This is a genomic window from Paenibacillus nasutitermitis (assembly GCF_014641075.1).
GTDB classification, from domain to species: domain Bacteria; phylum Bacillota; class Bacilli; order Paenibacillales; family Paenibacillaceae; genus Paenibacillus_Z; species Paenibacillus_Z nasutitermitis.
Genome location: NZ_BMHP01000004.1, coordinates 461,372 through 683,857, shown reverse-complemented (window position 1 = coordinate 683,857; position 222,486 = coordinate 461,372). Strand labels below are relative to the sequence as shown.

The 222,486-nt window shown below is 50.0% G+C and carries 163 protein-coding genes, 3 tRNA genes and 4 pseudogenes (1 of these 170 running past the window's edge); 33 read left to right on the top strand and 137 right to left on the bottom strand.

The genetic code is table 11. The annotated features are described in order from the left end of the window. Positions 1 to 169: 169 nt before the first annotated feature. The 6 genes and pseudogenes from IEY46_RS27520 to IEY46_RS27500 all read right to left on the bottom strand — a co-directional run bounded on the left by IEY46_RS27520 (position 170) and on the right by IEY46_RS27500 (position 5,981). Positions 170 to 940: a hypothetical protein gene (locus IEY46_RS27520; RefSeq protein ID WP_188997182.1), complete on the bottom strand. Its 771-nt coding sequence runs from the start codon at positions 938 to 940 to the stop codon at positions 170 to 172. A 363-nt stretch (positions 941 to 1,303) separates the two neighbouring features. Continuing rightward, positions 1,304 to 1,532: pseudogene (locus IEY46_RS37145) on the bottom strand (IS3 family transposase); the annotation flags it as partial. A gap of 61 nt (positions 1,533 to 1,593) precedes the next feature. Further along, positions 1,594 to 1,710: pseudogene (locus tag IEY46_RS37245) on the bottom strand (IS3 family transposase); the annotation flags it as partial. A gap of 1,406 nt (positions 1,711 to 3,116) precedes the next feature. Continuing rightward, positions 3,117 to 3,929, bottom strand: coding sequence for a DUF2971 domain-containing protein (locus IEY46_RS27510; RefSeq protein ID WP_188997179.1), 813 nt, complete (start codon positions 3,927 to 3,929; stop codon positions 3,117 to 3,119). A 773-nt stretch (positions 3,930 to 4,702) separates the two neighbouring features. Beyond that, entirely contained in the window at positions 4,703 to 4,981 is a 279-nt protein-coding gene (locus IEY46_RS27505) for a hypothetical protein (protein ID WP_188997177.1), read from the bottom strand. A 181-nt stretch (positions 4,982 to 5,162) separates the two neighbouring features. Continuing rightward, entirely contained in the window at positions 5,163 to 5,981 is an 819-nt protein-coding gene (locus IEY46_RS27500) for an AraC family transcriptional regulator (RefSeq protein WP_188997176.1), read from the bottom strand. 121 nt (positions 5,982 to 6,102) lie between these two features. Here IEY46_RS27500 and IEY46_RS27495 point away from each other — a divergent pair, with 121 nt between their 5' ends. After that, the gene (locus tag IEY46_RS27495; protein WP_188997174.1) at positions 6,103 to 7,233 is read left to right on the top strand and encodes a Gfo/Idh/MocA family protein; all 1,131 of its coding nucleotides are present in this window, start codon (positions 6,103 to 6,105) and stop codon (positions 7,231 to 7,233) included. 533 nt (positions 7,234 to 7,766) lie between these two features. Here IEY46_RS27495 and IEY46_RS27490 read toward each other — a convergent pair. The 3 genes from IEY46_RS27490 to IEY46_RS27480 form a co-directional block, all read right to left on the bottom strand. Next, positions 7,767 to 8,993: an RtcB family protein gene (locus tag IEY46_RS27490; protein ID WP_188997172.1), complete on the bottom strand. Its 1,227-nt coding sequence runs from the start codon at positions 8,991 to 8,993 to the stop codon at positions 7,767 to 7,769. A gap of 15 nt (positions 8,994 to 9,008) precedes the next feature. Next, on the bottom strand, positions 9,009 to 9,833 hold the full coding sequence (locus tag IEY46_RS27485; RefSeq protein ID WP_188997171.1) for a nucleotidyltransferase domain-containing protein: 825 nt from the start codon (positions 9,831 to 9,833) through the stop codon (positions 9,009 to 9,011). A 75-nt stretch (positions 9,834 to 9,908) separates the two neighbouring features. Further along, entirely contained in the window at positions 9,909 to 11,024 is a 1,116-nt protein-coding gene (locus IEY46_RS27480; protein WP_188997170.1) for a slipin family protein, read from the bottom strand. A gap of 633 nt (positions 11,025 to 11,657) precedes the next feature. On the opposite strand from IEY46_RS27480, the gene IEY46_RS27475 reads away from it, so the two are divergent. The 7 genes from IEY46_RS27475 to IEY46_RS27445 all read left to right on the top strand — a co-directional run bounded on the left by IEY46_RS27475 (position 11,658) and on the right by IEY46_RS27445 (position 17,181). After that, the gene (locus IEY46_RS27475; protein WP_188997168.1) at positions 11,658 to 12,968 is read left to right on the top strand and encodes a helix-turn-helix transcriptional regulator; all 1,311 of its coding nucleotides are present in this window, start codon (positions 11,658 to 11,660) and stop codon (positions 12,966 to 12,968) included. Beyond that, on the top strand, positions 12,955 to 13,779 hold the full coding sequence (locus IEY46_RS27470) for a WYL domain-containing protein (RefSeq protein WP_188997166.1): 825 nt from the start codon (positions 12,955 to 12,957) through the stop codon (positions 13,777 to 13,779). Before IEY46_RS27475 ends, IEY46_RS27470 begins: the two co-directional genes overlap by 14 nt. A 78-nt stretch (positions 13,780 to 13,857) precedes the next feature. After that, positions 13,858 to 14,322: a CDI toxin immunity protein gene (locus IEY46_RS27465; protein ID WP_188997164.1), complete on the top strand. Its 465-nt coding sequence runs from the start codon at positions 13,858 to 13,860 to the stop codon at positions 14,320 to 14,322. Between the two features lie 356 nt (positions 14,323 to 14,678). Then, positions 14,679 to 14,921, top strand: a complete 243-nt coding sequence (locus IEY46_RS27460) for a hypothetical protein (RefSeq protein WP_188997162.1) — start codon at positions 14,679 to 14,681, stop codon at positions 14,919 to 14,921. A 1-nt stretch (position 14,922) separates the two neighbouring features. After that, positions 14,923 to 15,321, top strand: a complete 399-nt coding sequence (locus tag IEY46_RS27455) for a retropepsin-like aspartic protease (protein ID WP_188997160.1) — start codon at positions 14,923 to 14,925, stop codon at positions 15,319 to 15,321. Positions 15,322 to 15,332: 11 nt separating this feature from the next. After that, positions 15,333 to 15,800: an aminoglycoside phosphotransferase family protein gene (locus tag IEY46_RS27450; RefSeq protein WP_188997158.1), complete on the top strand. Its 468-nt coding sequence runs from the start codon at positions 15,333 to 15,335 to the stop codon at positions 15,798 to 15,800. A gap of 817 nt (positions 15,801 to 16,617) precedes the next feature. After that, on the top strand, positions 16,618 to 17,181 hold the full coding sequence (locus IEY46_RS27445; protein WP_188997156.1) for a sugar O-acetyltransferase: 564 nt from the start codon (positions 16,618 to 16,620) through the stop codon (positions 17,179 to 17,181). A 485-nt stretch (positions 17,182 to 17,666) separates the two neighbouring features. Here the strand turns inward: IEY46_RS27445 and IEY46_RS27440 are convergent, their stop codons facing one another. The 13 genes from IEY46_RS27440 to IEY46_RS27380 all read right to left on the bottom strand — a co-directional run bounded on the left by IEY46_RS27440 (position 17,667) and on the right by IEY46_RS27380 (position 36,755). After that, positions 17,667 to 18,845, bottom strand: coding sequence for a hypothetical protein (locus IEY46_RS27440; protein WP_188997154.1), 1,179 nt, complete (start codon positions 18,843 to 18,845; stop codon positions 17,667 to 17,669). 5 nt (positions 18,846 to 18,850) lie between these two features. After that, positions 18,851 to 19,834 (bottom strand): Gfo/Idh/MocA family protein, encoded by a 984-nt coding sequence (locus IEY46_RS27435; protein ID WP_188997152.1) that lies wholly within the window; start codon positions 19,832 to 19,834, stop codon positions 18,851 to 18,853. Positions 19,835 to 19,865: 31 nt separating this feature from the next. Then, positions 19,866 to 21,068, bottom strand: a complete 1,203-nt coding sequence (locus IEY46_RS27430; protein ID WP_188997150.1) for a PLP-dependent transferase — start codon at positions 21,066 to 21,068, stop codon at positions 19,866 to 19,868. 12 nt (positions 21,069 to 21,080) lie between these two features. After that, entirely contained in the window at positions 21,081 to 22,673 is a 1,593-nt protein-coding gene (locus IEY46_RS27425) for an N-acyl-D-amino-acid deacylase family protein (protein WP_188997148.1), read from the bottom strand. Continuing rightward, positions 22,670 to 23,158 (bottom strand): RidA family protein, encoded by a 489-nt coding sequence (locus IEY46_RS27420; RefSeq protein WP_188997146.1) that lies wholly within the window; start codon positions 23,156 to 23,158, stop codon positions 22,670 to 22,672. The genes IEY46_RS27425 and IEY46_RS27420 overlap by 4 nt, the downstream gene beginning before the upstream one ends. A gap of 21 nt (positions 23,159 to 23,179) precedes the next feature. Further along, a complete protein-coding gene (locus tag IEY46_RS27415) occupies positions 23,180 to 25,081 on the bottom strand; it encodes a DUF4838 domain-containing protein (RefSeq protein WP_188997144.1) in 1,902 nt (633 codons plus the stop codon). A gap of 261 nt (positions 25,082 to 25,342) precedes the next feature. Then, the gene (locus tag IEY46_RS27410) at positions 25,343 to 25,705 is read right to left on the bottom strand and encodes a phytanoyl-CoA dioxygenase family protein (protein ID WP_188997250.1); all 363 of its coding nucleotides are present in this window, start codon (positions 25,703 to 25,705) and stop codon (positions 25,343 to 25,345) included. 52 nt (positions 25,706 to 25,757) lie between these two features. After that, a complete protein-coding gene (locus IEY46_RS27405; protein WP_229750580.1) occupies positions 25,758 to 26,018 on the bottom strand; it encodes a phytanoyl-CoA dioxygenase family protein in 261 nt (86 codons plus the stop codon). 168 nt (positions 26,019 to 26,186) lie between these two features. Beyond that, on the bottom strand, positions 26,187 to 31,229 hold the full coding sequence (locus IEY46_RS27400; RefSeq protein ID WP_188997140.1) for a galactose-binding domain-containing protein: 5,043 nt from the start codon (positions 31,227 to 31,229) through the stop codon (positions 26,187 to 26,189). A 465-nt stretch (positions 31,230 to 31,694) separates the two neighbouring features. Beyond that, on the bottom strand, positions 31,695 to 33,374 hold the full coding sequence (locus tag IEY46_RS27395; RefSeq protein ID WP_188997138.1) for a type 2 periplasmic-binding domain-containing protein: 1,680 nt from the start codon (positions 33,372 to 33,374) through the stop codon (positions 31,695 to 31,697). Positions 33,375 to 33,482: 108 nt separating this feature from the next. Continuing rightward, positions 33,483 to 34,388 (bottom strand): carbohydrate ABC transporter permease, encoded by a 906-nt coding sequence (locus tag IEY46_RS27390; RefSeq protein WP_229750579.1) that lies wholly within the window; start codon positions 34,386 to 34,388, stop codon positions 33,483 to 33,485. 36 nt (positions 34,389 to 34,424) lie between these two features. After that, the gene (locus IEY46_RS27385; RefSeq protein ID WP_188997136.1) at positions 34,425 to 35,405 is read right to left on the bottom strand and encodes an ABC transporter permease; all 981 of its coding nucleotides are present in this window, start codon (positions 35,403 to 35,405) and stop codon (positions 34,425 to 34,427) included. Between the two features lie 210 nt (positions 35,406 to 35,615). Further along, a complete protein-coding gene (locus IEY46_RS27380) occupies positions 35,616 to 36,755 on the bottom strand; it encodes an ROK family transcriptional regulator (protein WP_229750578.1) in 1,140 nt (379 codons plus the stop codon). An 864-nt stretch (positions 36,756 to 37,619) separates the two neighbouring features. Here IEY46_RS27380 and IEY46_RS27375 point away from each other — a divergent pair. Then, a complete protein-coding gene (locus IEY46_RS27375; protein WP_229750577.1) occupies positions 37,620 to 38,006 on the top strand; it encodes a helix-turn-helix domain-containing protein in 387 nt (128 codons plus the stop codon). Positions 38,007 to 38,038: 32 nt separating this feature from the next. Here the strand turns inward: IEY46_RS27375 and IEY46_RS36570 are convergent, their stop codons facing one another. The 3 genes and pseudogenes from IEY46_RS36570 to IEY46_RS27365 all read right to left on the bottom strand — a co-directional run bounded on the left by IEY46_RS36570 (position 38,039) and on the right by IEY46_RS27365 (position 40,729). Beyond that, positions 38,039 to 38,209 (bottom strand): YdeI/OmpD-associated family protein, encoded by a 171-nt coding sequence (locus IEY46_RS36570; protein WP_229750588.1) that lies wholly within the window; start codon positions 38,207 to 38,209, stop codon positions 38,039 to 38,041. A gap of 70 nt (positions 38,210 to 38,279) precedes the next feature. Then, a pseudogene (locus IEY46_RS36565) lies at positions 38,280 to 38,629 on the bottom strand (YdeI/OmpD-associated family protein). A 1,158-nt stretch (positions 38,630 to 39,787) separates the two neighbouring features. Then, the gene (locus IEY46_RS27365) at positions 39,788 to 40,729 is read right to left on the bottom strand and encodes an AraC family transcriptional regulator (RefSeq protein ID WP_188997132.1); all 942 of its coding nucleotides are present in this window, start codon (positions 40,727 to 40,729) and stop codon (positions 39,788 to 39,790) included. A gap of 178 nt (positions 40,730 to 40,907) precedes the next feature. Between IEY46_RS27365 and IEY46_RS27360 the strand changes: the two genes are divergently transcribed. Further along, on the top strand, positions 40,908 to 41,699 hold the full coding sequence (locus tag IEY46_RS27360) for a phytanoyl-CoA dioxygenase family protein (protein WP_188997130.1): 792 nt from the start codon (positions 40,908 to 40,910) through the stop codon (positions 41,697 to 41,699). A 357-nt stretch (positions 41,700 to 42,056) separates the two neighbouring features. On the opposite strand, the gene IEY46_RS27355 is transcribed toward IEY46_RS27360, so the two are convergent. The 7 genes from IEY46_RS27355 to IEY46_RS27325 all read right to left on the bottom strand — a co-directional run bounded on the left by IEY46_RS27355 (position 42,057) and on the right by IEY46_RS27325 (position 49,019). After that, a complete protein-coding gene (locus IEY46_RS27355; RefSeq protein WP_188997128.1) occupies positions 42,057 to 42,911 on the bottom strand; it encodes a glycerophosphodiester phosphodiesterase in 855 nt (284 codons plus the stop codon). A gap of 147 nt (positions 42,912 to 43,058) precedes the next feature. After that, positions 43,059 to 43,799, bottom strand: coding sequence for a glycerophosphodiester phosphodiesterase (locus IEY46_RS27350; RefSeq protein WP_188997126.1), 741 nt, complete (start codon positions 43,797 to 43,799; stop codon positions 43,059 to 43,061). A gap of 23 nt (positions 43,800 to 43,822) precedes the next feature. After that, positions 43,823 to 44,656: a carbohydrate ABC transporter permease gene (locus IEY46_RS27345; RefSeq protein ID WP_444544058.1), complete on the bottom strand. Its 834-nt coding sequence runs from the start codon at positions 44,654 to 44,656 to the stop codon at positions 43,823 to 43,825. Positions 44,657 to 44,763: 107 nt separating this feature from the next. Continuing rightward, positions 44,764 to 45,636: a carbohydrate ABC transporter permease gene (locus tag IEY46_RS27340; protein ID WP_188997124.1), complete on the bottom strand. Its 873-nt coding sequence runs from the start codon at positions 45,634 to 45,636 to the stop codon at positions 44,764 to 44,766. Between the two features lies 1 nt (position 45,637). Further along, positions 45,638 to 46,708 carry an ABC transporter ATP-binding protein gene (locus IEY46_RS27335; RefSeq protein WP_188997122.1) on the bottom strand — a complete coding sequence of 357 codons (1,071 nt, stop codon included), beginning with the start codon at positions 46,706 to 46,708 and terminating at the stop codon, positions 45,638 to 45,640. Then, positions 46,662 to 47,576 (bottom strand): HAD family hydrolase, encoded by a 915-nt coding sequence (locus IEY46_RS27330; RefSeq protein ID WP_229750575.1) that lies wholly within the window; start codon positions 47,574 to 47,576, stop codon positions 46,662 to 46,664. The genes IEY46_RS27335 and IEY46_RS27330 overlap by 47 nt, the downstream gene beginning before the upstream one ends. A gap of 105 nt (positions 47,577 to 47,681) precedes the next feature. Then, a complete protein-coding gene (locus IEY46_RS27325; RefSeq protein WP_188997245.1) occupies positions 47,682 to 49,019 on the bottom strand; it encodes an ABC transporter substrate-binding protein in 1,338 nt (445 codons plus the stop codon). A 300-nt stretch (positions 49,020 to 49,319) separates the two neighbouring features. Between IEY46_RS27325 and IEY46_RS27320 the strand changes: the two genes are divergently transcribed. Further along, positions 49,320 to 50,144 carry a helix-turn-helix domain-containing protein gene (locus tag IEY46_RS27320; RefSeq protein WP_229750574.1) on the top strand — a complete coding sequence of 275 codons (825 nt, stop codon included), beginning with the start codon at positions 49,320 to 49,322 and terminating at the stop codon, positions 50,142 to 50,144. Here the strand turns inward: IEY46_RS27320 and IEY46_RS27315 are convergent. The 3 genes from IEY46_RS27315 to IEY46_RS27305 all read right to left on the bottom strand — a co-directional run bounded on the left by IEY46_RS27315 (position 50,141) and on the right by IEY46_RS27305 (position 55,401). Further along, the gene (locus IEY46_RS27315; protein ID WP_188997118.1) at positions 50,141 to 50,530 is read right to left on the bottom strand and encodes a VOC family protein; all 390 of its coding nucleotides are present in this window, start codon (positions 50,528 to 50,530) and stop codon (positions 50,141 to 50,143) included. The genes IEY46_RS27320 and IEY46_RS27315 overlap by 4 nt on opposite strands. A gap of 201 nt (positions 50,531 to 50,731) precedes the next feature. Then, complete coding sequence (locus IEY46_RS27310; RefSeq protein WP_188997116.1) at positions 50,732 to 53,299, bottom strand: glycoside hydrolase family 2 protein; 2,568 nt, start codon at positions 53,297 to 53,299, stop codon at positions 50,732 to 50,734. A gap of 116 nt (positions 53,300 to 53,415) precedes the next feature. Further along, on the bottom strand, positions 53,416 to 55,401 hold the full coding sequence (locus tag IEY46_RS27305) for a DUF6259 domain-containing protein (RefSeq protein WP_188997114.1): 1,986 nt from the start codon (positions 55,399 to 55,401) through the stop codon (positions 53,416 to 53,418). A 498-nt stretch (positions 55,402 to 55,899) separates the two neighbouring features. On the opposite strand from IEY46_RS27305, the gene IEY46_RS27300 reads away from it, so the two are divergent. Continuing rightward, on the top strand, positions 55,900 to 56,988 hold the full coding sequence (locus IEY46_RS27300) for a GntR family transcriptional regulator (RefSeq protein ID WP_188997112.1): 1,089 nt from the start codon (positions 55,900 to 55,902) through the stop codon (positions 56,986 to 56,988). Between the two features lie 228 nt (positions 56,989 to 57,216). Here the strand turns inward: IEY46_RS27300 and IEY46_RS27295 are convergent, their stop codons facing one another. The 8 genes from IEY46_RS27295 to IEY46_RS27260 form a co-directional block, all read right to left on the bottom strand. Further along, positions 57,217 to 57,945, bottom strand: a complete 729-nt coding sequence (locus IEY46_RS27295) for an SDR family NAD(P)-dependent oxidoreductase (protein ID WP_188997110.1) — start codon at positions 57,943 to 57,945, stop codon at positions 57,217 to 57,219. Beyond that, complete coding sequence (locus IEY46_RS27290) at positions 57,933 to 58,370, bottom strand: MerR family transcriptional regulator (protein ID WP_188997109.1); 438 nt, start codon at positions 58,368 to 58,370, stop codon at positions 57,933 to 57,935. The genes IEY46_RS27295 and IEY46_RS27290 overlap by 13 nt, the downstream gene beginning before the upstream one ends. A gap of 151 nt (positions 58,371 to 58,521) precedes the next feature. Continuing rightward, positions 58,522 to 60,477 (bottom strand): elongation factor G, encoded by a 1,956-nt coding sequence (locus IEY46_RS27285; protein ID WP_188997106.1) that lies wholly within the window; start codon positions 60,475 to 60,477, stop codon positions 58,522 to 58,524. 21 nt (positions 60,478 to 60,498) lie between these two features. Continuing rightward, positions 60,499 to 61,155, bottom strand: a complete 657-nt coding sequence (locus tag IEY46_RS27280) for a hypothetical protein (protein WP_188997104.1) — start codon at positions 61,153 to 61,155, stop codon at positions 60,499 to 60,501. 150 nt (positions 61,156 to 61,305) lie between these two features. Beyond that, the gene (locus IEY46_RS36560; protein ID WP_229750573.1) at positions 61,306 to 65,268 is read right to left on the bottom strand and encodes an S-layer homology domain-containing protein; all 3,963 of its coding nucleotides are present in this window, start codon (positions 65,266 to 65,268) and stop codon (positions 61,306 to 61,308) included. A 378-nt stretch (positions 65,269 to 65,646) separates the two neighbouring features. After that, a complete protein-coding gene (locus tag IEY46_RS27270; protein ID WP_188997102.1) occupies positions 65,647 to 66,537 on the bottom strand; it encodes a hypothetical protein in 891 nt (296 codons plus the stop codon). 111 nt (positions 66,538 to 66,648) lie between these two features. Continuing rightward, entirely contained in the window at positions 66,649 to 66,897 is a 249-nt protein-coding gene (locus IEY46_RS27265; RefSeq protein WP_188997100.1) for a hypothetical protein, read from the bottom strand. Positions 66,898 to 66,974: 77 nt separating this feature from the next. Beyond that, on the bottom strand, positions 66,975 to 67,739 hold the full coding sequence (locus IEY46_RS27260) for a YhfM domain-containing protein (protein ID WP_188997098.1): 765 nt from the start codon (positions 67,737 to 67,739) through the stop codon (positions 66,975 to 66,977). Between the two features lie 167 nt (positions 67,740 to 67,906). On the opposite strand from IEY46_RS27260, the gene IEY46_RS27255 reads away from it, so the two are divergent. After that, positions 67,907 to 68,881, top strand: a complete 975-nt coding sequence (locus IEY46_RS27255) for a formylglycine-generating enzyme family protein (protein WP_188997096.1) — start codon at positions 67,907 to 67,909, stop codon at positions 68,879 to 68,881. Positions 68,882 to 68,987: 106 nt separating this feature from the next. Here IEY46_RS27255 and IEY46_RS27250 read toward each other — a convergent pair whose 3' ends face one another. From IEY46_RS27250 to IEY46_RS27240, 3 genes are all read right to left on the bottom strand, one after another. Further along, positions 68,988 to 69,635, bottom strand: a complete 648-nt coding sequence (locus IEY46_RS27250; protein WP_229750572.1) for a glycerol-3-phosphate responsive antiterminator — start codon at positions 69,633 to 69,635, stop codon at positions 68,988 to 68,990. A gap of 24 nt (positions 69,636 to 69,659) precedes the next feature. Beyond that, on the bottom strand, positions 69,660 to 70,505 hold the full coding sequence (locus tag IEY46_RS27245; protein ID WP_229750571.1) for a metallophosphoesterase family protein: 846 nt from the start codon (positions 70,503 to 70,505) through the stop codon (positions 69,660 to 69,662). Positions 70,506 to 70,622: 117 nt separating this feature from the next. After that, positions 70,623 to 71,591 (bottom strand): bile acid:sodium symporter family protein, encoded by a 969-nt coding sequence (locus IEY46_RS27240; RefSeq protein WP_188997092.1) that lies wholly within the window; start codon positions 71,589 to 71,591, stop codon positions 70,623 to 70,625. A gap of 213 nt (positions 71,592 to 71,804) precedes the next feature. Here IEY46_RS27240 and IEY46_RS27235 point away from each other — a divergent pair, with 213 nt between their 5' ends. Next, on the top strand, positions 71,805 to 72,284 hold the full coding sequence (locus tag IEY46_RS27235) for a GyrI-like domain-containing protein (protein ID WP_188997091.1): 480 nt from the start codon (positions 71,805 to 71,807) through the stop codon (positions 72,282 to 72,284). A 126-nt stretch (positions 72,285 to 72,410) separates the two neighbouring features. Here IEY46_RS27235 and IEY46_RS36955 read toward each other — a convergent pair whose 3' ends face one another. The 7 genes from IEY46_RS36955 to IEY46_RS27200 all read right to left on the bottom strand — a co-directional run bounded on the left by IEY46_RS36955 (position 72,411) and on the right by IEY46_RS27200 (position 80,625). Next, complete coding sequence (locus IEY46_RS36955; RefSeq protein ID WP_188997089.1) at positions 72,411 to 74,399, bottom strand: exosporium glycoprotein BclB-related protein; 1,989 nt, start codon at positions 74,397 to 74,399, stop codon at positions 72,411 to 72,413. 92 nt (positions 74,400 to 74,491) lie between these two features. Then, positions 74,492 to 76,330 (bottom strand): glycosyltransferase, encoded by a 1,839-nt coding sequence (locus IEY46_RS27225; protein WP_188997087.1) that lies wholly within the window; start codon positions 76,328 to 76,330, stop codon positions 74,492 to 74,494. A 564-nt stretch (positions 76,331 to 76,894) separates the two neighbouring features. Beyond that, entirely contained in the window at positions 76,895 to 77,785 is an 891-nt protein-coding gene (gene htpX, locus IEY46_RS27220) for a zinc metalloprotease HtpX (RefSeq protein ID WP_188997085.1), read from the bottom strand. A 42-nt stretch (positions 77,786 to 77,827) separates the two neighbouring features. Beyond that, a complete protein-coding gene (locus tag IEY46_RS27215; RefSeq protein ID WP_188997084.1) occupies positions 77,828 to 78,373 on the bottom strand; it encodes a LemA family protein in 546 nt (181 codons plus the stop codon). A gap of 64 nt (positions 78,374 to 78,437) precedes the next feature. Next, entirely contained in the window at positions 78,438 to 78,689 is a 252-nt protein-coding gene (locus IEY46_RS27210; RefSeq protein WP_188997082.1) for a hypothetical protein, read from the bottom strand. Next, a complete protein-coding gene (gene speD / locus IEY46_RS27205; RefSeq protein WP_188997081.1) occupies positions 78,679 to 79,539 on the bottom strand; it encodes an adenosylmethionine decarboxylase in 861 nt (286 codons plus the stop codon). The genes IEY46_RS27210 and speD overlap by 11 nt, the downstream gene beginning before the upstream one ends. 204 nt (positions 79,540 to 79,743) lie before the next feature. Beyond that, a complete protein-coding gene (locus IEY46_RS27200; RefSeq protein WP_188997079.1) occupies positions 79,744 to 80,625 on the bottom strand; it encodes a LysR family transcriptional regulator in 882 nt (293 codons plus the stop codon). A gap of 115 nt (positions 80,626 to 80,740) precedes the next feature. Between IEY46_RS27200 and IEY46_RS27195 the strand changes: the two genes are divergently transcribed. Together IEY46_RS27195 and IEY46_RS27190 are read left to right on the top strand one after the other, a co-directional pair. Then, entirely contained in the window at positions 80,741 to 81,112 is a 372-nt protein-coding gene (locus tag IEY46_RS27195; protein WP_188997077.1) for a CidA/LrgA family protein, read from the top strand. Continuing rightward, positions 81,112 to 81,789, top strand: a complete 678-nt coding sequence (locus tag IEY46_RS27190) for an LrgB family protein (protein WP_188997076.1) — start codon at positions 81,112 to 81,114, stop codon at positions 81,787 to 81,789. Before IEY46_RS27195 ends, IEY46_RS27190 begins: the two co-directional genes overlap by 1 nt. Before the next feature lie 19 nt (positions 81,790 to 81,808). Here IEY46_RS27190 and IEY46_RS27185 read toward each other — a convergent pair whose 3' ends face one another. Then, positions 81,809 to 82,402: a P-loop nucleotide/nucleoside kinase family protein gene (locus tag IEY46_RS27185; RefSeq protein WP_188997237.1), complete on the bottom strand. Its 594-nt coding sequence runs from the start codon at positions 82,400 to 82,402 to the stop codon at positions 81,809 to 81,811. A 285-nt stretch (positions 82,403 to 82,687) separates the two neighbouring features. On the opposite strand from IEY46_RS27185, the gene IEY46_RS27180 reads away from it, so the two are divergent. From IEY46_RS27180 to katA, 4 genes are all read left to right on the top strand, one after another. After that, positions 82,688 to 83,944 carry an MFS transporter gene (locus IEY46_RS27180; RefSeq protein WP_188997074.1) on the top strand — a complete coding sequence of 419 codons (1,257 nt, stop codon included), beginning with the start codon at positions 82,688 to 82,690 and terminating at the stop codon, positions 83,942 to 83,944. 326 nt (positions 83,945 to 84,270) lie between these two features. Further along, positions 84,271 to 85,410 carry a YhgE/Pip domain-containing protein gene (locus tag IEY46_RS27175; protein WP_188997072.1) on the top strand — a complete coding sequence of 380 codons (1,140 nt, stop codon included), beginning with the start codon at positions 84,271 to 84,273 and terminating at the stop codon, positions 85,408 to 85,410. A 72-nt stretch (positions 85,411 to 85,482) separates the two neighbouring features. Beyond that, positions 85,483 to 86,010, top strand: coding sequence for a PadR family transcriptional regulator (locus tag IEY46_RS27170; protein WP_188997070.1), 528 nt, complete (start codon positions 85,483 to 85,485; stop codon positions 86,008 to 86,010). A gap of 186 nt (positions 86,011 to 86,196) precedes the next feature. Continuing rightward, positions 86,197 to 87,654 (top strand): catalase KatA, encoded by a 1,458-nt coding sequence (katA, locus tag IEY46_RS27165; protein WP_188997068.1) that lies wholly within the window; start codon positions 86,197 to 86,199, stop codon positions 87,652 to 87,654. Between the two features lie 276 nt (positions 87,655 to 87,930). On the opposite strand, the gene IEY46_RS27155 is transcribed toward katA, so the two are convergent. The 8 genes and pseudogenes from IEY46_RS27155 to IEY46_RS36540 all read right to left on the bottom strand — a co-directional run. Beyond that, positions 87,931 to 89,421: a sulfatase family protein gene (locus tag IEY46_RS27155; protein WP_229750570.1), complete on the bottom strand. Its 1,491-nt coding sequence runs from the start codon at positions 89,419 to 89,421 to the stop codon at positions 87,931 to 87,933. 210 nt (positions 89,422 to 89,631) lie between these two features. Further along, on the bottom strand, positions 89,632 to 90,669 hold the full coding sequence (locus IEY46_RS27150) for an ABC transporter substrate-binding protein (RefSeq protein ID WP_229750569.1): 1,038 nt from the start codon (positions 90,667 to 90,669) through the stop codon (positions 89,632 to 89,634). Positions 90,670 to 91,077: 408 nt separating this feature from the next. After that, complete coding sequence (locus tag IEY46_RS27145; protein WP_188997062.1) at positions 91,078 to 91,584, bottom strand: CYTH domain-containing protein; 507 nt, start codon at positions 91,582 to 91,584, stop codon at positions 91,078 to 91,080. A gap of 267 nt (positions 91,585 to 91,851) precedes the next feature. Then, positions 91,852 to 91,928, bottom strand: a tRNA-Pro gene (locus tag IEY46_RS27140). Positions 91,929 to 91,934: 6 nt separating this feature from the next. Continuing rightward, positions 91,935 to 92,011, bottom strand: a tRNA-Arg gene (locus IEY46_RS27135). A 75-nt stretch (positions 92,012 to 92,086) separates the two neighbouring features. Beyond that, positions 92,087 to 92,162, bottom strand: a tRNA-Thr gene (locus tag IEY46_RS27130). Positions 92,163 to 92,646: 484 nt separating this feature from the next. Beyond that, positions 92,647 to 92,838: a YiaA/YiaB family inner membrane protein gene (locus IEY46_RS36545; protein ID WP_229750587.1), complete on the bottom strand. Its 192-nt coding sequence runs from the start codon at positions 92,836 to 92,838 to the stop codon at positions 92,647 to 92,649. An 84-nt stretch (positions 92,839 to 92,922) separates the two neighbouring features. Beyond that, positions 92,923 to 93,060: pseudogene (locus IEY46_RS36540) on the bottom strand (YiaA/YiaB family inner membrane protein); the annotation flags it as partial. 561 nt (positions 93,061 to 93,621) lie between these two features. Here IEY46_RS36540 and IEY46_RS27120 point away from each other — a divergent pair. Beyond that, positions 93,622 to 94,533 (top strand): L-lactate dehydrogenase, encoded by a 912-nt coding sequence (locus IEY46_RS27120; protein WP_188997060.1) that lies wholly within the window; start codon positions 93,622 to 93,624, stop codon positions 94,531 to 94,533. Between the two features lie 422 nt (positions 94,534 to 94,955). Here IEY46_RS27120 and IEY46_RS27115 read toward each other — a convergent pair whose 3' ends face one another. Next, a complete protein-coding gene (locus IEY46_RS27115; RefSeq protein WP_188997233.1) occupies positions 94,956 to 96,134 on the bottom strand; it encodes a DUF4272 domain-containing protein in 1,179 nt (392 codons plus the stop codon). 274 nt (positions 96,135 to 96,408) lie between these two features. Between IEY46_RS27115 and IEY46_RS27110 the strand changes: the two genes are divergently transcribed. Continuing rightward, positions 96,409 to 96,669, top strand: coding sequence for a YqkE family protein (locus IEY46_RS27110; RefSeq protein ID WP_188997058.1), 261 nt, complete (start codon positions 96,409 to 96,411; stop codon positions 96,667 to 96,669). A gap of 165 nt (positions 96,670 to 96,834) precedes the next feature. Here the strand turns inward: IEY46_RS27110 and tatA are convergent, their stop codons facing one another. The 10 genes from tatA to IEY46_RS27060 all read right to left on the bottom strand — a co-directional run bounded on the left by tatA (position 96,835) and on the right by IEY46_RS27060 (position 106,519). Beyond that, positions 96,835 to 97,014 carry a twin-arginine translocase TatA/TatE family subunit gene (tatA, locus tag IEY46_RS27105; RefSeq protein WP_188997056.1) on the bottom strand — a complete coding sequence of 60 codons (180 nt, stop codon included), beginning with the start codon at positions 97,012 to 97,014 and terminating at the stop codon, positions 96,835 to 96,837. Positions 97,015 to 97,106: 92 nt separating this feature from the next. After that, positions 97,107 to 98,186: a hypothetical protein gene (locus IEY46_RS27100; protein ID WP_229750568.1), complete on the bottom strand. Its 1,080-nt coding sequence runs from the start codon at positions 98,184 to 98,186 to the stop codon at positions 97,107 to 97,109. A gap of 29 nt (positions 98,187 to 98,215) precedes the next feature. Then, positions 98,216 to 98,365 carry a hypothetical protein gene (locus IEY46_RS27095; protein WP_188997052.1) on the bottom strand — a complete coding sequence of 50 codons (150 nt, stop codon included), beginning with the start codon at positions 98,363 to 98,365 and terminating at the stop codon, positions 98,216 to 98,218. Continuing rightward, positions 98,362 to 99,111: an SDR family NAD(P)-dependent oxidoreductase gene (locus IEY46_RS27090; RefSeq protein WP_188997051.1), complete on the bottom strand. Its 750-nt coding sequence runs from the start codon at positions 99,109 to 99,111 to the stop codon at positions 98,362 to 98,364. The genes IEY46_RS27095 and IEY46_RS27090 overlap by 4 nt, the downstream gene beginning before the upstream one ends. A 23-nt stretch (positions 99,112 to 99,134) precedes the next feature. Further along, the gene (locus IEY46_RS27085; RefSeq protein ID WP_188997049.1) at positions 99,135 to 99,968 is read right to left on the bottom strand and encodes a carbohydrate ABC transporter permease; all 834 of its coding nucleotides are present in this window, start codon (positions 99,966 to 99,968) and stop codon (positions 99,135 to 99,137) included. After that, complete coding sequence (locus IEY46_RS27080; protein WP_188997048.1) at positions 99,961 to 100,839, bottom strand: carbohydrate ABC transporter permease; 879 nt, start codon at positions 100,837 to 100,839, stop codon at positions 99,961 to 99,963. Before IEY46_RS27080 ends, IEY46_RS27085 begins: the two co-directional genes overlap by 8 nt. Positions 100,840 to 100,872: 33 nt before the next feature. Then, positions 100,873 to 102,228, bottom strand: coding sequence for an ABC transporter substrate-binding protein (locus IEY46_RS27075; protein WP_188997047.1), 1,356 nt, complete (start codon positions 102,226 to 102,228; stop codon positions 100,873 to 100,875). A 2-nt stretch (positions 102,229 to 102,230) separates the two neighbouring features. Further along, a complete protein-coding gene (locus IEY46_RS27070) occupies positions 102,231 to 103,010 on the bottom strand; it encodes an IclR family transcriptional regulator (RefSeq protein WP_229750567.1) in 780 nt (259 codons plus the stop codon). Between the two features lie 20 nt (positions 103,011 to 103,030). Next, a complete protein-coding gene (locus IEY46_RS27065; RefSeq protein ID WP_188997045.1) occupies positions 103,031 to 104,578 on the bottom strand; it encodes an FAD-dependent oxidoreductase in 1,548 nt (515 codons plus the stop codon). Positions 104,579 to 104,617: 39 nt separating this feature from the next. Continuing rightward, entirely contained in the window at positions 104,618 to 106,519 is a 1,902-nt protein-coding gene (locus IEY46_RS27060; protein WP_188997044.1) for a putative phage tail protein, read from the bottom strand. A 211-nt stretch (positions 106,520 to 106,730) separates the two neighbouring features. On the opposite strand from IEY46_RS27060, the gene IEY46_RS27055 reads away from it, so the two are divergent. Both IEY46_RS27055 and IEY46_RS27050 read left to right on the top strand, forming a co-directional pair. Next, positions 106,731 to 107,627, top strand: coding sequence for an AraC family transcriptional regulator (locus tag IEY46_RS27055; RefSeq protein ID WP_188997043.1), 897 nt, complete (start codon positions 106,731 to 106,733; stop codon positions 107,625 to 107,627). A gap of 144 nt (positions 107,628 to 107,771) precedes the next feature. Beyond that, the gene (locus IEY46_RS27050; RefSeq protein WP_188997041.1) at positions 107,772 to 108,344 is read left to right on the top strand and encodes an SLOG family protein; all 573 of its coding nucleotides are present in this window, start codon (positions 107,772 to 107,774) and stop codon (positions 108,342 to 108,344) included. Positions 108,345 to 108,427: 83 nt separating this feature from the next. Here the strand turns inward: IEY46_RS27050 and IEY46_RS27045 are convergent, their stop codons facing one another. From IEY46_RS27045 to IEY46_RS27015, 7 genes are all read right to left on the bottom strand, one after another. Next, entirely contained in the window at positions 108,428 to 109,261 is an 834-nt protein-coding gene (locus tag IEY46_RS27045) for a phytanoyl-CoA dioxygenase family protein (RefSeq protein WP_188997039.1), read from the bottom strand. After that, positions 109,258 to 109,545: a hypothetical protein gene (locus IEY46_RS27040; RefSeq protein WP_188997037.1), complete on the bottom strand. Its 288-nt coding sequence runs from the start codon at positions 109,543 to 109,545 to the stop codon at positions 109,258 to 109,260. Before IEY46_RS27040 ends, IEY46_RS27045 begins: the two co-directional genes overlap by 4 nt. 197 nt (positions 109,546 to 109,742) lie before the next feature. After that, positions 109,743 to 111,431 carry a type 2 periplasmic-binding domain-containing protein gene (locus IEY46_RS27035; protein ID WP_188997035.1) on the bottom strand — a complete coding sequence of 563 codons (1,689 nt, stop codon included), beginning with the start codon at positions 111,429 to 111,431 and terminating at the stop codon, positions 109,743 to 109,745. Positions 111,432 to 111,536: 105 nt separating this feature from the next. Beyond that, positions 111,537 to 112,433 carry a carbohydrate ABC transporter permease gene (locus IEY46_RS27030; protein WP_188997033.1) on the bottom strand — a complete coding sequence of 299 codons (897 nt, stop codon included), beginning with the start codon at positions 112,431 to 112,433 and terminating at the stop codon, positions 111,537 to 111,539. 26 nt (positions 112,434 to 112,459) lie between these two features. Next, the gene (locus IEY46_RS27025; protein ID WP_373288903.1) at positions 112,460 to 113,314 is read right to left on the bottom strand and encodes an ABC transporter permease; all 855 of its coding nucleotides are present in this window, start codon (positions 113,312 to 113,314) and stop codon (positions 112,460 to 112,462) included. A gap of 319 nt (positions 113,315 to 113,633) precedes the next feature. Beyond that, the gene (locus IEY46_RS27020) at positions 113,634 to 115,931 is read right to left on the bottom strand and encodes a helix-turn-helix domain-containing protein (protein ID WP_188997030.1); all 2,298 of its coding nucleotides are present in this window, start codon (positions 115,929 to 115,931) and stop codon (positions 113,634 to 113,636) included. Positions 115,932 to 116,026: 95 nt separating this feature from the next. Continuing rightward, entirely contained in the window at positions 116,027 to 116,641 is a 615-nt protein-coding gene (locus tag IEY46_RS27015; RefSeq protein WP_308422846.1) for a zinc-binding dehydrogenase, read from the bottom strand. Between the two features lie 271 nt (positions 116,642 to 116,912). Here IEY46_RS27015 and IEY46_RS27010 point away from each other — a divergent pair, with 271 nt between their 5' ends. Next, positions 116,913 to 117,086: a P-loop NTPase family protein gene (locus IEY46_RS27010; protein ID WP_188997028.1), complete on the top strand. Its 174-nt coding sequence runs from the start codon at positions 116,913 to 116,915 to the stop codon at positions 117,084 to 117,086. Positions 117,087 to 117,311: 225 nt separating this feature from the next. Here the strand turns inward: IEY46_RS27010 and IEY46_RS27005 are convergent, their stop codons facing one another. The 27 genes from IEY46_RS27005 to IEY46_RS26875 all read right to left on the bottom strand — a co-directional run bounded on the left by IEY46_RS27005 (position 117,312) and on the right by IEY46_RS26875 (position 156,803). Beyond that, the gene (locus IEY46_RS27005) at positions 117,312 to 118,679 is read right to left on the bottom strand and encodes a serine hydrolase domain-containing protein (RefSeq protein ID WP_188997026.1); all 1,368 of its coding nucleotides are present in this window, start codon (positions 118,677 to 118,679) and stop codon (positions 117,312 to 117,314) included. A 229-nt stretch (positions 118,680 to 118,908) separates the two neighbouring features. Next, the gene (locus IEY46_RS27000; protein ID WP_229750566.1) at positions 118,909 to 119,547 is read right to left on the bottom strand and encodes a TetR/AcrR family transcriptional regulator; all 639 of its coding nucleotides are present in this window, start codon (positions 119,545 to 119,547) and stop codon (positions 118,909 to 118,911) included. A gap of 114 nt (positions 119,548 to 119,661) precedes the next feature. Then, positions 119,662 to 120,591, bottom strand: a complete 930-nt coding sequence (locus IEY46_RS26995; RefSeq protein ID WP_188997024.1) for an AraC family transcriptional regulator — start codon at positions 120,589 to 120,591, stop codon at positions 119,662 to 119,664. A 64-nt stretch (positions 120,592 to 120,655) separates the two neighbouring features. After that, a complete protein-coding gene (locus tag IEY46_RS26990; RefSeq protein WP_188997022.1) occupies positions 120,656 to 121,420 on the bottom strand; it encodes a DeoR/GlpR family DNA-binding transcription regulator in 765 nt (254 codons plus the stop codon). A gap of 7 nt (positions 121,421 to 121,427) precedes the next feature. Further along, positions 121,428 to 121,895 carry a hypothetical protein gene (locus IEY46_RS26985; protein WP_188997020.1) on the bottom strand — a complete coding sequence of 156 codons (468 nt, stop codon included), beginning with the start codon at positions 121,893 to 121,895 and terminating at the stop codon, positions 121,428 to 121,430. Continuing rightward, positions 121,888 to 122,277, bottom strand: coding sequence for a hypothetical protein (locus tag IEY46_RS26980; RefSeq protein WP_188997018.1), 390 nt, complete (start codon positions 122,275 to 122,277; stop codon positions 121,888 to 121,890). Before IEY46_RS26980 ends, IEY46_RS26985 begins: the two co-directional genes overlap by 8 nt. After that, entirely contained in the window at positions 122,274 to 123,293 is a 1,020-nt protein-coding gene (locus IEY46_RS26975) for an ABC transporter ATP-binding protein (RefSeq protein ID WP_188997016.1), read from the bottom strand. Before IEY46_RS26975 ends, IEY46_RS26980 begins: the two co-directional genes overlap by 4 nt. A gap of 16 nt (positions 123,294 to 123,309) precedes the next feature. Continuing rightward, complete coding sequence (locus IEY46_RS26970; RefSeq protein ID WP_188997014.1) at positions 123,310 to 124,329, bottom strand: ABC transporter ATP-binding protein; 1,020 nt, start codon at positions 124,327 to 124,329, stop codon at positions 123,310 to 123,312. A gap of 14 nt (positions 124,330 to 124,343) precedes the next feature. Continuing rightward, positions 124,344 to 125,510 (bottom strand): ABC transporter permease, encoded by a 1,167-nt coding sequence (locus IEY46_RS26965; protein WP_229750565.1) that lies wholly within the window; start codon positions 125,508 to 125,510, stop codon positions 124,344 to 124,346. Beyond that, on the bottom strand, positions 125,507 to 126,505 hold the full coding sequence (locus IEY46_RS26960; protein ID WP_188997012.1) for an ABC transporter permease: 999 nt from the start codon (positions 126,503 to 126,505) through the stop codon (positions 125,507 to 125,509). The genes IEY46_RS26965 and IEY46_RS26960 overlap by 4 nt, the downstream gene beginning before the upstream one ends. 113 nt (positions 126,506 to 126,618) lie before the next feature. Further along, positions 126,619 to 128,601 carry an ABC transporter substrate-binding protein gene (locus tag IEY46_RS26955; protein WP_188997010.1) on the bottom strand — a complete coding sequence of 661 codons (1,983 nt, stop codon included), beginning with the start codon at positions 128,599 to 128,601 and terminating at the stop codon, positions 126,619 to 126,621. 1,348 nt (positions 128,602 to 129,949) lie between these two features. Next, positions 129,950 to 131,152 carry an aminotransferase class I/II-fold pyridoxal phosphate-dependent enzyme gene (locus tag IEY46_RS26950; RefSeq protein ID WP_188997008.1) on the bottom strand — a complete coding sequence of 401 codons (1,203 nt, stop codon included), beginning with the start codon at positions 131,150 to 131,152 and terminating at the stop codon, positions 129,950 to 129,952. Further along, positions 131,124 to 132,614 carry an aminotransferase-like domain-containing protein gene (locus IEY46_RS26945; protein WP_188997006.1) on the bottom strand — a complete coding sequence of 497 codons (1,491 nt, stop codon included), beginning with the start codon at positions 132,612 to 132,614 and terminating at the stop codon, positions 131,124 to 131,126. The genes IEY46_RS26950 and IEY46_RS26945 overlap by 29 nt, the downstream gene beginning before the upstream one ends. A gap of 147 nt (positions 132,615 to 132,761) precedes the next feature. Further along, the gene (locus IEY46_RS26940) at positions 132,762 to 133,646 is read right to left on the bottom strand and encodes an NAD(P)-dependent oxidoreductase (protein ID WP_188997005.1); all 885 of its coding nucleotides are present in this window, start codon (positions 133,644 to 133,646) and stop codon (positions 132,762 to 132,764) included. A gap of 78 nt (positions 133,647 to 133,724) precedes the next feature. Then, positions 133,725 to 133,895, bottom strand: a complete 171-nt coding sequence (locus tag IEY46_RS26935) for a DUF3934 family protein (RefSeq protein WP_188997003.1) — start codon at positions 133,893 to 133,895, stop codon at positions 133,725 to 133,727. Positions 133,896 to 133,962: 67 nt separating this feature from the next. Then, the gene (locus tag IEY46_RS26930) at positions 133,963 to 134,616 is read right to left on the bottom strand and encodes a response regulator transcription factor (protein ID WP_188997002.1); all 654 of its coding nucleotides are present in this window, start codon (positions 134,614 to 134,616) and stop codon (positions 133,963 to 133,965) included. Beyond that, the gene (locus IEY46_RS26925; protein ID WP_188997000.1) at positions 134,613 to 139,694 is read right to left on the bottom strand and encodes an AAA family ATPase; all 5,082 of its coding nucleotides are present in this window, start codon (positions 139,692 to 139,694) and stop codon (positions 134,613 to 134,615) included. Before IEY46_RS26925 ends, IEY46_RS26930 begins: the two co-directional genes overlap by 4 nt. A 249-nt stretch (positions 139,695 to 139,943) precedes the next feature. Beyond that, positions 139,944 to 144,245, bottom strand: a complete 4,302-nt coding sequence (locus tag IEY46_RS26920) for an S-layer homology domain-containing protein (RefSeq protein ID WP_188996999.1) — start codon at positions 144,243 to 144,245, stop codon at positions 139,944 to 139,946. Between the two features lie 107 nt (positions 144,246 to 144,352). Further along, positions 144,353 to 145,450 (bottom strand): response regulator, encoded by a 1,098-nt coding sequence (locus tag IEY46_RS26915; RefSeq protein WP_188996997.1) that lies wholly within the window; start codon positions 145,448 to 145,450, stop codon positions 144,353 to 144,355. Continuing rightward, complete coding sequence (locus tag IEY46_RS26910; protein ID WP_229750564.1) at positions 145,443 to 148,475, bottom strand: hybrid sensor histidine kinase/response regulator; 3,033 nt, start codon at positions 148,473 to 148,475, stop codon at positions 145,443 to 145,445. The genes IEY46_RS26915 and IEY46_RS26910 overlap by 8 nt, the downstream gene beginning before the upstream one ends. Before the next feature lie 337 nt (positions 148,476 to 148,812). Beyond that, positions 148,813 to 149,580 carry a hydroxypyruvate isomerase family protein gene (locus tag IEY46_RS26905; protein ID WP_188996994.1) on the bottom strand — a complete coding sequence of 256 codons (768 nt, stop codon included), beginning with the start codon at positions 149,578 to 149,580 and terminating at the stop codon, positions 148,813 to 148,815. A gap of 268 nt (positions 149,581 to 149,848) precedes the next feature. Then, entirely contained in the window at positions 149,849 to 151,789 is a 1,941-nt protein-coding gene (gene abc-f, locus IEY46_RS26900) for a ribosomal protection-like ABC-F family protein (protein ID WP_188996992.1), read from the bottom strand. 101 nt (positions 151,790 to 151,890) lie between these two features. Then, on the bottom strand, positions 151,891 to 152,034 hold the full coding sequence (locus tag IEY46_RS26895; protein ID WP_188996991.1) for a hypothetical protein: 144 nt from the start codon (positions 152,032 to 152,034) through the stop codon (positions 151,891 to 151,893). Positions 152,035 to 152,210: 176 nt separating this feature from the next. Further along, entirely contained in the window at positions 152,211 to 153,368 is a 1,158-nt protein-coding gene (locus tag IEY46_RS26890; RefSeq protein WP_188996989.1) for a response regulator, read from the bottom strand. Continuing rightward, positions 153,365 to 155,173: a sensor histidine kinase gene (locus IEY46_RS26885; RefSeq protein ID WP_229750563.1), complete on the bottom strand. Its 1,809-nt coding sequence runs from the start codon at positions 155,171 to 155,173 to the stop codon at positions 153,365 to 153,367. Before IEY46_RS26885 ends, IEY46_RS26890 begins: the two co-directional genes overlap by 4 nt. A 249-nt stretch (positions 155,174 to 155,422) precedes the next feature. After that, entirely contained in the window at positions 155,423 to 155,854 is a 432-nt protein-coding gene (locus IEY46_RS26880; protein WP_188996985.1) for a PH domain-containing protein, read from the bottom strand. Positions 155,855 to 155,873: 19 nt separating this feature from the next. Beyond that, positions 155,874 to 156,803, bottom strand: coding sequence for a helix-turn-helix transcriptional regulator (locus IEY46_RS26875; protein WP_188997227.1), 930 nt, complete (start codon positions 156,801 to 156,803; stop codon positions 155,874 to 155,876). A 94-nt stretch (positions 156,804 to 156,897) separates the two neighbouring features. Between IEY46_RS26875 and IEY46_RS26870 the strand changes: the two genes are divergently transcribed. Then, on the top strand, positions 156,898 to 157,380 hold the full coding sequence (locus tag IEY46_RS26870) for a GyrI-like domain-containing protein (protein ID WP_188996983.1): 483 nt from the start codon (positions 156,898 to 156,900) through the stop codon (positions 157,378 to 157,380). Between the two features lie 272 nt (positions 157,381 to 157,652). Here the strand turns inward: IEY46_RS26870 and IEY46_RS26865 are convergent, their stop codons facing one another. The 7 genes from IEY46_RS26865 to IEY46_RS26835 are packed head-to-tail and all read right to left on the bottom strand — an operon-like array spanning position 157,653 to position 166,974. After that, the gene (locus IEY46_RS26865) at positions 157,653 to 160,247 is read right to left on the bottom strand and encodes a beta-mannosidase (RefSeq protein ID WP_188996981.1); all 2,595 of its coding nucleotides are present in this window, start codon (positions 160,245 to 160,247) and stop codon (positions 157,653 to 157,655) included. Positions 160,248 to 160,295: 48 nt separating this feature from the next. Further along, a complete protein-coding gene (locus IEY46_RS26860; protein ID WP_188996980.1) occupies positions 160,296 to 161,474 on the bottom strand; it encodes a cellulase family glycosylhydrolase in 1,179 nt (392 codons plus the stop codon). A 28-nt stretch (positions 161,475 to 161,502) separates the two neighbouring features. Then, positions 161,503 to 162,345, bottom strand: coding sequence for a carbohydrate ABC transporter permease (locus IEY46_RS26855; protein ID WP_188996978.1), 843 nt, complete (start codon positions 162,343 to 162,345; stop codon positions 161,503 to 161,505). 4 nt (positions 162,346 to 162,349) lie between these two features. Continuing rightward, positions 162,350 to 163,237, bottom strand: a complete 888-nt coding sequence (locus IEY46_RS26850) for a carbohydrate ABC transporter permease (RefSeq protein ID WP_188996976.1) — start codon at positions 163,235 to 163,237, stop codon at positions 162,350 to 162,352. 15 nt (positions 163,238 to 163,252) lie between these two features. Beyond that, positions 163,253 to 163,762 carry an Ig-like domain-containing protein gene (locus tag IEY46_RS26845; RefSeq protein ID WP_188996974.1) on the bottom strand — a complete coding sequence of 170 codons (510 nt, stop codon included), beginning with the start codon at positions 163,760 to 163,762 and terminating at the stop codon, positions 163,253 to 163,255. A 59-nt stretch (positions 163,763 to 163,821) separates the two neighbouring features. After that, positions 163,822 to 165,456 carry an ABC transporter substrate-binding protein gene (locus IEY46_RS26840; RefSeq protein WP_188996973.1) on the bottom strand — a complete coding sequence of 545 codons (1,635 nt, stop codon included), beginning with the start codon at positions 165,454 to 165,456 and terminating at the stop codon, positions 163,822 to 163,824. A gap of 60 nt (positions 165,457 to 165,516) precedes the next feature. Next, positions 165,517 to 166,974: an FIMAH domain-containing protein gene (locus tag IEY46_RS26835; protein ID WP_188996971.1), complete on the bottom strand. Its 1,458-nt coding sequence runs from the start codon at positions 166,972 to 166,974 to the stop codon at positions 165,517 to 165,519. 255 nt (positions 166,975 to 167,229) lie between these two features. Between IEY46_RS26835 and IEY46_RS26830 the strand changes: the two genes are divergently transcribed. Continuing rightward, positions 167,230 to 168,252: a LacI family DNA-binding transcriptional regulator gene (locus IEY46_RS26830; RefSeq protein ID WP_188996969.1), complete on the top strand. Its 1,023-nt coding sequence runs from the start codon at positions 167,230 to 167,232 to the stop codon at positions 168,250 to 168,252. Positions 168,253 to 168,402: 150 nt separating this feature from the next. Here IEY46_RS26830 and IEY46_RS26825 read toward each other — a convergent pair whose 3' ends face one another. The 5 genes from IEY46_RS26825 to IEY46_RS26805 form a co-directional block, all read right to left on the bottom strand. Next, positions 168,403 to 172,578: a discoidin domain-containing protein gene (locus IEY46_RS26825; RefSeq protein ID WP_188996967.1), complete on the bottom strand. Its 4,176-nt coding sequence runs from the start codon at positions 172,576 to 172,578 to the stop codon at positions 168,403 to 168,405. Between the two features lie 115 nt (positions 172,579 to 172,693). Further along, positions 172,694 to 174,256: an ABC transporter substrate-binding protein gene (locus tag IEY46_RS26820; protein ID WP_188996965.1), complete on the bottom strand. Its 1,563-nt coding sequence runs from the start codon at positions 174,254 to 174,256 to the stop codon at positions 172,694 to 172,696. A gap of 54 nt (positions 174,257 to 174,310) precedes the next feature. After that, entirely contained in the window at positions 174,311 to 175,195 is an 885-nt protein-coding gene (locus IEY46_RS26815; RefSeq protein ID WP_188996963.1) for a carbohydrate ABC transporter permease, read from the bottom strand. Positions 175,196 to 175,207: 12 nt separating this feature from the next. Beyond that, entirely contained in the window at positions 175,208 to 176,128 is a 921-nt protein-coding gene (locus IEY46_RS26810) for an ABC transporter permease (RefSeq protein WP_188996961.1), read from the bottom strand. Positions 176,129 to 176,339: 211 nt separating this feature from the next. Further along, complete coding sequence (locus IEY46_RS26805) at positions 176,340 to 178,262, bottom strand: ADP-ribosylglycohydrolase family protein (RefSeq protein WP_188996959.1); 1,923 nt, start codon at positions 178,260 to 178,262, stop codon at positions 176,340 to 176,342. A 182-nt stretch (positions 178,263 to 178,444) separates the two neighbouring features. Here IEY46_RS26805 and IEY46_RS26800 point away from each other — a divergent pair, with 182 nt between their 5' ends. Then, entirely contained in the window at positions 178,445 to 180,010 is a 1,566-nt protein-coding gene (locus IEY46_RS26800; protein WP_188996957.1) for a response regulator, read from the top strand. Further along, entirely contained in the window at positions 180,010 to 181,803 is a 1,794-nt protein-coding gene (locus tag IEY46_RS26795; RefSeq protein WP_188996955.1) for a cache domain-containing sensor histidine kinase, read from the top strand. The genes IEY46_RS26800 and IEY46_RS26795 overlap by 1 nt, the downstream gene beginning before the upstream one ends. A 77-nt stretch (positions 181,804 to 181,880) precedes the next feature. Here the strand turns inward: IEY46_RS26795 and IEY46_RS26790 are convergent, their stop codons facing one another. The 7 genes from IEY46_RS26790 to IEY46_RS26760 form a co-directional block, all read right to left on the bottom strand. Further along, entirely contained in the window at positions 181,881 to 183,212 is a 1,332-nt protein-coding gene (locus IEY46_RS26790) for a glycosyl hydrolase family 28-related protein (protein ID WP_188996953.1), read from the bottom strand. 150 nt (positions 183,213 to 183,362) lie between these two features. Beyond that, on the bottom strand, positions 183,363 to 185,468 hold the full coding sequence (locus tag IEY46_RS26785; RefSeq protein ID WP_188996951.1) for a glycoside hydrolase family 36 protein: 2,106 nt from the start codon (positions 185,466 to 185,468) through the stop codon (positions 183,363 to 183,365). Between the two features lie 59 nt (positions 185,469 to 185,527). Beyond that, positions 185,528 to 188,311, bottom strand: coding sequence for an alpha-mannosidase (locus IEY46_RS26780; protein ID WP_188996950.1), 2,784 nt, complete (start codon positions 188,309 to 188,311; stop codon positions 185,528 to 185,530). A gap of 6 nt (positions 188,312 to 188,317) precedes the next feature. Further along, entirely contained in the window at positions 188,318 to 189,145 is an 828-nt protein-coding gene (locus IEY46_RS26775) for a carbohydrate ABC transporter permease (RefSeq protein WP_188996948.1), read from the bottom strand. Then, a complete protein-coding gene (locus tag IEY46_RS26770; RefSeq protein ID WP_188996946.1) occupies positions 189,142 to 190,041 on the bottom strand; it encodes a carbohydrate ABC transporter permease in 900 nt (299 codons plus the stop codon). The genes IEY46_RS26775 and IEY46_RS26770 overlap by 4 nt, the downstream gene beginning before the upstream one ends. A gap of 58 nt (positions 190,042 to 190,099) precedes the next feature. Continuing rightward, positions 190,100 to 191,698: an ABC transporter substrate-binding protein gene (locus IEY46_RS26765; protein WP_188996945.1), complete on the bottom strand. Its 1,599-nt coding sequence runs from the start codon at positions 191,696 to 191,698 to the stop codon at positions 190,100 to 190,102. Positions 191,699 to 191,863: 165 nt separating this feature from the next. Further along, entirely contained in the window at positions 191,864 to 193,036 is a 1,173-nt protein-coding gene (locus IEY46_RS26760) for a GntR family transcriptional regulator (RefSeq protein WP_188996943.1), read from the bottom strand. Between the two features lie 512 nt (positions 193,037 to 193,548). Here IEY46_RS26760 and IEY46_RS26755 point away from each other — a divergent pair. Genes IEY46_RS26755 through IEY46_RS26745 form a run of 3 tightly spaced genes read left to right on the top strand, consistent with a single transcriptional unit; the run spans position 193,549 to position 196,045 of the window. Next, a complete protein-coding gene (locus IEY46_RS26755; RefSeq protein ID WP_188996941.1) occupies positions 193,549 to 194,190 on the top strand; it encodes a TetR/AcrR family transcriptional regulator in 642 nt (213 codons plus the stop codon). Next, positions 194,187 to 194,975, top strand: a complete 789-nt coding sequence (locus IEY46_RS26750) for a DUF4097 family beta strand repeat-containing protein (protein WP_188996939.1) — start codon at positions 194,187 to 194,189, stop codon at positions 194,973 to 194,975. Before IEY46_RS26755 ends, IEY46_RS26750 begins: the two co-directional genes overlap by 4 nt. Positions 194,976 to 194,989: 14 nt before the next feature. After that, a complete protein-coding gene (locus IEY46_RS26745; protein ID WP_188996937.1) occupies positions 194,990 to 196,045 on the top strand; it encodes an acyltransferase family protein in 1,056 nt (351 codons plus the stop codon). Between the two features lie 509 nt (positions 196,046 to 196,554). On the opposite strand, the gene IEY46_RS26740 is transcribed toward IEY46_RS26745, so the two are convergent. Beyond that, positions 196,555 to 197,667 carry a glycosyltransferase WbsX family protein gene (locus IEY46_RS26740; RefSeq protein WP_188996935.1) on the bottom strand — a complete coding sequence of 371 codons (1,113 nt, stop codon included), beginning with the start codon at positions 197,665 to 197,667 and terminating at the stop codon, positions 196,555 to 196,557. A gap of 145 nt (positions 197,668 to 197,812) precedes the next feature. On the opposite strand from IEY46_RS26740, the gene IEY46_RS26735 reads away from it, so the two are divergent. Further along, on the top strand, positions 197,813 to 198,745 hold the full coding sequence (locus IEY46_RS26735; protein ID WP_188996933.1) for an AraC family transcriptional regulator: 933 nt from the start codon (positions 197,813 to 197,815) through the stop codon (positions 198,743 to 198,745). A 27-nt stretch (positions 198,746 to 198,772) separates the two neighbouring features. Here the strand turns inward: IEY46_RS26735 and IEY46_RS26730 are convergent, their stop codons facing one another. The 10 genes from IEY46_RS26730 to IEY46_RS26685 form a co-directional block, all read right to left on the bottom strand. Continuing rightward, positions 198,773 to 200,335, bottom strand: coding sequence for a carboxylesterase/lipase family protein (locus IEY46_RS26730; RefSeq protein WP_188996931.1), 1,563 nt, complete (start codon positions 200,333 to 200,335; stop codon positions 198,773 to 198,775). A gap of 366 nt (positions 200,336 to 200,701) precedes the next feature. Next, positions 200,702 to 207,448 carry an SGBP N-terminal domain-containing protein gene (locus tag IEY46_RS26725; protein ID WP_188996929.1) on the bottom strand — a complete coding sequence of 2,249 codons (6,747 nt, stop codon included), beginning with the start codon at positions 207,446 to 207,448 and terminating at the stop codon, positions 200,702 to 200,704. Between the two features lie 336 nt (positions 207,449 to 207,784). Then, positions 207,785 to 209,071: a leucine-rich repeat domain-containing protein gene (locus IEY46_RS26720; RefSeq protein WP_188996927.1), complete on the bottom strand. Its 1,287-nt coding sequence runs from the start codon at positions 209,069 to 209,071 to the stop codon at positions 207,785 to 207,787. Between the two features lie 336 nt (positions 209,072 to 209,407). Next, positions 209,408 to 215,902: a DUF6528 family protein gene (locus IEY46_RS26715; protein ID WP_188996925.1), complete on the bottom strand. Its 6,495-nt coding sequence runs from the start codon at positions 215,900 to 215,902 to the stop codon at positions 209,408 to 209,410. A 217-nt stretch (positions 215,903 to 216,119) separates the two neighbouring features. Beyond that, positions 216,120 to 217,091, bottom strand: coding sequence for a sugar phosphate isomerase/epimerase family protein (locus IEY46_RS26710; protein WP_188996923.1), 972 nt, complete (start codon positions 217,089 to 217,091; stop codon positions 216,120 to 216,122). A gap of 100 nt (positions 217,092 to 217,191) precedes the next feature. Next, positions 217,192 to 218,979, bottom strand: a complete 1,788-nt coding sequence (locus IEY46_RS26705) for a type 2 periplasmic-binding domain-containing protein (RefSeq protein ID WP_188996921.1) — start codon at positions 218,977 to 218,979, stop codon at positions 217,192 to 217,194. Between the two features lie 41 nt (positions 218,980 to 219,020). Further along, the gene (locus IEY46_RS26700; RefSeq protein ID WP_229750562.1) at positions 219,021 to 219,788 is read right to left on the bottom strand and encodes a carbohydrate ABC transporter permease; all 768 of its coding nucleotides are present in this window, start codon (positions 219,786 to 219,788) and stop codon (positions 219,021 to 219,023) included. Positions 219,789 to 219,965: 177 nt separating this feature from the next. After that, positions 219,966 to 220,928 (bottom strand): ABC transporter permease, encoded by a 963-nt coding sequence (locus IEY46_RS26695; RefSeq protein WP_188996917.1) that lies wholly within the window; start codon positions 220,926 to 220,928, stop codon positions 219,966 to 219,968. A 40-nt stretch (positions 220,929 to 220,968) separates the two neighbouring features. Next, on the bottom strand, positions 220,969 to 222,039 hold the full coding sequence (locus IEY46_RS26690; RefSeq protein ID WP_188996916.1) for a Gfo/Idh/MocA family protein: 1,071 nt from the start codon (positions 222,037 to 222,039) through the stop codon (positions 220,969 to 220,971). A 36-nt stretch (positions 222,040 to 222,075) separates the two neighbouring features. Beyond that, positions 222,076 to 222,486, bottom strand: partial view of a LacI family DNA-binding transcriptional regulator gene (locus IEY46_RS26685; protein WP_188996914.1) — the 3' portion only. The gene runs 651 nt beyond the window's last position; 411 of the gene's 1,062 nt are visible here — the last part of the coding sequence; its start codon lies beyond the right edge, outside the window — the gene reads right to left on this strand; the stop codon is at positions 222,076 to 222,078.

Genomic DNA, 222,486 nt, shown 5'->3' with positions numbered 1-222,486 from the left:
GATGATAGGTTTATTCTACAAGCCCTTATTTTTTCTGTCCAACTAAGTGTAGACGATCCACACTCAGACACTGGAATATGTCTTAACCGATCAAGTTATTGACTCTTATCAGACATCAACCCTCTACCTTTTAGAGATGGTTGCTTTACTGTTTCTAGTGGCTGTTTAGTCAGTTTAAGGGGGAACGCAAAAATAGAATAAGCTTTTCAAAACTACCGCTAATAAAAATACTAATAACCAGTACAAAAACGATATCTTCGGTAATGATGGCTTTAATAGCTCGTTGAGGCTTGTTTCTAATGAGTTTGTACATTTTTACAAAGTAATCAAACAAAAAGAAAATAAACATTGCAAGCCCCCCGATCTGGAAGATTAAGAAGTACGCTTCGGGTTTAAATCCATTATTGAATAAGTTGAATAGTGTCTTAGGAGCTTCCAGAACATCAATATTAGTAAATTTACTCGTAGCAGCTTCTAAGTTTTCAGGCGGATATAAGGGGTTGTTAAACAGTATAATAAGTCCAAACACCAGTATCCAATGTATGAAAAAGTAGTATCTATTAAATGTTGAAATTGAATTTTTAAAGAATACGACGGAAGCGGCAGTGAATAGTCCAATAGCCATCACACCAACTATGGAGAGTAACACTAATTCCTTGTATTGAACAAAGAAAAATATTAAAAAACCGAAAAAAGCCAGTGCGAAAAATCCTTGAATGATAGCTAACCCAAAATCATCTGAACCTCCAGTAGCTGCTGTTCGAGCAGGTGGAGGGTTATTTACGTTTGATTGATGATGATGATCGTGATGTTCGTTGTAAGTGTATACTGTTTTGTTCTTATTAGTCGTATTGGTACTGTTAAAACTGTTATTAACATTACGATTGTGACTATTAGTGTGAGTAGTTTTTGTTTTATTTACAGTAACAAATAAACCCACACACGCAAGAATAATGCTGATAATACTGAGCCACGTACTTAAGTCCAGATGAATACCCCCTAGTGATTTGTCGAATTATACATCAAATTGTAAATGTTGGTCGCTGGAAACACAATATAAAATTGTTATTGGTGCAAATATATTTATTAATAAAATAAATTGCTTAATCCTCATATTCTGTATCCAATTCTTCGTATTTGATATTATGTTGAACTTCAACAAATGACTTACATATTTTACCAACCAGTAATGACATTACTTTTGCAATAGAGTAGACACAAAGAATCGAGAAAATCATGCAGCCAATCGGTACATGCGTTCGTATTCATGAGGCGTAGAGTACGCAATTGCAGAATGGATTCATTTTCCATTGTAAAAACAGGTAATATATTCAAAAATGCATTTCTTGGCTTCCTTACGCGTTTTGAATTTTTCCAAGTAGACGAGATCTTTCTTAAGCACACTGTGGAACGATTCAATGCATGCATTATCGTAATAGTTCCCTTTACGGCTAACACTGCCTTTCATCTTATAGGTGCGCAGTCGCACCTGGTAGCCATGAGAGGCATGCTGACTGCCACGATTCCGAAAGATGTAGCACCTCTCCGAGCGGTCGCTGCTGGCTTGTAGGCGCGATCTGGCGCGAATGGTTTAAATTGACGGTTCAACACGTTCACATGGACAGGCAGGTTGTGCTTCGAGTTCGTCGTCGCCTTGTATTTCTTCACGGTTCGTGATCGTAAACCCAGATCCTTCATGATACGAGCGACCTTTTGAATCGGACTTCCGCTTGAACCGGCAGAAAATCGCAGCTTGTGATGTAGGAAAAACAACCGGTACTCATTCGTTAAAGGCATACCGCTTTTAGGATGATTGGCGAGCTGAGTTGAATAAACTCACGAATCACTATACCGCCATTAAGCTCCGAGCCTTGGCGATCAATGAAGTTTCGAAGAACCGTTTGGGCTCTTTACTGGTCGGAAGCATCGGGAATATTGTAAGCTTCTTCCCATCCATGCTTTCTAGACTTTACGTAATTTTTAAACATAACCGGTTTGTTTTTGAAAATGCGCATCTTCTCAAACAGAACGTCGTAACCATTTGAAAGCTCTTCAATTCCGAGCCAAATACTCTGTGGGGTTGCTTTTTTAATGGGTCATAAGAATAAAAAATAGTGGCCATTTCTATATTCCGTAGGAGAATTGATCAGGACGGCATTTTTCTGCTGCAGTGCGTAATATAACTTTTCGTAATCATTCGGCTTTAGCATCCACCCCCTATAGATGAACCTCTCCGGGGTTTCAAATGTTGGAATCCGCTTAACTGCCTTGGATCCATCCAAAACGGACTCCAGTGAAATCATATGGACATCCATCCCTAGATTTCGGGCACAATTTGTATTCCTGTTCATATTCTTGATCAATAATCTTGCTATCCAAGGGGTCAGAACAAAATAGGATCTTCATACGATGTCCTCCATACAAATTTAAGGCTAACCAAATCGTACCATATCTTGGTGGCTGCTTGGTGGGGGAAAATAATTATGCAAGCACAATTGCCTCTTTAATTTTAAACCACTAAGAAACATAATTTTATCGACAGCGTTTGTATATACAGAAACTAACAAATTTAAATGAGGTGAAATATGAAGAAATTAGACGGCCTCTAGCTTCCCACAAGGAGGGCTTAGAGAGCCAAATGAGTAATAGTGTGAAAAAATCACCCGTATGGACAGACCACCGTACACCCGGTACCCGCTGGAGCAAACGGCAGGCAAGCAAGGCCGTTCGCCGCTTCACGGGTGACGTTCAAAACGGCAAGTGGTACCGAAAGTTGTTCTGTTCCTCGAATATTTGCGACTACCGCTTTTATAAAACAAAGCAACAAGCGATACAAGAATGGGAAACATCCCGATGTCTAAGGGACCAATTATTGACTCGGGCAGAAGTTATTAACGATTGGGAAAAGTTCTATAGAAGAAAATAAGCTCAAGCGCCGGTCAGGGAAGCCCGGCACTTGAGCTTTTATATGGGAGTATAGTTACCAACCGTCACTAAGACAACATCGACATTGTCAAATACGGAAAAACACCGCGGCTTTTCGTCTCAATCATTAGCGGGTCCAGCGGACTAGGTCCTTCAAATATTTATTATTCAATGATGTTAATATTTATCTATTACACGTAAGAACAAGCTGAGGTATGTATTTTAACATTCTTTGAATCATATCCTTCTGAATATAAAAACAATCGTATATCATCCGGTTTTATTAAGGATTTGGGACCAATTATAATACTTTTAATAAGATCTTTTTTTATCTTTGAGAAGTCAAGTTCCATGAATGGAATTAAACGTCTACCATCACTCCGTATTTTTATTTTTGAGAAATTCGCTTTTATTCTTGGCTCACCAATAGTATTGTAATTTAGAAATCCATTAGGTGACTGGCAATATACTAGTCGCCATTCTTTTTCTTCCCTAAATGCTGGATTCTTATAAAATGGGATATTGAATCTCTCATTTTGATAAAGATTAGAAATACCATAAAACATAGGGGTATTATCAAGGTTGGATACGATTGGTTTTATGTATGTACTTTGTTCTAACTTTCCATAAGCAACTTTTTTAAAAGCTGTGAAATGCTCAACTTCTAATGTACTAAGCACTTTTTTTGAATACCCAATAGATAGACCAGTACCATCTTGAGCATATCCTCTCCATTGACTTAACAAATCTGCTTCCTCAGAAAAACATGCAATAAATGTATCGGATTCATAAGATACTAAAGCGTCCCATAACTTTTCAAAAAAGATGTTTGAATTTTCATTTTGTACAGATGTCTTTTTTAATTCCGTAAAAATCTTTTCTAGAATCCACTTTCTTTCACTGTAATCATTAACCTTATTTATATCAGACAATCTTAATGTTGAATTATGTATTATGCTAAAAAAAGTGTCTACACTGCAGTAATGATACACTATATCTCTCATCACGATCACATCTTTCATGTTAATTGTGTTATAGGTAAATTCTAAAAAATAGAGAGAACGAGCTTATATTGTTTTCTATCTCCTCGCATCCATCCATTCCAGGTAATTTTATCCGCTTTCATAGAGTTTAGACTTAATATTAATATCTTATAGGTGCCCACCTGTATCTTGAAGCATTTTTAATGTGAAGTTAACTAATCCCAAATTTGCAATCTCATACACACCAATCAAATCGTCGTTATACATTTTACGTTCTCCTCACAGAGCACTCGAATGATTGTTAATTAAATTCACACCTTTAATTTTCGTTAACTCTGTTAACACACAAGATAAACGTAGTTAACGATTACGTCAAGAATTATTTTCCAATAGAAGAACCCAAGAGGTCTTCCCTTTCATTTAAAAATGCTTAAAATTCTGTTTTGTGAATACCTAGAAGCATTTGATAATACACATTCCGCCTTTAAATTCCAGTATGGAGAAGAGGGGCGTCAACCCCCTATCCCAAAAAATTGAAGACGCCCGATTCTAGAATCAGGCGCCCCCTTAACTAATCTATCTTTTTCGTCAACAATCAGTCAACTCTATTATTTCCAAGCATCTGTTTCATAATTCCATCTCAACTGTACTACTCCACAAACCCGCTCCACTACTGCATTTTCAACTCTCTGTACCATTCCTCACCTGCAAAGCCACCGATTCTACGTGAACCGTATGCGGGAACAAGAGGATTACAAATTAATATTTCTTGTCTATACCCTGGATACCTAAAATCACGTTGCAGAATCCAAACTTTCAATCCCTACCCAACCCCACATAATCCCCAACACCCCATCCACCCCAAGCCTCTTCATCCTCTTCATATACCTCCCCTTCTTGATCGCCCAGGCCATGCGCGGCAGCAGATCATGTATGCGCCGCATGGACTCAAAGTCGAAGGACTGCACCATAATCCCTTCATTCGCCTTCAGTCCTCTGCCGTTCGCCATGACTTCATTCCGCCGCAGCTTATTCTCAATCCCCCGGATACAGCTCCTGATTCTTGATCTCAATCAATAGTCTGATCCTGCCTGCAAAACGGTTCATCACTTCATTGAACGAAAGAATCGTTTCCCCCGCATAATCCTTGTGTTAGCAAGTATAGAAATTCCGATTAATTCCCCACTTATCAGGCCCCTCCCGATCATGGCTTCAAAGAAACCTATGTTATATCAACAGCCGATTCCTGTTGTCTTACTTTTTATTATTTATCACTTGTAATCTGTATTGATTTGGAGAAATATTAAATATCTTTTTAAATGTCTTACTTAAATGAAACTCGTCATAAAATCCAAAATTTAACGCGACTTCATGCAGCTTGACATTGGGATGATTCAAGATAAAAATGCGGACAGCTTCCATTTTCATATCAAGCTGATAATGATAGATACTTTTTCCGTATTGATTTTTGAACTGTTTCATTAAGGTACGTTCATTCATATAAAATTCTTCGGATAACTCTTTCGTTTTAAAAAAACGATGAGGGTTTTGCTGAACGAACTGAACGATTTGTTCTGCAATATTTGGTTTATCTTTTGTGAAAGCAGGATGTTCATACAATTCCAACAGCAATAAGTTAAATAAGGTGGACAATTTTACATCCTTATAGGTAGAGATTGATAATTGCGTATAAATAATTTGCTGGAAAATTTCTTTTATTTTTGAGCTATCCTGACTGTGTATTACCGTATCCAATGCGACATGCCTGTTTGATTCTTCACCATCTCCAGTATGATCGTGATCATCACAATTTACATGCACATACATGGTCTTCGTATTTGGGCTGCAAGGCGTTAATCCATAATGATGCTCTCCTGCATGAAGTAAGATGATGTCGTTCGGATATAGTTTATAACATTCTCCATTTTGATAAATCTCCCAATATCCCTCTTCAATATATACAAAATCATGTTCCTTCATAATTCGATTCGGATGTAAGGTTTCATTAATATAAACATTGTGATTGGAGCTGCTAATCATTCTGTCCGCATCGATGCGATAGATTTGTTTCAATCGTGACCACCGCCCAAGATTCTAGTATACGTACATTTTATACATGCTCCATACCTGTTTATCAATGGGCTTTGTGTAATAAAATGCTACAATTTATATAAATCGTACGGGAGGTAATAAAATGAAAAAAATAAATATTGTATTGGTGGGTCTGGGCTTTGGCGGTGCTTTCGCTGAGATATATAAAGACCATCCCAACATTGGAACGATCGGGATCTATGATACAAACAAAGAGATGTTGCGGAATGCTGCAAACCATTATGGAATCGATAAAATTTATGATCGTTTTGATGAAATCCTCTATGACGATTCGGTAGATGCCGTTCACCTCGTAACACCGATTCCTCTGCATGAAGAACAAACCGTTCAGGTATTGGAAAGCGGTAAGCATTGCGCTTGTACCGTACCGATGGCTATTTCTCTTGATGGAATTCGTCGTATAACAGAAGCAAAACGCAGGTCGAGCAAGAATTACATGATGATGGAAACTACTCTCTATACCTATCAATTCTTCTATGTTAAACAAATGATTGCAAGCGGTAAGCTTGGCAGAATTCAGTTCCTGCGCGGTTCCCATTATCAGGATATGGCGAACTGGCCTGATTATTGGATGGGTCTTCCCCCCATGTATTACGGTACTCACGCAATAGGACCCATGGTAGCACTCTCCGGTTCAAGAATTAATAGAGTTAGCTGTCTGGGCGCCGGAACGATGGAAGAATGGTTAACGAAGCAGTACGGCAACCCCTTTTCGATGGAAAGCGCGCATTTTGAATTTGAAAACGGTTTGAAAGGAGAAGCAACCCGTTCGCTTTTTGAAACCGCACGGGAATATCAAGAAGGCATGTTTGTTTACGGAAGCGACAAGAGTTTTGAATGGGGGTTTGCGGATAGCGACAATCCCTATATTACAACGGCAATTCCCGCAGTTGACGGCAGACGCGGACGAAGCATGAAAGTCGAAATCGTAGAAATGCCTAACTATCATCAGCTGCTTCCTAAAGAAATTCAACGCTTTACTGTTGGCGGCAATTATGACCCGACTAATCCGCAGGAATCTCTTAAAAAGGGGGCGCGTGCAGGCCATCACGGCTCGCATCCTCATCTGGTGCACGAATTTATTTCAAGTATCCTTGAAAACCGTAAACCATGGATAGATGAGGTGCTTGGAGGTAACATTACTGCAGCCGGTATCTGTGCGCATGAATCCGCTATGAATAACGGAGCGCCGGTAACCGTTCCTTTATTTTGATTGAGCAGAAGGGTACATGTTAATTTTTTCCCGATAGGGTTAGAAGGACTACGCAAGTTGTAGTCCTTCAGCTTATTATAATCTTCACTCTATTCCTGGACCTTCTGTCGGAAAACTTACCGGGTACTGTAGTTGAGCATCTTACAACAATCATCAAAGTCACCAGCACGATCTAGCTTAACGAGGTCAGACTTAGGCAATCCCATTTCCCACGTCTTTTTCCTGCAATAGAAACAAGAACAATGGATCTTACCCTTAGCAAACCTCCCAGCAAACTTCACATGCCATCCGAACTCCTTGGCAAGCTTGCTTTTACGCTGGATCACCCTTCTTCGATGATGCCGATAATACGCACGTGTCCGATTTCTAGATTTGTTTTTCATTCCATCACACCCCTTGGGAAAAGGCCCAGCCTGCAAAGGAGCCAAGGGAATTTACATCATCCCTTACAGGCCGGGCGTGATGAAACTACTAACTTGAACAAACACCATATATATCACCTCAACTCAACTTGAAAATCTGTTTGAAATCCATCAATCCTTGTAAGGATCAAACTCATCCGCACCAGCCATGCAGACACCAATTGGTTTCAACACATGCATAACCTCAATCGTTTCTGCATGTGCATCTAGCACTTCTTGAAGCTTCCGGTAAGCAAAAGGACTCTCGTCCGTGCCTGCGCCGCGCAGTTCCACACCAAAATCCCGAACAGCCTCCATCATTTGTTCTGTGCTGATCTGACCGCCGCTCCGGGTGCGGGTTTTCCAATTCATTTTCCCCGCCGCTTGAGTCCGGCTCATGATTCGTCCCGCTCCATGAACGGTGCTGTAGTAAGCATCACGGTTCTCTATGCTGTCCTTCCCTTTTACGATAACGGATATATCCCCCATGCTACCGCCGATAAAACCAACCTGACCGGGTGCGGACGGGGTCGCCCCTTTACGGACAACAACGACTTCTTTTCCGTTGTGCGTCTCCTTCCAAGCATAGTTATGGTGGTTATGCACTTCAAGGTCCGCTTCCGCTCCCAGAATGGCTAACACTTGCCGGATCACATAATCCCTTCCGGCATAGGCATAACGTCCGGCCAGCTTCATTGCTCTGTAGTACATATCGCCAAGCTCACTGCTCAGATCAAGCAGTACAGGTGGCTGATCCATCTTCTCTCCGGGGGCGTTCGCGAGAAACTCTCTGCCCGCAGCTAGGTTGATAAAGCCGCTTGCCGTTTTATGCCCGAAACCTCGGCTCCCAAAATGATTCGCGATCCACAAACGGCCGGTTCCCGCTTCTTCAAATAAGTCTACGAAGTGGTTGCCGCTGCCGACTGTACCGAGCTGACTCTGCGCCAATGACTTCAGCTTGTCGTGCTCCTGCGTACCTACCGCCCTGTAAACGGCCCAATCCGGATCATTGAAAAGGTCATGATCGACCTTTTCTTTATTGACACGACCTACTCCGAAGGAGATTCTGCGGGCAATCTCATCCATTATATTCGCCAATCCGGGCTTTATATCCTTAGCAAACAAGCTGGTTCTCACTGCTTTATTTCCGCATGCAATGTCATAGCCAACGCCGGAAGGGGAGATTTGCCCGTCATAGATTACAACCCCGCCAATCGGCTGACTGTACCCTTTATGATGATCCGCCATGAGCAGGGTTTGAATCACATTGCCGGTTTCTGCGCACGTCTTCGCTTGAGCAAGCGCCCCATTGTCGGGATTGCCCCAGACACGCACGCCGTCTATATTTTGATAAGCCATAAGACTATTCCACTCCTACATAATTGAATGCATTTCAGATTCGTTTTCATCACCTTTTTCCCAAACTTCCTTCAGCACGGATCGGAACAAATCATCAAGCCTCTGATCCTGATCCCCACCGGACGATTGCATACCCGATGCTTTCTGTTCGTAATACTCGATCCTTTGCTCCAAAAACTCGTTGATCGAATTGATCCTCGGTTCGTAATCCATTTCATCGCCTGCTCTTTTACGGACAAGCAAACCGTCAATAACCACCTTGAGCTCGCTTCCCCTCGGCAGAGCGGCATCGACCAGCCGATCAAATTCTATAGGTGGCATCGTATTGTGCTTCTCGATCCACTCACATGCCAAAATCGGACGGAGAACATAGAAGTATTTTTTGATTTTCACCAGCTCACCATGCAGATAATCCCGGTAGTTCCCCTTTGCCATGTGCAAATAGTGATACATACATGACTTTGGCGAAAACGTGAGTGGAGAAATACGGCGAATTTGCTCTGCTATCGCATGGTTCTCCCTATATACAATAGGGGACTGAAGCCACTCGAGCAATGGTGGATTCGATTTACGGAACAAGTTCAAGGCTTTTCGCAGATCCCAGCCATTGATGTCCAGCATGTCGTTGATCGGACGCTCGATCACATCCCGCTTCTCAAAGATCGATAAATACCAATCTTCCGGCCTGACATAGAGAAATCTGACATCGTAGTCGCTATCCTTAGACGGGAAACCCCATGCACGGCTGCCCGATTCGCAAGCGTACAAGATCCGAACGTTTTCTTCGTGCTCGATGCGCTCAAGATCAGTCAAAATCTGTTTATGGTAACTGCCGCTCATATGAATCCCTCCTTGGGGGCGAATATTTGGGTCTTGGTCGTCGTTTTGGTTAATGAAAAGCAAATTTGGTGTTTGTTATTTGCTTTCTGCTTTTCTTTCGCCAAGCAAAGAGTTCAACCGCTCCAACAGATCCCCGCCGCCCGTTAGAGAGATGGAGCCGATTTTCTCGCATATTTTCTCGAGGAATTCCAGCTCTTTCAGACGGAACAACGTCTGATTCTCGTCCATCAGCTTTGCGGTATTAAGCAGACTTCGGGTCGAGGCCGTTTCTTCACGACGAGTGATTAGATTCGCCTGTGCTCTCTTCTCCGCAAGCAGAACGGTGTTCAAGATATCTCTCATTTCCCCCGGCAAAACGACATCCTTTACCCCCGCACTCAGGAAATGCACGCCGAACTCTTCCCCCTTCTCACGCAAACGGGAGAGTACGAACGTCGCCACGTCCTCTTTTCGTTTCAATAGATCGTCCAATTTAAGAGCTCCAACATATTCTCGAAGCGTAAGCTGGAGCTGGATATGAATTTGCTCGTCAAACGATTTCATTTCCAAAGCACGTAATGGCTTTACGATCTTGTATTGACAAACAAAGTTCAAGCGCAGCGTAACTTTGTCTTCTGTCATCATTTCTTGGCCGATGAGATCCATTTGTTGTTGTCTTAAATCAATCGTCTTTACCGTAGTCGAGACTGGACCTTTCCAGAAGTAGTACTTGCCAGGAGAAAGCTCTCGTTGTAAAACGTGATCATAAAACAAGAATCCGGATTCGTAACTCGCGATTTCGTAGGACAGCACATTGGCTGTAAGCTTTGGTATGATTGAACGGTTTACCTCGACAGGCAATTCAGGTTGTCTGATATCTGTATGCATGAAGGTATGTTTTTTAAGTATGTTCCAAAAGGCGTAGACACCAGGCTTAAGTAATTGGACAAATTGTCCGTCCTCGTCGTGCAGAACGTACTCGTGATCTTGCACTCGTACGATATCGAGCTCACTCACGAGATCTTCATTATGAAGGAACAACTTTAAATCTTTTCCATCCACATTAAACGGTTTAGCGATATTCAACACCACAACGGTGGTTTTTGACCACAATAAAAAGTGATAGGTCCCAGGCATCAGCTTTTTCACATAACTTCCTTTATGAAATAGCAAACCACGCTCGTCAGCTTGAATCGTTACTTTTTTAAACATAGTAGTTAACCCCCCTAATAGTTCGACCAATGGACTTAGAATCCCACTGCGGTGCCGGCGGAATCTCGTTTTAGCTAAGCGGTCTATCCGTAGTTTTCAAGGATATTTGAATAAGAGGATGACCCTGCTTCAGCCGCTCTTCTTTGTCTTCAATCCAAGAGAACTTCCTGGAATTTCGCTCAATCGGTATCCACGGATTGCAAAGCCTTACTGCAGTGCGCTAATACTAGCCGCCAGGGATTCTAGCCTTTGGTCTTTTGTTCAAATTTTCGCTCGATTGAAAGTCGAATATTCTACCAGAATCGCTCCCTAGGCGATTGGGGAATTGAACCCCAAATAGTGGATTCTTACCGATCCGATCGTACAGGATACCGGAACATACCATGCACGGCACTGCGGGATAAATCGATATCCCCGCCTCGTTACGACCGTCCGAACAAGAACCAATGTATGATGAAACGCCATTTGGCGTTTATCACCTTGCTAAATGCATCTTACAGGTTCTATAATCGCTTATTTCAACCTGAACGAACATGGCAAAAGTATTACGACTGGGCATAAGGTTTTCCATTTCATCCAATTCCCTCCCCTGTTACAATGGAAGAAGATGTTTCATTTGAACGGGGGATACCTTTGGCTAAGGAAAGCTTTGATAAAGAAATTCAATTCCTGCGTATGCTGGTGCTGACAAGCGGGGCGTTCAGCAGACAACAGTTTGCTGAGAGATTGGGTATTTCCGTCCACACCTTCGATAAAACGATTAGACGGCTCAAAGAAGTCGTAAGCTCCTTGCACCAGCATTTGCCGCAGGAACAGAGCAGGGAATTTTCCGAGACCATTCGGTTCAGCTATTATGACTCGACCGATCCACTGCTCTTGTTTTTATTTCGCGCCAAATCCGTAAAGGAATCTGAACGTCAAAGAATCTCGCTGCTTTTGGCTGCGATGAATGAACGGGCTTTGACTGCGATGGAAATCTTGGATATTTGCTGCAGCAGTCTGCCTTCCGATCTTCCTATGCCTGATGAGAAGACCATTCGGTCGGACCTCAAATACCTAGAAGAGGTCGGAGTGATCAGGAGGGAGCCCGGACCTCGCCCCTACCGGTATCACATCCAAGACGACTTGGTCCGGAGCTTATCGGATGAAGAGCTTATCGATTTGTATGATTTTGTGGATGTGATGGCGAACACGCAGGTCCCTTCCGTACACGGCTATCTGCTGCGTGATGGATTGAAAAAACATCTTCTGCGCAATCAAGTCGAGCAGCATGCCGTAGAACCATTTTTATATAAGTATCACTATTACTCGAGGATTTTGGATGAGGCGCATCTGTTTACACTTCTTAATGCCATCCGTCACCGCCGTAAAGTCCGTTTTCTGTACTTCTCACCGAAGTCTGAAAAAAGCTACGCCTCCAAAAACACCAATCCCCTGTTTGAACGGGATACGGAAGGCAAAGCCGAAAAGACACTACCGCTTAAGATCGTCTACGATCATCAATATGGAAGATGGTATTTGCTTTCCCACGGCCGAGAAGGGGTTCGGAAATACCGCATGGAAGGTATCACGCAAATTGAAGAGGAAGAATCCGTTGACGAGGTTTGGTATGAGGAAAAGAAAAACGAGCTTGCCGAAAAAATACGGTACAGTTGGCTGATTGATACTGGTCGGCCATTGACTGTGCGTGCCCGATTTTATAATCCGGAAGGTTCTGAACCGAATTTCGTCAAAGAACGCGTACTGTTGCAGGGGCAGTGGGGACAAATTGTATTCGAAGATGAAGATTCTTTTATTTACGAAATCACAGTAAACGGGATCACCGAAATCAAGCCGTGGCTGCGTAGTTTCGGTTCCAGCTGCGAGGTTCTGGAGCCCGCTTCGTTTCGCCGGGAATTAATTGCCGAATGGAAGGAGATTCAGTCTTACTATGAATCTGTTTGAGAAAATATTTAATCACCAGATCATCTCCCGGTTGGAGGATTCCGGTACTTTTATGGTCACCTCACACGAACGGGCATGGCTGAAGACGTTGCTCGAACTTCCCGCTGCGGCCGATGCTTTCACTGCGGTTACTTTGGACAAGCTGCGTGCAGCCCTCGAGCCGGAGCAGGTTATGGATATTTCCCTCCACTTGATTGAAAAAGCCCGTACGATGGAAAAGCAGGTCTACCACCCGCTCCTGCGATCTTTGCGCCGGCACATGATGAATAAGACGGGCATCCGTATAACCTACGAGATTAAGGGTGGGCGTGTTAACAAGGACCATTCGGGCTTTCCATATAAACTGGAATACTCCTTGGTCAAAAGAGAATGGTATTTGCTCTGGTATCACACCAGGCAACACGCCTTCATGAGCACTAGGCTGAAGAAGATCCATTCCGTCTCAGTAGAATCTATCGAGCCGTCAGCAGCGGAAAGCATTCTAAAGAAGATCGGAAAGATTCTTGAATCCCGTAAATGTGAAGTGGTCATTGAAATTGTCCGTGTGTATAACGCTGAGTTGTCCCGCATCCTTTATGCCTTCTCCAGCTTCGAAAAAAATGTGGAGTACGATACGGAGAACGATACCTATCGAGTCAGGGTTACTCTGCTTGGGGATGAAATGGAGTATTTACTTTCCAAGATTCGTTTTCTGGGGAAGCGGGTTCGAGTGGTCGAGGGCGATTATTTAAAAAAGCGGATGCTCGAATCATCGACGAAGGCTTTGGAGCGCTACGGGGTTATCCCAGCTGATGAAGAATTATCTTCGTAATTCGTTAGAAGAGCAGTATGGAGAACTCCATAAGGGCCAATCAAACAGAACACTAAGATTATTAAGGATGATGATTATATGAAAGACAGGAACGCTCGTAGGTTTAGAATTGAACAGCTTAAGAAGAACATAAAAAGAATTACATCGTATGGAGAATTATTCAACGAATGTATCGCAGTTCTAGATATAAACTCACGCGTTTATAGTCTTGAAAAATCACAAGAATTTGCAGAAAAGATGGTTAACGAATTTAGATTCACTAAATGGGGCCGAGTTGATTGGAACTCTATTTCCCATAAATTATTTATAAAAAATGCTTTGGAGTTAAACATGTATAACCTTGATTTAAACCAAAATTACTTTATTATCTGGAATGAATATAACCTGCCGGTTATAGAAACGACAATTGGAGATGTAATTAAGAATTTTGAAGACATTGTTGCTGTTGGGTTTGACACGTGGGTTATTAATTTTGATGAAGGTATAATTATTGAGAATTATCACGAGGGAGAATTAACAATTGGTAAGAAGGCAAATGAGTAAGCTCAATCAATGAAATGCACCATCACAATCACAATATTAGCCGCCGTTAAATTTCCGGCGACTGGCTATTGGACCTTGTTTTAAGCGGGGCTCAATCCCGCAATAACACTTCTGCGCGGTTTAATGTTTGTTTCGTTCACTCCCTACCCCAACCCCACATAATTCCCAATCATCCAGGCCATCACCTTCATGTTCCTCCCGTGGATACTCCACACTTCGATCCGCTGATAAGTCGCCGCTGCTGACACATCCTGATAAATAAACAAATGACGTGAATAACTCACGCTCACTCAACTTTTCACTCGAAAAATTATGATATAATTAAATATCAAATACCCATTAGCGAGGTGTTTATCATGCAATGGCAAGAAGTTCGGAGCATTTACCCTGATCAATATGTCCTGCTCGAAATTTTGGACTCTCATACAGAAGACAGTGTGCAATATGTTGACGAAGTTGCCCTAATCAAAGCAATCCAAGATCCTGACGAAGCAACCAAGGAACTATTTAAGTGCAGAAACAACAATATCGTCTATCATACAGGTCAGGAAAAAATAGCAATTGAACTTAGAAAAAATCCTTTCTACAGGAGCCGGTAGAATGCAGATTCAATTCATCGATGGTTTGCTGCAAGCTTCCATGACAATCTGCTATAAAGGACAATCATTAACAATTGACAAGCTCATTATTGATACCGGCGCCGCGCATTCCCTTCTATCCTCCGATACCGTCTCAGAGATCGGCATTAAATTCGAAAACGGAGATAAGCTCGTAAGAAGCTTCGGGATCGGCGGAGATGAGTATTCTTTCCGAAAACAGGTAGATCAAATCCAATTAGGCGATTTGGTTATGACGGACATCCCTATTGATTTCGGTATCTTCCATGACGATATTAATTACATTAATGGCCTAATAGGTCTAGATATTTTAAAAAACGGCAACATGATTGTTGACCTGTATCGAATGGAAATTTATCCGGCTCACCTTAATAACGATTAAAATGGGGACGGTTGTTAGCACAGCGTGATTCTTGGCGTGAGTTTAATGAGCGAAGTGTGGAAGGTGCTCGAAATAATTTGGGAAATCTGCTGCCAATTGAGGATTATAATAAAGTAAAATCTCTAATAGAGAGCACTTCAAAGGTTAATAAGAAATACTTATTACATGGTGATACTGGTGTCCATAATTTCGTATTTCATGAATCTACCCTAGCCGGTGTTATCGACCCATCGCCAATGGTTGGACCTGTTATTTATGATTTTACTTATGCATTTTGTTCCTCCCCTGATGACCTGAACCTAGAAACATTATTTGCTACATTCGAATTACTCAATCATGAGCCAATGGAAAAATCAAGGCTTATTGAGGAAGTTATTCTTCAACTTTATTGCAGAATTGGAATCTGCGTTAAAGTCCATCCACATGATTTGAAGGATTACTTAAAGGCATGGGATTATTGGAAAGCTCTCATCCCTTAATTACAAGCAATGGAAAAGTTGCCATGCAAAGAGGTCTATTCTTAACGAAGTTGAACCTCTTTATTGTTTGAGATTCTAGTAACAACAAATTATTCCAGTCACGATAACTGCAAACGTTATTGTAATAATCACGTGATCGCCTAAATCCTAAATGGCGGTCATTTTTTGTTCAAAATCATAATACGATAACAAACCCAATAAAAAAATCGCCTATGATAAGGCGATTTTTTCAACATGTCGTATCCGATAGTTGAACGGAATAGTCGAAAACACATCAATTATGTACGTATCTCTAGGAGGGCAAGTTGTTAGATGAATGTTTTACCTCCAGATTAAAGAATGATTCATGATATACTTGTTGGTAAAAATGTAAAAATTTTATTGGAGGGATCAATCTGAAGCCGTCGGCTAAATACATCACCTTCAGGAGGGGGAACCGGAACGATATCGATTGATTTAGTTTCTGATCGAAAAGCAATTTTACCATCGGAAATCTTCAACATTATGGTTACCATAGGTTCCGATACGCAAAAGGGCGTGAGGTCAATAGGAGTAGATTGGGTCAAAATTCCCATCTCTGTGAACGCTGAGAGTTAGGGTTGAAGCTAGTCTGCCCCGTAAGCTTAAAGCCTGAACTGGTTGTTCCCCCAGGTCGTTACTCATAATATCTCCTGAAATAAAAAGGATTTGTCCGTATCCCTCAGGCCATCACTGTCTCACGATCCCGATAATGCCAATGGCGCAATTTTATAGTTGAATCTTATCATCCCTTATATTAAAATACCTTCGCTGATATGAATACGAGGAGTTGATTGTTATGAACGAAAAAGAAAAATCACATGCTGGTCTGTTATACCAACCTGGCGATCCTGAGCTTGTCGCAGACCGTGCTGATACCGTGAAAAAGCTATACGAATATAACAATATACACCCGCTGGACCGCGAAGCACGACTGGTCGCCATTCGTGGGCTGCTGGGAAAGACCGGAGATAATTGCGTTGTAGAGCAGCCGCTTTTTTGCACTTATGGGTACAATACCACGGTAGGAGACAATTTTTTTCTCAATGTTAACTGCAAGCTCATGGACAGCGGGAAAATTTCAATTGGTAACAACGTATTTATTGCGCCCAACGTCTGCCTTATAACGGAAGAACATGCTATGGATGTAGAGCAACGGTTAGCGGGATTGGAATACACACATCCAGTCCATATTGGTGATAATGTATGGATCTGTGCAGGCGCTATCGTCCTGCCAGGCGTGACAATCGGAGCGAACAGCGTAATTGGGGCCGGCAGTGTCGTTACGAAGGACATTCCTCCAGATAGTTTGGCTGTCGGCAATCCGTGCAAGGTCATCCGCTCTTTGAAAAAAGCCCTTTAGTCAGGCGCCAATCGATGATTCTATCGTTGCCAGAAATATAACATAAACCTTCATGCGGTCTCATCCCGCTCCCTAGCGATATCCGATGGCCAGAATGGCCTCCTCGGATAGTTCCGCCTTGATGATGTCCGCAGAGGTTCGGCTCCTCGTCAAAGTTACTTCCCCTCCCTGCCGCTGCCGCTGCCGCTACAGATGGATGTGTGTGGTAGGACCATGAAGGAAGACGCCCTGGAGAAGACACTGTTAAAGCAGAAGCTCCTCCGCAAAGGACGTCTTTTCATTTTCTCCGTTTTGTTCCCCACTGGTTCCTCAGGAATCCCAGCAAAATTTCGCCCTACTTGTGATAAGGTTCAGCACGGTGTCTGTAATGGCAAGCTTTAGGGCCAATACAGGCTACAAACCTCAGCCCGTTTGCCGTATATCTATATTCTGAATATGTTGAACCATTAAAACAATTCACAAACATAAAATAAACCAGATTTAATTTACATTTCACCATTAAATTGTTTAATCTTCTCTAATGAAGACTTCGACATAAGGCCGTAATTATATAAATGAACATGCTCTATGCCGATTTCATGATATGCTTGCAGATATAAGGGAACTTGTCGGCTGTTAATGGTTTGCGGCGCCAACATCCTTAATCCCGCATGCAGCTTTTCTTCGGAAACAAGCGACTTTACATGCTTGATGAATGCTCTGATTTCATCGACAGTGGCCGGGTAACAAGCAATCCAGCCATCAATGGACAGTTTCAGATCTCCAGGAACCGTCCCGTAATAAGCGGGATTGGCTCCATCCGTTAACCAAAGAATACTATATAATCGCATGGCATTATTTTTTCGCTTAATAATCTGTCCGATTTTTTGCACGATATCATTAACAACGCCGGCCCTCATCTTAAGGTAGCCGTCCAGCTCGTCAGGCGGCCAACAATTACCGGCCGACTCTTGATTCAGAATGCGATCCACACCGATCTTTATCTGATGCTTGAGTTCTGGGACATCCACGCCCTGCCTTGCGGCCAATTCTTCACAGACAGGACAAAAACAAAGACCTAGCATCTGTTCCAGGCTCTGGCGATCATATGTTCCAATGATCTCGTGATGATCGCCGTGCAGACAGCCCATATAGTCAAACGATTCGAGAATGATTCCATTTAGATCGTATTGATCAGCTAGATCGCTGATCATTTGCAGCACATATTGCTGGTTTGCTTCATGTGCCGGACATAGTCCGTGAGAATAATTTTCGTTAAATGCATTTCGTATCGTGTATTCCGGATGAAGTTTTCCCAATCGCGTATTGTGAAATCCGACCACCCAAGCGTTAATGCCGATTCCCAATCTCCTACCATCCCGAATGATACCCGATAGCATATCCTCCCGCTCTATGAAACCATTACTGTTTTGAAACGCCAAATATGCCTCACCAGCAACGGGCCTCAAAATCGGGTATTTTTCCATCCTGGCTCGAAAATATACACTGCCGCCTTCATGATAATAGATTTTTTTCTTCGGATTATGCGGGAGCAGGAATTTGCCGCTGTGATACGCAACGGCAAGGTTTATTTCATCGATGCCCATCGACTTTATATTTTCCAGTGTGCTTCCGATACCTTCATCTAAAATGTCCCAAGGATACATAAACATAGATTTCTTCATCGGAATTACATCCTTTCGAACCGCAATCCTCTGATTTGACGCTCGCACTGCTCGACAATTTCAGCAGCCTTTACGCCTTGATGAACATCCGGAATCTCCTCTTGACTTCCGTTTACATATCTCAGGAATGCATTATTAATTTCTTGATATCCCCAGGAATCAAGCTTGTCGGTTGGATATTCGTGAGTTTCAATATAATCCGATCCATATATATTGATTTTTGATGTTTGAGCCGTTACCATGAGATCATCGATGGCCACATGGATCGTGTTCAGATTATGACCCGGGGTGTCTGCGAAACTGCTGGTTGCGAGATCATGACTACTGATTGTAATCAATTGATTGTGTTTTGTCTTAAAAATGGCTCCGAATGTATCCTCAAGCAAGCTTTCATTCGCTCTATTCCGCAAAGCCGTCACTTTGATATCCACGATCTCTTCTCCGCAAAGGTAATTAACGAGATCAAATACATGGCTTCCCAGACAGACGATAACACCGCCCCCTTCATCCGCGGTACCCGGCCATCCCTCTAGAAAAGGCTCGGAGACGAAAATAATGTTCATCACATTAAACTTCTTGGTTTGTTTCTTCAAAAACCCCTTTAATGCCATCACGCCCGATGAATATCGATGGTTGAATCCTATCATCAATTTCGTATTCCGCTGATCTACCAATTCTGCGGCCCTGCGAGCCTCAACCGCGTTAAGCCCGAGCGGTTTCTCGCAATAAATAGGCTTGTTATGCAAGGATGCCAAGTCGATATATTGAACATGCGAATCATGTCTGGTGCATATATAAACTGCTTGAATATCCGGATCGGCGCACAAGTCCGCCGCAGTAGCATAAACGCGACCTCCGTAAGCCTCGACGAATCGTAACGCCGAAGTCGACACGATATCGAAAGCGCCCCTGATAATCGATCCGGAATTTAGCAAGCATTGCGCATGTATTCTGGCAATGTCCCCGCATCCGATAAATCCGATTTGCATCTATTTCGTCTCCAGTCCCCTAATCGGTTAATTAATTCATCCACTTTTTGTACGTATCATACATAGCGTCCAGTCGTGTTTGCGCCTTGGAGTAGCTTTTACCGCCTTCGGACTGCCCTAGCTGTTTAATGAAATAGCGAATGCGCTGAACGATGAGCTCTTCGTCTCCTTCATCGAGAAAAGAAAAGTCGAACATCAGTACCCCGAGTTGAACAAAATAATCATTTACCTTGATAACCGGGTTGCCGGCAGCAAGTCCTTGATTAAGTGCCCATGCTGTTGGAAGGTTATCGTCCGCTGCGACTCTCAACTCCACTTGAATGGAAGGAGAATGGGGCTTCCTTCCTATTTGAGCGCTTAGCCCGTCGATTGCTTGAATCCGTTCAACAAATTTGGTCGCTTGCTTCAGTTGGACTTGCAGCGCATGATCCGGATTTGCGGACAGATGATATTCGATGGCGGAAATAACACCTGCAATCCCTTCTTTTCCTACCTTCATCGGTCTTCCTATGCCATTTTCCTGCAAGTAGCATGCATACACCAGATCTTTACTCCCGCAGATCAGCCCGGCGGTTGCGCCGCCAAGCCATTTTTGCCCGCTGTATATGACAATGTCCGCCCCCTGGCTAATCAGAGACTTATAGTCGGTACCGTAGGCGGCATCTACAATAACGGGAATGCGCTTCTTTTTGCATATTTCAATGAAGCTCTCCAGGGACAATAAGTTCGGCGGAAACGAGTCTCCGAACAGATAGGTAACGTACACTGCGGCGGCTACCTCGTCGGTAAGACTCGCTTCGAGATGATAGGTCGCGCAATCTATCGATTCCCCGATCTCGACGACCTCTGCGCCGGTCATCCGGATAACTTGATGGATCGGCGCGTCTCCCACTCCGATGATATGGCCCTTCTGAATCACGATTTTATTCTTTCCGCCTCGTACCGTTGGAAGCTCTTTTATGTGCGCCATATCGTCCCCGGTCATCGACGCTGCTACCGCAATGGCAATTCCCGCCGCTGAACAGCCAACGACACAGCCGGCTTCAGCTCCGGTTAAACGAGAAATGGCTTCGCTTGCTTTTTTTTGCAGCTCCCACATCTCCACGGATAGACCGAGCATTTCTTCAATATCCGTTCTTACTCGTTCATGCACTCTGGAGGAACCTAGTGTGGTAGCCGGCCCCCGGGCGTTAATGACTTTGGTGATGCCCATACGGTCATACAAGGTACTCATGTCGTTCACTCCCTATTTCCTGATGGCCGGAACGGCTCTTCCGGCAAAGAGACCCGTCGGCTTTTCTTCCCTTACCGCCGTCACGCCGTTGACGAAAACATAAGAAATGCCCTTGGGAGCAGATCTCGCGCATGAAATCGTCGCCGTATCGGTAACGGTCCGAGGATTAAATATGACAATGTCGGCTGCCTTTCCCGGTGCGAGTACGCCGCGATCCGGCAGTCCGAAGCGGTCGGCCGGCACTTTGGTCATGCGATTAATCATTGTTTCCAATGAAAACCCCTTTTCCCGGGACAACCGCAACAGCTTGGGGAAGGTTCCGTATGCACGCGGATGCGGTGTCTCTCCCAAGTAAATCGCATCGCTTCCCACCATATAGTACGGTCGTGACAGAAGCTCCAAATAATCCGCTTCTAGCCTTTCGACAACACGGGGCTCCGAAGGGGCCTGCCCGCATATCCCCACGGCCAACTTCTCTTCCAGTAGAAGTTCGCACAGCAGACGGGAAGGTTTAATCCCTCTAATGCGTGCGCCTTCTCCAAATGTTTTCCCCAGTAGATCGTCGTTTTTCCCTGAGGGAAGATACGAGAATGTTCCACCTAGCAAGAAATGTTGTTCATGCTCAATCGCTGAAGATAACGCTTCTAGTAGTTCGGGCGTCGCCAACCGCTCAAGTACGCGATCGTACCCTCCCTCGACCGCCCAAGGGGGCAAGTAAATAACTCCTGTGCTGCTGAAGAACGGATAAGGGTACAATTCCAGAGACAGATCGAGCCCGTTGCGATAAGCTTCATCGATTGGCGCCAGCAGTTCGTCCGCACGACCGGCGTTTCGAGCATTAGTGCGAAAATGCGAGAAATGAACTTTGCATTCCGCCCTTCTTCCGATTTCCAGCGCCTCCTGAACCGGATCAAACCGTTCGCCTTGAAAAACCGTCCTTAAGTGAGTAACATAAACTTTATTCTTCTCGGCAACAACTTTCGACAGCTCCACGAGTTCTGTCGTGTCCGAGTAAGAACCGGGATAATAACTCAGTCCGGTTGAAAGGGCTACCGCGCCTTCATCAAGCGAGATGGCCAGTATTTCCTTAGCTTTGTCGAGCATTGCATCGGACAGGGGAACGTTCTGAAAGCCGACCGTTTCCAAGCGAAGTGCTCCATGAGGGACTTGATACACCGTGTTTACGGATACCTTCCCATCGAATTTACTGCGGTACTCTTTCACACTGGACCAATCTAACGGAATTGGGGGAGCTCCATTTAACCCTGCCAAATAGAGATGATACATTCGCAGATTATCCGCGGAAAGCGGAGCGTAGGACAATCCGTCCTGTCCGAGAATTTCCGTTGTCACTCCCTGAAGCAATCCGGCCGCGTGCTGGCGATCCCAAAGCAAATCAAGATCGGAATGTACATGTGTATCGATGAAACCCGGACAAACGATATGTCCGGTCGCATCGATACATTCCTTAGCGCTGTCCTCATCGAATTTTCCGATTCCGGAAATGATACCATCCTTTATCGCAAGATCCGCGACATACGCCATGTTTCCAGTGCCGTCCATAATAGTGCCGTTTCTGATGACAATATCGTACATGAGATTCATTCCTCTTCCTGCTTCAGGCTAAAGATCGCTTCGATCTCTACCGGAATATTATTGGGAAGAACAAAGGTGCCCATCGCGGATCTTGTATGCTTCCCATGCTCTCCGAACAAATCTATCATCAAATCCGAGAATCCATGCATGACCTGGGGTTGTTGGTAAAAATCCGGCGCACTCGATACTAGCCCCAATACTTTAACGATACCATCGATTCTGTCCAAGCTCCCGAGAAACGCCTGTAACTGACCCAAGATTACAATTCCGCATACTCTGGCTGCCTGATATCCTTCTTCGAGCGTCAAATCGCTTCCGACCCTCCCGGTCCACAACGGTACTCCCTTTTCGTCTGTTGGACCGAATCCGGAAGTATAGATCAATCTACCATGTTGTTGTATGGGAATCAGGGCTCTGCCCTGCAATCCGTTCTTGTGGGAGAGCTTAATTCCTAATTGCTCAAGTCTCTGATCAATCAAATTCGGTTTCGACATTTCCCCCTAGCTCCCCTATCCCTAAGCATTCGTAATCTTCTTCAAATCGTTTATAAAATGAATTTGATCGTCGCACAAATGGGAGAGAAAGATGTCGTCTTCGCTTGTGCCGCCGATCCCGGCAGACAGGCTTCGAAGCAACGGTTTCTGTTCCTGCTTTCGCGCAATCGCCCTATTCATGTAATTTTCGTACAATGCCGGGTCCTTGTTCTCCTCGAGAACATAAGCATACCTGCCAAGCATTTGGTAATAGATAGATTCAGCTTCGAATTGCGATATGCGCAACAGCAAAATTTCATCCGCGAGCCATTGCTTTTCCCTCTCGGAAGCTATCCCGACTGCCTCTTCCAGAATCGCCAGACAAGACGCATAAATGTCCACGCTTTCTTCGATTTGCCTAATATGCTTTAATTGGAAGGACTGCCACTGGGGTGGAATATTCCTTAGCCCGTCTTCTAACCCGGTGTAGCCGCAGAAGGTTAGCATGCCATAAGAAGCCTGTTTGATTCGCGCGTGGTAATCGGGCATGAGGGCATGAAGCCCAAGGTAACAATGCTCATAAAACGCGGTCAAACTATCCTCGACCTCATACGCAGTGTTCCACGCGGCTTTAGCATACACATACAAATTCGTTGAATATGCCCACCAACTGTACTGGCCGAACATTAGAGCTGCGGATTTGGTAATCCCCATCGATTTATAATGCCGCAAGTCTTCGACGATCACCTTTGGGATACTGAATTTCATTTTGTTAAACAAAATCATGTCCGCATAATAATCAAATACATAAGTGTTCTCTCCGAATTTCCGCTTTGTTTCCCGAAGCATCCGATTATAATGTCTGTTCAATTCACAGCTTTCATCGCTGAGACTGTGGGCATAGCATCTTTCCCGAGGTGCAAAAAAGCCGCAAACATTGATGCCAGGTTCAACGGCAATGTTGTTAACATCCATGGTATCGTGATACAACAGCATATCGATGCTCATGCTGGGCTTCCACTCCCGCACACCTGCGGCAATGCGGTTGATGACGCTTAATTGTTGGGTGGACGGATGAATATCCTTGCACTGCGGACAGTCGCACCAACTTCCGCCGTTCACATCCGCAAACCAAAGATGGTACAAATCCACCTGGGGATTGTTCGCGATAAGCTCCTGAACGCCGCTGGTCAACATGGCGACGGCCTCATCGCTGGCGCCGCACACATTCCCCGTCGGCAAGCGCTGACCGCCACTCTCTCTGAACAAATGAGGCTTTTGATCGAACAATCCGCGATCCACAAAGTGCTCTACGCCGTGACCGCCGAATTCGTACCGCATCCCCCGCCTTTTTAATTCTTCAATAACGTAGACTTCTTCATCCAACACAGTAGCAGGAGCCTCATGAACATGTAATGAATTTATGCGATTCTTGCCGCACCATTCAATCGTCTCAATCATTTCATTCTTCCAGAGCACAGCTGGTTTTTTGCGCGTATCTTCCGTAAAGGTCCGGAATTCAAAATCAGGATTCTCGATAATGTCTCTTGTTTCCATGACAATATGTTGGACGGACGGAATGTTTTCCCCCGCCTCCCCCGCACAAAACCATCTGCAGCCGAACTGCTCCAGCAAGGCATACACCGCGTATAACACGCCTCTTGGAAGATTGCCAGTCAGGACAAGATCGCGACCAAGGAAACGATGGGCAAAACCATCATAGCGGAGTTGATCGCCATGCAAATCAACAGCGTTTTTTTCCTCGCACCAAGGTACGCATCCGATCCATATGGTCGGCTCTTCGCCGCGTTCGGCTTTAATCGGGAGCTTGCTGCCCGTCATTTTGAATATATACTTCTGCAGTTCAGCTGCGGCGAACAGGGCTGTTTCCTCCTGCTCGACAACAAGCGAAACCGCCGCGTTTCCATTACTGACAATATCCATTTGTATTCCAGCCTCCGTCCATAGTCGTGTTTCCGTCTCTTTGTTTATATTATTTATTTATGATTAATAACTATTAGGAGTGTATAATGAGCCGTTGGGTATGTCAATACATCGGAGTTGCCTATGTCGTTGTTCTGTGATAATTTCCTTATAGAATCCACAGACCTCAAAGGTCCAAGCCGCCTGACAGTGGATTGGACTATCACTAAATCGACATTTTCTCAGCATATTGACATACATGGATTCGTATGCTTCCACCAGTCATATCCAATTCCCTTTTCCATTGAAAAACATATGATCAACTTCCACGTAATGGTTGATCCCCGGAACGGCATCGCCTCTTAACAGGAAAGTGCAAGGCCAGTTCGGCGCTTTAATGCGGGTGCTGATCGGAATATATCGAATCGTCAACCCGCATCGGCGCAGCGGAGAATGGTTCGCTTTGGATCCATGAATGACATTCCGATGGTGCACCGAGACATCGCCGGACTTTAAAATCAAATCCACCGCTTTCGACTCATCGACCAATGCCGGATCCACTTCCGACACGAGTACGTTTTGGACTTGTGTATTGGCCTTCATCTCCTGCTGCTCCCACGTGTGCGTACCCGGGATGACGCGCAGGCATCCATTCTTGGAAAGCTATTCGTCCACCGATAGCCAAGCATGACGACGTTCATTGGTTTCCAGCGGCCGAACTTCCGTCCTGATGCCAGAGTACGGGCTGTCCGTTGTAAGGCGACTTGCTGATGTAATGTGAAGCAAAAAGCAAAGTGTTCGGTCCGATGAACTGTTTGACAATATCGAGCAGCCGGTCATCGCTGATGAAACGAACCCAGAACGGGTCGATCGCAACAAGGTCGTGGGGCATTTGTTTCGGACGTTTGTTCGGGTATTTCTTCATCATCCATTTGATATGTTCTTTGGCTTCCCTCATCAAGTCCGTGTCCAAACATTCCGGAAGGTGGCATATCCGTCTCTGTCGAACTTTTGCCTATGCTCCTCCAACGGCTTGATTCCTCATGTTATTCTCGCCCGCTCCCTTTACAATCGCCGTTCAGCCTCCGTTGACGGAAGTGAACGGCGACAGTCCCTATGTGACCGTTCAATAGTTGATATTGTTGCTAAGAACAGCCCCGGCTCCTGCGTTATTGACAATATTCACGGAACCGTTCCCCATGCTGCCCGTTATGCTTGATCCTGTTACCCCCGACGAAATTGTCAATTGCGGACCAGAACCTCCAGGGTAAGACATATATACACCGTTCCAAGCTGTCGTACCGCCGGTCACTTCACTCGGTGCGTTTTTTATTTTAACTCCCCTTAATACGGAGTGCCCGCCTGTAATTTTAACTCCTTTAAGGGATGAAAAACCCGCAGCAACATTAAATAATTTAACGGTGCCGCTATTAATCTCAATATCTGGTTGTGCATTATCCGGCCATCCGTTAGCCGTAACAGCATTAATTACCTTTACACCATTCGTTCCCGTTGCCGCAAATTTGAAACCAGCGGTTCCGTTGTCGGATGTACTATTAATAAGCACGGCATTAGCCCCATCACCATTCTGGGACGCAAAATAAAAACCGTATCTTCCGGAATAGGCGAATGCGCCCAATATATGCTCATTGCCTACATCGCCAATCCAGTATTGCGTTGTATTATTTTGCATGTAAGTGTAGAGGAGATACCAACATTCGTTGAACCAGGCTGCAACACCGGGCAATGTCGTCCTGAGCCATGCGGTTCCGTTAAATAGCGTGTCCTCTATCCATCCTTCGGTGCTGTTTCCTACAGCGATTGCATTTTCTAGAACAGTACCGTAGACGTTCCCGATATAATGATTATTGGTCCGATTGGTTCCATAACCGAAATCGATTCCCTTATAAGCATTGACGAAAGATGTATTCATGACATAAACGCCGGAGGAATTTCCCCTTATCGTCCATGGGTATGGAATATACGGCGTTATAATGTGTGATGGTTGATTGGGATAATAAAAGGTAACCCCATTTATGCCTGAGTTGGCTCCATTTAATGTAACAAATGCGGTATCCATATCGGGTGTGGAAGTGTTATGTCCTTCGTACGCATAAAGTACGGTCCCCATTGCTTCTACCATATGTGAAAATTGATCGCTGCCTCTCAATTCCACATTAGCAGGAACCGTCAAATGCGTAGCCACCTTGTATTTGCCCCCGGGAAGATATACCGTACCTCCTCCTGCGGATCCGGCTGCATTCAATGCATTTTGAATAGCAGCGGTATCATCTGTCACGCCATCCGCTTTAGCTCCGTAAGATGCCTTCACATTATAAAAGTTATTGTTTGGAGGTTTCGGCATGGCGCTTTTAAACGTATGACCTGTTACGCCATGGTTCTCAAAGCTATAGCCGGTATCCTGCCTTTTGACATCGCCGCTGCTTGTATTCGTAAGGAAAAAGCTTGAACTGCCGTTGATCGTATTGCCTAACAATGCCGCGCTCTTTACCGATCCCGTCAAGTTTATGCCTTTCTTGGTGGATGTCAGCACTGGACTGAAGGTAGAACCTTCAACGATCAACGATCCATTGTTGGCCGTGACGGCATACGTGCCGCTCCAGTCATCGAACGTACAGTTCTGAAAATTAGCCTGAGCATTGTTCGGCATATCTACAGCTTTGCTTGCTCCTCCGCCAATAATGCTGTCCATGAAGTAAACCGGCTCCGAGTTATTAGTGTTAATTTGTATGGCAATCGGGTTTTTTCCTTGATTCGCTTTAAATGTACTATTAGAAAAATGAGCACCATTTTCTGCTTGAACTGAATCTACTTTTAATGCGATGTTGCTATTTTGAATATCAATCCCAAAAAGTGACCCTCCGAACGTCCCACGGACTCCACTCGTTAAAATCATGCCCACGTTATAATCATAGAAAGTCATATTATAAAAGGTTGCCAGGTCGGTGTCGCCAATTTCAACCCCTGTCCCATTGGCTCTAGTATATGTATCCAGTGTGCTTCTGCTTGGCGGATTAAAGCCTGCTGGCGCTCCGGACCAATAAGAATTTATAAACTTCACATCCGTTACTCTTCCGACATCGGCAGAATTATAAATACGCATGGCCGTATGAAGCGCTGTGCCTTTTACATTTCGAATATAGTAGCTTTCCCCGATCGAGGTTCGGGGATCGGTTGAACGGAAAATGCTGATGCCTTTGTACGAATTTAATAAGGTTACGTTCATAATATTCGGATGAGAGAAGCCTTCGGAATAAGGAGCTCCACTGTAATTGGCGCCTGGAGCCTCAATCGTGTAAGGATACGGCACCGGGCTTGAAGCCGATTGGCTGGGATAATAAACGGTGACCCCCATCAATCCGGAATTGCTGTTCAATCGGATTAACCCGGGTACGTCCTGTGCATTGCTTTCCACATAAGCTTTCAATACTGTCCCATAGTTCGTCCCTGTGTCGGGATCTTGCCAATCGCCTCTCAAGGTAACGTGATTGGGTATCGTGATCGTGTCCGATATGCGATAAGTTCCGCTTGGAAGCCATACCACCCCGCCTCCGAAGGCATAGCAATCATCCAGCGCCTTTTGAATCGCGTAAGTGGCATCGTTCGTACCCGTATTATCGGCACTGTAGGGAGATTCAGTCACATCGTATGAAGCGATTACAACATCACTCGTCGAATAAACGGGACTGATCACTCTTGGATTAGGCGCTTTGTTGAAAGGCCTGCCATACACTTTCAGTTCGTTTATTCTTGCCTCATTGTCTCCGCCGCTTTGGGTCCCTGCAGTTACGTTTACCTTGACATACCTCGCAGTAGGATAGGTTGCATAGCTGAGATCAGTAGCTGGATCGGTATTGCCCGTTATTGTACTGAGATCCGTATAAGTCGAATCATCATCGCTGATTTGAATTTTAAAGTCCTTTGTATTGTTTACGCTTGATTCCCAATTGGTACCGGCATGCTGAACAACTATGCGATTGATGACATGCTTTGACCCTAAATCGACCTTCATCCACTGTGTTCCCGTCCCCAAAGAACGCCATTGGGAACCGATATTATTATCCGCCGCTTTGCTTGCGTCTCTTCCGGTATCATTGGAACTGGAGGAAGTCGTTTTACTGAGGGATATCGGCACTTGCGTTTCGCTCAAGTCACCGTACAACTGGATTTCCCGTATTCTTACGTCGCCGTCGCCCCCCGGCTGACCGGCGTTTGTAATATAGAGTCTGAAATACCTGCCTTTAGCGCTTATATTCCGATCCGTCGACCCAACTGTATTTCCGGTTACGTTGTCAACATCTGTAAAGTTTGTCCCGTCATTACTCACCTGCAGCTTGAAATCCCGGGTATTATAAACTGCGGAATCTCCGTCTGATGAAGCATGCTTGACCACCCATCTGTTTACTTGATAGGTATCTCCAAGATCGATTCGCAACCAATTCGGAGATGACGCTGTCGTATACCAATATTCATTTGTCAGACCATTAACCGCTTTATCCGGTCCGGATGACAAATTATCGTAAGAATCGGCGGTGGCAGGCTTGTATAAGGATATAGGGTTGTCTTGCACACTATTGTTCTGAGTACCGTATATTTCAAATTCCTTTATTCTCGCCGCATCCCCGAAGCCGGTTTGAGTTCCATGCGTAATATGAATTCTCGCATATTTGGCTTGCACATTAACAGTTCTATCTGTTATACCCGCAGTATTTTCCGTGACTGAATCCACATCAGTATAATTCACTCCATCACTGCTAACCTGTAACGTAAAATCTTTTGTATTATAGTTCGCCGAGAGTCCTCCTGATGACGAAGCATGATATACAACCCATCTCTTGATGGTCATGGAACCACGCAGCGGTCCTCCCGCGGTTAAATCCCCAGAATCCTGATACCAACTGTCAGAAATATCTCCGTCCGAAATATAGTTCGGATTCGAACCTCCTGCATACCATACTGAGTTACTCAAATAATAGTTTTGCGTATCCACGGACGACATATTTTGATACGACACCATACTGCTTCCGTCATTCACGTTTTGATTGACATCCGATGACGTCTTGTAGATCGTCTTTCTCACATTTCCGCTGCCATCCGTAACGACAACATTCGAAATCCATACAATATAAGACTCGTTCGGTACATCGCTCTCACCAAATATATAGGAACGCGAAAGACTCTTTCCCACCCAACCGGACGGGACTGCAATTTTTCGATGATACCAGTTCTTGTATGCATAAGCTACAACATCCGCGGCTGGATGGATAGAAACCCCGTTTTGATCCACTGCTGCGGTATCTTTGAACCAAGAACCGTCGCTTGCATACAAATCAAGCCCCCCGCTGGAAGTGGCAAATGTATCCTGTTTAATGTCGAACTCAATATAATCGCCGGATTGAAAGGTGTAAGCCGTATTTGAAAAACGCATCGCCACGAGGTGGTTGCCAGAACTACCGTCATTGGTGGCCATTAATCGGATGCCTTCTTTGTTGTCACTGATCTCGTTATTTATGGGCAAGGTTACCATTTTGTAATACGATGTCAGCGCATTGAACGCATTGGTATTCAAGAGCATGTCCGAGCTGTTTTTAAATACGACCTTTCTCGTCGTTCCGTTTCCATCTGTAATCAGGATATTGTCGTAAGAAGCGACAGTTGTTGTAAGAGCATTATCGTTCTCGCTCGCAATCAGCCATTGCGAAGCGACTTTCCCGACCCTTGAAGACGGAACGGGTATCTTCCGATGGTACCAGTTTTGATAAGCTATCGGCGATAGATTGGAGCCAGGGTGCATCGAGATCCCATTCTGATCCGGCGATTGAGTGTCCCGAAAATTCAATCCATCACTCGTTATAATATCAATTCCGCCAATGCCGAAAAGCCGCTGATCGATCTTCACATCGTACTCGATAAAGTCACCGGCCTGAAAAGTATAGGAAGCATTCGAAAATTGCTGGTATGAATAGTGATTCCCTGCATTCCCGTCATTCTGTACGACAAACTTCAATACTTCTCCCTTCTGTCCATCGTTATTGACCACGGCTCCGAAATCGGCATGAGCCACCGGCAACGTGCCGTACATCGGCGGAAAAAACATGAGAAGCGCAGTACACACACAAATAATTAACTGCCATTTTCTTTTCAACATGTTTTCATTTCCCCTTTGGGTTAATTTGGGAGATTCGGATAATCGCTAACCATTCACACCATCTGTCAGCGCCTCGACAAAATATTTCTGAAATCGTAGGTAAAGTAAAACGAGCGGAATGGAAATGATCAAGATAGCGGCAAACATATAGTTTTAAACCACGATGTAAGTCCACTTAAACTCCAGCAACCCCAGGGGAATCTTAAAAAGATCTTTATCTTTGAGCAGAATCAACGGTCCCAACAGACCGTTCTAATTGCTCATGAAAGCGAAAATGCCTAAAGTTGTGGGAAGCGTCCTCAAAAAACCTAGTCCATAGTCTGGTATTCGACTTACTTGTTTCCTTCTACTTCTTTCTTAGGACGATCCAGGCATTTCAACATGGAGAAATGCCCGGCAACGGTACGTTATGAAGATTCAATATTCGCGGTTGCCGGGCTTTCAAAAACCTTTAGGGCTTACATCTTATGAATTTGTGGTCTTTTGGACAAATTCGCTGTATTTTTGTTTGGCTTTGTTGTACTCTGCGGTCATATATTCCTCTAACTTGGGTAGTCCCGTTTTTTTCATGTCTTCCAGCATTTCGTTATACACTTCATCCACTTGCTCTTTTGTTTTGGCTGTAATCATTTTGGGCTCGTACCGCAATATGATTTGATTTATCTTTGTTTGGATAACCCCCTCATCCGATCCGCTCTTTGGATTGGTGAAGTTGATAAACATGTCCTGCGAAATGTAAGGTTTCATCGCTTTAAGAAAGGTGACAGATGTGGCGTATTTCGGATCGGAGTTCGCTATGGATGCATTCACAATCCCCTCTCTATATCCTGATGCTCCAAAATTCCACAATCCGTAGTTAGGCCCTACGCCTGCCTGTTGAATGGTTTTTTGCTGGAAAGATTCAGGGCGTTTGAGAAGGCCATCCTCGGTCAGTGTGTAATGGACACCTTCAATTCCCCATTGTGCCAAAGAGTCGCCTTCGGGACTTTTCAGAAATTCAAAATATTTGATTGCTCTTGCAGGATCGGGGCAACTTTTGGTGATATACAGATTAGACCATCCACCAGAGGGAACGATCCGCTTCATCTTCATCTCGCCGTTAACCGTCGGAGGGGTGTTCAATGGAGTCCATTTCCCTTTGATATTATTCGTATCGAAAAATTTATTCTGCTCGTCGGAGAATGAGGCGTTGTATGATGCCGCAAATACTTTCCCGCTTCTGACTACTTCCAAAAATTGTTCGTACTTATAGGACATATATTCTTTAGGAATTAAACCGTTTCTGTACAACTCATTCATATATTCGTAGTACGCCACTGCCCCCGGCTCAGCAAGACCTATCGTGACTTTATCCCCAATCGATTTGGGCGTAGATTGGAATCCCATGTACTCCATAAAAGGTATCCAATTGGGAAGGTAAGGAATCATGTCCGGATATTTTTCTTTCACCATCTTGAATACGTTAATAATATCGTCCAATGTTTTCATCGGTGGATTTCCCAATTCATTATAGATGTCCTGTCTGAAATGAAGCGTCGCCATTCCAGGCCCCGGGACATTTTTAGGATCGTTAAATTCCGCTTCACTGGTGTAATGCGATCTTATCCGATAAAAATGTCCATCCTCGGACGTATTGAGAAATACCTGTTCCGGGTCTAGCAGTTGCATGAATTCAGGCGCATATTTTTCGATCAGTTCATCGTAAGCAAACGAAACTTTAGGATCTTCAAAATACTTTTCGAAAGCCGGATTTGCGGTATATACCAAACATGGCAGTTCATTCGAAGCGATCATAACTTGCAATTGATTTTCGTCCGAGGCTTTCGTGATATCGAGAGTCATGCCTGTCCGTTTCGTGATCTCCTGGGACACCTCATCATTTCCCCAACTGTCCATAGGCCACCAAGTGTAATCCATATATGCGGTCATGGAAGTTGGTGTCGTATCTTTTTTCCACGACAGGTTCGGAGAGTCCCACGTGACATTTTCGTCAATGGGCTGCGAGCTAGAACCGACAGTTTCGGAAGTTCCGCTCGCTTCACCACTGCCGGAAGCTTCCGTATTGTTGTTCGATTGAGTGCAGGCTGCAAGCATTAAGGACACGATCAAAAACATTGCCAGTACCAATGTCTTTTTTTGTCTCATATAAATCCTCCCTTTTAATGATTGATTATGGTTGCGATTACATAAATGATGACGCGATTAAAGGCAACTTCCTTCTCTATAGACTCCCCTCCTTCCATAATTGGAGATTCATTCTTTTACGGAACCAAGCATGATCCCTTTCACGAAATATTTTTGCAAGAAAGGGTATACACAAACAATCGGTACAATTACGATCACCATCGCAGCCATCCGGATCGTTTGGGCCGTATAAGAATAAGTTGCATAGGTGGCGGATCTTCCACCGTCCATTTGGCCGGAACCACCGCCCGAAGTGAAATTCACCTTGTTGTTCAGATCCATCAACCAGAAGGAGATGGTTTTTAGACTCTTATCCGAAGTATAGTAAGCAGCGTCAAACCAAGAATTCCAATGTCCCACAGCAGTAAATAATGCTATCGTTGCAAATATCGGCGCAGATAAGGGGAGCACCAGCTTGTAAAAGATCCTCAAGTGCGCGGCTCCGTCAATGCGCGCAGATTCGATCAATGATTCCGGGATCTCGCGGAAAAATGACATCATTAGAAGTACATTAAAGGAACCGATCAACCCTGGAATGATGTACACCCAAAAGGTATTGATGAGGTACAAGCTTTTCAATAAAAAGAAGAATGGGATAAGTCCTCCCGAAAAATACATCGATACGATAATGACGGCCATATAAAACTTCTTGAAGTATAAATTTTTATAGGTCAGACTGTACGCAAACAAACCTGTGCAAAAAACGGAGACGATCGTGCCTATAATCGTTCTCGCGATCGTAACGATAAATCCCCTCATCAATTGATCGTTCGCGAATACAACTTCGTAGTTTTCCAAAGAGAATTTGCGCGGCGCCAAATAGATCGCGCCTTTGGTTGCATCAATTCCTTCATTAAAGGAAATGATCAACGAATAGTAAAAGGGATAAATCGTCGCCACGCATAATACGAGCAATACCGAATAGACAAGACCATCCACGAAAATATCCTCAAGACCCATCTTTCTCCTAACCATGTCTATATCCCACCTTCGAATTCTTGGAAGTATCGATTAAAATAAGCCGGTCCCGCTAGATCTTTTTGCGAGATAATTGCTCGTGTATACCAAGATCAGTGAGAAAAGTGATTCCAATAATCCGATTGCCGCAGCATAGGAAAACCTCCCGGCCTTTAATCCCATCTCCAACGTGTAAGTTTGTAAAATGACGGAGACATCGTATACCATTCTATTGTTAGAGCCTCCTAGCAAATAGGACTGCTCAAAGTTAGAGCCTCCCAACCCTCCGCCGAGCATGTTGCCCAAACATAGAATCAAAACGACGACCGTTGTTCCTTTCATGGCCGGTAGCGTAATGTGCCAAATTCTGCGAATCCGGCCCGCACCGTCGACAGTGGCCGCTTCGTGCAAAGTTGGATCAATGCCCGCAATGCTGGCCAAAAACAAGATAGTCCACCAGCCTGCGTTTTTCCAAACATCGCTAAGCACAAGGATCGTCCGAAAGTATCGGGGTTCGGACAAAAAAGCAATGGGCTGATCGATCACGCCTACAAAAAAAAGCAATTGATTAAGCAAGCCGTCCTGTACATTCAAGAAGGCGAACAGCATTCCCGACACGACCACCCATGAGATAAAGTAGGGTAAGTAACTGACGGTTTGGGAGAATCTTTTTAATTTTTGATTCTTTACTTCATTTAAGATGATGGCAAGGAGGATCGGGATCGGAAACGATATAATAATTTTCAACGAACTAAGCAACAACGTATTCTTAACGACCGGCCAGAACATCGGATCATTGAAAAATTCGTTAAAGTACTTCAATCCTACCCATTCGCTATTAATGATGCCCATGATACCCGGTGCAAGTTGATAGTTCTTGAAAGCGATCACAATTCCGAGCATTGGTATGTAGCTGAAAACCAGAAAAAACAAGATCCCCAGAATCGCAACCAACTGTACGGACGCCTGCGCCTTTAATTTTTGCCAAGTGATCGGATACGCGTATTTCTTTGATTTCGCAATGTTTTTCTCCATAGTACAGATCCTCTCTAGCATTATTGAATAATCTTTAGTAGTTATTTATTAATCATTAATAATTAAATAAAGTATACTCTTACCATTCTCCATTTGTCAACAGCCTCTCGTCTATGCTCTTCCACTGATCGATCAAAAAAACCGGAGGCTTGCCTCAGGTCCTTTTGGTTCGACAGTTTTCGGAAATTTCCCATTCATGCGCCGAACAGGTTATTGAACGGCAAAGAAATTGTGCAAGATGCGGTACGCCGCGCAGTAGGCTACCGAAGTATCGTCCAGGCGCAATCTTCTATACTCCACAGTATCGTACTTTAAGTTATTGCAAAATTCCCTGGACACGCCTACCAGGTACTCAAATAGATCATGGTTATCGTTAAACATTCGGCCGCTGACCATGAAACAGTCCGGATTGAACAACTGCACTAACTGTCCTGCCATGACGCCAAGTTTGCGGCAAGATTCTTTCGCGATTTCCATGATTTGCAGATTTCTCTTTTGCAATGCGTCGTAAACTTTACCGATATCGATTTCTTGAATCTGTTCGACTCCCAGATCGTTCAGAAGCCCTGAACCGGGATTTCTGCGAACAAGCTCCTTCACTTTCTCTACAATACTATTTTCGCTTTCCGCATTCTCGAAGCATTCAATATTACCAGACATGCCCTCGCTGCCCCGATAAAGTTTCCCATCGATAATGATCCCAAGCCCGATGCCGGATCTGATTCCCAAACATAAAACATTCTTGGCTTCATTCACGTCTTCTCTGGACGGATCTTGTCCCAACGCCAGCAAGTTGATATCGTTATCCACGAAGGTATCGATCAGAAATTCCGACTTTATTGTATCGGCAATGCGAAAGCCTTTCAGCAGCCTCATTCGGGATGCCCCTTTGATGGTTCCTTGATTGGCGTCAATCAAAGCGGAAACCCCCACGCCTATTCCCTGTATCGTTGAAGAATCTACCTTACTGTTTTTCATTAAAGTTTGGATGGCGGATTTCAATTTGTTTGCGAACTCTTCTTGGGTCGTATAATCTGGTTCACTAAAAATCTTGGCGACAATTTCGCCATCCAAGTTCAGTATTAACCCTTGGATTCCATCTACGCTAACATCGATTCCGATAAAGTGCTTGCTGGTCGAATTTAATTTATAGAGGTCCGGACTAGGCCCACCGTTTCTGCTTGTCGGTCCCTTGCCGCAAAACACGATCAGATTATCCTGTAATAATTCGTTAATGATGTTGGAAACTGTGGGAGGTTTTAAGCCGATAATTCTGCATAATTGAATTCTCGAGATTTCCTTCTCTTTCCTGATCGTGTTTAGTACGATTCTTTTGTTCAAATCCCTCATTGAAGCGGGTCTTCCAGCCTTAATTTGATCCATCATCATCCCTCGACTTTCTTAGAATATAGCGATATTAACAAGCATAGGAACGCAAGGTTGATTATTTACTATAAATAAATATACTTTATATTGCCTCACATGGACAGTCAAGTTACCCTCTTCGGTTAGAATTATTTTGAGTTGACACGGTCCCCTTCCTATCAATAAGCTCAACTTTAAAGCATCCAGGTGCGAAATCCTCCACTTCCGGAAGTTGGCTGTACTTTGCTCCTGTTTTAGTAACTTTCATTGACCGACACCTCTTTAGGTTCAGCCCTTCCCTAAGGTTGTCGACTACCTAAGGTACTAAGGCGTCTGCTGACTTCTCATGATAAATCTTGTTTCAACCGTGATTTGAAGTGCATCTCCTCACGTTCATGAGACCTTCCACGGTAAGACGATTTACTTTGCTTCCTTGCACCCGCATCATTTACATTGGCACGTCCGTGTAGTTGATTGGACTTCGTTTTATTTTGTAAACTCCTCCCATGCCTTATGCCTGATGATATTCGTGTTCCTCGGGTCGGAATTTTGCCTCTAGCTTCCTTCAGATTCCACATCGCGATAGACAACCCTTGCTCTTGGCTAGTGGTTGGTAACTACAAATCCCCACAGCGGACTTTCACCACCTAGTTAATCGCCATGCGTGGCACACAATAAAGTAGGGGAACCATTCTTATGGCTCCCCCTTATCGAACCGCACGTGCCCTACTAAAGCATACGGCTCACCAACGTGATTCAACTTGAGATCAATCTGTTGCTAATTGCTGGGCATACGTTCTGGAGAGTGTACTCTTCTCTTCGTTCTTTTGCCCTTTGGACGTTTCGGACTTGTTTTGTTTTCTGCTTATTCTTCATGATGCGCAAAACCCGCAATATGACCCTAACATCGAAATCATAAACCGAATCATTGCTGCAATTGAGACTAATCGGTTACAAACCGTCGGAGACGTCGCTCAATGGGTTGGCAAAAGCGATCGTTGGCTCCAACAACTTTTCCATGAATATATTGGGATCGGGATTAAGTGGCAGCTCCAAAGGAATAAACTGTTGGAGGCAGCTGGTTGCATCCGTGAATCCGACCACCCCGATTGGGCGGATATGGCCTATGAACTTGGCTACAGCAGTCAACAACATTTCATTACAAACTTCAAACATGTACTCGGCAAGACACCGTTGCAATACAAGAAAGAACTAAGCTTTCAAACATCCGAATAACACAACATGTCCTGCTTACCTCCGCATTATAGTCATGGGTTGACTTCCAATTTGGTTATCGCTTTTTGCAGTTGCGTGGCTCTACTCTTTGCCGATGTTGCCTTCAAGAACGGCAATAGGATTGCATATTGAGAGGTTTTGTCGAGCAGGCTAAAGGTTTTATAGGCCTGTTCATGCTGCTCTAACGCTACTGTGAAATCCAGCGGAATTGTTGCGCTATTCTGCGGTTCATAGGCTGCGTCCCATCTTCCGTCCTTCTGCGCTCGGCGAATTTCAGCAAAACCGGGGGGGGGGGGTCATTCGTCTTGTCTCGATTAGCTCTTCTGCTTTTCGCACGTTGATCATGGACCAAGGGCTTTTCGATCGCCTTGGCGAATAGCGCTGCAGGTAATTCGCTTGTTGAATCCTTTACGATGACTATCGATCCACCCATAACACAAGGCAACATCAAGCGCATCCGAAATTGAAATCGAATGAATGCCCGAATCCTTCTTAGCTATTCTAAGCCACACTCCTTCTCGTCGTTCATAATGACTCTCGAGCCACGATTCCCAGTCCGTTGCTTCTGTAATATCGATAAATTCTAATGGATCGGATCCCCACTCTGCAATCTCTCCTTTCATACTTCCTTTGTTTTCCTCTTCCTAAAAGTCTGGTGAATAAGAGGCGGAGCAGGCGAAAAACGATCTGGAGAAGCTTTAGCTACAAGCTTTCAGAAGGAAAGCTGCTTCGGAAGCACCCGCTTACGACCTTTGTATCCCGAATTTTACCCATAAAGATGCAAAGCGGCTCAATACAACCAGTGAACTGCTTTGCACCAAAGATATCCAAATTCAAAAATTCAGGGGTACAAAAAGCGATCGAAAGACGTTTCCGCATGCGCAGCCTGATTTAATCACCGGACTTCTAAATTAACTATACAAATAAAAATCAGCGTAGTATTACAAAAAACCGCAGCGGACATGACCGGACCCGACTATTGTCCGATTAAGCTGTACAAAAAAGGATCCGTAGAGTATTGCACCAGATCCGCCTCTGACATAACAAGTTTTAAGGCCACCCTTTAACGGATGACCCTTTCTCCAAAAACTATCAAATCCGCTCACCAGGTGAAGCGGATATGTTACTCTGGCAAAATAAAGAGCAATAATAAATAGCTGTTCCACCACACTCTTCTGTCCGGGTAGCTTAAAAAAATGATCAAGCGCTATTTCACATAATAGCCGCCTTTTTCGCCTGGGTTAAGCAGCGAAACTTGTACCTAAGTGTCCCGCTTGACTCCCGCCGCTCATTTGACCACTTCCTCGATGCCGAACTCGGCGAGCCTTGTAATGTTCAAAAAACACGAACAATTGACGCCGCTGCAGTATCGGAAACTGTGGTCTTCATTTCGCTGAACAGATTGCGAGACAAGACGTTGAAGCTCCAACCAATCAGGTGGTCAATCATGACCGTTAGAGCAAAAATAAAGTGAATTCACTTTATTTACGGACACTAATGACCATTAAAAGAAAACTTCACGCTTTTCTACGATAAATTCCTCGCTTAAGGACACTAATGTCGGTAATAAAGCCGGAATTTCGATTAATCGACGCTAACGGTCGCGAATGTCCGAATGATTAGATTTACATCTCTGTTTATATACGATATAGCCCGAACGGAAATGCGACAAGAAAAGGACTGTCTCAATATTTTTGAAACAGCCCTTGATTGTACACGGTTTTATTTAGATTTTTGTCTCAACCGTTTTGACTGCTATCTCAATCTGCCCGACGGCACATTTACATCTTTTGATGAGAAGGAGCAATTAATAGTTGTGGTGGGAAGACTTGTTCCCGGAGGTCGGAGCCGCCCGAGCGGAACTGCCCCGGTGTCTTGCCCGTCAATTGCTTGAACGCTTTATTAAAATGGCTCAGATCGTTAAAGCCGACCTCCTGCGAGATATGGATGATTTTATCGCTGGAATTGCAAAGCAGCTCGCACGCCATCCCGATTCGCACCTCGTTGCGGTATTCCATGAACGTTTTCCCGGCATACTGCTTGAACTTGGCGGTAAAAGCCGCCGCGCTCATGCCGCACATCTGATATATTTGCTCCATCATAATCGGCTGCGCATAATGAAGCTTCGCGAACTCGCACACCCATGCCATCACCGATTTTTCGTCCCGTACAGCAGACAGAGGCTCAGACACCCGTTTCTCGTACCATCGGCTTAAGGAGATGAACAACTCCATCAGCATCGCTTTGACGCACAACCGGTAACCCAGATCTTTTTTTCTATACTCGCCCACGATCCTGTCGAGCAAAAACGTGGTCTCCAGCCCTTCATTCACCGTCAGCTTCAAGTGATACTGAAATTCTGAAGAAACGCGAATCATCGGCTCCAGATAGAAAAAACGGATAAACGGAGTGACCTGCGACAGTTGGCGAAGCTCCGTTTCGAGCAGCTCCGGCAGAAACAGTATGTTGTATACCACCATCGGCACACTGCCCGTTACCCGGTAACCGTGTTCCGCCTGCGGCTCGATGACGAAAAAATCGCCTCTGGCAATCGGATATGTTTCCCCCCGGTAAATATGCTCGCCCTCGCCCTCGGCAACGAATACGCATTCAATAAATTCATGCTTATGGGGCGCAATTGCGTTCGTGCGGAACTTGTAAGGCGCAATATGAAACGGAAAATCCGGACTTTCCAGAAAATGCTCTTTCGTATAGTAGATCATCGCGATCCCTCCGGCAGCGCACCGTTCAAACAATTTTATTCCTATTGTAGCACCTTGCATCGCGGAATGGTGAAGAAAATATCCCATGTTTTGCAGCAAATTCGCCAAGCCGCCCGCTTCGCCGCATGATATGTTTGATTTGGAAACCAAACTTGCTTTATGAAAGGATGCGATGATATTGGGGGAAAAGATGGAGCAGTGGGTAACACAGGAAAAAGTGGAATTTTACAAGGAAAACGGCTTTGTGCAGATCGACAACGTACTAACGGCGGAGGAACTGGAGGAGCTGCGGGATTGCGCAAATGAAGCAATGGCCTCGAATTCGAGGCATTCCGTCAAGACGGATCAGGATGGGGGCGCTTACTATAAAGTATTGAACCAAAAAGTAAACGTATGGCGAGACCACGGCGGAATGGCCAAATATTCACTCCACCCGCGGCTTGCGTCGATAGCGATGCGTTTGACCGAGGCGAGTGGAATCCGTTTGTTCCACGATCATTTGCTTTGGAAAATGCCGGGCGATTCCAAGCCTACTCCTTGGCATCAGGATACGGTCAAATGGCCGATGAACGAGACAGGAGCGCTCTCGATATGGGTAACCCTTGACGACGTTGACGAGCGAAACGGCTGCATGATGTTCATACCGAAATCGCATACGGCCGGCAAGCTGAAAAATATAAGCCTGGTGAATCCCGTCGACATCTTCGAGTATGTCAAAGGAACGGAACTGGAGAATCAAAGGCCTGTCGTCGTGCCGCTCAAAGCGGGAAGCTGCACGTTTCACGACGGATTGACGTTTCACTACGCTCACGCCAATCAGACCGATAAGCCGCGCCGGGTACTGGCCACTATTTACATGAAAGACGGTACGACATACAACGGCGCCAGCCATGTGATGACGAACGATCAGGGTCTGGTTGTTGGCGAGCCGATTCGCGGACCGCTGTTTCCACTGCTCGCGAAGGCATAATATCGCAACCTCCAACGCGTTCAACATAAGGCAGGGTAGATTACGGGCAAACAAACCGCAACTGTCCTGCCTTTTCTGTAGTTCTAAGAGATCAAGCTATTTTTGGAGGAGCGAGTTTCGTTTGGCTGGGAATTTCTCCTTTCCACGAAGCCCGCTTCCTTATCTGATCAAGCCACACTCTCGGCTCACCAACTAATAGTAGAGGAGCCGGCCTTGCTTAATTTAGCTCCATGTTCACAAGTGGAATATCCAATTCAATAATTTCCATTGTCTCAAGGACAGCCGAGATCCCGGAAATAGGTCACTAGAAAATACTTAACTTAAAATCGCAATCACCGCGAGATAGTCTGTCATCCCCTACCCCAACCCCACATAATTCCCAATCACCCCATCCACCCTAAGCCTTTTCATCCTCTTCATATCCCTCCCCTTCTTGATGGTCCAGGCCATCACCTTCATGTTCCTCCCGTGGATGCTCCACACCATCTGCTCATCGAGCAGCTTCTGATTGTAGTTAATGTAAGTCACATATGACGCGAGGTCATCCAGCTTTTTATCGGACAATGGATGCTGATCCTTATGCACCAGCACCGCAACGGGAACACCCGGTAGCAGGTCGTGCATGTGCCGCATGGACTCAAAGTCGAAGGACTGCACCATAATCCCTTCATTCGCTTTCAGTCCTCTGCCATTCGCCATGCCTTCATACCGCCGCAGCTTCTCCGCCAGCTTCTCCTCAATCCCCGGATACAGCTCCGGGTCCTTGATTTCAATCAAGATGCCGAGTCTGCCGGCAAAACGGTTCATCACTTCATCGAACGAATGAATCGTTTCCTCCGCATAATCTTTATCATAAAAGCTCCCCGCATCCATCGCCTGCAACTCCTGGAGCGTATAATCCCGTACAAAACCCTTATAAGCCGTCGTCCGGTCCACCTTCCGGTCGTGGATCACGACGAGCTCGCCATCCTTGCTGAGCTGCACATCGAATTCAATATAGTCCGCACCGAGCCGAGCGGCCAGCTCGAAGGCGGCCATCGTGTTCTCGGGCGCATTGCCGGAGGCTCCGCGGTGCGCGACGATGAGCGGCCCCTCGTTCGCATAGGGAAGAGTGGCCGCCACGGTCAATACCGCACAGCACACCGCTACCAATACCGAACCGCCCCTGCGCCGCACGAATCGCCCAACAAATGATCCTATTCCGCCAACCATCCCTTCCCCTCCTCCTAACCGCCCAATGATCATCTGCCTTGGCTATTCCCTATATTCCGTTCCTATACTCCGTCCCTACACTCCATCCCGATACCCATTCCTCACACTCAATCCCTATAACTCCATTCTCTCCCACACTCTGCACATTTAAGCCTTAACGCTCTTCTCCCCCATGATACGGATAATCCGGTCCGGATAATTCGTCGTAATCCGCACATCGGGATACTGCTCCATAATGCGTGCCAGTATTTCCGGCTCATCCACGGTCCATACGCCCAGATCAATGTCCTGCCAGGCCATCTCCTTCACCAGCTCCTGCGTTACAAAAGCATAATGTATCGATACGCCCGTTGCTCCCGTGTAACGAAGCTGATCCATCAGCAGCGTCGGCTTGCCGAGGAAGATCAGCGCGGTGCGGATCGCGGGATCGATCTCATTCGCACGTACCATGGAATCATGATCGAAGGAGGACAGCACGACCTCCTCCTGCATCCCATGCCTGTGAATGCAATCGATGACCTTTGCTTCGAGGCCTACATATTCATTGCCCATCGTCTTCAGCTCGACATGCAGCCTGCAGCGTCCCTTCACAAGCTCCAGCACTTCCTCAAGCGTCGGAATCTGCTCCCCCGTGAATTCGGCAGCGAACCAGCCGCCCGCATCCAGCTTGCGCAATTCCTCCAGGGTATATGCCTGCACTGGCCCCTTTCCGTTCGTTGTCCGGTCCAGCGTATGATCGTGAATAACGACCGGTACACCATCCTTGGACAGGTGAACGTCAAGCTCAATATTGCTAATCTCCGGTTGGGCCAGTGCCAGCTTGAAGGCTGCTATCGTATTCTCGGGCGCGTCTCCCGAACATCCGCGGTGTGCCACAATGGTGGTCATAGTTTCTACATCCTTCCTGAATTTTATTTAACACCGTTATAAACAAAAGCCTTAATAATATGCCGCTGCGACAGGAAGAAGACGAGCAGGATCGGGGCGACGAGAATCAGGTTGCCGGCCATCAGAATATTCCAGGTGGCAACGCCTTCCACTTCCCGGATCTTCGCGATCCCGAGCGGCAGCGTTCTGGCTGTCTCGTTCGTGGTCATAACCAGCGGCCAGAAATAGTCGTTCCAATGGGCAATGAAGCTGAACAGGGCGAAGGTGACGAGCACCGGCTTGACAAGCGGAACCATGATCCGCAGGATGATTTTCCACTCGGCCGCCTGGTCAAGCCTGGCCGCTTCCAGCAGCTCATCCGAGATCTGCATGAATGCCTGCCTCAGCAGGAAGATCCCGAAGGCGCTGGACGCAAAGGGAAGAATGAGCCCCAGATGCGTATTGAGCAGCTTGAAGGCGCTCAGCTCCAGATAGACGGGCAGGAAGATCAGCTGCGCCGGGATCATCAGGGTGACCATAACGATACCGAACAGGAAACCCGACCCCCGGAACGTGTATCTGGCAAAAGCATACGAAGCCGGGATAATGGTCAGCATCTGCAGAACGAGAATGCCAACGGCAATAATGACGCTGTTCATGAAATAACTCAGGAACGGCCCCGTGTTCCATGCCGTGGCGAAATTGCTCCAGACGGGGTTCTGCGGTATCCATACCGGTGGGAAAATCATGGTCTCCGGCATCGTCTTCAGCGAGGTGGAGATCATCCAGATGAACGGCAGGGCGAAGATCATCACCAGCAGCAGCAGGCCGATGATGTTGATAACGCGCAGCAGCACCAGTACTATTTTCCTCAGCATCGCCTTACGGGACCTGACAGCAGACAGCTTGCTGCCGGCAGCAGCGGTCCCGATCGGCGCGCGGCTGATCATGTCATTTGCAGCTTTCATGAAGCTTCACTCCCTCCTTAACGGTAATGAACGCGGCTGGACAGCAGTTTGAAATATATGATCGTTAGAATACCTACAATGAACAGCAGAATCACGCCTGCCGCGGAGGCATAGCCGATCTTGAAGAACCGGAAGCCGTATTCATAGATGTAATACACCAGGGTGTTGGTGGAATTGACTGGCCCGCCCTGGGTCATGATGGCAATGGTCTCGAATACCTGGAACGAGCCGATCATGTTGATGATCACCAGGAAGAAGATCGAAGGCGACAGCATGGGCAGGATCAGCTTCGTGAAGGTCGTCCACGGCTTGGAACGGTCCAGGGAAGCCGCCTCATAGATGTCTTGCGGAATGCTCTGCAGCCCCGCGATAAACACCAGCGCGTTATAGCCAAGCCCCTTCCACACGGCCACGATAACCAGCGACACCAGAGAGGTGCTGGGATGGGACAGCCAGTCCAGCTTGCCGAAGCCGAACAGGCCGATCACCCAGTTCAGCAACCCGTATTCGGGATCCATCAGCCAGCTCCACAGGAGCGAAATGGACACAAGCGAGATAATATGGGGACTGAAGATCGCTCCCTGCACGAAGCCGTGGAAGAAGCTTTTTTTGTTCAGCCACAGCGCAAGCAGCAGGGCGATGCTGGTCGTGAGGCTGACCGTCAGTACGGTATAGATGGTCGTATTGGTCAGCACCTGCCGGAAATCCGGCTCCATCAGCAGGTCCTTGAAATTCTGGAAGCCGACGAACGTCTTGGTCGGGCTGATGAAATTCCAGTCGAAGAAGCTCAAATAAATCATGTAGAAGATCGGATAGATGAAAAATAACGAGAAAATGACAATGGCAGGGGCAACCATGCTGTACGGACGAAGCTTTTCCCATACGGTCATATCAGATGCCTCCGGCCGCCACGAGGCGCTTCGTACCTGCCTCGATGCCGCGCAGCCTTTTGCCGTCAAGCCCGAAATAATACAATTGCTCATAAGGCACGGTGACCTTCACGCGTTCAGCAGTCACGATTGGAGTCAGGAATGTCTTGACGAAGAAGACGCCGGTCCGCGACTGGATCTGGTAAATATTTTCCGCCCCAAGGCTCTCGCGGGTCAGAATCTCGCCGTCGATCACATAACCGCCGCTGTCCCCGCTTGTGCTAAGGATCGCCTGCTCCGGACGGAATCCGACATGGCCGATGCCCGCGGACGACTCCAGGTCCAGACCCTGCACATCCCGGATATCCATCATGTTCATGGCCGGGGTCCCGATAAATTCCGCCGTAAATAAATTGGCCGGATCGTGATACAGCTTCAGGGGAGAATCCGCCTGCTGAATGACGCCTTTGTTCATGACAACAATCTCGTCGCCCATCGACATGGCTTCCACCTGATCATGGGTGACGTAGACAAAGGTGGTGCCAAGCCGCTTGTGCAGCTGGATCAGCTCCGTCCGCATCTGATTGCGCAGCTTGGCGTCGAGATTGGACAAGGGCTCATCAAGGATGAACACCTTCGGCTTCTTCACCATCGCCCGAGCCAGAGCGACCCGCTGGCGCTGCCCGCCGGAGAGGTTCTGGGGTTTCTTGTTCAGATGCGGCGCAAGTCCGACGATCTCGGAGATGTCGTTGATCAGCTTCTCGCGCTCATTCTTGGTGATGCCGCGGTTCTTGAGCCCGAATTCGATATTGCCGCGGACGGTCATGGTCGGGTACAGGGCATAATTCTGGAACACCATCGCAACATCGCGCAGTCCCGGCGCTGTATCGTTTACGCATTTGTCATCGATCCAGATCTCGCCGCCGCTCTGCTTCTCCAGCCCCGCCACCATACGCAGGGTCGTGGATTTGCCGCAGCCGGACGGCCCGACGAGCACGGTGAACGAACCGTCCTTGATCGTCAGGTTCAAATCCTCAATGATCGTCTCATCCTTGAACTTCTTGGTGATATGCTTCAGCTCGATCCTCGCCATCGGTTATTCTCCTCCTTGATATCGATTCCTGAATCCCGCGCATAAGCTGTTCCAGCTCATCCAGTGTACTCAGCCGCAGATCCCAGGCTTCCGGATCGCCGCTCGGATACGGGGAGATAAAACATGTTCTGCCCCCCATCTGCCTGACCGGATGCAGATCGTTCCACGGATTGTCGCCAATCGACAGAATTTCATGGGGCTGAATCCCCTGCTCCAGCAGGGTCGAGATATATCCACCCAGTCCCAACGGTTTCCCCGCTCCGCAATGCACCTCATCGAACAAATGGCGGATCCCCATATAATCCAGAAATTCACTCCCGGATTCCAGATGGGTATTGGTCATGAGGATTTTCCGCCCAACGCCCGTAAGCTCTTCAATCGCCTGGAAAACATCGCTTCGGAGCTCGAATTGATGAGGCGCAAGCAGCATCTCCTTGCGGACACGGGTGAAAGCCTCATGCAGCTTCGTTTCCGGAAGTTTGTATCGATGACGGACAACGGTGGCGATTCCCCACGGATCGCCGATCGGAATGAGATGGGGTGCAAGCACCGGCCACTGCCCATATGCCTCATGGCCTTCCTCCACCGCCGCCCCTTCCCAGGTAACCCCTTGTATGAAACCATCCCCTTGACGGACAAGCCCGACATCATGAAGGGTATGGTAGAAATGGCCAAATTTAATTCCATGCTCGCCAGCCAGGATGGCTGCCGCCGCGCGGAGAACCGTCTGCGTGTCGCCTTCGTGCTTTGTGCCTTCCAGCAGATAACGGATATAACGTGCCAGATAGGTATGATCCTGATAGAGCGTACCGTCCATATCGAAAATAATCACTTTAATTGCGGACAACCAATTCTCGTTGTACATCATGGTACCTCTCCGCCCTTATATTGGTAGGAGAGAACCCCTGCCTTTATGCAGAGGGCTCTCCGTGGTGAAACAATGGAACTTTGGAAACAACAGACTGTCTTCTTCTTATTTGCCCAGCAGCTTGTTGGCTTTCTCCGCCGCTTGATTGAGCGTATCCTGAGGGGAAGTTTTCGGATCGAGAATCGCTTTCTCGATGGAATCCTTAATGATCTTGGCTACTTCCGGATAGGCGCTCTCCATCGGACGCGGTCTGGCGAATTCCAGCTGGTCCACAGCAACCTTAAACTGCGGGAACTCGATAAAATGTGCCTTCAGCTCTTCGCTCTCGACTGCGGACATCCGGGTCGGCAGGTAACCGACATGCTTATGCTGGTAGATCGTGTTTTCCTTGCTCGTCATCCACTTGATAAACTCCCATGCCGCTTCCTTCTCTTCCTGACTGCTCTTCGATGTCATAACCAGTTGGCAGCCGCCGGTCGGAACGCCGTAGCTGACGTTTGCGGGCATAAACGCCGTTTCCAGTTCAAAGCCATTGCCCTTGGCGATCTCAAGGCTTCCGGTTACGCCTGCGGTGGAGCCGAATTTGAAGGCTACCGCTTGATTGGCCCATTCTTTATCCGCATTCGCGCCCGCTCCGTCACCGACCGTGATTTTGATCAGCCCGGCATCGGACAGCTTCTTCCAGAATTCAACCGGCGCCACGCCTGCAGCCGTATTGAATGCGGCGGATTTGCCGTCTTCGCTCAGCATTTGGCCGCCGCTTTGGGCAACAAGCCCCTCATAGAACCAGATATCTGCAGGCAGGGCCATGCCGATCTTTCCTTTCTCCTTCAGAACTTTGGAGTACTGCTCCAGTTCATCCCATGACTTGGGACCCGCCGGATCGAGGCCAGCGTCCTTGAGCATCGTTACGTTCTTGTACAGAATCGGGGTGCTGCGCATGAAAGGAAGACCGAACAGCTTCTCATCCACATACGCATTCCCCATCAGCCCGGGATTGAAATCGTCCAACTGAAGCTGTTCCTTGTCCCGCTCTGCATACGAAGTCAGCTCTTCAAGCATCCCGGAGCGGGCGAACACGCCGGTGGAAGCAATCTCGAGGTCGCTGACCGCAGGAGCGTCTCCCGCGGCGAACGCCGCCTGCACTTTGGCGTGGAGGTCCTCATAGTTGCCCTGATGCTCGGCAATGACTTCGATTTTATCCTGCGATTCATTGAATTCCTTAACCATATGCTGCTTCGCTTCCTCAATCTTGTCACCGAACGCATACCAGTACTTGATAACGATCTTCTTGGATGGGGTGGATGGGGCGGGTGCCGCACCGTCCGCTTTGGCGCCGCTGACCACATTGCCTGTGTTCTCCTTCGTGCCGCCTGAACCGCATGCCGCCAATACAACCACCATCAGAATCGCGAGCGAGAGCGCCGTAAACTTCTTAACCATTGTCTGATCCTCCACCTTTTCTTTTCCTGGAATCGGCCGGGGCGTAAAAAAAGAAACCTTAATCCTGCCGGCGACATTCACGTCCGCCAGCGGATAAGGTTTCTCCATTGCTCCAACCGTTTGCTATTTACTTTTCACCTTGAATGATACGGGAGGTTTATTAAATCTATGTTATCGTGCTGCTAAGATTATATGAAGCTCGCAGGTGGCAATAGCAGAGGCCTCTTGCAGCAGGCTATGTTATACTTTTTTTGTAACGATACGCACCGCCTAAACTGTTCGATAGGGGAGAGATCACGGATGCCATTGAAACCCGGAAAACCCGTTGGCCTGTTGAATGTGAATAAGGAAAATCCCAAATTTTCCGTATCCCGGCATCTTCCCTCCGCCGATCTCCAGCCTTTCATTGAGCATTACTGGATTGTCCGCTGGGATCTTCGGGGGCAGGAACCGCATCTTCAGGAAACTCTGCCTCATCCTTCCGTTCATCTTGTGTTTGAACGGGACCATTCACGGATTGTAGGCGTGTTTAAAGGGAGATTCTCTGTCCTTCTTCAGGAACAGGGAGCCGTCTTCGGCATTAAATTCCGGCCTGGAGCCTTTTATCCCTTTCTCGGTAAACCCGTGTCCACCCTGACGGGCCGCACGGTGCCTTTTCAGGAAATCTTCGGCATGAGCAGCCAGACGCTGGAGCAGCAGCTTTTCTCACAGAAAACCGCTGAGCAGATGATTTCTCTTGCAGAATCTTTTATCCGGGAACGGCTCCCTGAACCGGATCCCAATATCGATTTCATTCATAACCTCGTTCAAAGTATGATCTCCGACAGAAGCATCGTTAAGGTTGACGACATTGTGCGCCGCTTTCCTATTCACACGAGGCAGATACAGCAATTATTCCGTCAGTATGTGGGGGTCAGTCCCAAATGGCTGATTCAGCGCTACCGGCTTCACGAGGCGGTAGAAACAATGGCCGACGGGGATATCCCCGACTGGTCCAGACTTGCTGTGGATCTCGGCTATTACGATCAAGCTCATTTCATTAAAGATTTCAAATCGATCGTAGGCAAATCCCCGGAAGCCTACACCAGATTGTTGAGCGAACAGCAGCCGGGCGAAGACCGTTAAAGCGGGTGTCTGTATAATTCGATCACATTGCCATCCGGATCACGCAAATGGGCAACCCTCGCATTCCAGGCCTTCCGATCATGAGGTTCGCTCAAGAACACCGCCCCTTTATCCTTCAAAACGGTGTACCTCTCATCGATGTCATCCACGGAAAATGCGAGCAGGAATTTCGAATGCGGTTGTTTGCCGGACGGGAGATTGTATTCGCCGATCACTTCAGCTATATTTTGACGGGAAAATATTTCGATTTTGGTTTCACCTGTATGAAAGGATGCGAACAACATCTCCTCTGATGAGAATCCGAGCGGAAGCTCCAACACATCTCTGTAAAACGCTACACTTCTATGAAAATCTTCTACCAACAGTCTGATTTGCGACAAGTTCATGGTTCCACTACCCTTCTATGCAGATTGTAGGCAACCCGTTTGTCCAAAGGTTCCTCTGCTTAATGTAACAAAATCATAGAAGCTTGTATTGTAATAACACGAAAAACTTGCCGCTGTATATCCCCCTTCGGCCTCTTCTGTTCATAGGCTATCCGGTAATGCCAATTGGTCAAGAACTGCTTCATCAGGAGACTGTAAACCCTAGCTTTGCGTAGGACCGCATCCGCTTACGTTAAAGCCTTCCCAAGCCAGTTCATCCGTTGAGACGCGCCGGTTCAAACCGGTCACGGACACCCGCTGCCCCGGCAGCAGCATCAAATAGTTGCGATCCAGCACGATTGGACCGGCTTCGCCCTTGGGCTTCAGGAATACGCCAATCGCGGCGGCCGTCGATACATTCTCAACCTCGATCCTTTCGCCTGACTGCCTGATGACAATCTCGGAAGGCGGCAGGCTGCGCAACGAAAAAAGAGGAGCAGCCCCGCTCTCCGCAACCGCGAACAGATAATCGTCGCATACCGGCTCCATGCCAATGCAAGCCAGCTCCACCCGCAGCAGGAATGCGCCTGCGACATCCTGGACGTCCCATTCGAACTGCCCGACCAAACTGATCCTACCGCGTTCTGTCATCTCGAATTGCCGATTCGCCAACAATTGACCGCCGAGTCCGTAGATCGACGCCGTCACACTCGCTTCACTGCCGGCAATCTTCGATGGGTCGCGCTCTTCGTGAAGATACAGCTCGCAGACAAACCGCTCCCCAGCCCTGTAAGCGAGCCTCTCATAGCGCGCGGAGACGAACCGCGACGAGAATGCTTTCTTAATCCCATAATAAGCCGGCTTCGGCATACCGCCGTACTCCACAAGCGAAGTGTTTGCGCAGTTCGCAAACGGTTCATTGCCCATCCAGACGATGAAGCCGGACGCTGCCGGTTCCCGGCGTCTCACCGCCTCCGCAGCGTAACGGAGCGACTCCCATTGCAGAAACCGGCTCATTTGCGCATAGATCACCAGTTCATCCTTGTCCTCGGACCATGGTCCGGACAGCTCTCCGAGCTGATCCCATTGAATCCACCACGCGCCGCGGTGTACCCAATACGGATTCATCTTCGTTGGCGGCCAGACCGAATGACCTCCCTTCCACTTGTGAAGCGCATCTACGCCAGCCATACCGGGCGCGCCTGTTTCCGAGCGGAACAAGGCGTCGTCCCGATTGAAATAGTCATAGTGCGCCGTTTCGCCCAGGTAATTCCAAGGTCCGTGCACGTCATGGTGAACGCCTTGTCCGAAATCCCGCTCATCCGCTGTGAATCTCGGCCCGGAAGCGCTCGTCGGCAAGAAGGGACGTCCGGGATCTAGCTCGCCGACCAGCCGTTTCAGCATGGCGATATTGGCATGCCGCTCATCGACAGGCACAAAACCTTCCCACATCAGCTCGTTGCCGCCGCACCAGAGAAGCAGGCTCGGATGCGTCCGTTTCTCCCGGATGGCATGCGTTCCAGCCTCCATCAAACGGTCCATGAATGCCTGTCCGCTTGAAGGACAGTTTACGATGCCGCTGGAGGATTGCAGAAAATCCTGCCAAACGAAGAGTCCGTTCGCGTCGCAATAATCGTAAAAAGGTTCCTGTTCGAAAATGGCGCCGCCCCATACCCGCAGCAAGTTGATGTTCATCCTTTGGAAGGTGCTCAATTCGGCCTCGTAATGCCGCCGCTCTATCGTACCCAGGAGGGGTGAAATCGGAACCCAATTCACGCCTTTGAGAAAGACGCTCCGTCCGTTCACGACCACCGTATAGGGAAGGGCTCCGGCAGGCGCATTTGCGTTGCTTACCATCTCGACCCGCCGGAAGCCGATCTTCTTCTCCGCTTCCGCATGCAAGCAGCCCTTTTCGTCGGTTATCCGCACTTTGGCCGTATACAGGTACGGCTCCCCGTACCCGGCCGGCCACCAAAGATCAACCTTGTGAAGACCGATCGTATGACGATACAGGGCCGTTCCCCTGGCAACCGCCAAGGACGTGCGTTCGCTGGCTACGCATCGTCCGGCGTCGTCAACGACTTCGTATTCCGCCTGCAGGCTCCCGGCATACAGGGCGTCGAGTGTCACAGAGAAATCGATGCGGCCCGACGCAAGGTCTTCCGACGGAGCGGCTTGCGGGTAAAAATCTATGATTTTCGCGTGACTGTACGTACGCACGCAAACGCCTTTCCAGATGCCGACAGGCACGATGCGCGGACACCAGTCCCACACGTAATTGAACCTCGACTTGAGCAGTTCGACGCGATCGGTATATCCGTATTGCCCGTCTACTTCCGGTACTTGGCGAAACAGGATGTACAAGTGGTTAGGTCCGTCCTTCGCCGTTTTGACGCAAGAAGTGACATCGATGACATACGGCGTGAACATCCCCTCGAAGGATGCGATATTCGTCCCGTTCAATATCATTTCACCCGCGAAGTCCAGCCCCTCGAGCACAAGCTCGCAACGATCTTCAACCCAGCCGTCCGGCAGCACGAACGTTTTTTCAAATGCCCATTCGCGGTTTTCTACCCACTCAGATTCCATGCTCCTGAGCCCGATATTCGGATCGGAGATTCGGCCTGATCTCAGTAAATCTGCCTGAACCGCTCCAGGGACTTTCGCAGGCAGCGGACCGATCGCGGGTGGAAAGGCGGTTCCCAGCTCCATCGACTCCGTAAATCTCCATTGATTCCGGTACCAGCCGGTCAATGTCCAGTCGCTGCCGTTTAATGAAAGTGTTCGCATCTTACGTCCCCTCTCTTTCTCCCCTTGAGCGTGCAAGCACTCGTAAGCGCAAGTCTTTCACTATTTACCTACCCGCCCACAAGACCATCGCTTCATCGTCGTTGTAACCGTACGCCCTAGACCGGATAAATGCGAATCGCACGGAGCTCTTGTCCGTCCAGCTTCAACTCCGCGGTGTCCGCTGCGGAATAGATGAACGAATGTTGTAATACATTGTCTAAATCATAAATCTCGATACGCCATTCCCCGTCCGCCTTGCCAGGCAACAGTCGCTGAAGACTGGGTATAAGCCGCACCGTTAGAACTTCGCTTTGTGAATTAAACAGGAATACGACGGTCTCTTCTTCATAAGTCCATACTCTTCCATGCGGAGCGGCCAATAGGTCGAGGCCCTCGTTATACTTGTACTCGCCGCTGTTAAAGAAACGATCCCAATGTCCCTTAAAGCTGTGCAGCTTCTGAAGAAAGCTCATAACTTCCGGATGATCGCCAAGCAGTCCGCGGCCGAAATCCGGATATACGTTCAGCATGTACCCTTCGATAACCCCTTGAACCGCACGTCCGGTATCGCGGTCGATCATAATATTGCAATAATTGCGCGGGAATACGTATTTGAAAGGATGCGGCTCGCTCGTGTGCCATTCCCATGTATAATCCTGGAACGAGGAGCTGACATCGGAAATAAACTCCGAGCTGAAAGTAGCGTGAGGGTCCGCTGCCCGATCCTCTTCCTTGTAACTGCGCATAATGTCGTAAAGCAAATTGTGCGTTTCGCCCGGCTTATGATCGTGTTCGGGATTAAAGCAAGGATCAACGACGAATAACTGGTCGTAGCAAATGGAATGAATGCCGGCTTCCCGGAAATTGCGCACTGTCTGTTCATAGCCGGCACGCCAGCTTTTCGATGCCGGACAGCTGTAAATGGCGTATCCCGACGAATCGATCATCGGTTGAAAGCTGGGGGTAAAATCCCAATCGTATGTCCAGTTGTCTCCCCTTGAACAGCCGGACGGATTCAATACGTACCATTCTTTGTCGCCTATATGCGGAGGGATTAGATTACAGGAAATGAACACGGATACGTTAACTCCAATTTCCCGCGTTTCTCTGACGGCTTCCTTCCATTCCTCGAGCGATCCGTGCATATCCGAGAAAGCAAGAGGCAATCCAAAGTTTTTGTCAATGGTAAACCAAAGAACAAGCTCGTTCAGACCGCAGCGTTTGGCTTCCTTGGCGGCAGCCGGAATATCGCGGTACATCTTGTAAATTTTGCTGTCGTCAAAAGGCTCCCGCATCCATAAAGTCAAATAACCGATTCCCGAAGTCAGCAGCTTGCTTGTTTCCAGTTCGGGGAATTGCTGGTTGGCAAAAGTCTTGTAAGGCTTGATACCCTCGAGCCAGCCATCCCGATGAGGGGTAACGACAAAAGCAGGACTTTCCCACTTCCGGCCGGGTTCCGAATAAGGAAAATGGCACCATTCCGCGTTAACGTGCAGGCTGTCGCGCGCCGGACGCTCCAGATGAACGCCTTGAATATCGGCGGAAGCATCCTCGGAATAAACGCTGATTCCGTTGTCTCCGTCATTGATGTCGAACCATTTCATACTGAAATCGAAGCTGAACGGATAGGTCATAAACTTCTTGAGCTTCAAATCATAAAAGGTCGTATCTCCCGCCGGTACTGACAGTTCCTTGAACAAGTCAAACGAGTTGCGCGCCAGAACAAACCTTGTCTTATTGTGATCGAGCCCTTCGGCTACCCTGCGCAAGCACGGAAACTGAATTTGCGGAACCGTGCAGGACTCGCGATTATCCAAAGTCATCCGAACTCTGATGCCGCCTCCATTCGTTGGCGCGATATGTACGGCAGCCTCCATATCGAAATTGCGGCCGGCTTTCTGTGCATTCCGGTAATGGATAATCATCCCGTCGTTCATTTCTTCGCAGACGATCGTTTGAAAGTCTCCTGCAGTCAATCGGAATGAAGGAGAGCCTTTCTGCGGAAGCGCGATTTGGAACCAATCTTCGGGATTATTCGACATTAATGAAACTTGGCCTGAGCGCAGCTCGGTTTCCTGCGGCTTACTTTCATTGATAATCATGAGAACACTCTCCTTGGCAATGTTGGATAAACCTGATTTCAACCGAGTGATATGAGTGCAATAAGCCTTTCGTGTTCACGTTGAATGCGCTGCGATTTAGCACCGCATCTTGCAGTTGCAACAAATGCGTAATTCTCATTTGTATTGTATTATATCATATTGTATCAGTCAAATATAATAAAACAAAATGACAATTTTTTTATCCTCCTTAAAATCGGGCTTATAGTATCTCCATGAATATTTATTACATTATTCCTGAATCCATGACCAGCTATCTCAACAGCCTTGCATCCATATCGGGTTGAATTACTGGAACTGGAAACCTTTAAACCGATCAGGCGTCACGTATTCAGGTTATTGTATGATATAATATGATACATTTCATTTTAATAGAGACAATAGCTAAATCATCGGATTTGCCTTTATTATTTGTATACAATAAAATAGAGACTTAGCAGAAATTATAAGGCATTGAATGGTGGAGGGGCTTTCCAAGTGTTGGATCAGAGCAAAAGTACGCCGTTATATTTGCAAATCAAAGAAATGATCAGTACCATGATCGAGCGTGGGGAATTAAAGCCCGGAGACCGTGTTCCAACGGAAGCTGAAATGATCGAACAATACCAGGTGAGTCGGGTCACCGTCAAAAATGCTTATAAGCTGCTTGTTGATGAGGGCATCATCTTTCGTATTGCCGGTAAGGGAAGCTTCGTGTCTCCCAAGGAACAGCAAATCGAGGGCATCGCAGATATTAAAAAGATCGGATTTTTGTCACCGATGGTAACCGACAGATTTTCGATGAAGCTGTTTCAAGGGGTGGAGGAGGGCTGCAAGGAAGCGGGCTTCATGCTGATGATCCGTCAAGTCCATCTCCAATCGGAAGAACGCGATGCCATACATGACATGATTCGCTGCGGCGCGGAGGGATTGATTATTTTCCCCGTGGATGGCGAAGCTTACAGCGAAGACATTATTAGCCTGAAAACTCGGAACTACCCATTTGTTCTTGTGGATCGTTATTTGCCGGGAATCAAGACGAACGCCATTTACTCCGACAACTATCAAGGCGGCGTCCTTGGAACCGAGCATTTAATAAACAAAGGCCACACCCAAATCGGAATTATTTCGAGCACCAAATCGACGACGGCCAGCTCCGAGGACCGTTTTCTCGGCCATATTGACACGATGAAAAAACATCAGCTGCTAACCAATCCTTCTTACTGGCTGACTCGGACGGATGAACTTACCTATCAGCAAGAAGACATTTCCAAAACGTATATTTCCGATTGGCTGACGAACAATCCTGACATAACCGCTGTTTTCGCCTTCAACAGTATTATGGCTGTTTATGTCTTACAGGTCGCCCGGTCATTGGGCAAAAAAATTCCCGAACAATTAGCCATTCTTTCTTACGACAGCCCTGATATCAGGGATATGGACAATAACCTTTACTTCTCAGCGGTGGAGCAGAATGTTGAGGAGATCGGTCTACAGGCCGTCCAGCTGCTGGACATGGCAACGAACGAATCGCAAAACTTCGAGCATCTTGTTATACCCGTATCGCTGTCTCAAAGATCGACGACATGACTGCTAACGTTTTCCGCATAAAGAAGCACCGTCGGGGCATTTCGTCTTCATGTGAAGGCTCCCCTAGTACCAACTTTTAAAGCGGGGGTTTGTAAAATTCGATCACATTGCCGTCGAGAATCCCATGGAGAACCCCGGTATTGTAAAAACACGGCGAGCTGTGCCGCTGCTTGCGGCACGGCTCGCCGTGTGGCCGGATGACGATAAAACATCAAGCTATACGGGACATCACCACGAAATAGGCTGACGGCTTCGGAAAAATTGACCATTGGGTCCAGCTTGATCAAGCGCAGCTAACCAAACAGCCGTATCTGCGCCTTCCGCTACTGAACTTGGGGCATCCGCGCCGCCCATATCCGTCTTTACTCTGCCTGGGCACATCGCATTTACTTTAATATCCGCTCCCATCGTTTCTGCTGCCAATAAACATGTTAAAGCATTGAGCATGGTCTTTGACATCCGATAGGCCGATGATGAACTCCGCAGTCCCCCTTTTCCCTGAAGAATGTCAAAGGCGCCTACACCCGATGAAACATTAACGATTCGGCCATACCCCTGCTTCACCATCATAGGATAGAATCCTTGGCTCAGACGCAGCGCTCCATAAAAATTTGTTTCAAGCGTCTGTCTTAATACCGCTTCCTCCAATTCCAATAATGAAGTTCCATGATCCAGAAGAACTCCTGCGTTATTGACCAATACGTCCAAACGCCCGTATTTTCCCCGTACAGCCTGAATAAGGTTCTGAACGCTGTCCTTATCACTAATATCCACGGTGAGTAAATCTAGTTGAATGCCATCGGCCCGCATCTCGTCCACAACCTGTTTCCCTTTCCACTCATCTCTGCAGGCTATAATGACCCTCAACCCCATTAAAGCTAATTGACGCGAAATCTCCTTGCCGATTCCCCGGTTAGCCCCGGTAACCAGTGCAACGCGATCTTTTATTTGTTCCATACGTCCATCTCCCCCTGGAGTATTTGTATTCCTCTATCCGGACGATCTTCCGTATCCTCTGTGGCTGAGTCCATGTGGTCCCGCCATTTAGATAATTGCTGTTCCACCAGCTTCTCGGCATTGTGCAGCTTCGCTAATTGCTTTCGTATCTCGACTAATTTCGTTGCATAGAAGTCAATCACGGTTTGCCGATTTAGCCCTTGACGCGTCGATCGGCTCTGACAATCAAGAAAGTTCGAGAGTTCTTCAGTCGACGTACCGAAACTTAGATACAATTGGATGGTCTTGATCCACTCTACATCGGATTCGTCATATTCGCGGTACCCATTTTCTAAACGCGCCGGCTTTAAAAGACCCTGTCCCTCGTAATAACGCAGCGACCGCAGACTTACACCCGTCTTTTGGGACAATTCACTTATTCGCATGGTGACCAGCTCCCTTAAACATCTTCCCTGTAAATACTCTAAACGATAACATCATGTCAATGTCAATACATCTCCCGTTTCAAAAAAAATACCACCCTCATCGAGAGCGGTCTCAAATCTGTATTTGCCTTGCATTTCAACCCTGCCGGTCTCACAACAAATGCATCTTCGCCTCCGCCTCATCCCAGGCCACCGTATACCCATGTCCCTTGGCGCAGAAAATCGACGAGGAGCTGTACAGCGGATCTGCGTCCTTCCGGTAGCCTTTGCGTTCGATCACCTCTTGCTCGTTATGACAGCGGTCATAACCGCCGAAGACGAGATGAAGATGGCCTCTGCCATGGGTGAAGGAAGCAAGCTCCGTGCTGTAGTTCATGAAATTGGCTACAGGGACTCTGCCCGTAATGACCGCATGGGTGGTTGTCGTTTGCGGCGGATCAAACTGTCCATAAGCCCGCTGAATATCCGATAACACTCTGCCCATATCGTCCGCTTCTACTTTAATCTTAAAATCATAATAAGGCTCCAGCAGGATATTCTCCGCTTTCTCCAGCCCTTGCCTCAATGCCCGGAAAGCCGCTTCGCGAAAATCGCCGCCATGCGTATGCTCATTATGCGCGGCGCCCTTCAGCAGCGTAACCCGGATATCGGTCACTGCCATCCCCGTCAATAAGCCATGGTGATCCCGCTCATACAGATGGGTTCTGATCAGATTCTGATTGCCTGTGCTTAATTCATTCACATGGCATTCGCTCGTAAACGTAATGCCGCTGCCCCGCTCCCCTGGCTCCAGCCGCAGATGTACCTCTGCATAATGCTTAAGCGGCTCGAAGTGGCCATATCCGATAACCGTTGAGCCTATTGTTTCTTTGTACAGAATTTCAGGGCTGCCGAAGGCGATATCGAACTGGAATCGTTCGCCCGCCAGCTGCTGCAGCACTTCAAGCTGAATAAGTCCCATCACATGGATGTGAATTTCCTGGAGGGTCTCCTCCCAGATCACATTCAAGGAAGGGTCCTCCGCATTCAGGATCTGAAAAGCTTTCAGCACATCCTTGGCATTCAAGGATTCGGCAAAAATAACCTTCGACGTAAGCGTCGGCACCATCTCGTATGCCAGCTTGTCGGTGCAGCTGCCGAGGCCTTGTCCAGCTTCGGCTGCCGAGAGTCCAGTTACCGCGAACAGATCGCCCGCCGTTGCCTGATCAACCGGATGAGATTTGCTTCCGTTCACCATGAGCAGCCGCGTCACCTTCTCGCAAACTTGATCATCCCCGTTCGTATAACACAGTTCATCGCGAACCTTTAGCGTACCGCTTAACGCCTTGATGTAGGTCAAACGCACACCGCTGCGGTCATGGCGGATCTTGTAGACACGTCCCCCAAAAGGAGCCTGCCTTTCATAATCGGTGATCGTAAGCTGATGCAGCTGATCCAGAAATTCGGTCACGCCAATATCCTGTAGTGCAGAACCGCTTGCGCAAGGAAAAAGCTGATGACCGCGAATCTTCTCCTGCAGCGTCCGCAGCCAGAAGGCCTGGTCTACGTTTCCAGCGATAAACGTATCCAATAGCGATTCATCCCGCTCCGCCATGCTTTCCATCAGGGGTTCTCCGACTTCGCCATCCGCGAAGTGCCCGGTCAGCATACACACATCCTCAGTCAAATGCATGCGGATTTCCCCGATGACCCGGTCTACATCCGCGCCGGTCCGGTCTGTTTTGTTGATAAAAAAGAACGTCGGAATCCGGTGCTTGTGAAGCAGCTGCCAGACCGTTTCCGTATGGCCCTGAACCCCTTCCACCGCACTGACGATCAGAATCGCAGCATCCATCACCTGGACGGCCCGTTCCATCTCCGGCGAGAAATCGACGTGCCCCGGCGTATCGATCAAATAATAAGTCGATTCCTTATAAGACATGACGGCCTGGTCCGCAAACACGGTGATGCCCCTTGCCCGTTCAATGTCATGGCTGTCTAGGGTAGCGTCCTGATGATCGACTCTCCCCCGTTCCCGGATACTTTGCGTATGGTAAAGCAGCTGTTCGGCAAAAGTGGTCTTGCCTGCATCCACATGCGCGAACATGCCGATTGTTGTAGGACTCATTTTGGTATCACCTTGCTTCCCCTATTTAAAATAATAATACAGGTTCCCCTCATAGTTATTGTCTACGTTTTCTTTGGTGTCAAAGCTAATGACCAAATTCGACTCTGTGTAATAGTCAAATTCATCCGCCCGTTTGAGTGCTTCATAACAAAAAGCTTTTATTTCCTCGTTAACTCCGCTGGCAGCGTTTTGTTCCAGATCCACATCCGTTAAATAAAATACTGTGATAGTGGTGAACAGGCTGACCACCTGCCAGATCTCCTTGTGCCTGGCGAATAGCTTTTCCCTGATCTCTATCGATATTTCGCTATTGGCCGCGGTTTTGGCCTCGTGCTCAAAGTCGGTATAACAGACAAACAGATTGTCTGTCTCGTAGTTTTTCACGGTTTCTATTTCTCTGGTGATCCGGCTGAATTCCCGCACGATTAGCTTTTGAATATTTTTGTTGTACCCAAATCGGCCCCGGCCTTTCTGATGCATATTCACGTATTGCTCAGTTGTGTTTACGATTATATGAAGTCTGGGTGTTGTGTCCATCAGGTCATAGACGGCATGGATCATCTCAATCCCAAGCTTGTCCTTCAGCACTCTCGCAAGCTCGCTGAATTCCGGTTCAAGCGCCGCCTTGCCGAGCTTTAATTTCCTCGCCTGCTTATAGATCGATGCTTCTATACCCATGATAAACCTCCATTAATGAATGACCAGTATGATTAGCGTATCATCTGCAAGGCGAAATTTAAAGACACCCATTTCCATAGCAAAGGGGCTACCTTCGCCAAACAGCTCCTGACTGTTTGGCGGAAGTAGCCCCCGTCTTCTTGTATGAAACTAGATCAGATCGGATTTTTGAAGCAGTCTTTGCACAATTGCGGCAACCTCAGCTCTTGTAATAAACGCTTTAGGTGCCAGCTGCGCGCTGCTTCTTCCGTTAACAATACCCGCCTGGATACTGCCTGCTATGCTGTCTGCAGCCCAAGCGGAAGCGTCCGATGCATCTGTGAATGATTGCAATGCATTTTCTGCCGCTGTTGTTTTCAGACCGGTTATCGTCATCGCCTTAGCGATTATGACCATGGCCTGTTCACGGGTAATTTTGTCATTCGGACGGAATGTGCCATCTTCAAAACCATTAATCAACTGATTCGCATAAGCCGTGTTAACCACACTGCTGTACCAAGCTGATGATTCCGTGTCTTTGAATGGAGTCGTTCCCGATTCCGCCTTGATTCCCAACCCCCGGACGATAATCGCTGCAAACTCTGCGCGGGTAATGTCCTGATCAGGGTTAAAGATGCCTTTGTCCGTACTTTCGATGACCATGCGCGAACCCATATCATTGATGATAGTTTTAGCCCAATGGCCAGCGACATCCGAGAATTCGAGCGGATGCCATACGACAGTGTACGTGCTGTTGGTCAAACTGTTGATCACAACATAATACTTGCCTTCAATCTGTACAACTTTGGTCGGCACATGACGAACCGTTCCGTCCGGATCCACAACAACGCCTGTTGTAATCTTGTTGTGATCGACACCGTCAGGTACGGCAATCGTACGCTCCACATAAGCGTTGAAATTTGTTACTTCAACAGTCGTACCGCCATATGTGGCTTTGACCGTAAATTCAAGCGGAGGGATTACAATCGTAAGTTCCCCTTTGGCTGCCGAATTCTCAACAACCTTCACCATGTCCGCTTCAGGTGTAGAGATTTCAATCTGTATCTTGATGTCTTGAAGCTGTACATCCTTGCCAAACTTCTCGGCGATGGAGCCAATATTAAGTTGTCCGGCAGGCAACGTATAGGTTGCGTCCTTCGCTTTAAATACCACGACCGCCTGCTTCTGCTCCAAATTCCGGATCATTTGGCCGTCCAGCTCTGCGATTACACGATCGGATTGGCTCGAGACAGGAATCGTAATGACGGCTCCCTGACCTTCCGCCGCAAGCCGGTCATTCAATTTCTTGGCGTCCATGACGACGGTTGTGATCGTTTGGCCATCGACCTGGGTTGTTGTCGCTGTGCCTGCAGATTCTGCTTTACCATTAACCAACACATCAACACCAGTCGTGTTTGGCTGCGTATTTCCCCCATCAGTCGGGTAGTCTGGATAAACAGGAACCTCAGGGGCGTCCACCACTTGTGTGACGGTAAAGGTCACACTCGTCAGGTGATCAGCGGAAACCGTCACCGTGGCCGTATATGTTCCTGCAGCCAGTCCGTCTTTCGCTTTCACTGTAAAGCTTGCCGCAGGCGAACCGCTGTTCAATGTCGCAGCGGGCTGCGTAAGTACAAAATCATCGGCATTCGCGCCGCTAAGAGATGCAGAAAGGTTAAGCAGATTGCCTGTACCCGTATTGGCTACAAGGATTGTTTTTGTTTCCTGCGTGCCCGATTCGTAGCCTTGAACCAAGGCTTTTGCCGTTTGGTCTGCTATGGCTTCGATGGTGTAGGTATGCAGGTTTACTTTTACTTTGGCCACGTAGCTGGTTGACACGGATGTCTTGTAGCCCGGTGCCGATGGATCGGTATTCGTGACGACCACATAGTAGTAGAATATTCCGGCACTGGATGCCGTCATCGTATGCGAGGCGCTCGTCGCACCTTCGATAGCTGTTCCGCCCACGGTGCTGTTCGTCGAATTTTGGTACCATTGGTAGCTTAACGTACCTTCGCCGATCACATTGGCCTCTACGCTCAGAGTAAGGCTGCTGCCCTCGTAAACCGTCTGATTGTGCGGCTGTGTAATGAAAACAGGCTTCGGCGCATTCGCATTCACTTTTACTTTGACGATGCCGCTTGTCGCTCTTGCGGTTGTATAACCTGGCACGTTCGGATTGGTATTCGTCACCACCGCATAATAATAGGATTCATGCGCAGTGGATGTAGGTACCGCAAATGTGGAACCTGTAGCATTCATGACGGCTGAGGAGTGATTGATATCGTTCACATCATTCCGGTACCACTGATAGCTTAATGTTCCTTCGCCGCTTACGCTTGCCTCAATGCTCAGAATAGCGCTGTCGTCCTCATTAACTGTCAGACCGACTGGCTGCAGGTCAATAACGGGTTGCACTGCATCCTCCAGTGGATTGACCGTTACTTTGACTATGCTGCTCGTTACCGATGCGGTCGTGATGCCTGGTGCCAATTCATCGTTATTCGAGACGATTACATAATAATAGAATTCTCCGGCACCTGCTGTCGGCACGGTCAACGAATCGCCGGTTGCATTATTCATTGCAAATCCGCCAATGAAGCTGTTGTCTTCACTCCGGTACCATTGGTAGCTCAAATCACCATTGCCGTTGACGGGGATACTGGCCGCTACAATCAGGGTGACGGGCTCCCGCTGATTCACCACCGTATCGCTGACTGGCTGAGTGTCGATAACGGGCTGCGCTGCATTCGCCAGTGCATTGACTGTTACTGTGACTGTTCTGCTCGTTACCGATGCAGTCTTGTTGCCCGTTGCGTCATCATCGGTATTCGTAACTACTACATAATAATTTTCAACCCCGGCACCTGCTGTCGGTACATTAAAGGAGGTCCCGGTTGCACCATTCATCGGTACGCTGCCATCGTCCGTAATCCGGTACCACTGGTAAGTTAATGTTCCAAGGCCGCTGCCGGTGATGCTGGCCTCTACGATCAGGGTGACGGGTTCCCGCTGATCCACCATTTCGTTGTCTGGCTGCTCGTCAATAATCGGCGCTGCAGCATGGACAAGATTCGGGAGCTCTTCTACCACTACATGGGCGAGACTGCTCGTTACGGATGCTTTAGTGTTGCCTGGTACCGTTTCATCCGTATTCGTTACTATAACATCATAATAGTATTCCAAAGCATGGGTTGTAGGCACCGTAAAGGAGGCACTGGTTGTCTCCGGGAACGCTATGCCGCCCGAATAGCTGTTGTCATTAAAACGGCGCCACTGGTAGCTTAACGTACCTGGTGGGGTCGCAGTTGCTGCTACGCTCAGGGTGACGGTCGGATCTCCCACAGTCACCGTTTGACCGACCGGCGGTGTGTTAATAGTTGGCGGCAATGCATTCGCCAGCGCTTTCACCTTTACATGGACTAAGTCGCTCGTCACCGATGCGGTCTGGGTTACTGTTGCGGTATTGTCCGTATTCGTAACGACCACACGATAATAGTATTCCAGAGGATTGACTGTAGACACCGTAAAGGAATCACTGGTTGCATTCGGAATCACGAAGCCATTCGATAAGCTGGCGTCATCATACCGGTACCACTGGTAGCTTAACGTACCTGTGCCAGTTGCCCCTACGCTCAGAATGATCGGGGGCTGCTTTTCATCCACCTCTTGTTCCAACACGGGCTGCACGTTGATCGTGGGCTCTGGCGCATGCGTCAGTGTGTTCACTGTCAAGCTTGCGCTGTTCGAAGTTGCAGCCGGCGATTTATCACCGGTTGCAATAACGCGGTATGAATATCCGTCCATATCCATTGTTGCTCCGGTAATGGATAGCGTTGATGTTGTCGCCCCGCTGTACGGAACTGCATCGCTAATATTTATGAAGCCTGGACCTTCATCCACTTGCCATTGATAGGAGTTTGTATTGCTTGCTATGACTGTAAAGCTTGTATTCCCTCCTGCAGCAATGGTTGCATTGGTCGGTTGACCGGTAATCGAGGGTGGATCTGAGGCAGCAATGGCTCTGGAACCTAAATCCCCCACCAGAGAAACGATCATAGCCAAACATACCAGCAGCATTGTAGAGGCGCGCCTCAATTTTCGCGATTTCTTTCCTACTATTACTTCTCTCATACTTGCAACATCTTCCCTCCATAAAAAATTTGACTAGAATAATGATTCTCATTCTCAAGATGATTTTTTACCCGATTCGTAGTGAACGTGATTCCGCGGCCCTTTACTCCCCCTCACACCCAGGACTTTAATACTGCTACTACGACAAAAACTGCTTCAACTTCATGATTATATAATATTTTAGTAGGACTGCATATAAGTCGAACTACATTTTTCAGCAAAAAAATGGTATTTTTTTATAAGTAAAACCCGACAGCCGCTACTTTAGTTTCACATGGAATTTCGGGAGGGATTTTTGCGAGTTATATCTCCCGTTAACGCAACGAAGCTGCCGATCCAGCCGGCAGCCTCTTCATGGATGTTGATTCAATTCGTCATTTAGTATGTAGGGCGTAAAGCATCTTCTCCGTAACATGTTCCGAACAATTGCAGTGTTTTGTCCCAGTCGACACCAAGTCCGCCTTGCCAGCCAGCCCACGGCATCTCCATATCCGATCTTCCCTTGGTGTTGTTTAGCAGCAGCTCACCATTCAATATTTGTTCATTATCCACCCGGGAATCTGGCGAAATGGAAAGAATCCGATTAGGGATAACGCCAACCATCGCAAGCGATTGAAGGATACTCCGTCTCATGCCGGCTGTGCCCTTTAATAGCTTCGCGGCCGTCAGTCTCTTCTCAAACTGGCCAGGCGTTTCACTGTCGTCAGCTGCATCAAGCAATTGGAGCAGCTGCTTAAACTTAGACTTATCCTCATCCGTTGGTTCAATTGAGCCAGACTGAAGCAGCTGTAACAGCTCAGTCAAGTGAGCGTAGGCTCCAATAGTGCTGCCATAAGCATTGCCCAAATGAACCGCATAGCGAATCCATGACAAATGCTCCCATTGATCCTTATGAAAGCCGCATCGCTTGCAGCTCATAAACCGCTCGGCCTCCTGATAGTCATGCTCCCGCATATGAATCATTTGATGATAATTCATCAGTGTGGAAATTCCGGCAGGAAAACTGCCTCCAACGCCTGCAATAAATATTCTGGCGACAACATGCCAGGACAACTGTTCTTCGGACTGCATGCCAATCAGCTTGCGATTTAATTCATCATGCCGGATAAGCTCTATTTCATTGGGCGCCCACTTATTTTGCTGCAGCAGCTCTGTTTCCTGGGGCTTCAACATATCTGTTTTATAAAGCGCAATGCCTCGCTCCGCATCATAATAGGTGTTGTCGTGTTTGTACATTTTTTTAAGTATGGCAAGCAGTTGTTTGTTCATGTTGTGTCTCTCTCCCTTTATATTACGAAGAAGATCCCGTGGTTTACATCCTTGCGTATCCGTAAGTGCCGAAAACATCTGCCTGCAATCAGATAATAAAAATAGGTCGTATCAGTTTCCTTCTCCGTCGGCCTTCGGCTTCTGTTGCAGCCGGAGCTCCTTAACCCGCTGCTCGTACAATTTGCGGATCTTCGGTATTGCCTCCTCGCGAGCCTTTTTCATTCTCTCCTCCGCCAGACGATCGAGCTCCTCTTTCTGCTCCGGACTGACCTTGTACACTTTCGACGTTATGACTTCGGTTGTTATAAACACCGTTTCCGCTTTTTCCACAGCACTTTTCTCCTCGTCCACGTTCGACACGTCCCCTTCGCCTCCCAAACACTATGAGCAGGCTGCCGCGGCAAACTACTCTTTATTTGTTCAACTCATGCGTCCCGCTAGTTCGCTTGCTCTGCCTCACGGATTAACAAATCGATTTGTTTGACAGCATCATCGCTTAAAAAATAGTTCTTGTCGTCATTGTCGGATATCATCTTTAAATGTTTCCCGTTCCAATAGCTCAATCGCTGTTGCGAGGAGGCAAATTCAACAATAAAGTCATAGTCCGCTCCAATCGCAATGATATTCCCGGTAGCTAGTTTAGCATGCTTAATCGCATCGGAGAAAGCATGAAATTCATTTTTATCGACGAGAACGGCAAGCGCCTTCGTTTGTAGTTCCGCATTCCCATTATTGGACTCCATTATTGTAATTTGTTGAATGCCATCCACTTGCAGTTCTGACATTGTTGGCGGATTCAGATTTACTTTGAACAAGTCCAACAAATCTTTCTTGGAGGCATCCGCCATCCGATAGTATCCATTTTGTCCCGATTTAGTGAATAATCCGGTGTTGTCTCCAACGATCCAGAATGAGTATTGATGGTTTGTGCCATCCTTCATTTCCACTGTGGCCCCGTAATCAGGTGCAGCGATATCGAGCTTTGACTCGTCATATTCAGCACCTGTAGTGGCTTGAACGAATCGTTCAAAGGACGAAGTTTCTGTAAGGGTGACCGATTCGCTGTCCTTTTCTGTTAGTGTGATCGAAGCGATATTTCTTGCTTCAATCTGTCCTGGCCCCTTGTCATCAATTCCTCTGCTTTCACATCCGAATAGCGCAATTAATATCAAGGCCATCATAATTATAAGACATTTCCTCATATCTAAAACCCCCTTCATTCAAGCTTACTGACACTTTAATATGGAAAAAGGTTGCATGCCGCGAAGATTAGGATATGCAAAATATACCGGAAAGACTTATACTTGCCATTATATGAGGCAGCCAAAGCACGTAAAAAATAGCGGAATATTGCTGGAGATTGCGAGGAATGAACATGACTGCTTATCTTAGAGAACGGTATGAGAAGCTTGAGGAAACCGAACGGCAGGCGCTGCTGGAATCGCTGACAGACCGGTATCCGGAGCTGGTATTGAAACGATTTGCCCGGTTCGAACGATTCGGGATGCATACGCACACGGCGGTCTATGAGCTTGCTGGCAGCGAATTTGTGTTTGTTCCGGGCGATACGGTAACACTGGGCTGGGAATCGTTTACGAGTGGATTTGACGAATCTACCAGGCAAGACGTTGAAGAGACTCTGGAAGAGTACGAAATTCCCGACAGTGAAACGTTTATCCGCAGCCTGATGTCGCCTGTCCGCACGGCTGCTGTGGGGTCTATGCTGGTGGAGTGCAAGCTGCGGGAAATTGGTTGGCGCACGGTGGATCCCGACAGTGAGGAGCTGACAGAAAACTCGAAGGAAGAAATCCGCAAATTCGAAATGTCCTCGTCCCGGATGCTGACCATTTACAAAACGCTCCGGCTAAGCAGATCTGAAGCAGGGACGGTTGTCGAACTGTACGAAGCGGTATCCTATGAAACGTTCTTGCAACAGCTCCAATTGAAAGGCTTCACCCTTCCTTCCGAGGATGAATGGGAGTATTTGTGCGGCGGAGGCTCCCGATTGTTATGGCGCTGGGGGGATAGCTTCCACTATGACATGCGCATCAAGCACTTTGAAGACCCTGATCATGTGGGCAAGCCCTATGATTTGGAATTGCCCAATCACTTTGGAATCAGCATCGCATATGACCCTTATCGATTTGAGGTTGTGGATTCGCCATGCCTGTTTAAGGGCGGTGACGGCGGCAGCAATATTTGCGGCGGACTCGGGATTGCTCTGGGCTACTTGCCGGTGGCCACTTATTTTCGCGGGCATTCATGGGATGAATCGACGTTGGAAGCTTATAAAGCGGATATCGGGGGAGATTATACCTTTTATCGCAGAGTGATCAGGCTGTGAGGGATTGATGTTAGAAAACAAATATATAAGTGAGAGCTCAAAACAAAACAGCCGCAGCTGAATGCGGCCGTTCTGCCTGGACATTATTAGAAGCAGCTATCATTTCTCAAGTGTGTGATCCAATAGCGGTTGAAGCTCTGGAATCAGCCATGCTTGGCTCCAGGCATTTCCACAGCTCCGGCTTCGACGATGACACCGCTACTGTGCCATATTTCAAACACGCCTCCGCCTGGCTGCGCTCATACAATAAACCTCCCGTAATAATGGGCAGGCCGGTGAGGGCTTTCACTCTGCCGATCATATCGGGAATCCGCGCAGGCATCACTTCCACGATATCCGGCTCGCTCTGCGAGAGGCTTTTGGCGATATTGTCCAGCCCCTCGGAATCGACGAGGAAGAAACGCTGAATGGTGACCAGTCCCATTTTCTTCGCTGTTTTCACCACATTCGTTTTCGTCGAGATAATGCCGGTCGGTTTAATGGCTTTCGCCAGATAATCCAGACCGTAATGATCCGTGCTGAGGCCGCCGATCTTCTCCAGATGGAGGAAAACCGGAAGCTGATGCTCCTTGAACACATCCACATACCCTTTGATGACGCCGATATGGCCGGTAAGCAGGAAAATGCCGCCTAATCGGCCGCGCAGCGCCAGCGCAGTCTCGATATGCCTGGGATCCTTAATGGAAGCAATCATCCTGTTCCTTGCAAGGCCCGTCAGAAAAACGTCGCGGTTTGCTGCGTTGGCATCCTTCACCTTCGATCACCTCCCGGTTGCGATTTATAACGTCTGCGAGCCGGCAAGCAGGGAAATCACATGCTCGCGGTCCGCATCAGTTCCTCGGGCTTCGAGGGTAGGACGGAAATGCTTCATATGCTGATGCAGAATCGGAGCATGATCATGAACGGCTGCGTCCGCAATATCCATGGTTGAGATACGAATGTCCTGATCGGCGAGCTCCACGATCCGGAAGGCGTGCTGGTCCATACAAGAGGATAGCTGTACGAACGTCCAGCTGCCTTCAACGATGATGGAGTCCACATGCGTATGTCCGTTAAAGTAGACGCCGACGCCTTGTTTGCGGTTCAAAATGCGGCGCATGTCGATGTCAGGATGGATCGAGCTTTTCTCCCCTTCCGACCGTCTTGTCGTCTTGTAGACCGGATGATGGCCAAACACAAGCAGCGGCTTCGTCCCCGATGCTTCAACCATTTGCTCCAGCCACTGCAGCTGTTCCTCGTCAAGCCAGCCGCCCCAATCGGTCAGGTCCATCTCCCGGGCAGTATCCAGGAAAACCAGCAGCGCCGATTCGGTATCCATGGCAAAATAACGCCGCTGTCCCGTAATGGCCAGCACCTGCTCTCTGGTCTGCGAATAGAGATCATGATTGCCCAATACATGGATAAAAGTGCGTTCGTCGCGGCGAAGCAGCTCATAAACCTCTTGCAGCTCCACGGATGTACCGAAATTAGTAAGATCTCCAATCGATACATGCAAATCGCCCTCGACATCCAGAAAACGTTCCAGCAAGGTGTTATAGAATACGCTGCGCGCCTCCGCAAGTCCCGGAATGGCCGCGTCGATCTCGTGATAATGCAAATCGCCCATCAACACTAATCTCATCATATCTTCTCCTTCTGGCTTACAAAATGGTGGCAACTTCCCCTATCTTATAGGTCAATTGTTCATTTGCGGTCAAGCAGAGAATGAGATTTTGTAAAGAGACTGTGGCGAAGGGGCTGGTCATACTGCAATTCCGGACTCCCGCTTCTGCTCCTGGATCGTCCGCCGATGAATCAAATAGCCGAACAGGGAAGCCAGCGACTGCTGAAACAGCATGCCGAGCACAACCGGAAGCGCAACCGGTGGGGCAAAATACGAGACCGCAAGCACGGCGCCCGCGCTGATATTGCGCATGCCGCCATTAAAGGTGAGCGCAATGACCAGATCCTTCTCCCAGCGCATCAGCTTGGCAATCAGCCAGCCGAGGATATACCCGAGGCTCGCGAGCAGCAGCGTAGTTAAGGCAATGCGCAGGAGCCGGGCATCGAAATGCCGCAGATAAGGGGATACGACCGAGCTGTTGATCGCCACGACGATACCCATGCCGATCTTGGAAAACGGACTCAGACGCGGACCCCAGTGGTCGCGGATGCCGCCTTTGGTCCATTGATTCAGCCCCATCCCCAACAGCGACGGCAGCACAATCATCATCAGCAGCCCCCTCATCATGGCATAGATGTCCATTTCCACCTGCGCGCCGACAAGCACAGATAAGGTGTAGGGCACAACCAGCGGCGACAGAATGGTGTCAATCAGAATAATCGACAGCGTGAGCGCGGTATTGCCTTTGTAAATCGCTACCCATACGAAGCTGGTGATCCCGGTTGGAATCGCCATCGCCAGAATGAAGCCGGTCATGGTGTAGGGGTCCCCGGCATAGAACAGATGCCCCGTTCCCAATGCGATCAGGGGCATGATGACATGCAAAATGAGCAAGGTCATGAACAAGGGGACCGGCTGGGTCAATACTTTGATAAATTCCCTGAAGCTTGAGCTTATGCTGCCCGAGAACGTCATAAATGCAAAAACCCAGGTGGTCAGAAAGGTAAACCCGGCCAAATGCTGGCCCAGCAGCACCCCAATAAGGACGCTTGCTGGCGTTATGAGCGGCAGAATGCGCTCAAGCCGGTGGTTAAACTGCTGAAGCATAGTTGCAGGACTCCTCTTATATGACGCATATCATGGTTTGTGTATGAATCCAGTCACGACATACATTTATTCTATCAGATGGCTGCGGATTCTAAAATCGTAAAACCGCCCGTCTGCCTATTTCTTTGGATGCTTGTATCCCTCCGTTGATTGTATTATAAAGAGATTACGACTAGGCACCCTTACGACAACATTATGAAGGGAGACGAGGACATGGAATATCGTATGGAGGAAAAGAAAGCCTTCCGCATTGTAGGAAAATCAATTCAGGTCAGCATGGAGAACGGGGAGAACAACCGGAGGATACCCGAGTTCTGGAAACAAAGCGATGAAGACGGTACCGTCAGCGCCCTGGAGGCCGTAAGCCCCGGCAAGGATCTGCTCGGCATCTGCAGTATGCTCCCTGGCGACGAACTTCTCACCTATATCATCGCGGTAGAAAGTGACAGCGCTCCGTCTGAGGGATATATCTCAATGACGATTCCGTCCGCATCCTGGGCGGTATTCCCCTCGGTAGGTCCGCTTCCCGGAGCGATCCAGCAGGTATGGCAGCATATCTTCGGAGAATGGTTCTCTTCTACAGGCTACGAGCACGCTCAAGCACCAGACATCGAGGTCTATGGGCCGGGTGACACGACAGCTGCGGATTACCGCTGCGAGGTATGGATTCCGGTCATTGCCAAGCAATCCTAGTGTACGGAATCTGCATGGCCGCCATTGCCGGCTTCTTGTATTACCTGGAAGTGACAAAAAGGGTTGGGCAGAATCTCTCTGCTCAACCCTTTTTGGATGTATTGTTGATTTTCTGCAAATCCCTGCTTAATTGATTGACAAGCCTGCACTTGCGTAACCCGATACCGTGTTAATCAGGTTGATACCCGCAGCAGTGGCCGTATAAACCATTAATAAACGGGTCCCTGCTATCACCGGTATGGCTAGTCCAGTAGTCGATCCATTACTCACAGTACCGAGGCTGAGAGCCCCCGTCAAACCAGGAGCAAGCGTAACTGTTGCACCTGGAACGGGAGAGAAGATATTATTAGGTGTGGTGGATTGGTATAATTGGGCGGTTACCGTCACCGTTGAACCGACAAGAGATAACGGTAATGTCGTGCTAAAATAAGCGGACATCGACGTAATCGTACCTGCGCGGGGAACGGAAAAAGCATAGTTTAAATTGGTGTTATGTGCTCCTGTAAGATCTATGTTTCCACCTAGGACTTGAACGCCAGGAACCGAAGATCCGAAGCCCATAATGCTTCCAGTCCCCATCAGTCCCCCCAAAAGCGTAGTCATAACGACAGGTTCTCCGGATGCGAAAGGAATAATCGCACCTGCACCTGCGGCTCCTGTTGCTCCTGCCGGTCCTGGGTCACCTTGGATTCCTTGAGGTCCTGTTGGTCCGGTTTCTCCCGTTGCTCCTGTTGCTCCTGCTAGACCTATTGCTCCTGTTGCTCCTGTTGCTCCTGTTGCTCCTGTTGCTCCTGTTGCTCCTGCCGGTCCTGGATCACCTTGGATTCCTTGAGGTCCTGTTGGTCCGGTTGCTCCTGTTGCACCCGTAGCTCCAGTAGCTCCAGTTGGTCCTTGATCGCCCTGGATTCCTTGAGGTCCTTGGATTCCTTGAGCTCCTGGATCGCCTTTAGCCCCATTTACACCATTCGCTCCTGAATCACCTTTTGGCCCGGCTGCTCCTGCATCTCCTTTTGCTCCTGCCGTTCCTGCTGGCCCCGCTGCACCGTCTTTGCCATTTGCTCCCGAAGATCCCGCCGGCCCCGATGCCCCAGGTGCACCGTCATTGCCGCGCGGACCCGATTCTCCTTTTTCGCCGTCTTTGGGAGGCTTTGGTACGCCGGTCCATTCCACATAATAGGCTTCATTGCCATTGTGAACAATCGTGACCGGTTGACCCGCCTGAATAGAGGAACTAAGTCCACTCTCGCCAAAAACAACCGCTTTGGGATCCAAGGTAAATATTCGGTTCCCTTCATTGGTGACCGATATTTCGATACCGTCATTTGCCAGCTTAACGACACTGCCGCGCACAACCTTATCCGGTTGATCATTGAAAATACTCTCGACATTGCTTAGCAAGCTCGCTATCTCAGCCCTGGTGATCAAACCCTTCGGCTTAAACGAGTTGTCCAGATAACCGCTGATAATTTTCAATTGAACCGCCTCGTTTACATAACCGAGCTCGGACGCCGTAATGGCAGATGCGTCAGCGAACGAAGACTTCTGATCCACAAGGGCGTCGGCTTCCTCCTGTTTGCCCAGTGCGCGAATGAGCAATTTTGTTGTCCACTCGCGGCTTGCTGCTGCTTTCCCCCACGATTGACCCGCTATTTTCGTCTCTTCTCCAGCGATCAGCAGCCCTTTATCGATCGCGTGTAGCACCCAGTCATGGGCCCAATCATCAGCATTCAGTGAAAGCTCTCCGGCGTTGGCAGGCGGTTGCTCCACTCCCAGAAAGCGCAATGCCATAATAACCGCTTCCTGATGACTGACAGGATTATTGGGATTGAATTTTCCATTTGCGTCTCCGACGGTCACACCGAGAGCGGCAAGCTTCGTAATGTATTTGAAGGACCATGCAGAGGCACTGACATCGGTGAATGTGATATCAAGCGATGCGGCATTCGCGACACCATTTTTCATAAAATCAAGATGAGGAATATTGCCCGCAACCTGGCCCACGACCAGCGCCGCGAGCGAGGTTTTGGCCAGCGTCTGCTTCATTCCTTTTTTCCGGCTTTCTTTGCTGCCTTGCTTCATTGCTTTCCGTACCGCCTGCTCTGCTACGTTTCTCATGTCCGATTTCATCCTCCATAAAATAAATGTAGTTCACTCTTGCCCACTTGCTATCGCAACGGTTCCGTCAAACGAAAACCACGGTGACCCCTTTAATCTGCAGCCGTCCCGCTCAAATTCAAGCTTGCAAAATACTGCCGGTTGGCCAATATTCGGCTGTTATTGGGTACATAGCCTGCAGCGATTTCATTGTGCCCGCGAGCCAATTCCGGCTGTCCCAGCCGGTCGTAGCATACGCACAGCTGAAGATGAGGCAGCCAGGTCCAGCTGGCATGCAGCAGCAGCGCTCCCGGATCGGTCGGTTTTGGCAGTTGGGTTGCCTGCTTGTACCATACGATGGCTTCTTCGAAATTTTCCTCGGCTATATGGTAGAATCCCAGCCTGCAGCAGTTCTCCGCCCTCGGCAGCGAATAAGCAAAAGACTGCATGACCTTTTTTTTCGCTTCATCTGTACGCCCCAAAGCATGAAGCGCATCCCCGGCCCGGCCGCAAGCATTGATTTTATTCTCCCGAACCCCCTCGGGATGCTGCAGAAACTGTTCATACTTCAGGATTGCGCGCTCATGCAAATCATGATCCGCCAGCTCATTGGCATAATAGTACAAGTCTCGTGCGTTGAAGAGCTCTCCCTTTTCTTCCCGTTGTTCGTAAATATGCAAATTGCGGGAGGAGTCTGAATGCTTCCGGTCATGCGTGACGGCAATGTCGGACTCCGCGATTTTCCCGTCAACCTCCAAATACTCATGAACGGCGCCAATCCACCGGAAGCTTCTCTCCCGTTTCACCAGACGGTTTCTCCGCAAGCTTGCGGTTACATTTCCATCCGTATCGAAGCCCAGATGATAAGGCATAGAGACGGCATCGGTGTCGCGCCCGAGCGTGCCGACCAGCTTGCTGAACGCTTCCGCATCGCGGGGCAGCAAGACATCGTCCGCATCCAGCCACAGGATATATTCCTTGGAAGCCAGGCTGAAGGCATAATTCCTCGCCTTGGAGAAGTCATTGACCCACGGGAAATCGTATACGTGTTCGGTGTACTCCTTAGCGATTTCTATGGTCTGATCCGCTGAGCCTGTGTCGACGATAATAATCTCATCCACCAACTTGCCTATACTGGACAAGCAGCGTCCAAGGGATTGTTCTTCGTTTCTGACAATCATGCACAGACTCACCGTAACCGGCTGCTCCCAGCGCATGAGCTCCGCAGTAATGTCAAACCCCCATTTACCCATCAGCCTGGCTTGATCCATCTGACGTTCGGTCGCTGACTGCTTCTCATTCCCGGAGACCCGCTCAGGAGGCTCCAGGCAGCGGACGTAACAATCCTGGGCTACATACAAGACATGTCCCGCTTCGAACGCCCGGTAACAGAAATCATAGTCTTCCTCTTGAGACAAGAGGCCCAACTGCTCATCAAAACCTCCCAGCTGGCGGAAGACATCCCGGCGTACCACCAGAAGATGGGTATAGAGAGAGATCACCGGTACAGCTTCCCCGGCATGGGATGTCACATAAGCGCGGGCCATCGTATCGAACTGCTGTATCGTTTCGCATTGCAGGGAGAGCCGCTGCCGGCCGCGCCCATGATTGCTTATGGGGCCTACCATAGCCGCCTCAGGATGATTGTCAAGACATCCGGCCAGACACTTCAGCCAATGCTCGGCGACCAGTACATGATCCTGTATAAACACAAGCAGATCCCCGCTTGTCTGCGCAGCCCCCAGGTTGAACCCCCGGGTAGCGCTGCCTTTCGGATCCGCTGCCACCACCTGCAGATGGCTTCTTTTCTCCAGCCATTGCGCGACATCCCGGTCCGCCCCGCCATTCACAACGACTAGTTCAAATGGTGATGGTGTATACAGCTCAATGCTGGCAATACACTGCTTCAATTCGCTTACATGCCGTGCCATCACAATAATGCTGACTTTCATGGCATTCTCCTTTCCAGAAAAATAGACCTTTCTGAACATAACACTCGCGGGATTCATGTTTTTCAATAAATTTTGTCATATCCTCCGTTCTCATGTCGAATAATTTCTTTTTTCTTCCATCCACTACATGGATTCGACAATTTTTATGAATTTCCTGTCAAAAAACACCATATAATCGAAAACTTTTATGAAAAAAGTAGAATGGCTCTAAACCAAAATCAGTGCTTGCCCAAATCGGTGAAACGGACCTTAAGGCCGTGAATAGGTTCCAGAAGTATCGTTTACCGAAGCTCGCGGACTGAGAAGACGTTATTTGCCCTTTTCATTGTCATTTCTAACTAATATCTAGCAAATGGAGCTTCCGGTGTCCGCCAAAATGAAGCATAGGGCAAATCGTTGCAAATAGTCGGCTCTGGTGTCCGGTTCGTTCACCTGCGGGTAATATGGCGGTATCGTAGAATAAAAAAACCATGAATCCCTGTCCTTTCGGCAGAAATTCATGGCTTGATTTTCTTATAATTCATATTAGACCATCTTGGATTCTTTTAAGCCCGCTCAGTCTTCCTACATCTGATCCAGTCTCTCAATCCTCGATTCCATCGACGGATGCGTGCTGAACCAGCTTGACCGCTTCTTCCGGGCTGCTTTGCCGAAGGGATTGGAAATATACATGGCAGCCGTTGACGGCTTGGCCTCCCGGACATCCAGATTGCTGCCGCTGATCTTGATCAGCGCCTGCTTGAGCCCCGTGGCATTGCGCGTGAGCTCCACAGCCGTAGCATCCGCGAGATATTCCCGGTTGCGGGAGACGGCAAGATGAACAAATCTCGCCGCAATAGGCGACAACACGACGAAAATAAGTGCGATAATCATCACAGCGGGGTGGGTCTTCTTGTTATCCCGGTTGCCTCCCCGCTGGAAGAACAGCATCCGCGATCCCATATCCGCGAGAAGGGCAATAACACCTATCAAGGCGATGCTGATGGTCATCAGACGGATGTCATAATTGCGGATATGGCCGATCTCATGAGCAGCTACCGCCTCCAGCTCCTCCCGGTTCAGCTGCTGGAGCAGGCCGGTAGTGAAAGCGACCGCCCCTTTCTCCGGCTTGGTTCCCGTAGCGAAAGCATTGGGAGCCGGATCGTTCACGACATAAATCCTGGGCATCGGAATGCGGGCGGGAATACATAAGCCCTCAATAATATTATACAGCTGCGGATATTCCTCCTGGGAAACCGGACGTGCTCCGGACATTCGAAGTACCTGCTTATTCGCGGACATGAGGCTGATCGGAATATAGAAGGCCAGTACAACCGCAGCCAAAATAAGTCCTCCCCATGCCTCTCCATAACCCAAGTAGCCTATGGCGCTCCCGACTCCTGCCACGATTGCGCTAAACAGCAGAATGAGCAGAAAGGTTTTGCGTTTATTGCGCTCAATTTGTTTATACAGCATTTATCGTCATCCTTTGCGTTAACGGATCAGGCGTGAAGGGCATTAAAATTTAATGGTGGGAACTTCCTTCTCCGCTTCCGGGGTGACCAGCAGCTGCTCTTCCTTGAAGCTGAACATGCCCGCAATGATATTCGACGGGAAGCTTTCGCGCTTGATATTGTATTCGGCAACCGTCTTGTTGTACAGTTGGCGGGAATAAGCAACCTTGTTCTCGGAATTCGCCAGCTCCTCCTGCAGATTCTGGAAGTTCTGGTTCGCCTTCAGATCCGGGTAGGCTTCGCTGAGCGCGAAGATGGATTTCAAGGCGCCCTGCAGCTGGTTGTCCGCTTCGATCCGCTCGGCGGGCGATCCATTAAGCAGCTGATTGCGGGCGGCGATCACCTGGGCGAGCGTTTCTTGCTCATGTTTGGCATAGCCTTTGACGGTTTCTACCAGATTGGGGATCAGATCATGGCGGCGCTTCAGCTGTACATCGATCTGGCTCCACGATTCCTTGACCCAGTTGCGCAGTTTGACAAGTCCGTTGTACGAGACAATCACATAAATCACCAAGATAACGACGATTCCGAGCGCGATTAACCATCCCATTGACATCATTCCTTCCTTTATCTATCTCGTATGCCTGCTTCTTGCGGCCCTTGCCTTCTGCCAACTACCGGATCTCCATACCAAGATCCTCCGCGCGTTTAAGCGATTCGGGCGTGAATTTGCTTTTCCGGTATTTGGCTTCGACCTCTTCTTTGTCAAGAGGGATCCACTTGAAATCCTTATTCATATAAATCATCGTCTTGGCGCCCCAATCCACATGCACCGTCCGGGGCGTTACTTTCTTGACCTGCCCGATCCTCGAGACGGCATAACCGATCGTGACGATACAATATTTATCCAGAATGCTATTGTTCATCTTGCGTTTCCTTCACCCTTTCATCAGCCATGCCAGATGGCGCCGTACTCATATTTTTCCCGTAAAAGATTTCATCCATCTCCATTTTCAACTGTTCCGTAATCACTTTCTCTTCGCCTGGCGCCAGCTTATCTTTCGTGTAGCCGAACAAATAGTTGTTGAGATCGAACTGCTTGAGCTTGCATTTGGTATGGAAGATGTTCTCCTGGTACACATTGACATCAATCATATCATACATGCTTTTGACCCCGTCCGGAATATAATTTTGAATGGAGCTGATATCATGGTCGATAAATAATTTATGTCCGTGAATATCGCGGGTAAATCCGCGGACACGGTAATCGATGGTCATGATGTCGGTATCAAAGGAATGAATCAAATAATTCAGCGCCTTAAGCGGGGAAATCTCGCCGCAGGTGGATACATCGACATCGGCCCGGAAGGTGCTGATGCCTTCGTCCGGATGATATTCGGGATACGTATGTACCGTAATATGGCTTTTGTTCAGATGCATCACAACCGATTCAGGGAGCGGACCGGGCGACTGCTCGAACGAGTCCGTCGAAGCCGCCTCCACAGGCCCTTCGGAGATCAGAAACGTAACGCTTGCCCCTTGAGGCACATAATCCTGTTTGGCGATATTAAGCACATGCGCTCCTATAATATCGGTAACCGACTGCAGTATCCCTGTCAACCGGTCCGAATTGTACTGCTCGTCTATATATTCAATATATGCTTCCCGTTCTTCTTTAGTCTTGGTATAACAAACATCATACATATTAAAGCTCAGGGATTTGGTCAGATTGTTGAAACCATGCAGCGTAATGACCTGTTCCGGGGTTAATGTCATGATTTGAACACCTCACTTTTGATGGTCTTGAAGTCCATTCCTGGCAGTCCATGCCTCATTCCTCTACTATATTACCCACTAATCGGAAACTAAAGCCAACGAAAATCGCCCCCGAGCTTCCATCTCCACCGCCAACGGAGCATTCTTCAACGCACGTGGCACCCCGTAGCCCCGGCGTCCTACGGTAACGATCGCTTACTCGGATCACGCAAATAAATGCCTGGTAAACGCAATCCATTCCCGCGCCGCCAGGGACAAATAACCTTCGCGTTTCCATACCATGTCCAGACTCCAGGGAATTGAAGGTTCGATTAAAGGTACCGAGCGCACCTTCGCCGGATTGAAGGAGCGGCAGATCGTTGCCGGCAGCATGGCAATGCCCAGATCCGATGCCACCATCTCCCCGATAAAATCCCACTGCGTGCTTTCATATTCAATCCGCGGCGAGTAACCGACAGCGCGGCATTCCGTAATGATGCGGTCATGCAGGGCAAAATCGCTGCTGAACAGAATAAACTTCTCCTGTGCAAGCTCCGACAATCTGATCTGCGCCTTGCCGGCAAGCGCATTGGAGGGATGTAGAATCACCTTCAATACCTCATCGATAACGGGGAATGAATCAAATACTCCCCCGTCAACCGGTCCCAGTACAACCCCCACATCAAGCTCGCCTGTCGCGATGCTTTCTTCTATTTTATTGGAGCCTTCCTCCACCATCTGAATGGCGATGCCCGGATAACGCTCCTGGAAGCTTTTGATTACCCCCGGAAAGAACCGCGCCCCTGCCATGGGCGGCAGACCGATGGATATACGGCCTTTATTCAGATAAGTCAGATCGTGAATCTCCGATTGCAGCTTGTCGAACAGCTGAAGAATCGGACCGGCATAGCTCATAATCGCCGTCCCTGCATCCGTCAGCTTCAAGGTTTTTCCATCCCGGATGAAAACCTCCACATTAAGCTCGTTCTCCAGGTTCCGGATCGTCTTGCTGATTGTAGGCTGTGTGAGATGGAGGCTGTCCGCGGCTTTCGTAAAGCTGTTTTGACGCACAATTTCGGCCACCACCTGCAAATGCCGGATATCCATTGTTAACCCACTCCCGTCACATAGACAAATGGAATGAAAACCATTCCATATATTCATTTTACTCATGATGAAGGAATTCGTATACTGGCAATAGATACGTTAGGAGTGGTTACCCATGCGAACATTGCTTCCCTTGACCCTGCAAATTCTCTTCTTCATTCTTATAGCACGGCTGGCCGACCACCTGGTGATATGGTTCCATCTGCCTGTCCCTGGAAGCATTGTCGGCATTGCGCTTCTGTTCGCCCTGCTCAAACTGGGTATTGTCCGCTTAAGGTGGATCGAACGCGGCTCCAAGTGGCTGCTTGCGGAAATGCTGCTGTTCTTCATTCCCGCCACAGTCGGCATCATGAATTACACCAGCCTGATTGCCCACAGCGGTCTGATAATCACAGCTACAATTGCCTTCAGCACAGTTGCCGTCATGCTGTGCAGCGGGCTCGTTGGCCAATGGGTATCCGGGCGGAAAGAAAAGGGGATCAGCTGATGGAAGCATTCTTCTGGCTTGGCTGCACGATCTTGATCTATTGGATGGCCAAACGGCTCTACCGCAAATTCAATAAAGCGTATCTGACGCCGCTGCTCCTCACACCGGTCATCGTGATTGCCGCAGTCGGGCTGAGCGGAGTCTCATATGAAGTTTACGATCAGGGCGCGGGCCTCTTGTCCGATATGGTGGAGCCTGCTACCATTGCGCTTGCCGTTATTCTGTACCGGAATTTCAACCTGCTCAAAAAAAACGCCACCGTCATCCTCGCAAGCGTCGGATGCGGCGCTCTTGCCGCGATTGCCACGTCAGTCGGGATCGCCCATCTGCTGGGTTTATCCGACGAGATCTCAAGCAGCCTGGCTCCGCGCTCTTCGACGACCCCCATTGCCGTTTCGATCTCTTCCATTATAGGCGGCGTTCCGACCATAACGGCAGCCGCGACGATCGTGACCGGCTTAATGGGGATGATAATGGGACCGCAGATCGTCAAATGGTTCCGTATCAAGCACCCTGTCGCAAGAGGTCTGCTGCTGGGCATTAGCGCACATTCGGCGGGGATCAGCAAAGCGCTGGAATACGGCGCGGTGTCCGGCGCGGTTGCCGGAATCGCCATGATTTTCACCGCCTTCGTCACCTTATTCGCCGCCCCTTGGGTAATCATTTTATTTCAATAAGACCTGTAATGGCTTGTTCTCAACTACCTTCTCCATATATAAAATGCTCAAGCTGCGTTATCCGGCCTTCGTTCCATGAAGCGGAATTGTCATAATGAAGGACGGATGACGACGGCAGATTCCAGCGTGTGTCCCGCGGAACAAGCGACTTACGGAATGAGCCCCAGTTCTCAAGCTTCCAGCCATCCAGGACGGAGCCTCTCTCCTGAATCCGCTGACGGTAAAGCCCTTCCCCTTCGAGCGTTACGAAGATAACCTTGACCTCCACATCCGCAAGCGACGCTCCGATAGCGGCAAGCTCCCGCTCCAGCCAATGCGGGTCCTCCGTTTCCTTGGTGAATGGCCCGATAACATAAGCATCGCTGCCGATTTCCACATTTTCCAAAGCCGCGTCCATTGTCAGCCTGTACCCCAAATCCCGGCAATATGCCTTGTAGACCGGAGAATCGCGGTCATTCGGATCAAGCCCGGCAAGCCTCATAATCGCCTCCGACGCCGGTCTGGACAGCGTGTCCATATCAAACAAGGCGGCATGCCGCCTGGCAGCCAACGCCTTGGCGACGGTTGTTTTTCCCGCGCCGGCTCCGCCGATAAAAAAAACCAGTTTGCGCATGACTCGCTTCTCCTCCATTCCATTGGCAAGCCCTGCGTCAGGATGCAGCGCTTTGTCTTTCATTATGCTTGCCATCTTCCGCAAACGTCAATATCCCGGAGCATGGGCTCCGGGTCTGAACATTAACTTATCCCTGCATTGCCCGCCATTCACCTCAAGCTAATGCCAATTGAAATTGCCGCTCCATGTGCATAAACCTCTCTTGTTCCGGTTAAGCTTGTACGAACGCATGAGCCGCTTTTATTGTCGACTAAACCCATAAACTCACTGGAGAAGGAGAACGACATGGAAGCCAAAAAAAAGTGGGATTTACTTTCAATCGCTTCCATACCCTTAACCATGACGCTGGCAAACTCCATGCTGATCCCTGTTCTGCCAGCGATGCAGAAGGCGCTTGGCATCAGTCCCTTCAAGGCCAGCCTGATTATTACCGTTTACGCCGCAGTGGCGATTCTGTTCATTCCACTGGCCGGCTATTTATCGGACAGATTCAGCCGCAAAGCCGTCATTCTTCCCGGACTTATTCTGGTTTCGGCGGCCGGGGCAGGCGCGGGACTCGCAGCGGTCTGGGCCGATCATGCCTATGGTCTTATTATTACGGCACGGTTAATCCAAGGGCTTGGATCGGCAGGCTGCTTCCCCGTTGTCATTCCCCTGGTCGGGGATTTATTCAAGAAGAATGAGGATGTCAGCAGCGGTCTGGGCATCGTGGAGACGTCCAACACCTTCGGCAAGGTGCTAAGTCCCATTCTGGGCGCGGCTCTGGCAATATGGGCATGGTATATCCCGTTCTTCGCCATTCCTATATTCAGCATGCTCTCCTTTGGGCTGGTCCTTTTCCTGGTGAAAGCCCCTTCCAAAGAAGAGCAGCAAACAGCGGATACGGGAATCCGTACGTTTTTGCGGTCCATCGGCTCCATTCTGAAGGAAAAAAAATGGCTGTACGGCATTTTTGCCATGGGCGGCATTTGTATGTTTGTCATTTTCGGAAGTCTGTTTTATTTGTCCGAGACGCTGGAAACACGCGGAATGAGTTCGATCATGAAGGGGCTTGTGCTGGCAGTACCGCTTGCCTGCCTCTGCCTGGCCTCCTATCTGAGCGGCAAATGGATCGGCGAAAATAAAGTGGTCATGAAATGGACATGTTTCACCGGATTGCTTGTCGCAGCTGCCGGCCTTTTCATATTAGGGTGGGTACAGTGGAGCCATACATGGTGGATGGTCGCGATGCTGGCTGCCGCTTCGGCGGGAATCGGTTCCGCGCTGCCCAGTCTGGATGCCCTCATTACGGAGGGGATTGAAAAAGAGCAGCGGGGCACGGTGACCTCTTTGTACAGCAGCATGCGGTTTATCGGGGTCGCGGTCGGTCCGCCAATCATTGCGCTGCTCATGGACAAATCGGTGATGCTGCTGTTCATGGTTCTTGCGTCAACAGCTCTGGTGGCCGCCTTCATTACCTTAATCGCCATCCGCCCCGGCGAAAAGGGCCAGGCACCCGGATCCCGCGGAGCAGCGGGGCGGCGCCGGTCGCCAGCGCGTTAAGCCGCCGGAATCCGATTTAATGTTCTCGGAGGGCGCGGCGCCATATCATAAACCGTTCCAGAAACACTCTCTTATAGGGCGGGCATGTACCAACTACGAGCCACCTTGGGCGAAATCCCGGCCATTTTGCACGGTCTGCGTTCAATCCGTAAACCTTGTTTCCCAAAGGGTAACGGATTTTTTTGCATGACCTGGCACTCCAATTCGAACCGGGAAATACCCGAACGCTTTTTTTTGAAACGAGAATGGAACATTGACAATAACCATAAAATAAATTACTCTAATTAAAGTATTTAAAACAAAGTATAGAGAGATGGAGTGGAGATATGAAATCATTTTTAGCACATAAAGGCATCATCAGCGGTATCTTTATGATCGTTTTTTACCAAGTCATTATGATCGGCATATTCATGTCCGGGTACAGTGCAATTCCCAGGAACATCCCGGATATTTCGGTCGCTATCGTGAACGACGATCAGCAGCAGGGAATGGAAATCGCGAAACAAATTCAGAAAGAGCTTCCTTTTCATGTCATTACCGGTCAATCGCTGGAGGATGCCCGGCAGCAGCTGGAGGATCGCAGCATTCATTTTATTATGCATATCCCCGCTGACTTCACTCAGAAGCTGTCCAGCCAGGGGGAGCAGGTTAAGCTTGATTTCTACCTGAACCAGTCCAATCCGGCCGCAACCAACAGTACCGTACAAAGCGTGGCTGACCAGATCACGGCTAAAATCAGCGCACAAGTGCAGAGTCAAAGTATCCAGGGAATTCTGCAAACTATGCAGGTGCCCAAGGACCAGTCGGAGCAGATGGCAGAAGGCGTCATGACCAAAGTGGCGCCCGATATGATCATTTCCAATCCGCAGCCTGACGGCATGCATAATCAGATGGCCCCGATGTTTCTGACCATGGCCACCTACGTCGGCGCCATGATCTATTCCATGATGGCTGTCGGCGCGTTAAACCAGCTTAAAGGCAAACTGGGGAAATGGAAGGCCTTCTTCGCTTTGCAGGGAGTCCATGTCCTGCTGGCTTTAATCGCACCTCTTGTCGGACTGACCATCTATTTCGCTATCCACGGTTATGGAGGGGAAGTTTTTGTTAAAATGTGGCTGGTGCATGCACTGGAATTGTTCGCCGCCATCCAATTTACTAGCGTCTTCTGCCTGCTGCTCGGCCAAGGCGGCATGCTGCTGAACCTGCCGCTCCTGCTGGCTCAAACGATCAGCAGCGGCGCCGTTCTGCCGCAAGTGATGATGCCCGGTTTCTTCAAGGGGCTCAGTCATATCTCCGTCATGTACTATACCGTCCAGCTGGATTATAATCTGCTCTTCGGCGGAGGCCGTACAGCGGAGCTGCTGCTCGGGCTCGGTCTTGTCGGCGCCGCGGCCTTGATCTTGAATGTGGTGATCCATCAATTCAAAGGGGCCAGCAAATCTGCACCGCAGCCTCTTTTCATGTAAAATAGGACTAATGGGGCTGACAGGCAAGTTGCAAGTCCTGTCCGCTCCCTTAGAACTTGTAGGAGGGGTCGCATGTCGCTTCAAATCTTCATCCTTGGAACCTTGAGCGAAGGGGAGCATCATCCCTATGACATCAAGAAGATGGTTCTCAAACCTCTGGATAACAACATCGCCATCAATGATGGAACGCTATATTATCATTTTGATATCCTGGCCAAAAAAGGATTAATCCAGAAAATCAAAGTCATCCAGTCCGAAAACCGTCCCGAGAAAACAACCTACGGGATCACGGATGCAGGCCGTAAAGCGCTCGAAGAAGAGATCTACGCGATATTCCAAAACTTCACAACAATTCAATCCTTATATTCGTCCCTGCTGTTCCTGGATAAAATAGACAAAAGCAAGCTTGCTTACCTTATTGAAGAAGCGATTGCCAAACGGGAAAAAGACATTCACAGGATTGAACAGGCAAATCCGGAATTCCCGGGTATTCCGCCAGAACAAAGAGATCCGGTCCGGCTAATCACAGAGCATGCTTACCAGTCCATAAAATGCGACATCAACTGGCTGCAGCAATTGCTGATTCATCTCCGGGGTTAAACCCGTCTCAAAAAAAATAGACTGGAACACGCAGAGATATTGCGCGTGCTCCAGTCTTTTTCTTTTATTACCGCTGCATTACCAATATTTAATTATAATAATTATAAATTAATATTTGTTTCTTATTGATAATAATTATCAAATAGACTATAGTAGATTTATTATACGAAAGAGGTGATTGGATTTATGAACCAAGGCAATAATAAGCTTACCACAAGCTGGGGAGCACCAGTAGGAGATAATCAGAATTCCATGACGGCAGGCTCGCGCGGGCCCACGCTGATTCAGGATGTTCACCTATTGGATAAACTGGCCCATTTCAACCGGGAACGGGTTCCCGAGCGGGTTGTTCATGCCAAAGGCGCCGGGGCGCATGGATACTTTGAAGTGACGGCTGATGTTTCGAGCTATACCAAAGCAAGCTTTCTTTCCGGGGTGGGCAAACGCACCCCCATGTTCGCCCGTTTCTCTACCGTAGCCGGCGAGAGCGGCTCGGCCGATTCCGTCCGCGATCCGCGCGGCTTTGCTCTTAAATTTTATACTGAGGAAGGCAATTACGATCTGGTTGGCAATAATACCCCGGTGTTCTTTATCCGAGATGCCATCAAATTTCCGGACTTTATCCATACGCAGAAACGCCATCCTGCCACTCATTTGAAGAATCCTACTGCCGTTTGGGATTTCTGGTCGCTGTCGCCGGAATCTCTCCATCAGGTTACCATTCTCATGTCAGACCGCGGCATTCCCGCCACCTTCCGCCATATGCACGGTTTCTCCAGCCACACCTTCAAATGGGTGAATCATGAAGGAAACGCCGTATGGGTGAAATACCACTTCAAGACCGAACAGGGAATCAGCAATCTGACTGAGGAAGTGGGCACCCGGCTTGCGGGCGAAAATCCCGATCATCATACCGAGGATTTGTTTAACGCCATCAAGAACGGGGATTTCCCCGCATGGAAGCTGTACGTACAGATTATGCCGCTTGAGGATGCCGATACGTACCGCTTTGATCCTTTCGATGTAACGAAAGTATGGTCACAGAAGGATTATCCGCTAATCGAAGTCGGGCGCATGGTGCTCGACCGTAATCCGGACAATTATTTCGCCGAGGTGGAGCAGGCTACCTTCTCGCCGGGCACCCTTGTACCGGGCATCGAAGTATCACCTGACAAAATGCTCCAGGGCCGCTTGTTCGCCTATGCCGATGCGCACCGTTATCGCGTCGGAGCCAACCACCAGGCGCTGCCGGTTAACCGTCCGCGTAATGAAGTGAACCATTATCAGCGCGATGGCCAAATGCGCTTTGACCATAATGGCGGCGGCTCCGTCTATTACGAGCCCAACAGCTACGGGGGACCAACCGAGTCGCCTGATAGCAAGCCGGCCGCTTACCCGGTATCCGGCCTGGCGGCAAGCGTAGCGTACGACGAGCATGATCATTATACGCAGCCCGGCGATCTGTACCGCCTAATGAGCGAAGAGGAACGGACCCGTTTAATCCAGAACATTGTCGGTGCCATGGCGCCAGTGGAGAAGGATGAAATCAAGCTGCGCCAGATCGGCCACTTCTACAAAGCAGACCCCGAATACGGACGGCGCGTTGCGGAAGGACTGGGTCTTGCGGTGCCCCCGCAGCTGTAGGCGAGGCATAGACCCCATGTGCAGATGTGGTCATACCGCTGCTTGAACGCAACATCGCTTGAATATTGCGGATGGCTCTGTAGTGACAACATCCCGATCAACCAGGAAGACGCTTCTCCCCTGCAGGCGAAGCGTCTTCCTGATTTACTCAGGGCGGGGTTCAAATTGACCGGCGTCGGCGTATTGGCAAGAATCCGTTGGAAGAGACAGACCAACCGTCCACTCTCGCCCTGAGCCAGATTCTTGGTGTGCCACCTTTTCCCCGCTGAACTGGGGTTAGTTAACCATAAAGTCATCCACGCCTCTTGCTGCGTTAAATTGTCTGACTCTGACCAGCGGTCTCGCCTCAAAGGGAAAGCTCCTTAACCTGCCGACTGCAAGGGCCTCAGCCATCGCTTCATGCCGGTTGATTTCATCGACAGCGGCTTGTCTGAGTCTTGACAAGGTCTCTGGTTGAAGCTCCGCCAGCTGGACAAGCTCGTTCTGGTCTTCCTTAAGATGGAACAGCTGCTCGCGGCCGCCATTGGACAAGTAAATATACTTCCAATCCTTGTCTCTGACCATGACCTTAAAGGCCGGTGTCCCCGGTCTGCCATACCAGCCGAACAAGAATTCTCTGGGAGCCGCCTGTTTCGCCACGCCTGCGAGCACGTCTACCCCATCTCTGGTCTGTGTGCTTCCGGCCGCATGGGTGAAGATAGCGAACAGATCGGTCAGGCAGACGAGATCATCCCTGCTTTCCCCTGCGGGCAGCCGGGCAGGCCAGCTCACCAGAAACGGCACGCGGGCAGACGCTTCGAAGAAGCTTTCCTTCTGCCAGGCACGATGATCCCCCATATGATCCCCATGGTCGCTCACAAAAACGATCAGCGTGTTATCCGCATCGGGAGCGCTCTCTACAGCATCAAGGATCTTCCCGAGACATTGGTCAATGTATGAGATTTCGCCATAATAACGGGCTTTCAGCGCACGTGCACGGGGATCGTCAATATCCTCCGCCCAGATGAGATAATTCATCCAGGCCAGCTGTTCATCCATGAAGTCCGTCTCCAGATCGCCCCGGACGGGATTCGGCATTGCATCGGGATTGTACATCCGATTGAACGGAACGGGTGGAGCAAGCGGCGGATGGGGTCCGATAAACGAAACGAATCCGAAGTAGGGGCGCCCGTCCCCGCCCGCCCGAATCTGCTCGACCGCCCGGTCCGCCGCCCATGCTTCCACGGTAAGCGCTGCCGGAAGCGGACTGGTCTGGGGCATGTAATACATGTCCGTGCGCTCACCATGCAGCTGTTCGATATGACTGTATTCCGGATGGTGATCGGCAATGAATCTCGCGTAATCATCCCCACGCCACTGTTCCTTGGTATCCATCAGCTCTTCGCTTCGCAGTTGAACGTCATACCCCAGTTCCTCGTTCCATGGATTCGTATGAAACTTCCCCACGCCGAACGTTCTGTAACCCATGGCTCTCATTGTCCGCGGCAAGTAGTCCCCGCACCGCTCCTCGGGGTCCAACGGCTGCTCTTCTGAAAGATGAGGTCCGCCGTTTTCGTAATATCCCGTCGTGTAGGGTTCTCTTCCCGTTCGGATCGTATACCTGGCCGGCACGCACACCGGGCAGGTGGAGTACGCTTTGTTATAGGTGAGTCCGCGCTGCACCAACCGGTCCATATTCGGCGTCCTGACGATGCCGTTCCCAAGTGCGCCGATGCTGTCTGCCCGCAGCTGGTCGCACATTATGAGCAGAATATTGGGCTGCTTCATTCCATTCATTCCCCCTAAGCAATCTGATTTGCAATGCTTCAGCCGCTCGTTTCCATCCTGCCGCCAGTTGTCTTTCCTTTGCGGCTTCAACGCTTATTGTAATGAACACCGGTATAATCAACAACCTGTTTCTTTCTATCCACAAGTGGATAACTAAAAAAAGATGCCCCAGCCATATTTGGCATAAGGACATCCTTTGAATGCTATGTCTTATTTCACAATACTTTCCAATACATGATCAATTGTCTTGGAGTTGGCAGTGGCTCCATAATACAACCAGGTGCTGTTCCTGTTGAATTGGAAGACGTTACCGCTTGCTACAGCGGGGATATTCTTCCAGAGCGGATCCTTGAGCGCTTCAGACCCCGTTTCTTCGTCGCTGTTCACGAGGAAGATATAATCCGTATCCATCTGTGCCAGCGCCTCCAGCGAGATCGGGTTCCAGCTCGCCGCGGCGGACTCGGAAAGCTTCTTCACCGCTTCAGGTACAGCCACGCCAAGATCCTGATACAGAACCGCTCCGCTGGACAATTTATCGCTGACTACAAAAAATTGCTTGTTGACCAGCCAAATGGCCGCCGCCGATTTGGTTCCACCGGTCGCTTCCTGAATCTTTGCCTTGGCATCCGCAGCTTTGGCATTGTATTCATCGAGCGCCTTCTGAGCCTCCTCGCTTTTGCCGAGGACTTCCCCCACCTTCAGCAGCGCTTTGCGCCAGTCGCCGTTAACTTCGTCTCCAAGGACAAATGTAGGAGCAATTTTGTTGTATTGTGTGTATTTATCCCCTTCTACCGCACCGTTTCCGCCAATAATGATCAGATCCGGATTAAAGCTTGTAACAGCCTCGTAAGGCAAGTCGTAGGGAATGGTAGGAATGCCTTTCAAAGTGTCCTGCAGGTATTCCTGAATCCCGTTCGCTACCGTCCATTGTGCCGCCGGCTTCACGCCCAGCGTAACCAGATAATCTTCCAGATAGGAAGCAATGATCCGCTCGGGATTCGCCGGAATGTTAACCTCGTGCCCAAGGCCGTCCGTCATTGTTCTTTCTGCAGTCGACGGCTCCGTTCCTGAGCTATTTGCGTCAGCGGTATTGCCGGCGGTACTGCCAGCGTTATCGCTCGTGCTGCCGCCAGTATTATTGCTGCCGGATTTATTGTCGTTTCCGTTTCCGCATGCCGCGGCAATCAAGGTCAACATCATCAAACTAATCAATAAAATGATAAACCGGTTCTTCTTTCCTGCATGCACCTTTATTTCCCCCTTGTAGGACCGTTCAATAAGCGGCCAATTCGGCTTTCGCCATCTCCGTTTTCTTCTGTCTCTTTAACTATTTTACGGTGTTAATCCTTTAGACTTCTAACGTTTGTCCTTCATGTTGACAATAACATTGATAATGATAATCTTTATCAATGTTATTGTCAACATTCGATTTTAACCATCACTTGAAACAGCTGTAGCCTGCACAAAAAACGCCCAGCATCCTCTTTCAGGAAGCCAGGCGTTTCTTTGAATGCGCATTATATCGTTTAAAATCAGCCTGAACACAATGGAAAATCCCACGTCTCAAGCACTGTTACCATGACTGGGGGAGAACATCCATAGCTCAAACACGCTTACACCGCGCTCGCCGTTATTATGGTGCGGTAACAAATATTATCAATCTCCGGCTGATTGCTGCTGCAGCTCCCGCCATACCGTTTTGTTGCTGTAACTCCTGTTCTTGCTGATATCCTGGCCGAACCAGTCCGGGGCGGTGAACCCAAGCGCTTCGTCGAGGGAGGCGAATTCGACCTCCACAACAAGCAGCTCCAGCTGATCATACTGGTCAATTTCAATAACCGTTGAACCCCAATCGGCGGTTGTCCGTTCTTTTGTAAGCGGGATCAGGCGGAAAGCCTGTACAATCTGATCATACAAAGACTGTGAGATGGAATATTCAATTTCCTCCCGGCTAAGGCCGTTTCCCCGTTTGAATGTATGGGTATATTCCACATTGCCAGAGCCCAAATCGGTAATTCTGCGGACCCTTAGTTCCTGTGTCTCATCAATCGCCAGGTAAGTCTGTTCGATCCGCTGACGGGACCGTACCACAAGGTCCCCGCTTTCAACCAATTCGTACGGGAATTCCTTCAACAGAAATTTTCTCTCTATTTCCAACGCCATTTGGCCGATTCTCCTCTATATGAGATGTCCCTATCCCCTTTATCATATCACAACCCAGTAAGGCACTTTCAAACTCCGCCCGCTTGATTGCTGGGAGTATTTCCGTTCTCCCTCTCTGCCCCATCGAGCCATACAAGAGGAAACGGCTAACGCCGTCCTTTGCGGCTTAGCCAAGTTTCATAAGCCTGGTATAGGTGAAAACTTAACCTTTCTTACATTTAAAAAAATCCCTTGCCTGAGCGGCAAGAGATTTCGTTGATTTACGTATGGTCGGGATGACACGATTTGAACATGCGACCCCCTGGTCCCAAACCAGGTGCTCTACCAAGCTGAGCTACATCCCGTTATTATGGCGCGCCCTGAGAGATTCGAACTCCCGGCCTTTTGATTCGAAGTCAAACGCTCTATCCAGCTGAGCTAAGGGCGCATCCGGATTGATGCGGACAATATGCGAAAAAAAAACGCAGAGTGTGCATCCCTTGTCTTGCTTCAAAAACAATCATGGTGCCGTCGAGAGGACTTGAACCCCCAACCTACTGATTACAAGTCAGTTGCTCTACCAGTTGAGCTACAACGGCATGGTTGTTAAGGCGAAATTATTTAGGGCCTAGAACAAGAATATAACATGCACGATGTTATTTTGACAAGCCCTTTTCCAAAAAAAAATTATGGAGCACAATGAGCTTCCCGGTTTGTGGTCGGGCAGCTGCCACTGCTGCAATCCCCCGAGGTCAGGCCCAAGCGGTGCTGATTGGCGGGTCCGAACTGAGCCATGCTGCCATGCAGCAAGGTTTTTCCGGCTTACAGCGCCCGAACCGGTGGCCCGGGCGGCTGCAAGACGGTTTTTCCTTGCTGCTGACTGCCGGGCCGGGCCGGACGGGGCCGAGCTGCCATGCAGCAAGGTTTTTCCGGCTTACTGCGCCCGAACCGGTGGCCGAGGCGGCTGCAAGACGGTTTTTCCTTGCTGCGGCCTGCCGGCCATGCCGGGACGGGGCCACGCTGCCGCTTTTCCCTCTACTGATTCCCCCTGCTCACCTGCTATCGAGCTGCCCCCAAATCTTCCTACTCTTCATCACTTTTTAAATATGCATTATCCTCTTCGTTGTCGCGGATGGTTTTTTGGAGTACCAGACAGGATACGATCAGAAACGCACCGGCGATGGCATAGTAGCCTTTTACATGGAATGGTTCTTCCAGCGTATACAACCCGACATATTCAGCCAGAACGGCGATTATGAAACCGGCCCAGGCCATGAAGCTAAAGGCAGATGTGTTGCGGGCTCTGTAGCTCGGCGACTGGTCTTTCAGAAATTTATCTTCATCGTTATCCCGGGCTACTTTTTGCAGCAGGAATGAGGTGATGATGATCAGAAATCCGGTAACCGCATAATAGCCTTGAACGGACAGCGGCTGTTTTAAGGTGTAGATGCCGACAAATTCAAAACCGCATGCCAGCAGAAATGCCGCCCAGGCCATGAAGGTATATGTAGGTGTGTTGCGTCTGCGGTAAAAGTTCATTGTTTTCCGTGGTTGTGGTTGTGATTGTGGTTGTGATTGTGGCTGCTGTTGCTGCATGGTTTCCATTTATGAAGCCCTCCCGTTTTGGTAACTGGTTGTTCTTGATGTCTTAATCTTACAAAGAATACCTGGTTGGCAGAAGTACCATCTTTTTATAGTACCTGCTCATAATTGTCGGATCTGATGCGATGACAATCTTTCATACTGCTAATCTGCCTCTGTCTTAATGGTAGTCATTATTCTTTTTTCATACTGCTAGTTACGATCTCTTTCACATGGATCATCTACCTCTTTCATCGGGATCATCTTATTCTTCCAGACTGTTATTCTGCTTCTTTCATCCTGTTAATCATTACCTCCTTAACACTGTTAATCATTACCTATTCGAACCGCTTTGTGAATCCTTTTCCTGCTCATTTCATCTTTTTCTTAGCTATCGTGATGGTTAGCACAGCTTCAAGTCGGAAATATGTTACATTATTCATACGAAAACGGTACTTGGGAAGGAGATGGCGGCTTATGAAGAAAACACGGATTGTCATTATCGGCACGGGTGCCGTAGGATCTACAACAGCCTATACACTGCTGCTGCGGAACCGGGTGGATGAACTGGTATTAATCGACGCCAACCACAATAAAGCAGTCGGCGATGCGCTGGATATGAATCACGGCATGCCTTTTCTGGAGGGGGCCAAGGTGTGGGCCGGTACTTATGAGGACTGCCGGAAGGCGGACATTATCGTCATTACGGCTGGGGCTGCCCAACGGGAGGGAGAGTCACGCACTGATCTGCTGAAACGAAATGTCGCTATTTTTGAGAGTATCATTACAGAGGTGCTGCACCACAACACCCATGGGATTATCCTGGTTGCTTCCAACCCCGTCGATATTATGAGCTACTTCACCTGGAAAAAATCAGGCTGGCCGGCAAACCGTATCATTGGCTCCGGCACGCTTCTCGACAGCGCCCGTTTCCGTTATTTAATCGGTGAGCAGTTGAAGATCGACTCGCGCAGCGTACACGCTCACATCATCGGAGAGCACGGCGACTCCGAGCTCCCGGTCTGGAGCCTGGCCAATGTGGCGGGAACGGAGCTTCAAATAAGCGGAGAAGAGAAGGAAGAAATCTTCGTCAACACCCGCGATGCCGCCTATCAGATCATTAATGCGAAGGGCGCAACCTATTACGCGATCGCACTTGCCCTCGACCGGATCTGCACCGCAATCCTTGGCGATGAAGGAGCCGTATTGAATGTCTCGACGCTTCTGAATCAATACCACGGGGTGTCCGATGTGTATCTTGGCGTGCCCTGCATCGTCGACCGCCAGGGCGTTCGTGAAATCATGCCCATCCGCCTGACGGCTGACGAACAGAAGCTGCTCGCCCAATCTGCCGATAAGCTCAAAGGGCTGATTGCTTCTCTCCGCTGATTGCTTCAAAGGATAGGTACCGCTGGAGATGGTAAAAACCACCTTTCCATAAATAGTAAGCCAAGACCAGGCTGCCAATTCCTATCGGCAGCCAGGCTCCGTCTATTGCGGAAGAGTTTAAAGCAATTGCAAAAAGACTTAAGGCAGCCGGGAATATTAATGAATAACCCAGCAAGAGCCAAAAGCCAAGAATGCTGCGCCTGATCGTACATAAGGCCGCGTTCTTGGCTTTTCCAGGCAGGTGGTGTGCGATCGCCATTCTGCTGCGCTTTGACGCAAGGCGACATTGGTGCAATAAACGCACGCCGGGAGAGGCGCGCGAAAAGTTGTAATTAAATAAATGAATCACATGTGTCAGGACGCACAGAACGGAATTCAACCAAAACTAAACAAGCTTCGGAAGAGCTTTACTCGTTCGTCTGTCAGGTATGGGTGGCAACCTCATCCCATTCCTGATTCATCGAGGTCGTGAGCCAGTTCAGGGCGCGGTGCCTCTCAAAAACAACCCCGCTTTCCAGTCCCCCGGGAACGGGCTGATTATGAAGACGGGCATCGACGCAAGCCCAATGATAACGGTAGATTAGATCGGCCTCATCCAAAATCTCGCTTTTCGTCCTTACCCGCGCATCGGCAAGAAACGCCTCATACGTGTCGTACCGGTGTAAAATCGATACGGCAGCCTCCACATCGCATACTTGTACAGGGGCATCCAGCCGCTCCACATAACCCAATGCCCACAGCAACACCCAATACCCTTCATAGCACCAGGCGAACTGTATCGCCTGCGCATCGTCCGGATGATCATTTGCGATAAACGCGCTCTCCCGGGGAGACAGGAGTGGTTCCGCACCATACTGCTGCATCACCTGGCCAATCAGCGCTTTTGTCTCTTCCGGCTTATAGTCGGTGGCGCAGCATTCGCCTTTCAAGGCGGCAATACATAAAGCGATGGCTCGTCCCGCAATCTCTTCCCTGCTGCGGATCGCAACCGCTTCTTCCGCAGCCAGAACAGGAAGCGTTTTATTGAAAGGGATGCCCCTCTCCGTAAGCAAAGCCTCCGAACGTTCCTTGCGCAGCAGCGCCGGTACCGTCTCGCGCAAATCCTTATGCAGGTAGCTGGTATGGGCGGTGACTACCAGATCCTCGACCCGCGAAACGCCGTCAGCATCCATCACCAGCTCGCCTTTGTCATTCAACAGCCTTTTCCCACCCATCAGAATCAAGCCGTTTAATTGCCCGGTCAGCTGGAGCAGCTCCGAATAGAACGGCTCTGCGATGTCTTTTTCGGTTTGCACGCCGATCACCATATTAAACGTGGAAATCTGAAGCAGCAGCTTCTCCTGAATGTCTGTATTCCGGGCCGGGACCCTGCTGAAAAAATGGCCCATGCCGTCAATCATCTCAACAAATGTCTCCGGATCGGTCCCGCTGGTCATGACCGTAAAGGTATTTACCGTCTTGCTCAACCATTTTTTATGAATAACATTGATTTCAGTCCCGTCCCCGTTTGACTTGATGGAAGCTTTCGGGTAAAGACGCCGGAGCCTGTCCATAATCTGATCCACATTAATTGAAGTGCTGTATATGGCACAATTTTTCATATTCATCACCTTTTTTTGTTTGTGGTGAATCAATTTCATAATGAGGGAAAATCGCTACACGACGTGTCGTTTGGTTGGTTTTATACAATCAACCTATTGTGAAGATTAAGCTGAATATGCAATTATGAAATTGATTCGGGTAAATGCTTATTATATTTGCTTTTTCCCAATCCATAAAGTTAATTTTTTGCAATGTTTGACCAAGGCCCCTGCAGAACTGGCTTTCGCTGCCGCTAATCTGGTAGGATAGAATAAAAAATCGAGGTGGTTCCACTTGGCCAAAAAAAACAGAGCAAAACCTGCACCCAAGGCGGATGCCGGAGACAAACCGGCAACGCTGAAGGATCTTCTGCGTCCCGATGTGCTCGAACGGTTAAAGGCGCAAAGCGATGCGCTGAAGGCTGACGAGGCCGAGGCAAAAGAAAAGCAGCGGCTGCGGGCGGAAGAAGCCGTAAATGCCGAGAAGAAACGGCTGGAGAATGATTTCGGCCATTTGCTGAACAACAGCAGTCTGGATTGGCGGAAACACAAATAAACGTTGGAGGCATTCCTTCCTGCGTATACAGCCCTATTGGCGCCGGAGTGGGTTTCTTCCCCTAATCATTCTATATGAAAAATAAGAGAACAGGTTCATGTCATCTGGGATGACATGGACCTGTTCTCTTAAGTAGGAGAGGTACGATTCATGCAATTATAAAGATTAAGACTCCTTCTTGCCTTCTTCACCTTCGATTGCGGTTAATTCCTTTGTGGATTTCTTGAATTCTCTTAATGTGGTGCCAAAAGACCGGCCAAGCTCGGGAAGCTTACTTGGGCCGAATAGGAGTAGAGCTAATAGAAAAATTAAGATTAATCCGGGTATTCCTATACTGCTTAGCATAGGACATCATCCTTTCTAATGGGAAGCTTCTTCAATCAACTCGTCAGCCCATCAACTTTCCATCCTTCTGCCCTGTTGTCACAGACTCCGCCTCATCGACTCTTACTGTTGTAGCAAATCGCCAGTTCCGGCGTCAGTCTTCCCCGCTTGCGATATAAACAATCCATTCCGATATCGATCATTCCAGTCGTCAGCAGCGTACGTTCAATGGCTACGGAAGACCGGCCGGTTATGACCATCTCTTCAATAAGCCGGGTCAAAGTGCCGAAATGGTTATAAGGACGAGCCAAATCCGAATTATGCCTGGCAGCATACGATTGTCCTCCGAGTGTACGAAGCGAGAAGGCCCATTGGTTAATGTAATTGCCCAACTGCAGGACATATCCCTTCAGGCCATCAATATAGTTAAATAAGAATAATACAGGATGCTCGACTAGCTCCCAAGGATGCCCTTCTTTATGTGAAGGGTAGGTGGAGAGCGCCTGATGCATCATCGAATCCGGCCACTCGCCCCTGTTCATTGCCTTCCAGACGTCATCGCCTTCCAGTACCTCGATGGAGGATACACCCGTTTCACCGCCACTTCGGCGTTCCGCCAAACTTTGCAGCACCTCCATACCATGGAAGCCGTAAGATTCCGTACCCAGCCAGCTGGTGACGAAGATTTCCTTAACATCTCTCAGACAGGATAAATCTAACGCAGGTACGACCGGGGCAAGCGGGATGGATGATCCGCCAAGAAAAGGAAGACCCCGCTTCGTAACCTCACGGTATATCCACATCGCATCTTCAAAATCGTAGGCCATATGTTTATCCAGAAAAATCGGAATGTGTAAGCCCTGATCATCGATCGCTTGCAGAACCTGCTCCATCATCCAGCGGCGCGGATACATTTTCTGCCCCTTGTCGTTGATCGGATATTCCCCGTGCTCCCCAATGATGATCACGCCGTCGATTGGCTGCCCTCCCGCCATAATCGTCTCTCTTATTGAAGTGAAAATACCAATTCCGCATCTGTCAGCCTCCGCCCGGCTCCTGTCATTATCAGGCATCTGGTCCGTATACAAGGAGACGACTTCTAACTGCGGGATATAGCCGAACTCTCCAAGAAGTCGGCCGATAATCATCTCCGCATGAGAATTGTGCCGGTATTCCGTCACAATTGCCGCCACTTTCCTGCTGCCTCCTGCTCCTATGCGACTCATGGCAGCTGACCCGGGTCGATATAACCATCCTTCCCAGTCAATACAACATGTCTTCCTGCTAATACGCCTGCCGCTCCTATACATCCGGCTTTGGACATCCGGGCAATATCCTCCCGAGTCAGCCGATGAAAGTAAATTGCGCTCATAATTGAAATCCCCCATCGATGGAGTATAGGGCCCCCGTCGTGTAGGAGGCAGCATCGGACAGCAGGTAAGCTGCCAATTCCGATACCTCATCCGGCGTTCCACTGCGTCCAAGCAGCGTACGTTCGCGTACGTAGGAAGAAAACTCCGTACCGAGTGCCCGCAGATTCTCCTCTGTTTTGATATCGCCAGGAACGATGGCATTGGCGCGGATGCCGTGCTCCGCATAGTCTACGGCAAGTACTTTCGTGAACTGGTTTAATCCGGCCTTCGCTGCGCTGTAAGCAGGGCACCCTCTGGTCGGACGATGGCCGAGTACGGAGGACGTATTCACAATAACGCCCCCGCCTGATTCGATCATAAGTGGAATGGCATACTTGGCTGTAAGGAAAGCACTCGTTAAAGAACCCCTGAGCACGTTCTCCCATTCATCCAGGGTCAATTCCAGTACAGGCTTCTTATGCTGCGTGTATACATTATGGTAAAGCCCGTGCAGCCTGCCGACTTTTGCCTTGATCCTGGCTGCAGCGTTCTCTACCCCCTCCTCCGACGCAGCGTCAGAGACGATTGACAAGAAACGGGATCCGTATTGTTTTTGGATCTGTACCAGATCCGGTAATCCTTCCAAGGCCAGAATATCGTGCGCGACTACGATTGCTCCACGCTGCAGAAACATTTTTACCGCCGATTGTCCAAGCTTCCCCATTGCTCCTGTTATCCATATCACTTTATCCTGAAGCATGTTCATCGCGTGCCCTTCCTTCCATACGTTCACCCTTTTAAGCCGGTCGTCGCCATTCCCTGAACGAACTGCTTCTGAGCGAACAGAAATACAATGATAACCGGCAGCGTTACAACGCAAGCCCCGGCCATAATAAGAGGCGTCTGAAATGTACTGAGGTCAGACTTAAGAAAGAGAAGACCCAGAGGGAGCGTATACATCTCCCTCTTCTGAATGTAGATGAGCGGCCCGAACGTATTGCTCCAAGTCGATATGAAAGTAAATATAGCAAGCGCGGAGAGCGCAGGTTTGGACAAAGGCATATAAATACGCCACAGCACTCCCCACGGTCCAAACCCGTCAATAAGCGCTGCTTCGAACAGTTCCTTCGGCAGGCTCTTGAAAAACTGGTGGATAAGGAAAATGCCAAACGCTCCACCGAAGAAGCTCGGTACGATAAGCGGATAATAGGTATCGAAGGCATGCAGGTTTTTCCAAATAAAATAGGTTGGAATAATGGTTACTTGCGTCGGCAGTATGAGCGTGGACAGCATCGCCCAATAGATCGGCTGTTTCAGCTTGAATTGAAACATGGCCAGACCAAATGCCACGACGGAGCAGGACAGTAGGATGCCTGTCACCTCAACAATAACCAGAAAAGTGCTGTTAAGCGTATAGCGGGCAAAATCGACTTTTGTCCAAGCTTCCTTGTAATGGCTCCAGGTCAAGGGATCAGGAATCCATTTGGGAGGAAGCTCCAGCACTTTGGCCCCCGTCTTAAAAGATGTCGCTATCATCCAGTAGAACGGGACAAACATGACGAGTGCCCCTAGTCCAAGTATGAAATAAAAAGTACATTTCCCAATGATCGACGATTTATTCATAATGGACCCACCTCTTCTCGAACTTTTTCTGGACCATCGTGAAGGCCAGAATGATAAGGAAGAGCATCCATGACATGGCCGAAGCCGATCCCATTTTGAAGGTCAGGAACGCATCGCGGTAAATAAGAATGTTCGTGGTCAGCAGTTGGTCTTTGACGATATTGGGGGCTTCCAGCATGACCAGAAACACATCGAATGCATGGAAAGCAGAGATGGACGACAAAATGAGTACCATAAACACCATTGGCGAGACCAGCGGTACCGTAATTCTGCTGAACAGCGTCCACCTGCCCGCACCGTCAATGGCCGCTGCTTCCAGCATTTCCTTCGAAATATTCTGCATGCCCGCAAGCAGGATGACCATAGAGGATCCGATGCCTTTCCAGACGTTGACGACAGCAATGGTGCCAATGACGACCCACCAGTTCGGATGATCGAGCAGCTTGAATGGACCAAGACCCACATAACCGAGAAATAAATTAACAAGACCGAAATTAGAATCCAGTATCCATTTCCACAGCAGGCCTCCCGCAATCCAGGGCGTAACGACTGGCAGAAAGTAGAGGACGCGGAACAATCCTTTGGCACGAATGGATTGGTTGAGCATATACGCCACGACTAATGCACCGAATGTTTGCAGCGGCACGAATAGGAGAGCGAAATAAAGAAGATTGCGCAAGGAGTACCAGAACGGATACTCGTGGAAAAGATTGGACCAGTTTTTAAGACCAACCCACTTGGGCGGATTAAACATATCCCATGTTGTAAAAGTCAAATAGATCGAATACAAAAAGGGATATGCCGAAAAGATAATAAAACCGATGACAAATGGCAGCGTTAGAATATATCCCCAATGATTATATTTATGCAATGCGGCCCTCTCCCTAAAGACAATGGAATATATTTACTGGTTCTCATCAAGTACAGCCTGGATTTTGTCTTGGATTTCTTTCACTGCGTCTTCAACCGGCTTGGTCAGCGAAATGATCTCTTCAAACACGGGTTGCGCAGCCGATCTCCACTCGTTCCATGATGGATTCTCGTCCAGGGTCATACCCGCTTCGGCGACGCCATCGACATACGCTTTCTTATTCAATGGCTTCTTAGTATTATCGAGCTTCGCTTCGGCGGACTTCTTCACAGGGAGTGAAACGCCGCTGGCTGCAAGAACAGCCTGCGATTCCTCGCCCAAATAGTACTTCAGAAATTCCCAAGCGGCATCCTTCACTTCCTGAGAGGCTCTGGAGTAGACGACCCAGGAGTTTGTTACGACAGGCACGACTCGCTTACCATCTAATCCTTTGGGCATTACGACTGTGTCCCAATCCAAGTCCGGATAATTATCATTGAGTCCGACCTGCCGGTTATACTGCAGGAAGTACATCCCAAGCTGATTGTTCCCAAACATCTGATGATCGCCTCCGCCCGCCTTCATCACATCTAATGTAGGCGCTGTTCCGTCCTTGATGACACTCACCCACAGCTTGAGTCCTTCTACCGTCTTCGGATCGGTTACGGTCGCTTTCGTCTTCGCAGCGTCCAGAACAGCTCCTCCAGCCGCCCGTGACCAGGGAAACCAGCCGACAGTAATGTTACTGGCGACAGCAAGGCCGTATACATCAGGCTTCCCGTCACCATTCGTATCCCTTGTAAGCTTCTTCGCAGTGTCAATCATATCTTGATACGTCCAATCCGCCGTCGGCAGAGGAACGTTGGCATCCGCAAACACTTTCTTGTTATAAGCGAGTGCCACAGGATTCAAGCCATGGGGAATGCCATACACTTTCCCGTCCGTGGATTTGGATGACAATAGTGCCTGATTATAATCATCAAGCTTTAGATCCCGTTCGATGTAAGGTGTCAGATCCTCGGCAACGCCTCTTTTCCCATATCCGAGTACGGCCGCATTTTCCTGCAGCCAGACATCCGGCGGATTCCCTCCGGCAATCTGTGCCGTGATTTTCGTTACAAAATCCGTCCACGGAGATTCGTCGATCTCCAGCTTAATATGAGGATACTTGGCTATGAAACCATCGATTATTTCCTTCTTGGTAATATCATAGCCTCCAGGCAGTCCAATCTTCAGCTTCACGTCCTTTACATCCGTCGACGTTTCCGATGGCTTCACAGTCCCTTCTTTAATGGCTGAGGCCGCCTCCGTGTCACCCTTGTTATTATCTCCATTGCCATTACTAGAGCTGCATGCGGACAGAGAAAAGGCAATGATTAATGCTAGAGCTGTATGGATTGCTTTCTTCATTCTTAATCCTCCCTATTTTGCAGATAGACTTTATTACTAATTTCCCTGCCTGCCCGTTTCACCCAATAATGGGAATTTTCCCATAGATCGTCCGTTATTCTAATGGATGGAATGGAAATGCTTACAGAAGCAACAATCCCACCCTCCCTATCCCATACCGGACCTGCAATACAATGAACCCCTTTCACGGATTCCCCCAGGTTATAAGCAATTTCTTCCTCTCTCACCTTCTCAAGCTCGCCCTTTAATAACGTGAGGGTAGAGATGGTTTCGTTCGTAAAAGCGAGCAGCCGCTCCTCCGGGTAAATGCCGTGTAATTCTTCCTCCGATATACGCGAGATGAGAATTTTGCCGGAGGCCGATCCATGCAGCGGAAGGACGGAGCCGACATTACTAGAAAATCGCAGGGGCTGAGAATTTTGCTTCTCGGCAATATAAATCACTTTATCGCCGCTGCGTATACCCAGAAAAATGGTCTCATTCAAATCGTCTACCATTTTCTCGGCCACGCGGAAAAACTCGCGGGTCAGACTTGTACTTTTCATATATTGATTCCGTATTTCAAATAATTTATATCCGATACTGAACTGCTTTCCTGTTCGATCGGTTTCCAGATATCCCCGGCTGAGCATGTTTTGCAGCAGCAGATACGTGCTGCTGGGCGGCATACTTAGAATCTTTGCGATTTCCGTCAAGTTATAACTATCCTTTTCCTCGGTAAACAGCTCAAGTATATCAAGCACACGGTCTGCAGACTTGACCTTCGGCGATTGCTGCTCCATGTTATCCCTCCTAATGCCAATCAAGCATCAAGCACCTGACCGTCCCGCAACAGCAGCTTTCTCAATTCCTCATAAGCGATGTCCTGCACTGCGCAACCGCCCTCCAGCGCCAATGCCGCAGCTGCTGATGCTGATTGGCCGAGAATCATAAAGACCGGTTCCATTCGAATCGATCCATAGGCAATATGGGAAGCGGACAGACAAACGGGTACGATCAGGTTCGAACATTCTTCCCCCTTCGGAACGATTGAACGGTAGGAGATGGGGTACGGGCCCGTCGGACTGACTTCGACATTGCCTTCATTGATAACGCGTCCTTCCACTACGAGTCTGCGGCAATTATGGGAATCCATCGTGTAAGCGGCCAATCCCACCGAATCAGAGACCGTTTGGTACCGCCGACAATGCTGCTCGGTCATCACGACATCCGCGATCATGCGCCTTGCTTCCCGTACGTAAAGCTGATGAGGCCAGCCTCCCGTTTCCTGAAATTCATCGGCCGGCAGTCCCCACTCCTTCATTTGCTCGCGGACAACAGCGGGTAGGCTATCATCGTTGGCTAAGAAATAAAGGAGACCCTGATTATAATTAACATGATCTTGAAAGATCCGCTCGCGGGTCAGATAATCACCATCCGGCCAGTCATAGTTCTGTCCAATATGGTCTGTGCCGAAGCCCCCCCAATTGTTCAGATCGCTTTTACCGCCGGGCATCTCTTTGTTAAGATGCATGACATCCCAAGCTCCGGCCCGGATGTAGCGGGCAAGCAGCTCGAACCTTGCGGGATCATAATCCGGTGGTGCGGGGTAGGGAATCCGGTTATTCGGCATCTTTGTCAGGCAAATCCGGAAGTTATATGCCTGTACAGAGCGGTCTCCCTGCCCCTGCAAACCAGGATCAACATCCATGATGCCCGGCAGCAGCCCGCTGCCCGGTTTACCTTCTACCCTATACGGATCGACCCAAGCCATGAAGTTATGTTTCGGATGTCCGAAATGAATGCCATTGAGCGTTTCCCGGTAGACAGAGTTGGATTCACGGCCAACATGATACGAGACACCCGCCCGTGCGAGCAAGTCGCCTTCATAAGTGGCATCTATGAATATAGAAGCCCTGAATATGCTGCCGTTTTGCATCTTTAGCTGTGTAATCCGTTCACCCGTTTTCTCCACATGCGCCAGATGCTGGTCCAAATAAACCGGAACCTCCGCCTTATTCAACCATTCATGATAAATGTCCGCGGCAGTATGAGGCTCGAAGGCCCAAGCCGAACCATCAGGCTCCTGGCTGCCATAATGCTGCCCTAGAGCGCGGTAGAATTGTCTGGCTATTCCCCCGATTGCTTCTTTATTGCCGATATCGGTTCTTCCCAGGCCGCTCGAGGTCATACCCCCGATATGCCGGCCGAATTCGGCAATGACAACCTTTACGCCCATGCGGGACGCCTGCAGGGCAGCTGCAATTCCTGCCGGAGTGCCGCCATATATGCACAGATCCGTATCGATGATTAGTGAATTTTCCCGGGCAATCTGCGGCTTGTAATAAAATAACTGGCTGAAATCGACCATTCTCTCCTTCTTTCCGCTGCTGTAATCAGCATGAAATAACTAACCAAACCAGCTCCAGTTCAAGGTAGTGACTTCCCATATTCCGTCATCACGTCCAAGCAGAGAAATGGATGCGCCGATTGATTCCGACATCACATTGGTAATCCCGCCAATTGGCGTCCAAATGGATTCACCCTGTTGGGTGTTGATTTGTAAGGCATAGGCAGCTTCCACCAGAAAAGTGAAGCTGCAGTTGGCTGTCGCTTTCGGCAGGATAAGTTCGACAGTTCCGGAGGAACCACGATTTGTTATTTTGTATCCCGAATAATTGAGGTTGAGAGTTCCAGAGGATGTGAACGGGACTGATTTCTGAGGTATATGACTGACCGTCACCAGAGTAGATGCAGGGGTGATAGAAAATTCGCTTGAAGTGACGCCGCTGGCGCTGCAATTGTAGTATCGAACGTCCTGAATGATTTCATTATTGTTCTGTTTGGTTGAGAAGCCGCGGGCCATAAGCGGAGGTTGTCGGTCATCTATTGCCTCGCAGTCATAGTAATAAACGTTTCCAATCGATGTCCTGACCTGCTGCGGAACGGTTGTCACGATAAAGGAGGAACCGTACCCATAAGGGTCCTCCGGGAGATTCGCGGTATTGCAGTTATAAGCAATGCATCTGACATAGGTTCTGCGTACCCCTCCCGGGGAGAAGGACAGATCGGAGAAGCCAGCATACTGCTCGTTTTCCGCCCGACAGTCAATAAGCTTAATATCACCTTTAACATCCAGGCCATAATTCATGGAATAGCCAAAAGAATTGGCGCCGGTACGGCAGTTTTGGAATACAATGTCCACCTTGCCGCTTAGCGAATTAAGCTTCACCAGATTAACCAGATATCCCCGCCCTGTATTCCCTTCCGCCACGCAGTTCAGGAACCGGATATTGCTCAGCTTCTCCGTACTTTTATTAGGCTCTATGTCTACCCCGCTCTGCGGGGCTGTTCCATTCGTACTGGTAAACCGGCAGTTCTCTACGAGCAGACCAGCAACAGAAATGACCGATAATCCCTGTCTTCGATTATTATTGGCTTTACAGTTTCTGAGCACGATATTTTTGCAGTACGTATTGACCGATTCAAATGCGCCAATGTAGAAGCCGTCGCCCCCGCTGTCGTTTGCTTGAATGTTCCCGATCACCACATTCTCTGAACCGCTGATGTCGAAGATATGCGCCTGCTCGTTATTCGGATAGGCCAGCTTATTCATCCGCAGCGTAGCTCCATTGCCAATGACCACTACATTCTTCGCATCGAGGATACGTATCAAACGTTCATAAGGAGCAGTGATCCGAAGGGTATCGATGGCCTGTAAGACGGTCCCGGATTCGAACTCAAGAACGATATTGCTTGGGATATACAATTGACCTGTTAAATAGTAGTTTGCCTGCTGCTTCGGAATGATCAATTTCTTGCCAGCCGCTGCTTGAAGAGCCGACTGCAGGGCAGCAGTATCGACAGTTACCCCGTCAGCTTTCGTACCAAACCAGGAGGCGAGCAGCGAATTTGCGTATATCCGCTTAAACCGGTTGCCATTGGCAGCTACCAAAATCGTGCCTGTGTTGTCCCCGGACACCGTATCACTCGGGTCATAGCGAAAGATGCCTTCTTGTCCGGGGTTGGTTACATAATATAAGTAATCCAGCCTGGTCTGCGTTCCTGCCCTTAACGATTCTATTGTAGCCGCAACGCACAATGGGAGGTCCGGCTTCTCCTTTCCTCCTCCGTATACACTGTCCGTAACTGACGTGCCTGAAGCAATGGTCCGCATGAAAGTGGATCCACCGGCCAATGTTACTCCTGCTACACTGAGAATGGACAGCATCTTTCTTCTACTGATTTTTTCGTTTACTCCCCGCTGCTTCACCTTCTCTGGTTCGGATGTTTGAAGATCCGTGTCTTTCATTGTCTATTCCTCCTCAAGGAATGATAGATAAAGAACGGCTTCATGATGCTTATACATTTTCGTATGTGATAGGTTAATTGTTTATTATTTCAATCTTTTTTCCTATATAACATTCTGCTGAATCGTTGTAAAATTTTGCTCTTTTTATTGTAATGAAACGGTTTTGCATATGTGATATACTGAGCGTAACTTTTCGGGAGGTGGTCGGCCTTTGGAAGCATCGAAAAAGAACGAACCTTTTGAAGGAAAACGCTTCCCTTTTCGCATGATCATTCAGAAGAGTTACCCCGATCTGGTAAAGCCGCATTGGCATGAGCACTTGGAGTTTGTGAAGGTGCTCAGCGGCCGCGTTCAGGTTTACATCGACAACCATGTATTTATAGCGGAAGAGTCCGATATTATCTTCATTAATAGCTGTCAAATTCATTCCATTCGATGTTTATCCGGAGAAGACTGTGCCATTCAAGGCATGATCTTCGATAAATTCCTATTAAGCGGAGCATTCGAGGACCCGGAATCCCGCTATATTTTCTCACACTTCATGAACTCCCGCCGCATCTGGAATCCACTCACCCTTTCAACCCTCCACCGGAGAGTATTAGATAACGCGCTGACAGAAGCCTACGAGGAATATACACATCAAGTAATCGGTTATGAATTGTCAATCAAAGCATGCCTCTACCGGATGATAACGCCGATCTTCCGCCAATATAAGCAAGAAACCTTCCGGGAGCTTGATCTCAGGAGAACGATTGAGAGCTCACTGCGTTTAAAGCCGGCCCTTGATTATATTGAAGTTAACTACGGACGGAAAATATACACCGGCGCGATTTGCAGCTCCATTAATATGAGTCCCTACCATTTCACCCGCTATTTCAAAAAAATAACCGGCGTGACGCCGGTCCAGTACATTAATCAGTATCGCGTGGATATGGCCAAACGGCTGCTTCTCGAACAGGATATCTCCATCACGGAAATTGCGGAGCGTACCGGGTTTTGTAATATTAATTATTTCGACAAAATGTTCAAGAAACTGACGGAGCTCACTCCAATAGAGTATAGGAACCAGTTCTTTCACAGTTATAAAAGCTCAGAAGCCTTAAAATGAACAACTATCCGGTCAGAAGTGACCGTGCGCAACGAAATGGTCCACCCCGTTAGGAGTCGCGAGCCGGCCGCGCTGCAGACAATGTTTGTCTGCGCCTGAAACGTTTATTATAATAAGGCTAATAAACCGAGAGGGCGTAAAGCATTGAAAAATCTGCTGGTGACCGGCTACCGCGCGCATGAGTTGAACATTTTCAACCAGAAACACGCAGGCATCCCTTACATCCAAAAAGCGCTCGCCCGGCGCCTCGTTCCGCTCATCGAGGAAGGGCTGGAATGGGTCATTACACCCGGCCAGTACGGTGTGGACCTCTGGGCTTGTGAAGTGGTGATCGCGCTGAAACGAAGCTATCCGCATTTGAAATTATCCATTATCGCGGCCTTCCAGCATCCCGAGGAAAAGTGGAATGAAGCCAAGAAGGAATATTATGAAGAGATGCGTAAAGGCGTGGACCATTACGCCAGCGTCAGCAATCAGCCTTACAGCGGCACTTGGCAGTTCGCCGCCCGGGACGATCTGTTATTCCGCAAGACGGACGGCATCCTGCTCGTCTATGACGAGGATGCCAGCGAAGGCAGTCCCCGTTTCTACAAGGAGCGGGCGCTCAAGAAGCAGCAGGACGGGGATTACCGTTACATCAACATCAGCTCGGAAGAGATTCAGGATATCGCAAATGAAGAAAGCTACGAGGATTCTTCATCCAATGAGAATGGCTAACCTAACGGCCTGACGGCTCCTCTATGCACAAAAAAGAAGCTTGCTTTCACTGTTCAGTCAGCGACAGCAAGCTTCTTCCTCATTTAAAGCGGAATATTCATCCGCGACAGCGCTCCTTCGAATGATACATCAATCGTGTCATCGCCTGTGACATAACGCCACAGCTTCGCCCGTGCCACATGGTCAAGACGCCCTTCATTGCCCTGCCACAGCTCATAGCCTCGATAAATAATATTCGCGACTTCCTCGTCGCGGTAGCCTTCCGTGTTGAACAGGCCCCGCTGTTCCTGGCTCGGCCGCAGCCGCAGCTTGAATACATACCGCGTATGATCCGTATGATTTGGCTGGGCGCAGTGCCATATGCCCTCGTGAACGAAGAACATGGTGCCCGCTCTGGATACCATCCGCTTCTGCCCGATGATGTTCTTGTAGCGCCCGATGCTGGAGGTATTGACCCGCCGCAGATGGGACCCCGGCAGCACCAGCGTCGGCCCCATCTCGTCCGGGGCATCATGGGCAAAATAAAACGCCTGGATATCAAAGCCGTATTTGCGCGTGTTGATGATCGAATCGGCATGCCATTCCTGGGCTTTCAAATGCTTCGGCTGCACAATATGCAGGGCGGAATGATCGTATACCGGGTAATCGCCAACCAGACTGCGGATAATGCCTTTGACCTGCGGCAGATCGAACACCTGCTGAATGTACTCCGATTGCTGCCAGTATCCGCGCTGCTTGACGCGTCCGCTGCGCTGCTCCTCGTCGACCAGCTTGTTCAGCTCATCCGGCACGAGATTCTCGACGTGCAAATATCCGTCGGTGATGAATGAAGCCATTTGCCTGGCCGTCAGCAGATGCTCCATGCCGATAGGCTGAGATTGCTTCTGCACGCGGTTTTCCGTCCCCATAATCATCATGAGACCGCCACTCTCCTCTCCAGTACATATTCATACGGCAAATGGCCGCTCTCATGCTCGGTTCCCCTTAGATAGGTAGGCATAGGCGCTAATTGAATCACAAACCAGCCGTCCCTCATCGCATCGATAACCGACTGGTAGGGAGGTTCATTCTGGTCTCCCGTGTTCATCTGCAGCCGGTCCTCCGGCAGCGCGCCGTCATACAGGGCCCAGGCAACCGTATGGGATTCCAGATCGGGCAAAGCTAAATGAAGAATCAACAACTGTTGTCTTTCATTGGTCATAACGTGAACTAGCCTCCTTCATTCTATGCCTCTGCCGCATATGCGCGGCAGAGTGATTGATCAAACCCAAGTTTCGTAATGGTAGTTTAAAATATGCAAATCCGGTTAATTATTATGCAGTTTAAACGTTTAGGTACAAAGCTTTTCCGCATTAACCCACTGAGGTGGATTTTGCAAATGCAATCCGCCTCCACGATTCAATCATCGCCTTTGGTACCGTCATATGCAGCCTGCATAATTTCGAGATAACGTTTCAGGTTCAGGTTATCCAGGCCTTTTACATAAGCGTCCCAATCCTTGTTCAGATCCTTGGCGCCTGTGACAAACTGCAGCGCGTTCTGATCGATATAATCCTTGATGTTTGTTTTCATCATGGCCGCTTCATCGGCTGTAGCCGGATCGACCCAGATGGCCCAATGCGGGAAGACATTCTCCGGCTGCTTGCCGTCGTACAGCTCCGTCGCCTGCTGCAATCTGCGCTCATAACCGGCGGAGGAGTAGATATCATCGGCCGCTACCCAGCTGTCCCGGTACTCCTTGGGATTGTAGTATTGGGCCATCGCACCCCAGCTGCTATTATGCGGTTTTTCGTCCTTCTTCATCTGGATAGTGGTAAAGAAAGGCGCAGTCGCGTCATTAATGGCTTTTTCACCTTCTGCCGGCTTTCTCCAATCCAGTCCTTCTTCGCCAAAGTTGGCGCGAAGATTGCCTTCCGGCGTCATCATATAATCCACTAATTTGATGGCAGCGATCTGAGCTTCTTCGCTTGCTTTGTTCGTCAATACGAACGAAGCGCCCGGGTCACTCGGATAGTTATAGGTCGCGTAGGATGCTTTGGGCCCTTGCAGGGGAGCCACCGGGTTATAATCTGCACCGTAAGGCGTATCGTCGCCCGTGCTTACGAAAATTGCAGGGTGCATACCGACGCCGGCGCCCAGGATCTGGGTTTCCGCATTGTCGCCGATTTTCTTGTAGGCTTCGGCATTCTGCGTGAAGGCGCCCGGATCAATCAGCCCTTCGTCGTACAACGATTTGACAAAGTCCAGTCCTTCCTTCCATTCGGGCTTATTGGCCGCAATGTCCACTTTATCGCCATCAAGCATCAGGTAGGTTCTGTCATCGTCATAAATAAATCCGTTCATAAAATAAGGAATAATATGCACGCCGTAATCTTCCGTAGAGCCGCTCAGCGGTACCTCGTCCGCTTTGCCGTTGCCGTTGGGATCCTTGGTTTTGAATGCTTTCAGCACAGCTTTGAACTCATCCGTTGTTGTCGGCATTTTCAGATCCAGCTTATCCAGCCATTTGGTGTTCAGCCACATTTTGTTCGGGTACGAGCAGTGGTAACATTCCACCAGCTGGGACAGACCGTAAATATAGCCGTCCGGAGCGGTATTCATCGCTTTGTAGTACGGATATTGATCCAGAGCTGCTTTAATATTCGGCGCATATTTGTCGATCAGATCATTTAGCGGGAGGACGACGCCTTGCTGGGAGAAACGAAGCAGATCCGTTTGCGAGAAGCGGTCTACCCAGGGAATCAGCATATACAGATCCGGATAATCGCCGCTGGCGAGCGAGATCTGTCTTTTTTCGGCTGCGCCGTCATACGGAATCGTCTGCCAATCGAACTGGATGTTGAACATTTTTTCCGCTTCCTTGGTAAAGGAATTGGTTTTAAGGTCCGTGTCGGCATTTTGCTGGGCGAAAATCGAAATTTTCACCGGAGCCTCCGATTGGCCGGTATTCCCCTCCCCTTCTGCCGCCGCTTTCTTGCCGCCGTTACCGGTACTGGCAGCCGTGCCGCCTTTATCCTTGGAACAAGCGGCTGCTACCAGCGAGAAAACAAGCATAAGCGAGATCAATAAGGTCATCGTCTTTTTCAATCTAATCCCTCCCGTTATTTTGTATAGTAATATGGCTCACTTACACTTACATAAGGACTCCCCCTCTCAAGGCAATACCGCGACCGTGTTTGCCTGTTTTCTTCACTATCCTTTCACAGAACCGATCAGCATCCCCTGGACAAAATAGCGCTGGACGAACGGGTAGATGATCAGTACGGGGAGACTGGCGACCACAATCAGCGAGTATTTCATCAGGTCCGCCATCTGCTGGCGCTTGACCATTTCCGACGCTTCGATATTGCCGGTCGCCGTATTGAGAATCAGAATATTGCGCAGTACCAGCTGCAGCGGATGGAGCGCCTGCGATTTCAAATAAATCAGGGCATCGAAATAGGCATTCCACTGGCCGACGGCATACATCAGCACAAGCACGGCAATGATGGGCTTGGACAGGGGAACAACGATGCTCCACATGAATCTCAGGTCGCTGCAGCCGTCCATTTCGCTCGCTTCCACCAGCTCGTCGGGAATCGACGATTGGAAGAAGGTCCGGGTAATAATGACCTGCCATACCCAGATAGCCTGCGGAATCAGCAGCGCCAAGCGCGTATCGATCATCCCGAGCTGCTTGACCACCAGATACATCGGGATCAGGCCACCGGAGAACAGCATCGTAAACACAATGAACATCATCAGCGCGTTGCGGCCGAAAAACGATTTCCTGGACAGCGGGTAAGCAAGAATAACGGTCAGCGTCACGCTGATGAGCGTCCCGGCAATGACATAGAACAAGGAATTCCCGTATCCCGTCAGCACCTGGGTGTTTTTGAAGACCGCCTGATAACCGGCTAATGAAAAATCAATCGGAAACAGCCATACTTTCCCCGACGACACGGCCGCCGGGCTGCTGAAGGACGAGCTGAAAATATAGACAAGCGGATACAACACGGCGAGCAGCACGGCCGTCAGCAGGATGTAGATCCCCGTCAGGAAGATCCGGTCGCCAAATGATTCGCGGATGCGGGTTCGGCTGGTTTGCATCTTGGACACTCCTCTCTTCACCTCTCTTACCAGAGACTGTTGTTGGATATTCGTCTTGCCAACGCGTTGACGAGCATGAGCAGGATGAGATTGATCACGGAATTAAACAATCCGACGGCCGTAGCGAAGCTGAAATTGGCATTGAGCAGTCCGATCTTGTACACATAAGTGGCAATAATCTCGGAGGTACTTGTGTTAAGCGGATTTTGCAGCAAATAAATCTTCTCGAAGCCGATCGCCATAATATTGCCTACGGACAAGATCAGAATAATAATGGCTGCCGGAAGCAGCCCCGGAATATCGATGTGAAAAATCTTCTGCACCCTGGACGCTCCGTCGACCCGGGCGGCCTCATAGAGAGCGGGGTCTACGCCGGCCAGGGCGGCCAAATAAATGACAGCGGAATACCCCATCGTCTGCCATACATCAGACCATACATAGACGGAGCGGAAAATACCGGGATCGCCGAGGAAGTTGACCGGCTCCATTCCCAATTGCTGCATCAGCGTGTTCATGATCCCGAGCCTCGGCGACATCAGGAGCATAATGATGGAAACCATTACGACGGTGGAAATAAAATATGGCGCATACGTTACCAGCTGCACGGCCCGCTTGAAGAAGCCATGGCGGATCTCATTGAGTCCAAGCGCCAGCAGGATCGGAATCGGAAAAGCGACAACCAGGTGATAGAGGCTGATAATCAGCGTGTTTTTCATCAGCACCCAGAAGACCGGATTTTCAAAAAACAATCTGAAATGCTTGAGCCCGGCCCACGGGCTGCCCCATATCCCTTTTACAATGCTGTAATCCTTGAAGGCAATGACGGCATTCAGCATGGGGATATACTTAAATATAAGAAAGAAAAGTACGGGGGGAATAATGAGCAGGTAAAACTGCCAATGTCTTCTGAAGCTTCTTCTGGCGTCAGCCCGAAGCCTCGCCCCTCTTAAGGCGTTGGTTTTCTTTGTTGGCTGTACGGCTCTGACCGTTTCCATAGGTTCCCTCCTTTATTGGTTTGGCAATGGTGGCTGCTACAATTTGGTAGCGCTTTCTTTACGCAAATATTACGGGTACACAGGCAGCTTCGTAAAGGTACACTTGGGAAATCGGGGTACAATTACGGGGTGTACCCTTCAATTTCCACCGTACGATAGACGTGAAACTCCCGGCCAGAAAGGGCCGGGAGTCGCGGACAGGCAGTTATTCATTTGTGGATTTACGGTAGAGACTGGGCGAAACCCCCTGCACGCGCTTGAATGCCCTGCGGAAAGAATGAGAGCTGTTGTAGCCGACCTGCAAAGCAATCTCGTCAATCGTCATAACGGAATCGAATAACAGCGCGGACGCGTGCTTGATGCGGATTTTCTCCAGAAAATCCGATACATGCTCGCCGGTTTGTTCCTTAAAAAGCTGGGAAATGTATTTTTCCGGCCGGCCTACCGATTCGGCGATCTGGTACATGGACAGATTGGCGTCTCCGAACCGGGCTTCTACAGCTTGGCGTATGGCGCTGACCGTTTCGTTTTCTTTCTCGTTCTTCTTCCTCACGATCAGGTCGCCGATCTGCTCTATGATCTCCTCCAGCTCACTGCGAACCTGGTCGATGCCCTCCGACAGCACCATCTGGACGGTCCGGTTCTTGAGCAGCTCGGATTCATCCGGATCTGGAATCGCCTTCTGATCGATCAGCTTCAGGATGGTTCCTTTGATTTCCCCGATGAGCTGCTGTGCCATCTCGGCAGACAAACCGCGTTCGGCAAAGTTTTGCACGAAAATCTGATCGGCAATCCGCTTGGCCTCCGTGGTTTCTCCAACCTTCAACGCGCTCAGCAGCCGCATTTCCTGATCGAGGGGATAATAATAAGTCGTGGTTTCCTTCCATATCTCCTGATACCAGATGATGTTTCCATCGCTGCCGGAGGCGGCGGCATAATCCATTGCCCGCCTTGCTTCCTCAAAGGAACGGCTGGTATCGGAGAGACTGTTAAATGACGATCCGAAGGAAATCGTGACGGATATGCGGTAATCCGCATCAAGAATGGCTTTGAGCTCCATCATCCGCTCCTCGATAACCATCCGCTGCAGCTCGCGGGGCTCGGAAGCAAGCGAACTAACCATGGCGATTTTGTCGGAATCCAGATCGGTAATGGCCGCTGTGGCATCAAGCGCGAGGACCGTTTGTTTAATCAGCAGGCGCGCAGCCTGCAGCTCGTTGAGGATTTCTTCCGAGTTCATGCCACTGTAGCCGTTAATCCGGATGATTCCCACAAAACCGTAATCACCTTGAAATTCGGTTCCCGATTGGGCGGCGGCTGCCCTGATTTCATGCAGCGAGTGGAACTCCCCCCGCAGAATGCGCTTAATGAAAGCGTCCCGGACAAGCGGTATCTGGCGGCTCAATTCCGTCTCCAGCAGCCGGTTGTCGCTGATCAGACCGGCGATATTGCCATGCAGGAAATCATAATCGTTACGTGCGGCATAGGAATCCTGACCGATCTGCTCGCGCACGATGCGGACAAGCCGGTTAATGGGCGTACTGTTGCGGTAAGCCAGCAGCAGGCAGATCAGAAGACCGATAACAAGTGCGACGGCCGTCACCGTCCACGTGAAATGCTGAATTTTAGTCGCCTGCTCCATCAGAGCGGCCTTGGGAATGCCGGCCACGTAAAGCCAGCCATTGCTTGCCGAGCGGACCGTGATCTGCAGCGTGTCATCGACGAATTGCCGGGTCTCCATCTCCTGGGGAGCCGACTTCAAGCCTATCTGAGCGATTTGGTCATTGTCGATGCCTGCGGAAGCCAGGGGCTTCCCATCCTTGTCCGTGATATAGGCCCAGCCGCCGTATTGGCTGGAGAAGCTCATCAGCATGCTGCTGATTTTGGACTCATCGATCAGGATAACGACCGTCCCTCTTGGTTTGCCAAAGCTGTTCAGCGGGAGGGACTGGATATAAGTCATGACAAAGGATTCCGTCTTGTTGCGGATATACGAGCGCAGCGGCAGGACTGTATCCTGATGACTGGCCTGAATGACCGTTTTCTTCCATTCCTCGAACGTCAAATCGCTGTATTGGTTCAGCTCATAATAATGAACCGGACGGTAATAAATCGTAGCCGGAGTCAGGATAACGTCATAATTATTCAGATAAATATAATAATTTTGCAGGAAGTCATTCGTTTTATCGTAATAGGACACATCCCGCCAGGTCTTCCACAATCCGTATATATTGTAGGAATCTTTCTTTACGCTTTCATTCATTATTAGCGTGATATCCTGATTGATTGCAAGCTGCCGCGTAAAATTCTTCACTTCAGCCATGCGCTGCTCCAGAACATCCTTACTCTGTTTCAGCAATAGCAGACTGGTATCGATCGAGTTCTTCTCGGCAGCGTTAATTGAAGTCTGGTACGTAATATAGCCCGCGATATTCGGAATAATCAGAATCACGAGATAGGATAACAGAAATCTTCGGAATGTTTTGGAAAACTTGCTCTTCATGATTATGCCGCCCCTTACTATGAAAGCGATTCCAATACTAGGTATATCTACTCTTCCGGCAGGTATAGCCTTACTTAACAAGTGCCCTAAGCGGCTTATACCCTCAGAATAAGCTTGCCGGTATTCAAATTTTCTTCCATGCGTCGGTGTGCTTCTCCGACCTCTTCCAGCGGATAAACGCGGTCAATAACCGGCTTCAGGCGTCCATCTGTGAGAGCAGGCAGAGCCGCCCGCGTAAACTCCCGGGTCAACCGCACCTTATAGTCCACGCTTCGCGGGGAAAGAAGCGTACCGATAATCGTGATCCGCTTGGCATAAATGGCAGCCAGGTTCACCTGCTCCACTTTGGAGCCGCCGAGCGAGCTGATCAGTACCATCCTGCCGTCAACAGCGAGACTGGCGATATTCCGCTCCCAGTACGAAGCGCCGACAAAATCGAGAATAACCTGGACGCCTTGTCCGCCCGTAGCTTTGCTTGCTTCCTCATCGAAGGACGCCTTCTTGTAGTTGACGGCAATATCAGCTCCAAGGCTCCTGCAAACCGCAAGCTTCTCGTCGCTTCCCGCCGTCACGATGACCTTGGCCCCTATAAGCTTGGCTAATTGTATGGCCGCCGTTCCTACACCGCTCGCCCCGGCGTGGATCAGCACCCACTGGTCTGCTTCCAGCTGCCCCTGCCAGAACAGCGTCTGATAGGCCGTAAGAAACACTTCCGGAATAGCGGCCGCCCTCTTCGTTTGGCAATATCGGCACGATTGACCGCCGCTGCCTTCACTTTAACCAATAATTCATTGTCGGCCGGAACCGGTGCGGGATAATCACCTGCAATTAACTGGTCGATCCCTCCAGGTTTCTTAACAAGAATTGCTTTCAATCGGTCAACCTCCCTGATTGGAATAATGGGGGCAGCCGCTCTCGGCTATCGCCCTGGTGCGGAACTATCTGTGTCTATGTTCCCTCCAGTTTAGCATGCCCGGCTGGATGTCTCAATTTAGCCTTGTGGGAAATCCGAAGATCATTCTCCTCGACGAGCCAACCACACGGCTTCGTTCGTCGGCGGGGATATTGTCATGGGTGGATGGCGCAAGCGCCCAGCCGGTATGCTCGATCATGGAAGCCATCCGTGCGCTGCTGTCAGGTCCGCCGTGTGGGTAATGATATATGGGTCGCGCTTGCGGGGTGAGTCGGGATTTTGCTCGTGGCCTATTGCGTTGAGATGAGGGTGTATAAAAAAGTAGGTGAGATTGTGAAGAAAGTAAAGAGAGGGAAACCAAATAAAAGCCCCGACGTCCAAGCCGGGTTGCGATCGCGGCGGCGATGATCCTGCTCGACGTGTGCAGGATCACCATTACCACAACATTTCCCCATAGAAACGCTGTATTACGCAATCTTTTGAGCGACTCGCATACCAAGTAAGACATATTCGGTTCCATCCGGAAGTACAGAAAACAACACAGGTATCCAATTTTCACCGAAGAATGCAGCGAATACCGTATCAGATACTGGTACGAGATTCGTTTCCAGTGGGGGTGCAAAACCTTCATTTCCATCAACTAATTCCCACACCAGGTGTGGTTCTCCGCCACGCTCAGTAATCGTAATAGCACTGCCTTCTCGCTTGTAGGTACCAAGGAATGGTTTAACATTCACCGAGACAGGTTTTTCTGGCGGTCTAAAAGAATCAGGTATCTTCACACCGGCTAGCTCATTTAGAAGTTCTTGAAATAACGAAGTATAAAGCTGGTATGCTCCTCCACCATTCGTCAACAAGACAATCGCAATACCTGCTTCCGGTACTACACGCAAATAACTATACTGTCCTATAGTAGCGCCATCATGGCCAAATCCAAAAACACCTTCCCAATCGTACAATGACCATCCTAATCCCCAACCGTCGGAGCTAAACGACCATTTATCCATGCAATTAACCTCGCGTGTCTGCATAGCAGTTACCGTCTCGGAATCCAATACACGTGTTCCATTAAGAGCGGTTCCTCCGTCTATATGCATTTTTGCTAATCGAACAACATCAGCAGAAGTAGCACAGAGAACACCACCATAAGGACCAGCTGAGCGAGGTAATGAATTCCAAGTGGGACACGGCTCTGGATCTTGTCCTGGTAATCCTAAATGGCCCATTGCCGATTGAAAACGCAATACATCTTCGGGTAATGTCACTGTACTGTTTAGTCCAAGTGGAGTACACAATCTATCCTTAAGTGCATCGTCCCACGTTTGTCCGGTTACAACCTCGATAATACGTCCCAAAACGTTGTATCCAACACTGCTGTAGGAAATTGCCATCCCTGGCGGACAATCCAAAGCTATATCTTTACTCGCCTCCACATAACGTGCTAGACAGTCATCGCCTCGACCTGTGTCATGCGTAAAATCGCATGTTAAACCACTCGTGTGACTGAGCAATTGCCGAATGGTAATTGTTTCGGTAGCTCTTTTATCAGGAGTTTCAAACTCTGGTAACACATCAATGACAGGTGCATCTAAGTCCAATTCACCTGATTCGGCCAATTGCATCACTAGAGTTGCAGTATAAATTTTGGTTATCGAACCAACTTGAAACACGGAGTCTGTCGTGACACTCACACCTGTTCCACGATGCAAAACACCACTTGCCAACTCATAAATTTCCCCGTTAATAAGTACTGCTAAAGATGCACCTGGAACGTGATTAGCAGCACGCAAGCGATCAAGTCTTTCTTGCCAATGAGCTGGATTGAATTTTGTCATTGTTTTATCTCCTTCTCAAGATGTTTTTTCGAAATTTTAGATTTGTTTCGTTTTCAAAAAATAAGCTTTAAATTTTATGGACCGATCGGTCAGTTAAATATACATTTTGCTAACCGAAAGGTCAATATATTTTTTTAAACCAATCATTAAAATGAAATACACAAAAAACCCCGATTTACACCATTTTGGTGAAAATCGGGGGTCTATGAAACGTATCCTCATATTTAGTCTATGGAGTTTTTAGAATTCCACTGCGAATCATCTTGCAAAAACGATCCATCTTATCGTATATGCGCCTGGCAAATTCATCATCCATGTTATTCTGATCTGTAAGCTCATTTAAAAATTGTCTCTCAAAGTGCCCTAAAGTAAGCATGATGAACTCCATCGCTTCGCTACGGTCTATCCCACTTTGCAGGTCAACTTGCTCAAATAGCTGCTCCCACACCTGATTTTTTATTCCTCGTTCAAAATTTTGAATCACATCTGCATATTCCTCTTCTAGTTCTGTTTTTAATTCCTCAGGAGTTATATAAAACGCTTCGTACAGCAATTTTGACTCATCTCGATTTTTCCGATAGTATTCAAATTTGTTACGCATCGAAATACTTATCGCCTCAAAAAAATCATCATATTCCAAAACAGAATTCGTTTGGAATACCTTCCCACCTTTTTCATAACAGTGTTCCAATAAGCTAAAATACAAATTTTTTTTACTCTTGAAATGATGGAAGATCAATGCCTTGGAGATACCGGCCGCTTCCCCCAACATTCCTGTTGAAGTATTTTTATAACCACGACGAGCAAACACAGCAAGACAAGCTTCCAGGATCTTATCTCTTTCATAAAGCTGCAGGGGCATCTCCATCGTCCCTTCCTTTTACCGACCGATCGATTAGTTAGTAAATTATAATGTAGTCTCCATCGACTGTCAATTACGCCCGGAATGGAAGCGGATGGTCCCTCTTTGGCTGGCAGTCCTTCAGGATATGGATATGTGCTTCTCCGCCATCTCCTGATGAACCTTGCGGAATTTACCTGGAGGACAGCCGACTTGGCGGCGAAACAAATTGGAAAAGAAGGTAGGGTCCTCATACCCCACTAGAATCGCAATCTGGATGACCTTCTCGTCGCTCTCCACCAAATATTGTTTGGCCCGTTTGATGCGGATTTCATGGACACGCTCCGTGAGCGTAAGCCCTGTTTCTTTCTTGAAAATGCGGTTCATCTGGCGCGTGCTTATATTAAAAAGTTCACTTATGGCGGATATGGACAGTTTTTCGGCATAATGGCTCTCTAGAAAACCATTCACCCTGCGCGTCAAGATCCGGCTCCGGCTGTTTCGTATGCTTTTGAGCTCCGGCTGGCAAGATGAATTCTGGCTTTTGTAGCGGGATATCAGCACGAGAAGCTTCAGTACCAGAATTTTGATCAAGGCGTGATGGTTCGCTTGCTTGAACCGCCATTCCAGCTGAATACCGTTGAGCAAGGATACGGCGCGTATGTTGTCCTGGTTTTTTAAATTCAACCGGTTGCAGCAATGCCCCCCTTTATCTGGCAGGATGTAGGAATGGGAATCATCCATCAAGGCTGTAATTCCCAACTGTCGCAATAAACTTTCATGAATAAAATCAGAATTGAACCGGCATTGGATCATTTCAAGCGGTTCGTCCTGCCTCACCTCGTAATAGTGATTTTCGCCCGAATTGAAGATGATGATATCATGCGTGTGTATATCGCAGCAATTCCCCTCGCCAATGTATCTGGCATCGCCCCGTACAATATAAACCAGCTCGACATAATCATGCTCCTGTATAAAATGGTTTTGATGTTGTTCAAGCAAGACGCGGGAGATCGAGAACGGAATTTTTTCCTCATTCAAACAGGAATGATTTGAACAAAAATTGAGCATGCCAACTCCCCTTTGCACCAATATGCTGTAGTCAAGAGTAGTGAACACTCATCCGGTTATACGATCACTCGGTTAATTGTATGACTTGAACCTGCTTGCCTCTGATTTGATGGATAATATCCGGACTGGTTTTGGAATCGGTAATCAGATGATGAATCCCTCGCCAATCGTTTACAGATACAAAGGACTGAATGTCGAATTTGCTGTAATCTGCCAGTACGTATACCTCCTCTGCCATCTGCATCATTTTTTTTTTGATCCTCGCCTGCATTTCGTTCGATTCGCTGATCCCACGCTCCAAATGCACGCCCTTGCAGGAAATAAAAGCTTTATCCACATGGAAATCATCCACTGTTTTCTCAGCGATCGGACCGATAAAAGACAAGGAATTCGAAAGCATATTTCCCCCTGTATTGAAGACCTGAATATTCTTCTTCACGCTGAGCTCCAGACTGACCTTAAGGGAATTGGTAATGACAGTGAGCGGAATATCAGGCAGCTTGGAAGCCATATACCAGGCAGTCGTGCTCGCATCCAGTACAATCCGGTCATGGGGGGCAATGTGCTGGATAGCCGCTTCGGCAATTTTTCCTTTCTCCCTGATGTTGGTGATCTCGCGTTCCTTATAGGGAATTTCCGGCGTATTGCGTTTAATGCCATGCGCTCCTCCGAAGCTGCGACAAAGTCTGCCTTCGCTTTCCAGCTTGCCTAAATCCCTGCGAATGGTTTCCTCCGTTACCTGGCATAGTTGGCTGAGCTCCGTCACCCGAACGCTTCCGCGTTCATTGACCAGATCGACAATTCGCTGGTATCTCGCAGCAGCAAGCATGATTCAATCACCCCTTGAACTCCTCTGCATATATGATCGTCCGCCCTTTTCTGGCGTAAAGGATCAGAACCATGCCGGCGCCTCCCGCGCAGATAAAGAGGATCCAGCCCCATGCATGCAGGGTAATAGCCTGAATAAGGACCGCGATCAGCCGCATGGCAAACCAGATCAGCATCTGAATGCCGATCACCAAACAAACACGGCGGAACAAGGTGCCTGCCAAGTAGCTTTTTTGATAGGCATGCTGGGTAATAAACACGAATGCAAGCCAGAGAACACCCAGCAATAGGAAGGAAAAGTTGTCAAAAGCCCGCCATGCGGAAGGATTAATATGAAGGACGATCAGCAAATTCGAAATCAAATCGCGCATTTCGAACCACAGATAGATGCCCAGACCACTCGTCACAAAGGAAAGCAAATAGGAATAGATGCCCGCTTTTGCTTTCCTGCTGCTCATTTTCATGTAATCATCCATGGGAGGACTGTTCCTCCCACTTCATTCTGACCGAATCGAGCTGCATCAGCGTATAGGTTCTTGTTTCTTCACTGTCGACCAGACGTGTTCTTCTTAAATAATGGGCAAGCCGCTTCAGCTTCCTTACATAGCTCCTTCTTGCCGCCTCCTGCAGCTTCCGGGACTTCTCCAGATTCCCCTGCTGGTGCAGCTTGATGATCCGCTCATTATGCCGGGCCGTCCACTGCTCCGGAATATCGTTGCTCGCGGTGATCCGCTCCAGCTCCTCATGTTTCCTGACGATGAGAATGCCGGCTACCGCTTTCATGTACCATAGAAAACCCACCATAATCAGTCCCAGCAGAAACAGAAAAGCCAGGATCGTGACCAGAATCAGCGTCATAATTGATCCACCCCCCGCAGGCTGAGTTCGCCGGCGAAATGACAAGCAGCATAATGGCCTTCCTCCACCTTGACCATAGGCGGACTTTCCTTCTTGCAGACATCCTGTGCATAAGGGCAGCGCGGATGAAAATAACAGCCGGATGGCGGATTGGCGGGATTGGCGACTTCGCCGGCAAGAATAATCCGGTTGGATTTCTTCCGGGGATCCGGTATTGGTTTGGCCGACAAAAGCGCTTCCGTATACGGATGCATGGGGCGGTTGAACAGCTCCTTGGTAGTGGCCGTTTCCACCATCTTGCCGACATACATGACCCCGACCCGGTTGGAAATATGCTGAATGACGCCAAGATCATGGGAAATAAACAAATAACTCAGATTCAGCTTGGCCTGCAGGTCCTGCAGCAGATTAATGATCTGTGCCTGCACGGATACATCCAGGGCCGATACCGCTTCGTCACACACAATAAACTTCGGGTTCGTCGCCAATGCGCGGGCGATCCCGATCCGCTGTCTTTGCCCTCCGCTGAAGGCATGGGGATATCTTTCCATATGGCGGCTGTTGAGTCCGACAAGCTCCATCAACTCGCGGACACGCTCCTTCAGCGCATCCCCGCTGGCCAAATTATTGCATACCAGAGGCTCTCCTACGATATTCAGCACGGTCATCCTGGGGTTGAGCGAAGAATAGGGATCCTGGAAAATAAGCTGCATGTCTCTTCGTATCGCGCGCAGACTCTTGGAATCCAGCCTGGTAATATCGACCATTGTTCCGTCATGCTGCCGGAATTTCGTTTCCCCCGAGGTTGGCTCAATAGCCCGCAGAATACAGCGGCCCAAAGATGTTTTCCCGCAGCCGGATTCGCCGACCAGACCTAAGGTTTCCCCGGGGCCGATATGGATACTCACATCGTCAACCGCTTTGACATAACCGACCGTACGCTGAAAGAAACCTTTCGTAATCGGAAAATATTTCTTCATCGCCTTGACCTCAAGAATCTGCTCTACCGTTTCCATAGCTGCCTCTTCTCCTCTATTCCAGGTTGGTTTCAGCCAGCACACATCTGACGCGATGTCCTTCCTTGACCTTGATCAAGGGAATGTCCTCCTTGTTGCATACGCCATCGACCGCATGCTTGCACCGGGAATAAAATCCGCATCCCTTGGGGAGATTCATCGGAAATGGAACCGTCCCTTCGATGGACTCCAGCCTTTGGTTTTCTTTGTTAATGGCCGGAATGGAGTTCAGCAAGGCTTTCGTATAGGGATGCTGGGCTCCGTGGAATAACGTATCCACATCCGTGTATTCCACAACCTTGCCCAGATACATGACGGCCACATCATCGGACATTTCGGCAATCACGCCAAGGTCATGGGTGATGAAGACCACTGACATATCGTTTTGGGCTTTAAGCTCGTTGATCAAATAAAGCACCTGCGCCTGAACAGTTACATCCAGCGCCGTTGTTGGCTCATCCGCGATCAATATCGAGGGCTTGCAGGATAAGGCCATTGCAATCATGGCCCGCTGCCGCATACCGCCTGACAACTGATGCGGATATTCATTCATCCGCTGCTCCACATTGGACATCCCGACACTTTTCAAGGTCTGAATGGCGATTTCCCTGGCTTTCTCCTCATTGTCGGTGCTATGAAGAAGGATCGCTTCCATAATTTGATTCCCGATCGTATGGATGGGCGAGAATGCTTTCATCGGTTCCTGGAAAATCATCGCGATTTCGCCGCCACGGATATCGCGGATTTCTTTTCCCAATGCATCCAGCTTGACCAAGTCTGTCACTTTGGCCTGATCGCGGTCTTTTTTCCGGTTGAGCAGAATTTGTCCCTCGACTTTTCCCGGCTTGGGAACAATGCGCAGCAGCGCCTGGGAAGTTACGCTTTTTCCGCAGCCGCTTTCCCCTACGATGCCAAGTGTTTTGCCCCGCTTAATCGTTAAATCCACGCCATCCACTGCTTTAAGAATACCTTCATCCAGATGAAAATGTGTGGTCAGATCCTTTACTTCCAGAACGATATCACCTGTTGCGGCCATGGAAAGCCCCTCCTCTACTTGTAAGGATCTGCCGCATCACGCAGTCCGTCTCCCAAAAAATTGAACATCAGTACGGCAACTACAATGAAAAGAGCAGGGATCAGCAGCCAAGGATGATGCGCCAGCGTCTCCAGGTTCTGGGAATCCTGCAGCAGGACGCCCCAACTGACAACCGGCGCCTGGAGTCCCAGTCCCAGAAAGCTAAGCGAGGTTTCCCCGATAATCGTAGCCGGTATCGACAAGGTGGTGCTGACAATAATGTAACTGGCAAAGGAGGGAAGCAGATGCTTGCGGATGATCCGCATGTCCGTGGCACCGGACAGGCGTGCCGCCATGGTGAAATCCTCTTCACGCAGGGATAAAATTTTCCCCCGTACGACCCGGGCGAGCCCCGTCCAGCCGATGATGGAAAAAATGAGAATCATGCCAAAATAAATTTGCAGCGCCGTCCAATCCCTCGGCAGCGCAGCTGCAAGTGTCATCCATAAGGGAATGGTGGGAATACAGATCAGCAAGTCGATTGTCCGCTGAATGACGGTATCGGTAACCCCGCCCAAATAACCGGAGAATCCACCCAGAATCAGCCCCAGAATGAGTGTAAATACAATGCCCAGCAGGCCGAAGGAAAGGGAAATCCGCGATCCGTAAATAATGCGCGATAGCATATCCCGGCCGAGCTTATCCGTACCCAGAAGGACAAGGGCCTCCTCGGAGTCCTTAAGGCCGATTAGATGAGTCTCGGATTGAAACAGTCCCCATAGTTTATAGGGCTCGCCTTTGGTGAAAAAAGCGATCGGATATTTCTTGCTGGTATCCTCAACGAAAGTGCGCAAGAAGGTTTCTTTATTGATTTCCTCTTTGAATCCGTAGACAAAGGGACGCAGGCTGAAACCGTCCTGCTTGTCGACGAAATGAATTTTTTGCGGCGGAGCATTTTTATATTCGGGATAGCGCATGGCCGGAACAGTAGGCGACAAAAATTCACAGAAGGCGGCCGCCAAATAAAAGAGCAGCAGAACAATGGCAGCAACAACGGCAAGTTTATGTTTCTTGAATTTCCACCACATCAGCTGCCATTGGGAGGCTACTTCAACATTTTCAAGCTTGCTCTTTTCCTTGCGTTCCGGTTTGGTTTTTCTGGTTCTCCGAAGCCGGCTTGCAATATTCGTCATCGCACTCATTCACTGGCCCCCCCATATCTGATCCTCGGATCCAATGCCGCCAGAAGAATATCGGACAGCAGCGTGCCGATGACCGTCAATACACTAATGATGAGCAGGAAGCTGCCTGCCAGATACATATCCTGGAACATAAGCGCCTTGAGCAGCATGGGGCCTGTTGTCGGCATATTGAGTACTATGGAAACGATCGCTTCTCCGGAAATCAGAGCGGGGAGCGTCCATCCTATGGTACTGATTAAAGGATTGATCGCCATGCGGACGGGATACTTGAATAGCAGCTTGCGCTCGGAAACCCCTTTTGCCCTGGCCGTGATCACATATTGCTTGCTGAGCTCATCCAGCAGCATCCCCCGGGTTATCCGGATAAGTCCGGCCGTACCGCTCATCCCGATTACGACAACGGGGAGCGCCAAGCGGGGAAGCATATTGATTATTTTATCCATACTCCAGGGCGCATCCTGATATTCAGGCGAGAACAGCCCGGTTATGGACATGCCCGTCTGGGTAAAAATCACATAGATAATAATTAAGGCGATCAGAAATCCGGGAACGGCAAGGCCTATAAAGCCGATGAACGTAAAGATATAATCCATGACCGAATATTGGTTCGTCGCCGAATAAATGCCGATCGGGATGGCAATGATCCACACTACAATAAGCGAAATAATCGATATGGTCATCGTCAACGCCAAGCGTTCTCCGATTACCTGGGTTACTGGCAAATTCCATTGAAAGGATCGCCCTAAATCACCGTGCACAATGATATTTTTCATCCACACCAAATACTGCATGTACATAGGCTTATCGAGTCCATATTGCATCTTCAAATTAAGAATGGCACTATCATTCACTTCCGTACCGGACAGCTTCAAATTGGCAATGTACGTGGTCAAGAAATCGCCAGGCGGCAATTGAATAATGACGAACACAATAATGCTGATGGCGATCAGCAGCGGAATGAGCTGAAGTACCCGGTAACCGATATAATTTAACAAGCGCTTTCCTCCTTCATGCCAAGCATGCCTGCTTTATCCTGTTCCTTCATTAAGGGAGCCCGGTTTCTCATTCTCCTCACCCACCGGGCTCTCTCACTTTTTCAAGCTGCTGCCTAATTACCGAACCAGAACTGTTCTCCGCTGAAATTTGCCGCGATCGCAAAAGACGCGTCATTTGGAATATTATGCAGCTTGGCATTGACAATCAATGGCTGCTTCACTTCTTCGATCGGAACGAAATACCAGTTGTTTTCCTTAAAGCCATCCTTGATTTGGGCAAAAATATTTTTGGCATCTTCCGGCGCCGCTGCTGCCGCTTTGTCCATTTGGGCGAAAAAGGCTTTGATATCTTCCGGCGGTGCTTTACCTTCCTTGCCTCCTGTTATATGCCATCTGTCCCAGGCCGGAGCCCATAATCCCGTTCCCCAATCCCCCATGTACCATAGAGGGGTATGCGTCCAAACCACAGAAGCCTGGAGCTGATTTGCGGTATTGCGGGTAGTCCAGAGCGCCTGATCGATCGTCTTCATTGTCACATTCAATCCCAGCTCTTTCCACATTTCCACAACCAGCTGGGTCATCGGAACGATATCCGGAGCTTGTGCCCCGATTTCAAACGGAATGGTAAATTTCTTGCCGTCCGGTGTGGTACGGATTCCGTCCGCTCCTTTTTTCATCCCCATCTCGTCGAGCAGCTGATTTGCACCGTCGAGGTCGAAGGTCGAGTCTTCCATCTCGGATGGTTTCGCAAAACCGAAATAGATGGCATCGATGATTTCATCCCGGTTCAGCGCCATATTGAGCGCCTTGCGGAAACGTTTATCCTGGACCACACTTTGCCAGGTTTTATTATCAAAGTTCATGTTGAGGAAAATATCCGTCGGCGTGACATGCATGTTGGCAAGCAAGGCTTTGTAGCCGTTTTTCTCGTTTTCCCGATACAGGGGCATTTTAATCAATGCCGCCGATTCACGGGAGAAATCCACCTCGCCGGCAATGGTTTTCAGAGCGACCATTTCTATATCCTGAACGAACGTGCTCTGAATTTTATCAATATAAGGGAGCTGGTTTCCTGCAGAGTCGACTTTGAAATAATAGGGATTTCTTTCGAAAGTAGCCGTCGTTTCCGTACTCTTCACGATCATCCAGGGATACAGAACAGGGAATCCGATCGCTTTCTTGCTGGTCAGCTTCGAGTTGATAATGTCCTTGTCATTAAAGAGGTTCACCCACTCACCAGGGCGGAAACCGGCTTTTTTGATTAAGGGCTCAAGCGTCGCAAGCGGCGTGTATTTCTTGTGGAACTGCTTCAAATAATGCGCAGGCTGCAGCAGTTCGGAGTATCCTCTCCAACCTTGGATAGCAAGGCGGATCGTGAGCCCTCCGTAAGGCCTGTCAAAGATAAGCTTGAAGTTATATTTATCGGCGATTTCAAGCTTGAACGGCGCGCCATCGATCACGCCACCACCGCGAAGCCAGACCGGGAAGATCGGCGTGATCTCCTTGTTCATCAGGACATCCTCGACGGTGAATTTGACATCGTCCGTCGTGACCGGTTCGCCGTCTGACCATTTCAGTCCTTCACGCATGACAAAGGAGAAGGTTTTCTCATCTTCGCTCATGCTGAATTCCTTCACGACGTTACCCGTTATTTCGTCGCCCAGAATGCCCGGGGTATTGATGAGCGGCTCATTGTTCATTACGAACACATCGGCATCCCAGTCAACAGCCGCCGTGATGGTTCTTAACGTGCCTCCATAGGTGCCGTTCTCATATTCCAGCTGGCTTGCCGGCATTTCATTGGTAATTTTATAATCCTTAGGGAGTCTGTCTTTAACGGCGGGGAGGGATTTATCATCCAGGTAGGGGGACTGTTTGAATTCAGAGATCTCTTTGACTTCCGTTGATGCGGGGTCTGCCGCATCAGGCGTTTTTTCCGGCTCGGCGTTGTCCTTTACCGGCTCTTTATTGTTTGCGGGGGACTTGTTGTCTTCGGCCGCGGGAGTATTGACATTCTTTGCCGAATCCTCACAACCGGCTAATAAAACAACCGCAGCGAGTAGGATTGAGAGGATGATTGCACTCATTTTCTTCATCTTTTACCCCTCCATATGTTTGAAAATGTTTGAGTATGTCTGTGCAGCCAAGCTTGTTCCCACAATTACGCAGGTCATTTAAACCGACAGATGAACAGGTTGATCCGCCTTCCTCCTCCCGCCGCAAAACAGCATCATAATGTAAACGTTTACTTTTTACTATTTTAGAATAGTGGGTTAAATCGGATCCTACATCGTCAACTCGGACACATTTTTAGTCTTTTGGGACATTTTCAATATTTATTTGATATCTTCAAACGGAAAAACTCGGAGATAGTCGGAAACGGCCCCTCCCTAAATCCCTCCATAGGAGGGACCCCAAGGCTCTCCGACCCTCTGGACACCCAGAAATGGAATAACGTTGGCGATTACAGAGAATCGGTTGTGAGTTACTTTCGTGCTAGGATCGTTTTCGTCCCTACGGGACACACTTCCTTATTTCTGCTCCCGTGCCACCTGACTTCGTCCATGATAACGTTGTTGCCAAAGAGTCGCGTTTAGCTATTGTCCGAGGAGAAAGTCTACTTCAATATGAAATCCCCTCCCTAAATCCCTCCATAGGAGGGACCCCAAGGGTCTCCGACCCTCTGGACACCCAGAAATGGAGAAACGTTGGCGTCTACAGAGAATCGGTTGTGAGTTACTTTCGTGCTAGGATCGTTTTCGTCCCTACGGGACACACTTCCTTATTTCTGCTCCCGTGCCACCTGACTTCGTCCATGATAACGTTGTTGCCCAAGAGTCGCGTTTAGCTATTGTTCGAGGAGAAAGTCTACTTCAATATGAAATCCCTCCCTAAATCCCTCCATAGGAGGGACCCCAAGGGTCTCCGACCCTCTGGACACCCAGAAATGGAAAAACGTTGGCGTCTACAGAGAATCGGTTGTGAGTTACTTTCGTGCTAGGATCGTTTTCGTCCCTACGGGACACACTTCCTTATTTCTGCTCCCGTGCCACCTGACTTCGTCCTTCATAACGTTGTTGCCCAAGAGTCGCGTTTTGCTATTGTTCGAGGAGAAAGTCTACTTCAATATATTTCTCTTCCCTGCCCCTGTCCCGAAGGGACATTCGCCAGCTCGGGTGCGCAAACCGTACAAGTGGGTCCCGAATGGGACGTAAACGTGCCTTGCTCGCTGCTAGCTCACACGCTGACGGCAGCACCAACGTTATACCTTTCCGGGTGTCCAGAGGGTCGGAACCCTTTGGGGTCCCCCTCTGGGGGATTTAGGGGGAGAACTAAAAAAAGACCTCTGGAAGCCGCTTATGAACATGCTGTTCAAACCGCATGTTCAAGAAAGCGTTCATCCATGGATCGTTTATAGTGCAAACAACATTGAGGTCGGGGAAGCTAAACGGCCCGCTCAGCAGCAGCTGGCGCAAGTGTCCGCAGGAAGCGTTCCATCCGCTCCAGTGCTGCGTCCAGCTTGAGTTGGGACACCGAGTAGGAGCAGCGGATAAACCCTTCCCCGCCCGCGCCGAACACGCTGCCGGCAACCGCTGCGACTCCGGCCTCTTTCAGCAGCCTGAGGGCAAACTGCTCCGAGGTGAGGCCGGTATGCCGGATGGAGGGGAACGCGTAGAACGCACCGGGAGGTTCATGGCAGGGCAGACCGATCGCCCGCAGCCCCTGGATAAACAGATCCCGGCGTTCCTTGAATGAACGGATCATCCGGTCTTTCTCCTCCAGACCGCTGCGCAGCGATTCAATGGCCGCGATCTGTCCCAGTACAGGCGCGCACATGGCGGTATATTGATGGATCTTCAGCATCGCGGCAATAAGCTCCCGGTTCCCGCAAACATAACCGACACGCCAGCCGGTCATCGCAAATGCTTTGGAGAACCCGCCGATCACAATCGTGCGGTCCTTCATGCCCGGAAGCGATGCAAGGCTGCAATGTCTCCCGTCGTAGGCAAGCTCGGCATAAATTTCATCGGAAATAACGATCAGATTATGCGCTGCGGCAAGCCTGGCAATAGGCAGCCAATCCTCCCGGGTCATGACGGCGCCTGTGGGATTGTTCGGAAAGTTTACGATCAGTACCTTCGAGCGCGGCGTGATTTTACCTTGCAGCGCCTGCGCCGTCAGCTTGAACTGCTCCTCTGCGGATGTCTCCACCTCTACGATGACTCCGCCCTGGAGGCTGGCGACTGGCGAATACGCGATATAGCTTGGCGTGCAGAGGAGAATTTCATCGCCTGCCGAAATCAGCGTCCGCAGTGCCAAATCCACCGCTTCGCTGCTTCCAACTGTTACAAGCACCTCGCTCTGCGGTTCAAATTGCAGGTTAAACCCGCTGTGCAGATATCCGGCGATTTCCTCCCGCAGCTCCATCAGTCCGGCATTGGGGGTGTACATCGTTTTGCCTTCGCCAAGCGCTCGTATACAAGCCTCTCTGACATGTGCAGGCGTTACAAAATCCGGTTCCCCTACTCCCAGCGAGATCGTATCGCTGCCTGCCTCCAGTTCAAAAAACTTCCGGATTCCCGAAGCCGCTATATTCCGCACATGCGGCGCAATAAAATCACTCATCCTCATGCTGCCCGTTTCCATTGCCAACACTCCCTATCATTTGTTTGGCCGTCTCGCCAATAATCCGGATTCCTCTGCCGATGTCTTCGTCAGACACCCGGGAGAAGCCGATCCGCATCGTATTGCGGCCTCTTCCATCCGTGAAGAATATATCCCCCGGCGTAAAAATAACTCCCTGCTTCTGGCACGCTTCCAGCAGCTCCCGTGAATCAAAGTCATCCGGGAAGGTAACAAACAGATGCAGCCCGCCATCCCCGGTCAACCGGGTGTAAGGGATATGCTCTTCGCAGCATTGAAGCGTCCATTCGTATTTGCGTTTATATTCGGTTTTGGCTTTCTTCAAATATTTTTCCAGATTCCCGTTAACCAGATATTGATACAGGATCGACTGATCCAGTGTGGATGTATGAATGGTGCGCGCCCTTTTGATGCTCTCCAGATAATAAATCAGCTTCCGGTCTGCCAGCACCCAGCCAACGCGCAGTCCCGGGAACAGCACCTTGGAGAAGCTGCCGATATAAATTACATGGTTGCCCGGTCCCGCCGCCGCAATCAGCGGCGACACATGGGAGCCCGAATAACGCAGCTCCTCGTTGAAGCCGTCTTCTATAATGGGAACCTGATAACGTTTCATCAGCTTCATTAGCGCAAGCCTCTTCTCCGGCGACATAACCATACCCGTCGGATTATGGTAGGAAGGAACAAAATATCCGCAGTCATATGCGCGCTGCTCCAAGGCTTCCTCCAGCTTCCGCAGATTAATCCCGCCCTGCTCCATCGCAATGCCGGTAATGTTAAACCCATGCAGCTTCAGGTTCTTCAGCGCGGTATGATGGGTCGGATTCTCACAGATAACGGTGCCCCCTGGCCTGCTCAAAGCCGACAAGACGAGATCGAAACCTTCCGTGAATCCGTTCGTAATCAGAATATCCTTGCCCTGAAGATCGACGCCCTTGTGGTCCATATAGCGGAGCAGATAATCCATCAGTGGCTTATAGCCTTTGGCGTAGCCGTAGTTCAGCAGAACATTTCCTTCCACCGACATCCGGTCCAGAAAGGCGCGTTTCACATTATCCAGATCAAACAGCTTCTCATCGGGCGCAATACTGGTGAAGGAAATCGTTCCCCGGTCTGCCCGGATCCCGTGCTTCATCAGATCCAGCTGCTCGGCCATGCGCGCGTGCCCGTTCAGCCTGGCTGTCCAGTCCATCTGCCAGGAAGGGGCTGCCTGGCTGACAGAACCGGATAATGCAGCCACATAGCTGCCTTTTCCCTTCAGCACATAAACAAATCCATCCGCTTCCAGATCTGCGTAGGCGGCAATCACTGTATTGCGGCTGACATTCAGCAGCCCGCCAAGCTCACGCGTAGACGGAAGCTTCTGCCCTGCCTGCAGGGCGCCTTTGAGAATCAGACGCTTGATATAATCCTTCACCTGAATGGATGCCGGATGTTCTCCGATAAGTTGAAAATCTTTAAACACGGTTCATCGCCCCCATAGCTATCATGGCACAGTAGGAGAGGGAAAAAAAGAACCACAGCCCTGGATTATTAATCCGGTCGTGGTTCAGGTCCATCCTATCGGCCTTTCGGGTCCCTATCCTGCAGTCCTTAAACATTCCGATGTGCATCATTTATACAGCTTGTAGAGCGCCTGGGTCCCGCTGTCTGCCTCGCCTGCTTGCGCCAGACGCTCATACAGCGACTTGGCCAGGCTGAGTCCATGCGCTTCCAGTCCCATGGCCTCCGCTGATTCCAGAGCTATCCCCATATCCTTGATAAAATGCTTCACATAAAAGCCAGGTTCGAAATCGCCTGCAATCATTCGCGGCGCCAGATTGTTCAGGGACCAGCTGCCCGCCGCTCCGCTTCCTATGCTTTTCAATACAGTATCCGGGTCCAGCCCCGCCTTCTCCGCGTAACGGAGCGCTTCGCACACCCCCAGCATGTTTGCGGCAATCGCGATCTGATTGCACATCTTCGTATGCTGACCGGCGCCAGCGGGTCCCTGGTACACAATATTCGTGCCGATCGCCTCGAAGATCGGGCGTATCCGCTGGAAGACTTCTTCGGAGCCGCCGACCATAATCGACAGCTTCGCTTCACGGGCACCGATATCGCCCCCTGATACGGGCGCATCCAGACTGAAGCAATCCCGCTCCCGGGCGGATTGCTCCAGCCGCACGGCCAGCTCCGGGCTGGAAGTGGTCAAATCCACAAACACACTATCTGGAGCGGCATGCTTCAGCAGCCCCTGTTCGCCATAATAAACGTCCTCGACATCATGCGGATAACCCAGCATCGTCATGACCACATCGGCATGCTTTGCCACTTCCGCCGGTTGATCATGCCAGCATGCGCCCTCCTGCAGAATATCCTCCGCCTTGGATTTGGTCCGGCTGGACACATGAAGCGAATAACCGGCTTTCATCAGATTGCGCACGATGCTTTTCCCCATCACGCCGATTCCGATAAATCCGACTGCCGGCTTAGCTGCATTTGAATTTGAAGGCATCGCTGATCCCCCCTCCGACTCATCAGGTTTGGTTTCAAGTCAAACAAGTGCCGCATGTTCGTTTCAGACAGGCAAATCTTAATTCTTTTCTTTTGCTCCATCTGTGCTGCTTGTGCCTTTCGCATCCGTCGTTTTCCCTTTGCCTTTTCCAAAAACCTTGGTGGCGTTTTTCGCCTTGGCGCTTTTATCCCACCGGGTCCAGCCCTTGCGGTCCGTTCCTCGGCCTGTTCCGCCCTTGCCTTTAGCCATTCGACCACTCCACTCTTATTGTATGGCATTTATTAACCGATCCGGCACCCGGAGAACCCCGTCGCCCTCAAATTAGCGATTGAAGACGAAGGATAGCCTGCGCCCGGTCGACGACATCTAATTTCCTGTACAGATTACTGATATAGTTGCGGACCGTGCCTTCGCCGATGTATAAGGCCTCCGCGATTTCACGATTATTCAGTCCTCTCACAATCAACCGGGCTATTTCCTTCTCCCGCTCCGTCAGCTTCATCCGTCCGAGACTTGGCTGATGTCCGGCATCATAGGACTCGCTTGTGCGGCTTACCCTTGCCGCCAACCTGGCCGCTACAGCATTCGGAAGAACAAATTGATCATGCGCGGCATCTCTAATTAATGCGATCATTCTGTCGGGGTCCATATCCTTCAGCATATAGCCGCTCGCACCCCCTGCGAGTCCTTCTATAATATAATCATCATCCATAAAGGTGGTCAAAATCAGGACGGCCGTTCCCGGACTGCTTTGCTTGATCCGTTTCAGCGCCTCAATGCCATCCATCTTCGGCATTTGCACATCCATCAGAACCAGATCCGGCCGGAGCGCTTCCGCAAGCTCGCAAGCCTCCAGCCCATTAGAAGCCGTTCCGACAACATTCATATCGTCTTCCAGGTCAAGAATAGTTCTAAGGCCTTCCCGGGTCAGCATCTGATCATCGGCAATAACAAGCCTTATGGCATTCATTCCCCAGCCTCCTGCAACTGCACAGTATAAGGCAGATCAATCTTCAGCAGGTAACCATGCTCCGCACCCGAATGAATAGACAGATTTCCTCCCAGAAGAAGTACGCGTTCCTCCATCGCTTTCAACCCAAAGCCCTTAATAATCTCATCTCCACTTTTCCCATTATTTTCGAGTCTGAAACGCAAGTAATTCTCTGTATTTTCCAGACTGAACCGGAATGCCGTACACTCCCCATGCCGGATGCCGTTCGTCAGGCCCTCCTGAAGCGCAAAATAGATCGCTTTCTTATACGCACCCGAAAGGGGCGGCAGCTCCTGAATATCCGCCGCAACGTCTACATCCATGTTTTGTACCGTTTTATCGATCAGCTGCTCCAGCGCCAGCTTGAGGTGGAAAAACCTGTCCTCCTTCATCATATGGACGGAACCGCGAATTTCGTTCAGACTGTTCCGGACCAGATGCTGCGCTTCCTGGAGCCGTTTCACCGCTTCCGGCATATCCTTACTCAATAGACGCTTGCCCGCCTCGATCTGAAGAATCGTAGAGGTAAGCGTATGGCCGACGATATCGTGAATCTCCTGAGCAATGCGGTTGCGCTCCGCATAGATGGACATTTCGGCAAGGGCTGCCGAGGTTTCCTGCATCGACCGCTGCAAACGCTGCGTCCGCTCCTCCACCTGATCCTCCAGACTGTTCTTCAGCTCCTGGATACCGGAATAAAGTCTGGCATTTTCAATAGAGATCGCGCACTGCGTACCGATCATCCTCAGCACATCCAATCGTTCGGATGAAAAAATACCCGCCGACAGCTTGTTCTCCATATACAGCAGACAGATCAGTTTGTTCTGATGCATGATCGGCAGGCAGAGAACTGATTTCAGCCGATTGTCCTTGACATAAGGGTTCATCGCGAACATCCCGCCTGCTGCGGCATCGAACAGCACGACTTCCTCTTGCGTCCGTGCTGCATAAGCGATAATAGCGGTAGACACCAGCTGACCCGCAACCTCCAACGCTATGGATTGCAGGTGAAGCTCTGAGGTTGTCCCGTAAATTTCAACGGTCCACTTCTCCTGATCGGCAAAAACCAGCGCGCCATACTCCGCCCCTGCGTTCTGCAGCATTAACCGCAGCGAAGTATGCAGCAACCGTCCCATTTCTATTTCCCCCGACAGGATCTGCGAGGACTGGGCTACGGAGAGATAATCCACGCGGTCAATCTCTGCAACCGGCTGCAGCTGCAGGAGATGGCCGTATTGTTTCTTAAGCTCATCGGCCTTGGCGGCGGCTCCCCATTTCATATAGGACTCGTAGGCTTCTGTCATATAAATCTGCGCGAGACGGATCTTGCCCTGCTGCAGCCCATACCTGCCGTAACATTCGGCAGCGATGGCGCCGTCATGAGTATGGCCGCTTTTGCGGGCCTCATCGATGGCTTTCTCGTAAAAGTCCCCCGCCTGCCTGTGTTTGCCACGGATTCGCGCGTATTCCGCCTGCACAAGGAAATATTTATCAATATTTATGCTAGATCTGCCATTTACCAATGGCTTCATGCTTTTCAGATTCCGGCGGATGTCCACTAAATACCGGCTGCGGTCCTTGGCGCCTGCGTCCTCATAAAGCCGGGCCCACACCAGCGATGCGTACACATTATGTCCGAAATGCTCATCATCGGATTTGCGTTTGCTGATCAGAGCGCGCATTTCGGAAACAGCGTGCGCAGCCGCATGATAGTCGCCAAATAGATAGTTGGTTGTATACAGCATCGTATATAGGAGCTCCTGTGCCGTATGGAACTCATCCCCGTGCACAGAGTGGACAAAATCCGCCGAAACCACATCCTCCGCCGCATAAGGGTCCTCAGCTGCCCGGTTTCCGCTTAAACGGACAATCATTTCGGTGAGGATAACCGCCATTTTCCAGTGGGCGATGTTATCATTCTTTTGAAAATTCGAAGCATGAGCCAACAGCCGTTCATAAATAAAGTCCAGGGGATACCCGCATTGCACAAGCATGCCGCAGTTGAACAGCACGCTCTGGTTGGATTGCCACAGATCCCCCGACTCCAGACCCACCTTGCCCGCATATTCACTGAAGGTTGTCATAAAATCAGGCTCGTAACGCCTCCAGCTCGTGTAACAAAGCGAGAACACGGTTAACGACTTCACATAGAGCAGCGGATAGGGCCGGGATAGCTGGCAGGCCACCTTGGCCCATTTATAGCTCTCTTTGTCATCCTTGAACGTGTAGTACTGCATAAGCGCGAGCCCGGCAAATCCGATCGACGCCTCCGGGGTCATCCCATAATCCAGCGTGAGTTCCAGCATAGCAAATACATTGCTCGCCCAAGTCTTATGGTCAATAAATATACAGGAATTGCTGATTAGCAGAAACACAGACATTGCCGTCATGCGCATGTCATCGGTCATAGGCGGTAAACTGCCGATCGAGTCAGCCGAATGCCTGGCCAGCCGTTTGCGCAATTTAAACCACTGCAGAGCCAGATGTACCGAGCCCGGGTTGAAATTATGACGAATACCCAGCCATTCCAACGCTTTCTTCCCCCATGCGAGGACTTCTTGATGGTTGTCCTTGCTTGCTTCCAGCTGAATCTTGAGTATGCAGACGAGTGCCTTGTCCATGCGGGTAGACGCCTTGCTCAGCGTCAGCTCGAACCATTCATTGGCCGCCGCGAAGCTGGCGCATTGATATTCGGCTGCCGCAAGCTCCTGGTAACAGCGGAAAGTCAGATCATAATGGGTTTCCCAGTCCGAATCCTGGAGCAATGCAGCCGCAAGCTGCAGGTAGCTCCTTGCCGTTTCATAGGCGGTTGCCTGTTTAGCCGATAGTCCGGCTTGCAGGTTGAAGTCCGCCAGTATCAGCTTCTGCTCTTGGTCAAGCAGCATATGCGGCATCTGATTGAAGTGCCTCACCACCTCGAACACCGAGATGCCCTCACCGTCATCCCGACGGTCCGCCAGCAAGGACCCGATGGTCCAGTGAAGACTGGAACGGTCATCGGCGGGCACAAGTAGATAGGCTGCCTGCAGGATGCGGTCATGCTGGAACTTGTAGAAGGGATTGTCTTTATCGACCGTGAACAGAAAACGCTCCCGCACAGCAAGATCCAGCACCTCCGATAGTTCCTGCCGGGAATAGCCCGTTAGAGTGACCAGCACATCAAAATCGAAGCTGTTGCCCAAAAGAGCGGCACATCCCAGAGCGTAAACCGCATTCGACGGCAAATCCGTCAGCTTGGCGAGAATGTAATCGGCTACATTGTCCGGGATGTCCATTTCCCTGATTTGAAGCAGGTCCCAATTCCAGGTACGCCGTTCTTTATCGAAGAACACGTGTTTCTCATCAATTAAATCCTGCAGAAAACGTTTGAAGAAGAGCGGGTGGCCCTCCGTCTTGTGGTATAGTGCCGCCGCAAGCTCGTCAATCCCCGCTCCTTCACCATGAAGCGCGTTGCCCACAAGCTGCTTGAAATCATCGCTTGTCACACCTTCCAAATGAATGCTCCCAACCTTGCGGCTGCGCTTGTCAAATTCATGCTTCAGTATGGACAGCGGATGCTGCGGTGTTAAATCCTCATCCCGAAAAGCCCCTATCACAAGCAGATGCTTGGTTTCCCAGTCTCCCAGCAGGTAAGCAAGATATTGCAGCGAAGCTTCATCCGCCCATTGCAGATCGTCGAAGAACAGAACGAGCGGCTGACCGGTCTTGTCCAGAAATAGCTGGAGAAAACGGCTTAGAAGCTGATGCAATTGATGCTGGGCTTCAAGCGGCGGCAGCGGCCTGACAGGCGGCTGCTCGCCGATCAGCAGCTCCAGTCTCGGAACGAGACCTGTCAACAGTTGTCCATAATCGCCAAGTGCGTTGGTGATGCGCAGCTTCCAAACCTCCAGTTGCAGCATGCTGACCGTGAGCAATTGGCCGACCAACTGGTCGATGGCTTGAATCCAAAGCTCATACGTCTGTGACAGACCGCTGGAGTCCGACTTGCCGCGGGCGAAGAAGCCCACTGATGAAGTTTCCGTGCGGAAGGTTTCTTCGACGAAGCTTGTTTTCCCGATGCCTCCGCTCCCCGTTATCCATATGATCTCCGCCGGCCCGCCCGCAGCCTGGCGCAGGACCTGTCGCAGACATTCCTGTTCGGCCTGCCGGCCGGAGAAACCCGCGGGAATTTGCCATTGATCCGATTGATCGTCATCCGCAAGCAGGAAGGGCTCTATCGTTCCCGTCAAACGAAGCCGGGTCAGGCATAATTCCAGATCGTTCTTGATTCCATACGCCGTTGCGTACCGTGACTGCGGCATCTTCTCCATGCATTTGGCAACAATGTCAGATACCGCCTGCGGAATGGACGGGGCGCATTCATGCAGAGGAAGCGGCTTGCTGGCGAGATGCTGGTAAACCAAATCCAGTGCATTCCCGGAAGCAAAGGGCAGCTGTCCCGCAAACCACTCATACAGAATGATACCCAGCGAATAAAGATTAGAGCGGTAATCCGGCTTCAACCCCGTTCTGCCGGTCTGCTCCGGAGAGATATAAGCAAGCGCGGCATCCAGCCTTCCTGCGGATCCTTCCTGCGGAGCCGGGCTTCCACCCACGGTGCACATGCGGATATCGATAAGCTTGGCTTCACCGCGATCGGGATTCACCATCATATGAAACGGAGTCAGCCCATTGAGCATAATCTGCCCGTCATGCAGCTGCCGCAGACTATCCGCCACAGCTGCTGCAATGGTCAATAAGCTGGCAAGCTCCCGGAAATCTGTACGATTCCGCATAAGCTTGTCCAGCGTAGTGCCCCCGATATCTTCCATGAACAGGATCGGTCGCGATGCCGTCAGCTCCAATTGATACGCCTTGGCCGCTCCATTGCCGTTCAGATTCTGCAGGATGTTATACTCTTGCCGGAAAGAATTTATAACGGCGGAGGAGGGATATTCCTCACAGGTAGTCTTGGCAATCACCACTTGGCGATCAGCAAGGCGCAGCATCCGGTATAACCGGATGTCATCTGTGCTTCCGATATTCTCTATAGGTTCATATCCTTGACACGCAAGCATGTACAATCACACTCCAAATGAATCACTGCCGTGACAATCAACACCCTCTGTCTTCTATAAATTCGACAATATTCTTGTTTTTCCTTGTTTTTGGGAAGAACACCTGCAAGACCCATTCCCGGATGAAAATGAAAAAGAAGCTGTCCCTTCGGGCATCAGACCCTTGGGGCAGCTTCTTTGTTTATAAAGGGCGGGCAGACTCCAGTCGGCCCTTGTAGTGACTCCTATCGGCGCCAGGCTGTTCCGGCCTTAAATCAGGCCGGCTTGCCGGAGCAGCCGCTGAATCATTGCGGCCGTTTCCGCCCGGGTTACCTCGTCCAGAGGACGAGCCTGTGCTCCACTGCCGCTGATCACGCCATAACGGATGTTCAGCGCCGCAGCAGTTTGGGCCCATCCGCCGAATTGGCCGGCATCACGGAAGGACGATAGCAGTTCGGCCTGCTGTGCCGGCGTCATAGCCGTTTCCATGCCGGCTATAGCCATCGCTTTGGCGGTTATTGCCATGGCCTCCTGTCTGGAGATACTGCGGTCCGGACGGAACGAGTCGTCCGGATAACCTTGCAGCAATCCGTAGGATGAAGCCATGGATACTGCTTCATAGAACCAGTCGCTCTTGCTGACATCACTGAAGACAGCAGACTGCTGCACTGTGCTCAGGCCAAGCGCCCTGACCATAATTGCCGCAAACTCGGCCCTGGTAATGGCATCGTCAGGCAGGAACTGATTACCGGTGCCGTTCAGAATAAGCCGCGACGCCATATCTTCAATACTCGCTTTGGACCAATGGCTGGAGATATCCTCAAACGTCTTCACATTGTAGATGACCGAATAGACGCTGTTTGTCAAGCTGTTAATGACTGCATAATAGGTGCCATTCGCTTGCGTTACCTTCGTTGGCACATGAAGGATGCTCCCGTCGGCAAGAACAACGACGCCTGTAGTGATCTTGCTTGGATCAACTCCATCCGGAATGGCAATGGTTCGTTCAACATAGGCATTGAACGTATCCACCTTCACTTCACGTCCCTGATAGACCGCCGTAATGCTGAAGTCTACGGCCGGGGCGATCACCTGGACATTCTGGCCATCCTTAGTCAGGAACGAGGCTTTCTGTTCAGGCACATTGGTGATGGCAATCCGGATTGTAATCTCGCTCAAGTCGATATTCGTCCCCAATTGCGACAAGAGTGCGGGGACATCGATGAGGCTGGCCGGAAGCGTATACCCGCCTTGCTCCGTCTCGATTTTCAATACTGCGTTTTTGCTCTCCATTGCTTTCACCGTCTGCGCGCTCAGTTCGCCGATGACGCTATCCGATCCGTTGCGTACGGGGATGAAGATGACTGCCCCTTCGGGAGAACTGGCCAGCTTATCGCTCAGTTTCTGCGGGTCGATCGAGACAATCGTCGTCTTCTTGCCGCCCGTCTCAACGACTTTGCCAGTCGCCGTCTGGTCTTTCACTTCACCGCCGTTGAACTGGATGGCAAAGCCGTCATCCTGGGGTTTCTCAACCACAGGAGGTACTGATGGATAGATAGGCGTATTTGCTGCAATATCGGCTGCCGCGATTGCCGCATCCGCCCATTTCACAACCTTGCCCAGGCTGTCCACTGTGACGATAAACAGATGCTGGCCGTTTGTCACAGCAATGTCGGCATTCAGGTCCAGCAGCTGCGTATAACCCAACTGCGCTGCATCCGCTCCCGCCACCGGCCGCGTAAACTCGCCGGGTGCGCCAACGGCATACATCAGGATCGGATCGCCGCTTACGCCCGTCAGCTTGGTTGTGCCAGCCGTGCTGCCCGGCGACCAGGTCAATCCCGTCAGCAGCTCAGCCGGATCTGGCTGCGGCTCTTGGCCGGGATTAATATCCGCTGCCCCAACCTCTTTATCCGCCCATTTCACAATCTTGCCCAGGCTGTCTAATGCGACGATAAACAGGTGCTGGCCGCTTGTCACAGCAATGTCGGCATTCAGGTTGAGCAGCTGCGTATAACCCAACTGCGCTGCATCCGCTCCCGCCACCGGCCGAGTAAACTCGCCGGGTGCGCCAACGGCATACATCAGGATCGGATCGCCGCTTACGCCCGTCAGCTTGGTTGTGCCAGCCGTGCTGCCCGGCGACCAGGTTAATCCCGTCAGCAGCTCAGCCGGATCTGTCTGCGGCTCTTGGCCGGGATTAATATCCGCTGCCCCAACCTCTTTATCTGCCCATTTCACAATCTTGCCCAGGCTGTCTACAGCGACAACATAGAGATGCTGGCCGCTTGTCACAGCAATGTCGGCATTCAGGTTCAGCAGCTGCGTGTAGCCTAGCTGCGCTGCATCCGCCCCTGCCACCGGCCGCGTATACTGGCCGGGTGCGCCAACGACATATCTCAGGATCGGATCGCCGCTTACATCCGTCAGTTGGGTTGTGCCAGCCGTGCTGCCCGGCGACCAGGTTAATCCCGTCAGCAGCTCAGCCGGATCTGGCTGCGGCCGCGACCCCACCGTCAGCTCCAGCACGGGCTCGAGCCCAGGTACGCTATACAGAAAATCAAAATACGACATTAGCGCATCGTCTGTCGTTCTTGTCCCTTCCAGAACCATTGTCAGCGAGGTTTCATTCTGGTCCAGGCTGTCCAGCACCAGAGAGGTCACATCAAATTCATTCCAATCCGGAAACTGGTTTACGGTAGACTTGGGAGTGGACAGATTACTCAGCTGAGGCATCGCCACGGGTATCCCAACGCCGGCATTTTGCGGCTGCCAGGCCGGATCCGCTTTGTGAAGGATAAGCGAAATGTCATCTGCTCCAATAGACACTTGCTTCACGGTTGCAAATAACTTTAATTTAGCCGATGCGATTGAAGCGTTCGTAACGGGCAAGTTAAATTTCAGTACCGACTCCAATGTACTGCGCGGCAGATAAACGCTATTGACGTAATCATAGTTCACAAACGTACCCGCCTGAAGAGGGTTTCCACCGCATTGCTCTAAAGCCTGCTCCGGACTTACTGTCCAATTATATACGCAGCCATTCAGCAAAGTGGCCTTCAGCACGCCTGCCGTCGCGCCAACCTCATTGGAATAAGGGCTTTCCCCTATGGCATTGCTCGCCTTGACCGCAAAATAATAACTGCTCCCGTTCACGAGATCCATTACCTTATAGCTGCCAATTGCTCCGCTGACAGTCGCAACGGGTATGGGATCATAAACGCCTGGCGCAGATCCCTTGTAGATCTTGTAGTCCGATCCGCTGCTGTCGCTATCCCAGCTCAGCGATATCTCCTGGTCTCCAGCAACCGCCTTGAGCCCCGTCGGAGCAGCAGGCGGCTCCTGATAGAAGGCAGACCGAACGGCAATGCCATCGGACCAAAGAATATGCAGCGCATCTGCAGTGGCGGCCAGGGAATCCACCGATCCATCAGAACCTGTGATTAATCCGTCATCCGTCGCCGTCCATCCAAAGCCGTCGTATTTCTGTACGCGGGGGTTCATTTGGTAATTATTAACCTCTACCCATGATAGAAATAACTTTCCATTGAACACTGCCATATGAGGCTGCTGGGCACTGCCTTCAGTCGTAAGGATCCCGCTTCCGACCGGACTCCAGGCGCTGCCGTCATATTTTTTGATAAGCAGCTGGGCTGTATTGCTATTCCGCCAGACCGCATACAGCGAACCCTTATACGCTTGCAGAGTGGGACTTGCCGATGTTATCGTCGGTTCACCCAATCCCGAAGCCCCGGAGATGTTCTCCCAAGGCGTATTGCCTGATTTCTGAAATACGGGAATATAACTGAGATAAGGACTGGATGTGGTGTTTTCGCTCCATGTGAGATAGAGATTATCATTATAGAGAGCGAATTGGGGTGCGTAAACGGATCCGTTTGGGGCGAACGTTAAATCCGAGGCATCCGTTGTCCAGACGCTGCCGTCAAATTTCTTAACCTGGATTTTTCTTTCCCCGCTTCCGTTACTGTTGCCCATCCATGCCGCATACAGATAATCCTTGTAGGCGATAAGAACGGGGAACTGGCCGGTGGTATTGCCTCCGCTTCCGTTCAGCGGAACATCTCCATCAGCAGTGATCCAATTGGTTCCATCGTACTTCTTGACTCGAATAGCGTATTTGAATTCAAATGCTGTTTCCTCTTCCCAGATGGCATAGAGTGAACCGTTGTATACCGCAAGTGCCGGATTATTCGCGTTCTTGTCCGGGAATACATTTAGCCCATTTCCACCATCTGCTGGAACCCAGTTCTCGCCGTCCAGCACTTTGACCCTGATTTGCATGATGTACTCAAACATATTATTACTGTCCGGCACACTTTCCGCCCATATGGCATATACCTGATTGTTCCAAACGGCCGTCTTGGGACTTCTTGCACCCTGGCCCGGATCCACATTAAGCCCATCTTGCCCGGACGTCAGCTTCCACATTGGCGCCGACGGTCCATCAGCTTTTGCCGCTGAAGGCTGAAAGACGCACAACAACAATAACAGACTGAGAGCAGCGGCTGTGATCTTCCGTGTGAAGGAATTCGGTTTGACGATGACTGACATAGCTTGGCCCACCTCTTCAAATAATGATTAAAAACATGTGGTCCAAGCATAGCAGAGCGGTTCTAAACATTTTCCAAACATTGTCGAAAATCATCGAAAAATCTCGTTTATGAATTGATTTCACCCCGTACGTGAGCTTGTTCCTCTGCATCCGCCTTCATGGCCTGTACCCGCTTGACGGACTCTTTATCGCCCATTTGCTCCAGGAAAGCAATCCATTGATCATAATATTCTACCTTGTCAGGCTCAAGCTCGACCCGCTTCCGCAGCAGCGGCTCCTGCTCTGAACCATCCGCTTTCTCAAGGGCCCTGTCCAAATAACGCAAAAACCGGGAGCGGAACTCATACCTTCTGGGCACGGCCCAATCATAATGCTCCCTGTCCAGATAATCTCCCCTGTACAGCAGGACCGCCTCGCCGGTATGGACGGATGGATCTTCCATCAGCTCTTCAAGACGTTCCATATCGCTTGCCAATCCGTCAACCTGCATCCAGTAGCGTTCGTCCCCGAAGGTGACCATATCCGGGAAACCCGCAAGCTTCAGCATGCTGCGCAAATAATAGAGACTTGTGTGAAGGAGTCCTTGGGCCCGCTCAGGTAGATGGTCCGGCCATAAATGATCTAGAATATGATAACGGTATATGGGTTGGCCGCGGTGATGCCATAGATAGGCGAACAGCTCCTTCGTTTTCTTGGTGCGCCAGGTGAGCAATCTTCCGTCGGCCGTATACAGCTCAAGACTTCCAAGTATCTGCAGGCGCAGCCGGTCTCCGGCCGCACGGCTGCCCTTCCGCTGAACCTGATCTGCCTCGTCCGGTATGCTGTGAGTATTTTCCTTCCTGGCCTGCAGTCCGACATATCGCTCCAGAGCTTTAATAAGTCGCTCCTTGTTAACCGGTTTGAGCAAATAACCCAGTGCCTGCCTGTCAAATGCATCTATGGCATATTGCGCATGAGCGGTCACAAATACGATCTCCGCGCCCGGACAGCTGGACTTGAATGTCTCCGCTGCGGCCAGACCATTTACGCCCGGCATCTCAATATCCAGGAAAATCAGGCCGGGACGGAGCGAGGAAGCTTCTGCGAGCGCCTCGGACACCTGCTGAAATTTGCCGATTACCGATACGCCCCCGATCTCCAGAAGGCGGTTCTCCAGGGCCTCCAGGGCCATTTCCTCATCATCAACTAAGATTGTCTCAATCATTATGATCTTCCTCCGTTAAATAGAGCCTCACCCGGGTCCCTGCCCCCGTTTCGCTTTGAATCTCCAGTTTGCGGCCGTACAGCATCAGGAGCCGACGGTTGACATTGTCTATTCCCACACCACCGGCCTTGCCTTCTTCCAGCGCCTGCAGCCTCTCGCCGTCAATACCCATCCCATCGTCCGTGACTGTGATCTCGGCTCCGCCATCGATGAGCCGGGCAGCAATCTCCACGACGCCCATCCCAGACTTCGGTCCGACGCCATGACGTACTGCGTTCTCGACAATCGGCTGCAGAATCAGAGGCGGCAGCAGACAATCGAAATTGTCTTCAATCCGGTAGCTCACCTGCAGCCGTTCGCCGAAGCGAAGCTGCTCGATCGCCAGATATGCCTTGACCAGCTCCAGTTCGCGCCCGAACGTCACCAGCTCGCTATCGAACACAAAGGTGAACTTGGCTCTCAAGTAAGTGCTCAGATGCTCGATGGTATCCCGCAGCTTGTCTGTATCCTTGTAGCTCAGTCCGATCAGCGCATTCAGGCTGTTATAGAGGAAGTGGGGGGTAATCTGCGCCTGCAGGTAGTCCATCTCTCTTTGTACCGCATTTGCCGAGGATACCTTCATCGCCAGCAGCGAATGCAGCCTCGCCCGAAGCTCCGCCAGCTCGAACGGCTTCTGGAGGATATCATTGGCGCCTGCTGCAAAGGCTGCAATCAAATCTCCCGTCTGTCCCGATGCTGTGAGCATCAGGACGGGCATCTCTGCCAGGCTGTGCAGCTTCCTGATCTCGCGGCAGACATCCAGACCGGAGACGCCGGGCATCATCACATCAAGCAGCACTACGTCGGGACGCTGAGACCGGCGCAGGGCCGCCAGTGCCTCTTCTCCACTGGCTACCGCAGTATAGCCATATTTAAGCGCCTCGGCGGTGTCCGTCAAGATTTTGCGGTTGGAAAGCTCGTCGTCTACGATCAGCAAGTGGCAGCCCCCCATCCTGTTCGATTCCCTCGCAGATTCCGCATGAGGTTCGACCTTGCGCTCGGGGACCGCAGCTGCGGCAGCTTCGTCCTTGTATACGACGTCCATGTCCGCTGCAATCGGCAGTGTAAAGGTAAATGTAGAGCCGCCGCCAACCTTGGTATCCACTTCCATTCTGCCGTTCTGCAGCTCCACCAGCTTTCTCGAAATACTGAGTCCGAGGCCAAGTCCGCTGCGCCAGCCTTCCCCCTCTTCGCCCCAGCTGGAGAAGGGCCGAAATAGCGTCTCCAGCATGTCCGGAGGAATTCCACTGCCTGTATCCGTTACGGATACCGCAATCTCTCTGCCCCGGACTGCAGCCGAAACGCTGACCGTGCCGTGTGATGTGAACTTGATTGCATTCTCCATGAGGTTATGCAGAATCTGCCGGATTCGGTTCTCGTCCGCCCAAACATAAGGGAGCCCGCCTGGTATCCCGTTGACAAGCCGGACGTTTGGCTTGTCCTTAACCAGAGAAAGCGTCTCGATAACGAAACGAACCGACATGCCGATGTCCACAGGATTGTAATGAATGGAGAGCTGGCCATATCGAATCTTGTTCATATCAAGAATATCGTGGACAAGACCGGCCAGACGCCGTCCGACCTGGTGGAGAAGAAGGATATTGTCCCTGTGCGCCGGGTGCAAGGGGCGGTCCCCGTCATCCAGCAGCATCTGGGACAGATTAATGATGCCGTGCAGCGGCGTCCTCAGCTCATGCGACGTCTTGGCCAGAAACTCATCTTTCTGGCGGTCGTATGCGATCAGCTGCTTATTCAGCTTCTCATTCTTCATATAAGCGTCATGCAGCCGGTCGGTCATCAGAAGCGCTTGGGAAATAACAATCATCAGTGGCGAGAAAACCATATAATAAGGCGTGTCCAACGCGAAAAGATAACGCAGCTGTGCGTAAATCCACATCGTTAGAAGGGAGAATACGCCGAGCAGTAAAAATCCTGTGCCCTGAATCCCCCGCCTGCGGCTTTTGATGATAACGGTAAAAATGGTAGCGAAATAGAAAGTTGGCAGCAGTGCGTTAATTCCAAAGATATTGCCGTAATAACGGTTGGGCATGAATAATATGAGAAGCATATAGGCACACATCAGCATAGTAGTGAACTTTACCAAGCGATTACCCATCTTGCCTATATATTGGTAGATATACAGCATGAAAAAAAAGAAACAAATCGTCGGAAGAATCCACAGCAGCTTCTGCAGCCATAAGAACGGTAAGGACGGAAACATCGCGGCGAGCAGAATCTCATTGTCGATGCTGAAAAACACCCCTAATGTCAGACAAAACAAGCTGAAATACATCAGATGGGGTTCCCTCCGCCAATGCCGGAACATTCCTGCATAATAAAGACCGAATACAAGAAGAGCCGTGACCAGGATCATGTCGGACAGGCGTGCGTGGTCCCTTTGTTCCAGGATATCCTCTGCCCTCCCGAATTCAGGTACCTGCACCAATCCACCAGCAAGATTGTCAAAGCTTGCAACCTGAATCAGAATCTCCACAGATCCGACTGCAGCAGAAACTGTGCCCAAAAAAGGCAAATTGCTTGGGATGAAGTCTGCGGCCGACCGGGATGACCTGCCATTGCCGCCGAGGTCCTCACCATTTACATAGACATGGCTGGACAGACGTACCTTCTTCGCCCGGATACTGTACAAATCCGATGCGCTCACCCCAACCTTCAAGCGGTAGGTACCGAAGTCGGCCCCGCCGTCCCGGGCGAAGCTGCCGGGAACCTTGATGTAGGTTGGGACTCCCGGCGAACGGTCGCTGCCGAAAGCTTCGGGACCAAGCAGCTTACCCTCGTAAAATTCCCATTCCCCGCTAAGCGGGATAGGGCCCTGCCGGGCGAAATCCCACCCTTTTGCGTTAAGCACCCCTTGCCTCGCTTCGGGATAATCGGCCTGCGGCGTGAGCCAGCTGAGTATCAGAACAAGCATTAGGGCCGTGAAGATGCCGTTCATTAAAAGAAGCGTTGACTGTTGTCGGGTCATGGTTTCTCCTAATTTCTGCATATGTGAGATATGTCTGGGTTAATATGTGAATTGTATTACAAATAAGAGGCAACGGAAATAGAATTTTCCTGATAAAACGACAAATTCGGACAAACCGCCAATGGACGGCAGGTCTTCTATTGGAGAATATGCGGGGAAAGACATATACGCAGAAGAAGCGCCAGGAGTGAAACCGTAAAAAGTCCTCCGGGCGCATATAGTTGGACATTCAATCGGTAAGCTCTGCTTACGCCCACTTTGACTTTATAGCTTGGAAACTTCTTTCCTTGCCATACTGTATCACTAGTGGTAATGCAGCATCAATTGCTAGTCTTCCTTATTTCATAATCGAACCGTACTGGTTCAAAATGGACTGAAGCCCCGCCGCCGGCGCTTCCAGGGGAAAATATTCAAGACCCACATCACCATCATAACCGCTGGCCGAAATGGCAGCGAATACGGCTTCATAACGAATCTCCCCCGTATCCAGCTCATGACGCCCCGGATGTCCCGCAGCATGAAAATGCCCGATTGAGCCGGCATTTGCCGTAATAGTACGGATCAGATCGCCTTCGGTAACTTGTTGATGATAAATATCAAAAAGCACCTGGACATGCCGGCTTCCGACGGCATCGATAATAGCAAATGCCTCATCCGAACGCGCCAGGAAATAACCGGCATGATCGACCTTGAGGTTGAGCGGCTCCACCAGCAGCGTAATACCCGCCTCAGACAGCAGGGGAACGCACGCCTTCAGCCCGTCAATAAGCGATTGGCTCTGGCGTTCTCTGCTTACACCCTCAAGCTCGCTGCCTACCTGTGTAATCAGCTTGGAGCAGCCCAGCTGCCCGGCAACGGCGATCGACTCGCGCAAGCCCTCTATATATTCCTCACGCTTCGATTCGTCCACCAGGCTTTCGGATTTGGTACAGAAGCAGCTGATGGTCAGCCCGAGCGTATTCTTGAGCTCGGATAAAAGGTTCAGATCTTTATCCCACCAGCTCCAAAACTCAAACGTATCAAAGCCTGATTGCTTGATGGAAGTAAGCGCCTCCTCCAAGTTATATCCACGATAAACGGCATCCAAGCATATTGAAAGTCTCATTGGCAGCTCCCTTTTCTGTTGGTTATTCGTCAGGTCCGGGGAAATAGGGCATTTGATAGAGAAGTTCACCCTGCTTGTTGATAGACCCTGACTGGATAAAGCAAGAGTAATCCCCTCCCTACTGTTTGTCAATTCATATAATCACCTTCCTTTGCTATGGGCTTTGTGATTTCGTATCCTTGCCCACAGGAAAAACCCCGGAATCCTGAAGCGGATTCCGGGGCAGTTCCAGACCGTTGGTCTCTTCCCAATCGTGACGAGCGAATGGTCAATCTTGCTGCTCCATCCACAACTCCATAAGCTTATGATGCTGCGCTTGTTCCACTTCCCGCTCGCCCCATCTGATGAGAAGCTGATCGTGAACGCCCTCCAGCTCCAAACGCTGCAGCTCTTCATCGAGCCGGGCAAGCTTCGCTTCAAGCTCAGCAATCTCAAGCTCCAGCTGTTCGCGCCGGTGGACGGTTACCTGTGCCGCCGCTGCGTCGCTTGCATCAGCCGCCGTTTCCGGCTGGCGCCTGCGCGGCGCAGCCTTGGTTTCCTTCCCGGCTGCGCGCAGCGGCTCCTCTACCTGCAAGGATGGTATGCCGCATTTCTCCTTGTAATCCTCATAATTGCCAAGATATGCGGCAATCCTGCCCTGCTTCAGTTCCCATACGCGTTTCGCCAGCCGGTTAATGAAATACCGGTCATGGGAAATGGCCAGCACCGTCCCCGGGAATTCCTCCAGCGCTTCCTCCAAGGCTTCCCTTGACGCGACATCAAGATGGTTGGTCGGCTCATCCAGCAGAAGCAGGTTCGGCTTCCTCCTTACAAGCAGGGCCAGCCGCAAACGCGACCATTCACCGCCAGAGAGTTTATTCAGCGGTTTGAACACGTCGGCGCCATAGAACAGGTAGCGCGCCAGCACATGCCGCGCTTCACCTTCCTCCAAGCCGCCTTCCGTACGGAAAAACTCCAGCACGCTCTGCTTGTTGTCTTTCACCGGCTCCTGCTGTGCCAAATAACCGATTTCCACACGAGCTCCGCGCTCCACTTCGCCTGCTTCCGGTTCTATCTCGCCCAATAGCAGCTTGAAAAGCGTTGTTTTCCCGGATCCGTTGTCGCCGAGCAGCACGACTTTCTCACCGTACAGCAGGCTCCCACCGGCCCCGTTCAAGATCACCCGGTCCGCGAATTTCTTGACTACACCCTCGAATGCGACCACTCTGCGGCCCGAACGCTCACGAGGGGACAGCTCGAAGTCTACCGAATTGCGTTCCAGGACGGGACGTTTGATTTTCTCCATCTTCTCCAGAGCTCTTCGAATCGAGGCAGCCCGTTTGAAAAATTTCTCGTTGTCTCCGATCCGCCCCCATTCCTCCAGCTTGCGGATCGTCTCTTTCATTTTCTTTATCAGCTTCTGCTGCTCCTGGTACTGCGCAAACTGCTGCAGAAGAAGCATCTCCTTCTCTTTCATATACCCGCCGTAATTGGTCAAATAGGTATGGGCTTCGCCATCCTCCAGCTCGATCATTTTGGTGCAGACGGCATCCAGAAAATAACGGTCATGCGACACGATGACATATGCCCCGTCATACCGCTGCAGAAACTGTTCCAGCCACTCGATCCCCGCCAGATCCAGGTGATTCGTCGGCTCATCGAGCAGCAGCAGAGCCGGGCGGACAACCAGCTGGGACGCCAGCACGATACGCGTCTTCTCTCCCCCGGACAAGCCCCCGAATACCCGCTGATCGCGGCTGCGGTCAATTTGCAGGCCGCTGGCTACCTGATCGATAACCGTATCCATCTCGTAGCCTCCGGATTGCTCGAAACGCTCCTGGAGACGTGCATACGATCCCAGCAGCTGCTCCATCATAGCGGGAGCAGCCGCCGCTTCATGACCGGACATCCGCTGCTCCAGAGCCGACATTTCCTGCTTGACGGCCATCAGCTCCCGATAACCGTAGGCCAACACCTCATAAACGGTCAGCTCCTCAAATTCGGCAGGAATTTGCGGCATATACCCGATTTGCAAATCCTTCCGGATCGTCAGCATCCCCCCGTCCGCTTGCTCGTGGCCGGATATTAAGCGGAGCAGCGTTGATTTTCCGCTGCCGTTGCAGCCGATCAGGCCGACCTTCTCATTTTCTTGAACCTGCAGCGTTACCCCGTCCAAAACAAGGTTTGCCGCATGGTATTTTTTTATCTGCTGAACATTGACAATGATCATATTAAAAGCCTCCTGGTGGCAGAAGACCCTAACTTCAAGGCACAAAAAGAGCCGCGGCAACAAGCCCGCGGCCCTTACGGATGGTCAAGCGATCCGTGTGATTAAGGTAGGCGTCTTCTCGCGAATGGTTGAAACGTATTAGCGTCATTGGACAGACTGATCCCGTTCGCGGGAAATGCATGAACAATGCCAGCCGTAGCAATCGGCAGCTGGCTAATACGATTGTTAACCCATTCGTGATTCAACGCCCTCACCTCCAAGCTCACTAGTCACTTCAAAATAACATAAATCATCGTGTCATGGCAACTTGTGATGCCTAATCGGGCTGCTGCTGCAAAATATGGGAAATCTGAGTGAGGTGAATCCTGTCTTCAGCTCCGCGGACGTCCTGAAGCCTTCGCGGTTGTTTCGATGAATTAGTTTACTTATTTTTGTCGGAGATCCGGATCCGGCTGATCAGCAAATCGTAATGCGCGATCAGTTCTTCAGACGGACGGATGCCGAGCTCCCGGCTGAGAAGCCGCACATAGCCGGTATACAGGGCCGTTAATCCTTTTTTGTCTCCGGCCATCTCCCGGATCGTCATCAGTTGGCGCATGACCGTTTCGTCAAGCGGATTGCGCTCGTTCAGCTTCATCAGCAGCTTTGATGCGGAGGTTGTATCCTCCAGCGAGATCAGCGCGGCGGCCAACCGTTTGACGAACGAAGCATACAATTGCGCATAATGCTCCGTCTCTTGAATCGCCCACACATAGGCCTTGTCCCCGAACAGATCGCCTGTGTACAGCCGCTCAATCTGCTGCGCTTTCTCTACGTTCCCGGCATCGATGGACGGAAGCGATCCCGCCTGGCTTTCGAATTCCGCGTAATCGATAACGGCATCCTTCAATTCGAGCGCATACCCATCGTTCTCCGAGCATACGGCCTCGCGCAGGCCAAGAGGCGCCAAAGACTTGCGCAATTGATAGACGGTGGTATTGAGATATTTCTCCGCATTGGCCTGGTGCATCCCTCCGAAAATATCCGACACGAGCCGCGAACGGGGAATGCGTTTGCCGCGGTAAAGCAGCAAATAAGCGAACAGCTCTGCACATTTGCGCGAGATCCACTTGACGCGGCCAGCCCCGCTGCTCACGACGACATCGCCGAGCATCGTCAGGACAATCTTGCCGGGATCTGCGGATGCCGGAGCCGGAAACGACGGTGTATGAAGACTCCGCCTGTTCGCCAATGCACGATCGACTGACCGCTGCAGCCGTTCCCGGGAGACGGGTTTGACCACATAGTCCAGCACGGACAAATCGTATGCGTTCAAGGCAAATTCCTTATGCGACGTGACGAAAACAACCTGGATCGGCGAACCCGAAGCGTCCAGTTTGGCGGCGAACTCCATGCCACTCTCGCCCGGCATGGAAATATCCACGAAAACCAGTCCGATGTCTGCATTCTCTTTCAGAAACGAGGAGGCGGACTTCGTGTCCGTGAAAGCGCCCGCCACTTGGATCCCCGGCAGCTTGACCAACATTTTGCGCAAAATCAAATGCATTGTCGGCTCATCGTCTATCAAAATGACCTTCATCCTATTCCCGCCTCCGCTTCCCCATAGTCGAATGCGATCCGGCCGCCAGCCGATCCGGGAAGCGTGAAGAAGAAGGTCGTGCCGATCCCCGGCAAGCTGTCAAACCACAGGCTCCCACCATGAATGCGAATGAACTCACGGGTGAGTACCAGTCCAAATCGTGTATCACCCGAATCATCCCCGGTTGACTGGAACTTGAAGAAGGGCTCCTCCAGTCGGAGCATTTCCGACGTCTTCTCGTCAATTCCGGATCCATTGTCGCGTACGCTCACCATGACCCGGTCGCCTTCCAGGGCAGCCCCGATCTCAATCACACCGCCAATTCCGGTAAACTTGATGGCATTCGATATCAAATTCCGCAAGATAAGATCCAGCATCTCTTTATCGGCGCTGACCGTAAGCATATCGTCGATCCGCTCGGTCATCCGGATCTGCTTCATTCCAGCCTTCGCCGCGGCAAGCGACAACGCCTGACGGACGACCTGCTGCAAATTCCAGCCTGACGGGCGAAATACGACCTTCCCCTTTTGACCGCGGTACCAATCCAGCAAATTCTCCACAAGATGAAAGGTGCTCTGCACCTGTCCCTGAAGCTCCCGGACAAGTTCGGCATGTTCGTAATCAGCCGCGGTCAGCTCCTCTCCGAGCAACTCGGTCAAGCTGACCAGAAGCGCGATCGGATCGCGAATGTCATGCGCCACGACCGTGAACAGCTTGTCCTTGAAGGCGTTCAGCTCGGATAGCTGCCTGGCGTTCTCGCGCAGCCGGGCCTCGTTTTCCTTCAGCTCCGTAATATCATTGAACATCAGCATTTTGCCGATCGGCACCTCGCCCGAATCGTAGATGAACGATAAGCTGCAATTGTAATGCTTATTCCGGCTGCCATCAAACCGGTGGAACGCGAAACGTTCGTCCCCGTCAGATGCCGCGCGAATGCGCTCGATCAGTTCCGGGCAGTCTGACAACACTGCGCCCATATCGGCGGGATAACGTTTCGTCCGAAGAAGTTCGGGGAGCACCTCTTCGGCTGCTCTGTTGTAGCTGACGATCTCGTTCTCATAATCGAGCAGGAGGACCCCGTCGCGGATCGTTTGGAACACTTTTGCGAGCGCCAGCGGAGTCAAACGAAGAAGATTGAATCTTAAAATCCCCCACGCGTAAGCCAGACCCGACACGGCGAACCCGAACGGGGTCAAATCGACGTTCATTCCGGACCATAAAAGCAGATTGAGCAGCATGGGTGCGATCGCGCCCAGAAGGAGGATGATAATTTGTTTGCGCACGATCGGCAAAGCCTGCCAATACATCGGTATAAATAACAGAATCCCGCAAAGCAGAACAAAATAATTATAGGCGGTATGCAGCATATATCCTGGCCCTTTGACCGTTAAATACAAGGGAACGGAAGCATCGGCATTCCGCATATATCGCTCGTAAACAAGATGATGCCAATCATTGGTTAAATGGAGGAAAAAGATAACAAAGGGGACAATAAACAACACGAGAGCGAGACGCTTGCGGTACCGGACAGCCGTTCCGGTAAATTGTATGACTTGAAACAGCCAGAGCGTGGAGATGAATGGGATGCCCAGGTATTCGATTTGCAGCGCCAGCTTCACATCATACAGACTCAGACTCAATACCTCGAATGCATATCCCACGGAATAAAAAATCGCAGCCAGCATGATCAGAATCATTGTCCTGGCGACGGGCAGATGGCGTTTCCGGTACGATAAAACAGTGACGAATATCATCAAAGCCGTTGCGATAAAAAGCAATACCGACATCCATAGTCTAGTGTCCAAGGCCGCGGCTCCCCTGCATGAAATAAAAAATCGAACCGGGCGTTTCGGGCATGCCCCACAATAGCTTGATTATTGAATCCGGTCACCCTTCATTATATTTTATAGCTATCGGGCTTGCATAGATTAGTTTTCAAGTGCCGCTTCAATGCTTGTGTTACAACTTATTGGCTCGATTCCCTGATACTGCCATTGAAGCTGCTTTTGCTCATCGTAACCATCCCGAAAAAAATGTGCGCTCATCCCTATTGCTTAAGAACCTGTTTCTACGATTACATGGGGACAACGCATACGTAATTCCATAAGAAAAGCCTCTTGATCGAGCGGAGACACATGAACAAAATCATAGCTGCCGTAATGAATTTCAACTCTGCGGCTGGAGGTGGCCATACTTGACATCCATGATCGGATTGGCTTCGCTTTCTTTACACTGTCGAAGGAAATGGACTTTTTAAACGGTCCGGTCCGAATAAACAATTCGGAATCATTGATCACGTAGGATGTGGCAACCCATAACCAGGCGATAAAACCAGCGCATGCCAGGCAAAGTATAAGTAAAATCATTCCGCCAATCGGCCCTATACCCTCGTTGAAGAAAGGCGATAGTCCCGCGAATACCATTAAAATGACACACGCCCAAATCACGATCGATAACCACGGGTCTCTTCTTGTAATAAATTTCACGGATGCTGCTCCTCCCCGACTAAACCCCTTCGTATTTCGCCAATATTTTGTGGATATAGGTTCTAAAAGCTTCCCGAACTTCGGGCGGCTCGATGACCTCGCATTTGTCTCCAAACCTCAAAAGCACATCATAACCGAATTCATTATTGATAATGGGGAATGTCGCCAGACAGCTATCCCCCTCCGCGCTTATAATATGGTCCTCGCCGTATCTTTCAATCACCTTGTCTTTGACCGATAAGGCTACCCGTATCGTGACCGGCACCCAATCCCGGTTCATCCAATCTGCTCCGTCCATGACAAGAGGAGAAAAATCACGGGGAACAAACAGGTCCGGCCGCACATCAAGCCCGCTCATCCGAGCCAATTTAAATATCCGGTAATCCACTTTATGGATGCAAAAAGCTTGCAAATACCAACTGCTTTCTTTAAAAACAACCCGGTACGGCTCGACTTTCCTGGTGGTCACGCGGCCGTCCTTATCGATATAATCGAAAGCCAAATACCGATTTTCGTTGATGCCGGTTTCGATGCTGCTCAACAGCTTGCGCAAGGAATGATTTCCTTGATTTAAGGATAAATCGACCGTGAATCTGCTTTCTTGTTCCGACTGTCCGCCTCCCTCACGGCTCATACTGTTCAGCTTCTCCAGAATATGCACAATGTCTTTATGATCGTACAGTTGTTTGTAGCTGCTCACGCTTGACGCCAGTGTTTGAACATCCTTGGGCGTGAACAGTTTTTTATCTATTTTATACGATTTCATTAGGCCAACCCCGCCCGTTGCTCCCTGAGTAGTGAAGACCGGCAGGCCAGCCATCGTTAGCGTGTCGATATCCCGGTAGATCGTTCTTCTGCTTACCTCGAACTTTTTGGCAAGCTCACCGGCACTCATCACTTCTTTCTCCAGAAGAATCATGATCATGGAGACTAGCCGCTCTATTTTCATCACATTCACCTCAATCTTAAGTATGCCATAACGTTGTCATATATGGCATGCTACGCTGTAGTTGTATCTGAAAAAAGCAGAGGAGGAAATGAAAATGAGCAACTTCAGAGTTGAAAAAAAGGAAGGTTTTCGTCTACTAGGCTTTAAAACGGTTTTAGAGGGGGGCAACGTCCATTCGCCTCAATACACGAATCAGAAAACCGAATTCTTTAAAGGGGTCCTTCAAAACGGGCAGATGGCACTCCTTCGCCCGCTTGCTGAAACCTCTTACGGCTATGCGGCAGTCGCGTTGGAACAAGGGAGTGTATTCTATTATGCAGGCGTTCAAACCTCACAACCTGCACCGGATCAAACAGGAGAGGTCCTATTTCCGGATAGTGACTATTTGGTCCTTACGGGAAACGGTGGTCTGTCGCGCCTGGCCTTCGACAAGCTGGAGGATCAGGCCTTCCATGAAATCTTGACGAATGAATACGAATGGGAATATACTGGCGCTCCTGTTGCAGAAATTCTTCTGAATGGGAATCCGTCCGATGCCCAGGTTGAAGTGTGGGTACCCGTAAAGAAACGGAACTAGCTGGCGGGAATTGCCTTTCAAGGACGTCGGAACAAAGTCGTTCTTGCGGCCCCAAAGCGGGGAACCGGTGCAACCGGAACAGGAGGGATGGGTTTGGGATGCTTTGAAGAACGATTATTTCGATTGATACCAGTTGCATGGGGGAAGAATAGGCGATCCGATCGGCGTGGTGCATTCGAGGAATTAAAGCGGCAGGTAAAAATCAGGGGAAGTCCGATTCTCTCTCGCTTCCCCGCTTTGAAGAGGTCCCGGCAGGAAACACCGCGCTTCTCTTACCTGCCGTTCCAGCACGAAACTTTAGGCAAATCTCTCCATGCGACCGGTTGTAACGCACGGTATTCGATCCGGCGGCATTCGCCCGGCATCAGATCGAAATAATTGTCGGACAGCAGCAATTCCTCTTCGATCGCAACTACCCGCGCATACGTATTCGTTGCAATCTCGATCACCCCGGTACGGTCATCATGCGGCACACAGTTTACCCTGAGAGTCGCCTCGGGCAGCGTCAGATCTTTCGGCAGCACATCGAAATAAATAGTGCGGTCGTTATTCGCGGCGGATCCCGGAGTTGACCGTTCATCCGGCTGCCAGAACGCTTCGACGACAACGTCGCTCACGCCGGGAAGCAAGCCCGCCTCGGCTTTGCTCACCTTTCCGATCATAAGCGAAGCGTTGGCCGGCGCCACAAGCCGGAAGTTCCGTTCGCTGAGGGATTCGCCATTCGTCCTGGCAGCACGGACGATAATCGCGCCGGATTGATCGTACCGTGTGTCGTTCGATATCCATACGCCCAGCTCTTCCCCGCGATTTTCCAGCGATACCATAAACGGCTTGAACGCCTTCTTCGCCCCGTAATAGCCGGCCTTGGGCAAGCCGTAATAATCGACCATCGCGCAGCCGCTGGCAGGCCAGCAATCGCCGTACATCCAGAACAGCAGCCCGCTGGTCGCATATTTGCGCCGACGGTAATGCTCGCCCATCAGCCGTGCGAACTCATACTGCACGTACTCCAGCTTCTTCACCCGGGCAAGCGGATTGCCGTCAGCGCCGAACAAATCATGGGCGGTCTTCTCCAGCATCCGGTAATGCGTCAGCTCATCCTGGCCGTTATAAGGATTGTCCTTCGTCCGGAACTCCCACATCGCCGCCGCTTCGTCCGTCACATCCTCCATCGTCATCATCTTCAGCAGCGAAGCAAGCGGAGGAGCGCCGACCACGACGCTTTCGCTTAAGAAGCGCCCGCGCCCCTCGCAGATCCGTTCGCGGTAATCCGTCATGTCGCCAAGAATAAATTGCGGGTCGTACCAAGTGGAATAATGGCAATCGCCTTCATCCTCGCTGTTGAAAGGCTTTCCCCCATAAGGCGAGGTCGGAAAGAACGGCCGGGTCGGATCCAGCTCGGCGCATAATGGCGCCGTCACCTGCGCGCATATATACTTGCCGGCATAATCGTCCTCGGCGTTGTTGTGCATGGCGAGTTCATTGTCCCCGCAAAAGAACACAAGGCTCGGATGATTGCGCAAGCTCCTGACGACCTGGGCCACTTCCGCATTCATTTCATCCAGGAACCACTGCTCGCGCTCGGGATAATGCGCGCATGCCATCATGAAATCAAGCGAAACCATAATGCCGAGCCGGTTGCATGCCGCCCAGAACGCCGGCAGCTCGTACGTCCCCCCGCCCCATACCCGCAGCATGTTCATATTTCCGTCGACGAGCATCTGCAGCAAATGGTCGTAGCGCTCCGGCGAGACAGCTGACGGGAACGGATCGGCTGGCACCCAATTGCCGCCCTTGGCGAAGATTCGCTCACCGTTGATGACGATTGTAAACGATCTGCCTTGCGCATCGGCAAGCTGCTCCACCTCGACCATGCGTATGCCGATTTCGTCGCTGCGCTCGTCGGCTCTCTTGCCGTCCGCAGAGAGCAGCGCGGTCCGCAGCGTATACAGCTCCGGAAGACCGTATCCGGCCGGCCACCAGAGACGGGGACTTTCAAGCTCGAAGCTGCCGCGGAGCATGACAACCTCGCCTTCACTGTCTCCGTCCCCTTCTCCCCTACTCCCTTTTCCCTCGTCGTCCGGCTTGCCGCTCTCCTGTTCCGCAAGCCATTCGTCGCATGACCGACTGTTCTCCCATACGATCCGCCCATCAGGGGCGATCAGTTCCAACTGCAGCCGGCTGCCGCGCGCGCGCGGCAGCACCGCAGCTTCCCATTCCAGCCTGGCCGTCCCGCCACCGGAGCGAAGCGATGCCGCACCCGCTTCAAGCCCGACCGTGCGCATACATACGTCTTCAATCACACCTTCCGGCGCCGTCTCCGCATAGACCGGCCGCCAAATGCCGTAGCTGACAAGCCGATGCACCCAATCCCAGCCAAAAGAGCACTGCATTCTGCGCACGAACACCCGGTCTTCAGAGAAAAGCGACATGTAGCGACCGACGTCTTTATCCTTCATATAGGCCGGGATGGATGTGAAGCGCACCTCCAGCCGATTGCTGCCGTCCAGCAGCGCTTCCTTGGCGGCGAAAGAGTGCGCAATAAACATATTCGCGGCTGTACCGAGCGTTATGCCGTTCAAGCTGATGGAGGCGACCGTATCCAGTCCTTCGAAGGTGAGTACGGCATGATCCCGATCCCGCCCCTCTGGCCAGATAAACTCGGTCTCGTACAGCCAGTCGAACGATTCGACCCACTGCGTCTGCAGCGCCTGATCCCGCCATAACGGATCGGGGATCAGTCCCTCCCGAAGCAGATCGGTATGCACGTGGCCCGGTACCGTGCCGTTGATCGGACCGACGATCTCTCCATTCTCTCCGAATCCCGTTATGGTCCAGTTGTCGTTTAATTGTATCCGCGATTTCATCGTATAGTCAGCCCCCGTTCGCCCAGTGATGTCCGTTCCTGCTTGCCGTCATTGCGATCTTATCCGTTCGGAGAGCCTGCGGAACATGCTGCCCCACAGCTTGATCTTGCCCGCCTCGTCCACAAGTCCGCTTCTTCTCGTAGCGTCCATCGCCGTCGGCACGTCGGCATAGCCCCAGGTCAGCCAGCCACAGGCCAGGTCCTGCGTCCCCTCGACAACCATGCGCAGCCACTCCGTCTGCACCTCTTCCGTGACAAAAGGCAGCTGCTCTCCCCACGAAAACACTTCCCCGCCGCCGTACCAGCCGAATTCCTCGATCACGAGCGGCTTGCCTGCCCGCGCGTTGCTCAGGGAGGAACGGATCATCGCGATATTGCGCTCGACAGGATCGCCGTCCTTCCGCGGCTGTACATGCTCCGTAGAAGAATAAGGGTACCAATGCAGCGCGATATAATCCAGCAAATGGGCCAGCTTGGCAGCATGGAAGCCGGGCAGCGTATGGCGCTGCCCGGCCCCGTGCGGCAGCGAAAGCTGGTGAAAACCGATCGTAATCAGCCGCTGCGGGTCGCTCTCGCGGATGGCCCCGGTCATAGCCGCTGTCCACGTTTCGACAAGCTGCTCCCGCAGCAATTGATAGCGTTCATGCGCCGAGCCGTCCGCCGCCGCGTTTTCTTCCATCGCCGGGGGCTCGCCGCCCCAGTGCTTCCTTAGCAGCGGACTGTCCCATTTCAGCCACGGCTCATTGAGCAGATCGAAGCTGAAGAGCGCCGGCTCGCCGCGGTAATGCGCCGCGAATTGCCGCCAGAACCGCTGCAGCCGATCCATCCATTCGTCATGCAGGAAGAACGCGTTCGCTTCGCCGTCGAAATACGCGGACGCCCAGTCCGGAACGCCCTCCCACAGGTCGGGACCGGTAAATTCAACCCGGATGCCATGCTCCCTGGCGATCGCAAGCATCCGGTCCGCCTTGACCATCCCCTCCTCCGGCAGCTCTCCCGATTCGTCCATAAACGAAGCCGCCGTCAGAAACACGCGAACCGTATTCACCCCAAGCTCTTCCATTTGCGCAAAATGACGCTTCACCCGCCCGGCGTCGAATTGCTGCCAAATATGCGGCGCCCAGCCTGTCAGCGGATCGAAATAATTGCAGCCTAGCGGCGTGTATGCCCGCCCCGTGCCCTGCTCCGCGAATCCTGCGCCGCCTGGCGTCACCTGAATGTTTTTCATCCTCTGCCTCATCTCCTTGAATCACGAATTATAATTTCAACCCTGAGGAAGCGAGCCCCTCGACATAATATTTGCTGGCGAACGTAAACAGTAGAATAAGCGGTATGGACGCAATAAAGTAGGCCGCGAACAGCGCCGGATAATTGATCAGCACGCCGCCACCGCCCAATTGAACGGAGAAATTGCGCAAGGCCAGCGTAATGACATATTTCTTCGGATCGGTCAAGATGATCGACGGCCCGATCAGATCATTCCATACCCCCACAATATGCATAACGGCCAAGGTAGCCAGAATTGCATAGGAGAGCGGGACGGCAATTTTATAATACAGCTTGAAATTGCCGCAGCCGTCCATCCTCCCCGCCTCGAACAAATCCTCCGGTATCGAAGCGAAGAAGCCGCGCAACAGAAATATGCCGAAGATCGGTGTGCTGAATATGCTCGGCCAAATGATTCCCCACAGCGAATTGTCCAGCCCGAGCTGCTTGATCAGCAAATACCAGGGGACAAGCCCCAATATGCCGGGAACCATCATTAAGGCAATGATGAAATAGAAAATCACTTCCTTGCCGTAAAAACGTATCCGGGCAAAAACGAAGCCGCCGAGCGAGGACAGAAACACCCCTCCGGCCGTGGACACGACCGCGACGAAAATCGTGTTCCAGAATGCCCGGCCCACTTCCTCCCAGGCATACTGCATATTGATAAACCAAAACGGGAGGGCCGGCCCCCATTTGTTGTACTCCCAGGTGAGCGAATCCTTCGTAAAGCCGAACAGAAGGATCGTGATCGGATAGAGCGACATCACGATCAGCAGGATGATGATCAGATGAAGGGTCCATTGTCCGGCCTGTTTTTTCAGAAACAGCATGCCATCACCCCTCCCCTTTCGACTTGATGAACTTCATATTGATGATGGTCAGAATCAGTGCTGCGGCAAACAGTACGAGACCGATCGCGCTGGCGTACCCGAGCCGGTTGTACGTGAAAGCCTGCAAATACATATGATAGCCGGGAACCATCGAGGAGTAGCCCGGTCCTCCGTTCGTCAGCAAGTATTGATTTTGAAAAGCCTGCAAGCCGCCGATCAAGCCCGTAATCAGGAAAAACTTGATCTGTCCCGTAATAAGCGGGATATCGATGGAGATGACCCGTCTGAACCAGGTGATGCCGTCCAACCGCGCGCTTTCGTTGATCTCGGTCGGGATGCCGCTCAGCCCAGACAAATAAATAAGCGGTCCGATCCCGGTCGCCCACGGAAAGCCCATAAACAAGAACGCCCACAGCACCGTATGCGAATCGCCCAGCCAGGCATGTTTCCAGCCTCCGAGCCCTACCCCATCCAGAATCGCGTTGATGAGCCCGATGTTCGGATCGAAAACGAACTGCCATACGAGCGCCCCGACCACGCCTGGAATCACCATCGGCACGAGAATAAGCACCCGGTAGGCATACTTCCATTTCGGATTGCTGATGGAATAGATCAATTCTGCCATGATGAGCGGCACCGTTACACTGATGATCAAGCCGCCTACGAGCAGAAACAGCATATTCGGCACCGACGCGATCAGCACGTCGTCATGCGCCATTCTGCGAAAATTGTCCATGCCCACGAAGGTCCACCGGTCGCCCGCCGCATTCCATTCGAACACCGACATGATCAGCCCGCGGATAGGCGGATAATAGCAGAAGATCAACAGGCCGATCACAATGGGGGACAAAAGGAGGTAGGCGCTCAAACTGTCCTTCATCATCCTGCTCATTCGTACCCCTCCCCCTTAATTAAATTGCACATAGCCGTCCCCGTCGTCGTCTTCCTGACTGTCGGACGAGCCCTTTCCCGGGGATTGGCCATCACCGTCAGTTCCTGCCTGCGGGCTGACGACCGGAATATCGATCCAATACCTTTTATAGACGCCGATGATTCGGCCGACCGAAACATCCGATAACTGGATTTGATTCATTCCTGCAGGCTGGAACGAATTTTCCTTGTAAGCGTAATATTCGAAGCTGGCCTGCCCGTTGTCGTCCGTTTTGACCCGGGTTACCTTCGTTGAGCCGTAGCCCTTCGATTTGAAAACAAGCACATTGTCTCCTTTGCGGGGAGTTCCGTCGGGATTGCGGATTGTGAAGCGGATCGTCATCACGTCTTTCCCGTTTGCTTCCAGTTGTTCGGGCGACTTGTCGACTTCGACCACGATCTGGCGATTGGTTTCCATTTTCCAAATGAAGAACCCAGCCAGCCCAACCAGCAGCATAATCCCCAGAATATACAGTTTCTGCCTCAATTCGCGACCTCCCGGGGGAGGAGCGCTCGCCCCTCCCCATGTTATTCAAGGCTATCCGGTCACCATTTCGACGTATCGAGCTTTTGCGTTTTGATGCTCTCGTCCGCGCCGGTCTCGAGCGCCTTCTGCACTTCTCCGAAGAACTTGTCGTCCTTGATTTCGTCACGGAACCACAACGCTGCGTTCTTCGAGATCGTATCGGCCGTTTCGCCGGTGATCGTGTAAGGGAACGCGATCGATATTTCCGGGAATTGCGGGTATTCCATATTTTTCAGCGCATCGAACAACGGCAGCGTTTCGGCCCCGTTTACAGTCGGGCGTCCCATCGGAATTTCATTGATCAAATATTCGTTCACCTGCGGCGAGGTCAAATATTGCAGGAAGAGAACGGATGCGTCCAGCGTGCCGTGCTTTTCCACTGAAGGTTTGATGATCGACATGCTGAAGCTCGGCTGCGTGTTTTTCGGGAACCCTTTTACGCGCGGAAGCTCGGGCGCATATTGGCCGGAATCGGGACCGGCGGACGGAATTGGGAACAGTCCCCATTTGAACGTCCGTTTCGTATCGCTAAGCTCCTGCTGCAGCTCCCACATGCCGCCTTCGCGCATCGCCACCTTGCCCGCGTTCCATTGCGGCAGGAAATCCTGCGTCGCCCAGCCTTCCGGCCATAGCTTTGCCCACTCCTTATAGAGGGTCCAGGTCTGCCGAACTTCGGGCTTATCTGCGGAAATAACCCCTTTCTTAATGGCGCGCACAGACTCGTCGCCTTTCAAATCGGCCGCCTTCGCCGCCCCGGTATAATTGAACGGATCGACCAGGCCGCTCATCAGCGGCTTGCTGATCGGCTCCAGCTCCCACAACGACGGCTGATGATTGGCGACCCACGGTACGGAAGCGATATAGCCCCCGTCCTTCGCCTTCTTCGCCACGTCGACAAACTCCTTCCATGTTTTCGGCACCTGCAGGTTCAATTTCTTGAATATATCGATGTTGTAGAAAATTCCGACCTGTCCACCCGCAGCCTGGATGAGCGGCACCTGGTCATGCGTGCCGTCCGCCTCCTTGGGGACGATCTCGACATTCGTGAAAGCGTTAATCCATTTGTCATTGCCTTCGATGAACGGATTCGGCTTGTTGTAATAGTCGTCAAGCGGCTGGAGCCAGCCCTGGTTGTACCATTCCGCCTTCGTGTTGGATGACCAGGCGATATCGGGGGCGTCTCCCGACGCCACGCGGGTTGTAAACCAAGGCAGCAATTCGTCGGCTTCCTTCGGCGCGCTGGTCATAATTTCCACCGTAATGTAAGGATACTGCTTCTGAAAATCCTCGACGATCTTATCGAGCGCGACGCGCGGCACCGGCGTCTTCTCCGTCGGCGTCTTGTCGTCGGTAGGCGTCAGCGCCTGGGCCAGCACTTTAATCGTGACCGGCTTCTGATCGCCCTGAGCGGCGGCCCCGCCGTTATTCGTGGTTGCGCTTTCATTTCCGCCCTGATTGTCTTTGGCCCCGCTGCCGCTGTCCGTCGACGGGCTTGCCGGGCTCTGATCCTGGCCGTTGCCGCTTTGCTCCTTATTGCCCGTGCCCGCATTCTGTCCGTTGTTTCCTCCCGAACATGCGGACAACAGCAACACCATGACAACCATGATGCATAAGCTGGCTGCCGTGAATTTCTTAACCCCACCGTGAGCGCTCATGTTCTTTCCCCTTTACCGTTATGATGGATTTCGACCGTACACTCGCTTTTACGGCGGTCTTTACTGCGACCATATCCGAATCAGTTCGCCCGCTCCCCTGTTCAACGCTCCCGTCGCGGCGGGGGACAGAAGCTGCTGCTGCTGCACAGACGCATCGTTGATGTAATTTAGAAAATCCGTCAGGTACGCAATCGCATTCGGGGTATCCCCCTGAGCGATCAGAATTTGAATGATTCCGAGTCTGTACTGCAGCTGGGTGGCCAACGTTCCCGTGATTTGTCCGTCTCCTTCATAAAGGGTGACAATCTGCTTGATCGCATCTACATTGACATACGATTCGTTAACCTCGCGAATCCGGTCCAGTTGATAGGCTTTGGCATTCGTATCAGTAATCGTATTCTCCGGCTGATTCGGCAGATCGAACACCCATACGGCCGCAAACGGAACGCCTGCGTCATGGACGGCGGTAATGAGCCGTTCGAAATTTTGCCGTGCCGGCTCGTGACCGATGCTTTCGCTCGTTCCGAATTCGCCGACAAACAACGGTTTGTTCGCTTCCGTCGAAATCTGCATCAGCTTGCCCAGCAATTCCTCCACCGGGACCGTCCTTGAGAACCGCTGCTCTTGCATATCGTAGATATGCACGCTGATTGTATCCATCGGATCGGGATTGTCCTTGTTCAGCATATCCGCGAACTGCTGCTCCGTGTCCTGATCCCAAGATAAATATTGCTCCTGATGCCACTCGGAAGAGCGGGGAAGAGAATTGCCGGAAATAATGATCCGATCCGGATCGTATTTGCGTACTTCCGTGGCGAATACCGTAAACGCCGAACGGATCATTGCATGCGTAAGCTCGTCGTCTGCCGTGCGGAATGTCGGCGTGCCTAACTCCGGGATGACCGGCGGCCGCCATTCACTGGCATTCGGCAAATCCGAGGACAAATTGTATTCGTTTCCAAATTCCCAGCCCCAAATCGCCGGAGAGTCCTTGTAGCGCGACACCACCTCGCTGACATACTGCTTCATGAACTGCTGCACCTCGCTGTCAAGCGACCCCCAGCGGTTTATCGGCTCCCCTACCATATCGGCGACGGAGAACGACGTCCAGAAGAAAGACGGAATGAGTCCGACATGGTTTTGTTCCGCCGAATGAACGAAATCGTCAAGAATTTCGAAATATTTCTCCTTGTCTTCTTTATACAACTGCCACTGGCTCGGGTAGTAAGGCGCTACGGAAAAACGGGCGAACGGGATATGGTGCTCTCCCAGCACTTGAAATCCGTCCCGGTAAGACGTGTCGCTATTCGCCGGATCTTCAAGTGTCCTGACAAAACCGCTGTAATAATTAACTCCGATTCCCCTATAAGGTATTCCGTCTTTCATCAGCATCCCGTCGTCATTCACCTGCAAGCCAAGCTGCTGCTCCCCGCCCGTTTCCTGTGCAAAGCCTGCGTTCTGGAACAGGCACATCATAACGAGAACGGACATTAAAATAAGCGAAATACGTTTCTTCATACCAAAACCTCCCTGCAATTGGATAAAACGGCTAAGCGTTCTTATGCGGCAAGTCTCGGATCGTCGATCCGATTTCGACCTATCCTCCTCTCGATTTGATTAATTATTAAGTTAATATTTCTTAAAATGTAAATTAATATTATCTACAATTTTTATTTATGTCAATGTAAATATTTCGCGATAAGCCGACAATTGTTGATTAATTTTCAAATAAATATTATGATAAAATAAGCTGTGCTTATGAAGGAGTTTATTATGGAGAAAAAAGTGACATTACGCGATTTGTCCGAAAAGCTGGGGTTATCGACAGCCGCCGTGTCCAAAGCGCTTCGCGGCCATGAGGGGGTAAGCGAGGCCACTCGCAAGCTGGTAATGGAGATGGCGAGGTCCATGCAATACAAGGGCATCTCCGAAGCGAAGGCGGAGGATAAGCAGACGGACAACATTTATATTATTGTGGACCACAGAGAGTTGAAGGAACCGCATACGATGTCCACCTATTTTTTTATCGACAATGCGCTGAAGGCACAAGGCCTGGAAGTGTCCATTCACGGTGTACCGATCGACGGGGACGACCGCGCCATCTTCTCGCTGATTGAGCGGGAACGGCCGCTCGGGCTGCTGCTGTTCGGGCGCTTTTCGCCAAAATTCGCGGAGGAGCTGAAGGCGACCGGCATCATCATTATCGTCATCGATTACGATTATCCATCCTTGAATTTCGACGTCGTCATGCCCAATGATTATCAGGGGGCATTCACCGCCGTGCAGCATCTGGTACGCGCCGGTCATCAGCAGATCGGCTACATCGGCGACCGCAAGCTGTCGCCCGGGTTTCACGATCGCTACAACGGCTTTATCGATGCGCTTGAATATTGGGGGCTCGTTGCCGTCCCCGATTACATTTACGACCTGCGGCTTAAAGACGTCTATGGTAAAGTCGATTTCAGTCCGTTAATCGAGCATTTGGATACGTCCCGTTTGCCTACCGCCTTCTTCTGCGCTAATGATCCGATCGCTCAAGTGCTGAACAACGGCTTGAATGCGCGGGGCGTCAAGACGCCTGAAGAGGTGTCCGTCGTCGGCTTCGACAACCTGGATTCGTCCCAATGGCAGTACCCGCCGCTCACGACCATCAACTTCCCGCGCGAGCATATCGCCCAGACTGCGGTTGATCTGTTGTTCTGGCGGAAGCAGAACCCTCAGGCGCCCTGCCGCAAAATCCTTGTGCATCCCGACCTGATCATCCGCAAATCGGTCGTCCCCCCGCAGAAAAGATAGGCAGGCCTGATTGGCCGAGGGTGATCGTGTAGGGGCTGTCCCTAAAGGATGTCAGCGAATGAGTCAGTCCCAATCTATGTACAAAGACGCTTCCAAAACCACTATGTAAGTGGGGATGGAAGCGTCTTTTTTGTCAGGAAATTTGATTCGTTAGTATCCGTATACTTTGAATTCCCGGATGGAAGCCCAATCTCCTCCGCTTCCCGTTATTGTGACCTTTACGTATCGGTAACTTCCACCGAGGGCGTCATTCACATCCTGGGAATCCACACCGCCCGGTGTATAATCCAACAGCGTTGTCCATGTGCTGTTATCGGTTGATCCCTCGATCTTGTATTTCCAGTTTTCATTGGCATAAAATTTGGTCAATGCGCCCAAAAGCGTATAATTGGCTCCCAAATCCACCTTGAACCACTGGGGCATGGACGCATCGGAAGCCCACCAATACGTATTGTCGTTGCCATCCACGGCATTGGAGGCATTGTTATTGGTGGATGAGGTGGCGGTCTTGCTTTGGGATAATAATTGCGGTGCCGCGTAGACCTCCAATTCGGCGATCTGACTTAAGTAATTGTTCTCGGCCGCATGATAGCGCTGCCTGGTGGAAGTCAGCTTCACATACCTGGCGTTCACGGCGGCAAAGCTGAAATGCTGCCCGCCCAGCGGTTTCGGATAACCGGTTTTGCTCACAACCGTGCTCCATGAGTTTCCGTCAACCGATACGCTGATCGTGAAATCGACCGGAAAGCTTTCCCCCAGATTGCCCGCGTCATTGCGGGGGAATAGCTGAACGGCGCCGATATTGTGAACCGTCCTCAAGTCTACCGTCAAATACTCCGTGCGGTTCTCCGCGCCGTTGTCACTGGACCAGCCCCCCGACAGCGGGCCGGAATTGCGGAGTCCATCCACCGCTTTCGTGCGGTCCCAATTTCCCGTCAGGGACGAAGATGTTTCCACCGGCTTGTTCAGAGCCAGATTGATTCCCGGAGAGGTGTCGGGGTACACCTCCAGCTCTCTCAGATTCGCCCAATTCCCACCGATCGTGCCCGTGAAATAAACTCTCAAATACTGATAGGTACCGGTGACGGTTTCCGTGACCGGTGCTGTGGAGGAACCCGTAACCCCGCTTGCCGTACGGTCGATCAAGGTCGTCCAGACCGGGTCCACGAGACTGTTTGTTCCTTCGATCCGATATTTATAGGTATCTGCGACATCGAACGTCATGACGACCCGCTTCAGCGGATAGGCATTGCCGAAATCGACGCGGAGCCATGCCGGGAACACGCTGCCTGACGTTACCCAATGATTCGATGAGGCTGCGTCTCCGTCGGTAGCCACCTCCGGCCAATAATCGGTCTGGCTGTCCCCGCCGTTGACGCTGGAAGCGGCCGTCGGTTTCCCCATCGCGATGTTGGACGTAGCTGACGGAATAACCGCGGCGTCCGGGTTAACAAGCTCGAACGAATGCGTCCCGGCTGTTGACATGATCGCCTCCACATTCCCATCCGCATCGGCGGCAGCGCTCTGATTGACGCCGTCCACTTTCACCGTATAGACGGCGTTCGGAGTCTGATTGATAAACCGAACCGCGATATTCGTGGGCAGCGCCGATGCCTGAACCGAAAATTTGTATTTGGTCGTATAGGTCACCTGCATATGCTGTCCGCGCCACTTGTATTTCACAACCGAGCCTGCCATGCTGTCGTTGATAAAGGGCGCGAGAACAAGACGGTTGTATTGCGGCTGAAATCCGTACCCGTAGGTGTACAAGCCCCATATCGGCATTATATGCGACGGGAAACCGTTAAAGCTGTCTCCTCCCACCAAATCCGCCCGCGTTACTCCGTCCCTCTTCCAGGAACTGCCGAAGAAATGGGTCTGCTGGAAATAAGACAGGAACCTGTTGATATAGTAGGGAATTTTGTTCCGGTCGCCATATGCGGGATAACCTGCGTAGAAATCTCCGTCGACGGCACCATACCAGCCTCCGTTCTCACCTATGAACAGTCCCGCGTAGTCGTCTCCCTGAGGTGCAGGAGCCCATGCGTTCCGCAAATCCCTAACCGTCGTGACATGAAACCCGAGATCGAAATTCTGTTGGTCCCTCTCAACCGATTCAACCACTTGCTTCATCCTGTCTTTGGACATCACCCCTGCCCGCAAAGCGGCTGCATTGGAAGGGACATAACGGACATCCCCGCTGTCCGAGCCGTAGGCGAAAGATTTCGTGGCCGGAGACCACAGACCGGTGCCGTCTCCCAGATTGCGGTTCATGTTGGTCTTCAAGGTGGCGGCAATATTCTCGTAAGTCTGCGCTTTGGCCGTATCCGCCAATACATTTCTCTCAAGCTCCGCCCATTTTACGAGCGACTCGTAGAACATCGCCGACATATAGGCATTGTAGGTACCGACGGATTTCTCCCAATAGTCGTTATAGCCGAGCATCAGTCCCGGGTTCGTAGGTGAATGGTTCTTGACAACATACGTTGTGGGATCGACGTAGTTGGCTATCGCAAAATCCAGGGCTTTCTCGCCGGATAACTTCATCCCGTTCAGCCAGTTCGTATCACCGTTCAGCGCATACAAGTTGGAGATGGCGATAACATACCCGAACTGCATATCATGGTACACTTTGCCCCATAAGTCCTTACTCTGATCCTCCCAGGGAAACGGGGAAATGACATGTCCGTTCACGTCCTGGACCCAGTCCCTAATATTGTTGAGACCGTTCTTCATCGTAACCAGTGCGTTCGAGTCTCCCAGCAAGCCGATGCTGTTGACATTCCAATGCTGCTCAAGTGGAGGATTCTCATAAAAATAGGTCGGCCCTTCAATCGTAACTCCATGATTCCTGCCCATAATGCCCATCCGGCCATAATCATTCAAGGCCTGGGACAGTTGGTACTCATTCATGCCGTTCAACGTTCCCAGATCGTAATAGCTGTCAAAAGAGTCCGGCGTAAAGGTCAACGTCGTCTGCACGTTCTCGTTCGCCGCCGCGTTAACGTCACCGAAGATTCTGTTGCCCGTATGCCTGACCTGCCCCGTATAATACCCCCAACCATCGGGCTTCGGGCTCTGCGGCCCGCTTGCATAGAGCAGCCCTGAACCGGTGCTCGAAGCCACCAGGTTCATGCTGAGCGGCTTCGTCGACCCCGCATCCAGCCGGTCCACTTCCGTCGCCGCACCGCGCGCAAGCCCGCTTCGGTTCGTCGTCCCGTCAACCTTCAGCGCCCAATTGTCCGCCTGCGTGGAGAGCAGAACGAAGCTGGTATCCTCGGACGATTTGCGCACATTATTCTCGGCCGAATATCCGGTTCCCCCGGCCAGCGACCATTTCTGCGCGGATGCCTCGCCGCCTACCCACCACTGGGCGCCGCTGGCCGGCCATCTGATGCTCTGTACGGCGTCCTGCTTAAACACGAGTGTCGGCGTCCCCTGCTCCTGGGCCGTATAGGCAGAACCATATGTACGGCTGAGCTTGTATTGAAGATTGGCATCGCTGACGGTGAACGTCCACGTCTCGCTGGCCACAGCGGTTGCGAAGGAAGCGGTCACCACGTTGCCACTGACCGTGACAGATGGATTTACCGATAGCGCTTTCGATGTATTCCAGCCTCCATCCGTCTGATAGGCTTCGATTTCGGCCAGCTGCATGCGATACGCATTGGACTCGTTCGGATCGGCCCGGAGACTGGTGCCGGTCACCTTGATATACCTGGCGTTCGCGGCTGCAAAAGAAAACGATTGTTTGCTGCTTCCCTCCGGCTGCGGATAAGCGGTCCGGGAGACAACTGTACTCCATGTGGAGCCGTTGTCGGATAACTCGATGGTGAAGTCAGCCGGAAATCCTTTGCTGCTGTCGTAACGGGGATGCAGGTCGATACGGGCAACGCTGTATACGGCTCCGAGATCGACCGATACCCATTCCGTATGATTGGCATTCACATTGGAATTGCTGCTCCAGCCGAGGGGACCGGATGCTATTTTCCCATCCGTCGCCTTGGCAGCTCCCCAGGCAGCCGTTTCGAGCGAGCTTGAGGAAGTAACGCTTTTTCCGAGCGCCAGATTTTTTCGAACCGCCGAAAAAATGCCCTCACCTTGCTCCAACAGCTCTTTGTTGTCGATTTTGAAGGAAGACACAACCGCTTTGCCGTTATAATCCAGCGTTGCGCTGTACCTTGTACCCGCCATGGTCACCTTCTTGTTGGCCGTGTCGTTCGTCACGGTCGCCGCGCTGGCCGTGCCGGATAACGTGAGCCACGCTACCAAGCCGGCGCAGATTACCCCGTAAACATAGAAAGTCCGTCCGTATTTCAAACCCATCCTAAACTCCTCCTTGTACGGAAATCGGTTCAAAAAAAACAGGGCATCGGCAAGGAAGCGACAACAATAGACGTCTTCTTTGTACGAAAGCCCTGTGATCAGGCGGCTGGCGGTATTATCGAATGACGACCTGGAAGCTGTCCAGCTGCCGCTGCAGCTCCTGAATGATTTTGTCCAAGCCGGCTGCCATCATCTTTTCCTTGACGACCTGAATATCCGCTTCAACGTCGACTTTCACGATCCCGTAATACAGCGGTGTCAAATATTGATTCGTAATATCTTTAATGGCTGCATCATAGCTTTTGACACTTTCGTAATTCGGCGTGAAATTGCGGATATTCGTCTTCATCAAATGCGAGTTCACGAGGTCCAGCACTTCATCGTAATTCGGAAGCCCGTTGGACGGCGAATAGAAGAAGAGGTCATTCCTCCAGCCCCATGGCGAAGCATCGTTTGGCGGGAAGCTTTTGCTGTCCGGCAGCGAAACGAGCTTCTTGTCCGCCGTCAGGTCGAAATGCTTGCCTTTGATTCCGTAAGTCGTCAGATTGTTGTATTCTTCGTCGTTGCGGAACAGATCAAGCATCATCAACGCACGCTCGTAGTTTTTGGATTTGGCGCTGATTGCATTGCCGTTGTTGATGAACGGGTTGGCCAGAAACGGTTTGTCCGGGTTGGTGGTAAAGAACTGCAGATCCCATTGCGGATGGGTGGGCTGCAGCGCCTGGTAAGTCGCCGTGCTGTTGATCAGATTCGTGTACAAGGTGGCGCTTTTGCCGTTCTTGAACGTATCCTTCACTTTGTCGACGATCGCTCCTTTTGCCCAATACCCTTTCTGATTCCATTTCTGCAGCCTCTTGAACAGGTCGATCGCTTGAGGCGTGTCGAAGATTGTCATGATCTGGGGTTTATTATCGTTGATATTGACCCCCAGAATGGAAAAATTGAGGCTGTAAATATCATTGGGGCGGGTCAGCTCTTCCTGTACGAAGTTTTCCAGACCGACCGTATCCCAGGGGATCATGTCTTTCTCATTCGTCTTGACGGCGTCCAAGTAGTTCTCGAAGTCATCGAGCGATTGAATGCCAGGCAGCCCGTATTTCTTCAGCAAATCACCGCGCACGCCGTAACCATTGATCGTCGTTTCATGGGCGTTCATCGGAAGCGCGTACAGTTTGCCGTCCACCAAAGCGGAATCAAACACATCCTGCTCCGTCTTTTCGAACGTTTGGGGAGCGTACTGTTTCAGATCTTCCTGGGTAATTTCGTGAAACGCCCCATTTCTCGCATTCTCGAAATACCCGTCCCAGTTCGCTGTCTGAATCACATCGAACTCTTCTCCGGATGAGAGAATAAGCGGTATTTTCGTATGCACGTCGGCCCACGGAATAAATTCCAGTTCCACCGTCGCGTTAATGTCCTGTTTCAGCTTTCTGTTTACTTCTTCATAGACAAGCCCCGTGTCCGGCGGATGATTCCCGATCATGATCATCTTGAGCTTGACCTCTTTGGATATATCCGGTTTGCCCGCTTCAGGAGAACCCGCTGAGCCGTCTGTTTCGGAAGATGGTGCATTCGACGGCGCTGATGGAGCCTCTTTCTCTGACGACGAACAACCCGATACCAGAGCTATTACCACCCATACGGCCACAATTATGCCAATCAATCTGTTACGCTTCAATTCTGACACCCTCCTTGTTTTGTAATGAAGCTATATAAAATCAGTCGCCTGATATTATCCCTTTACAGCTCCAAGCGTAACGCCGTTGACAATAAACCGCTGTGCGATCGGGAAAACGATCAGGATCGGCGCAATGACCAGCGACGTGACGGCAAGCTTTACCGTTTCTTTCGGAAAATCCGCCACTGCAATGCCGCTCATCTGCGTCATTTGCTGAATGGAATCGGCTTTATTCAATAGATTGTACAAATAATACTGCAGCGTGATCAGATTCTGATTCGTAATGAACAGAATCGAGCTGAAAAAATCATTCCAGTATGCCAGCGCGATGAACAATCCGATCGTGGCCAGCCCCGGCTTGGCAATCGGAATCATGAGCCGGCGGAATACGGTGAATTCGCCAGCTCCGTCGATTTTTCCTGACTCCACAATTTCCTCCGGAAGGGAAGCAAAAAAACCTTTCATAACCAGGATATTGAACACATTCAAGAGCAGGGGAATCAGCAGCGCCAAATAATTGTTTTTCATGTGCAGGTACGACACCATCACGATATAATAGGGAACCAGACCGCCGCTGAAGACGGAAGTAAAATAAATGTAGAAGGAAATGACGTTCCGGTATTTCAACGTTTTTCTTTGCAGCGCATATGCCGTCATGGCGGTAAGAAACAGCCCGACGGTCGTACCGATAACGGTGAGCGATACCGAGATCAGCCCTGCATGTAGCAGCTCGCCCGGCACCTCGAACACCAGCCGGTAGGCCGCAACCGACCATTCCCGGGGAAGCAGGCTGTACCCGGTGCGGATGACCTCCTCTTCATTGGTGAACGACCCCGCTACAATGAACAGCACGGGGATGATGCAGAGCAGGGAACAGAAACCGATGATCGAATACCCCAGAACGTGAAACCAGAACCTGTCGGAGCCTAGATGCTTCATGAGCCACTCTCCTCAAAAAAGGGAATAATCCGGATTTGTTTTTTTTACGAAATAATTAGTCACCATGATGACCACAAAACACATGACGGATTGGAACAAGCCTGCGGCTGCGGACATGCCGATATCGGATGATTTAATCAAGGATCTGAACACGTAGGTATCGATGACATCCGTTGCATCAAACAGAATACCGTTATTGCCGATCAGTTGATAGAACAGGTCAAAGTTTCCCCTGAAAATATTTCCAATTGCGAGTAGTGTCAATATGATCGTCGCCGGAGTCAGGGAAGGCAGCGTAATCCGGCGTATCCGCTGAAAAATATTTGCGCCGTCGATCTCCGCCGCTTCCTTGATGCTGGGATCGATGCCTACGATAACCGAGAAATAAACAAGGGATCCGAAGCCAACCGATTTCCAGTTGTTAAAGAAGACCAGAATATATTTCCAGAACCCTTCACGGTTATAGAAGTCCACGGGTTCCAGCCCGAGCGCTTTCAGCAGCGTGTTGACGGAGCCGAATTCAAAATTCAGCAGATTGTAAGCCATAATGCCGACAATGACCCATGAGATGAAATAAGGAAACAGCAGGGTCGTCTGGATCAGCTTTTTGACATATTTCCCTCCGAGCTCCGCCAGGATGACGGCGATCAGGATCTGCAGGACAATCCCGGTTATAATAAATGCCGCATTGTACAACACCGTGTTTTTCACAATGATCCAGGCTTTCCCGGAGAGGAAGAAAAAGTCGAAATTGCGGGTGCCGATCCACGGGCTCATGAACAGTCCCTTATCATAGCGGAACTGCTTGAAAGCAACGACAAGCCCGGTCATCGGCAGGTAAGAGAGCACCAAATAAAACAAAATGGCGGGCAGCAGCATTCCATACAGCACCCTGTTTTTTTTCAATTCTGCGATAATACCGCGCTTCGTCATCTTTATCGCTCCTGTTTTCTCGCGTCTTCTCTTGGATATGCCTTAATTGTAAACGCTTTTATTTTTGTCCGGTAGATTGAAAAAACAACGAAAAGACGAAATTCCAACGCATTTGCCATAACCTTGAGAGGGGAGTCACTGCAGGTCCGCCCTGGATCGGCGAAGCCGCTGCTTCATATCCCCCTTGGGTGGATTCTTCAGCTGTGCCGGATCAATCATGGTTTGCCCTCGGTTCGATAACCGAAACCAGATCCGGGATATGATGGGGAAAGAAAGAGCCGGTTTCCGTGAAAATGAGACTGAATTCGGCGAGTCTGCTGCGACGGACACATTTGAGAACGATCTCGCTGTCTCCTTTGGGCAAATGAATGCTGGAGAGATGACGATTCTCCGCCGTCCACCAATCGGCATGTTCCACCTCGCTGATTTTCTCCCCGTTCAGCCACAACGTATAAGCATCCGAATGGCCGATGAGAAGATTCACCTCCCGCTCTTCATCCAGACGGATACGCCGGATGGCGTATACCACGCATGGTCCTTGAAATCCGATCAGATCGGATAGCTCGAACAGATCCTCCTTGATGTTCGCAACGACATAATCCTGCCTGAGGCCGATCCTTCCGATATCGGCGATATACGGATAGTCCGGCTGCACCTTCGTGTTGAGATGGTATTGTCTGACAAGATCGGCTGTCCGGTCGGGCGTCTCGCCCTTGATATGGCTGTAATAAAACTCCCCGAGCTCCGTTCTGGGAACTTCCGCATAATTTTCCCAGAATGGCCCGAACACCTTCCATACCTGCGCCCCGTTCAGCCCGAATTCAAGCGAAGCGCCAGCGAATTCGGCTCGCAAAATATTTTTCTCACACATCTGCTCAACTGTGTCCGGAATGCACAGCCGCAAGCCGATTCTGGCAGACTGTCCGGCCGGAATCGCCACTTCCGTTTCCGATATCTCAAGGTTCCAGCCGGCTGGAACCTTGATGGCGATTTTACCGTCGACGGAGGCTTCCGTTCCATTTGTGACCAAGAGCGACAGCATCTTGCTTTCGTTCCAGCCGATCACCGGATCGCCCTCATAATCGACAGCCAGCCGGACGGCCGGAGCAGGCCGCCCGGCGGATACCGGCGTTAGCTGAGGAGCATCGGCAATTTCAATCTCCCGGTTCAGCTCAGACGCAACAGTCAATCCGATGCGGCAGGTATCCTCCGCAAGGTCCTTCAGCAGATTGCTTCTTCTCTTTACGCGGGCATCCAATTTGTAGCTTGTATCATAGAATTGATAGGTTTCAATGAGATGATGCGCTCCCGAAATAATGCCGAGCAGAGCGCCCGCCGTTGCGCAGCTGCAGTCGGTATCGAACCCGCAGTTCAGCGCAATCATGGTCGTCTCCAGAAAATCGTTATGCCCATATAGAAGCGCGAGCAGCGTAAATCCGATATTCTGATACAAGTTGGTGCAATCCGGATGACCGTAGTCGCGCAGGATCCACGATCGCACCACTCTCCAGTCCGGCTCCGTCTGCGACCACTGCAGCGTATGCTTGACGAGTCTTTCAATTTTCGAGGTTTGGGGCAGATATTTCATTCCGGTCCGGATCAAAGTCCCAAGGTCGTTCTCGAAGAAAGCAGCGGCTTCCATCGCCGCCCAAAAACGCTCGGCGTGAACCGAATCTCCCGCGTGATCGAGCACGCCATCCTTCCCGGCATATTCCGCTGCAAGCTCCGGATTGCCCGGGCAGATGCAGGCCCAAATCTCCGAGCGGATCGGGCATCCCATACCGTTGATATAATACCGGTTGTTAAACGCCCCCGATAACGGAGGCATGATGCCCCGGGCATAATTCTTCTTGAAATAGGCATATTCACCAGGCACAAAAGGGTACAGCGAGTAGAACGCTTCCGCCAGATCAACAGACGTGAGATGGATTCCTTTCTCCTCAAGCGCATGCAGCCATATGACCTGCAAATCAAGATCGTCGTTCGGCAGCATCTCCTTTAATGCTTTGACATCATAGCTGTAGTCGAACAGTTCTTTCCGCCCCTCAAATGGGGCGCCTATCGTTCCGGAGATGCTTTTCCCCAGCCACGCTCCATATACCTTGTCCAAATAATTGTCGTAAGAAAGTATCATTTGTTCAGCTCCTCCTCGGTCTACCCGTATTTTAAGCCGGTTCCGCAGCCGGCGACAGGCTGAAAAAACAACGAAAGGAGCAAAATTCTATGCTCTTTTTTTCATTCCGTTTATCAGCAATTGCCAAACAATCGGTCTATCCCTTACGATGGTGATAGATTGGACAATCGGGAGGAAAAGGAATGCTCAGAGCCATCGTAGTGGATGACGAACGGATGACACGAGAGACTCTCTGCACGCATGTGCCTTGGAAATCATTAGGGTTCGACAGTGTGGAGCAAGCCCATAACGGGGCGCATGCGTTGGAGCTGGTAAGCCGGACGGCGCCGGACCTGATTTTGAGCGATATCCGGATGCCGGTGATGGACGGAATCGAATTGGGCAAACGCGTACACGACCTGCATCCGGAATGCAAACTCATTTATTTAAGCGCTTACACGGATAAGGAATATTTTAAATCAGCGATTCAATTATCTGCGGTTGACTTTATCGAGAAACCTCTCGTTCTGGAAGATATTATTAGAGTGGTGCAAAAGGCGGCAAATTCCTGCCTGGAAGAACACCGGAGGAAACAGGAAATGTCCGCCCTTCTCAAGCAGAAGCTTGCCCTGGATTTATGCAGTCCCGGATCGGCGGACACCAGTTGGAGCACATCCCTCCAGCCGTTTGGCTTGGCGGCAGATGGAACGTACCGGACCGTGCTGGCCGAGTTTAATCTGGATCATGTCAGCGGCATGGAAGAGAAGCTGGCCCGTCGGACGGCTATTATGAGGCGGCTTGCGGACCACTTTTCCGGCTACGGCTTTATGGTGCTGTCCGGCCCGATTGACCACCATCTTGTCGTTCTTCATTTCAGTCTGGCGGCACCTGGTGAAGAGACGAACCTGATGTCCGGTCTTCGTGCCTTTTGCATCGGCGATGCGGCTGAGACAGAGGAAGTGTTTATGGCTGTCGGCAACCAGGTGCAAGGCGTAGAGAATCTCTACCGTTCCTATGAATCCGCTCTCGTGCTGCTCGACAGCCTGTTCTATGCCGGTTACGGGTCCGTGGTCGCGCATGCTGAAGTTCCGGGGGATTCCTATGTGTTCGAGGAAGGCGTTATTGATTTCTTCATCCGCTGCCTGAAACAAAACCAGATGGAAGAAGCGCTCCGCACCATCGATTTCATATTGAATGGAATTGCATCATCCCCATCAACTCCGGTCCGTTATGTGAAGAACGGCTTGTATCGGCTCATTGCCGGAATGAACGGGGTGTTGGAGGAGCTGCGGGTATCTTCCGAGCGGTCTGCAGCAGACTTGCCGCAAGAGCGGACATTCATTTGGGAGCCATTGTTCGCCACTTCAACGCTTCCGGAGCTTGGACAACTCGTCAAGAAATGGATGACCGCCGCCTTTGCCCAATTGCGCAGCGATCATGAAATGCCGCAGCTTGCCTTGGAGATCAAACAGTTCATTCTGGACCATCTGCAGGACCGGGAGCTGTCCGTCCATGCTGTCGCCAGGCATTTTTTTCTGTCACCCAATTATATCTCGTTCCTGTTCAAGAAAGAGAGCCGGACGACCATCAGCCAGTTCATTACGAAGTCCAGACTGGAACGGGCCAAATCGCTGCTGATGCAGCATAAATACAAACAAACTGAGATCGCTTTGAAAATCGGGTACTCGGACCCCAAATATTTCGCCAGAGTGTTCAAAAAAGAATTGGGAATGACCCTGGCGGAGTTCAGAGCAAGGAACCGTATGTGATGGCCTTCTTCTACGGCTGGTTTGGTAATCTGTCCCTCAAGCAAAAACTGTTTTTAACCTATGGCATTCTCATTATTTTGCCTCTCAGCTCCTATACCATGTTCTCGTACATGCAAATCTCATCTCTGGTAAAAAAACAAACGATGATTTCCGCCAATCAACTGTTCGAAGAAGCCGCTTCCGCCGTATCGAACAAAGTCGCTCAAATGGTGAACACGCTGGATATCGTATCGATGGACAGCATGATTAACGAAATTATCAGCAGCCGCACCGACAACTACAATATCAATGAACAGCTGCGGGATTACCAGAACCTTGAGCTTTTTCTGAACAATTTGGAACGAAACAAAGAGCTGTATCATATCCGTCTGTATTTCAATAATGAGGCGATTTACACGGATGAGCGGATCAATTTGTTCAGTATGGAATCAATCAAAAAAGAAGCGTGGTTCAAGGATCTCAACCATTCCAGCTCGACGACGGTCTGGTTCAACCCTCCCTTGGGGGAAATACGTTCGGACCGTGAAGAGGACCGGCTTGTATCCGTCGCGAGATTTGTTTGGAACTTGCGGAGTCTCTCGCAGAAGTCAGGCATTTGCAGAATCGACATTCCGCAAAGCTCACTGGACCGCATTCTGACCAGTGCCAAAATCTCGACACGCAGCTCCGTTTATTTGCAAAATGGTAACGGCGATATTATTGCGAGCTCCGGCTCCGATGATCCTCGTATCCGGATTTCCCAAGAGCGATTAGCAGCCGATATTCCTGAACAACAATGGTCAACCATAAATGTGGACAAACAGGATCTCCTCGTAAGCAGGCAGCCCATTGCCAGGACAGATTGGAATCTCGTTTCCGTTGTTCCGCTGAGCAGTGTCTTCACAGCGGTTCACAATCAAAGAGACCAGATGCTGTTGGTCATGTTCGCCATTGCGACGATCGCCTATTTCCTTGCCTATTATTTGGCGAAGCTCAGCACAAAAAGCATTCACCGGCTGTCCCGGAAAATGCGGAATGTGCAATCGGGGGATCTGGAGCCCCTTACAGTCACTCATCAAGGAAACGACGAAATTGGACAGCTGATGAACAGCTTCAACTTTATGATCGGGAAAATATCCCGCCTCGTCGATGACCAGTTCGAGTCCGGAAAAGCGTTGAAGCAGGCGGAACTAAAAACGCTTCAGGCGCAAATCAATCCCCATTTTCTATATAATTCGCTGGATCTTATCAATTGTCTGGCCATCGACCGCCAAGTTCCGGAAATATCGAAAATGATCGTTTCACTTACCGACTTTTATAAGCTCGGATTAAACAAAGGCAAGGAATTTGTACCCCTGCAGGATGAGCTTAAACACGTCAAAGCTTATGTTGATATTCAGAATATGCGCTTCGATGGAGGGATCGCGCTTGTTCTCGACATTCCGCAGCAGCTGATGACTTATCCCGTTCTGAAATTGACGCTGCAGCCTTTGGTGGAAAACGCCATTCTGCACGGCCTGCGGGAGAAGCCGAATCAGAATGGGACCATACGGATTTCCGGCACGCTAACGGACAAGACCATACGACTGACAATCGCCGATGACGGAATCGGAATACCTCCGGAACGGCTGGACAGTTTGCTCCATAACAAAACAGAGCCCGATTCCATTCACGGATTCGGACTGAGCAACGTAAGGGAACGACTGGTGCTGACCTATGGCGAGCCATACGATCTGCGTCTGACAAGCGAATATCAGAAAGGGACAACGGTCGAGCTATATTTTCCTGCCAATGCTGAAACTGACAACCACTGACTCTCTTATAGGTTGAAAAAAGACACCGATTCGCTCGGTGTCTTTTCGAATAGACCTATGGCTTGCCCGGAAGATCGTTATAAATTATTGGCGACGACTTTGTTCGTTCCCGTCGCGCTGTCTTGAATGCCGCTGCCGGATTCGGACGTATCGTTCGAGGTGATGATGTAATAATTCAGCGTTCGCGCCCCGTCGTCGAACAGTCCAATGCCGTTGCGGTCGTAATCGCTGAACACGCGGTTATTGCTAACAATGACGTGCTTGCCGCCTTCGATCTGCAGGCTGTCGCAAGTCGTGCAGTTGGCCGGGTTCGTCCGGTTGTACACCACATTGCGTTCGAGGATGTTGCCTGTAATTGTGACGTTGTCGCCCTTGGAGTATATGGCTTGCAGCTGCTGGTCGCCGATGCGGTTGTCTGCAATCGTAATCTTGTTGGTGCCTTCCTCGATCAGGATGCCCTTTCGGGTCGATGTCCCCTCCTCGTCTCCCGCGCCGATCCACGAATCGGCCACCGTCACGCGGCTCGAGCCGCCAGCGATGTAAATTTGCTGATGATGGGCGTTCTCGACTATACAGTTGACGATATAACGCGCAAATCCGGTACCCCCGCTGACAATTCCATAGTTGTAAGCTGCGCCGTTGATGACGGTTGTTTTGTCGATATTGATCCCATTGGAGTTCCCATCCATCATGATGCCGACGTTCGTCGGCTCAAGGAATGTCGACGTCAGCTTGTAGTCGGCGCCGGACCAAAACACGATGTTGGCCCCCGGTAATACCGAAGTTGTCCGCATACTGCCCGTGGTCATGACGAGGCTGTTCTGGATCGTTACGAACTGCGTGTTCAGACCCGAATCGTTCTTCACGCCGACGGAAATTCCGTATGCGGCATTGTAAACCGTGACTCCCTCAAGTGTTGTGAAGCGCGCACGGTCGATGCGAATGCCGTAGGACGGCGATGTCGTAACGTTGCTGTTCGGAGCGACAGAACGGTCGATGGTCAAATTTTTCACTTTATTGTGCGTCGTATTGTGCATATCGGTCGTGTCGCCGATATGAATGACCGCGTCCGTGCTTTTGTTCAGGAAAACGACCGATCCTTTGCCCGTTCCCTCCAATTGCACGTTATGTGCGGTTACACGGAGGGTCGAACTGATCTTGTAGGTTCCTTTCGGAAAAAAGACAACGCCGCCGCCCGCGCTCTGAGCGGCATTAATGGCATTCTGAATAGCCGTCGTATCGTCCGCGACACCGTCTCCGACCGCGCTGTAGGGAGCGGCCTTCACGTTAATGTCGCTCGTGCCCGCCGCCTGAACTCCTCCCGGAGCAATCACGGCGATCCCAACTAACAAAACAAACGCCAGCCAAACGCTTACTGATTTCTTGCTACTTTTCAACAGCCTCATCATCTTATTGCCTCCTCTTCGATTTAAAAGCCAGCTTGATAATTGCCCGTGCTTAAGAACGGTCCGTCCGACGATGGCGGACCGCTGTGACGCATGGATTTGAATGGCCCCGAGTGGTTAAGGCTTCTGTCACCTCCCTTCAGATCCGCCTGATCAGGCACGCCGGCAATCGACAACCAGTGTTCCAGGCGCCTCGGCAATACGCAGCCGAATGCCTTCCCGCAGCTCCTCACCACGGTATTGTCCGATCTGCGTATCGCCCAGCACATCGTACAGCCGGTACGCTCCGTCCGCATCCATCCACGGAAAACGAACTGTCTCCTCCTCGTCGCCGCAAGCCTCCGGACGAAACAGCAGCACAAGACCTTCCCCCTCAGGAGACAGCTTGGCCGCTCCGTCCCATATAGCCGACTGCGTGTGAATACGTCCGCCGACCGTGACATAAGGGTGGAACCGCCGGTCCGCATGCTCGGGGCAATCCGGGGCGCGCAGCGCGTCGGATACTTTGAACCAAGCGTAGAAGTCGCAGCGCTGCCGGTAAGCTTTGACCCAATCGAACCAGTGGCGATAATATTGCTTATCCTCTTCGGACAGCTTCCGCAAGTCCCCGTAGTAGAGACCGTGCGCAAGGAGCACCGACCAAAAGCCGTACGTTTTTGCCAGAGGATCCGTCAGATGACATGCGCCGAAGTTGAGCGTATAGCTCGGTACGATCCGGCTGCGGGTATGAATGAGCCGCCGGAAAGGCTCCAGCCACGCCGTATCCTGATTCGTAATCCAGTTCTGGTGGGCATGCTGGATATGCGCCAGATCGGTTCCATGCAGAACGCCGTACAGCTCGAAGCTCAAATCGATCAAACAATCCGGGTTTCTTCGCCGCACCTCGTCCATAATCCGGAACATGCTCCGATAGAGACCCAGATGTGTAGATTTGACGGTCTCGTGATCATGATCGCGTGCGTGACAGCCGATCATTTTGCCCGGATTGTAAGGGTCCCGTACCGACGCCAGATCAAGCTTCAGCAAGGACACGCCATATCGTTTGACGACCGCGTCGATCTGCTCGATGATCCAATCGCTGTAAGAAGATTGCAGACACATGATGGCCGTATCCGTCCAGCCGATCATATGGCTGCGGCCGCCGTTTTCGTCGCGCTGTATCCATTCGGGATGGAGCCTGGCCACTTCCGATTCCAGATGCACATTTGGCACGGACATCCACAGCCCCAGCTTCATCCCATGCTTGCGGCAAGCGTCGACGATCGGCTCGAGTCCGTTTGGAAATTTGACGGGATGCGGGCGGTAGTCGCCATGATCCACATGCCAGCCGAAATCCAGCTGATAAGCGTCGATGCCAAGCTCCGCTGCGACGGCGATGTTGTCCAGGACGATTGATTCCGTAATCTCGATCTGAAACGTTTCCCACGTATTGACGGTAAAAGTCGGAACATCCGCCGCTTTGACAATCGCCAGCTTCCCGGCTACGAACGCCCGGAACGGCCCGTCCACCGCATCCTGAACCGATCCGCCGAAGGGAAGCAGGAACGAGGCGTCCGTCTCAAACGTTTCTCCTTCCCTCAGCGCCCATTCGAAGACCGTTTCTTCGTCAAAGTTATAAGATACCCGGGCGCGGTCGCCGTCCTTGAACAATTCAAGACGCTTCATCGCGCCCGGCGCTTCGGTCGCCACAATGACGCCGACGCCGCGCTCCGGCCAAAATGCCGCCATCGCGCTTTCGTCCATGGTGTCTTCGGCCCAAGCGGACGCTGCAGTGAAAAAGCGGTGGTATACCTGGCGGCCGTCGCCAGGTATAAGCTTGATATCTTCCCACGTCATGTATTCCAATCGAAAAGGTGAAGGATATTGACTGCGAATGGCGAGCCACTTGCGAATGACCGGAACATCGTGATACGCGGCATACGTCAGTTCGATGTGTAGACCGCCACCCGGCAAATCCCACGACTGAGGGCCAAAGGGCACGAATTGCTGCTCCGCCTGCGGCTTCAACTCCAGGCGAAAAATCCACTTGTCCATATCGGACTGGGCAATGCGTTCATGCGAGACGTAACGGAAATGCTCGCTCCTGAACAAACGCATCGACTCGTTCAGGCGGCCGGCGAATATGAATTCGTCTCCGCCCTCCTGCAGCAATTCGGTTTCCCGATACCGCAGCGACGCCGTTCGCAGCGTGCCCGTTTCATCAATCCGAATTTCCCGACAACAATCTTTCGCTTCCAACGCGACAGTCAATGGCAGCATTCTACGTTTCTCCTTGCGGGATCCTAAGTCCCCATGTATTTGGCTCCGTCTGGAGCAGCTTACCCGCATCCCTCTTCTTCCGCAAAAACAAGCTCGATCGTCTCCAGCTTCTTCGCCCCGACGGCAAACCGCAAGCCTTCTTCGGAAAGCCGAAGCTCTCCGATCCGCTGCTCGTCCAGATTGACACGATAGGCACGCAGAGGCCGGTTGCACAGACGGAGCGTAATCTCCTGATCGGTCAGCGTCGCATTAAACAATCTTGTGACGATGCTGCCCCCCCGATCCTCCGCAGCCTTCAGCGCGGTCAGTTGAACGCCTTCCGAAGCTTCAAGCGTCAGGAACGAGAACGATGGGGGAAACACGAATGTCGAGCGGAATGGATCTTCCCGAACGACCTTGTCCTTGTCCCGATCCAGATAACGAATCTCTTGCACATAAGCTTGCCAGCCGCTCAACAGGCTTTCCGCGACAGCCGGACCAGGCGCATAAGGCATAACCGCGTAGTCGAATGTCAGCTCCTGCAGCAATTGGCCGCTGTCGTCTCCATCGGTAAGCACTTCCTTGCGCGTGGAACGATACAGCGTCAACAATGCCGTTGCCGCGTCCTCTTCGGTCATCGCCGCCTCATAAAGTCCTTTGCTCACAATCGCCAGCCCCGCCTTGTCGTCATGGATCGCCACAATCCCGTTATGCGGAACAACCTTTGCGTCAGTTTCCATGTAATCCCGGTAATCCGGACTTCGGCGCTCCCTCCGGACCAAATCGAAAGGCGTACTCGTATAGTAATGGTCCGCTTTCCGGCCGGTCGGAAACCGCAGTCTGACGCGATGATCTCTGGCCGTATTGACGATGCTTGTGTGGAAGCGTACGAGCGGATCGGCCTTCCGCAGCTCAATCGTCGTCCGGATGGCAAGCGTGATCAGGTCGGCGCTGCGGCGCGTCTCTCCTGGAACCGCGCTGACCGGAACAGGCAGCTTTATTTCCACCGCGATCACTGCCACATGCGGACCGTCCGCTTGGATGGAAACGACCGCTTCGCCGCTCCACGATCCGTAAACGGCGTCGAGCTCGGGAGCGATGCGGTTCCAGCCTTCTCCGACATCGCCGTCGCTTTCGAAGAGGTGCAGGCCCGCGTAGCTCGCCCCCGTGTGATGGTCTTCGATCGTAACGGAGCCGTTGCGATGAACTGTTAATCCGACCCGACCGTTATCCCAAGTCAGTTCGCCCGTCCGCAGCGAACCCGGATGTCTGATCGGCGCGACGAGTGCTGCGCCCGTATATTCGCCGGGACCGGGTGTGCGGGACTTAACGGTTTCCACGCCGAACGTGCGATATCCGTAAGACGGTATGGTTGTATCAACGGCGACCCGGTACCAATCGGCCTGATCCGCATACGGGATGTCGCGGTAAGGCCGCCAGCTTCGCGTCTTGTTGCGGGCAACGTCCACAATCTGATAGCTCAGCTCCTCGCCGCTGTCGTCGTAAATCCGGAAGCCTCCCGCTCCGACCGAAGGTCCGGGCAGCTTCGAAAGGTTGTCCGCGGGAACGAAAAAATCGAACAGGACAACGCCCCTGCGCTCGAATCTCATTGGATTGAATACGGTAACCGTCCGCTCCCCCCGTATGGAGGAGACGTTGATATGGTTGGAGATAAAACGCAGCTGCTCCTCGATCACGCCCTCGGACAGCAGACGGCTTTGATCGAACCGGTATTCCATATCCTTGTGAACCTGACGGATCGAACAACCGCAGATCGAATCATGTGCATGATTTTGCAGCAGCCATTCCCAAGATTGCGCCAGAAACCGTTTCGGGTAAGCTTTGCCTGCCGAAAGATAAGCGAATACGCTCCAGGGCTCCGCCCACGTTTCGAGCCGCTGCTCGTTCTGCCAATTATCGCGCTTCAAGGGCGAGCGCGAGGACAGCACGTTGGCGAGCACCATATTGTTCAGCCCCGCCTGACCGGGAGAACGCTGTTCGCCTTCGCGCAGCTCCAGATCGCCCAGCAGCGGACGCAGCTCGTCCAAATATTTCTCCAATGTGGAGTGGACAAACGTCAAACCGACCTTGTCCGCCTTATTCAGCGTCTGCAGCAGCCGTGCCATATCGGGCTCGATTTCCACATGATCAACACCGTCCAGGCCGAGACCGACCGTAGTCGTGGCCCGCGCGCTTTTGTAATGCTTCATCTCCATCGCTTGCCTGGCCAATCGTTCGTTGTCGTACCGGAATCCGTCCGGCGCAAACGGCCAGCGGATAAAGAAATAAAAATCGCCATACGATCGATCCTCGTCAAGACGAAGAGCGAGAACGCTCGAGCCGTCCGCTCCCCGCCACCGCAGCTCCGCCGCCTGATCCTTGCCTTTAAAGCCCCGGAAGAGGACGGCGTTGTCGATCCCGAAGCCCTGCAGCAGCTGCGGAAGCTGGCTGTTATGCCCGAAGATATCCGGCACGTAGCCGCTGCGCATCGGCTGGGCTCCGTATTCGCGCGACCGGCGGAACCCGGTCAGCAGGTTGCGGATCAGCGACTCCCCGCTGACGAGAAATTCGTCCGGCATCACATACCAGGGACCGACAACGATTCGGCCGCATCGGATCAGCGCGAACAGGCGGTCTTTATTTTCCGGACGGATTTCAAGATAGTCGTCGATGAGCACCGTGTGGCCGTCCATCGTGAAGTAACGGTATTCCGGATCGCGCTCCATGACGTCCAGCAGCTCGTCAACCAGATATACGAGCCGCTTTCGAAAGCCCTGGAAATCGCGGTACCACTCCCGGTCCCAATGCGTATGCGAAACAACATGAATTTTCTCTAAACTGCCCATATCCATCAAACCTTTCATGGTATGTTATCCTTTTATCGCACCTGCATTAATGCCATCCATAAAAGGCTTCATCGCAAACAGAAACAGTATGATCAGAGGGACGGAAGCGATCGTATAGCCCGCCATCATAACGGTGAACTGGCTGACGCCCGGCTTGTCGACCATGAACGCCAGTCCGACCGGCAGCGTCCGCAAACTATCCTTGCTGAGCGTCACGAGCGGCCACAGAAAATCGTTCCACGTACGCAGAATGCTCAAAATGCCTACCGTCGAAATCATCGGAATCGTCAGAGGAAGCACGAGTTGGATCAAAATGCGGAATTCCTTTGCGCCGTCGATCCGCGCCGCTTCGATCAAGCCCTGATCGATGCTCTCAAAAAACGTGCGAAGCAGCAGCACCGCAAAAGCCAAACCGAGCGCAATGCCTGGCAGAATCAACGCATAGTGCGTATTCAGCAATCCCAGATCCCTCATCAGCAGATACGAAGGCACGAACGTCAGAATGCTCGGGATCATCATCATCGAGATCAGAATCTGATACAGTATTTCTTTGCCCGGAAACCGAAATCTGGCGAAAATGTAGGCGGATCCCGAACCGACGAACAGAATTCCGGCCACACTCAGCACGGATACCTTGACACTGTTCCAGATGTAAGGCAGCACGTTCGGCGCCGCTTTCATGTAATTGTCGAAGTGAATGGCCGTCAAGTCCGGCAGGAAGAAGTTCAGCGCGAAGCTGCCGGTCGACTTCACCGACGTGAAGAGCATGAACAAAATCGGATAAAAGGTCGCTGCAAGCAGCGCAATGACGATCGCGTAACGCAGAAACTCGGCCGTTCGATTGCTTCTCATCCCGCCATCTCCCCGTCTTTTTTCGACATGCGCATGCTAATCAAGGTGAGCAGAAAGACGAAGGAGAAAATAAAGACACCGATCGCCGATGCATAGCCGTAGTCTCCGAACACAAATGCGTTTTTGTACAACAGAATGCCCGGTACGACCGAAGCGTCCATCGGCCCACCTTGCGTCAGCAGAAACACGTTGTCGTAATTTTGCAGCGAGAAAATGAGCGATAGCAGAAACAGGATGCGCGTCTGCCCGGCGATCATCGGGATTTCCACGTGCAGCAGCGTTCTCCATACCGTGGCGCCATCCATTTTGGCAGCTTCGTACATTTCTTTCGGGATTTGCAGAAATCCGGCCAAATAAATCAGCGTGTTAGCCCCGTTGACCCAAGGGAATCCGGCCAGAGCGATGGCGGTTACGACGACGGCTGTATCCCCGAGCCATGCCTGCTGCAGATTGTCCAGTCCGACCACGCCCAGCAGCCGGTTGACAAGCCCGTCCGGATCGTAAAACTTCTTCCAGAGCAGATAGCCGACCACCGCGGGAATAAGCGAGGGTACAATGACGAGAATTCGGAACGCGTACTTGCTGCGGGCATTGCGGATATGATGAATCGTCCAGGCCAATACGAAGGAGACGCCTACCGCCTGCGCCACGCTCGCGGCTGTCAGGATCAGAATGTTCTTCACCGCTCTCCCGAGCAGCGGCTCGTTCATAAACAATTTTTTATAATTGTCCAATCCGACGAACGTCGACTTCGCCCCTCCACTCCATTCGAGCAGGGAGACCTGGAAGCCGCGGATAAACGGGTACAGAATAAATAACCCAATAAAAGCAAAAGGGATAACCAGAAACAGATACAAATACCTGGCCTTGTACACAGCCTTCAAAGTGTCTTGCATGGTTGCCTCCCACCGTTTTTCGAAGCCGGAAGAGGGAAGCCCCTCTCCCGGCTCGTCTTTAGTTAAGCTCGCTGTCGATGAACGCTTGGTCGACCTGATCGGCGAATTGCTTCATATTGCGTTCGAGCGCCGCTAAATTTGAGTCGCTCCGCTTCTTTAAGAACTCGTCGATCGTCAACTTTTTGGACCACAATCCTTGCCATTGCGACAGAAACTCCTCAAAGTCCTTGCCCGTATCAAACACGGGCGGTGAACCGAAGCCGTATATCGGCAGTTCGGCGTACTTCAGTGCGGCATCGACTTTTTTGGCTTCACCGGCATACTTGACGTCCGCAACGGCCGAAGCGTCCGGCTGCAAGCTGTTATCTCTTTTCTCCCGCTTCACTTCATAAAGCTTGCTGACTTGGTCCGCAGCGGTCAAAAATCGCAGGAAATCGATAGCGAGCTCGGATTGTTCGGACTTTCCGCTGACGACCCAGCCGTTACGCAAACCTGACAACGGATTTAACCCGCCTGCCGTCAATTCGGCGGCATTGTCTGACGTAATCGAAGGGAAATTGACGGCATCCCACTTGAACACGTTATCGCTTTTACCTTCTTGCTCCAGCTTGGCCAACTCGCTGTCGAGGCTGCCGAAGCCGAATGTGCCGGTGTACTTCTGCGCGGTAGTCTGCGACAGAAACTTGGGATCGATCTCCGAGCCGTCCGCTGTAAGCAGATTGTCGTTAAAATGCGGTTCCATCTGCAGCATCAACTCCAATGCCTTGCGATATTCCGGAGCCTTGGCCGGGTCGATCAACCCTTTCTTGAATGCCACGTACAGCTCGTCGACCGTAAGTATCTCTCCATTCGTGCTGTTTGGATCGTCGTAGGCGTACTTCCACCCTTCCGCATGGCGCAAGTTGATCTGTTCGGTTTTCGGCCGGAACAGCGCATTGAGCATCGTCTGGAACATCCACCACGTTTGCGCGTCGTTGTTTTTGATGGCTGTATAGAACGGTTGGTATCCGGCTGTCTTCAACTTCTCATTGGCCGTCAGAAAATCGTTCCACGTTGCCGGCGGCTCAGCGATACCGGCTTTGGCATAGGCATCCTTGTTGTACACCAATCCGACCCAAACGAGAGACCATGGAACGATCTTGGCTTGCCCTGCGGCATTACGGGACGAATCGAGGAAAGGCGCGATAAAATCTTCCTTCCACGACTTGCCCGTGTTCGAATAAGGATTGGGTTGGTCGAGGTATTCGTCCAGCGCCAGCATGCCGTCCGCGCTTTCGAAAGCGCTTGTCATCGCCGGCTCGGCCTGAATCAGGTCGGCGGAAATGCCGCCGACCATCTGCGCTTTGATCGCTTCAGCATAATTCTGATAGGGCATCGACTCCAGTTCAATTTTTGCATTGGGCTGAACGGCCTTGTAATTCTCGATCGCCACCCGCAGTTGGTCTCCCCAGTCTTCCTCCATAAAGGTGACGACTCGCAAAGTCCTTTTCAACGCCCCTTTGGTTGCGCTTTCATTCGAAGCCGAATCGGTCGCTGTCCCTCCCGTATTCCCCGGATTGCCGGAAGGATCGTTTGAAGAACCGGTGCACCCCGTCAACAAACCGCTGACCAGTCCAATGCTGATAAGCATACTCCCCATGCGCTGCTTAATTCCCATGTCAAATCTCCTCACCCTTCAATTAATCAAACATGTATTTATATATCATGTTTGTCTTATTGCAATTATAAGTATATGACTAATAATTGTCAATAAAAAACAAATAGCGAAACCCATGATTTGTTATCATGGGTTTCGCCGCTATGGTCGGGTTCGAGAGGACGTTCAGCGAACGCCTGTCGAATGATTTATTTTCAATGTCGGAGCAATGATTGTTCTGGCATAGGGGTCAGCCTCCCGGTCCTTGTTCCGGGATCCCTTCTGCAGAAGCTTCACGATCATTTCCGCCGCTCTGCGTCCGCTTGCTTCTTCCGACTGATCCACGTAAGTAAAGTAAGCGAACTCGTCCTGGAGCGAGGTCGGATTATCGAACGAAACGATTGAAATATCTTCGGGAATGCGCAGGCCACATGCTTTGGCCGCCTGATAAATCAGCAGTGCGATCGATGAATGCAGCGCCAGATAGCCGGTTGCGTGACGTGCCTTGATGTACCGGAATAAGGGATGGTCGCTGTCGAAGGGAAGATTTTTGATATCAATATCCGACAGCATAAGAGAAGGGTTGATAAGCGCGCCCCGCGCCGTCAGCTCTTTCACATACCCGTCAAGCCGGTCCCGAATCGTCACGGCGGGAAAGTCGATTCCCGAACAGACAGCAATCTCCCGATGGCCGAGCTCCCACAAATGGGAGACGGCCAGCTGCGCTCCGGCCTGGTTGTCCGAGCCGACAAAATTAGTCTCGACGCCGGGCAAGTAACGGTCGATCAGCACGAAGGGATATCCTTGGAGCTTGAGCGACAAGATTTCTTCGTTATACGTATGCTCGTCCACCGGAAAAATAATCTGCCCATCGACTCCCGATTCGATGAATGAACGGATGACATCCCTCTCCTGCTTCTTGGAATTGTTGGTCATGCCGACAACAAGACTGTATCCCGAATCATTGAGCGCGTACTGCACGCTGTTTACGATCCGCATGGCGAACATGCTGTCGATGGTGGGCATGATCAGACCGATTCGACGCGACGGCTCCTCCTTCTTCACGTTCAAGGCGGATTCGCCCTCTTGCGCAGAATCGCTGCTGCTCCTTTCCAGCCCGGCCGCCCGTTCGTCGGGTCCGGTCACGAAGGTGCCCCGACCGGGAATGCGACGGATCAACCCATCTTTGGCCAAATGAATCATCGCGGTCGAAATCGTCATTCTGCTGACGTTAAATTGGCTTTTCAACTCGTGCTCGGTCGGAACTTTGTCGCCCGGCTTGAACTCCCCGCTATGGATTTTGCCGCGTATATATTCTTGAACAGTGTGGTACAATGGCGTTCTTGACTCTTGCTCCATAATTATCCCCCGCAAAAATTGATACAAATATCATACCCATATTGTATTTATCATGTCAAATGCAAATGCAATTTACAATGCAAAGAGATCCCCGCCACCCAGACCACGGTCAAGTATGGCAGCACGGTTTTCAGAAGCGAGCGATATAGCCTGCTGTTGTCTACCGTCAGGTGCAACACTTGCTTCTGCGTCATGACCTTATTCGGTTAATGCCTCTGCTACTTTTCCAGAAAAGCTCAGCCTTGCCTCAACGTCCTCTTTTTCTTTGGTCACATTAAATTTTGTAATCTTATTTTCCAATTGATTTAATTCATTCTGCCATTCTTCAATAAGTATAGTGTTTCTAATTATCTCCCTTTCAATTTTTTCTGCCTGGATTCCGAGATGATTTTGGAATCATCCCAACTAGACCTAAGACGGATTTCACTCGGTACAGGAGATGCTATAATTCATATTATCAATAGCGAACCACTCGTTCTCTTTTGAACTCTTAAGGTAGCAGGTGATAGTTCATGCAAACTCTAAAGGAAGAGATTCGCAGCAGAATACGGAAGGCGGCATTGGCCGAATTCAACAAGGAGGGTTACGTGAAGGCCTCGATGCGCAATATTGCCGGGGCCGCCGGAGTCGCGATCGGCAATGTTTATCGTTACTACAAGAATAAGGATGAATTATTCGATGAGCTTGTTCAGCCCGTCTATGAGAAATATGAGGCCAATATGGCTGAAATGCGTCAAAAGATCAACTTCAGTTACAGAAATGATACCCCTGACGTGCTTAAGTATTACAGTAAAATCGAATCAACGCTTATCGATTTGTTCAAGACCTTCACCGCTGAAATGACCATCGTGTTTAACCGGAGCGAAGGCACCAGGTACGAGCACGCAAAGCCAGACTTGATCAAACTATCGCATTCCGTTATCGAAAGTATGATTTTGAAGGCCAGGGAAAATGAGCGTCTGACCGATTATGAAACAGCGTTGGCACGGATGTTATCCACTTCGCTCGTGGAAGGGCTGTGCCTCATTCTTAGGGATAACGAGGAAGGAGAGACGTACAACAAGCTTGTGGATCAGTTGCTGAACATCTATTCTGCGGGACTTAACTCCGTTATCAAACAAATGGAAGCTTCATGGGGGGATCGAACAGAATGAACATCAACAGAAAAGTCTCAACTATCCTTTTACTAATCGTTATTGCCGCTGCCTGTCTTGGGTATATGTTCATAAAATCCCTGACCGCAGCCACGAGCAATAAAAGTTATACGGCAACCGATATCCAAAACATTCAGGTCGACGTCGAGAATGCCAAAGTCCATATCGAGTCGGTAGAAGGCCGGGAAAACAAAACAGAAGTTGAAGTCGTTGCCAAAGGCAAGTATGACAGCAGCCAGATCAGCATCGATTCCAATAATAATTCTCTTGTCATTAAGCAAACCGGATTTCATAAGCCCCTGAATTTTAACTTTAACAACAGCTTGGACGTCTATGTGAAGGTTCAAACGACAGGGACAGAACCTCGACTTGATCAAACCTTTGTTTCCAGCCAAAATGGCAAAATAGTGGTTGAACATATGAATAGCCGGGCTATCGTTGTTCAATCCGAGAACGGGGCAATCAACTTGAAAGAAATCACAAGCGACGAGCTTTCGGCACATTCTACGTCCGGGGCCATTCGTTTGGAGGAGATAATAACAGCAAAGCTGGAAACGAAAGCGGATAACGGCAGCAGCCATATCGTGTTCAGTGACAAGCTGGAGAAATTAAACGCAAGTTCCACAAGCTCATCCGGAAGCATCGCCTATATTCTTCAAAATGATATTGCGCTTGACCTCAAATGGAAAGGCAAATGGGACAGCAATCTCAAAAGCGATGACACCTCCCCCAATAAAATTGTTATGGAATCCGATTCGGGTAACATGTCCGTCAACAGAAAGTAGGGAGAGGATGCACCATGCGCAAAGATTACATGGATTGGCTAAGAAATATAGGCATTCTGTATTTGTTCCTTTATCATACGGCAAGAATTTTTGATGACATCAGCCCGTTCTATATTAAAGGGGAAACGAATGTTTTTTCATCCATTGTGGTTCATTCCTCCTTCTGGTTTATGCCGCTGCTTTTTCTTCTGGCCGGCATGTCCAGCTTATATGCGCTTCAGCGGAGAACGGCAAGAAATTTTGTCAGAGAGCGGTTCTTAAGGCTGCTGATCCCGCTTTTTATTGGCGTTCTGGTTATCGTCCCTCCACAGGGTTATTATGCAAAAAGGTTTCATCTGAACGAACAGGAAAGCTACCTCTCCTTTCTGAAAAGCTACTTTACCGATATTTCCAATTGGTCCGAATATGCCGGCGGCATTTCCCCGGCGCATCTATGGTTTATCCTGTTTCTTTTTCTCATCTCGATTGGTCTTTTACCACTGATGCTTAACGTTATTAAAAACCAATATTCACCGTCCTGGATGCAGCACCCCCTTCTCATTCTCCTGCCATTTGCAGGATTGACCATTCTTGCCGCCCTGCCGGATGTGAGCGGCAAGAACATTTTTCTCTACGCCGGGTATTTTATATTAGGCTTCTTCATGGCAACCCGCGATACGATCATCGACCTGATTGCGAAACACCGCAAGCTCTATCTTGCAGCGGCACTATTGGGAACAGCCCTTCTTTTTTGGGAAATCTACATGATTGGAAGCCAGTCTGGTTTTGCTTTTACCTCTCTGCATCTGCTCTTAAATTGGGCAGCTCTGCTTGCGGTGCTCGGGTACGGGAAAAGGTATTTGAACCGGAAATCCGCATTTATGACCTACTTTAATCCGGCCGCTTTCCCGGTCTATATTTTGCATCAGACTTATCTGATTATCATCGGCTATTATGTTCTGAAGGAGATCCATCACGGCTTTATACCGTTTGTGCTTATTGCCTTTTTATCGTTCGGCATGAGTATCGCCACCTATGAGATTATCCGCAGAATTAAACCGATCCGGTTCTTTTTTGGCCTCAAGGCCTGAGGGCGGCGTGAAAGGGAACACTTAACAACGGATTATTTTAGAGTATAGGGTGAGTACAAAATCACCTGCTTCCTTGTCTTTGCCGTTGTCCATTGCTTTTTCAATGGTTACACGTTCGAAGCACGCTTCACCCTTATATGGATTCAGGACTTCCTTCATGTCGTTAACCTTGTTTAAAACACATTTGAAAGACAGTTCTAACCCTTGGTCAATCATGACCGTTAGAGCAAAAATAAAGTAAATACACTTTATTTAGGGACACTAATGACCATTAGAAGAAAATTTCACACTTTTCTACGATAAATTCCTCGCTTAAGGACACTAATGTCCGTAATAAAGCCAGAATTTCGAATAAACGACGCTAACGGTCACGAATGTCCGAATGATTAGATACAACAATCACAATGTGAACGTACCCGAACCCCAGGATTCAAAAAAAGCCGCTCTAAAGGGCTTGTGTTTATCTCCACAAAAAAACTGCCTCTATGCGGAGGCAGTTTCCTATTTATTCAATCCTCTGAACCGAATACTTCTTTGACAGCTTCCAGATACCCGTAACCGTACAGGTCATCGGGCTGCAGGTAGCTGGTCTCCGTCCATTCGTTCCAGCTGTTGATGACGATAAGCGGCTGCTGGTCCGGGTGTGAATCAGCATAGGCTTTCGCCTTCTGAAAGGCTTTCTTCACATTATCCGGCGTGTTGTTCTTCACAATGCCCGGACGAAGTCCCTGGAATCTCGGATTGTTGTCCCAGCCAATAGAGATGTGGGGATAATAAGGGATGTCATACGCCTGGTCAATGCGCTCCCATTCCTTGGTGACATCCTCCATAATCGCATTGTAATCGCGGTCGATATCCACAAAATGAACGAATTGATAATGAGAGATGCTGTCAAAATCAAGAACCTTTACGATCTCGCTGGTCGTAGCGGTTCTTTCTCCGTCCACGCCGCTCATATTGAAGCTCTGCTCTCCCCATATGGTCAGCTGCAGGTGAAGTCCAGGGAAACCAGCCTGGACCGCACGTTCTCTGAACCAGGCCAGCGCTTCTTGTGTTGCATCCGCTCCCCCCAATCCCTTCATCAAATTGGCCAAATCATAAATCATAAAGACCGGCTTGCCATCGAGCTTATAATAGGACGGATGCTTGAAATAGTTCTCAATCAGTCGGTCTGCGATTTTTTCGAATTCCGGCCGATCCACCGCAGCATCCCAAATGATATTGTCTTCCTGATGCGAGATCCGGATATCCCATACATTGTTGACATTGTGATTAGCCCACATCAGATAAAATTTCACTTTATCGTTGTTTTTGGCTTTCAGGTATCCATTATTCAAGCACTGCTCCAGGAACGGCCTGCCATCGTACCAATACCAGTCATAAATAAATACGTTCACACCGTGTTCCGCCGCCGCATTGATCTGCATTTCCATCACATAAGGGTCTGCTTCATTCACATAACCCCAAAGCGGTTTGCGCGGCCAATTATGTTCGGGAAATTTCCGAACAGCATTTTTGACAGTCTGCCATTCCCCGTATCCCTCCGGCCAAAACATCGTTGTTCGCGGTTCGTCTCCCGTATAAGACGGCCAGATGAATGCAGCTACATCATACTTCGTCATGCGTGTCCCCTCCAATAGATTCAAGAATTCCATGCGTCTATCAACTTCGACTCCCCATTATTGTATAATGGACCTATGCCATGGCTTTACAGGGATACAAGACATTTACCGGGTTTATAAGACATGCTTGATAGGGGATGAAAAGATGTCCGCTGGTCGAACAAGAAAACATTATCTGACAAAAGAAGTTTTGGAACCCGGTCATTTTCTGACCATCCAGGATGTATACGAGCATCAGTGGCTTCTGGAGCATACGCATGATTTTCCGGAAATGATCTATGTGCTAAGCGGGAGCGGGACGCAGTATATCAATGGCATAGACATCAAAGCGAAGGAAGGGGATGTCTATCTCATCCCTATCGGAACGACGCATGTTTTTCGCCCAACCGTCAATGCCACTTCTGTAAACTCGCTCAGGGTCAGAAACGTCATCTTCCGGACGGAATGGCTGGAGGATTTGAACGGTATCTTAATGGATCCGGAAGTCAAGAATTTGACTGATTGGCTACTGGGCAGGCCGGTCTCCATCGAATCGGGACCACAACCCTTCTGGCTTCAAATCACGGATAAACAGGCAGGGATCCGCGCACAAACCGAACGAATGAAGGCGCTTGTCGAGCAGCAGCCTCCACTCTTCCAGACCCGGCTGACATCGAGCGTTCTCGATCTTCTTTCATTGTTGTGCCTGGCGACCAATGGAGGCAGGCTCCAGCAGGCCGAATGGCCGCCTGAACCGGATATGCATCCCATGAAAGCCCTGATCCTGGAGGCGCTGCAGGCGATGCCGTTGGGCGCGGTTTCCTTAAAGGAAGTCGCACAAAGGATCAACCGGAGCGAGCGGCAGCTTTCACGATTGTTTCAGCAGCATTTCGAGATGAGCTTCGTTTCTTATATGCAGGAATATCGGCTGCAAGAAAGCATGAAATTGCTGGAACAATCCTCGTCCACTGTCAAAGAAATTATGAGCCGGATCGGCTTTGAGGATGCGGATCACTATTATGAGCTGTTCAAGCGCAAGACTGGCGTGACTCCCGGGCAATATCGGAGGCAAGCTCTCAAGCGGGGGACACTTTTTTAGGGGGGGGGGGAGCAGAAACACCTTCATTTACAGCCCCTCAATAACCTCGCGCATTTCCTTGAGGGGATCAGCCTCCACTCTGCAGACGTCATCGAATACCATCACTTTTTTCTCTTCAAGGGTGAATTCGGGCCATACAAGCTCCTCGGTGGATGGGCTGCCTGTCCGAACGAATGCCGCCCATGCACGAGCCATCACCTTCGAAATTTCCTCGCACTCCGGATGGAGAATAATACGCATCTGGAGCGGCAGATCAGCAGTGTGCCAAGCGAACTTCCTGTCCTCTTTTGCCGGGAGAGGCGCATCAAAAGATACGAGGTAGTGGTATACCGAAGCTGTCCCCTGCTTCGCCTTGGCCTGGGCTTGATAGAAAGCGCCGCCTCCGAGGAAGCTGGAGAGAGAGACGATCTTGAGATAAAGATGGTCAGCCGAGTTGTTTTTCCGGTCCGTTTCCTTGAACACGTTAATCATTCGGTCTATTTTTTCTTCTGCGCTTAAATCCTCCAATAATCCTTCATTGGCTCCGGCGAGCGCATCCCTAAGAGAAGCCCACGTAATGTCAAAGGTAGAGGACGGCGTGAACACCGCCATCTCGTCCTCGGACGAGCCAACCAATAACGGAATGAAAGCAGAGACTTCAGAAGCAAAGAATTCATCTGTCGGGTTATAGTTCAGATTAATGCCGTCCGCGACCGGACCGAAATCCATTTCTGCGTCACCATGGGCAGCCTCCAGAATGTCCTTTGCAGAGAGGTCGGTCAACTTGTCAAGCTCATCAGGAGAAATACCCAGCTTATCCAGAAGCTTCTTCGCGATTTCGGCCCCCTGCTCGGCGCTGGCTCTGCCCACAACAAATGAACCGCTCTCTACGATAGCCGCACGGAATAAGCCTTTTGCCTTTTCCATCGCAAGCAGGACGCTTACCTTCATGCCCCCTCCCGACTCGCCCATAATGGTTACTTTCTCAGGGTCGCCACCGAAAGCGCCAATGTTGTCACGAACCCACTCAAGAGCAAGCACCAGATCGAGCATGCCGGCCATTCCGGAGTCAGCGTACTTCTTGTCAAAGGCCCCGAGATACAAGTATCCAAATACGTTGAGACGGTGGTTGACGCCGACAATGACGAGATCCTCTTCACGGGCGAGAGGGTCGGAGCCCAGCACAAGTGTGCCGGAGCCGGAAGAAAAACCGCCGCCATGAAGGTAAACCAGCACGGGGCGCTTCTTATGGTCAATACCGGGGGTAACGACATTCAGCACAAGGCAATTTTCGTGCTGCTTCTCATCTGCAACACCGAAAAGCTCCGGCTTGCCGCCGCTGAAGTATGGGCCCAGACCCTCCGCACCTGAGATACTGGTTCCGAACTGCATAGCGTAGTAGCCGTTCTTTGTACAGTCCAGAACTCCAGTCCAATCTGCAGCAGGTACGGAAGGAAGGAAACGGCTCTTGCCGTCGCAATTTCCACCATAGGGAATACCTCTGAAAATAGCTATACCATTGCGGTTTTCACCCTGTACCTTGCCATGGATGGTATCAACTACCGGGTTGGATTCCTTTACCGTGCCGAAGATCGGATTTCCATAAGCCATGTTTGTTTAACCTCCCAACAAAATACATATTTTTTCCATATGCTACTAGAATAGCACGAGAAACGATAACTGCCACCCTTCTTGCAGGTTGGATTCCGGACGAGCAATATACTGGAATGCTCACGGGCGGCGGGTAAATCCCGATGAGAATCGCTTCAATTAATCTCGATTTCCTTCTGAAAGTAGAACTCTAGATGGACTAAGGATCAGGGTTTGTTGGTCTGATATTATTGGAATCCCCGCACGTTCGACCGAAAAAAGGTACAGCCTCCTCAATATTTTTGAGGAACTGTACCTTTCTTTAGTCTCAGACTTTTTCAGCGGCCTCTGCCAAACCGGCTCCTTCTGTTTATGCTTCCACTATTTTTACTTATCCTTGTATGCCAACATATTCAACAGGACGGCTACGGCTTCCGCTCTTGTCGTATTCGCTGCCGGCGCGAACGCATTCCCGCCTTTACCTGTTATCAGGCCAAGCTGCTTCATAGCTGCAACTGCGCCTTTCGCCCACGCTGGAATATCCTTGTCATCCGCGAATCCGGTTGATGTATTCTCCTGCGTCGTTAATCCGGATGCTTTGGTTACCATCATGGCCATCTCTGCCCGGGTGATCGCCGCATCCGGCCGGAAAGTCCCGTCCTGATAGCCTTTAACATAGCCGGCTTGCACCGCTTGCGCCACCGCGCTCCTTGCCCATGCTCCGATTTTAGCCGTATCGGTGAATGTCAGCGCTGGTTCTGTTTCTTGCAATTTTAACGTGTTCATCAGCATCACCGTAAACTCCGCGCGCGTCACAGTGTGATTCGGTTTGAACGACCCATCCGGATAGCCGGTAACGATTCCGAGATCCACCGCTTGCTTGATTGCACTTTCGGCCCAATGTCCAACAATGTCGCTGATATTTTTGGGATTTGCCGGAGGTTCCTGGCCTGGCACATCCACCGATTTGCTTACTGCAAATACCGTATACTTCGTAAAGTGACTGACCGTTACGGAAATCTTATTTCCGTTTATCCTGCCTCCCGTCACTTCTACCCAGCTTTTCTTTATTTCATCATAATAGAAGACCGCAACCGTTTGATTGCTCTTCAAGCTTGCGGGATCAAACGTGAAGGTAAGCGTGACCGGGTTCAGGAAGTTCTCCGGAAAATTCTTCAAAATTTCATAAACGGCAGTAACCAGAACCTCATTATTCGTGAGGAGATTCTTCGAATCCGTCATCTTGTCGATGGTGATTATGATTTCTTTGTCTGACGCATTGGCCGGAATGGAAACGACGACCTCATTGTCCAAGCTAACCTCGCCCTCTTTACCGGCTGGAAGCGTCAGCTTCCCATCCGTCGAGCTTATTTTCGTACTGTTCGGGGATGTAGGCATTACCCAACCGCCACCGCCAGACGGTAATCCGTTCACCGTCACAGTGTACGTGACCTTGGTCGTTCCGTCCTGTGCGGTTACGATAACCTTCGCACCCGTCTCCAATGTCGATGCTACCGTTATTCCGTCTGCATCGTAGACTTCGAAGCTGGCATTCGCCGCTGGCGTTATTGCCGCCTTCAATGCAGCCAATGTTATGCCATAAGGAATATTCGTAAGCGTTTCACTCGCTGTTCCGCCTGTGCTTGCGGTTCCGATCGTCGAGGTCAGTGTCGCTGCGCTGCTCAAGGCCGGTTTAACAGTGACGGTGACCGTCCAGTTCTGTGTGCTGCCATCCACCGCTGTTACCTCATAAATGACTGGGCTTGTGAAATCATTCGTGGTCACTCCGCTTACTTGACCGACGGTGCCTACCTTCGCCGTGGCTCCTGCGGAGAGAGCAAACGTGGCCACCATGCTGTTCACCGCCGTGCCGTTTGCTACTTCAATCGCCACCGTATGCGCGGCGGGATCAATCACAGGAGGTCCGGCTTGCTCGGCGAAGCTGAATGACGTAATTGCTTTTGCATTACTCGCCGCTACCGTCACGGTGACCGTCCAGTTCTGCGTGCTGCCATCCGCAGCCGTTACCTCATAAATGACTGGGCTGGTGAAATCATTCGCGGTCACTCCACTTACTTGCCCCACATGGCCCACCTTTGCCGTGGCTCCTGCGGATAACGCAAACGTGGCTACCAAGCTGCTCACCGTCGTGCCGTTTGCCACTTCAATCGCCACCGAATGCGAGGCTGGATCAATCGTCGCCACTCCGCTTTGCTCCACAAAGCTGAATGACGTGATCGCTTTCGCATTGCTCACCGATACAGTGACGGTGACCGTCCAGTTCTGCGTACTGCCATCCGCAGCCGTTACCTCATAAATGACTGGGCTGGTGAAATCATTCGTGGTCACTCCGCTGACTTGCCCCACATGGCCCACCTTTGCCGTGGCTCCTGCGGATAACGTGAACGCAGCCACCAAGCTGTTCACCGCCGTGCCGTTTGCCACTTCAATCGCCACCGTATGAGCGGCTGGATCAATCACAGCAGGTCCGGCTTGCTCCGCCAAGCTGAATGACGTAATTGCTTTCGCATTGCTCGCCGCTACCGTCACGGTGACCGTCCAGTTCTGCGTGCTGCCATCCGCAGCCGTTACTTCATAAATGAACGGACTGGTGAAATCATTCGTGGTCACTCCGCTTACTTGACCGACAGTGCCCACCTTCGCCGTAGCTCCTGAGGATAACGTGAACGCAGCCACCAAGCTATTTACGGCCGTGCCGTTTGCTACTTCAATCGCCACCGTATGCGCGGCTGGATCAATCGTCGCCGCTCCGCTTTGCTCCACAAAGCTGAATGACGTGATCGCTTTCGCAGTGCTCGACGCTACCGTCACGGTGACCGTCCAGTTCTGCGTGCTGCCATCCGCAGCCGTTACTTCATAAATGACCGGACTGGTGAAATCATTCGCGGTCACTCCGCTCACTTGACCGACGGTGCCCACCTTTGCCGTGGCTCCTGCGGATAACGTGAACGCAGCCACCAAGCTGTTCACGGCCGTGCCGTTTGCCGCTTCAATCGCCACCGTATGCGCGGCTGGATCAATCACAGCTGGAACGGCTTGCTCGGCGAAGCTGAATGACATGATCGCTTTCGCATTGCTCGCCGCTACCGTCACGGTGACCGTCCAGTTCTGCGTGCTGCCATCCGCAGCCGTTATTTCATAAATGACCGGACTGGTGAAATCATTCGCGGTCACTCCGCTCACTTGACCGACAGTGCCCACCTTCGCCGTAGCTCCTGCGGATAACGCGAACGTGGCTACCAAGCTGCTCACCGTCGTGCCGTTTGCCACTTCAATCGCCACCGTATGCGCGGCTGGATCAATCGTCGCCGCTCCGGTTTGCTCCGCCAAGCTGAATGACGTGATTGCTTTCGCATTGCTCGCCGCCACCGTCACGGTGACTTTCCAATTCTGCGAGCTGCCATCCGCTGCTATTACCGCGTAAGTGACCGGGCTTGTGAAATTGTTTGCAGTCGCACCACTTACTTGACTCGTTCCCGAGACCTTTGCCGTGGCTCCTGCGGATAACGCGAACGCGGCAACCAAGCCGTTCCTGTTTGTGCCGTCCGCAACTTCAATTGCCACTGTACGTGCAGCCGCATTAATTACGGCTGGACCGGTTTGCTCCGCAAAGCTGAAAGACGTGATCGCTTTCGCGCTGCTGGCCACCACGGTCACGGTGACCGTCCAGTTCTGCGTGCTGCCGTCTGCTGCCGTTACCGCATAAATCACCGGATTCGTGAAATCGTTAGCAGTTGTACCGCTCACTTGATTCGTTCCAGAGACCTTCGCCGTGGCCCCTGCGGATAACGCGAATGTGGCCACCAGCCCCGTCGGATTCGTACCGTTAACCACTTTAATCGCAACCGTACGATTTGTCTTATTAATGGTTGCCGTTCCAGATTGCTCAGCAAAGCTGAATGCCGTTATATCTTTCGCGTTGTTCGCGGCGATGGTTACGGTATAGGTAACCTGATTTAAGGCGTTCTGCGAGGTAATCACGATTTTGGTGCCTGTTGTTAATGTTGTTGTTACGGTGGTTCCATCTGCTTCATAGAATGCTGCCTGCGCGCCTACTGCCGGCTTAATAGCGTAGCTTAATGTGTCATAGGTTGTTCCATATGGCACTGTTATCGTCTCGTTGGGCGTCCCCCCGGTACTGACGGTTCCAACCGTGGAGGTCATTCTCGCATCCGAGTTCAATTCAATGACCAGAAAATAAGTGACCTTAGTAACGCCATCCTGCGCGGTAACGATTGCCTTCCTTCCTGACTGCAGCGAAGTCGCTACAGTAGTTCCATTATTATTATAAATTTCGAAAGTCGCACCTGCCGCCGTCGTGATCGCCGCCTTCAACGCCGCTAATGTTGTTCCGAAGGGAATATCCCTGATGAATTCATTAGCCGTTCCGCCTGTACTCACGTTCCCAAGCGTGGAGGTAAGCGTGGCATCCGTGTTCTTCGATACCGTTATCGCATAGGTAACCCGGTTGGTTCCATTCTCTGCCGTAACGATAATCTTGCCGCCTGTCGCAAGTGCGGTGGCCACTGTTGTTCCGTCAGCATTGTACACTTCAAAGGCTGCGCCTCCGGCTGGTGTAATGGCTGCCTTCAAGGCCGCTAAAGTTGTTCCGTACGGAACAGTAATCGTTTCATTCGCCGTTCCGCCTGCGCTTACCGTTCCGATCGCAGAGGTCAACGTCGCTTCCGTATTCGTGATGACGCTCACGGTATAAGTCGCCACAGTTCCATTCTCAGAGGTAACGATAACCTTCTTCCCCGTAGCCAGAACGGTCGCCACTGTGACGCCATCTGCATCGAAAATATCAAACGCTGCGCCAGCCGCTGGCGTAATAGCCCTTTCCAATGCAGCTATCGTCGTCCCATACGGAATAGCCGAAATCGTTTCGTCGGCTGTTCCGCCCTGGCTTACCGTTCCGATTGAAGAGGTAAGGGTGGCATCGCTGGATCCCGCGTCGACATACACGGTATACGCAGCCTTCGTCAAACCGTCATACGTCGTTACGATGATTTTTTTGCCGGTCGTCAATGCAGCCGCTATGGTGGTTCCGTCCGCGTCGTACACTTCGAATGTCGCACCAGCCGCCGGCGCAATGGCCGCCTTTAACGCGGCTAAAGTTGTTCCGAATGGAATATCGGTAATCGTCTCGCTAGCCGTTCCGCCTGTGCTTACCGTACCGATTGTAGAGGTCAGCGATGCGATTGCGCTTGGTATTACCCAATGGGCGAATAAAGCAGCCGTAGACGTTAAGGTATAGACATCGCCGGATTTATAAAGACTGCCGCTGCCATCCGCTTCCGTGTTCCAGCCGTCGAGGATGTAGCCTGTTCGGGTCAACTGGGATGACGCCGTATTGATGCCGATGCGGGTTCCCGGCATGTAAGACACACTGTCCGGAACCGTCCCACCCGTGTTTCCATTCCCGTCATAGTCCAAATAAACCTGGATTTCCCGCAAAAAAGGATAGCCGCCATTTCGTCTGGAATCCATATCCCATATATTCGAAAAGTCCCAGCTATGAGCAGCATCTGCTGCATAAGTGCCTGCTGTCTGCATATCTGAAGTTGGCTTGCCCGTTCCTCCTTGTGAAACAGACTGTCCGGTTGTTATATTATCGTAGAAGCTATTGACGACTGCTTCCAGCGTTTTAAAACCAATCAGGCCGCCTACCTCTATGGTTCCGGTCACTTTCCCTGAGGCATAGCTGTTGCTGATCGGCCCATTAACGTTCCAGCCCACCAAGCCGCCTACATTTTCTACTCCTCCGACTTCCCCCGAAGCATAGCTATTGCTGATTATGGTGTCTGGTCCAAGACCGTTCCAGCCTACCAAACCACCCACATTCTCCGTACCGCTTACTTTCCCTGTGGCATAGCTGCTGATGGTCTCTCCGCTGTCATTGCTGCCTATCAAGCCGCCTGCGCTATATCCGCTTACCTCCCCGGTTGCAAAGCTGTTGCTGACCGTTCCGCCAAGATTGTAGCCAACCAAGCCGCCTGCGTAATCTTTGGAAACCGTACCCGTACTTACCTTCCCTGTGGAGTAGCTGTAACGGATTGATCCGATATAGTTGTGGCCAACCAAGCCGCCTATATCGGTACTACTGCCGGTTGCATTCCCCAGGCTGTAGCTATTACTGATCTGTCCCATGCTGTTGTTGCCAACCAAACCTCCAACTTCAACAGTTCCGCTCACATTCCCTGAGGCATGGCTGTTGCTAATTGTGCCGTATTGGTTGTAACCCGCCAAACCGCCGACATCTTTCCCTGCGTTGCTGCCAATTACATCCCCCGTGGCATAGCTGCCGCTAACGATTTCGCCATTGTAATTCCAGCCAACCAGTCCTCCTGTGCTCTCCGACCCGGTCGTGCTCCCAGCAGCGTGGCTATTTTGGATCGATCCGTCATAGTTATTCCAACCAACCAAACCTCCAGTATTCAAAGTCCCGACTGTATCTCCTGCTGCAAAACTGCCGACGATGACTCCCCTATTGATGCCCGCCAAGCCGCCTATACTCTCAGATCCGCTCACATGACTTTCAGCTTGGCTGCCGCTGATTGTTCCAATGTTGCTGCCAATCAAACCACCTATGCCATATGTACCGCTTACAGTCCCCGAAGCATAACTATTGGTGATCGTTCCTCCGTTGTTCAATGCAGCGAGGCTGCCTACAAATCGTCCTCCTTGGATGTTCACATTTTCCAACTTCATATTCTCTATCGAGCTGCCGCTTTCCATATAGCCGAATAATCCGGCATAATCTTGGGCGCTATCCGCTATCTTCAACCCCGTTATTTTATATCCATTTCCGTCGATATGACCATTGAAGGGTTGATCCCAGGTGCCGATCGGAACCCAGCCTGAAGCTGCATAAATACTCAAATCGATATTTCGTTTCAGCTTGAAATAAAGGTTCGCGTTTAAGTATTGACCTCTGACCAAATTTAGCTCCTGGGCCGTTCCGATCAGATAAGGACTGCCGGATGTGCCGTTTCCTGAAAATTCATTGGCCGCAAAAGCTTTTCCGGAACCGAAGATCCCTCCGGGTATAGCGCCAAACCCGATCATCATTACCAAAAATACAATGATACCTTGATGTGTTCGCTTTTTCATTTTCTTGCTCCTCCCGTTCTGTCCATCACCTATGTGACATGCTTGATCGAGTTATTAAACCCACCCCTTAAGTCTACTTGGGCCCAATAAAAGAATAATGAAAAAATCGACCTGAAAACAGGAAAAAACCGCGCAGCGTCAGGCTTTCGCGGTTCTTGACTAATATGAAATTATTTATTCGGCTTTCGCAAACACGTCAACAACCCGCGACTATCGTCACAAGCTTCGGCGCCCCAATCTCCCATGAATGCTGAATGCATGAGCCGTGATTAACCCACATACCATGCTCTTGAAGGAGAAAGAGTTTAGGCTGTCAAGGCAAGCCCGTCCGGGTTATTAATAGGTTTCATAAACAAGTTCGCTATTCATTTCCAGCTTTTTATTAAACACCACGTAAATGTATAGTTGTCCGGCCGGGGTATCGCCTGCATCGTAGCCCAATCGAAATGTATGGTCTGTATCGAATTCAAGCTCGGATAGCACCAAATCGGTCGCATCTTCGTCTGGATGCGTTCTGGCAATCAGGTCCAGCGCTTTATCGGTCAGCTCGCCAAAGTGCTCCCATGCTTTCCTGATAAGGGGCGACAGCCGCTTCATATCCGCTTTGGAGGAGACAGCCGCTTTAACGGAGAGCTCTTTGCCTTTATAACGAAGCGTGGATGAATAGGAGGACAGTGGGACAGTGTATCGAAACATTCCTACCCCCTTAACCGTATGATCCGGCTCGGTAATGAGGTTGTTGGCATAATCCAGCCGCTCAAGCATGGGATGATGACTGGTATCCAGCTTCAAGATCTTATTTTCCGAGCAATAAAGCTCGACTAAATGCGTATTATAGCCAAGCTCCAAGCTAGTGAGGTGATTATTGAAACATCTTAAACTTTGCAAAGCTGGATTACCGGTTACATCCACATTCGTAAGATGGTTATTATTGCAGCGGATTTCAATCAAATCTGGACAGCCTTCTATGTTTAAGCTGATCAAATAATTGTTTCCGCAATCGAGGTATGTCAGCTGTGTGTTGGAATCCAATTGTAGATCAAACAAGGAATTGTAACCGCAGTTCAGTTCTTTTAAATGCTTGTTCTGCTGCAAATGCAATTCCGATATGATGTTCCAATAACAATCCAGCTTGGCGAGCATCGTGTTATGACTGACATCCAGTTTCCGGATTCGGTTAAAACCGCAATCCACCGTTTCCAACCTGACATTGCCCGTCAAATCCAGCGCATGAATCTCGTTTTTGTTACAGTTAAGATCTTTCAGTGACGGATTGCTGCGGATATCCAGACGGGTCAGCTCATTGTATCTGCAAGACAGCTTTTCCAAATTCGGATGATTACCCGTGTCCAGAAAAGTTAATTTGTTCCCCCCGCAATCCAGCGTTTTCAGGCTTATATTGTTGCTGATGTCGAGCTCCGTCAAATTATTGAACGAGCAATCCAGTTCCTCCAAGGACTTGAAATGTTCAATCCCTTTCAGACTTGAGTACCGGTGATTCGCAAGCTGCAGCGTTACGATCCGTTCCACATCGCTCTTCTCAATCCATTCACGATTCTCGCAAAACTGTTCCCGCACATAGGCTTTGAAACGTTCATCTATGAAATCCTGGGTAATATTCATGGCACTCCTCCTTGGGGAAGCCTTCTCCCAAACTTTGTACAGGCTCCTTGGATACTGCTTTCAGTCCCGGTAACGCTCATTAATATTATAGCTTCCAGCGATGAAGAAGGCAGCGGTCTTTTTTCCTGCTTGCTTGGGTGATTATGGGAACTTTGGCTCAGTTTCGGCGAGAAGGTTCGTCCCTGCATCATAATCATAGAGAAGACACCTCTTCGACAGCTCGCTTGCAGGATTTATGAAAATGGCGGCTACAGGGTGATTTATCCCTTTGCCGCCATTTTGTGTTTGTCGCCCATTTGCTGGGGGATTATGAAGCTGGTAGCTTGCCTATTTCAATTATTCCTTTATTGCTGTCTCAAGGAACCGATGCAGAATAACTGCAACCTCAGCTCGGGTAGCTACGCCTTTCGGATCGAATACTTCTCCTGGCTTGCCGCTGAAGATCTCCGCCTTAAAGAACGTTTCAATTGCATCTCTCGCATAGCTCGAGATGTCGGCGTCATCCTTGAAGTCTGTATATCCCCTGACAACAGGGAAACTTAATCCGGTAAAATCAGCATATCTCATGAGAATAACAGCCAAGTCCTGCCGTGTAATTGGTGCATCGGGATCAAACTTGTTGTTGCCCATACCGTTGGCAATTCCGGCCTCACGCACCCACCCCACATAAGGGGCATAATACTTGTCACTCTTCACATCATCAAAGGAAGTCTCGGCGTACTTGCTCACGTCCACGCCGTAATGCTGTCCGAGAGTGGTAGCGATCATTCCCCGTGTCAACTCCATGTTTGGACTGAATGTATTTTCGCCCGTTCCTTTCATCAATCCGTGTGCAAAGACATACGCCACATCATCGTAATACCACGCACTTTCATTGACATCGTCGAATGGAGATGGCTCTCCCGTAGGTGCGCCAGGGTCGGTTATGACGATCTCATCTTTGACGAAGGATGCGCTAATGCTGTGGCTGTCGGTCACATTATGGAACGTAAAGGTTGACACGATGCCGATATTTTGTCCGTCTGCGGTCACACCGGCAATCTTGTACCCGTCGTTTGCTTTGATTGTAAAGGTTTGACTCGCACCACTTGTCACTTTGACAGCGCCGGAAGGAGAGATGCTGCCGTTCGCACCCGCAGAAGCAGTAACCGTATAGGTCACCGGGGTCACCTGGGCTGGTGTATCGCTACGGGCATTAATTGACACGGTGACGGTGACCGAAAGCCCTACGTTTTCCGGGTTGGTCACTCCGCTTGGCAGCGTCACCGTACCGTTTACTGTGAAGGTCTGAGCGGAGGCAGAGAACTGGTTATAGGAGCTGGAAGCCACGTCCCAATTAACAGCTGCCGACACATTACCATCATACGTTACCAAGGTGACCGACGAGGGCAGTCCGAACGCCTCCGCCATTTTTGGCGTGCCGTTAGTCAGCCCTGTGATATTCGCGGGCTGCACAATACTTTGCAGAATCTTGTTGGCAAGCGTCACGGTCACCGTAGCCGTGCCAAATCTTGTGCCGTCAAAGTCAGATCTCGCAGTTACAGTCAGCGTCTCGGCTGTCTCGTCCGCGCCTACAGTCAGCAGGCCGTCTGTTATCGTCGTGCTTCCGGAATTATTGCCTGAAACCTCCCATGTGACGGTCTGCGCTGCGCCCCCCTGCACGGCGACGACTGCCGTGAATAGTTTCGTCTGGCCATTCTGAACACTCGTTGTTGACGGAGATACCGTTACGCTAATGACTTTCTGCTGAACAGCTGTTTCCGTAACGGTCACCGTGCCCGTGCCGTACTTCGTGCCGTCAAAGACGGATGTCGCGGTCACGGTCAGGGGTGTCGCGGTCTCGTCGGACGCAATGGTCAGGGTGCCGTCATTGGTAATGGCTGTAGTTGCTGCATGGTTACCATAAACCGACCAGATGACGCTCTCTGGCGCACCGCCTTGTGCTGTGACGATCGCGTTAAAGTTCTGCGTTCCGCCCTTCTGCACCTCGACCATCGCAGGGGAAACGGACACATTCGTGACGGATGGGGCAGCGATCACCATGATGTCGAAGTCCTGGGTATAGTTTGTGCTCGCCGTCGCGCCGTTCACAACTGTGGCGGTGACGGTTACGACACCAGCAGTTGTAGTCGATAGGATGCTTCCACTGATTGTTGCACCCGTGGTTCCAGCGTTCTTAACGCTCCAAACCACGGTTTTGTTCGTAGAGGTTAACGGGTTCACCGTGCCGGTAAGCGTTAGATCCACGCCTGCCGTTGTCGTCATGGGAACGTTAGTCATGCTGCCCACTGGAACAAAGTCCGGATTTTCACTTGTCTTCTGATAGGCATAATACCAGACCCGTGCCTTGTAAAATGTCTCCCAGCTTTGGATCCGCTGTTCATGTGTATATCCGCCCTGACCGTCCGGCTGGTAGAGATCTACCTTATCGGTGTTCCAGTTGGGATTCAGTATCCCGTTAGGCACTGCGCGAATAATCGTGCCAGAGAATGGCTGGTTGCCGATAGATTTGATGTTCGCGCTGTAAATATCATCGTATCCTTCAAAGTCTGAGGTGACCGACAGGGTGGCTGCGTTGAACTGGAAAACATTATCCCCCGTGACAACCCAAAACAGGTCGCTATTCCCGTAAACCGGGTACAGATCATGACCCCAGGCTCCAATATCTCCTTGGACGAAAGGAAGATCACACGCTAAATCCTCTCGCGGCGTTAAAATAGGCTGCTCCATCGTACCGGTGATCTCATACCCAACCACCTGATAATCGCCGATTGCCCAGAGCACATTCCGTTTCGGATCCCAGGTCACGCCGTGCGCGCCGGGCAGGGTCAAGCGGGAATAATAACCGCTGCTGTCGCCTTGAGAAGCCGCGTATAGGGTGACCGTATTGCCGGTGCTGCTCGCGACCACCATATTGCCATCCGGCAGCAGCTCGATGGAATGGGGATTGTTTTCTACTACAATATTTCGAGAATACAGACTCTCTCCCGTTTCATAGTCGATAACGCCCACAAAACCGCCGGAGGCCGTAGTAATCACCACATACCCACCGTAAAAATCACTGTAACGCAATTTAGCGTCGCTTACGTTCGTATATTTTTCTATATTTCTAAATCCCTCTGCAGCAGTAGGCTTCCAGCTCCATACAACAGAGCTGCTGTCGTTCCAATCGGCACTGTTCTGCTTGTATACAACAATCTTGTTGTCCTTCTGGTCAGTACCTACCACCATCTCCGTGTCCGCGGACGATGGAACGGTATCGAGTGGATACGGACCATTGGCGTCTGGAGCGGCTTTGTTGACCAACACGCGCAGGGAATCGCCTTCTGCGCCATTCACGATGCGCTTGACCGTCATATCCGATCGGATATAGCGGCTGGTATCGGTGATCCCGGTACCCGCAACGTCAAAAACTTTGATTTCATCAGCATTGTCAAATCCTTGGATGAAATCGCTGATCGTGGTCTTATGGGCAATGTTAGTAACGATGCTGCGGCCTCTGTCAATCGTGTACACCGGAGAATGGATGAGCGACTTTAACGGAATCTTGTAAGATCGCGGGGTCGCCACCGGTCCTGTCTGCTGGCCGTAGTTCTTCATTTGCAGTTCATAATGGTCGGCATAGACATAGATCATCAGCGACTGCACGACCAGCGGCTGTGCAGCCGAAAGCCATCCTGCATTAAAGCGGTTGTTATAATAGCTCAATGAACCCGCAAAGCTGGAGACAAAACCGCTGGAGCGGGTGTTGCGGATAGGCTCAATGCTGCCATCGGCATTGTAGGACGTAACACGTTCATAGGTATCCCTTTCAATAAACTGCTCCGGACCACCGTGGTCATGTCCGTAGATGTAAAGCAAATTAGGATAATTCAGCAGGATATTTCTCAGTTTGGTTTCCATACCGTTACTGTTATGAAGACCATAGTTTGGGGTCAACCCGCGGGAATCAAGGAACCCGTAATGCCCCATCACGATCACGGGTTGCTCTTGTCCGATTTGGGCTAGAATATTTTCCACCCATGTAACCGATTCAGGCGTGTAAATCGAGTCGGTTATGGCCCCGTCGCCATTATAAGGTGTGTTGATTCCGATAAAATGAATGCCGTTGATCTCATAGTGATAAGCCATAAGATTGGACTTCCGGGCGGCATCTTCGTACAAAACATCCGCATACTCTCCAACGTCGGCCTGCATCACCGCGTCGATGTATGCGCCCGAATTGTATTGTGTAAGGCCGACCTCATAATCATGGTTGCCATTGGTATAGAGCACTTTGCCGTCTTTACTTGTTTGTCGGAACGCTTCCGTCATTTGAGAAGTCACTTTGTCGAAGGTCTCATCGTCCCATACGGGTGATCCGTGGGTACTAATGGAATCGCCTGAAATCACCACAACATCCGGATTCTCTTCTTCTTTGATCTTGGCCATCGCCACACGGGTTTGTGCCCGAACGGTGTCCGCATTATTTTGCAGGCCATAGTCGATATGCATATCGCTAAAAGCCGCGATGGTGTATAGGGGCTCTTCATGCTCAGAGATGTCACTGGTAAATTTCAAGACGGGATACCCGTTTACGGCATCCATTTTCCAGCGGGTGTCAAAATCCCAGTTCATCGCTTCATAGGTGGCTTGCAGTTGAAGATCTGACGGTGTCTTTGTCATAATAATCGAATTCACCACATTCTCGATGTTGGGCTTAGTCGTAATCCGGTACGGATTCTGATCGGAACCCTCATCCCGCTGCATCATAATCTCTTCGCTAGCCAGGTTATTGCTGCCCTTTACGGGCGAGGGTGTATTGCCATAGAGACTTCCAATGTCTCTACTAATGGTGCGTCCCGTTAAGACATCCCATTTGTAGTGAATCGTTCCATCGTAAGCAACGTTGTTTTCAAGGGTCGAGTTATTGGTTAGGACACCCGCGATCAGCGACGCGTTGAAGTACGTGGCGGTAGCGGTGGGAGTGACATCGTTATAGATATCGCCCATCGCTATATTGCGACGCACGATGCTATTGGTGGTATTCCCGACAATACCGCCTGCCTGAGCGACTTTAAATGCCACGTCGCCGTCGATCTTAACGGTCCCGTTGAAGAGACTATCCTCTATAGTGGTTCCATCGACTGTAGCGGTATAGGCCGAGCCTACGATGCCGCCGACAACGTGATCGTGGTCCCCCGAAGCTCCGGTAACCGACACGGTAATCGAACCGGTGACCTGAACGCCGGATACACGGCTTGTCTGGCCTAAATAACCGACAAGGATCCCGTCTTGCGTTCGCATCACCGACGTGAAATTACGCGTAACCGAGGCACCCTCAATAATCAGGTCTTTTATTAAGGCGCTGCCGGTGCTGGTTCGGATAAAACCGACATTCCCCCCTGTATCACCGGCTACAATCGTCAACCCGGTAATTTTGTGTCCCCGGCCGTCAAGAACGCCGCTGAAAGAGTCTATCATAGGGAATTTCTGAGTCAGCGCGATATCGGAGGTCAAGGCGTAAGCTTTCGAGCTTCTGTAGGTTGCATCGCTGTCATTCATTCTTTCGACAGCAAACAGCAACTCTTCTTCATTGCTGATTTGAAAAGGGTCGGCTGCGGTACCGTCGCCGAAGAGTTGATACGCATCCGGGTTTTCCTCATACGACAAGACGGGATACCCGTTTACGGCATCCATCTTCCACCGGGTGTCGAAATCCCAGTTAATCGCTTCATAGGTGGCTTGTTGTTGAAGATCTGACGGCGTCTTTGTCTTAATAATCGAATTCACCACAGTGTCTGTGTTGGGCTTAGTCGTAATCCGGTACGGATTCTGATCGGAACCCTCATCCCGCTGCATCATAATCTCTTCGCTAGCCAGGTTATTGCTGCCCTTTAAGGGCGATGGTATATTGGCAAAGAGACTTCCAATGTCTCTATTAGTGGTGCGCCCCGCTAACACATCCCACTTGTAATGAATCGTTCCATCGTAAGCAACAGCGTTTTCAATAGTCGAGTTGTTGGGTAGGACACCTGCAATCAGCGACGCATTGAAGTAAGTGGCGTTATCGTTGAGGGGGACATTGTTATAGATATCGCCCATCGCTATGTTGCGACGCAAAATTGAATTCGTTGTAAAACCAACAATGCCGCCTACCTGAGCGACTTTAAAACCCACATCACTTTCTAGCTTAACCGTTCCCTTAAAGAAAGAGTCCTCTATGACTGTGCCGTTGACTGTGGGCGTGTAACTTGAGCCTACGATGCCGCCGACAGCGTGATCGTGGTCCCCCGCCGGGGCTCCGGTAACCGATACGGTAATCGAACCGGTTACCTGAACGCCGGATATATAGCCTGTACCGGTCATATAGCCAACGAGGATCCCATCTTGTGTTCGTATCACTGACGTGAAGTTACGAGTAACCGAAGCATTCTCAATAATCAGGTCTTTTATTAAGGCAGAGCCGCTGGCGTTCTTGATAAAGCCAACATTACCCCCCATGTTATCGACCTCAATGATTAGCCCCGTAATTTTGTGCCCTTGACCGTCAAATGTGCCGGTAAAAGTGTTTATCATGGGGAAGTTGCTGGTCAGAGCGATGTCTGCGGTCAAGGCATACGTTTTCGAATTGCTATAGATTGCGTCGCTGGCATTCATTTTTCCGACGGCGAATAACAATTCCGCCTCGTTGCTGATTTTAAAGGGGTCACCCATTGTGCCGTTGCCGGCAAGGCTTGTTACGGCCTCGGCAGCCGATGCCGTAATGGGTGGAATAATATTTACAATAATGGAAATTAATAGTATTAAATTGCGCAACGGATTTGCCCATTTCTTTATTCTTTTCGGCATGATAATCTCCTTTTTCGAGTATATTTAACATGGTTAAAGCGCTTTAATACAGAGTAGACTGCACCACCTTCATCGTCAGTTTGAAATTCATTAACTCAAGTATAATAATGTTTTGTAACATCCGTATTATTTGCATGTAAAGAAATCCCTAAGCCCCTATGAAGATATCGCAGCTGAAGAGCATGGACAACACCTGCAAGGGGTGTACAAGGCTACTTTATTGCTTATTAATAATTCCTTTTAAATGATGCAAGCCAAACGTAAGTCTTTCTTCCATCTGCTCCAAATAAGGAATCGCTTCGTACTCCTCGACGTTTGGAATCACACCACTGGCCAATTTTTTCTCTGTCTGCCACGCCAATTTAACAAATTGCCCAAGTTCAAAAGATGTCAGTTCGGGATTGTTATCTATCCATTCCTTATTAAAGATGCTGAATTCAAATATCCATTTGTGGTCTTCTATTGATAATGGCAAATTAGGGTTATATTCACGAAGAATAGGGATGATTTGAGCAAAGTCAACAACGCCCTGACCAGGTGCCTTGCCTTGTCGTTTCACCCCGTTGTCACTGAAAAAAGTTATTCCATCTTTTGCGTGAGTTAAATGTGTATAGGGTGCCACTCGCTTGGCCGCAAGAACAGGATCTTCGCCATTCACAAGGGTATTGGCTGTATCCAGACAGATTCCGCAAATATCTGCACCAACCGCTTCAACCACCCTCAAGAGGCCAAAAGTGCTGTCACCGTGATTTTCCAAGTTAACTCTGCACCCATACTTTTCAAGCGCAGGTCTTAGGCTTTTAATGAAATCTATACTTTGTTCGATGTGGGTTTTCCAAGGGAGGGGGTGGTTATAATTTTCATCCGAATTGCATATGACGCTTCTGAGCTCGTGCCATCCTACTTGGGAAAAGGCTTGAATATGCGAGATGATTTTCTCACGGTGTTCGTCCAGCGACCCTGAAACCAGTAATGGATTGCAGGTGTCTACCCCTAAATAAATATACATATCCTGCGAGTCCGCATAATTCTGTATATCCTTAAGCTTGCCTACATCAAGCTCTTTACTAAGTTCCTGGAGCTCACCGAACTGGATTCCTTCCAATCCCAGCTTCTTAACATAATCAAGAGACTGATACGCATCCAGCTTCAATTCCCTAATCGTAAAACTATCTATTCCTACTCTCATCCCATTTCCTCCTAACGAAAATTAAAATGTTGAATAGCAATTCCTAGTTTCTTTTCATAGATGCACCAGGAATTGCTATCCTTGTATTCGAACAAACTTATTACTTCTTTGTTAATTCTTGAATCCGCACTTGAAAGCCCACCAATTGCTCATTATACTTATCAACTACTTGCTGCTGTCCGAGCTCGTCAACCTTCTTAACCATATCGTTGTAAAGCTTCTCGAATTGCGCATCGTCATTGGCATTAATAACCAAGGGAATTTGCTTATCCATATACTGCATAATTTTTTCTTCCATCTTGGCTTCTTTCAATTCAGGATCAAGGTTTGTTGATGAGGCATACGGAGTAATATCAAAAGGAACAAATTTAAATTCCGAATTGTTATGCCATGCTTCCAACATCGTATCCCAACCATAAGCTGCATAAGCTTTCTTCTGTGTATCCGTTGCAGCTGCCATCAGATACTGCGTATCATTTGCAAAATAGTTCGCTTGACCGTTCGGCCCTGTAGCATTTGTACGTGTAGGGAACACAGTCACGTAGCTGCCAAATCGTTTTAGCATTTGTTTGTCAGGATCTCCGCTTTTAACAATTTCTAGCAACTCGGGAGTCGGAATCCTGAGCCCTTCCTCATTAATGGTATAATCTCTACCTTCAATACCCCAGCCTAATCGAATCGTCATTTCTTCACTGGACATAAAGTTAAGAACTTCCAACAATCTTTCCGGCTCTTTCGCCGTCTTAAGAATACCCGTCGTTTCATCCGGTCTCACACCATTGAACAGCTCATAGCGAACATTCTTACCCTCTTCCTTAGCAATAGAGAGGCGAATAGGAGTTACAATATACTGCATTTCCGGATGGCCAATTAGAGCAAGCTTGGCATTTATCGATGGAATATTCCATTTGGCAAAGTTCGCTGATAGAGCTACGCCTGACTCCCATTTCTTAACAAACTCCGGAGACTTATCCGTCCATGCTTCCCGGTCCATAATGCCCTCACGGGATAGGACGTTCCAGAATTTCAACGTTTCCTTCAAATAAGGATGGCTTGCCAATGGAATGATCTTCTTAGCTTCAACATCCACAAAACCGGTCGTTTTATAGAAATGCTGGTATCCGCTGTGTCTAGGAAGATAGGTTGCAAGCAGCGGTCCATAGGCCTCTCCCCAGAAATTAATCATGCCAATCGACTTCTGATCCAGGCTTGTTGGGAATTTCTTAACCGCTTCTCTTAGGAAGTTAATATAATCGTCCGTTGTATCCAGCTTCGGCCAGCCCAATTCCTCCAGTACATCGACCCTTACATTCATATCCAGAGGTTCTGAGGTCATCTGCAATTGATCCGGACCAGATTGCCAGATATACAAATCACCATTTTTTGCATCGAGGTTTCTCCAATATGGAATGAGGTCCTTCTCATACTCGAAGAAATTTGGGATGATATCTTTATAATCATCTAATTTAAGAAAAGCATCGGCTTCAATATATTTTTTAGTAACGGCATCAATTCCTGTCGTTACTATGTCCAGGTCCCCCCAGTCATTTGCCGCAAGCATCAAAAGAGCTTTGTCTGACGCCGTTTCATTGTACGGGACATACTCAAATACCACATTGAATTTCTCTTGAATGATCTTGCCAACCTCATCCTCTGTACTGCTTCTCGGTTTATCAATTCCTCTGGCCAAAACCTTGTAAGTAATGAGCGGCTTGCCATTTTCTGCGCCAGTCGTTGCAGTAGCGGTAGAATCTTTCTCCCCCTTATCGCTTGAACTCGTACACCCATACAGCATCGTTGTTGCCACTACCATAATCACTATCAGTAATACCGTTCTGTTCAATCTTTTTGACATATCAACCCTCCTAATTAATAAATCTCCATGCAATATACATACCAGCAGCTTCTGCTCGAATCTCTGGATATGTTCTACTCTTTAACGGCACCCAGCAATAGACCCTTAATAAAATATTTTTGTAGAAACGGATAGACTAAAAGGATCGGAATACATACCGTGACCGTCATTGCCATCTTCACGGATTCCAGGGTGAAGTTTTTGCCGCCTTGATTTAAGGCCGTCATGTCTGTCGCACTAGAGATTGTGCCATTCTTCAAGTAGTTCGATAATATATATTGCAGTGTAAATAACTCGCTTCTTGTAGAGTTATATAGAAGCGTATCGCCAAATGCGTTCCACTGATTTATAAATTCGAATAACGTGATGGCCGCAAGAACGGGTACACATAATGGAAAAACAATCTTGAATGCCACCTGGAAATCGCTTGCCCCATCGATGAATGCAGATTCCTCCAGGCTTTTGGGTAACTCCTGAATAAAGGCACGTATCAGTATTAATCCAAATACACTTACTAGATTCGGCAGAATATATACCCAGAAGGAACCCGTGAGATGCAGATCCGAAATGTTCACATACACTGGGAGAATTCCGGCTGTGAAATACATGGCAAAGATGACATATCTGGAGAAAAACTTCCGAAAGACAAGCTCATCTCTCGATAAAACATAGGCACTCATAAAAACAACCACTATCGTGCAGATTGGACCGATGATACTGCGGGCGACGGATATCTTCAAACCATCCAGAAAATTTAATTCCGTGAGAATGGACCGATATGCTTCAAGGGAAAACCCCAAAGGCACGACCAGAAATTTGGCAAATGTATTTTCGGAGCTCACTGAAAGCATGATCATGTATACAAAGGGATAGAAGGTAGCCAGTATAACAAGTAACATCAAAATTGTGTTACATGTGATAAATACAATATCATTCAAACTTACTTTTCTAATTTTTTTACTTGTTATAGACATTATTACGGTTTCACACCTTTCCACATCACCGCTTGCCCTATTGCATTAAAATAGAGATCGGCCGGCCAGCCTCTTGCAAAGCGTATTTACAATAATCAGCATAAGGATGCTAACAATCGTTTTGACAATACTCACCGCAGTAGCATACGGAAATCTTGCTAATTTCAAGCCAAACTCATAGATATACATATCGAATACTTGCATTGTTGCTACATTGGTGGGATTCGTAAATAAATAAAACTGTTCAAAATTAGAGTTAAGTAGCATCCCACTGTTGAGAATGAGCAGCACGACAAGCGTTGGTACAATGGATGGGAGTGTAATATGACGAATCTTAGCAAATCTGCCTGCTCCATCAATTTCAGCAGCTTCGTATTGTTGACCATCAATACCCGCAATCGCAGCCAGGAAAATAATTGCGTTATACCCTAGTGATTTCCATAAGTTGACACCGAACATTAATACCCAAGAATATTTAGGATCTCCTAGTAAATTAATTCCTTCTTCAATAAATTCATATTTAACGAGCATCATATTGACAAAGCCTGAATTAACGGAGAAGAAAATCAAAATTAAGGAGTAACCAATTACCCATGATATGAAGAACGGGAACAATGAAAACGTTTGCACAAGTGATTTGAAATACTTGTTTTTCAATTCATTCAATAAGATGGCGAATACCAAAGCGCAAGTTAAATTAATAACAAGCGCTCCGATATTGATTACAAGTGTATTTCTTAGAACATCCACTGCGTCTGTGGAATCCATGAAGAATTCCCTAAAGGATGCAAAACCGGTCCACTCAGCTTTCCATACACTTTTTCCTATACGATAATCTTTAAAGGCAATAACCCAACTAAGGATCGGTTTGTACGTAAACACCGCAAGCACAATAAGGGTTGGCAATAACATAAGCAGAAGTTGGCGCTGCTTGTAAATCGTATATTTCAAGCCTGTTTTATTATTTTTTTGTTTGAGAATCTTAGCTTCTGCTCCACTATCGACCATAATTTACAATCCTCACTTTCCATTCACCATTTATCAATGGTTATTTCCAAGGCAAAGGTTCGATAGGAAGATGAATCACTTTTCCTGTTTCCTCTGATCTGTATGCAGCTTCAGCAACTTCAACCGTCTTACGGCTATCCGTGCCATCTGTCACAATTTCCGCCTTTTCTCCTCTTAAGCTCTTGACCCACTCCTCGATGCACTGTTGGTGACCTGTAATAGAATTGTCGGTTTCTACTTTTGCGAAACCTCCCTCGCCCCTCATGTCATACTCGAATACTTTAGGCTGATTGTCATGAATTTTCACAAATGTGCCTTTACCACTCATGAAGTAGGCTTCCCCCTTGGTCCCGGTGACATGGTTAAATTCATACCATAATCCATTAGGAGCCTCATGGGATTGTGTATACCAGTTGATTGAAAGCAGTGCCAAAGCTCCTGATTTCATGCGTGCAATAACCGCTCCAATACTTTCGCCTTCCATTCGACTCTCTTCCACTTTAGACATCGAGGTAACGCTTTCAACTTCTCCGCCGTACCATCTGAGGGAATCAATCTGATGCGTAAGGCAGCTCATAATCGCTCCGCCGCCAAGGTTATCTCTAGACCTTACCCAGCTATTCTCAGGAAATATAACATTTTGGTTATGCTCCAGCTTCCAGAACAAAATCTCTCCAAGCTCACCGGAATCAATTACATTTTTAAGCGCTTGCCAATCCTTGTCGTAACGTCTGTCGTGGCAGACGGTCAGAGAAACGCCAGCTTTGGCACAGGCTTCTATCATTTGATCGCACTCTTGCACGTTCCTTGCCATTACTTTTTCCGTCAATACCGGCTTACCTGCACTTGCAGCAGCCAATGTCGCTGTTATATGTAGATAGTGGGGAAGAATAATGTCGACGGCATCGACATCTTCCCGTTCCAATAGCTCCGTATAATCCCCAACGATTTCAACATTATCTCCCAGTAACTTGCGGATATGGTCATGACGGTTCGAGTCCGGTTCTGCTACAATAACTTCGCATATATCCTTAAGACGCGTATATCCTGGTGCATGTGCATTCAAAATTCCTCCGCCGCCCAAGATTCCAATTTTTGTTTTTTTACTCATGCTATTCTCTCCTTTATTATAAATTTGATCGTCTCATTATTTCCTGGGAGCACCTGTTGATTGTCTAATCACAAGCTCCGGGTACAAAATAGTTTTTGCCGCTGTATGCTGCTTCACATTCGCATTACTTTCATTATTCTCGATTTTTTCTATCAACAAATCCACTGCTCTGCGTGTAATCTCCATAACCGGTGGAAAGATTGTCGTAAGCGACGGTGTTAGATACTGAGATTCTCTAATGTTATCAAATCCGACAATGGATATATCCTCAGGAACCTTCAGACCCTCTTCAGACAGTGCCTTCATTACCCCAATCGCGATATTATCATATGTAGCAAAGATCGCAGTGGGCAGTTCCCCTTCCGCAATAAGCTCCTTCATCCTCAAATAACCGCCTTCTTCAAATCTCTCCTTTCCATCCGTTTTAACGAAATTCTCGTTATACTC

Bases quoted from the DNA above. Each gene is read 5' to 3' on its own strand.
- IEY46_RS27270 (WP_188997102.1), bottom strand. From the start codon at position 66,537: ATGAACAAACAACTGCTTGCCATACTTAAAAAAATGTACAAACACGAC.
- IEY46_RS26815 (WP_188996963.1), bottom strand. From the start codon at position 175,195: ATGAAGCATCTAGGCTCCGACAGGTTCTGGTTTCACGTTCTGGGGTAT.
- IEY46_RS27000 (WP_229750566.1), bottom strand. From the start codon at position 119,547: ATGGAGATGCCCCTGCAGCTTTATGAAAGAGATAAGATCCTGGAAGCT.
- IEY46_RS27390 (WP_229750579.1), bottom strand. From the start codon at position 34,388: ATGGTTAGGAGAAAGATGGGTCTTGAGGATATTTTCGTGGATGGTCTT.
- tatA (WP_188997056.1), bottom strand. From the start codon at position 97,014: ATGCTAAGCAGTATAGGAATACCCGGATTAATCTTAATTTTTCTATTA.
- IEY46_RS26995 (WP_188997024.1), bottom strand. From the start codon at position 120,591: ATGCTCAATTTTTGTTCAAATCATTCCTGTTTGAATGAGGAAAAAATT.
- IEY46_RS27335 (WP_188997122.1), bottom strand. From the start codon at position 46,708: ATGGCGAGGATCGAGCTGAAGCATATCACCAAGAAGTTCAAGGATGAG.
- IEY46_RS26975 (WP_188997016.1), bottom strand. From the start codon at position 123,293: ATGGAAACGGTAGAGCAGATTCTTGAGGTCAAGGCGATGAAGAAATAT.
- IEY46_RS27385 (WP_188997136.1), bottom strand. From the start codon at position 35,405: ATGGAGAAAAACATTGCGAAATCAAAGAAATACGCGTATCCGATCACT.
- IEY46_RS27330 (WP_229750575.1), bottom strand. From the start codon at position 47,576: ATGATGTACAACGAGAATTGGTTGTCCGCAATTAAAGTGATTATTTTC.
- IEY46_RS26690 (WP_188996916.1), bottom strand. From the start codon at position 222,039: ATGAGTAAAAAAACAAAAATTGGAATCTTGGGCGGCGGAGGAATTTTG.
- IEY46_RS27495 (WP_188997174.1), top strand. From the start codon at position 6,103: ATGAAAAAAATAAATATTGTATTGGTGGGTCTGGGCTTTGGCGGTGCT.
- IEY46_RS27445 (WP_188997156.1), top strand. From the start codon at position 16,618: ATGAACGAAAAAGAAAAATCACATGCTGGTCTGTTATACCAACCTGGC.
- IEY46_RS27260 (WP_188997098.1), bottom strand. From the start codon at position 67,739: ATGAGGAAATGTCTTATAATTATGATGGCCTTGATATTAATTGCGCTA.
- IEY46_RS27215 (WP_188997084.1), bottom strand. From the start codon at position 78,373: ATGGGATGGTTAATCGCGCTCGGAATCGTCGTTATCTTGGTGATTTAT.
- htpX (WP_188997085.1), bottom strand. From the start codon at position 77,785: ATGCTGTATAAACAAATTGAGCGCAATAAACGCAAAACCTTTCTGCTC.
- IEY46_RS26980 (WP_188997018.1), bottom strand. From the start codon at position 122,277: ATGACGCTGATTCTGGTCACGATCCTGGCTTTTCTGTTTCTGCTGGGA.
- IEY46_RS27075 (WP_188997047.1), bottom strand. From the start codon at position 102,228: ATGAAGAAAGCAATCCATACAGCTCTAGCATTAATCATTGCCTTTTCT.
- IEY46_RS26780 (WP_188996950.1), bottom strand. From the start codon at position 188,311: ATGAAAGGTTTGATGGATATGGGCAGTTTAGAGAAAATTCATGTTGTT.
- IEY46_RS26865 (WP_188996981.1), bottom strand. From the start codon at position 160,247: ATGAAATCGCGGATACAATTAAACGACAACTGGACCATAACGGGATTC.
- IEY46_RS26965 (WP_229750565.1), bottom strand. From the start codon at position 125,510: ATGAGTGCGATGACGAATATTGCAAGCCGGCTTCGGAGAACCAGAAAA.
- IEY46_RS27180 (WP_188997074.1), top strand. From the start codon at position 82,688: ATGGAAGCCAAAAAAAAGTGGGATTTACTTTCAATCGCTTCCATACCC.
- IEY46_RS27195 (WP_188997077.1), top strand. From the start codon at position 80,741: ATGCGAACATTGCTTCCCTTGACCCTGCAAATTCTCTTCTTCATTCTT.
- IEY46_RS27350 (WP_188997126.1), bottom strand. From the start codon at position 43,799: ATGACCACCATTGTGGCACACCGCGGATGTTCGGGAGACGCGCCCGAG.
- IEY46_RS26830 (WP_188996969.1), top strand. From the start codon at position 167,230: ATGGAGAAAAAAGTGACATTACGCGATTTGTCCGAAAAGCTGGGGTTA.
- IEY46_RS27065 (WP_188997045.1), bottom strand. From the start codon at position 104,578: ATGGTCGATTTCAGCCAGTTATTTTATTACAAGCCGCAGATTGCCCGG.
- IEY46_RS26870 (WP_188996983.1), top strand. From the start codon at position 156,898: ATGAGCAACTTCAGAGTTGAAAAAAAGGAAGGTTTTCGTCTACTAGGC.
- IEY46_RS26800 (WP_188996957.1), top strand. From the start codon at position 178,445: ATGCTCAGAGCCATCGTAGTGGATGACGAACGGATGACACGAGAGACT.
- IEY46_RS27490 (WP_188997172.1), bottom strand. From the start codon at position 8,993: ATGGCTTATCAAAATATAGACGGCGTGCGTGTCTGGGGCAATCCCGAC.
- IEY46_RS27485 (WP_188997171.1), bottom strand. From the start codon at position 9,833: ATGAGCGGCAGTTACCATAAACAGATTTTGACTGATCTTGAGCGCATC.
- IEY46_RS27405 (WP_229750580.1), bottom strand. From the start codon at position 26,018: ATGAGGGAAGCCAAAGAACATATCAAATGGATGATGAAGAAATACCCG.
- IEY46_RS27200 (WP_188997079.1), bottom strand. From the start codon at position 80,625: ATGGATATCCGGCATTTGCAGGTGGTGGCCGAAATTGTGCGTCAAAAC.
- IEY46_RS27340 (WP_188997124.1), bottom strand. From the start codon at position 45,636: ATGACCGTATGGGAAAAGCTTCGTCCGTACAGCATGGTTGCCCCTGCC.
- IEY46_RS27285 (WP_188997106.1), bottom strand. From the start codon at position 60,477: ATGAGTCCTACAACAATCGGCATGTTCGCGCATGTGGATGCAGGCAAG.
- IEY46_RS27090 (WP_188997051.1), bottom strand. From the start codon at position 99,111: ATGAACATGCTTCAGGATAAAGTGATATGGATAACAGGAGCAATGGGG.
- IEY46_RS27060 (WP_188997044.1), bottom strand. From the start codon at position 106,519: ATGAAAGACACGGATCTTCAAACATCCGAACCAGAGAAGGTGAAGCAG.
- IEY46_RS27355 (WP_188997128.1), bottom strand. From the start codon at position 42,911: ATGGTTGGCGGAATAGGATCATTTGTTGGGCGATTCGTGCGGCGCAGG.
- IEY46_RS26925 (WP_188997000.1), bottom strand. From the start codon at position 139,694: ATGCTTGCGTGTCAAGGATATGAACCTATAGAGAATATCGGAAGCACA.
- IEY46_RS26955 (WP_188997010.1), bottom strand. From the start codon at position 128,601: ATGAAGAAAATGAGTGCAATCATCCTCTCAATCCTACTCGCTGCGGTT.
- IEY46_RS27235 (WP_188997091.1), top strand. From the start codon at position 71,805: ATGGAATATCGTATGGAGGAAAAGAAAGCCTTCCGCATTGTAGGAAAA.
- IEY46_RS27345 (WP_444544058.1), bottom strand. From the start codon at position 44,656: ATGCTGAGGAAAATAGTACTGGTGCTGCTGCGCGTTATCAACATCATC.
- IEY46_RS27040 (WP_188997037.1), bottom strand. From the start codon at position 109,545: ATGACCAATGAAAGACAACAGTTGTTGATTCTTCATTTAGCTTTGCCC.
- IEY46_RS27185 (WP_188997237.1), bottom strand. From the start codon at position 82,402: ATGCGCAAACTGGTTTTTTTTATCGGCGGAGCCGGCGCGGGAAAAACA.
- IEY46_RS26745 (WP_188996937.1), top strand. From the start codon at position 194,990: ATGCGCAAAGATTACATGGATTGGCTAAGAAATATAGGCATTCTGTAT.
- IEY46_RS26730 (WP_188996931.1), bottom strand. From the start codon at position 200,335: ATGGCTTATGGAAATCCGATCTTCGGCACGGTAAAGGAATCCAACCCG.
- IEY46_RS27005 (WP_188997026.1), bottom strand. From the start codon at position 118,679: ATGACAAAATTCAATCCAGCTCATTGGCAAGAAAGACTTGATCGCTTG.
- IEY46_RS26695 (WP_188996917.1), bottom strand. From the start codon at position 220,928: ATGGTCGATAGTGGAGCAGAAGCTAAGATTCTCAAACAAAAAAATAAT.
- IEY46_RS26710 (WP_188996923.1), bottom strand. From the start codon at position 217,091: ATGAGAGTAGGAATAGATAGTTTTACGATTAGGGAATTGAAGCTGGAT.
- IEY46_RS36955 (WP_188997089.1), bottom strand. From the start codon at position 74,399: ATGAGAAACGTAGCAGAGCAGGCGGTACGGAAAGCAATGAAGCAAGGC.
- IEY46_RS26725 (WP_188996929.1), bottom strand. From the start codon at position 207,448: ATGAAAAAGCGAACACATCAAGGTATCATTGTATTTTTGGTAATGATG.
- IEY46_RS27435 (WP_188997152.1), bottom strand. From the start codon at position 19,834: ATGCAAATCGGATTTATCGGATGCGGGGACATTGCCAGAATACATGCG.
- IEY46_RS26740 (WP_188996935.1), bottom strand. From the start codon at position 197,667: ATGACGAAGTATGATGTAGCTGCATTCATCTGGCCGTCTTATACGGGA.
- IEY46_RS36545 (WP_229750587.1), bottom strand. From the start codon at position 92,838: ATGGCCTGGGCCGGTTTCATAATCGCCGTTCTGGCTGAATATGTCGGG.
- IEY46_RS26910 (WP_229750564.1), bottom strand. From the start codon at position 148,475: ATGACCCGACAACAGTCAACGCTTCTTTTAATGAACGGCATCTTCACG.
- IEY46_RS26720 (WP_188996927.1), bottom strand. From the start codon at position 209,071: ATGAATATTACCCAGGATTTCATAGATGAACGTTTCAAAGCCTATGTG.
- IEY46_RS27085 (WP_188997049.1), bottom strand. From the start codon at position 99,968: ATGAATAAATCGTCGATCATTGGGAAATGTACTTTTTATTTCATACTT.
- IEY46_RS26825 (WP_188996967.1), bottom strand. From the start codon at position 172,578: ATGGGTTTGAAATACGGACGGACTTTCTATGTTTACGGGGTAATCTGC.
- IEY46_RS27295 (WP_188997110.1), bottom strand. From the start codon at position 57,945: ATGGAACAAATAAAAGATCGCGTTGCACTGGTTACCGGGGCTAACCGG.
- IEY46_RS27415 (WP_188997144.1), bottom strand. From the start codon at position 25,081: ATGGATATTGTCAGTAATGGAAACGCGGCGGTTTCGCTTGTTGTCGAG.
- IEY46_RS26985 (WP_188997020.1), bottom strand. From the start codon at position 121,895: ATGGATGATTACATGAAAATGAGCAGCAGGAAAGCAAAAGCGGGCATC.
- IEY46_RS27320 (WP_229750574.1), top strand. From the start codon at position 49,320: ATGCCATTGAAACCCGGAAAACCCGTTGGCCTGTTGAATGTGAATAAG.
- IEY46_RS27425 (WP_188997148.1), bottom strand. From the start codon at position 22,673: ATGAATCTCATGTACGATATTGTCATCAGAAACGGCACTATTATGGAC.
- IEY46_RS26755 (WP_188996941.1), top strand. From the start codon at position 193,549: ATGCAAACTCTAAAGGAAGAGATTCGCAGCAGAATACGGAAGGCGGCA.
- IEY46_RS27325 (WP_188997245.1), bottom strand. From the start codon at position 49,019: ATGGTTAAGAAGTTTACGGCGCTCTCGCTCGCGATTCTGATGGTGGTT.
- IEY46_RS36560 (WP_229750573.1), bottom strand. From the start codon at position 65,268: ATGAGAGAAGTAATAGTAGGAAAGAAATCGCGAAAATTGAGGCGCGCC.
- IEY46_RS26990 (WP_188997022.1), bottom strand. From the start codon at position 121,420: ATGCTTGCTGCTGCGAGATACCAGCGAATTGTCGATCTGGTCAATGAA.
- IEY46_RS26835 (WP_188996971.1), bottom strand. From the start codon at position 166,974: ATGAAGAAACGTATTTCGCTTATTTTAATGTCCGTTCTCGTTATGATG.
- IEY46_RS27440 (WP_188997154.1), bottom strand. From the start codon at position 18,845: ATGAAGAAATCTATGTTTATGTATCCTTGGGACATTTTAGATGAAGGT.
- IEY46_RS27420 (WP_188997146.1), bottom strand. From the start codon at position 23,158: ATGTCGAAACCGAATTTGATTGATCAGAGACTTGAGCAATTAGGAATT.
- IEY46_RS27175 (WP_188997072.1), top strand. From the start codon at position 84,271: ATGAAATCATTTTTAGCACATAAAGGCATCATCAGCGGTATCTTTATG.
- IEY46_RS26715 (WP_188996925.1), bottom strand. From the start codon at position 215,902: ATGCCGAAAAGAATAAAGAAATGGGCAAATCCGTTGCGCAATTTAATA.
- IEY46_RS27510 (WP_188997179.1), bottom strand. From the start codon at position 3,929: ATGAGAGATATAGTGTATCATTACTGCAGTGTAGACACTTTTTTTAGC.
- IEY46_RS27305 (WP_188997114.1), bottom strand. From the start codon at position 55,401: ATGATTATCAATGAAAGTAAGCCGCAGGAAACCGAGCTGCGCTCAGGC.
- IEY46_RS27020 (WP_188997030.1), bottom strand. From the start codon at position 115,931: ATGAAGAGCAAGTTTTCCAAAACATTCCGAAGATTTCTGTTATCCTAT.
- IEY46_RS27245 (WP_229750571.1), bottom strand. From the start codon at position 70,505: ATGATGAGATTAGTGTTGATGGGCGATTTGCATTATCACGAGATCGAC.
- IEY46_RS27280 (WP_188997104.1), bottom strand. From the start codon at position 61,155: ATGGGTATAGAAGCATCGATCTATAAGCAGGCGAGGAAATTAAAGCTC.
- IEY46_RS27255 (WP_188997096.1), top strand. From the start codon at position 67,907: ATGAACATGACTGCTTATCTTAGAGAACGGTATGAGAAGCTTGAGGAA.
- IEY46_RS27465 (WP_188997164.1), top strand. From the start codon at position 13,858: ATGAAAGACAGGAACGCTCGTAGGTTTAGAATTGAACAGCTTAAGAAG.
- IEY46_RS27155 (WP_229750570.1), bottom strand. From the start codon at position 89,421: ATGAAGCAGCCCAATATTCTGCTCATAATGTGCGACCAGCTGCGGGCA.
- IEY46_RS27190 (WP_188997076.1), top strand. From the start codon at position 81,112: ATGGAAGCATTCTTCTGGCTTGGCTGCACGATCTTGATCTATTGGATG.
- IEY46_RS26915 (WP_188996997.1), bottom strand. From the start codon at position 145,450: ATGATTGAGACAATCTTAGTTGATGATGAGGAAATGGCCCTGGAGGCC.
- IEY46_RS26790 (WP_188996953.1), bottom strand. From the start codon at position 183,212: ATGATGAGGCTGTTGAAAAGTAGCAAGAAATCAGTAAGCGTTTGGCTG.
- IEY46_RS26810 (WP_188996961.1), bottom strand. From the start codon at position 176,128: ATGACGAAGCGCGGTATTATCGCAGAATTGAAAAAAAACAGGGTGCTG.
- speD (WP_188997081.1), bottom strand. From the start codon at position 79,539: ATGACATTAACCCCGGAACAGGTCATTACGCTGCATGGTTTCAACAAT.
- IEY46_RS27120 (WP_188997060.1), top strand. From the start codon at position 93,622: ATGAAGAAAACACGGATTGTCATTATCGGCACGGGTGCCGTAGGATCT.
- IEY46_RS26840 (WP_188996973.1), bottom strand. From the start codon at position 165,456: ATGAGCGCTCACGGTGGGGTTAAGAAATTCACGGCAGCCAGCTTATGC.
- IEY46_RS26785 (WP_188996951.1), bottom strand. From the start codon at position 185,468: ATGCTGCCATTGACTGTCGCGTTGGAAGCGAAAGATTGTTGTCGGGAA.
- IEY46_RS27095 (WP_188997052.1), bottom strand. From the start codon at position 98,365: ATGAGCGCAATTTACTTTCATCGGCTGACTCGGGAGGATATTGCCCGG.
- IEY46_RS27030 (WP_188997033.1), bottom strand. From the start codon at position 112,433: ATGCAAACCAGCCGAACCCGCATCCGCGAATCATTTGGCGACCGGATC.
- IEY46_RS26750 (WP_188996939.1), top strand. From the start codon at position 194,187: ATGAACATCAACAGAAAAGTCTCAACTATCCTTTTACTAATCGTTATT.
- IEY46_RS26775 (WP_188996948.1), bottom strand. From the start codon at position 189,145: ATGAGAAGCAATCGAACGGCCGAGTTTCTGCGTTACGCGATCGTCATT.
- IEY46_RS26940 (WP_188997005.1), bottom strand. From the start codon at position 133,646: ATGCCTTCAAATTCAAATGCAGCTAAGCCGGCAGTCGGATTTATCGGA.
- IEY46_RS27460 (WP_188997162.1), top strand. From the start codon at position 14,679: ATGCAATGGCAAGAAGTTCGGAGCATTTACCCTGATCAATATGTCCTG.
- IEY46_RS26890 (WP_188996989.1), bottom strand. From the start codon at position 153,368: ATGAAGGTCATTTTGATAGACGATGAGCCGACAATGCATTTGATTTTG.
- IEY46_RS27395 (WP_188997138.1), bottom strand. From the start codon at position 33,374: ATGAGACAAAAAAAGACATTGGTACTGGCAATGTTTTTGATCGTGTCC.
- IEY46_RS26950 (WP_188997008.1), bottom strand. From the start codon at position 131,152: ATGGAAACGGGCAGCATGAGGATGAGTGATTTTATTGCGCCGCATGTG.
- IEY46_RS26935 (WP_188997003.1), bottom strand. From the start codon at position 133,895: ATGGCTAAAGGCAAGGGCGGAACAGGCCGAGGAACGGACCGCAAGGGC.
- IEY46_RS27290 (WP_188997109.1), bottom strand. From the start codon at position 58,370: ATGCGAATAAGTGAATTGTCCCAAAAGACGGGTGTAAGTCTGCGGTCG.
- IEY46_RS26795 (WP_188996955.1), top strand. From the start codon at position 180,010: ATGGCCTTCTTCTACGGCTGGTTTGGTAATCTGTCCCTCAAGCAAAAA.
- IEY46_RS27210 (WP_188997082.1), bottom strand. From the start codon at position 78,689: ATGAACAATAGCATTCTGGATAAATATTGTATCGTCACGATCGGTTAT.
- IEY46_RS27145 (WP_188997062.1), bottom strand. From the start codon at position 91,584: ATGGCGTTGGAAATAGAGAGAAAATTTCTGTTGAAGGAATTCCCGTAC.
- IEY46_RS27315 (WP_188997118.1), bottom strand. From the start codon at position 50,530: ATGAACTTGTCGCAAATCAGACTGTTGGTAGAAGATTTTCATAGAAGT.
- IEY46_RS27380 (WP_229750578.1), bottom strand. From the start codon at position 36,755: ATGAGGGATTTGAACAAAAGAATCGTACTAAACACGATCAGGAAAGAG.
- abc-f (WP_188996992.1), bottom strand. From the start codon at position 151,789: ATGATCATTGTCAATGTTCAGCAGATAAAAAAATACCATGCGGCAAAC.
- IEY46_RS27430 (WP_188997150.1), bottom strand. From the start codon at position 21,068: ATGAGTACCTTGTATGACCGTATGGGCATCACCAAAGTCATTAACGCC.
- IEY46_RS26860 (WP_188996980.1), bottom strand. From the start codon at position 161,474: ATGAAAAACATTCAGGTGACGCCAGGCGGCGCAGGATTCGCGGAGCAG.
- IEY46_RS26770 (WP_188996946.1), bottom strand. From the start codon at position 190,041: ATGCAAGACACTTTGAAGGCTGTGTACAAGGCCAGGTATTTGTATCTG.
- IEY46_RS26930 (WP_188997002.1), bottom strand. From the start codon at position 134,616: ATGAATGCCATAAGGCTTGTTATTGCCGATGATCAGATGCTGACCCGG.
- IEY46_RS26920 (WP_188996999.1), bottom strand. From the start codon at position 144,245: ATGTCAGTCATCGTCAAACCGAATTCCTTCACACGGAAGATCACAGCC.
- IEY46_RS26905 (WP_188996994.1), bottom strand. From the start codon at position 149,580: ATGAGACTTTCAATATGCTTGGATGCCGTTTATCGTGGATATAACTTG.
- IEY46_RS26970 (WP_188997014.1), bottom strand. From the start codon at position 124,329: ATGGCCGCAACAGGTGATATCGTTCTGGAAGTAAAGGATCTGACCACA.
- IEY46_RS27400 (WP_188997140.1), bottom strand. From the start codon at position 31,229: ATGTTGAAAAGAAAATGGCAGTTAATTATTTGTGTGTGTACTGCGCTT.
- IEY46_RS27455 (WP_188997160.1), top strand. From the start codon at position 14,923: ATGCAGATTCAATTCATCGATGGTTTGCTGCAAGCTTCCATGACAATC.
- IEY46_RS27470 (WP_188997166.1), top strand. From the start codon at position 12,955: ATGAATCTGTTTGAGAAAATATTTAATCACCAGATCATCTCCCGGTTG.
- IEY46_RS26760 (WP_188996943.1), bottom strand. From the start codon at position 193,036: ATGGAGCAAGAGTCAAGAACGCCATTGTACCACACTGTTCAAGAATAT.
- IEY46_RS27170 (WP_188997070.1), top strand. From the start codon at position 85,483: ATGTCGCTTCAAATCTTCATCCTTGGAACCTTGAGCGAAGGGGAGCAT.
- IEY46_RS27225 (WP_188997087.1), bottom strand. From the start codon at position 76,330: ATGAAAGTCAGCATTATTGTGATGGCACGGCATGTAAGCGAATTGAAG.
- IEY46_RS27365 (WP_188997132.1), bottom strand. From the start codon at position 40,729: ATGATCTACTATACGAAAGAGCATTTTCTGGAAAGTCCGGATTTTCCG.
- IEY46_RS27045 (WP_188997039.1), bottom strand. From the start codon at position 109,261: ATGATGATTATGGGGACGGAAAACCGCGTGCAGAAGCAATCTCAGCCT.
- IEY46_RS27240 (WP_188997092.1), bottom strand. From the start codon at position 71,591: ATGCTTCAGCAGTTTAACCACCGGCTTGAGCGCATTCTGCCGCTCATA.
- IEY46_RS26855 (WP_188996978.1), bottom strand. From the start codon at position 162,345: ATGCTGTTTCTGAAAAAACAGGCCGGACAATGGACCCTTCATCTGATC.
- IEY46_RS26805 (WP_188996959.1), bottom strand. From the start codon at position 178,262: ATGATACTTTCTTACGACAATTATTTGGACAAGGTATATGGAGCGTGG.
- IEY46_RS27480 (WP_188997170.1), bottom strand. From the start codon at position 11,024: ATGTTTAAAAAAGTAACGATTCAAGCTGACGAGCGTGGTTTGCTATTT.
- IEY46_RS26765 (WP_188996945.1), bottom strand. From the start codon at position 191,698: ATGGGAATTAAGCAGCGCATGGGGAGTATGCTTATCAGCATTGGACTG.
- IEY46_RS27115 (WP_188997233.1), bottom strand. From the start codon at position 96,134: ATGAAAAATTGTGCCATATACAGCACTTCAATTAATGTGGATCAGATT.
- IEY46_RS26875 (WP_188997227.1), bottom strand. From the start codon at position 156,803: ATGAAAATAGAGCGGCTAGTCTCCATGATCATGATTCTTCTGGAGAAA.
- IEY46_RS26850 (WP_188996976.1), bottom strand. From the start codon at position 163,237: ATGAGCAGGATGATGAAGGACAGTTTGAGCGCCTACCTCCTTTTGTCC.
- IEY46_RS26735 (WP_188996933.1), top strand. From the start codon at position 197,813: ATGTCCGCTGGTCGAACAAGAAAACATTATCTGACAAAAGAAGTTTTG.
- katA (WP_188997068.1), top strand. From the start codon at position 86,197: ATGAACCAAGGCAATAATAAGCTTACCACAAGCTGGGGAGCACCAGTA.
- IEY46_RS27010 (WP_188997028.1), top strand. From the start codon at position 116,913: ATGTCTCAATTTAGCCTTGTGGGAAATCCGAAGATCATTCTCCTCGAC.
- IEY46_RS27070 (WP_229750567.1), bottom strand. From the start codon at position 103,010: ATGGAGCAGCAATCGCCGAAGGTCAAGTCTGCAGACCGTGTGCTTGAT.
- IEY46_RS27310 (WP_188997116.1), bottom strand. From the start codon at position 53,299: ATGCGAACACTTTCATTAAACGGCAGCGACTGGACATTGACCGGCTGG.